Raw genomic sequence first — 230,686 nt, 5'->3', positions numbered from 1 at the left:
TATCTCATTGATAACCTCGAGCTTGACATCATTCGTTATAACGAAGAGCCTATCTCGGTGGAACTGCCTGAAAAGGTCGTACTCAAAATAACCTATACCGAGCCTGGCTTCAAAGGCGACACCGCTACGGGCGGTACGAAGCCCGCGACGACCGAGACGGGTCTCGTGGTACAGGTACCCTTGTTTGTTTCTAGCGAAGACTCGATTCGTGTGAATACCAGCACGGGTCAGTACGTGGAGCGTGTCTAAAACGGCTCTGCTGGTCTATCTCTGACACGATCTCCGTAGATAGGGAGAGATCAGTGCATGCCTGGAAACTGAAGTGAGTGAGCATAGGGGACGTCGCGTAACCATTGGCAACCGAGGCGCTTGCATCTGGCTCACTAAGCATTTATAAATGTAGTATGGGAGTATGACTATGGATGGCAGCAGACGTGCTTCCTCTCAATTAGAGAGACTTCCAGAGGAAGTGCAGCAAGAGACGGAGCAGATGAGCATTGAACACCTGACCCACCTGGTCAAAGTGCTTGATAAAAGCGACGTTTCCGAAATTGAAGTCAAGCATAGCGGGACGGGAACACGCCTGGTCTTGCGCAAGGCCAGGGCCGGAGAGAGCGCCACAATCAGTGTTAGCGAGCCAGTGGCTGAAGCGGCTGACTCCTCGGTGTCTGCACCTCCACAGCATACTGTTACCGCGCCGCTGGTAGGAATTTTCCACACCTGGGCCAAGCCCAAAGGGAAAGCCCTGGTTGCCGCGGGCGATAAAGTCAAAGTCGGGCAACTGGTTGGCTCAATTCAGTCCCTCAACGTCCTCTACGAGATTGAGGCGAGCGCTGCTGGCCGTGTGCTAGAACTTCTCGTGGAAGATGGCCAGCCTGTGGAGTATGGACAGGCTTTGATGACGCTTGAAACGGCTGAGGAGGCATAGCAGGGTATGACCGCCATGCATCTTCCAGGCTTTAATGAAGCCATCAGTGTCTCAGCCCTCTCGGTCTTCCTGCGAGAGTGGCTTGAGACCAATGACATGCTACAAGATGTCCGGGTGTATGGCGAAGTCTCCAATTGCAAGACCTACCCCTCCGGTCATTGTTATTTTACCCTCAAGGACAGTGGCGCACAGCTCAACTGCGTCTTCTTTAAGCAGTCCCGTCTGCGTTCATCCGCTCCCACGCTACGCGATGGCATGGGAATCGCCCTGAATGGACGTATTTCATTCTATGAACGTGACGGAAAGCTGCAACTCTATGTGGAGAGCGCCGAGCCTCTGGGTGTAGGCGCCCTCTTTGAGCGCCTGGAGCGCTTGAAAGCGCGCCTGGAGGCGGAAGGACTCTTCGCGGAAGAGCGAAAACGCGTGCTTCCCGAGCGCCCGGAAGTTATTGGGATTGTTACTTCGCCGCAAGCTGCGGCCCTGCGCGATATGTTGCGCGTCTTGCGCCAGCGCTACCCTCTGGCGCGCGTGATTCTTGCCCCCGCACAGGTTCAGGGAAGTGATGCCCCTGCCTCTATTGCCGCTGCGCTCGATGCGCTGAATGAGCACGGGGAGGCAGAGGTCATCATTGCCGGGCGTGGCGGCGGCTCCATCGAAGAACTGTGGGCCTTTAACGAAGAGGTCGTGGTGCGCGCCATTGCACGCTCAAGTATCCCTGTGATTAGTGGCGTCGGCCATGAAACGGACTTTACCCTGGCCGACTTTGTCGCCGATTTGCGCGCATCGACGCCAACCGCAGCCGCGACCGCCGCGGTCCCCAACATCGAGGATTGGCGCATTGAGTTGCTTGATCGTCAGCAAGAGCTTGGCTCGCTGATGGAAGAGCGCCTGGAAGAGCTTGCGGCCCAGGTTGCCGATCTCCAGTATCAACTTGAGCATAGGAGTCCCGTTGGACAGATCAATAACTATCGCCAGCAGTTGGACGAGGCCAGTGAGCGCATGCAGACGCATATGCGCCACCTGTTGAGCATACGCGCGGAGCGCCTCAGCGGACAAACCTTGCAACTGCACGCGTTAAGTCCGCTCTTGACGATTGCACGTGGCTATGCGGTGGTCAGACATGAGCCAGACCAGCGGCTGATAACAAGCGTGAAGCAGGTACAGGCCGGGGATGCCTTGAGTATTCAGGTGCAGGACGGCAGCATTCCTGTAACTGTACGCGAAGAGTTGGGCTCTGTTTGAAGGTATACAAAGCAGGAGGTGCAGGAGGGCCGCAGGTCCTCCTGCCGGGGATTGGGGTGTCCCCAAAATACATATACCCCTCTAAAGGATTTGATAAGACAACAGTTTTGCGGGGGAAGAAGGAAGGTCATGGAAGCATTATCGTTTGAAGAGGCTTTTGCCAAGCTAGAAGCCACGGTTGCAGCCTTGAAAGATGGACAGGTTTCCTTAGAGCAGGCACTCAGCTCTTATCAGGAGGGCGTGACGCTTGTTCAGTACTGTAATGAGCTTTTACAGAAGGCTGAGTTAACGGTACAACAACTGCAAGTGGATAGCGAGGGCACGTTGTCCTTGCAATCATTGGACCTGTAAGAGGGGAGAAGCTCTTTTAACTTATGGTTAGTGACACGCTTTTAGACAATCATGTGCTCCTGGCCTCGGTATTAGCCTGGGCGCTTGCTCAGGTAAGCAAGACGGTGGGCGAAATCATTAAAGAACGCCGCCTGGTGCTGAGCCGTCTCGTTTCTTCTGGTGGTATGCCAAGTTCGCATTCCGCCCTGGTGACCGGGCTGGCTACCGCTGTGGGTCGTGTGATGGGCATCAGTTCGCCAGCTTTTGCCATCGCGGCCGTCCTGGCAGGTATCGTGATGTATGACGCCGCAGGCGTGCGTCGTGCTGTGAGTATTCAGGCGCGTATTTTAAATCAGATGATTGATGAAGCCTTTCAGGGGCATCCCTTCGCGGAAAAACGTTTGCGTGAGCTGATTGGGCATACCCCGATCCAGGTTTTTGTAGGTGGACTACTGGGTATTTGTGTTGGTTTGCTCGCCACTAGTTATTAACAAGTACTAGCGCTTTTTACGTTATTTGTCAGGCCCGCAGGCTCCTTGCGCAGCTTGCGACCTACTCGCCTGTCTATCTCTTCCCTCGCCAATCAAGATGTCTTTACACTCTTGTTAAGACATCTTGCCTCTGCTTCAATTTTTAGAGCAACTCCCTTAATGAGAACGCGTCCAATGTTCCTCCTCATGTGTACTGCACGAAAGAAGCCTTTTATTGATCAGTTTGTATTCTCCCCGAATACTTTGCTGCTAGAAGATGTCTGTCTAGAATAACCAGTCATTTAGTGCCCCAAAAAAATGTGGAGGAAGCGTCTAAGATTTAGGAAGTGCAAAGAAGCCAGGGGCAGTGCAAAAACATATTTTTGTGATTGTGCCCTGCTTTGCCTGCCATAGAGCGAAAAATATGCTAAAATAATGGTTGTGTTTGCGTGAAGGGGGATAACGGTAGATTTCGGTGCAATAGATTTAAAATATTGTATATTGTATCTTATTGTTTTTATGTATGTCAGGAGTTGTCGTGCGTTGCGTAGTTTAAGCTTACTATCTTGATACTTTTAGGTACATGTCCTCCTCTTGCAAAGCCATAAGCAACGCTTATGAGGGTTGGTTTGTTTCTGCCCTGGCGAGTCCTGCACGTGTATAAAAAGGAATGTTCCCTGACGCAGGACAATTATTTTCTTTGTTTGCATGTCTTGGGGGAGACTGTAAGAGAAGCGAGCCTCGCTATGTTTATGCCAAAGCACTTGAAACGTTCTGCGCAAAAATTTCTACAAGGATGTGAGGGATGAAGACAATTTTTTGCTTTTGTGTATCAGGTGAGAATTTCAAATACCCTGTCGTCAATCGATACAATCTTGTATGGCATGAGAAGCGGTCATAGAAGGGAGACAGGTAACTCATTGGGCAACTACTCGCAATATGCAGATGTGTTATGTCTATCAGGGGAGGAGACATATGAAATTGCTGGTCATCGATAGTGACCGTGATTTGGTGGAAATGCTCACAAGCTGGCTAAAAACTCTGGGGTATGAAGTATACAGAGCCTATAATAGTGAGCGAGCCCGAAGTGAATGGCTCGAACAACGTCCCGATCTGGTAATCATTGATCCTATGTTGAAGGGGGGGAATGTGCTGGAAATGTGTCGCGATTTACGCGCTAAGCACGATGCACTGGTGCTGGTGTTAACCGATAGCAAAGAGGTACAGGACGAGGTGCGTTGCCTTGAGTCGGGGGCGGACGATTATTTACGTAAGCCGTTTTTCCCGGCGCAATTGCTGGCCAGGATTCGTGCGGTGAGTCGTCGCGCTCGCTCTACGCTGGAGCGTCGCCCATCCTCTGTGGTCACAGTAGGCCCTCTTCGTGTCGATTCGTTGCATAATGAGGTGAGTGTTCATGGCAAACTGGTGCGCCTGACCCCGACTGAGAGCAAACTATTACACTTGCTGGCGATCAATGCAAACGATGTCTGCACCGCAAATCAGATCGTCACTCATGTCTGGGGCTACGATGGCGATGGCGATGCCTGCCTCATCAAAGCGCATATTCGCCACCTGCGCCAGAAGATTGAACCTAGTCCCAGCGATCCACGCTATATATTGACCGTTCCCGGTGTAGGCTATACCCTGATCCGCCGTAACGAGGAACAAAAGGTACCCGTAGAGAGCGGGAAGGCCTTGCGCGCGCTCTCCATCTAGAGGCTCGTACCTCATATCCTTCAATGTCTGTATAGAGGTGAACTACCGCTGAGCTAAAGACGCGGCGGCTTCTTCGGAAGTCACTGAAGATTTGGTTCAGTAGCTTCTTCGGAAGTCTGAGTTCACCAGACTCAGCCCCAGAAATGGGCGCTACGTTCGATAGGTCATGACACCTGCGGTTGACGCATCAGACCGCTGCTCTGTCGCTGAGAGTTAAGTAGGCTTGAGGAAAGGGCCGGTGCTCTCGGTGTAAAAAGCCTTTTGAACCTTGTCGAGATGAAGCCGGATTCCCTTCGTGGTCAGAGCGAAGGGATACGCACCACCTGCCTTCGGGCAGAGCTTTTTGAGTCAATGGACCGCCTCTTGCTCAAAAGAACAAGAGGCGGTCCGGCGATTCATCCACGAGGCTGAAGACCTCGTGGTTTTCTCGCCACGCCTATATAAAGAGCACAGGACCGTGGTCCTGTGCTCTTTATCTCTATCTCTATACAGACAAAATCTCAACCACCACCACGGGCCAGGAGCATGACGGGTACTGTCAGGACGATGAGCTTGAGGTCGAGCCAGAGCGATTGCTGGTGCAGGTACGCGATATCCATCTCAACCATCTGCTGGAAGGTCACACGTGAGCGGCCATAGACCTGCCAGGTTCCGGTCAGGCCGGGTTTGCCGCTGAGGCGTAGCCAGTCGCCCTCTTTGTATATCTCTACTTCATAGGATAGAGGTGGGCGCGGCCCCACCAGTGTCATCTCGCCTCGCAAGACATTCCAGAATTGCGGCAGCTCGTCAAAACTCAATTTGCGAATAATGCGGCCCACCCTCGTAATTCGGGGATCCTTGTGGATCTTATAGGCCATGCTCTCATCAGCCTCTTCGCTCAGCTTTTCGCCGCGCATATACTGCTGAATCTTTTCGATATGGAGCCTGGGATCGTTGTTGGTATACATCGAACGAAACTTGAGCATCTCAAAGGTTTTTCCGTTTTGCCCCACCCGCTTCTGGCGAAAGAACACCGGGCCTTGTGAATCAAGTCGAACGCAGAGCGCGACCAGGAGACACACGAGCAAGACAAAGGGTCCGATGAGAAGCGTAAACGCGATGTCAAGCAGGCGTTTGTAGCGCAGGTAGCTTCTACTGAACGCCAGGTCTTGCTGGACCTGGGTCGCTTGTGCTTGAACAGCCATGGCTATTCCTCCCCGAAGACTCATACGAGGAATTCCTCGTAACCTCAACTATCTTATACTGCCTCAATGGTACGGTATGAGGGTGCAGAAACGGTACGGATGAGCATAGAAAACTGGTAGCGGCCCGTCTAGAAAGGGAGAAATTGAGGTAAATTGAAGCGCTGTGATATGGTGGATTGGAATCTCTTTGGAACCTTTGGGCTAGCCACACGTTCTCCACTCCGCTGACAAAGTTTCACCTAACCTCTACCACAACGAGTATCAGCCGGTCACTCTCGCATGGTACTATCCTGACTAGTAAAGTTGTCTTTCTGCTCGCTGCGAGGCTGAGCTTCATTTTTTTGAGAAGGAGTGCTGAGGGAGTGGTACCTTTACAAGTTCCTCTTGTTGATCTACGTGCCCAGTATCAGAGCTTGAAGCCTGAAATTATGGCGGCCTTTGCTGAAGTGTTGGAGAGTATGCACTTGTTCCTGGGGCCGAAGACTCGCGCTTTTGAGCAGCAGTTTGCCGAGTATTGTGCCTGTCGCTATGGCATAGGTGTGTCCTCGGGAACGGAGGCGCTGGTGCTGGCCCTGCGTGCCTGCGATATTGGAGCGGGCGACGAGGTCATCACGGTCTCCAACACCTTTATCGCCACAGTGGAGGCCATTGCCCTGGTGGGGGCCAGGCCGGTATTTATCGATGTGGATCCCCAGACCTACCTGATGGATTGGCGTCAGCTAGAGACTGTGTGCACAGAACGCACACGCGCCATTCTGCCTGTGCATCTCTATGGGCATGCGGCTGAGATGGGGCCTATCCTTGAGTTTGCGCGAGCGCGTGGGCTACGCGTTATTGAAGATGCCTCACAGGCACACGGGGCGACCTATCAGGGCCAGCGCGTTGGTAGCTTTGGTGATATAGGCTGCTTTAGCCTGTACTACAGTAAGAACCTGGGAGCCTTTGGCGAGGCTGGCATCTGTACGACCAGCGATCCTGTCCTGGCGGAGAAATTATGCATGCTGCGCGACCATGGCTCGCGTGTACGCTATCATCACGAGGTGATCGGGGGCAATTATCGCCTCGATGAATTGCAAGCGGCCGTCCTGCTCTTAAAGATGCCCTACCTTGAGCAGTGGAACCAGGCGCGCCAGGCCCATGCGCAGTTCTACACTCAGCGGTTGCGCGAGGTGGTGCCGCAGGCGCCTGAGGTTCGCTCCTGGGGCACGCATGTCTATTGCTACTATGTGATCCAGGTGGAGCAGCGTGATACCTTCCGCAAGGCATTAGAAGATGCCGGAATTGGAACCAATGTGCACTACCCGGTGCCCATTCATTTGCAGCCCGCCTGCGCAGACTATGGATATACGCGTGGTATGCTGCCCGTGACTGAGCATGCTGCCGAGCGTATTGTCTCACTCCCTATGTATCCCGAATTAACTGAAGAGCAACTGCACCTGGTCGTGGAGACAGTGAAGCAGGCGCTCTTGATCGGTGTAACGCAAAAATAAACGTTAGTCATTTATCCCTTTATAATGCACGGATAAAAAAGGAAGAAGCGACGTATGGCTGATTTACGTTTTGGCATCATTGGCTGGGGGTACTGGGGGCCAAAGATTGCCCGTAACCTGGATAGTATCGCCCATGCCACAGTAACCGCGGTCGCCGATATGGATAAGCATCGGGTAGCTCTGCTTGCGGGCCAACAACCAGGCCTCCAGGTGACATCCCAGGTGGAGGAATTGCTCCGCTCAGATGTTGATGCTGTCGTCATCGCGACACCTGTCCGGACCCACTACGCACTCGCCAAACAGGCCCTGCTCCATGGCAAGCACGTCCTGGTTGAAAAGCCCTTGACGGCCAGCGTCGCGGAAGCGGAAGAACTGGTCGCGCTGGCACGCCAGGTGGACCGGGTCTTGATGGTTGGGCATACCTTTGAGTATAGCCCTGCGGTCAACGAGCTGCGCAAGCTCGTGCAGAGCGGTGAATTGGGGAAGATCTATTGTGTTGAGGCTGAACGTGTCAATCTAGGCCTATTTCGTCGCGATATTAACGTCATCTGGGACCTGGCTCCCCATGATGTCTCAATCCTGCTCTACCTGTTTGGTCAATTGCCTGAACAGGTCCAGGTGCAGGCGAACGCGCACCTATTGCCACCTATTCATGACGTCGCGCACCTGGATCTTGGCTTCCCAGATGGGATGACGGCGCATATCCATGTGAGCTGGCTGCACCCCTGCAAGCTGAGGCGGGTAACTGTCATCGGCGATGCCAGGATGGTGGTCTACGACGATACCAATCCTGCTGAGATGATCAAGATTTATAACAAGGGCGCGGATGTCAATGCCGACCCTGTGGTGTCCTATCGCCATGGCGCGATTACTATTCCGCATATCGATTGGATCGAGCCACTACGCCTGGAGTGTGAAGATTTTATTCATGCCATCCGCACTGGCACGCCTCCACGTGCCAGTGGCGAGGTCGGCCTCTCCGTCGTACGCGTCCTGGCCGCGGCCCAGGATGCCTTAAATCAGCAACTGCGCACCCTGGTTTCCGATACTATACCCGCATAGTATCTTCCTCGTACAAGAGTTTGTCTAACAAGGCACTAGGCAAACTTTTGCAACAGGGTAAGGGTATGTCGTCGAGGGCAGGCAAAGCCTGCCCTCGACGACATACCCTTACCCTGTTGCAAAGCACCGCAGTTGCTGAGAAGTGAGATCAGAAGGAGCCAAAGATATGCAAGAGCGCAGCGCAGTAACAAGCTATATCCACCCTCTGGCGGAGGTCGAAGAGGGGGCGCAGATTGGTGCGGGAACGCGCATCTGGCGCCATGCTCATGTGCGAGCCTCCGCCACTATTGGTGCCATGTGCAATATCGGCAAAGGAGTCTACGTCGAATCCCACGTTCATATTGGGGCGCGGGTCAAGATACAGAACCATGTCTCTCTCTTTGAGGGTGTCACAGTAGAGGATGGTGTCTTTATTGGCCCGCACGTCTGTTTTACCAATGACCTCTATCCCAGGGCTATTACACCTGATGGCCAGCTTAAAGGGAGCGAGGACTGGGAGATTACGCCGACGCTTGTCAAGTATGGAGCATCGATAGGGGCAAACGCGGTCGTGGTCTGTGGCGTGACTATCGGTACCTTCGCGCTTGTAGGAGCAGGCTCAGTGGTCACAAAAGATGTCGCGCCCTATACCCTGGTACTGGGCAATCCAGCACGCTTTCGCGGTTATATCTGTCGTTGCGCACGCCGTTTATCTTCAGTTACAAAAGATGCAAATGTATTGATTGGTATGTGTGAGATTTGTGGATGGGTAAATTTGCATTTTGAATAGTAATAATGTGCAAAGAGTTGCAAATATGGATAATGGCATGTATAATGGCATGTATAGTTAACCTGGTTCTTCGAAAAATCTTTTTTTTGTGGGGGTGGAAAGGGTGATGACTCATTTGTCCTCGACACAGGCTTCGCTCTGTTGTGATGCTACACAGCGTTATTTTCTTGATGCCGTCAATGCTTTGCTCGATGTGCGCGATCAGGAGCTCTCCGGGCGGCTCTGCATACGCAGTGATGAGCGCCGGGGCCTGATTCATTTCTACTTTCAAGAGGGACGCCTGGTGCATATTATGGGCGATAAGCGTAACCTTGAGGCGTTACTCCAGGACTTACTCCAGTGGCAAAGGGCAAAGGTACGCTTTGATGCGCAGATAGGGGCCCCTTTTCAAGACGTGACATGGCACCAGGCAGAGTTCTTCCAAAGCTGGCTAGAACTGGTGGAGGTCAAGGGCGTCGTGTATGGTGCCTCATATGCCTCTCTCGATGGGTTGGCGGGATATATGACCGCTCACTTGCCTGCCAAGCCTCTCATCGAGGGCGTATCCGTAACTACTAGTAAAGATGCACAGCTAGCGCTCTGGGTCTCTGCCAAAATGGCGGTATGTATCGTACCCGAGACGCCTCCTCTACCTGTGGCTAGCTCAGGTTGGCTCTCTCCGGTCAGCCAGACGCTCCAGCAGGCCGGGCGTTTGACTCAGGATGTCTCGCGATTCTTGACGCGTATCATGCATGTAGGCTCACGCCAGCCGGTTGGCTAACAATAATAGTGTGTCACCAGAAGAGAAAATGTCGGCGTGAGGGCAGACAGGTGCCTGCCCTCACGCCGACATTTTCTCTTCTGGCAGGTAGATGTCTACCCGCTGAGAAGCGGTTGCTTTATGCTTCGAGCCGCTCGGGGTGGTGCTTACGCCAGTAGCGCATATACCCCTGCACTGTCATAGGGTAGTTCGATGCGATCTCGTAGCGCTCGAGCGTACGCGGATCGTTCGAAAGGCGCTGTAATTCAGGGCGTGTCTCCGCGATGAAAAGTTCAATAATCTCCGCCTCGCTCTTGTTCTCGCGCATGGCTCGTAGCACGAGATCACCCCAGTTAAAGAGCTTCGCGCGTATGCTTTCAAGATGCGGAGCCAGGTTGCGGACGGGACCAAAGTGCGCCAGGTAAATGACATCGGGGCGCAGCTTTTTGAGCGTATCGATGCTGCTCGACCAGGCCTCGATATCCAGGTCTGGAGGTGGGGTGGGAGGTCGCCCATAAGTGATGCCAGGCAGGCGCACGCCCGCGACGTCGCCCGCGAAGAGATCTCCACTATGCACATCAAAGAAGATGACGTGGTGGATGGCATGCCCGGGAGTATAGTGAACCTCCAGGCGCCGACCCGCGATATTGAGAACGTCTCCGCCCTCAATGACCTGGACCTTCTCCTGGGGCACAGGGAGAATCTCGCCCCATAACTCCTGCATGCGTTCGCCATAGATGCGCTCCGAGCTGGAGATGAGTTTCCCAGGATCAATGAGATGTTGCGCGCCCTTACTATGAACGAACACGCGTGCCTGGGGCATAGAGGCGAGAAGCTTTCCGACTCCTCCAGTATGATCCAGGTGAATGTGCGTGGCCAGGATGTGGGTGACGCGCGCGGGATCAAATCCCGCCTGGCGTACCCCCTCCAGTAGGGCCTCGCTGGTGCTTCCCGGTCCTGGATCAATCAGCGCGATTTCATCGCTACCTGCCAGGAGGTAGGAGCCGATAATGTCTGTCTCCCCCTGGAACGGCAGCGAAATCTGCCAGATTCCAGGGGTGAGTTGTGTTACCTCTGTCAAGAGTATAAACTCCTCGCTTCCTTACTTTTTCTTCGAGATGGATTTCGCCTGTGTGAAGAGCAACAGGTAATCCGGGCCTCCTGCCTTGGAGTCCGTACCCGACATATTGAAGCCACCGAAGGGATGACCACCAACCATGGCGCCTGTGCACTTGCGGTTGAAGTACAGGTTGCCAACATGGAATTCTTCGCCGGCGCGCTCAAGACGCTGCTCGTCGTTAGAGAAGAGCGAGCCGGTCAGGCCGTACTCGGTATTGTTAGCGATGTCGAGGGCCTCATCAAAGTCTTTCGCTTTGATAAAGGCTAGAACCGGGCCAAAGATCTCCTCCAGCGAGATACGCGCCTCGGGGGCGACGTCCGCGAAGATGGTTGGCTCGATAAAGTAGCCCGGCCCCTGGTGCTTACCGCCAGTGACGAGGCGTCCCTCTTGCTTGCCGAGCTCGATGTACTCGAGGATTTTCTTCATGGCGTTCTCGTCAACCACGGGACCCATGTAGGTGGTTGGTTGAGTCACATCGCCCATAGTAAGGGTTTTGGTCTTCTCGACCACTTTCTCCAATACCTTGTCGTAGACCTGCTCGACGACAATGGCGCGGGAACCAGCCGAACACTTCTGCCCCTGGAAGCCAAAGGCGGAGGCAACGATAGCGGTGGCGGCGGCATCCAGGTCGGCGGTCTCGTCGACGACGATTCCATCTTTGCCACCCATTTCCAGGATGGTACGCTTTAGCCAGCGCTGTCCCTTGGGCGTTTTCGACGCGCGCTCATAGATGCGCAAGCCGACGTCACGCGAGCCAGTGAAGGAGATGTAGCGCACGCTAGGGTTATCAACGAGGGTATCACCTACGACTGAGCCGGAACCGGTCAGGAAGTTGACCACGCCAGCGGGCAGACCCACCTCTTCGAGGAGGCGCATAAACTGATAGGCAATGGCGGGCGAAGTGCTGGCAGGTTTGAGCACAACTGTATTGCCAGCGACAAACGAGGCGCTTGTCATGCCGACCATGATGGCATTAGGGAAGTTCCAGGGCGGAATGACCGCGCCCACACCCAGCGGAATATAGACGAGTTTATTCTCTTCGCCAGGCAGAGGCGTGACAGGCTGATCGCCAGCCAGGCGCAGCATCTCGCGTGCGTAGTACTCGAGGAAGTCAATGGCCTCGGCGGTGTCGCCATCGGCCTCGACCCAGCTCTTACCAACCTCAAAGATCATCCAGGCGTTAAAGTAGAAACGGCGCTGGCGCATGAGATCGGCGGCGGCGAAGAGATAGCTGGCGCGCTCTTCGGCCGGAACATGTTTCCAGCTTTCGAAGGTCTCGGCCGCGACTTTCACCGCCTCGTTTGCCTGCTCGACGGTCGCGCTGGTAAAGTGACCTATTACCTGATCAGGCTGCGAGGGGTTGACCGAGGCGAAGGTCTTCTCACCGATAATCTTTTTGCCACCGATGATGAGCGGATAGGTCTGACCCAGCTCGCTTCTCACCTGGGTGATTGCCTCTTCCTGGGCACGTTTATTCTCTTCTTTACTGAAATCAGTAAAAGGTGCATTTGTGAAAGGCGTTTGGAGACGCCCTTTGATATCTTCTAAAACTTTGGCCATGATGTATAAACTCCTTCAACACTTCATCGTGTCATGTGATTGATTGCCTCCTTATTCTATCTCATAGAGGCGGGGTGATGGTAGAGGAATGCTTCTGTGTATCATTTCTAACGTGCAGCAAGCAGGCAACGCACTGTATTAGTGAATAATGGGGGCGTTATCCTGGGCAAGCGCGTCGCGAATGCGCTCGTGGTGAGGCTCCACGATGTCCATCCGGGCTATTTCTTTTGGTGTGAAGTAGCCAATTTCGGTAGTCTCATCGCTTAAACCAGGCTCGCCAGCCACTATCTCGCCCTCAAAACAGATGTTAACCATGTGATAGCGGTTACTATCAGGATAAGTCAGGAGCACATGCGGATTAGAGTAGATACCAATGAGCTTGTTAAGACAGATACGCAGACCGGTCTCTTCCCATGCCTCGCGGATACAGGCTTCGCTGACGCTCTCGCCCGCCTCCATATGCCCACCGGGCAAGCACCAGCGCCCGTTATCGCTGCGCCGGGTTAGCAGTATTTTCTCGTGTACAGCGTCAAAAATGACGACCGAGGTCGTGAGTGCCAGTTGCCCCTCCCGGCCAATGCGGTCTCCAAAGAGATATGAGGCCATAGTGCGTTCTCCTTATATTTAGTCATATTTTCATCTAAGGTTGAATGTCCAGGGTGGTGATATTTCGTGTAGCCATGTCTAGCAGACGAATGGCATGATTATTGGTGTCGGCGATATATAGAGTGTTGCCAGTGATTGCCAGGTCGCCGGGTTCATTGAATTGTGCTTGCTCGGCTGGACCATTATGTATGCCTGCCTCGCCGGTTCCGGCAAGGGTACGAACCTCGCGTGTTTGGGGATCAAGGGCCTTGATGCGATTATTATAGGTATCGGCCAGGTAGAGCAGGCCATTGGCTGCGCAGATGCCCTGTACATGTTGTAACTGAGCCTCTTCACCGATGCCATCCACATCGCCAAAGTCAAAGAGTCCCGTGCCTACCAGCGTATGCACCTGTTGCTCACCTGTCAGCTCGATGGCGCGGATGGCGCTGGCTTCGCTATCGGCGCTGTAAAGCACCTGGCTAGCCACATCCAGGGTGATGCCAGTCGGCTGCGCGAAGAGGGCCTCGTCACGTGGTCCATCGCGTAGTGCCTCCGGGCCAGCGCCAGCGAAGGGTTCAATCTCACCAGTAGCCAGGTTGAGCACGAAGATGCGGTGCATCCCCGCCATGGCGATATACAGCTTCTCCTCAAAGGCCACGAGGTCCCAGGGTGAGCTAAGCGCAATGCTTCGCGCCGGACCCTGGAGCCGGGTCCGCACCATGCCATTTTGCTCGCCAGTTCCCGCCAGTGTCTCCACTTGCTTTGTGCGTAGATCAACGCGCCGGATGAGGTGGTTATCAGTATCCGCCACATAGAGCAGGTCGTTGACGAGGGCTACGCCCTGAGGATGGTTGAACTGGGCCTCCGCAAACGAACCATCGGCCTGACCCTGGACTCCTGACCCGATAATGGTGCGTACTCGGCCCTGGAGATTGGTCTCGACCAGGCGATGATGTGCCGAATCGCTGATAATGAGGCGGTCGGCCTGTGCATCTACCGCAAGCTTGCCAGGGAAGGCAAGGAACGATGAGGGAGCTGTCGCGGCGCTGAAGCGCAGTTGGCGGTGATCAAGCAGTCCTCGAGCTTCAAACTCCTCAAGCATCTGGCGTAGCAGGTCCTTGCCCTGCGTGGGCGAGATCTCGCCCTCATGTTTGCCAATGACGCGCCCCTCCGGATCAATAAAGACGAGGGTGGGCCAGGCGCGGACCGCGTATTGCTGCCAGAGGTACATCGTGTGATCATTTACCACTGGATGCTCGACGCCATAACGCAGGACCGCATTGTGTACGCTGCCCGTAAAATGCTCACCCGGAAACTTGGGCGAGTGAATACTGATAATGCTTAAAGTATCAGGAAAGGCCTCCTCAATCTCGCGCAACTGGGCGAGCGCGTGCATGCAGTTAATGCAACAGAAGGTCCAGAAATGCAGGATCACGATCCGCCCGCGCAGCTCCTTCAGGCTGAGAAGGTGGTCGCTATTGATCCAGGCCAGGTTGGTGGGAAAGTCGGGTGCGCGCACCTCGCCACGAAAGCGTTGCGCCATAGTCTACCTCTTTCTTTATCAATCAGGAATATGTTATTACAAAATCCACAGCAGAAAAGCTTGTAGGGTCCATGCTGACATGGATTGCGAGCGTAGCGACCTCCGCAACGTTAGGGTATCGGCCTGCGGGCCTCGAAAGTCCATGCCAGCATGGACCCTACACTAACCTAGCGGTCCCCATTCAATCGACCATTCGAGCGGCATAAGGCCGCCAATAGGGGCCAGTACATGTTCGGCCAGTTGCCGTAAGGCCTGGCGTTGGGTCGTCAGCGTTCCAGGCTTGAGTGTGTTGCGGGCCAGCGCGGCTGTTTCCGCGTCCCAGCTTGCCAGGTGTGAAAGCAGGCGCTTTGGCTTGGCAGGCCAGCGGTGGTGGAGTGTATAGTGCGTGTGCAGAATACTCTCCACCGTATGCGCGATGAGTAGATACGAGGCCTCTTCGTCGCCATCCAGGTCTTCAATATCGCGTAACAGGTCGGCAAGGATATAGCGCGGGTACCAGGTGCGGTCAACAGGCAGTCTGGGTGGCCCCGCTTCCCAGAGCTGGTGTGCCTCGCGCTGTAGCTCGGCAATAACGCCATGGGGATCATAGATAGCCCTGCCAAAGGCGAACATATGCTGATCAATGCCTCGCTCCTTATCCTCCGCCATATAGCACCGAATCTGTTCAGCCGGATTGAGAAACATCTCAATCTCAAGCCCCTTGAACATGATATTCTTGCGCCTGCGCCGTGGAGAGGCAATAACTACATGCACATCCAGGTCGCTAGTGGGGCCAGGCGTGCCATGAATATAAGATCCTGTAGCTAGGATGCCCCGGAGATCATCTCCCAATTCATCCTGGAGAAGGGCAATAAGTTCTGGAAAAATTGCTTCAAGTTCTGCTGGCTGCAAATAAGGCATGTCGATGATGCTGCTACCTTTCTCATACTCGAACGTGTGTAAACACCCCCAAGCGGTCAGTTCTTCCTGCTTCATCGTCGATAGCCAGCGCACGGGAACCTTTGGATCGGCCCTCCCGTTTCGGTCTCACATCAACTCCCCAGGCATTTTACGTCCGGCGGTAGCCACTCTCCAGGACGGCCAGCTTTACGCGTGAAGCTGGCGAAGCTCTTCTGTTGCGAACCACAGCAAATTCAAGGCGGCATTGAGATCCCGGTCGACCACCAGCCCACAGGCCACGCACTCATAGGTGCGGTGTTTGAGCGGCATGCGCTTTTTGACCTGCCCACAGCACGAACAGCGTTTGGTCGAGGGGAACCAGCGCGAGGCGATGAAGAGCTCTCCCCCGGCGGTGGCCACTTTGGTCTTGAGGAACTGCAACAGTTGCCCCATCGCGGCATCGGCCACGGCACGCGAGAGCTTCCGGTTGGCCATCATCCCCAGGATGTTGAGGTCTTCGATGCCGATGGCCCCACAGGTTCGCGCCAGTTCGCTCGTGAACTTGTGCTGCACATCCCGTCGGATGTTGGCGATCTGCTGATGCTTGCGCGCTACCTTGAGTCGTTGCTTCTCATACTGCTTACTAAACACGGTTCGCTTGGTTTGAGGGTCTTTCGTCTTCTGTTTCTTTGACAGCTTGCGTTGCAGCTTGCCGAGTTTCTTGAGATGGAGCGCCAATGGCCTTTGGTTCTCAAGCCTGCGCCCATCGCTCACCACAGCAGCTTGCTGTACGCCCACATCCCCCCCCACCACTGCTTCGGGCGTTGTGGGGCGCTCCCGTGTGATGTCTCCTTGGATGGAGACGTACCAGTGCCCCGCTTCACAGCAGACCGTCGCCCCCAGGATCTTGACCCGTTCGCACACGACGTGCTTGCGCGTGTTTCGCTTCTTCGTGGGAGTGGTGGCTTTCCCCTTTTCGACGAAGCGCAGTTTTTCGGCGATGTTCACCGTTCCCAGTCTGCGTAAGAGCTTGCCTCGGTCCTTCTTCGTTTGGCGCTGATCGAGGATGAAGCGGCCAAGTCCGGGAATCGAGATCCAATGGCTTCCCAAGGTGAATTTATCGTTGGAGAGATAAAACGACTCGTGCGACTTCCCCTTTTTCTTGTACTGCGGGTAGTTCGCTCGGCCCGCAAAGAAGTTGTCATAGGCGTTTTTGAGGTCATCGAACGCACCCTCCACCACACATTTCGTGACGTCATAGGTCCATGGGTACTCCTGCTCCCGGATCTGGTTGAATTGCTTCTTGAGTGCGAGGGCATATGGCGGTTTGAGCACGCGCTGCTCTTGGGGAACAGTTTCCTGCTCGGCTTTGTACGCCTGATACTGCTTCTCCCACTGCTCCCGTCCCCAGTTGTAGATAAAGCGCCTCGTGCCACAGGCTCGTTTGAGATACTCCACCTGTTCAGGGGTGGGGTTCATCCGGATCTTGTGTGCGGTTTTCATCCTTGAGCGCCTATTCTCCCGCTTTGCGGGAATTCCGGTCGAGCAGGACTCGACACCCGGCAAGTGGCGATCGTTCAGCGAGCGGCTGGCAGCTTTGGAAGGTTGAGCGCCGTGGTCAGATCGACCTCATGAGAGGAGCGACGCCCAGAAAGCGTTCGTTTGGCTTTGAGCCTGCCTTCTCGGTCCCAGCGCTGCACTGTTTTCACGCTGACATCCACCTGCTTGGCAAACGGTGCGACTGCGTACATCTACTTATTCTCACTTACTTTCGCACACGTTGTCAATACCTAGTATGTATCTCCTTTTGAAGAAGAGTTTTGGGTGCCAAAATTGTAGCATATATAAGAACAAAGCCAGCAACTGAAACGTTCCCTGAGTGTTTATGCAGAATATGGTAGGATAGAGATAGATGCTTGTGAGCGTGGAAGTTGAAGGTGCAGGCGCACTCTTTTACCTGTCGCTGGGAAGAGACCCGCCCCACTGCCTGTTTGCTCATAGAGGAGGTTGGTTTGAAGATCTCGGTTGCCGCTGGACAATTCCCCATCAGTTTTGCTATCACAGAGAATGTACTGTATATCCTCTCCATGCTCGAACAGGTCGAGCCCGACGATTTGCTTGTGCTCCCCGAGGGAGCCATCTCTGGGTATAACGAGGATAGCCGCTTTCTTGAGCAGATTGATCGCAGGCTTCTGGCAGATGCGATAGAGCGTATCGCGGAGGTCGTGAAGCGCAAGCAGGTGCACCTGATCGCTGGCTCCTGCCTGGAGGAAGAGGGCGAGTGGTATAACGCAGGACTCTATTTTTCGCCTCGTGGTGAGCGGGCGCTCTATCGCAAGGTGAACCTGGCAACGGGCGAGCGTGGGCACTTTGTCGCGGGTGCCGACCTTCCTATCTTTCCCCTCCATTTTGCCGAGGGTAGCGTTAACGTAGGCATGCAGCTCTGCCGCGAAATCCGCTTCCCCGAACAGTGGCAATGCCTGGCCCAGCGGGGGGCCGAGCTCTTTGTCTACATTACCAACGCCGCCAATCCCGAGGTCAAGCCGGATGTCTGGCGTAGCCACCTGGTCAGTCGCGCGGCGGAGAACCAGCGCTTTGTGCTGGCTGCCAACACCGCCCACTTTGTGCAGCACTGCCCCAGCATGATCATTGCCCCCGATGGCGAGGTCCTGGCGGAGGTCACAGGAGAAGAGACCCGCCTCCTGCGCGCCACTCTCGACCTAGCACAAACTGGCAACTGGTATCTGAGTCAGTGCCGCCGCGACGTCGTCAGCATGTACTACAAAGGCGAACTGGTACGCACAAGTATCCGCTCAGTGTAATCCTGTCAAGAAGAAGAGATAGCAATTGCCCCTCATAACTTGGGTCAAGTGTAACTTTGTCAAGAAGAAGAGATAGCAATTGCCCCTCATAACTTGGGTCAAGTGTGGATGGTGGTTTCGGGCGCCAGCCCGAAACCACCATCCACACTCATAAACTCACTGAGCGCCGCAGGCGCGAAAGGTGCTTTTTTCACGCAAGCGTAGTATACTATTGTGCGTTACTACACTGTTTTTGTATAAGAGGAGAAACGTTGTTATGGCTCGGCAGGAATTTCCGATTGAGCAGCAGTTACGTAAGGATGCCCAGGATGCGCAGCGCGCACGCGACCAGCTGAAGCTGGATACATTGCGTATGGCCTTGAACTCAATCCATAACCTTGAAGTTGCGCGTACCGACCGCAAAAATCCCGAATATGCTCAGCCTCTCACCGAGGCGGATTGCTTGCGTGTGCTCGAACAGGAAGTCAAGAAGCGCAACCAGGCTATCCCCCTCTATAAGCAGGGCGGTCGCCTGGAACTCGCCGAGAAAGAACAAGCGGAACTGGATATTCTACAGACCTACCTCAAGTCCTCACAGATGAGCGATGAGGAGATCCGCGAGGTCGTAAGCGCCCTGGTCGCGGAAAACGGCAAAGAGTTCCGTAAAGTCATGCCTCAGGCCGCCAAACAGCTCAAAGGGCGAGCCGATGGCGCACGTATTCAGGGTATCGTCAAAGAATTGACACAGTAAAGCCTCTCTCAAAGCGCAAAACGAAGACCCCTGGCATCTAAAGCCAGGGGCCTTTTGTTTGGGCCTGGTTGCCCGCTACGGGGCTTCTGAGGCTATAGCAGCCTCTGTAACCTGGATATCCTTATCGGCTGCCGCATCCCGGTTGGCATATTCGCGCAGGCCCCACGCGGCCAGCAGGGAGATCAATGCCATTAGGATGATGTAGAGCACAAGCGGAATATACGATTTATACGCCGCAAGCAGAAGCACCGCGATGATAGGAGCCGGGCCGCCCGCCGTGAGCGAGGCAAGCTGATAGCCGAGCGAGGCCCCACTATAACGCAGGCGGGTGCTGAAGTGTTCGGAGATAAACGCTGCTTCGGGACCATAGAGACTGGCATGAAAGATGCTAATGGCTCCTACGAGCGCCAGGACGACAAGCACGCTGTTTTTCGTCTGGAGCAAGAGGAAGAAGGGATAGGCATAGATCGCCATGCCGAGAGAGGCGAGCATAAACCAGCGTTTGCGTCCCACAATATCGGAGAGATAGCTCGCAAATGGCATTGTCACAAAGGCGATCAGGGCGGCGAGAATAATCCCGGTGTAGAGCGTATTGACGGGTATCTTGAGCGTGCTGACTCCATATGACAGGACAAAGGTCGTAAACAGGTAGAAGGGAGCCTGCTCGCCTGAGCGCAGAAGCGCCGAGAGAATGATCTCCTTCCAATAGTAGCGGATAACCTCACCCAGGGGAGCCTTGGCCACCCGCTGCTCCTGCTTAAGACGCGTAAACTCAGGCGTTTCGAGGATGCGCATTCGAATAAAGAAGCCAACCAGGATCAGGAGCGCGCTCAGGAAGAAGGGAATACGCCAGCCAATCTGGAGGAAAGCCTCGCCAGGGAAAAGCGCCTTACAGATCAGGAGTGCGATGGCAGCCAGGGCCAGGCCCACCGGAACGCCTGTCTGAGGCCAGCTGGCCCAGAAGCCACGACGGCGGTTATCGCCATATTCCAGCGAGAGCAGTACCGAGCCACCCCATTCGCCTCCGACGCCCGCCCCTTGCAGGAAGCGCAGGATCGTAATCAGCAAGGGCGCGACAAAGCCGATACTCTTGTAGGTTGGAATGGCACCAATCAGCACAGTCGCGACCCCCATCAGAATGAGCGTTACGATGAGTGTCGATTTGCGTCCAACGCGGTCGCCGAACCAGCCGAAGAACGCGCCCCCGATAGGGCGGGCCAGGAAACCGATGTAGTAAGTGGTAAAAGATGCTAAGATGCCGGTGACAGGATCAAGATTGGGAAAGAAGAGCGGGGCGAAAATAGTGGCGGCAAAGAAGTTGTACAAGAAGAAATCATACCACTCAATGGCGGTTCCCAGCGTGCTCGCGGTAATTACGGGCAGCATCCGGCGAACCGAGACCTCTCCTGTTGCTACATTAGCCATGGTGCCTCCTTATGCTCATCATCATAATGAGCAATAACTACGACAACGGTGTGTAGAAAGGATACCTTCTATCTGTGGCCCGAAGGCTCAGATGGCGCCTGGCAGTTGTGTTCCCACCCTTGGGAGTTAGAAGCAAGAAGTAAAAGGATATTAGTAAAAGCATAATGATTTACTATCTGCTTGTCAAGCAAAAAGAAGTGGTTTTATGAACTAGTCGTCATGTTTGTGCCAGCGAGTTTATTCCTTGCATTAGGCATGATGTTATACTATGGTCAGAATAAATAGTTCTGTGTGGATGTGCAAATGTATGCTCCGCTTTGGCGCGAAGAGGCATCTAGTTTCAGTGATGGTATATGTCATGAAACGCTAGGAGGTGCGATGGACTAATGTCGATTACCGCGATAGAATTACCTTTGTTCCCACTGGATGTGGTGCTTTTCCCGGGGACAGTCATGCCGCTCCACATCTTCGAGCCGCGTTACCGGCAGATGATCCAGGATTGCCAGCGGACACAGAAGCCATTTGGGATTGTGCTGACAAAGCCTGAGAGCGTCTACCTACACGAGGTTCCCTACAGCGTCGGCACAATGGTGCAGATGCGCAACGTTGAGCGCACGGAAGATGGTCGCTTTACATTGATGGCAATAGGGACACGTCGTTTTCGCATCGTCAGCCAGCATCGAGATAGACCCTATTTGTCAGCGACCGTCGAGCCATTTATGGATGATCCCGAGCCAGCCCAGATCTTAACTCTCCCCATGGCTCAGGTGTGTGGCTTGTTTCGTAACTACCTGGAGATGTTATTAGAGGCGGCGAACGAGGATAGTAGCTACGCCGATCTCCCCGAAGATCCGGAAGATCTCTCGTATTTCATCGCCTATTTCCTCGAGGTGCAGAACGAAACGAAACAGCGCCTCCTTGAAGGCACTTCGACGCAGGAACGCCTACGCGACGAGATCAACATTCTGCGACGGGAAGTGCCCTTTATGCGGCAAATCCTCTCAAAGAATTTGCCTGAGGACCGGAGTATGCTAAACTAAGCACACACTAATTTTTAGAAGTGAGGATGGGACGCGATGAGAGAGTTGTCCGGTTTTCGGCAGCAGCTTGATAATCTGCTTCGTACCCGTGACGTAGAGCGGATACAGACATTTATGATTGAAAATGGCCAGTGGTATGAAGGCACGCCTGCTGACGTTGAATATGCTATGTGGCTCATGATCGGCGGAAGCCAGAATCTTAGCGACCTGCACGAAGAGGCGCGTGAGTGGCTGGTTGCCCATGGGCACGAGAGCGCGGCTGAGGCCCTGCTGGGGAAAGCCGGCGCTAAAGGTGGCTCCTCCAAGGGACGGGTAAAGCAACAGCCTCGTGGGAAGCAAGCGCAAGGGCGTAAACCAGCCGCTAAAGGTGAGCGAGGCGCAGCCAAAAACACTCCGAAAGAGTCCTAAAGCGAGCGTTGGCTGTAGTTAGCGCGCCACAGTGCCGATACTATTAGTAATATTCCGACATGCATAGTACCGAATCAGAGCAGGACACTCCTGCCCTGATCATTTTTGGGGGGGAATAGATCAGAGCCGTAATTCTGTTGTGCTGAGTAGCGATAATAATGAAGCAGATGAATAAAAGCGCTATATTTATATGTGCAGAAGGGATGTACGTGAATTGGGCAAGAGTAATATGCTTCTAGCATCAACGGAAGAAGAGATAAATAAGGTAAATGCTCCCCAGCTTAGCCAGCGCCTGGTCTTGTTGCTGGCAGTGGCCTGTGGCCTCTCGGTCGCCAACCTCTATTATGTGCAGCCTGTTCTGGCCGATATTGGACGTGAGTTTGCCGTCTCCGTAAACCAGGTAGGCGTTCTGGCGACCCTCTCCCAGCTTGGCTATGCTCTGGGACTCCTGCTAATTATTCCATTGGGAGATCGCTATAATCGTCGAGCGCTGATCGTGACAATGCTGGTCGCTGTAACCGTCGCCTTGATTGCGATGGCTCTGGCGCCTACCCTGGTGCTCCTCTCAATCGCGAGCTTTATTGTAGGCGTCACTACCGTGGTCCCACAGTTGATCGTGCCTCTAGCGGCAAGCCTGGCGCGGCCCCAGGAGCGTGGGCGCGTGGTGGGAACCGTGATGAGTGGCTTGCTGATTGGCGTCTTGCTGGCGCGCACGGCGAGTGGTGTATTAAGCGCGCACCTGGGATGGCGTGCAGTGTACTGGATCGCCGCGGGATTGATGGTTCTCCTGGCCCTGGTCCTGCGCTTCTTGTTGCCCCCTGATCGCCCTCAATCAGATATGAGCTATACACAGCTCTTGCGTTCGCTCTGGAGTCTCGTTAAAAGCGAGCCTGTGCTGCGCGAGACCAGCGTCTATGGGGCACTGGGCTTTGCGGCCTTTAGCGCGTTCTGGGCCACGCTCTCCTTCCGCCTGCAAACGCCACCTTTTCATTATGGTAGCGAGGTGGCAGGCCTCTTTGGCCTGGTTGGTGTTGTGGGGGCACTCGCGGCCTCTTTTATTGGTCGCCTTGCCGATAAAGTTAATCCGCGTAAGACGATTGGCATTGGCCTGCTCATTCTCCTGGCCTCGTTTGGCATTTTCTGGTTGATGGGTCAATATCTCTGGGGTCTGATCATTGGTGTGATCCTGCTGGACCTGGGGGCGCAGGCTAACCAGATCTCAAACCAGGCACGCGTCTATAGCCTCAATCCCGCTGCGCGTAGCCGCCTTAATACGATCTATATGGTGTCTTACTTTATTGGTGGCTCGTTTGGCTCGTTCCTTGGCACCTATGGCTGGGGCTTCGCGGGCTGGTTCGGCGTCTGTGGCGTGGGGCTGCTGCTCCTGTTACTGGCGCTTGCCGTGTATGTGCTCAATAGTCGGCGCACACAGGCCGCTAGCCGCTAGCTTTTTGTTGCCATTTCACGCCTGCGGCGCCCACAGGAAAGGGATGGTGACGTGTATCTCGGGCATTTGCTCGAGATACACGTCACCATCCCTTTCCTGTTGATATGTTTTTGCAATAATTGTTAGCCAACGGCCTTTTTGTGTTGTTCGATAAGTGCCTGCTGAATGTGAGGAGGGACTTCCTCATATTGGGCAAACTCCATAGTGAAGGAGCCACGACCCTGAGTAATAGAGCGCAAGTCAGTCGCGTAGCGCAGCATCTCGGCCTGGGGAACGGTGGTGGTGATGCGCTGCATACCTTCTTCCTGCTCATCTGGTTCCATGCCGAGCACACGGCCACGCCTGGTGTTGATGTCACTCATGACGTCACCCATATTGGCCTCTGGAATCAGGATGTTGACATGCATGACAGGCTCCAGAATGACCGGGCTGGCCAGGGGGACGGCCTCTTGCATCGCCAGGGAGGCCGCGACCTCAAAGGATTGCGCCGATGAGTCAACCGGATGGTACTTGCCGTCGTAGAGCGCGACACGCACGTAGAGCATGGGGTTGCCTGAGACGAAGCCGCGCTTGAGCGATTCGCGTACCCCCTTCTCGACACCAGGAATGAACTGGTTGGGGACGACGCCGCCTACAATGCGGTCCTCAAAGATGAAGTCCTGCTCTCCTCCGTGGGGCAGTGGCTCGATCTCCAGCCAGACATCGCCAAACTGACCGTGTCCACCGCTCTGGCGCTTGTGGCGCCCATTGGCCCTGGCCTTCTTGCGGATGGTCTCGCGGTAATGGATATGTGGATCGCGTGTCTCCAGGTCGACGCCATATTTGCGTTTGATACTCTCCACTGTGATTTGCAGGTGCGCCTCGCCCATGCCGGAGAGCAGCGTCTCCGCCGTCTCGGGATCGCGTGAGACGCGTAGCGTGCGGTCTTCTTGCACGATGCGTGCCAGGACATTGCCCATTTTGTCCAGGTCATTCTGGCTTTTGGGGATGATCGTCAGGGTGAAGCAGGGTTCTGGGAAGCGGATCGGCTCAAGGGGCGTGGTGATGTTTTTGCTATCGGTGAGTGTATCGCCTGTATGGGTATTGGTAAGCTTGGACACGGTACCGAAATCGCCTGCAGAAATGCAACTGGCATTCTCTGACATTTTGCCACGTGGGAACGAGAGGGAGCCTACACGCTCATCCGTCTTTGTCTGGATATTGAAGAGATGGCTATCAGCCTTGATGCTTCCTGTATAGACGCGGAAGGTTGAGACGGTGCCAGACTGTTGCCCAGTCGTTTTAAACACCAGGGCCGAGGTGTGTCCTTCAAAGTTCTGGGCATCTTCTGGTAAGGCGTCCGCCGCGCTGGGGAGGTAGTCAAGGATAGCACTGAGCATTGTCTGGATACCGATGTTTTTCGCCGCGGAGGCACAGAGCACTGGAATGAGCTTACCCGAGGCCGTACCCACTTTGACCAGCTTGAGGATCTCTTCGTCGTTAAGGTCTATCCCCTCCAGAAATTTCTCCATCAGTTCATCATCGCTCTCGACCGCTGACTCGATCAGTTGTTCACGGTAACTATTGATGGTGTCCTGTAACTCATTGGGGATGGAAATTTCTTGCACACTATTGCCGCCCTCGAAGGTATAGCCCTTCTGATGCAGCAGGTCAGCAACTCCCTTGAAGTTGGCCTGTTCCCCGATGGGAATCTGTAGGGGGACAACTTTGGTGCCAAACTTGGCGCGTAGCGACTCAAGCGCCATATCAAAGGAGGTATTTTCACGGTCGAGCTTGTTGACCACGACGATACGAGGAAGGTTGCGTTCATTGGCATAGTGCCAGGTCAGTTCAGTGCCTACTTCTACTCCTTTTTCGGCTGTCACCACGACCAGGGCGGCATCCGCCACGCGTAGACCAGCTTTTACCTCACCAATGAAATCAGCGTAGCCGGGCGTGTCAATAAAATTGATCTTATGCTCATGCCACTCGACGGGAAGCACTTTGGTGTGAAGGGACATCCGACGCTTAAGTTCGTCAGGATCGTAGTCCGCAATCGAGGTTCCATCATCTACCTTCCCTTGTCGTGTTACGGCTCCAGTGTCAAATAGTGCGGCATCAATCAAGGATGTTTTCCCTGCTCCCCCGTGGGAGATCAACGCTACATTGCGAATGTATTCCGCCCCGTATACTTTCATAAGCCGTTTCCTCCTGACTTCTTTCGCAAGAGGTGGTCTCTCGCCAGGCCTTCTGGAGGGTCTGACTTGTAAGACCTCCCCCGCGCATGTGGTTCCTGACAGTATGCCCGGTGTTAGCGCATGAATGCTGTGCTATACGCTAATCCTGTTGAATAGGTTTAGTATACCTTATTATTGCAACTGATACCAGCTAAGAAGCGGTGCGGGGGCCTGCAAAGCCGATTTTGACGGTTATCTTGACAGCAGTTGGCTAGAAAAACGCCTGTTTTTGGGCAAAAAAAGAAGGGGCTAGTGATATACTATCATATCACTAGTATATCACTAGTGGTTAGTCCAGATTGAGTTTGAAGGGATTGATTGTCTTGCAAGCCTCAATGCCCCTGCGTCTTTTGGCGTTCTTCTTGCTGGCCAGAACAATGCATCAGGAAAACGCGATGGCTATGCGATCCTCCACCTCGGTGACGCCTGGCGCGGCCCATACCGCACTCTCCGCTGCCTTGCGCTCTGCATAGGAATGAACTGTTCCGTAGAGACTGACTTTGCTGCCCGAAACCTCGACCGTGATATGCTCGGCATCTGTCTCCGCATTGCGGGTGAGTGCTTTCTCAATGTCCTCTTTCAGATTGCTTGGGAAGAGCCGGGGCTTGACCCGAATGAGATTGATCACCCCCCTAATCCCTGCTATATAGCGGATGGTACGCTCAGCATCTTTTTTCTCGAAGGCAAACTCGACATCGCCTTTGAGGGTCACCCAGCCCTTGCTGACCATCACATCGATTTGGTCCGCCGGGATACCGGTGTCCCATTTGAGCGCATTGACAACTGCCTCGGCAAGATCTTCGTCGGTGCGTTCAGCCGAGCCAGGCAGATGGATTTCCAGCTCATTCGCAACCGCCTTCACGCCACGGACCCGCAGGGCCGCAGCCTCAGCAGCCCGCTTTTTTAAGTACGAATCAACAAAACCAGTGAGCGTAACAATCCCATCCTTAGCCGCGACGCCAATGTCGCTCGCTCGGAGGCGCGTATCCCACTTTAATTCGTCCATAACGTTGTTCTGGATCGTTTCATCGGTCTGAAGATTCATCGATATGGTACAGGTCTCCTTTCTCTTCAGTGCTTGTTGGACGCCTCTTCTCCGCCAGATGATTTGGGACGGATTGAAACCCTGTTGCCTCTGCTCCAATCGCTCTTTCCTGGAACCTTATGGAATTTCTTTTCTGGTGAGCAATTGGAGGAGAATTGCCCACCACTTCAAGTGATAGCATACAGCATACAGAAAGAGACGTGTCAATGGGGAAAAGGATCCCTGGAGCAAGAGGAGGAACGCTTGCCTGCCGGGAGGCGTAGACGTCTTTCTGGCCCCTTGGAGAAACGCGGGCTGGCAAGAAAAGTCTCCCCTTTCGATGCCACGGCAATGTGCATCTTTCACTGCTTTTCCACTTTTATAATGGATAATTAGACTATCTCCATTTCGGCCGGGTGAGCGATACAATGCACCCATAACCCGGACATGTGACTGACTTTTTGCACGGAAGTGTTGAAGAGATGTGCAGAACCGGAGAAATCTGGCAGTTTACGGCCAACTATGCTCGGAATAAGGGGGTTTTTGCATATCCCCCCGAAACAGTGTACCCGTCTCGGGGGGATATGCAAAAACCCCCAGTATCTGATGTAAATCCCAGAACTCTGCGGGAGAAATTGGTATAACTCTGGGGGTCATTCTCAGGCGAGCAATCAGCCTCTTTGGAAAGTCAGCAGGAAGAACCTCCGTAGGAGCATAACCTCATGGTGAAACATTCTGGTTCGCCCTGAAATAACTGTCATAGCCGGATAGCCCAGAAATCACTACAGAAATCATCGAATGTTATAAATCTTGCTGTTTTTACGTATAACAACTCAGATATATAAAGCTTTTTCTCACATATTTTCCGCTATAGAAAGGTATCCTCGATGAGTTCTCTCCCCTCGCAACCAGAGAGACGGCCACAGGTTCGACGCGCATGGATCAACCGCTCGACTGTGGCTCTGCCTCTGCTCTGCCTGATCATCTTTGGCGCTATAATCGGTACACGCCTGATTGGCAATGCCACCAACGCAAGTGCCGCCAGCCTGGTGCCGTTGAATGGAAATATACCCGGCCTCGTGAAAACCAGCACGCTGATTGGGCTTGCAGACCCCAATCAGAACCTCTCGCTCTCAATTGGTCTAAAGCTGCGCAATGCTGAAGCGCTCAAAGCCTATGCGGACAACACCATCCGCTCGCAGTCAACCCACAAGCCCCAGCATCTCACTTCGGCTCAAATTTCTACTGCTTTTGCCCCATTAGCCAGCAGCGAGCAAGCCGTCATTGATTACTTGCAGGGCTATGGCTTCCAGGTCACCTTGACCGGGAAGCTGCACCTGGTCATCGGCTTCAAAGGCACTGTGGACGATGCGGAACATGCCTTCCATATCCAGATTAATAACTATATCTCTTCTGAAGGGGCGCACTTCTACGCGTCTCCCATCAATCCATCGGTACCTGCGAACCTGGCTGGCTTGATCCAAAACATCGCAGGTCTAGACAATTCGGTTCATCTGGCGCATGCGCCGATCACTACATCGAAAAGCGCAAAAATGAACCTCCGGAGCCAGGTCCAGGCGAACGTCACTTGTATCTCCGCTGGAACTGGCTACTTCATCCCTTCGCAGATTGCCTCGGCGTACGATCTGAAGACCCTTCAGGGCAACGGTTTCCACGGAGAAGGCCAGACGATCGCTCTGCTGGAGCTTGATGATTACCTGCCATCGGATATCAGTAACTACACCTCCTGCTATGGAGGCAGTCAGGTGCCGATCAACAAAATCAAGGTTGATGGCGGCGCTTCATTAGGCGCTGGCGCAATCGAAGATGAGTTGGACATAGAGCTGATCCTGAGTGCCGCCCCGAAACTGGCCAGTCTGGAAGTCTACGAGGCGCCTCGTACCTCTGCCGGTGAACTGGACGTCTTCAGCCGTATGGTTAGCGACAACAGCGCCTCGGTCATCAGCACCAGTTGGGGCGCGTGTGAAGCGAGTATGCCCTCAGCACAGCTGACCGCAGAGAACAACCTCTTCGCGATTGCGGCGGCACAGGGCCAGACGGTCTTAGCTGCCTCTGGCGATGCCGGCACCAACGATTGCCGTAAAGGTACAGCCTCTGTCGATGACCCCGCCTCGCAGCCCTACGTTACTGGCGTTGGTGGCACAACTCTCACCCTGAACGGAAGTTCCTATGGCGGCGAGACCGTCTGGAACGACTCCTATGGCGCGGGCGGCGGCGGTATCAGCAGTGTATGGCCTCTTCCCTCGTGGCAGAGCGGCTCTGGCGTGAGCAACAACTATAGCAACGGTTACCGCGAAGTACCCGATGTCTCGCTCAATGCCGATCCCGCAACCGGCTACGTGATGTATTGTTCGGTCAGCACCGCTTGTAATGGCCATACCTGGGTGGCCGTGGGCGGCACCTCGGCGGCGGCACCTCTGTGGGCGGCCTTCATGGCGATTGCCAATGAGAAGACCCTGCAAGACAGCGGCTTCAATCTTGGCTTCATCAACCCACTCCTCTATCAGGTCAGTCAGAATCTTGGCTGGCCCTCGTATCTCCCCAATGGCTTCCACGATGTTACCAGCGGCAACAATGATACGCTTGGTGATGGGCTGAGTAAATATCCGGCGACCACTGATTATGATCAGGCCAGCGGTCTGGGCAGCTTCAGTGGTTGGTACCTGACTGGGGACCTGGAGGTACTGGCCAGTAATATGAGGGGCGGCGGGCGGTCAGTATCGGGCAGTACGACGTGGTACTTCGCCGAGGGCAGCGTAGGCGGTCAATTTACTCAGTATCTGACCCTTCTGAATCCCACCGATGGGACGGCCCATGTCTTCACTCAGTACCTCTTTGAGAATCGGCCTTCGCTGACCTGGAGTTACACGGTCTATGGGAACACACGCATCACCAGGTCGGTCAATGACGACCTGGGCATCTCAGCGAGCGCACCCCAGCAGGCCATTTCGATGATTGTGACCTCGGACGTGCCGATCGTGGCCGAGCGGCCGCTGTACTTCAATGCCCATGGCGTGGCCAGCGGCACCGACGTGCTAGGTGCCACTCGCACCGCCACCAGCTTCTACTTTGCCGCCGGGGATAGCTCGTCGAACTCCCAGGAGTTCCTGGAGATCCTCAATCCCAATACCAGCGCGGCGAATGTTACTGTCTCCTACTACAGCAACGGGCAGCTCGTCGAGAACGATCCGGTGACGGTGGGAGCACAGCAGCGGGGCACGACTAATCCGACGAAGTTCCACGGGCAGGCTGCCATCCAGGTGACCTCCGACCAACCCATCGTGGTGGAGCGCTCGGAGTACTTCAATGGCAATGTCCCCAATGCTGGAGGCGCAACCACGGGAGCTTCGGCGACCATGGGTGTGACCACCCAGAGCACCGACTGGCTCTTTGCCGAGGGCTATACCGGCCAGGACTTCCAGGAAAACCTGGTGCTGGCCAACTTCGCCTCCTCGGGCACACCTGCGGCCACGGCCACCATCAAGCTGGAGTACACCAACGGCACGGTACAAACCGTTCAGCAGCCGGTCAACGCCCAGAGCCAGATCATCTTTGACGTGAACAATGCCAATAGAAATCCCAACTGTGGGCTTAACGGAAACCCTGCCTGTACGGTCACCAACAGTGTCTCCATCGAAGTGACGGCTACGGCCCCGATCGTGGCGGAACGGGTGCAGTATTTCCACTTCGGACTCAATGGCAGCATGCATCCCGGTATGGACGATGTGGTCGGGCAGGTCGGACCAGCCGGCCAGAGCGTCTACAGTTTCGCCGAGGGACAGACGGGCACCAACTTCAATGACTGGCTGACCTTGCAGAACCCGAACAGCACCCCGGTGGTGGCAGCGATCACGATCTTCGCGGATAACACCATTATCCAGAAAGAGCTGACTCTGCCGGCCCACAGCCGGACGAGTGTGCTGATCAACAGCATCGTCAATCCGATTGTCGCAGCCTATCCCAACTCAGCAGGCTACACGGTCTCGATGCATGTGCAGTCCTTCGGTGGGCCGATTGTAGCCGAACGGCCCCTCTACTTCACCTTCAAGGGCGGGACTGGCGCCAGCGATATCATCGGTTATACGGGTCACTAGCCGTGGAATGAGTTCCATTGCACGAGGAGCGGCCGGCCTGGCCGCTCCTCTTTTTGTGGGAGCGCAGTCCCGCCCTTCGCGGTCTGGCTACCCTCTCATGGAGAGCAATCAACCGCTTTGGGAAGTCAGCAAGAAGAACCGCCGCAGGAACAGAACCTCATGGTGAAACACTTTGATTTATATTGAAACAACTATCACAACCGGATAGCCCAAAAATCGCCCTAGAATGCATCGAATGTTATAAATATCGGTATTTTGTAAATCTGACGCTCGACCAACATCTCACGGCTCGAAAAAGCGACGTGGAAAATCGGCACAGGCGCGCCTCCTCGAATTGCTGTTCACCAATCCGCTGATTTTCCCCCGTTCGCGCGTGATGCGCGGTCGAAGCAAGTGTGAGTTTGGGAATGCTCCTCGCGACCTCAAGGATGTTTGCTTCCTGACACCGTGTTAGTTGTAATCGCGCCTGCACGCTCGTAATTCACGAGAATGCGCCTGGCGCTCTTTATTGAGCAGGCGGGTGATACGCCGATAGCCGTAGGTTGGCCGCACATCGACAATTTTCTGCACCTCCTGGACGAGCTGAGCGTCGTCCTGCTTTCGGTAGCGCCCCCGTTTCTTTTTCCTGCCCTCCACTCTGTCAATCAGGTTAGAGCGTGAGACTTCCAGGACATCAGCAACGGTTTTCACAGACCACCTTCCTTCGGAAGCAACGGCAGTCGCAAGGTCTGTTTTTTTGATCTGTTTTCTCGATTGTCTCGCGCAGGATATCGTTCTCCAGCGTCTTACGGCCCAGTGCCCGCTCCAGTTCGACGATACGTTGCTGCAACCGTGTTACTTCCGATTTGGCCACCACTTCCTCATTACTGCTCATCGCAACTACGCCTCCCTCGCTTAACAGCCTGCGCCACCTATACGGGTTTTTTTGCATATCCCCCCGAAACGGGTACACCGTTTCGGGGGATATGCAAAAAAAACCAATAAACTTTATCGGACCGAGCGTAAAACCCCTGCCTTGAGGCATGGGGATATAAGCGAGTCCTTTTCTGGTGGATAGGGTGGTTGGGAGAATGGAAGGCTTGACAGTATACAGGCAATACAATGAATCTGGGTGCGGTTCATTTTTTTGCATAGCGTCCATCTTGGATAGCTCGCTGGGAAAAGGTCTGCCGTCCCCAACGCCTCTGTCCCTCGGTCCGTCCTTTGGGAGCCATTGAGGTTGGGGGAGGGGAGGGGAAACACGCCAGGATAAGAGGCAAAGGCAAGCGCCAGAAAGTTTGCTGCAAGCGAAGAGAGGCTTTGGCCAAAGCCGCTTGACTGCGTGCGCGAAAACGTTGGAGGCGGCTGGTGTGCCAACTCGCCCTGACCACATGCCAGTCCTGGGTCCATCGGTTACTGCACAAGGTGGTTCGCAGGGCCAACATCGCATTCACCTGAGGACGTGCCCAATGCATCCCTGCTCCTTTGAGGCGAGCTTGCACCACCAGTTTGTTGCCGCTTTCCGCGATCCCTGATCCAATAGGCCAGCCACCTGCCCGATACTGCTGATACTGCATCTGCCCTTCCCGTTTGTGCAGATAGGCCACCTTCTCGAGCATCTCGTCACCTGGAGTTGATGCGCTCAGCCGCCGCACTTCCTTGAGTACGCTTGTCGGTCCATCCTCCTTGAGCTTATGCCACTGCTCGCTTACCCATGTCGGCGGCAATGGCACTCCGGCGTTTTGGGCCAGGGTTGCGATCTCACTGATGTATTGAGCGGCATGCGCAAAATCCAGAATACGCACTGCATCGGCACGATGGCCTTGCACAAATCCCTGAATCCATTCTGCTCCATCGTTGATGGCGGCTACCTCTCTGGCTTGATCGACTCGTCGCCGCTGGATCTCGAAGGACGCCAGATCTCCAAAGGTTTCGGCATCAGCCAGACGGGCAAAATAACTCAGCTTCTCGCAATGCGGCTCACCTGACTTCGTTTGGCATACCTCGCCAATTGTGACCATTTTGACCTCCGCCCACTCGTTTGGCAAAACGGGGATCAACACCCCATCTGTTGCCATCGCCTGCCGCGGCGCTGCCTGTTTGGGCTGCTCACTCCCTTGCCCTGGGCAAGCGTATTGATCCTGCCACTGTTGCAAGCATGCTCCTGCCTGTTCAGTGAGTCGGCGCACCGTGCTCTTACTGACCTGGACTTTCAAAAGGGTTTCCAGGTGTGTGGCTGCGCAGGCATATGGCACCATGCTTCCCAACAAGACCAATCCCTGGTGGGCATGAGGCGTCAGTCCACTCGAGGGCAGATTCAGTTCTTCATCCAGGGGGAAAAAGCCCGCTTCCACACTGCGGGCACGTTCCATACCGTCGGCTGAGTTTGACCTCTTGGCCCCCTTGCGTTGCCAATCTTCGCTCGTGCTTACCTCGCGCCTGTAAGTCCGCTCCACACTGCGGGCAACGGGGACGCTTCTCTGCTTCTTGTCCACTCCAATCCCGTTTGGGACTCTGTTGAGCTAGGTCAGCTAACATCTGGGCCCGCATGCCTGAGAGCCGAGCATCCAGCTCGTCTTCGATCTCTTGGAATGTCGCTGTTGGGTGCTCTTTGCGCCACGCTTCCATTTCTTCAAAGACGCTCTCGCTGAGCAGTCTCCAGACTTCGGCGAGTGAGGATTTTTCCATCGGCAACCTCCTTGCTGGCTTCTTCCTGTTTTTTTATCTTATCATTTCCCCTTCCTCTTCGTCCCAATCGCTGAGTTTGCAAAAAAATGAACCGCACCCAATGAATCTTTCCTTCTTGACAAGAACCACACTCTCCGCTATACTAGAACAAGTGTTTTTGTACATACACAACCAAAAAGTGTTTCCTGGGTTGCAAGGTAAATCGTTCCCTTGCGTAAAAGCGCTTGCGTGCATGTGTCCCTGTACCTCTCGAAAGGTCTTTAAGAGCCCACCAGCCGCCTTTCACCAAGAGAGTAACGCACCATAGGCTCGGACGGAGCCTTCAGGAAGCTTCGGCCTCCTGAGAAGCCCCCGCATTTATGCGTGGGGAGTCGTCACGATCTCTACCTTGACATCAAAACCAAAGTGGACTGACTACTAGCCCCTTGCTTATTGTTTATTCTTCGCCAAACATTCTGTCTATCTCATCGGCAGCGTTTTGTTTCATCTTGGGAGTTACATGCCCATAGATATCCATCGTTGTGGATATCTTACTGTGGCCGAGCATCTCTTGCACCGTTTTGATGCTCACGCCAGCTTCGATCAAAGCAGTGGATACATTGTGGCGTAACTCATGCGGTCGAAGATCTTCGGGGAGTCCCAATCCTTTCAAAAAGCTTCTTAACTGATAACGGATGGTTGTGTCCCACATATGCCCACCCTTCGGATTGGTAAAGACCAGGTTATTGTCTTCCCACTCCGATGCCTGCAAACGTTGCTCTACCTGATTGATACGATGTGCGGAGAGCGTTTCCAGGGCAAGGCGAGAGAGGAGTATCCTCCTCACACTGCTCTTTGACTTTGGACCGGTCTCGTAGAAGCCTGGATTCTCGCGATCATATTTGAGTGTGTTCTCTATGCGAATTTCTTTCTTCTCAAAATTGACCTCGGACCAGTGCAACGAGAGCGCTTCTCCTATACGAATAGCTGTTGTCATAAAAAGCAACGTGACGGCGCCAATCTGACGCCCTTCGTTCAGGGCATTCTGTGCAGCATTGATAAACGTTTGGGCTTGCTCAGCAGTCAGAATACGCTTTTCTCTTTTCTCCTGCTCTTTGGGAAGTTTTACATAACGTGCGGGATTTTTAGCTATCTTCTCCCACCTGATGGCGTCATTGAGAGCCGCTTTCAATATGCGGTGAAGCAGGTGAATGGTAGTGCTTTGCAAGCCTTCTTTAATAAGTTTGTTAAAGAAGGTTTGCAGATCTTCCACAGTCAATTTCTGAAGAGCTATATGCCCTATCCCAGGTACAAAGTGGTTCCGGATGTGGTAACCATACATTTGAGCCGTAGAACGCTCGATGGTAGGCCCATGTACTGAGATCCAGTACAGCAGATAGTCGCCTACTTTCTGGCGGTCTACTTCAACATGTTCCCCACGTGCGAGCTGGGCAAGGGCCTCTTTCCTTTTCTTCTTGGCCTCTGTCTCAGTTGCACCATAGAATGATTTTCTTTTCCCGTTAAAGTTGGGGACAGTAGCTTCATAACGGCCGTCTTTCCTTTTGAAGACGCTGCCCTCGCCATAGTGTGATTTTCGACCCATATTGTTTAACTCCACAAAGAAGTCCCACCCATGCGCGTGAGTCATCGGTGGGACTTCTTTTTGTTTGTTGCTACACTACTACTTACTGTGCTACAGGAACCCGAGACTGGACAAGCCATTCATCTATCTCTTCAGGATTAAACCTGATTGCTCCGCCAATCTTATAATGGGGGATAGACCGTTCTGCTACCATTGCATATATTTGACTCCGCGAGAAACCAAGTCTTGCAGCAACCTGGGGCGCTGTCAAATACGACATTAATGGTTGCTCCTGTGTTGCTTTTCTGTTTGTTCTAGGCATAACTGACAACCTCCCAGCGGGTTTCAAAGGTGTGCTTCCAACGTTGAGATTTTGAGACATAGTCAGATTTTTTTGTCGCTGTGTCATTCGAATGACTCACTTTCTGTTCTTGAAGTTACTTCCAAAGGGGCGAAGCGGGTTTGACTGGCATTGAAGGCCAGGCGTACAGTTCCTACAGGGCCATTGCGATGCTTGGCAATGATGATGTCGGCCGTGTTGCGCGCCTCTTCGTTGTCGGGGTTGTAGAGCTCTTCGCGGTAGATGAAGAGCACCACATCGGCGTCGTTCTCGATGGCCCCCGATTCTCGCAGGTCCGAGAGTTGGGGGATTTTCGCCTGACGGCTCTCGACGGCTCGGGAGAGTTGGGCTAGAGCCAGGACAGGCACGTTTAATTCTTTTGCCAGGGCTTTGAGGTTGCGGCTGATGTCCGCGATCTCCTGTTCGCGGTTTTGCGTGCGTTTCTCCTGGGAGACGTGCATCAGCTGGAGGTAGTCCACAATGATCAGGTCTACCCCTTGCTGTGCCTGAAGGCGACGCGCTTTACTTCGCATGGCAGAGGGCGCTATCCCGGCTGTGTCATCAATCCAGATGGAACCTGCGGCAAGCGTCCCCGCGGCCTCGCTTACCTTTTCCCACTCATCATCTTGAATCCAACCCATACGTAGCCGTTGTTGATCCAGTTCCGAGGCCATGGATAGAAGACGCATACCTAACTGTTGCTTACTCATTTCCAACGAGAAGACCGCCACGCGTTGCTGGTGGAGATAGGCGGCATTGTAGGCTACATTGAGGGCAAAGCTGGTCTTACCAACAGCGGGACGCGCAGCCAGGATCACCAGGTCAGAGGGTTGCAGCCCACCCAGGGGAACATCCAGGGCGTTGAAGCCGGTTGGGACTCCAAGCAGTTTCCCTTCGCGGTTACTGGCGGTTTCCAGCATCGCGATACAGTCGCTCAAGATTGAGCTCACAGAAGCAAAGTCAGATGAGCCGCGCGTTTGAGACAGAGAGAAAATGAGTTGTTCCGCTTTCTCTGTAGCCTGCTCGTCATCTTCGTAGGCCGTGGCCGCGATTTGTCCAGCTGCATGAATGAGCCGCCGGGCTTGAGCAGTGCGGGCAACAATGCGGCCGTAGTACTCCACGTTGCCACTGGTTGGGACGGTGTTCACCAGAGACGTGATGTAGTCATCGCCTCCCACTTCGTCCAGTTTGCCGCGCCTGATGAGTTCATCGCTGAGTGTCACCAGGTCAGCAGGTTCTTGCTGCTCATAGAGGGTCAGAATCGCTTCATAGATCATGCTATGAGCCTGACGGTAAAAATCGTCGGGAGAGAGAACGTCAGCGATCAGACCAACCGCTTCAGGGTCGATGATGAGACTCCCGAGAAGCGCGGCTTCCGCTTCCAGGTTGGAGGGGGGAAGTCGTTCAACCATCGTATATCATCCTCACTTTCGCGGGCCGCGCTGGGCCTGGAACTGTTGGTATTGCTGCTCCATGTGCATCAAACTTTTCCCGGTCAGGCCCTTACTCGCTGATGGGGAAGTAGGAGCCCTGTTGTCGGTTCCAGTTGCTTCCTGTTCAGCAAGGGACGCTCGCCGTTTGTGTATGCTTGCGCGCTCTCGCTTGAGCCATTCACGGAAAAAGGCGGGGGATATGCGTTTGCCTTTGCGGTTTCGCTGCTGATCATCGATCCATTCGCAGGCGGCGTCGGCTTCGCCTGTTAGCGAGAGATCAGGTTCCTGGGCAAACTCTTGCACGAGACGATGAAGAGCCGCGCTTGCAGGCAGTTGGAGAATAGCGGCGATCTGGGTAGTGAGGCCCTCAAGGTCTTTTCCCTTTTCTTCTACCTGAGCATCGTCGCCGTCGGCACTTGGAGGAAAAGGGATGACATTGGCAGGAGGTGAAGATTGCTCTTCGTGGTTTTGCTCTTCACTTTGCTTACGTTGACTTAAATTATATTGACTTAAATTATATTGAGACGGACTTTCGCCGGATTTCCCAGAATTTCCCTGGGAAATTCCGCCGTTTTCCTGGGAATGTTCGCTCTCATCTTCAAACGAAGGCAAAACCGCCTTTTCTCCCCTTTCAGAAGGCGGTGCAGGATGCTTCGAGGGCGTGATCTTTGCCGGGCTGAGACTTTGCCACTGTTTCCAGCGAGTCAGGCTATAGTAACGATGTCGGCCAGCCTGGTAGAGAATGATCAGGTCATTGGCTTCTAACTCAGAAAGCACTTGCTCAACCAGGTCAGGGGTATAATCCAGTTTGCGGCTGATCAGGGATGTGTGAGCCAGTTCGCGACCTTCATCGTCAGCCATAAGCACCAGGCCAATCAAAATCAATTGGGCATCCTTGCTGCTCAGGCTCATCACATCAGGGTCCTCAAAGAAACGCGTGGGAAGACAGCGCTTTGTAGCCATACACACCGTCCTTTCTCTGGTGAACACATTACAAAACGTGGAGAAAAGAAAGGGCGCGTGTCACTCGACCGCGCCCACACTATTTTCGACAAAGGACAAACGTTGCTTTGCCTCCTGTACCAGGTGCAAAAATCGCTCGTCAGGAAGCAGAGCAACCCATTCGACGGCGGTATCAGGATCAGCCTGGAAGTCTTCTTGCTCTTCAGGTGAAACCAGCTGGTACTTGCAGGCCACGTCAGCGACGCAGAACTTGCACCAATAGTGACCGCCTCCCAGGTAGGCATCGCAATGATGAGGCCAATCAGCAATGGCGAGGCCATGACAATGTTCGCACTTGATACAACCATAGGCGTTTTCCAGGTCCAGGCGCTTCCCACAGACACACGAAGCATGGTTAAGTAGATCCTTTAGATGCTGGGTATAACTTGTCAGGTCTGCTATCTGTGCATAGGGGTTAAAGCGTTCGTTGAAGTCTTTCAGCTTCCAGAGAACCAAATCGCGTTTCCATTTGAGTCTATAGCGCCACGTGAGCCAGAATTTGAACATGAAGTGACCTCCTTATCTCCGTTTGAATTGCCGGAAGATGAAGCTAAGAATAAGAAGAGAGGCACCGATGCCAAGAACGATGTTTCTCAGTGCTAAAAAAACTTGGCAGGGTCATGGTAAGCGACTAAGACCAGAACCAAGACCATGAAGGCCATAAAAATGATGCTCAACACTCTCCAAACAATGCGGATTGCTTTCAGCATGGGTCTCCTTTCAAGACAGAACAGCCTCCAGATAAATCTCTCCATCAGAGAAGAGCGCGTGTTACTAGACCGCGCCCCTGGTTCATAAGAAATGAAGCTGTGACCATATTGAGCACAGCCTCTTGCAAGGCTCCACGAGAAAAGTAATAAAAAAACAAAATGAGCAATGGTTCATAGAACCCTCCAAAATGAGTAAGAAAAAGAGTCTCTTGCAAAGGCTCTTTTTTGACGGCTTGTAATGTTTCTCTTAAGAGAAGCAGTGTAAATAAAAATTGGCATTTAAAGTATTTGGAGCAGTTTGGCCGGAATGTGTCCGGTTCTTGTCCTGGTAGAAATCACCCATTTGCTTGTATGGTTATCTGCAGGAGTGCATATGACTTATTTGATAAGGAACAAGGAATGAAAAGTAAAGGAATGCTTTGGGCCAGTTTTTTTCTTGCCCTTTTGCTTATCGGGGGAAGCATTATCTGGATAGCTCAGGATCAGAACAATAGACATCAACACGATCTTTCTGTCCAGGCCACCGAGACCGCCGTAAGGAATGGAACGAAAACAGCGGTTGCATATGCATCAACCGGAACGGCTGTCTATCAGGCGACGGCAAATGCTGTACCGAATGCGTTTTCCACTCCTTTCATTGCTACAAGCATCTTTCATGAGGATCTGAGTCAGGTAAATAGTAATTGGGAGCAGAGTGGGTGTGATTTTCAGGACGGTAGTTATCAGATAGCATTAGACCAATCATATTATAAGGGCTGCCCCCGTAGCGGAACGTCTGGGTTTAATAATGTTGCGTACCAGGTTGTTTTCAGAGATATGCAGAGTCATGGGGATGGGGGAGTCGGCATTGCCTATAACGTCCAGGAGGAAGGTGTTGTGTCGGCTGGTGATATGTTTTTGATCGATAAAGATGGAAATTATAGAATAGTCACGGTCAATATCCTCAGCTCATTTAAGCAATCGGGAAAGGTTTCGTTTCCCATCACCTTTCCGCTTTATATTGGTATGAAAGTACAATCTGATCAGTGCAGGTTCTATGTCAATCGCCATGAGGTGAAACTGGATACACCTATTCGGGACTGCCAATCATCCTTCGGAGTGGCAGCCTTTGGGACGTCGACCGCTGCACATTTTATCGAGGATGACCTCTGGAGACTTCCCAGTCAGTAGCAAGCGGACATCATCACTTACAGGCGTTGAAGTTGTCATCAGTATGCTCTAGAGTTTGCTATGGCAGACTCTAGAGCATCGTTTATAAATGTTGTTTCACCTCTGCCGTAACAAGAGGATAGCCACACAAAGTTCATCATGGCTTACATCTTCTGTACAACGCTCTAAAATATGTACAACCAGCCCTTTAACAGGTGCTATAAGGGCTGGTTGTCTCATGATAAGCACGGTACACTTACTCCGTGCCCCTGATCAACTACGAAAAGTTTTTATCGTCGTTAAAACAGGCGATCCATTTTTTGAGAATCTTCTTGACTTGCCGTTGTTCCTCTGGCTCTAGGCGCATTTCGGCCAGCTTCTCAAGGAAGAACAGCATCACACCAAACGCAAAGTCAGCGGGGAGTTCATGCTTGAGTGCTCCATCAAGCTTCTCTTATGTTATCTTATACAGCCGTTTCACTTGGTTATCCATTGGTTCCCTCCATAAGAAAAGTCCCTATAGCAAGTGCTAGAAGGGCTGAATATCTTTACGCCAACATCTCAGCAAGAGCATGCCCATGCTGAATGGTATGTCCTGTTTTCGCTTCAATGGCTAATGCTCGTTCCATCACCGCCCGGCCTTCCTGGGTGTAGTAGCCAGTACGCAACTGCTCGGGACTCTTGAGGAAGCACATCACGCACGACATCCGAGGCCCGCCTTCAATGTCCGTCTCATACATGTCCTGCTCCGTCATGCCCTGGAGATCGTAGCAGTAGTGAGGCTCGACCTGGTAAGCTTGCATCTTCTGGAAGACCTCGATTCGTCGCCAGGAAAGCACGGGCCGCCATTCATGCATCCAGCCTTGTTTGAGACCAGAACGCTCACGCCACATAGGTAATTTTGCCCGGCCACGAGATTCTAAGGCTCGTTCACCCAGACAGATCACGGGATGATCACCTAGCATGTGAGCATTGGCCCTGGCCCAGGAGTTGAAGTTATCGCGTTTGAAGTAGGATGTACAAAAGCGAACCGACAACGAGGGCCATGCTTGCCGCCATTCCACCAGGTCAAGCACACTTTCTACCTGACGCAGGTACTTCGCTTGACGCGAGCCACAAGCCCGACACCAGGGAATTGAAAGCGTAGCACACGAGACAAGGTAGCGATGGTGACACTCCAGACATTCATAGCCGCTATAGCTTGCCTGTGTGCAGTAGAGCGGAACGCCTAACCGTCGGCAAACGGTTCCACAATACTCCACCGTTCCAGGCCAGTCCTCCAGTACAATTTGATGGTGCGCTATCACCAGTTCATGAGGAACTGTTTCTAGTACCTCAAGCAACATAGCGATACTGTCTTTCCCACCACTCACAGAGACGACAACCCGTGTTGCCTGGTGTAGATCAGGGAGGTTCATAGATTTACCTCAAAGGGAAAGCCCTCATAGCAGGTGCTATAAGGGCTGGTTAAATCTACATTTTCATTGACAAAATGCTGCTCTGGTACTTAAACTCCTCTCTATACATTTCTATCTGTTAAGTAGAAGTTGCAAGGAAGCTTTCCAAAATAGAGGAGAAAGAATGCAGCAAAAACAACGTCTTTGGCAGCAGCGTTACTTTATCCTAAGCACTTGTATTCTTACTTGTATGCTTGGGTTGGTTCTTATTGGATATCTTCTCTATCTAGGCTATCATTCTGAATGGACAGGATTTTCCGTTTCTGCCTGCCCTTCAAATCAACAATGTTCCTCTAACAAAACCTTGTGGGATTGGCTACAACTTTTCGTTGTCCCATTAACTTTAACTGGTGCTGGCTTATGGTTCTCGCAAGTTCAGAAGAAAACAGAGTTGGACGTTGCTCAAAAGCAAAAAGAATCTGAGCAAAGCATTGCCCTTGATAAACAACGAGAAGATTTGCTTCAAGCCTATTTAGATCGGATGTCAGATCTGTTGTTGGAAAAAGATTTGCGTCATGCAGCGCTTGATGCCGAGGTCAGAAAAGTTGCGCGAGTAAGAACGCTGACCGTCTTAGGTCAGCTTGATGCACCGCGAATTAATCATGTGTTTTCTTTCCTCCGAGAAGCACAGCTTGTGTCATCGAAACCAGGAGAAAGCATTGTTTCTTTAAGTCAAGCTGATATGAAAAGCATGGATCTCAAAGGAGTCAAAGCACACAACATAGATTTCAGTGGGGCCAACCTTTATAAAGCCGATCTCAGAGGAGCCGACTTCAGTAAAGCAACCCTCTGTGGTGCAAATCTCCGCGAAGCCAATCTCTGTGAAGCAAACCTTCGTGAAGCCGACATTAGCAGGGCTTTCCTCTACAAAATCAATCTCTACAAATCAGATCTCCGCGAGGCCAATCTTAGTAAAACTGACCTTCGTGAAGCCGACATTAGCAGAGCTAATCTCTACAAGGCCAATCTCCGCGAAACCTTCCTCTTGAAAGCCAACCTTTATGAAGCGGATCTCCATAGAGCCAACCTGAGCGAAGCCAACCTGAGCGAAGCCAATCTCAGCAAGACCGATCTCAGCAGAACCAATCTTACAAAAGCCAACCTCAGCAAGGCCGATCTCATCAGTGCTAATCTCAGCAGAGGTGACCTTAGCGGAGCCGACCTTAGCAAAGCCGATTTCAGTGGAGCCAACCTCAGCGGAGCCAACCTCAGCGGAGCCACCCTCAACGAAGCCATCCTCAATAAAGCTAATATCCAACAAGCATTAAACATCACAGAGGAACAATTAAAGAAAGCAAAGGTATATTAGAACAGCCCTTACAGCTGGTGCTATAAGGGCTGGTTATACCACTACATGTGTGGTTTAGATGCGCTGAAGCTTGCCGGGTTTATACCAGGAAGAGGGATAGACAGTGCCTTTTAAACGATGGGGGCGGTCGAAGACAACCAGCGCTAAACTTTCTGCATACGAGCTATCATTCACAAAGCGTGTAATCTTTCCCTTGGCTCCTTTGGGCCATTGTCCGATGACTTGCACACGATCACCTAGCTGTAATTGTTCTTCTGCCATATTCTGCTTGTCCTTTATGAGAAAAGCCCTTGTAGCAGGCGCTACAAGGGCTGGCTAGCATACGTTACTTGTACTAATCACGACGCTTTTTCATGGCGATGGTGGGACGGTCAGAGCCGTGATCATCAAGGATAGTGATCTCTCCACGCGCTTCTGCTTCTTGCCAGATGCGTGCCTGAACCTGGCGCGCTCGTCTGCGTTCTCTTCGCGGCCTTGTTGCCAGAAGGATGAGCAAGAGAACCAATGCAAGTAGGATGAGGAGAGAGATCATGTCGTACCCCCGCTAACCTTGTCTCATTGCCTCTGGAGGAGAGCATTCGCGGCCCCTGTGGGGGAGGTCGGCATCCCTCTCTGCAGGTGTACTCCCGGCGATGGCGCAGAGAGAAGGCTCGCGTTTCGTTGAAAGTCTGACGCACGTTATGCACAGGTCACGGACTCGCTCGAATACATGTGTAGAAATTGCTCAGATCCCCCACTCTGAGCCGCAGTTGCTTGTTCTGCTGCAGTGTAGCTGCAAGCATTTGACTCCTCATCCACGTGCGATGCCTCATGGCGCTTTTGCTGTGCTCTTTTCTATGGTTGAAGCTCTTCTATAATGGAAGTGTGAGCAGCATCTCAGCGGTGCAAAGAGAGAAGGCTCACGCAACCTGTAGATGTGTAAGTATTAAAGAAAAAGAGAAGGAGAGTTTATCAATGTTAAAGCAGGTGCGAAAAGTCAGCCTGTACATAGCCGTTCTTGCTCTCGTATTTGTGACCTGTCTGATCTGTCAGCCACAAAGCGTTTCCCATGCCAGATCTCTTGCCGTCTTGGATGGGTCACCTTCACAGCAGAGTGTGAGTGACTTACCTTCACAGCAGAATGTGAGTGACTCACCTTCAGACCAGAGTGTGAGTGACTCACATTCGCAGGAGAACACGACTGGCTCATCTTCGCAGGAGAACACGACTGGCTCACATTCGCAGGAAAACACGACTGGCTCACATTCGCAGGAGAACACGACTGGCTCATCTTGGCTGCAGAATGTGGTGGGTTGGTTGTTTGGGCAGTAGAGCGTACCGACTCAAAGCATACCTTAGCGCGTTGGTGTGCAAATCCTTGGTTCACCGTTAAAGGAATTTCTACGGCTCTCCCGCAATGTATGTGATACGTTTTGCAATAACATAAGCATACAAAAGTTGGTCTGGCTCCACAAATACATTCTGAAAAAGAGCATACTCTTGAGAAGCTCATGTTTCACACAAATTGCGGGAGAGCCATAGAATTTTACTCCTCCATAGGGAAACCCTTATAGCAGGCGCTACAAGGGCTGGTTAGCATACGTTACTGATTTTTAGTCACGTCGCCTCTTTATGGCGATAGTTGGACGGTCAGAGCCGCGATCATCAAGGATGGTGATCTCTCCACGCGCTTCCGCTTCTTGCCAGATACGTGCCTGAACCTGACGCGCTCGTCTGCGTGCTCTTCGCGGCCTTGTTGCCAGAAGGATGAGCAAGAGAACCAGCGCAAGAAGGATGAGAATAGGAGTCATGTTATGTCCTCACGAGTCTTTCGAGAGAAGCCCGAGGGCCTCAAAGATGGCACACCAGACAGGTTCAAGCCCCGGCTGTTGCTCCCAGTCTCGATAGGCTATTTCGCCGCGCTTATATGCGGCCGTCCGTTCTGCAAGCTTTTTGATGCTAGCGCGGGAATACCAGCCAAGAGAGCGTACCTCGTCCATCCGGGGCGTCAAAGGGCCAGTGGCGATGGTCTTGTAGACATGCCAATCATGGTAGGTTCCCCCTGGCCGCCGACAGGCAAAGTCAAGCCTTTGCTCAAAAGCCAGTCTCAAAGTGTTGGCAACCAGGCCAGTTTCTTCAAACAATTCTCGCCGAGCTGCTTCACGAAAACTTTCACCAGGATCAATGTGTCCAGCTGGAGCCGCTATCCCGATAGGCAGCTTTGCCCGTTCCTGTAGCAACACAAAGTTATATGAGGGATGCCAGACGATGACACCGACGCTGGTGTTATTGCACTGTGGAACTGGTTGGGAGGTTGCAAGTGTTTGCTGCATTCGTTTCTCCTTCTAGGCGACTGCCTGGACGTGCTCTTCAACGAAGCGCAGACAGCAACAGCGCGACGCATAGGCTTCTTGCGCGGCCTGCGCTAATGCCTCATCAATGGTGAGGCCATAGATGTAGAATCCATCCTGCCATGCCCCACAGTAAGGGCACCAGCTGGCATACACATACGCTACGGTGCTCACACAATAGGGGCTGCTCCCGTAGTCGTACCTGATATATGGTCTCCTGCCAGTGAGCGCCTCGATCTCATCCATGTAGTGTGCACAGCGATCCGGGTAGACATCGCTTTCCACTGCTCGTCGTAACCAGCTGGCTTGTTCGCGCTGTGCCTCTTCGCGTTCATGGTGAAGGCAGGCTTCAACCGCTTCTTGTCGTCGCGCAAAGTGCGCATCATTGATGCTGTCGTCATAGATGGGATCGAGGACGACGAACTCTTGTGGGTAGATTTTTTCGATCTTGATGGGGTACCATTTCCCTTCGAGGTGGACTACCCCATAGCCAGAGGGAAGCGTTTGTCGCTTCATAGTATTCTCCTGTATCAAGAGGCCCTCTCAGCATTGCGAGAGGGCCAAAACAATCTTATGCAGCCTGCGAGACGAGAGAGGCGATACGCTTTCGTGTCTGTCGCCGGTGTTTGATGCGCTCCAAGCGAATGCCCTGCTCACGCAAGCGGAGCAAAAAATCGTAGTATCCATGACAGGAAGGGCAGAGACACAACAAAGAGGGCTGAGAGTTGAGCGTATCATGGAGTTTGACATGGGCCGCATGCAGCCACACTATATAAGGCTTGCCAGTGCGCTTACTGCGTCGTGTGGCTTGTTGATGCACGCCGCATATCTCACATTGCCACTGCGCACGCGCTTTACAGGTTGTAGAAAGGTTTTTCCAGCAAGGGGGATACATATGCCTGCGTCGCCACATCATGGCTGAGACCTCGCTCTCTGGTTTCAGTTGCACAGGTAGGACAAAGGCACGAAGAGGCTTGTGGGGGAAAGGGAAGTGTGTTCTGTTTGTACCAGCACCCAACGCAAAGGCGCGATGCCTGCTGCTGTGACTGCGCCAACTGGTCAAGAAGCACATTCCATAGTAGTTCGCTCATGGCTCATGTTCCCCTTTTCTGGCTTCCTCAAGAAGCCTATCAAGAAGGCTGATCAGTTCACTTTCAAGGGCCTGATCAGCTTCGTAGGCGTCGTCTGTGGTAGTATGAACGTTACGCGCCGCTCTCCTATCCAGATAGGCCCGTTCGCGCTGCTGTTTGCGCACTAACTGGTCGCGCAAGCCCTCTAGCCAGCGTTGGCCCTCTTCTGGCGTCATCAGGTCAAAGGACTTGCGATACAAGACAGTGCCCTGGGCATTGTTGCGCCCAGGGCCATGAGAAGAGGAATGTCGTGATGAGCGAGCCATGAGCTACACCAGCCCACGAGACCAGCGCTGTACGTCGCTACTCACTGCTTGCACATAAGCCTGCTCACTATTCCCATCAGAAGTGGGCGCATAGTGCGCGATGATGTTTGTCAGAGTATTCCAGCCTTGAGGCAGGTACTCGTTTTTGATCAGCCGGTACCAGTCCATGAGCCCCTCTGACCAGGTATTGTAGGAGCGGAAGCGCCCGACACACCGCGGCCAGCCTCTGGTACAAATGATGTTGCCGATGGAGTGCGTCAGGGCCGCGACGCCGCGAAGCCCATAGCTTGACTCATGATGGAAGAAAGCCAGCGCGTAGGCGGGATTGATGCCAGCATTGATGCCAATGTCATAGAAGAGAGAGCCGAGCCCCTTTGCGGGTGATCCTGCTTGAGCAAGAATGCTATCAATCTGCTGTGCTGTGATCGTGGGCTTGCCCGTGATCGTTTCCGAACTGGAGAGCGTTGTTTGCCCTGGGAGCGGATTGAATGTAGGCAGTTTCGGAAGCACCTGGGGCGAGAGCGAGAGCCAGAGGGCCGCGATGATGATCAGCACGCCCAGGAACAGAAAGGGAATGCTTACCCCCTTACTCCTCGGGCCAGTATCGGTATACCAACACACGAAAAGAATCACACCAAGTACGAAACCAACCGCGACAATAAACGTCGCCGGACCGTTCAACTGAAGCATAGGCATGGTGGGGTCTCCTTCCCAAAGGAAAGCCCACATGTTATACTACTATGAACATGTGGGCTTCAAGGTTCACACGCGCGGTCTATCTCTGCCATGTCGCCAAACAGGTCTCAGAGAGCCGCGCTTTTTTGTAAGAACTGTGCTAAGAGGCCGCGCTACTGGAAAGAACCTTATTAAGTGCTTCGCGCTTGATCCTGTACGCCTGACGGGCATTCACATGTGGCAAGACCACCGCCTCTAGCGTGCCCTGCTTGACCCAACGGCGGACCGTGGTATCATCGACGCGCAGGATACGAGCAACTTCAGAAACGGTTAAGAGTTCGCTACTCATGTTAGACTTCTCCTTTTTCTTCGCTATCCCATAGCTTCAAGGGACGGCCTGGTCGCCGGTGCCGTAAGCGTTTCACTTCTGCTTCCAGGTCAAAGCGCGTGCGCTCGGGAAGTTTCATGAAACGCTCTACGGCCTCCTTGCGGCCAACAATGAGGGCTCCAACAAAGACGCAATGCCCATAGTGGCCGCGCCGGAGCCGGTCAAATTTATCAGGTTTGTCGGGAAGGTGAAAATCTTTGGCGGGAGGAAGCGATTGCTCGAAGCGTGTCTTGTAGGGCTCGTACCATTCCAGACTATCCATGGCCAGGACGGGAACGGAGAGGCAGCTGTCGTGAGTCCCCACTACTGCAGCTTCCATGCCGCTGTTATAGGTGTTCAAACAAAACTTATACCAATCAGACGAGCGGGCCAGGATGACTACCCACAGTTCGCGCCGGTGCTTCTCGGAGTAGATGCGGATACGCCGCCCGTTGCTGGAGGCGGAGCCAGGAAGAATGCGCACGCCGAGTTGCCGCTGCTGGTGTTGAATGGCCCGTTGCGTATCCTCAAGGGTGTACTGGCAGTAGCGTCGTTTCAGCATGCGCGCTCACCTCATTTCCTAGGCGTCATCTTCAGGCATCTCTTCAGCCACACGATTGATTTGACGCATCCCAGCCTGAAAGACCACATCGAACACCGTCTTTTGTTGGGCGCGCAGCTCCTGCAACTCCTCGCGCTGGTTCTGAACCATCGCTTGAAATTGCCTGGCGTTATCGATCATCGACTGCGCATTGATCTGCGATTGGATGACAGTTGAGAGATTCGTGGCCCTGGTCGTGATTTTTGCGACTTTCTGCTCGATGGTCTCTTTCTTTTTGTGCAGGTGCCCACTACAGGCCCAGTCCGCGACCGCACAGAGGACCACGCGAATGGCGATGGCCGCATAGACCAACCAGGGAATGGTTGCCATGATTGCCTTCGCGCCCTGGGCAATCGCGCTATTGCCTGCTACTGATTGATCGCCACCAAGCGCCTGAATGACGATGGCGGATGCCAGCTGGGCAACGCCACAGCCCAGACTCATCACGGCCCAAATGATCAGCTGCGCTTTGTAGGCTTTCTTGCGCTCTTCAGACTTGCTGAAGTTCATGGAGTACACCATCGCTACACGCAAGCCCTCCAGCGCGTAGCCAATCACATACATGATCAGGATGAAGCGTTCCCAGGAGAAATCGCGAAACCCTGTCATGAAGAGCCCATCCTCATAGCCAAAGGAGAGGAAGAAGATGAGGGGAACGACCAGGCGGACCAGGACAATCCAACTATACTCGGCATGTTCTTCCAGACTATAGTGGTTCTGGCTGAGCTGGTCGATCTCTTGCATCATATCCTCGAAGCGTTGCTCAAGACGTTCCGAGGTTGTGCGCGGGGTCTCGGGATCCTCTTTCGGGTCAGGGAGAGGATGATTGCGCCGGCTCTGATTCCACGGGTTCAACCCATTGCCCATTCGCCGCCACTGTGAGCCGACCCAATCGCGAAACCCTGCAAGTCTTCGTGCCATATTCCGTGTGTCCTTTCACTGGAAAACGTGGTGGAAAACTGTCAGGAAATGAGAGAGCAAAAAATTAAATGTGTTGTAGCGTGCATATTCCGTACCACAAAAAAGCGGCTTTTTGAGCTCAGAATCGGGGGTTCCTGCGAGGTGGCTGCGAAGTCACTGCGACGAAAACCCCCGAGGAAAACTGAGAGCAAACTAGGCCGTTTTTTGCGCGGAACCTTGCGCGTTGCCAGAAGATGCACCAGTTTTCTGGCCGCGTGCCTGGCGCTGGCGACGGACAATTTCGCGGCTTTCGTTCTTGTAAGAGTTGCCCTCGACGCGATGCTTAATCGCCGGGAGACGCTTATCAAGATGCCGTAGGAGACCGTTGTAGGTTGCCAGCAGGTACTCATCCTCGACCCCTTGATTGACGGTATCGAGGATGTTCTTACGAAACTGCTCGACCTGAGTTAACTGCTGTGGTGTGATTGCCATAGGCGGTGATCCTCCTTAAAATGGTGTGCTAGGCCGAAGCCTGCCATGTGAGCGGCCAGTGCTGTGAAAGCTCTGACTGTATACGCTGATACAAGTGCTGGTCACGCCCTGACCAGCCAAAGAAGCGCGATTGATGGGTGGGTAGTGCACGCTCATCGTCGTCGTGATCCTCGCCAGCCAGAAAGATCACTTCGCACATCTCGTCTGCTTGATGACGATAGTGATACTGGGCTGGGAGTGAGGGAACGTGCTTCCATGTCCTTGCCCCCATCTGGCGAACCAGGCGAAAACCGAGATGCTGTAAGACCTGGCTCACTTCTTCAAAAGATGGGAGCTCAGAGCAAAAGGCGGTGCTTTCTCCTGGGTCGCCATTGCTCATTGCTAATAGACCTCCTCTTGTTGCTATCAAGCCCCAACCGCTGAGGCTCACTGCTGCCAACCCCTCAAGAGAGATTGGCAGTATCAGCCTTGCAGTTACGGTTAAGCCCTGGGCTAGTGAACAGCCTTTGTGATGCAGCCTTTAGGGACTATGCTAGTATCTGCACCTGTGTACTGACGATAAGAAACTGGCTTACTTCGCCTTCACCAGTTCTCCCCCTAGCGGAAACCTAACCCTCGGAATGAGTGGTCGTATTCACCCGAGAAATCGACGCACGGTCGCCCGTTTCGCACTCCTGAAGCCGAACCCCTACCCTCAGAAGCGCACACGCTCACATGGAGAGCGGAAATATATCCGCGCCTCATTTGTTAAGACACAATTTGGTACTATCCAGTGATTTTTCACTGATACGTACCAGTTGTTCAGTAATACACTGGTACGGACCAAAAAGTCAAGCCTGGTACGGACCAATTTTTTTATTTGAACAAAAGTACGTAGGAATTTGCATCATGCTATGCTACACTGTGGTTAATCTGTGGTAAGTACCACAACTCTGAAGGGGGAACTTAAGCGCAATTATGGACAAAGAGAGCAAAATTGATGAGGTAGTTGATGTACTACGCAATTGGATTGCTCAAGGCAAGTTTGCAGCTGGGCAAAGACTACCATCTGAGAGAGAAATAACAGAGGAATTGGATGTAAGTCGCTCGACTGTAAGAGAAGCGTTAACACGGCTACAAGTAGAGAACGTTATTGATATTGTGCCGCGAGGCGGTGCTTTTGTACGCTCGCCTAGCGCAAAAATCGTTATAGGACCATCCAGCCCTACTCCTAATAAAGCTACTGGTATGGAACTGAAACGCGCAGGCTCTTTTATACGTGCAATGGAAGCGCAAGGAAGGCAGACCCTTGTGCGTTTTATTGAGCCGTCTTCAATCATACCGGCTGGTGACGAGATTGGTGAAAAATTAAAAACGTCCTCCGATACGGAAGTTTTGAGAAGGTATAGAGTTCATCTTGTTGATCGCGTACCATATCGCCTTCTTGATAGTTACTATTTGGCATCTTTATTAGGAGGCTTACTGGGACAGGACGAGGGATATATCCCGCTCTTCAAGTGGATGTACGAGCACACCGGATTGAAAGCTCAAAAGGCTTACGAGAGGCTTAATATACGTATGCCTTCCTCAGAGGAAGCCGCTCTTCTCAATGTCTCTAGAAACCAGCCCGTAGTAGACATGGACAGATGGGTATGGACAGATAATGGAACTCTTTTTGAATACACCAAGATAGTAGCTAATGCCGCTTTACACGAGTATGCATATTCATATGACATCGATGAGGAGGCTAGCAAATGATCGTAGACGAAGCCACAAAGATGCAGCTGGCGAGAGACATTGCATTAACCTTAGCTAAAAAGCAACGTATCTCTTTTGCTTCTGATTTTCATGCTTTCGCTGAAGGAAAGCATCTTGTGCTGGCTGGCGTGTCTTTTGAAAACTTTTCTAAGGGTCCAAACACTCGAAGAAGTGATGGTGATGTTGTAGCCCATGCTATAGTTATGGCTCTTGCTGCGGCCACCAACACAGGTGATATAGATGACTGGTTTCCAGATAAAGGGGAAACAGGAGTAAAGTCAATTGAGTATCTCCCAGAAATGCGCAAGCGACTTATTGAACCAAACAATTTATTACTCGGTATCGTAGATGTAACCATTTTGTGTGGCGAACAGCCACGCATGAAGAAACGCATACCAGAGATGCAGCACAACATTGCTGAAGGTCTGGGAATGAGCTTGGAACAAGTTCATGTAAAAGTTAGCAGCATGGATGGGCAAGATGAAATTGCCAATTTAGAGGGCATAGAGGCAAGGGTACTTGTCAGTTTGTGGGAAGGCTTGTAGATATGGCAGATAACAGTTCTATCGTCAAATGGGCTGCCAAGCAGGCAGCTCATTTTATTGGTCCTTTAGGAAATCGTTGGCTACATGTACAAGGTGTGGTCGAACAAGCACTTCAAGTATGCAAAGCTTTTGAAGAGAGTGAAGGGGCATATCTCTTAGCAGCTGCATATCTACATGATATTGGATATGCGCCAGAGCTTAAAAGAACAGGGTTCCATCCTATTGACGGAGCTATCTATTTACGGGCACAAGGATATGAACGCCTGGCCTGCCTCGTCGCACATCATTCAGAAGCCCAATGTGAAGCGCGCTTACGAGGACTCGAAAGCGAATTTGCACAATTCCCTCGCGAGCAGTCGCCAGTTGCGGAAGCGCTCAACTATTGTGATATGACCACGGGACCACAGGGGCAACGTGTGAGCTTCGAGGAACGCATCGCCGATATTTTGAGCCGCTATGGGGAGACAGACATTGTAGCGCAAGCCATACGCCAAGCCACGCCGCAATTGTCGCAAGCGGTCGAACACACCCAGGAGTTACTCCACAGCCATAATCTCTAGCAGATAGCAAAGATAGCGCCTGGCTTAGAGATTTAACCCAGGTGTAAATTTTGGAATTCCGTGAACGGGAATTTTGACAATTAGATGAGCGGTTCAGCTTCTTTGATGGTTGTGGGTATGCGCCATCTGGGCCTGGGTGACGCCATCTTCCAGAGCCGAATGAATGGATCGTCAATCGGGTGTGTGCTTGTGCTCTTTGGTCCTCTGAAAGGGCGGGAAGTGGGACAGACGGTTCCGTCATGACAAGCTCTCTCCCATACGCAAGGAACCAATAGGATGCTCTCTCTCCCAGTAGAGCCGACCGCTCACAGAATTATCATATTTCCGCTCACGGAATTCCAAAATTTACACTATGTTGCCGGACCAGACGATGATGTTTCGCTCGTTTTCAAGTGGATGACGAGCGGCAACACGAATCTTACCGCATCAAAAGGCGATGGAGATATAGAACTCAAGGTTTCAGAGAAGAGCGTTGAGGTATTTGAGGAGGCAATTGAGCAGATAGGGGCACTGGTAGCGGGGCGAAGATTGTTCGAGATGACACATGGATGGGGAGGTAAGCACCCTGTGAATGCGCCAGTTGTGGTAGTGACCCATCGACCCGCGCCAGAATGGGTCAAGGCAGATTGGCCCGTCACCTTCACCAATAGCATAGAAAGCGCCATCGAGCAAGCCAAAGCCATCGCCGGCGACAAAAAGGTAGCCATCGCCTCCACTACCATTCTTCATCAGTGCCTGCGGGCGGGGCTGGTGGACGAGATCCATGTCGATCTGGTGCCCTACCTGCTTGGCGCTGGCGTGCGCATGTTCGATACCCTCGATGCGCCCATCGAGCTGAAAAGCACCAGCATCATCCCCTCAACTGGAGTAACTCACCTCACCTTCCGTATCGTCAAATAAGTCTTGGCGTCTCCAATCGGTCGGGATGGCCTGCCTGCGACCCTTCCGTCAGGCAGCCAGACAGACTCTCGACAACACTGGATTGGACTTTTTGTCATTTATTAGATAAAATTGTCGGTTTAACATCATTCTTGGCGTGGTATAAATGTACAAAACAAGTAATAAAAATGCACTTTCTCGTATAATCTGGCGTGACATTTACACCGAAGCTTTGGAGGCTGTTTTGCTCTTTAGCTCATCTTTTTTCAACCTTGCGCCATTTTATGCTAACAAAAAGATCATGCTGCTCGCAGTGCGGTTTCCGAGAGATGCACGCCATTTTATGCGAGAGAAATCGATCATGCGCATCACTTCCGGACAGCGCCAAATAGATGAGGTAAGATGTCGCGCCATTTTATGAGCGAGAGATTTGGCTCAAAAATCGCTTCGACGCGCTTTTCAAGCCAATCATGGGCAAGATTTATGATACAAAAGCGCCAGGATATCGAAGAAATGACAAAGCACCCCTCTGTAGGTGTTGGAGTAATTATTAGAAACGACGATCAAGTGCTTCTCATGAAGCGCCAGAACTCTCATGGAGATGGAACCTGGTCCATGCCTGGAGGCCATTTAGAGTATGGTGAATCACCAGAGGAGTGCGCCATTCGTGAAGCGGAGGAAGAGGTTGGGGTGCAGATTACCGACCTTACCTTTCGCACGATCACCAACGATATTTTTGAGGAGGAGGGAAAGCATTACGTGACCATTTGGATGGAGGGAACGTATGCTTCTGGAGAAGCACGGGTCAATTCTGCTCGTGAGATGTCAGAGGTCGGATGGTTCTCCTGGAGTGACTTACCAACCCCACGGTTTCTCCCGCTAGAGCATTTGCTCTCCCAAGGATATATTCTCGGCAAAGAAGACTGAGAGCGTATTGGTTTTCTCAAAGACCACAAGATTAGTTTTTTTGACCCATAAATTGGAACTTACGCAAGTTTGCTGATAAATGAAATTCTTCAACGAGCTAGCAGTCTTTCACGAAATATAAAATCGCCAGTTGTTCATGCTTCACAAACCCCATACGCATGTTAATGGAGAGCATGGGAGCATTCAATGCATCATTAACCGTACGCAGTACGGTATAGCCATGCTGCTGGGCGTAGCGTATGCCGCGCAGCTTTAACGCGGTAGCAATGCCCATGCACCGGTAAGAGCGCAACGTTCCAGTGAGACCGGTGGAAATCAGCTTGCTGCTCGGTTGAGCGCCCATAAATGAGAGGCCAACATACTCGCCATTATGCACCGCGACAATAAAAGCTTCTGGTAAAATTTCGGGATGATACAGGAAGCGAGCGCAAAAGAGTTCAAAGCTGATAGGGCTGCGTGGTTCAGTTGCCGGGACATCCTGGCGTATTTGCCAATCTAATGCATACAGCTTGCGATCGCGTTCCGGGTCACCCGCCAGTTCTTCCAACGTTTTCAGGACAATTCCCTGTTCGCTTAAGCGCTGTTCCACTTCGAGATAAGGCCCGAGATCAAAGGTTGTAAGGTCCAGCCGCGATTCCCATTTGCGCTGCTCCTCACGAAAGCCGCGCTGCTGCAAAAAGCGGACAGACTGGGATTGATCCTCCTGTGTCTGCGTCCTGATTTGCACAGGTTCAAATGGCTGCAAAGCTTCTAGCATATGTGTATAGAGTTTCGAACCAATGCCCTGGTTCTGATATGTCGGGAGCACAAAAAGATTGAGAAAGAATTTATGTGGATGATATTTATGAATCCTCTGGGTATATTCGCCCCAGGCGACAGGCCGCTCCTCCACCTCAACCATCCAGCGCCGGTGCTTGCACATGGGATCACGTAAATCATCAGCCAGACGCACTTCCTCCACAGTTACTGACGCTTCCGAATAGACAGCGTTCTGGATATCGCACAGAGCGGCATAATCAGCAGGAGCAAAAAGGCGCAACGAAGCAGACATGCAAACTCTCCTCAAGTGGTGAAAAACAGGGGAAATACATTTTTAGACCATTAAAAGTTGGAATAGCATACTAGCATAAAGTACGCTTTTGTCGCAAGTGTATCTCGGCTTGCAATTTTACAATTTCGGTCTCAGCAAACTTGCGTAAGAATCATAAATTCGCCAATTTCTACTCATGACGCATATCTCCCCCTTTTGGCGAATTTATGGGTCAAATTACAGCTTTATCTCCTTGTCTATCTTGTAAACTCGTCTGAAACTGCTGGAGAAAAGGTGAACATTGCTCTGTCTCCCTCAGTTTCATGACCTTGCTCCAGTTCTGTGAGTACTGGTAATCCCCTAGCCCATTCATACAAAGGGTCACTAGATTGACAGGGGCAGAACATACTCTAAGCGATAGATGCTCTCCACAAGCTGTTTCAGCTTCTGGTAATACAAGCAATCGGCAACAAGAGAAACTGACGCTTGACCAGCATCTCACGGCTCGAAAAAGCGACGGGGAAAATCGGCACAGGCGCGCCTCCTCGCATTGCTGTTCACCACTCTGCCGATTTTCCCCCGTTCGCACGTGATGCGTGGTCGAAGCACGTGTGGGTTTGGGAAGGCTCCTCGCGACCTCAGGGATGTCAGCTTCCGGACAGCGAGCCGGTTGTAACCGCGCCGGCACGCTCGTAATTCACGAGAATGATGCCACTTGGGGAGACCTGGCTCTCCGTCACCTTGAACGCCGCCGGGATGGTGCCATCGGTAAACAACCGTTTTCCGCTGCCCAACGTCAGCGGAAATATCTTGAGCCAGAACGCATCGACCAAATCATGCTTCATCAGCGTCTGAAGGAGATTTGCACTGCCGTACACGTGCAAATCCGGCCCTGGCTGGTGCTTGAGTTTGCTGACTTTTTCCGCAATGTCTCCGCCTAAAAACACGGAGGGCTGCCATTCGCTAGAAGTCATGGAATTCGAGGCGACGTACTTGGTCGCTGACATGACGCCGGGCCATCCGTCCGCATGTTGCGGCCAGAACGGTGCCCAAATTTCAAAGGTTTTGCGCCCTAACAACAGATCAAACGGCAGGTTCATCTGCTTATCCATGACGGTTCCAGCAACATCGTCGTCATAGGGAGCCACCCACCCGCCATACGCGAAGCCACCACTGGTATCTTCCTCTGGCCCGCCTGGGGCTTGTATGACACCATCAAGGGTGACGAATTCAAGTACAATAACTTTTCTCATGACCGAGTTCCTCCACCATCTGGCGACCTTTGGTGCTGATCACGTGTGTTCATCGGTGTTTCCTTTCTTTTCTCTCCCTCTTGCATTCGGCATGACCGATGGAGAGCGGAGATGTTCTTGCAAGTTGCACGTCTCTCTATTCTATTGGCAGAGCAAGAAAAAAACTTCTCTTATCTTGCTCACATCCTCGGCCCGACTCTTGCCTGGGAAAGATCAGCCGACGCGCCTGACCTGGCTTGACGAAAGCCTAGCATGGGTGCTAACGGAAGTCGCTCTCCTACGAATGCACAACATCTGTGTGCAACAGCCCGCTTCTGAAGCCATTTTACGGAGGTCTGCAAGGTCGATTCCCATGTTTCGCGCCGATTTCCTACCATTCGCCTCAAAAACCGTCGAACATTCGCTCTATTTACCACTTGAATCAGCAAACTTGCGTAAGATTCAAGGTTTGTCGCTTTCGGAAGATAGGTTTGTCGCAGACGGTGTTATCCGTTTACAGAAGCTTCCCAGGCCGCAGGAGCCCATATGGATTATCTTATCGCAAAACCCGATGCGAAACAGAGTCAAGATGTGTGAGTCCGCTTCTTAGGCTCGTTGAGACGGATTTTTGAGCGAACGACAAACTCATCTTCCGAAAGCGACAAACCTTCCTTCAATCGGCATGATGGTTTACTGCATTTCGATGGAAATAAAGCGGGTTCGATTCCAGACGACAATTTCGTAGCCCATATGGCCAGCGAGCCGGTGCTTCATTGTGAAAATCCACATGCGTATCGAGAGATTTTCTGGTAGCGTAATCTCTCCCTCGGAAAGCTTTTTATCAAGATACCAGAGCGTCCCTCGGCTGGCCCTTGCTGCCTGCGCTGCTTGCTCATACATACTATCTGCTGAAGGCATCGGTTTGTCTTTCCTTGTTTGCTAGCAGCAATACGTTTGCACCTATAACTTCTGCTCGCCACCAAGCATTCTCATAAGATACTCTATACCTAACTCCTCATCAGATTTTGCGAGCTGTTTCTCAATCGTGCCCTTTGCCAGCCCATCGGCTAACTGGAGCACCTGGTCAACGACCTCGTGTAACTTTCGCATTTGTTCCTTGAGTCGAATAATTTCCTGGCGCTGGGCGTCCGTCGTCTTTTCCGCTCCCCAACGTCGTAGTTGCTCATCAAAAAGGGGTAAGTCATTCTTCGCGGTGGTGAAGGCGTTCTTCACTCTGCCGACAGTGTAGTCGTCGAGGATATGAGGCTTGCCCTTCGCCTCCAGCAGCGTTTGATATTGCTCTTGGTCGGCCTCTAACATCCCATCTATATGCGTGGCCAGCATTGAAAGGAAACTAATAGGGCGCCACTGTGGTTTCGGCATAGATTTTCTCCTCCAGGCTAAAACATGCTTCTTCTCTATGCAGAACGATCAAGTTGCAGGTTGAGCGTTGTCAATGGTGCCAGTGGGACGAATGGACCACTGCAAAAGTATCCCTGTGCTCATCACCACGGAGGAGACTGTTGCCCAGGCTGTGTCTCTGTTGCTGGAACAGGCGATGTTGTGTCCAGATCGGCAAAGTAGTCCATCAACAATCCGTGCGTGAATTTATACCCGCCTCCAACACGCCGTAAGAGAATACGAGCGGTGGCGTCTTCAAGGAAGGGAACAGCTTTCAAGGGAAAGAGGCGCAGAGACCAGAGCCAAAATCGAAGGGTGTAGTGTTGGAGAACAGCATACAACCCGTTGATCAGTCCAAAGAGCAGCCCGACGAACAGTCCGAAGACTAGCCAGACGAATAGTTCGAAGGTCAGCCCGAAGAGCAGCCCGTTGATCAGTCCGTAGAGCAGTCCGATGAGCAGCCCGAAGAACAATAGACTCCATAATCCGTTCTTGAAGGAACGCTTGATCCCCTCATTAGGAGTAAATGTCTGACGCTCAGAGAATTGCTCACTTTCCAGCCCGACGACCAGCCCTCCGATCAGCACTGCATTTAGCCCTCCGCCCAGCCCGGAGGTCAGCCCGAAGAGCAGCCCGAAGAGCAGCCCGACGACCAGCCCTCCGAGCAGCGAATATAAATATCTTTCCCAAGAAATTGATAGTTTTTCTGCTAGTTGTATCTCACTTTCTTGATGCGTGCGTAGCCATCTGATCAGCCCGACGACCGGCCCGACGAATAGCCCGGAGGTCAGCCCATAGAATAGCCCGGAGGTCAGCCCATAGAACAGCCCGGCGACCGTTCCAACGACCGGTCCGACGACCAGCAAGGGGACCAGAACAATGCTCCACCTATAGAGATTCCTGTGGGGTTTGGGAAGAGCGTCTGATTGCAGCAGTTCCAGAAAAAAGATCGTTTGGTTCTGTTGACGCATATATTGTGCGAGGAATTGTAGCCAGGAACATGTGCGATCCAAGGGATAACGTGCCCTGTTGCCCTTGTGTTCGATCATGCGCTCGATAAATGCTTCCCAGATCTGACGCTGAAGGTCTGGAGCTTTCTGAGAAAGTTGTCGTACTGTTGTCCCAGTATAGGTTAAGATCAGGATCTGCAACATCAACGGTGTCGTTGCCAACTCAAGGAGCGTCGGGTTTTTCTTGAATGCCGTGTGTAATGCCGCAAGTGGCTTGCCCAGGGTGGCAAGGTACGCATTCACCTCTGCTGATAAGAGCGGCTGCACTACGACGGCGGTATCCAACGCCAACCGCTCATGGAGCGTGGCTTGCTCATACTCGCTGGTTCTACTACAGACCACCAGGGGAGAGAGATGTTCACGATGATAGGTGTTGATCGCCACAACGCAGGCCGGACGCGCAGCTTCGTCCATCTCATCCAGGCCATCGAGCAAGGGCAGTACTAGTTTTGCCTCAATCCACTGACGGCTCAACGTGCGATGAACATCATAGATCAATGCAAACTGCTCAATAAGCCAGTCCTGCAACGGAGGTTGTTTGGTGACCCAGGTGGAGAGGGGAAGCAACACGGGCAATGGAGAGGTAGCATCCTGATCTGCCTGTGCAACAAGAGCGTGGGCCAGTTCCAAGAGCAGGGTCGATTTGCCCGCGCCTGGTTCCCCCAGAATCAGCAACTCCTGATTGGCTCGCTCATAGACATCAACAATAGAGGTATGTGCAGGAAGCACCTGATCCGCTTGCTCTGGCAGACGCAGTGCAAGGAGGGCTGAGTTCTGAATAGCAGTGGGTCGAGACATAAGTCCCAGTTCGATCTGAACAGCTCCCTGCAACGACTGTTGAAGCATCTGCTCATAGCGTAAACGAAGACGCTTGACCAGGCGCGTGCGGTCCTGTGGAGTGATAGGAAGTGGGGATTCGCTTGTGGAGGTAGCCCTCTGACTTATCACCCAGAAGAGGACTGCCAGCAGGAGCAAACAGCAGCCGACGGAGACAGTGATGGGCCAGAACACGACTAAAAGGTGAAGCGGGGCGTCATCAGGAAGAGCACCTTTCGATGTCGTGAGCCAGGTTGAGACAACATTGACGGCCAGGGCCAGGATAACGGAGGTTCCCAGAAAGCCTGTGCACTTCCAGAGCCAACGACAGAAATGCACCCACCAGGGAACCTCATACTGACGAGGTGTGGTGTGTTGCTGCTCGGACATCGACGGTTTACTCCCTTCCCAATCGTTTTTGTTGCTTCTGTTGCTTCTCTTGAAATAGACGGACAGAAGCAGCAAAAACCACATACCTAATAAAACTCCTCTTCATTTATTAAGAGGAGTTTTCTATTGAGCGACCATGCTCTGTTCGGCACTTCACCGTTTGCGAAAACCTGTAGCACATCCGAGAGCCATCGTCACCACCTGACCAGTGCGATTTGGAGTGAAAATTGCCCCTTTTCGCCCGACCATGACGCCAATGTGGGAAGAGAAAACGATCGTTTTCCTTTCCCAGTTTCGGACATGGAAGACACTGGTATTTTTACTCACTTTCGGGTAAAATAACTCATGAAATGAGGTTTTCATACCCAGCAGGGAAGAAGTGAGGAAAAAGAAGGATGCAGACGTTTGCTTACCTACGCGTGTCGAAACTCGATCAGGATCTGGACAAGAATAAAACAGATATTCTCAGACTGGCCCATGAGAAACGCCTCGGGCATGTTGAGTTTGTAGAAGAGAAAATCTCCGGTAAAGTTTCCTGGCGTAAGCGGCAAATTGCCGGTGTGCTGGAGCAGGCACAAGAGGGCGATGCCATTATCGTCAGCGAATTGTCGCGCCTGGGACGCAGCATGTTGGAGTGTATGGAGATTCTCTCCCTGGCCATGCAGAAGAATGTGCGTATTTACGCCGTCAAAGGCAACTGGCAGCTCGACAATTCTATCCAGAGCAAGATCGTTGCCATGGCCTTTGCGATGGCGGCCGAGATTGAGCGTGACCTCATCTCGCAGCGTACCACCGAGGCCCTTGCCGCTCGAAAGCAGCAGGGAATGCCGCTGGGCCGTCCCAAAGGGATAGGCAAGAGTAAGCTTGATGAATACGAGGCGGAAATTCGCGCTTTGATCAAGAATGGGTCAACCAAGACCTGGATTGCGCAGCGGTATGGCACGACACGGCGAAACCTGAGCCACTGGCTGAAGCAGCATGGGATTGAGTAACTACCTGAGAGGGAAAGAGTGTGGACGTGTTACAACAAGGATAGTGCCTGGAACTCGGAGATATCCGAGTGCCCGGATATCCCCGAGCGCAAATCAACGCGCTAGAAGCGAAAATTTCGGGCCTCAAACGAGAGGCCCGGTACTCTATGACCTTGAGCGCCAAATTATGACCCCGATAATTTCTGTTGGGTTGTGATGAAGAGCGAGCTGCGTGGCAAAGAGGGGCGTGAAAAACCCGTGCAGTGGTATCCGAGCCAATGGAATGTAGAAGACGCATTGCGGCGGGCAGGGCTTGTAAAAACTACCTGAGCATCCCTATCCTGATACATAAAACAGATTAACAAAAGAGGCTCCTCTAATCCAGGAGAGAGCCTCTTTTGTTGTGCTGCCCAGCATCGCTCGATTAATTGCCGAGAAATGCCCGCCAGGTCTGGTAGGGTAAGGTGTAAATCCCAACATTAAACTGGTCCTTTTCCAACAATTATCCTGGTGGGCAGACTCCACTGAACCGCTTGTTCACCAGAATAATTATTGGACTTTCACCAGGATAATTGGTAAATGGCGCGAATGTTCGACGATTTTTGAGGCGAATGGTAGGAAATCGGCGCGAAACATGGGAATCGACCTTGTAGGCTTCCATAACATGGCTTGGGAAGCGGGTGACGGTACTCCAGTTCTGGTAATGCAAGCAATCGGCAACAAGAGCAACCGACGCTTAACCTGGAGATCCTAGAATGAAGTGAAGCCGAATCTGCCCAAGGAAGCGGGTAGTTCTTTCTTGTTTCAGAAAGAACTACCCGCTTCCTTTACTCAATGTTCTCCCATTCGATTCTGGGATCTACACGTTTACACCACATCAGAGATGAGATTACCTGTTGGTCAGAAAAGAAGAAGGGGGAGTTCCATTGAGGCAGAAACGCCTATTTTTCCGTTTGCCATATTATTCGGTCTATAGGCCCGTCTTGGGACAGTGACTTGATGTACTCATAAGACTGTTGCACGATTTGCTCAAGGATTGGCAGCTCTACATCGCTGAGCCGCTTGATGTACACACAATATCCGGTAGTTGTATGTCTCCCCAACTTGGCCAGCAATTCCGAGTAGCGTGCCGTACCATCCATAAGATAAACGGTGATCTTTCCTTTTCTCGGATAAAAGCCAAGAACATGACTGTCGCCTTCGCGCCCACTGTCGTATTTGTAATGGTAGGTATCAAACCCAAGAGTCCCTACATTCAACAGCTTTGGCTCATGCCCACTTATTCGTTGCATCATTTCAATCAGCACATGGCTCTCTTTTCTCGTTTGCTCGTCGAGCGAAGCAAGGTAGTCTTCGACTGAGCCAGAGTTTTGAGCAGGAATGTTGTCCATACTCCAGGTCTCTCCTTTGGATTTCGTGTTCCTGTATCTGTGACAAAGCGGACGCAGCGTTTCTTCTCTCCTCGGCTTCACATGATGAACGTTGCTCGCTTTCGCGAGCATAGCATGAGGGCACGAAAAGAACTTCTCCGATCTTGCTCAAATCCTCGGCCCGACTCTTGCCTGGGTGCTGATGAAAGGCACTCTCCGTCGTTCTTCTACGAATGCACAACATCTGCGCACAACAGCCCGCTTCTCAAGCCATGTTATGGAAGCCTACAAGGTCGATTCCCATGTTTCGCGCCGATTTCCTACCATTCGCCTCAAAAATCGTCGAACATTCGCGCCATTTACCAATAATGTTGGGATTTACACCTTTTACTCAGCAGACAAAACAAAATCCCCGTTTGGCAGTCTTCGATAAATCAGGCATTCCCAATCAAGCACTTCCATGAAGATTTCCAAAGAGATATACCCTAATCTATATTCTCCCTCATCAGGGACAAAGCAATAACTGTCCTCATCATATCCATCAACTTTTCCTTCCAGTTGGTAACGTCCCACAAGTAAAATTATCGATTGCCCTTTTGAGAGTGTTGGGCCATCTGGATTGTCAAAAGCGAATCTTTCAGGAATACGATTTGATTTTTTTAGCTTATGAATACGCCTGAAGATATAGGTTTTTACCTGCCCTTCTTCATCTGTCTCTGATTCCACTAAAAACTCAGTATTATCATCATCGCTAAGACTTGTGTGAAATCGTTCCAAATGCCCTCGTGTTTCTCTTGGAAGTGAGTATCTTCTAGCGAGAATCCTGTCAGGATCGATAAACCTCACCCCTATTTGTTTCCCAAGATCATCTAGAACGTCTTGATTAATCAGCAATCCTTGCAATTTTGTATTGTGCATATACCCCTCTTTCTATGCTTTGTAGTTCGTTATGGCCCAAAGCATAATCAAACTCATGACCGCTACAGCAAGAAATGAGAAAAGAAAAGCGAACTCCTTGTTTGAAATGTTCTTTCCCATTCTCGCTTTAATTGTAAATCCCAACATTGAGCGGGAGAAATCTGCATAACTTTGTGGGCCATTGTAGGCTCAGGGGTCTCTCTCCAGACCAACTGCTTGCCCAAGATAGCTACGCAAATTTCTCCCGCTCAATGTTGGTGTATCTATCCTATGTGGCACTATCGAGCCACTTTTACTCATCCTCTTCTGAGAGATTATCCTCGCCGTCTACATAGCCACCCACTGCCTCTATACTCGGTAGCTCCTGGGGAAGTTTGCTCAGTGCTTCCCACATCTCAACAACGTTAGGGCGGTACTCACGCAGTTGGCCCTGAAGTCTCATCCTGAGAAACCCTCTTTTTACCAGCTGACCAAGTGCTTGCTGCTGTTGCTCCTCATCCGATATAGAGGCAGGTAAAAATGTAAAAATTTCCTCTGCACGTAGATAGTCTAATTTTCCCGTGGTATGTTTCGTAAACCAGGGCGTATCTCTCAAAGAGAGGTGCCAGGCAGTGACAAGGATATATCCCTGATAACGACTTCGCTCGCAGATCAGGGTAAACGCGAGCTGCTGGGTCTCTATATCTGGGAACCGAAGCACATAATCATGCTCAATCTGCTCTAATGGATTCATTTGCTTAAAACAAGCATTTTTTGCTTTTCGTACAGCACGAACATTCAAACGATAGCGGTACGTATCAGGTAGTGAGAGATCAAGGTCAAGGAAGCCCTTCCCTGCTAGGTGAGTCAAGGTTTCGTTCAGCTCCTCAACATCCCGCACCAGCATTGCTGCACACATTTTCTCTGTTGACATGCTCAGCCAGGGCATTTCTTCGGAGTGAAATTCGCGGAAATGCTCACCAAGAAGTGCCAGTACAGTAGAGTCCTGTGAGTCCTGACGGGAAAGACAAATGGTGCTAGGATACAGGATAAGACCTGGCCCCATATCCCTTTGAAAAAGCTCACTGTATTCGCCTACTGCAACCGCATGTTCAAAGGGATACTCTGTTTCTGCAAAGGGAACATTTTCATCTCGTGTCCAAGTATTGAGGCGTGTTATTCGTTTGTGGGAATGGTGATGCTTTTTGGGGCGACTTTTTTGCTTTTTCGCCATCTCTGCTACCTTCCTATCCAGTGGATTGCAATTATAGAGAAGAATATAGCATATATGCGGATATTAGAGAAGGGACTTTCTCTGGCGGTTTCTGTGCTCCCCACCGTCTTTTTAACCTGCTATTTGTAAATCCAACATTGAGCGGGAGAAATTTGCGTAACTATCTTGGGCGAGCAGTTGGTCTGGAGAGAGACCCCTGAGCCTATAATGGCCCACAAAGTTATGCAGATTTCTCCCGCTCAATGTTGGGATTTACAGTAGGCACACCTATTCGACCATTCCGAATAAAACGTCTAGATAGACATTCAGTATAGACGAATGAGAGAAAATCCGCTATACTCAGCTACAGAAAACTCATGGCATAATATAGTATGTGACCTGGCTCGCCCAACGACCAGGCAACTATCAGCAATTTCATCCCCAGGAGATCACCCGCACCTCCATCGAGTTTTTTTTGGCGGCCCTGTCCAGCTCCAGCGCGAAAAAGCAAGCCAAGGCGGCTCTCTCTGGTTTTTGCACCTGGTTGCAAGAAGAGAAGCAGTTGCTCGACCGCAACCCCACGCGCCATATCGCCATTCCCGCGCAAGCCCTGCTCGCGCCACGTGAGCTCTCCGAAGATCAACGCTATGTCCTCGCAAATCTCATTGAGCGCGAAGGCGACTTGCGCGGCAAGGCCGTGTTTGCCCTCGGCTACTGGGCAGGTTGCCGGGTGAGTGATGTGTCCTGGCTCCAGCTCGACCAGGTGCGTGTCACCGGGAAGGCTGGCGTGATCACCGTTGGGCACAAAGGCGGCAAGACACGTACCATCGACCTGACCAACGGCGCTCGTCGTCTGCTCCATGAATACCTGGAGCAGGGGATACGCAAAGAGAGTGCCTATGCCTTTACCAGTCAGCGTGCAAAAAAGCGTGTGAGTGCTGGAGAAGTCGACGGCTGGCGCTGGAGCGAAGACGGCATCCATCAATGGTGGCAGCAACTCAAATCCCTGGCACGCGCAGCCGAGTACGAACTTATCAACGATGTCACGTTTCATGATCTGAGACATGACTTTGCCCATCGCGCACGCGCTGCCGGGTGGTCGCTCGAAGAGGTGGCATACTACCTGGGCCACATCACGAAGGCGGGCACGCCTGCAATCGCGACCACCATACGCTACACGCAAGTTAGCCGCGAGGCCGTCAAACGCAAGCTCAAAGATATTCAGGGATAGCGCCCAGAACTCAGAGATAGCGGAGTGCTCGGAGTTATCCGAGCACAAACCAACGCGCTACAAGCGACAATTTCGGGCATCAAACGACCCTACGACCTTGAGAGCCAATTTTGGCTTATAGCGCGAAATGCGTGTGAAATGGCTTGAGAAGAGGGCGGAAATTATCGTGGAAGAAGACATGCAACAACAGGGGTGGTCGCCAAACGACGACAAGAGCCCTTTTTACAACTGGCACCTGATTCATGAGGACGAATGGCGACGCATCGCCCGTGGGTTTCCCTACAGCGTTAGGGTTCTCAACCACTATAAATGGAACAATGAAGCGAAATGGAGCGAGAAAGCGCGTACAACGACACTCGACAAAGCACAAGGTGTGATGCAAGCACTGGCGCAGCATGGCAAGCAAGACAAATCAGCCTGCTGGTGCGTGATGGAATACGACTGTTCCGGCGACCAGGTCCGCGAGAGGCCGGTGCTCTGGCACCCAAATCAAGAGCATGTCCTGGCAACGCTGCGCCAGGCTGGCCTCCTGAAATCGTCCTAGCAACCTGGCACAAAGGAAACGAAGCATGAGCAAAAAACAGCAACCACAAGAAACCTGGTCCCTCTGGAACCGCGATGACATTACCCTCGCACCCGGCACATTTATTGAATACCGCCATCTCCGTCAGGTGCGTGTGGCAAGAGTCGAACGGGTACGGGTGATTTCTAGCCCCTCATACCCAGACAAACAAGTAATTGATGTCAAACGCTATGGGCCGCTGCGCCGACATGATGGGCCACGAGCAGGTATGGTGCAACCCGATGAGGTCATTCGTACCCTCGATGGGCCTCCTCCGCCTGCGCCCAAGGCCCTCACCTCACTTTGGTCGCCACGTGATGCGGAAAACCCGTTTCGTGTCGAGTGTCCCCTGAGCAACGAGGAGTGGAGGGAGATCTCGCTCTGGTATCCCTTCAGCATCCGGAGCTTGGAAAAGAAACAAGGGGAAAAGGGCATATGGCAGGAACAGGCGCGTACATATGGGTGGAATGATGCCAAAGAAACCATGCAGGCCCTTGCAGCTACTCACAATGAGCAGACGGTTTGGGTTGCCATGAAATGTGAACGACGGGGGAAGGAGGGGCGCGAAAAACTGGTCATGTGGTATCCAGACCAATGGAATGTTCAGGATGCGTTGCGCAAGGTAGGGCTTTTGAAAACCACCTAAGCCCTCAAGTATCCATTTGACGATGGTAGCGTCAGGAGCGCGTTGCTGGTTTACTATACAATGATCGGAGTTCCCTATCTCTTCCTCCCGGCTCCGCAGAACTAGCCTTCCCTAACTCCTTTGATGTGATCGTAATCCGAGAGACGGGTGCATTATGCAACCTAATCGTTGCTTTGGGGAAGCGTGAGTCCTGCAATTACCGCTGCTTTGTCTCGTTCTCCTCCGGCGACAAAGCCCTGCATCACGTCCGTAATTCTTGCAGGTCAAACATTGAAATGTTATAATTTACCTCAGGCGTTTAGCCTGAATCACGCACCTGAACAAACATACAATACTCTTCACGTTCTAACTTCTCTCTTGCTGACAATAACCTTACTAGCCAGGAGAAGCTAGTGAAGTATCTGTATTATACTGTTTTGCTTAGAGTTTGGAGTTTAGACAAAATCCTTATGAAGCCAGACTAGAACTTGACAATTTTATCTAAACTCCAATAGTAGAAAGGCATGCAGACTTGGACGAAAGCCAGACATGGAACATTGCTTACTATGAAAATGCTAATGGTTCCAGTCCAGCATTGGAGTTCATCAAGAGCCTTCAAAAGAGAGATCAATGCGCCATCTTACGCGCTTTAGAGCATCTGGAAAATGGCACTCCCCCCCGCTCAATGGTCTCTCGTATTGAGAGTACAAAGCTCTGGGAACTCAGAGTTTTCGCAACCAATTCCTGTCGTCTCATCTTCTTTTATGAAGATCGACATATTGTTATACTCCATGGCTTTCTCAAGAAAACAAATGGCGGCATCCCACCACGTTTTATCCGGTTGGCGCAGCAAAGATACAAGGACTATCTTTTAAGCGTCTGACGGGAGTTGAAGTAGGGAGCGAAAATTCGTTTTCTCTTCCTACTTCTCAAACTTACGCAAGCCTATTAAGCAAGCAGTAGATACAAGGTCTCCTCAAGAGTAGAGTATGTTGGTGCAAAACTAATTTGGAGGTATACTTATTGCTAGACAGGCGACTTGTGGTGAAGCAATTGTACAATTACAGGTATATGCGTTTGTCTTGTGTCAACATCAGTGCTAGGTGAAAGAGAAACTGCAATGCAGGAATTTGTCCAGGGAGATAGCAACAAATTTAAAAGTGGTGAGCAGCTCTATCTAGAATGGAAGCATAACTTGCTGTCCACGCCTGAAGCTCGATCTGCTTATGAAGAAGTTGCTAACGAGTTCGATATACTACTTGAACTTGTTGAAGCACGCCTGGATGCTGGTATAACACAGGCAGCCATCGCGAAACGTTTAAAAGTACCTAAATCACAAATTGTACAGTTAGAAGAACTAGGCTATCGTGCGTGTACTTTTGATTTACTCCAACAATATGCTCATGTTCTTGGTAAAAAGCTTCAAGTATCGCTTGTCTAGCAACTCAATGGCTTTTGCAAGAAGCCATAAAATACCTCCAGGCCCCGTTAGTGTGACGGGGCCTTTTTTTTTTACTCCCTTGCCTCCACAATTCCCGTTAAGCGAGAATGACTGGCAAAAACTCGTCGCAGAAAAGTCAGATCGTCCCAATGAGCAGGAACGCGTGTAGGCTATGACACGTTCGCTCATTTATAAGGATTGCAATATCCCTTTAAGTAGCGCAATAATAGACACAACAGGTTGCAAAGCTCTATAATAAAAGACCAGAGAAAGTTAGTGGAGAAGGTTTCCAATGGCAATTAAGAAAAGTGAGCTCTATAGCTCGCTGTGGAAAAGCTGTGATGAATTGCGTGGCGGGATGGATGCCTCGCAGTATAAAGATTATGTGCTTGTCTTGCTCTTTCTGAAGTATGTCTCCGACAAGTACGCGGGTCAGCCCGATGCGCTCATCGAAGTTCCTGAAGGGTGCAGTTTCAATGACTTGATTGCGCTCAAAGGCGATAAAGAGATTGGCGACAAGATCAATAAGATTATTGCCAAGCTTGCTGAGGCCAATAACCTTAAAGGCGTGATCGATGTAGCTGACTTCAATGATGCCGACAAACTGGGCAAAGGGAAAGAGATGCAGGACCGCCTCTCCAACCTGGTGGCTATTTTCGCGAATCCCGCCCTCGATTTTCGCAAGAACCGCGCCGAAGGAGATGATCTTCTTGGCGATGCTTATGAGTATTTGATGCGCCACTTTGCCACTGAATCGGGAAAGAGCAAAGGGCAGTTTTACACTCCTGCTGAAGTCTCTCGCGTGATGGCAAAGGTGATTGGTATGAGCAAGGCGAAGAGCTAGAGCCAGACGATTTATGACCCTACCTGTGGCTCCGGCTCCCTGCTGCTCAAGGCTGCTGATGAGTCCCCAGTTGGCATAACCATCTATGGGCAGGAGATGGATAACGCAACCGCTGCACTGGCTCAGATGAACATGTTTCTGCATAATCAACCAGCAGCAACTATTTGGCGCGACAACTCGCTCTCTAGGCCTTACTATAAAGAGGGTGAAGGCCATAATCCAGCGAGTAGTGATCTCAAGCGCTTTGACTTCGTCGTCTCCAATCCTCCTTTCTCCAATAAGGCGTGGGGCACTGGTTTTGATCCAGATAATGATGTATATGCACGTTTTGAGGATGGCGTACCTCCGCGCAAAAATGGTGACTATGCCTTCCTGCAACACATTCTACGCTCGCTCAAGAGTACTGGGAAAGGTGCGATCATTCTCCCGCACGGCGTCCTCTTTCGTGGCAATGGCGAAGCCGAGATCCGCGAGAATATTGTCGGCAAGGGGTACATCAAGGGCATTATTGGTCTGCCACCAAACCTCTTTTATGGCACGGGTATCCCGGCCTGTATTATTGTTCTCGATAAGGAGAATGCCGCCGGTCGTCGCGGTATCTTTATGATCGATGCCAGCAAGGGCTTTATGAAGGATGGCAACAAAAACCGTTTGCGCCATCAAGATCTTCATAAGATCGTAGATATCTTTAATCGCCAGATCGAGCTGCCGAAATACTCGCGTATGGTGAGCCTAGCAGAGATCGAGGCCAACGACTATAACCTCAACATTCCACGCTACATCGATAGCAGCGAGCCCGAAGATCTACACGACATCGAGGCCCATCTGCTAGGCGACATCCCTAACCGTGATATTGAGGCCTTGGGAGATTACTGGCAGATATTTCCCACACTCAAGCAACAGCTCTTCAGCGCGGGACCGCGTCCGGGTTATAGCCAGCTCAACGTTGAGCAGGATGAGATCAAGTCCACAATCTTTACCCATCCCGAGTTTGTGATCTATACACAGACAATAACGGCCCTCTTTGAGCAATGGCAGGCACGCAATAAGCCCCGTCTCACGAGCCTGAACAAAGAGAGCAAGCCGAAGCAGGTCATTGAAGAGATATCCGAGGATATTTTGAGCATCTTCGCCGAGGCTCGTCTGATTGATAAATATGATGTCTACCAGCACATGATGAGCTACTGGTCCGATGTCATGCAGGACGATGTCTACGTTATCGCCCAGGATGGCTGGCAGGCCAATCGCGACCTGGTTCCGCCCCCGCTCATCATCAAACGCTACTTCGCCGTCGAGCAAGCACATATCGAGCAACTGGAAGCCGCCAGGGATGAGATCACGCGCCAGCTAGAAGAGCTGGAGGAGGAGCACGGTGCCGAGGGCGGCCTGCTCGAAGAGGCCCACAACGAGAAGGGCAAGATCACGAAGGCCAGCATCAATACGCGCCTGCTCGACATTCTCGCCGCCCCCGACGCCGAGGATGAGCGCTCCATGCTCAATACCTACCTCAACCTGCTCAATAAAGAGGCCGAGGCGGGCAAAAAGGTCCGCACCGCCCTCAAAAATCTCGATGCCAGCGTCACCCTCAAATACGCCAAACTGAGCACAGACGAAGTCAAAACCCTCGTCGTCGACGACAAATGGCTAACATCCCTCGCAGCCGACGTGCAGAGCGAGCTAAACCGCGTCTCGCAAGCCCTGACCGGCCGCATCAAAGAGCTGGCCGAGCGCTATGAGTCGCCACTACCCAAACTCTCGGAAGATGTTGAGATCTTGAGCGATAGAGTGGATGAGCACTTGAGAAAGATGGGGTTTGTATGGCAATAACAGACTCAACTCAACAGACAACAGATAAAAATAGACAAGGTGGCTTCAGTTCATTTCCTGATAATTGGCAAATGCGCTCATTGGGGGAAATTACATCATCCTCTCAATACGGAATCAGCTCCTCATTAGGAGGAAACTATTCTGTTCCGATCCTAAAGATGAATAATTTGCAGGATGGACATGTCGACTTAGGCGACTTAGACTACATCCGGCTTTCAAAAGTCGAACTGGAAATGTTTAAGTTAAGCTAGGGCGATTTATTGATCAATAGGACCAACAGCTTTGAGCTGGTTGGAAAGACAGCTACATACAATCTGGTAGGTGAACATGTATTTGCGTCGTACCTTGTCCGATTTCGACTAGTTTCATCCGTGATTCCTGCGTTTGTAAGCTATTTTTTGAATTCTGAGCCTGGACAGCGCAAATTAAAGCTTCTTGCAACTAAAGCGGTTAGTCAGGCTAATATCAATCCTTCAGTGATTAAACAACGATTATTTATTCCCATTCCCCCTCTCCCCGAACAACGCGCCATCGCCGCCGCCCTCAGCGACGTAGACGCTCTGATCGCCTCGCTCGACAAACTCATCGCCAAGAAGCGCGATATCAAGCAGGCGGCGATGCAGCAGCTTCTCACGGGGAAGACGCGATTGCCTGGGTTTAGTGGGGAATGGAAAACGAGGAGCCTTGAAGATATATTTCAGTTCTTGAGCACTGCTAATAACTCAAGAAATGACCTTTCCGGGAATGGGGATATTAAGTATATACACTACGGAGATATACATACGAAATGGAGATCATTTCTAGATTGCTCAAGTAGTGAAATTCCCTTAATTTCGAAGGAAAAAGTAAAAAATGTTCCCTTCCTAGAAGAAGGCGACTTAGTTATGGCAGATGCTTCTGAAGACTATGATGGAGTTGGCATTAGCATAGAAATAAAGAACGTTACTGGTCATAGGGTTGTAGCAGGGTTACATACTTTTCTACTTAGAGGGGATAAAACAGTATTGGCAGATGGCTTCAAAGGTTATTTGCAGTATATCCCTGATTTTAATAACGCGCTGAAGAAAGCTGCTACTGGCATTTCTGTGTATGGAATATCTAAGAACAGTATAAAAAATATATCTATTCTTCTACCAGAAATCCCAGAACAGCAAGCTATCGCTAACACTCTTTCAGACATGGACGCTGAAATTGCCGCCCTGGAGCAGAGGCGCGAGAAGACACGTGCACTGAAACAGGGTATGATGCAAGAGTTACTCACAGGGAAGACGAGGTTACTGACATGAGCACGGTCGGCCAGCGGGAACGCGCGACGCAGAATCGCGTGGTCAGGCTCTTTACAAAGCAACTGGGATACAGATACCTGGGGAATTGGCACGATCGAGTTGGCAATAGTAACATCGAGGAACCCAAACGCATCGCGCTCTACAAGTTCACCGCTGCGCTCATCCGCGCGTACGCGAATATCGCCAAAGAAGCCCAGAAAGAGCTTGAGATCAAAATAGCTATCAAGTATCAAACCTTAACCAAGGAAGAAGTAAGGACTCTTGTTGTCGATGACAAATGGCTATCTACTCTCACCTCCGACGTGCAAGGTGAACTGAACCAAATTTCTCAGGCCCTGACTAGGCGCATAAAGGTTCTCGCCGAGCACTACGTTGCTCCTCTGCCCAAACTCTCTGAAGATGTTGAAGCCTTGAGCGATAGAATAGATGAGCATTTGAGAAAGATAGGTTTTGTATGGTAATAAGTACACAAAATAGTGATGTTAAGCCAGGGTATAGGCTGACCGAGATTGGAATAATACCGGAAGATTGGAAACTCAAAACTTTTAGAGATGTTTCTAGAGTAAACCAAGGCTTACAAATCGCAATTGAAAAAAGATCAAAAAAACCAACAAATAATTCCAAAGTATACATTACCATACAGTACTTAAACAGCAGCAAAGAAGCTGAATATATCGATAATTACACTTCAGCAGTTTGCTGTGGAAAAGATGATATTCTAATGACCAGAACCGGAAATACTGGTTATATTGTTTCTGGGGTTGAAGGAGTCTTTCACAACAATTTTTTTAAAATAAATTACGATAAAGCCATTCTCGACAAGGGGTTTCTATTTTACTACCTGCACCTTAATAGCACGCAAAATATTATACTCACAAGGGCAGGGGCGAGCACAATACCTGATTTAAATCATAATGATTTTTATTCAATTCCGATTCCTGTGCCGACCAAATCTGAACAGATCGCCATTGCCAAGGCTCTAAGCGATGTAGATGTCCTGACTGCATCGCTGGACAAACTCATCGCCAAGAAGCGCGATATCAAGCAGGCTACAACACAGCAGCTTCTTACGGGAAAGATACGGTTGCCAGGGTTCGTTGGAATAAGAAACCCAGTTTACAAGCAAACCGAGGCAGGGATGATTCCAGAGGATTGGACAGTAAAGAAATTGGGTGAAGTGTGCCTTTACCAAAATGGGACATCGTTGGAAAGATACTTTAATCGAAACCAAGGACTAAATGTAATATCAATTGGTAACTACTCCATAGACGGGAATTACATAGACACTAATTCTTACATCGATTGGAAACATTACAAAGAAATCAAAAAGTTCATCCTTAATCAGGATGAATTGTGCATGGTATTAAATGACAAAACGTCAGTAGGGGCAATTATTGGTAGAGTTTTACTAATCAAAGAAGATAATAAATATGTCTTTAATCAACGATCAATGCGAATTAAACCACTTGATGAAGTTTTGCCAGGTTATTTATACTACATCATTAATAGTAATTTAATACATGATAAAATTGTCTCCTTAGCCAAACCAGGCACACAGATCTACGTTAATACGGGGGATATTACAGGTCTAGATATCCCCTTTCCACAATCTTTAGAAGAACAACAAGCCATTGCCACCATTCTTTCAGACATGGACGCTGAATTTGCCGCTCTGGAGCAGAGGCGTGAGAAGACACATGCCCTGAAACAGGGGATGTTGCAGGAGTTACTCACAGGGAAGACGAGGTTAACATGAGTACAGTTGGCCAGCGGGAACGCGCAACTCAGAATCGCGTGGTCAGGCTCTTTACAAAGCAACTGGGATACAGGTACCTGGGGAACTGGCGGGATCGAGTTGGTAATAGTAACATCGAGGAACAGTTACTACGCGCCTCCCTAGAGCAACGAGGTTACAGCAAGGATCTGATCGAACGAGCGTTGTACGAACTGAATAAGGTGGCCAAGGATCAGAATCGCAGCCTCTATGATATTAATAGAGAAGTCTATGACTTCTTGCGCTATGGTGTAAAGGTCAAGGCTGATGTCGGCGAGAATACCCAAACAGTTTGGCTGATCGCTTGGGGTAAGGATGCGCACAAGAATGACTTCGCTATCGCTGAAGAGGTCACTATCAAGGGTGAGAACACCAAGCGCCCCGATATTGTGCTATATGTGAACGGTATCGCGCTGGGTGTCCTTGAACTCAAGCGTTCAATTGTCTCGGTGAGCGAGGGCATTCGACAGAATTTGGCCAACCAGAAGAAGCTATTTATTCGCCCCTTCTTCACCACTATGCAGTTGATCATGGCAGGGAATGATACTGAGGGGCTGCGCTATGGGACCATCGAGACGTCCGAGAAGTATTACCTGACCTGGAAAGAGGAGAGCCAGGTCGAGAACCTGCTCGACCGGCACCTGCTCCAGCTCTGCGAGAAGCAGCGCTTTTTAGAGCTCATCCACGATTTTATAGTCTTCGACGCAGGCGTAAAGAAGCTGTGTCGCCATAATCAGTATTTTGGCGTCCGGGCGGCACAGGAGCGCGTGCGCCAACGCGAGGGTGGCATTATCTGGCACACCCAGGGCAGCGGCAAGAGTCTGACCATGGTCTGGCTTGCCAAGTGGATTCGCGAGCATAGGACGGATGCGCGCGTCCTGATCATCACTGACCGCACTGAGCTGGACGAGCAAATTGAGAAGGTCTTCAAAGGCGTCAACGAAGAGATTTACCGCACAAAAAGCGGGAAAGACCTCATCACCCAGCTCAACGAGACCACCCACTGGCTGCTCTGCTCGCTTATCCATAAATTCGCGGGCAAGGAAGAGGGTGATGTGAGAGGGTATATCGAGGACATCCAAAAGAACTTACCCCCTGGTTTCAAGGCCAAGGGCGACCTCTATGTCTTCGTCGATGAGTGCCACCGCACGCAATCGGGTGATCTGCACGAAGCCATGAAAGCCATCCTGCCCAACGCCATGTTCATTGGCTTCACCGGTACCCCCCTCCTGAAGAGCGACAAGAAAAGAAGCATCGAAGTCTTCGGTCCCTACATTCACACCTATAAATACGATCAGGCCGTCAAAGACAATGTTGTGCTGGATCTGCGCTACGAGGCACGTGACATTGACCAACATCTTGTCTCGCCCAAGAAAATTGATCAGTGGTTTGAGGCGAAGACCAGCGGCCTCAATGATGTCGCGCGAGCCCAACTGAAGCAGAAGTGGGGCACCATGCAAAAGATCTATAGCTCGCGCGAACGGCTCAGCATGATTGTCGATGATATTATCTTTGACATGGAGACCCAGGACCGTCTGAAAAGCGGCCGCGGCAATGCTATGCTCGTCACGGACAGCATCTATCAGGCGTGTAAGGTATACGAGATGTTCATTGAGCGAGGCTTTGACAAATGTGCCATCGTGACCTCGTATAAACCATCTCCTGCTGATATCAAGGGTGAGGAGACAGGCGAAGGCTATACCGAGAAGCTGAAGCAATACGAAATTTATAACAAGATGCTGGGCAACAAGACCCCCGAAGCCTTTGAGAAAGAGGTCAAAAAGAAATTCGTTGACGATCCAGGGCAGCTGAAACTTTTGATCGTCGTGGACAAACTCTTAACTGGCTTCGACGCACCCCCAGCGACCTATCTCTACATTGACAAACAGATGCGTGATCATGGACTCTTCCAGGCCATCTGCCGCGTCAACCGCCTGGATGGTGAGGACAAACAATATGGCTTCATCGTCGACTACAAGGACCTCTTCAAGAGCCTGCAACGCTCGGTTCACGAGTATACCTCGGGCGCGTTGGATGGTTATGACAAGGAGGATGTCGAGGGTCTCTTAAGTGATCGCGTAGAGAAAGGTCGGGAACGGCTTGAAGACGCCCGCGAGGCAATCAAAGCCCTCTGTGAGCCGGTTACGCTTCCCAAAGAGACGCTGGACTATATACGCTACTTCTGCGGGAAAGACACGGCGAATCCAGAGGAGCTAAAAGAGAACGAGCCCAAACGCATCATGCTCTACAAACTCACCGCAGCCCTGATCCGCGCCTATGCCAACCTGGCTAACGAGATGCCAAAGGCAGGGTATAGTCCCCAGGAGATTGAGGAGATCAAACGCGAGGTCGATTACTATGAAAAGGTGCGCATAGAGGTCAAGATGGCCAGCGGCGACTACATCGATCTAAAAGTATATGAGCCAGCCATGCGTCATCTCATCGACACCTATATCCGTGCCAAAGAGAGCGAGAAGCTTTCGGTATTTGACGACCTGACCCTGGTACAATTGATTGTAGAGCAAGGCGTGAATGGGCTGGAGAGTCTGCCCGAGGGGCTTCGTAAGAATAAAGAAGCCATGGCCGAAACCATTGAAAACAACCTGCGCCGGGTCATTATCGACGAACGCCCAACCAATCCTATGTACTACGACAAGATGTCAGAACTCCTCGATACCTTGATTAAAGAGCGGCAGAGTCAAGCACGAGATTACCAGGAATACCTGGAGCGCATCGCTGACCTTGTCAGGCAGGTGCAACAACCTGCCAGCGCCAGCGCCTATCCACCCTCGCTTAATACTCGCGCCAAGCAAGCGCTTTACGATAACCTGGGAAAGAATGAGCAACTCGCCATTGAACTTGATACCGCCATAAAGCGCACGAAAAAGGATAGTTGGCGTGGCAATATAATGAAAGAAAGGGAAGTGAGAAACGCGATTCGTAACACCCTCTCTAACGAGATAGAGAAAGACCAGGTTGAGAGGGAGACAATCCGCATTTTTGATATCGTCAAAAAGCAAAATGAGTACTGAGATGCACCAGATTACCATCAATGATCTCGTTGTTGACGTTGTACGCAAAAACATCAAGAATTTACATTTAGGGGTCTACCCCCCATCTGGCCGGGTAAGGGTGGCCGCGCCGCTACGTGTCAATGATGAAGCAGTTCGCCTCTTCACTATTTCGAGGCTTGCATGGATCAAGCGCCAGCAGACAAAGTTCAAGGAGCAAGAACGCCAGTCAGCACGCGAGTTTGTCTCTGGCGAGAGCCACTACTATCAGGGGCATCGCTATCTGCTTAACGTCATCTATCGTGATGCTCCGCCAGCCATCGACGTCCGCAACAAAAAATTCATTGACCTGTATGTGCGTCCTGGCAGCGATACAGCTCAGCGCGAACGCGTTCTAACCACCTGGTATCGTCAGCAGCTCAAAGAAGAGATCGCCCCGCTGGTCGAAAAATGGGAGGGCATCATTGGCGTAGAGACAGCCGAGTGGGGCGTTAAGCAGATGAAAACCAAATGGGGCACCTGCAACATTCAGGCCCAGCGTATCTGGTTCAACCTTGAGCTGGCAAAAAAGTCAGTCCAGTGCCTGGAGTACATTATCGTCCACGAACTAGTGCATCTACTCGAACGCCACCACAATGAGCGCTTCATCGCATATATGGACAGCTTCATGCCCCTCTGGCAGCACTATCGTGAGGAACTCAACCGGGCGCCACTGGGACATGAAACCTGGGATTACTGAGTCCAGAGAAAGGCCCTTAATACTCAAGGGCCTTATAGGCCTATACGCTTATCACGATCACAAAAACAGGAACCACAGTTGCTACAAATATAGTAGGTGCAAACTGGGCATTGAGCTTGTATAGCTGAAGAGATGTGGTGTGTACAGTGCCAACAGTGGCTTTCATAATCGTAACGAATCCCGGTATATAATGCCCAATGGGCTCGCTCTATTCCCAACCTAACGAGTTCTGCACGGTCCGTTGTTTCCTCCATTTCCTTGCCCAATGCCTCGAAGTTAGCTCTAGCGTTCTGTTTGCGCTTTGCATGTTCTTCTGCTTCTACCTGTGCTCTTCGCTCAGCTTCAGCTCTTTGTTGTGCTCTTCGCTCAGCGTTAGCTCTTTGTTGTGCTTTATGGGCGGCCTCTGCTTTTTCCCGTGCTCGTGCTTGTTGTTCGGCATGTATTTCTGCTAATCGGAGGTACTCTGACTCAAGGAATTGTTGAAGTTCGGCTCCATGCTTCCTATGGTTATTCGCACGTAAATCTGCATACACTTTTCGAAAGATATTGACGCCTAAGCCACTTCCCCATGAGCCAGACAATCTATCGATGTGTATGATGAGGTCACGAGGCTCTTCCCCAGTTTTCCAAAATTCGACAAGTTCATATATTACACGTTGCTCTTCAAACGGAATCTTGTCCAATTACGTATGCCTCCTTACTGAAATCGGATTTCTCCTCTACGAGAAAAAAGTTGGAGCATCAAAGTCACACCGTCACATCTTACAGAAGTTATTTGGGGTGGAGTTAAAGTTGCTGTCACACTAGCCGCAAAGTAGTTGTACGGCGACGAACGAGTGAGAAATCTGAACACAAGTGCTTGCTTTTTGGCGATGAAAGCCCCGGTCAGCCAACCGGGGCCAGGAGTCATAAAAAAACGGGTTAATTCTTTTTGAGCGTGATCACCATCGGCAAACGATTGAGCATCATCAATCCAAGTGGCAGTGTCACGATAAAGACGCAGAGGGCATAGCCGAGGCACGCCCAGAAGTAACCGAGCCACCAACCGATAAAGACGAAGTACAAGGCGCGGACTAGGAAGCTGGTCTGCTGCGTCCCACCCACGTTCACATTGACATTGCTCACCATCACGCCGGGCGCTCCAGGCATGCCGGGCTGTACTGCTACCGTCTGGACGTTGACGCTTGTTGTGTTGTTGCTTCGCGGCCTGAGCGTGAGCACTGTGGGCAGGTTATTGAGCATGACCAAGCCGAGCGGGAGCGTGACAACGAGTACACACAGCGCGTAACCGATTTGAAGCCAGAGAAAGCCGAGCCAGGAACCGATAAAGATAAAGTATAATGCTCGCACGAGAAAGCCAGGTCCGCTCTTCCCCTGGATGTTGACATTGACGTTAGAGACCATCACCGGCGCAGGTTGCATATAAGGCTGCTGAGCATAGAGTAGAGGAGCAGGCTGTCCATAGGGCTGTTGCATCATTGGTTGTTGATAGTGTGGCTGTGGTGGCTGAGGCTGCTGGACGACATATTGCGGTGCTTGCTGATAGTGTACTTGTGGCTGAGGCTGAGGCTGATAGGTTCCTTCTGGGGGCTGTTGTGGAGTATTCATTCTTTCTTCTTTCTATATATAGAGATAAAAATAAGCTTATGTAGAGGTAAACGGAAGAGTTTATCTTTTTTACAATATGAATTTACTATTACTCTGCTCTCTTCAGATCCTACTTTGCGGCTGGGGCAGCACCTTCAAATCCTCCTGTACAGTGGGCACCAGGGGCAACAGGTGGCTATAATGGTACTATCACTTCTACAGATAAGGGGACATGTCATGGGTGCTTTGGGCATAAAAGAATCCGTCGTGCTGCCCCTTCCCAAACACATCGACGTTATACGTCACGCAGCACTCCTCTACACAGAGCAATATCAGGTGGCCGTGCGCATTCAAATACGTGGTCAAGTGATGCTTCACGACAACACCATCTGTCTCATCCCGAACTGGGTATCTATCGCACAATTTGACTCGGAACTCGATCTCCTTGGCCTGGGAGATCCCGATATGACAGAGGATGACGAAAATTTGTTGTGGGTTGCCCCTCTGGATGGGGAATTTCGTCTTTCTGAGCTAGATTCAGGAGGATAGGCCAGAAGGTGATTTTTTTGCCCAATTCGACCACACACCTTTCAAAAATCTGTTGATTGTCGCAATTTCGGGATCTGGTACACTTTTGGTGATTCAGGTCGCTTGTTTCCTCGGAGCAGAAGAAGAGATTTTCATTCTGAGTTTACCTCTCTTCGCTACAATGCATTGTAAATGTTGAGAATCGGTGGGTGAAAATTTGGCAATTACGTGGGCGGTAAAACGAGCATGAGCGTGCAGGAACATGGATGTGCCGTGCAATGAGTTGCCTCTTACGGCTCTTTTGGCTCCTCCCTATTGATCGCTTACCCGCATAATTATCAAAATTTCGCCCACTGATTCTCAGCATTTACAGAGCAATGGACAGACGGAAGGCCAGATTACCCGCCTCAAGCTGCTGAAAAGGTTAGGGTATGGAAGAGCAAACTTCCAGACACTCCGTAAACGGGTGCTCTTCCGAGCTTCTTGAAGGGAGCTTCTCCAGGAGAGCATGGACCCGATTCATCAGATTGGCGGAAGAGCCACTCAATGTTGGGATTTACATGTCAATACTGTGATTTGACAACCGATTTGTCCTTGCCAGTGACGCATAAGCTGTCCAGTAGTTGGCTTGTCAAGCCAGTCGAGAACCACGCCAAAAATCGGTATAGTTCAGCTTTTGACGCATATCCGTGACTGTGGCGCGGTTTTTGACAGAATTCGTGTCCATTGGTCCATTCATGCAGAGATGAGCTATTTTGTTCGTCTCTGCATGGACTACGAGGACAGTAATTGGTTCAAACCGGACGGGATATGGTTCAAAGTGGCAAAAAGACGGTTTGTAGTCGAGCAAGAAGCATGCGACTGAATGATTCCCTCTCGAATCAGCGGCTTAGCTCTGCTGTCTCAAGTGGCTCATCAGGCCAATGAACTACTTTGCTATTTTGACCCATAAGCAGTCCAGCCAGTCATTGACCCATAAACGTTCCGATCAGGACAAAGAGATTGTCAAACCACAAATACGCCTAATTTATATTTCCCTTTTGTCTTCATAGCTAAACTGTAAATGTTGAGAATGACACATCGCCTTATGATGCTTGACAGAGGTGCGTCGTCGAAATGAGCAAAAACAACGAGATGAAAATAGTCTGAAGTGGCTGTAGAAGCCAAAAAACACTTTCTTTTTTTTGCTCAAACTGACTGCGTACCCCTGTAAACACTCATATGACGGAGTGTCTTGAGAATTGGTAGGCAAAGTTTTGACCATTCTGTGGGCGGTGAAGCTGAAACGAGCAGGAGCACACAGAAATAGGTATGCTCTGTGATGAATTGTCTCGTATAGCAAGCGCAGAAATGTTTTTATATTCTATCGCTTGTTTAGCCTCCTATTGAATGAGTAAGACACTACTCATGGAATAAAACGATTTACAGAAAAAGGAGATTGGGAAATGTCTCAGGTAATCGGGTACGCAGTGGTCGACACCGCTGGCGCATTGCTTCATAGTTCTGGTGTACAACAGGTAGATCACATCGGCGAGGGTACCTTCCACATTACTTTTGATACTAATGTAGCGGATGCCTGCCAGATCGCCTCTATTGGAGACGCTGGAGCACAGGGGTGGGTTTCTGCTTATGGTGGGGTAGTTGGCCCAAAGGTGATCGAAGTAGTGACGGGTACATACGAGAATGGGCATGCCGCTAGAAAGAATCGGACATTTCAGTTGCTACTCGTTAAGTAGCTTAGTCTATGCAAGTGTCTAGAAGGCTGGAACGAGTGGGCAATGCCATTGGCTTGCCAAGCGGAAGGAGAGGAGGGAGACTGAATCCATCAAAAGCAGGGAGGCTGCCTCGCATGGGAGTATCCCCAAAAGTGGTCCTGCGCAGCTTAAAAGAAGCAGAGCAGGGATATCTCCAAAAGATTGCCAAATTGACCAATGAACGAGTAGATGCGGTGAGAAGTACCAAAGCGCTTCTCACCGTTTCCGCTGGATCGACCTTCACCGGGGCTGGCAAGCAGACAGGCCCTCGCTGATAAACAGCGACCTAACTTGTCGAGAGCTTCAATCAGCGAGGGCTGGCAGTACTGCTGCTACTGGTTGCCGGGCGGGGACGCAAACCCCACGACATGCGCAATGAGGTAGCACTCTGTAGCAAATAAGCTGAGAGATGTGCCTCTTTGAAAGGGAAGAACGAATACATTCCCATCAAGGAGGCAGACATGATCAGTATCGCTGATGGATCGATACACATCCAAACCTGGTAAATGACCTGAAATGTGAACGGATTTTGCCCTCAAACCTGCACCTTTGCCCTCAATCTTGAGCAAGGCAACTGGTGACAGGCTGAGAATCCGCTCTACATGCAGATTGTCGCACACCGTTTTTGTAAATGCAGCGCTCATTATTCGGCGCAAGTCTGATGTTGAATGCCCGGATACATTTCCAGAACCAGCCAGTTTCAAGCCGAATGTTCGGATATGCTTCACGAAGAACAAATGCGTCTCAGGCTCTTCTCCGTGCTTTCTGGTAATCAAGGCTGACTGATTGCCTACCTTTACGCCAGCGCAATCGCATACGTTGTTATCGCTTTTATGGGCGCATTGTTCGTTGAGGCACGGAACTGGTAGACGTCACAGAAAGCGACCGTCTTCCCGTCTTTGAACTTCAGGAATCCATCGGCAGCACCATTGTATCCGTGCGTGACGATCGTCTTGATGATTAGTTCCGCAACCTCATCACTTCGCGACCGTCGAAGTTCTGTAAGAACGTCCTGTTTTCCGCTGATGCACCGGCCGCCAACGAGGTTCCAGCGGATATCGTCGGTCGTGTTGCGGGCAACAAAAGCACTGTCGTTGCTGACGGCCGCAACGAGAAAATCTTTCAGGAATAATTTCTTCGGCGCATTGCCGCAATCTTCATGAACAGTAATCGTAACCATGGTGATTCGTGTCCTTTGACTGGAAGAATTCTTGGCGTTTTTCCGCCATGATTGTTGTCATAAAATGCGCCGACATCGGCTGTAAATTTTGGAATTCCAAAATTTACAGAGAATGATGGAGAGGTGAAAAGGCATGATTGATGTACATCATTTTTACATCAAAGGCTATGCAGAAAGGTACAGTTTAGTTACCAAACATACAAGCAGGCATATGCTTCCCAGCATGAGAATTTTGCCTATCGCGCCTCTTCACCACGTGGGTTATTATAAATGGCTACCAGGTCATAGGGCTGATACTGGGAGTTATCTCTGTAGCTTTCCTCTCCATCGAGTAACACAAAAGCCCCTGGATCAGAAAGATTCTTGATCCAGGGGCTTTTGTGTTAGTGAAAGAAGTTGCCTATGCTATGAGGATTTTTCAGGCAGGCGCGCCAGTATCTGGGTGAGCAGTGTTGTATGCTGAGCAAGTATTGTTGAATGTTCGTCAAACTTCGTTTCCAGCCCACTGAGACGCTTTTCTAATGCCTCAAAATGACTCTCCATGCGCTGATCAACGCCACTGAGTCGATCATCCAGGGCTATCAGGCGCTTTTTTACTTCTCTAAGATCCTCTTCCTGAGTAGTGGTAACACCAAGAAGCATGGTAAGGCGATGATTGATCTGTCTGGCATCATACGATTGCTCAGAAGAGGTGCTTTGTGCCGCTACTTTCCTCTCATAGAGGCGTTCTAGCTGAATATCAGCAACTTTCTGCTCCAGGGCGTCTAATCGATCCTCATACGTAGACATAGGCAAGCTCCTTTCTGTCATTTATCAGTAATCTTGGCGGGTTTCTCATATAACTTGCCACGCTGCCAAGCCCGTTTAGAGGATGAGCTTTCTCTCATAACCTGGCGTAACATTAGCGCTAAAGCTTTGAAGGCTCGTTTTGCCTTTCAGCATCTCTCTCTTTGGCTTTGCGCCAGGTTATGCTCGCATAAAATCAAGCTGCTCCAGAAGTAGCTCCCGAGAGGCACGCGTTATTTTATATGAGAAAGATGAGCCGTTTCACCGCTTCTGAACAGCGTTGAATAGATGAGATAAGATGTCACGCCACTTTATGCGAGAGGCCAATCTGCTGAAAGCGCCCCTCAAGCCAATATGGACAAATTATCTGAGAGAAACGCGCCATGAATTAGAATAAACGACACTTTCTCTTGTGAAGAGTATAGCATATTTGGTATGTGTCAACTATCTGGGAACCATAAGGGGCAGAAAATGCCTGGGAGCTAGACTACGAAAGCAATCTATACCATCACAGATTTCACACCAACAAAGCACAAGGCAGATTTAATAAACCCGCTTGGAGAGACAATATAGACGTGATAAACAATATAGAAAAATGACGGCAGTTTTGACAGCAAATAACATTGTATTCTGTGTGATTTTGTGTAACATATAGGCAAATTAGAGGGCTGTAAAGGTGCTTAAAAACCAGTGTGGAAGGAAGGAAGAGGAAGCGGAAATAGATGCTTGAATAGGTTTAGTATAGCAGGATCATATGTTTTAATCAACAAATCTGAACGTGTTTCAATCAATATCTTCTATTGTGGGACCCTACACTCTGCTGCTATACTGAAAGGGATATTTCGCAGTCTTTGCTTTTACTGTACGGGAGTAAAAAACATATGACCATAGATATACATGATATTGAACAGCTTCTGGAGCAGCAGGAGCAATGGCGTCAGCGCCAGGCGATTAACCTGATTGCCAGTGAGAACACCCCCAGTGAGGCGGTGCGCCGCGTGCAAAATTCAGACTTTATGGGGCGCTACGCCGAGGGGCATCCTAACGAGCCGGGCAAGGTGAATCGCTACTATCAAGGGACGCGCTATATTGACGAGATTGAGCGCCAGGCGCGTACAGAGATCATGGAGCTCTTTAGAGCGCGCCAGGCGGATGTCCGCCCCATCAGCGGCAACGCTTCTAATACCGCCATCGCACTTGGATACTTGCGCGGTGGCGATACCGTTGTCGCCAACTCGACCGACGCCGGCGGACATATCAGTCACGGCCCGGTGGGCGTCTTTGGTCGGCGTATCCAGAATCGCGGACAGGTGCTCAAGCTGGGCAGCGAGAAGTCGGTAAACCTGCACTATCTGCCCTTGACCGAGGATCACTATCACGTCGATGCGCAGAAGACGATTGAGCTGATCGAGCGTGTCTCGCCCCAACTGGTGATCATGGGCAAGAGCCTCTTCCTCTTCCCCGAACCCGTCAGCGAGGTCGCGGCGGCTTGTCGCGCGAAGAATATTCCACTGCTGTATGATGGGGCACATGTCCTTGGCCTGATCGCTGGTGGTCAGTTCCAGGATCCCCTGCGCGAGGGGGCGACCTGGCTCACTGGTAGTACCCACAAGACCTTTCCCGGCCCACAGCGCGGCGTGATCCTGGGCAACCTGGATGAAGAGGGCGAGAAGAAGTTCTGGCCCGCTGCCGACCGTGGCGTCTTCCCAGGCTCCTCCAGTAACCATCACCTGCATACATTGCCCGCCTTGCTGGTCGCGACTCGCGAAATGAAGCTGTATGGGCGCGACTATGCCGCGCAGATCGTGCGCAATGCCCAGGCGCTTGGTCGCAGCCTCGATGAACTGGGTACGCCAGTGGAGGCCCGTGATTTTGGTTACACAAAGAGCCATATCATCGCGGTAAATGTCGCACAATTTGGCGCGGGCGTGGAGGTTGCCAAGCGCCTGGAGGCCAACGATATCATCGTGAACTACAACATGCTCCCCGGCGACGAGGATCCCCGCAATCCCTCCGGCCTGCGTATCGGTGTCTCCGAGATGACGCGCTATGGCATGGATGAGCAAGCCATGGGCGAGCTGGCGCAGTTGATGCATGACGCGGTGCATGGCCAGCAGGTCAAAGAGCAGGTCAATAAGCTGCGCGCGCGCTACACCGAGATGCAGTACGTCTAAGATCGTAAGCTTGAGGCATCCGCCGAAGCTGGCCTTTCGCGCCTGCGGCGTTCAGGGGTAAGGGGTGTTTGATGGTGGCCTGGCAAAGCCAGGTCGCCATCAAACACCCCTTACCTGAAGGCGAGCTTGCGAGCCGAGTCAGGCGTCGAAGGGGGAATTAGGAAAGCCCTGCAGGTAAAGCGGCCATTGTTTTGACTTCAACGCTCGCTTGCATTATAGTGTATAGCAACAGGAATAGTTCAGATAACGACGGCTTGTGACGCCTTCAGTAAAAATAAATAGATGCATGCCAGTTTGCGAATAAACATATGAAGATCAGCGCTCGTCAAAGTTGCCAGAGCGCATAAGCAGTACGTGACTGCTTACCCCCTGAGTGTGCGGGGAGGGCCAACGGAGGAGATATGGAGCCGCAAGAACGCGAAGATTCCGAGACATTGCTGGTGCAATTTAAACGTCTTTATATCGATGCCATGCGTGTCTTTGAGCGTAAGCTTGGGATGAGCCAGGCGCGCATCTTGATTATGAGCGAGCTACTACATGAGCGCGAGGTAAGCCAGGCAGCGTTGCAGCTACGCCTGGGGGTGGATGGAGCCGCGATCACACGGCAGGTGAAGCAATTGGAGCGCGAAGGGTATATCTCGCGGCGTGCTAACCCCAATGACAACCGCGTGTCGCTTGTTTCCCTGACGCCCCGGGGGCGCAGAGAGCTGACGGACCTGGTGAAGGCGCGCCTGGAGTTTGAGGATCGCGTCCTCGATGGCATCGATGGTGAGACGCGAATACACCTGCGCCAGGTGCTCAAGCATATCCATGGTAATATCCGCGCCCTGGACTAAGATGTGGTTAGTTTACTCGTGTGCGAGCAGCGACTTGGCCATAAGAATATCTGGTTTGCCTGGTCCATTGGCGTCGGGAATGACCCCTACAATGGTATAGCCCAGCCTCTGATAAAATTCGTAAGGATGGCGGCCCAAATTCTCTATCTGCGCGATATTTAGCCAGAGGTCGGGCAGGAGATGTTTCCCTGAGAGACTTGTGCGGCCGTCCTCGTCGTCTGTGCCAAGCATGATGGTAAGGCCATTACGCTCGCGGACGCGCTCCTCAAAATCTGCGACGAGCAAGCGCCCAATGCCCTGCCCCTGGTAGTGGGGAGCCACTACCAGGGGATGCAGCTCCCAGACGCGACCATCGTACTGGCTCTGGCCCGCGATCCAGCCTACGACCTCTCCCAACTCATTGGTAGCTACGCGGCTGATACAGTCGCCGCTAAAGGTCGCGTATATTTCTTCTTGCGCGCTCTCCAGGTCGGGCCATGCCATGGGTGAGGAGGCCGCGAAGCCATCCACCAGGATGCGCGCGGCCTGTTCAACGGATGCTTTATTATTTGCTTCCAGGTCTACAATATGAACGGATGACATAAAATATCCTCGTTATTTTTCTTGGTACTGAGCTAGCGTACGCTCCATGAGCTCGATCACGTCGCGTACCACGACCTCATTCACTTCTGGGGCGTGCGCGAACTCGCATAAGCTGATAAGATCCAGCAGCTTAATGCAGCGATGCCAGTCTGGTGGAAGTACGCCTCCTTGCACCTGGTAGCCGCGCAGAAACTGACTCACAAAGGCCTCGGGCATCCGGTGTTCATAGCGCAGCATATTCGCAATATCGGTCAGCGGCGAGCCCGCGAAGGCGAATTCCCAGTCCAGGACCGCGCTCACCTCTCCCTCGTGTACAAGAATATTGATCCCCTTAAAGTCTGAGTGGACCAGCGCCGCCGTAGGCGGAAGCGCGTCGAGATAGCCATGTTGCGCTTCGACAAAGTTCCAGAGGCGCTGGCTAAGCTCTGGCCCCAGGCGCTCCTGAGTTGGTCCCGTGGTCAGGAAATGGCGTATGAGTTGCAGGTATGACTCATTGCCAGTAAAGGGCTCCACATCCAGGCCAGGACCAAAGAAGCCTGCCTGGGGGAAGGTGAAGCTGCCAATCGCAGCCAGGGCGCTCCCGACCGCGTAGCCATAGCTGCTCTGCTCCCTGGCGTCCCCTTTCTCGATAGCATCGCGTAGGAGGATACCCTCTGCCCAGGTCATAATGGTATATGGCCAGGCCAGGTGCTGGCATGAGTCATCGTGATAGAGCATGCGTGGAACGGGAACCCGTCCCTGTATAAGCTGATAGAGATCCCAATCCTTCTGACTGCTGGCCTGGTCGCGTCGGTATACACGTAAAACAAAGGGCTCATCAAGCCCGGCAAGCGTCAGTTTGTAGTTGGTGTTACAGTGGCCCTCCGTCAATAGCTCCGCCCCGATGACCTGGTGCCCGGGGAAGGCGGGGCGCGCCAGCGTGTTGATTGTTGCGAGATCTAACTCCACAAGTGCCTGGCGGCGTCCCCAATCTTGTTCTAGCATCGTGTATCCTTCCCTTGCTTGCTAGGAAACAGCCTGTTCGGACTGCTGGTACTGCTGGAGCAGATCCAGGAGCCACTGCTCATCATGCACAGGCACCTTGGCCTTCTGGGCCTTCGCCAGTTTTGAGCCAGCATCCTCGCCTGCGATCAGGTGGCTAAGCGACTTGCTGACGCCTGAGGCGATTGTACCGCCCAGAGCCTTAATGGCCTCTTCAGCCGCTGTGCGCGTCATAGTGTTTAGACGACCTGTAAGCAGGAAGCTTTGACCCGTAAGCGGACCTTCAACATGCTTACGCTCTTCACGCATATTGAGGCCTGCCGCGCGCAGGCGCTCGATTAAGGCCTGGTTCTCCTCTTGCTGGAACCACTGTGCTACGCTCTGTCCAATCTTGGGGCCAATGCCAGGTACTTCGTTGATCTGGGCTTCGCTGGCGGCCATAAGCGTGTCCATATCGCCAAAGGCGTCTGCCAACAACTGGGCCGTCTTCTCGCCAACATAGCGAATATTTAAGCCGAAAAGCAGGCGTGAGAGCGGGCGTTGCTTGCTGGCCTCGATGGCGTTGAGCATGTTGTTCGCGCTCTTCTCCTTGATGCCCTCTAGTTCGAGCAGGTCATCGCGGGTTAGATGATAGAAGTCGGAGACGCTCTGGAGATAGCCTGCCTCCATTAACTGCTCGCAGGTCTTCTCGCCAATGGTATCCATATCCATCGCGCCCTTGGAGACGAAGTGCGTAAAGCTCTCAAAGTTGCGGGCTGGGCATTGTAGGTTGGGGCAGTAGGCCATGGCCTGATCGGGGATGCGGATGATGGCCGTGCCGCAACGGGGGCAATTCTCTGGTAGGTGATAGACCTCTTCGCTCCCGGTGCGCTTCTCCATGACGGGCTTAACGACCTGGGGAATAACCTCGCCTGCACGCTGTACCAGCACCCAGTCGCCCACGCGCAGGTCTTTGCGCTGAATGTCCTCTTCGTTATGCAGTGATGCGCGTGAGACAGTCACGCCACGAATATTGATGGGTTCAAGCTCCGCCCAGGGATTGACCGAGCCGGTGCGCCCAATATTGACTTTGATGTCGAGCAGGCGCGTCGCGACCTGAATGGGAGGGTATTTGAAGGCGATGGCCCAGCGTGGATCGCGCGCTACGACACCTAGCTCCTCTTGATGGGCCAGATCATTGATCTTGATGACCACGCCATCGATCTCGTAGGGGAGGTTAAAGCGCTCGTGTTCCCACTTGTTGCAGAAGGCCATGACCTCTTCAAGTGTGTGCGCCAGTTGCACATGCGGATTGAGCGGGAAGCCCCATTCTTTGATGAGCTGGAGTGTCTCCCAGTGGCTCTGGATGCGCATGCCCTGTACATAACCAATCTGGTAGCCAAAGAAATCCAGGTTGCGTGTGCCTGTGATGCGGGGATCTTTCTGGCGTAGTGAGCCAGCCGCTGCGTTGCGTGGGTTAGCGAAGAGCTTATTCTCGGCCATCTGCTCATTGAGCTTCTCAAAGCTCTGCGTTGACATATAGATCTCGCCACGCACCTCAACCTTCTCGGGAATGGGGGCTGCGTCGTGCAGCTTCTGGGGAATGCTGCGAATGGTGCGTACATTAGGGGTCCAGTCTTCGCCTACCAGGCCATTGCCACGTGAGGCACCCATTGTCAGGCGTCCCTGGTCGTAGGTGAGGGCCATCGCCAGACCATCAATTTTGAGTTCACAGACATAGGTAAAAGTGGCGTTGGGCAAAATATTCTGTGCGCGCTTGTACCAGTCATAGAGCTCTTTCTCGCTGCGGGCGTTGGCGAGGCTCAGCATTGGCACCGGGTGGCTATATTGCGCTACATCCTGCAAGGGACCCGCACCCACGCGTTGCGTCGGAGACTCAGGGGTCACTAGTTCGGGGTGTTCGCCCTCAATACGCTGTAGCTCAATCATGAGCTGGTCATACTCGGCGTCGGAAAGGGTGGGATTATCCAGCACATGGTACTGGTAGTTGGCCTCCTCAATCTGGTGGCGTAGCTCGGCGACGCGTTTGGCGAGTCTCTCCTCTTCCGTCTGGCCAGCGTGTTCTAAGAGGCTCTCTGACTGATCATTCGCCTGGTCTTGCTCGGATATGGTCTGCTCTTCATCCATGGCTCTCGCTCCTGATAAAAAATAGCGTCTGTGGGAAATGTCTGTGGGTTGTCTACATATCTATTCTTTTTAAAAGGCCTGATAGTGGAAGACTTCAGGTGCGCCTTCGAAGAGCCCGGTGATATGACTGCGCCATTGGGGAAAGAGGGGGCCTTCGCGGAAATCGACGGTGTGAGCCTCAAGCGTGCTCCACGAGTTGGTGACCATAAAGCGCCCTGGCTGCTCAATGCAACGCGTAACATGCGCGGAGATGCATTCCGGATGCTGGCGAATAACGTCCAGCCCACGAATAATACCCTGGGCCAGCTCTTCTTCTTTCCCAGCAACCGCCGTAAAAATCGCGATCTCTGTTATCATAAAACCTCCTCCATGGGAAAAACTCCTCAAAATATTCATAGTATATATTGGTATATTGGGCCTCGTAGCCAGGGCAAGGTCCTGACCTATCCTATCACGGAATGCAAGCGGGTGGTAGTCGCAAAAATGCTTAGCTGATGCACTTTTGAAACCGGGCAGGAGGTGTAGTGTGCGCTGGCCCGCTACTGGCGTATGCGGCTACTTGCACGTATCACACCTCCTATCAGAACTAATTGCACATGGCATGCGCGTTAGCTACCCCGGGAGTCGTTCCAGTCCTGTTGGAATGTTTGCTGGAGCGTATTGATCACGTTGCCATCGGCGATGATTACTCCAAGTTCGCGGTTACGCTCAAATGAGGCCGTGGAGATGTTCTCTGATCCCACAAAAGCCTTCTGGCTGTCTGCAACCATCATTTTGGCATGCATGTACAGTTTGCTGGACTCGCGAACCTTGACGCCACCATTCGTGATTGTGTCAATACCTTGCTGATTGCTATCACTACCCGATTGGGGCTGTGGCAAGACGACCTGGACCGCGACGCCGCGCTTGACGGCATTGATCAGGGCCTGTTCAACCTGCTGATCCTGCATTTCTTCCGCCTCGACGATGAGTGACTTCTGCGCTCCGTTGATGAGCGAGAGGAAGGCGTCACGCGAGTTGATCGGGCTGACCACGAGGTTTGAGCCATTGACCTGCACATCCTTGCGGTCCCAATCGGCATTGAAGATATCAATCGCTCCCTGGACATCCTGTGCGTTGGTATCAACAATGCCATATTCGCGGTTGGTCGTGCTGGAACTGCCGCCCAGGGCCGAGAGGGTCATGTTAGCTGTGAGGATATAGGCAGTCTTCCCATCGATGATCATGCCCATGTAGCAAAAAAGCATATAGCCAGATGGCTAGAGATATAGGCTTACTTGAGAGTTATGTAACGCGCCTTGTCGCTAGTTTCTTTTTGCCAGCGTCAACCTTTAAGCGATTAAGCGGCAAACGAGACGATAGTTGCATCATATACAGTATTCTTGCCTCATTAGGCATCGGTTGCGACATATGCCCCCAACGCCATAAATGGTCAGGAGAAATACATACCTATAATAGAATTTGTTAATTTGTCTATCAGTGCTCCATAAACTGGTGTCTATAGACGCATAAAAGGTGTGCTATAATTCACCTGTAGAAAATAGGCAAGGAGATATCTAATTTCTATGACAGAGAATCTTAATGCATCTGGTTCGGCGACAAATGCAGGGATTGATTATCAGCAGCGTGTAGCAGCTTGGTTATTGGTTGCTTTATTATTTGGGAAAGATATATCAAGGGATTTTGGCGGTTTAAATAATAATTCTCCAATAAAAAATGTGGCATTTGAGACAAACGACAGTGTCGACGATTTAAAAGCTGAATTAAATGACAAAAGTGTTGTTTATCTACAGGTTAAGAGATCAATAAATCTTTCTACCAATGTAAATTCTGATTTTCATAAGACTATGAAACAGTTTATAAAACAATTTGTTTCTCATAAGCACTCAAAAAATTATTTCGTTCTAGCAACCTCTTCAGATACCTCCTCAAAAGTATCAAAAGATTTATTTAAAATTCTAGAAAGCATTAGATTAAACCCACATTCCGCAGGGTAATTGACAGAAAAACGGAAATTGGATAAGGTAGTCTCAGCACACGCAAGGAGCAGACTCTCGATGCAGCAGGCTGAAGATTACCAGAACGAACGTTTGGATCATCTGGGAATTGTCGCAGGTATTTGCCAGGAAATAGGGCTGGCAGCCTGGTTGGACGCGCGGGCTCCTACCCAACAGCGCACGGTGAGTTACGGAACGGCCACAGTTGCCATGATCCTCAACGGATTGGGCTTTTCCAATCGACAGCTCTACCTGGTTCCTCAATTTTTTGAGCACAAGCCAGTCGCCCACCTTTTGGGGGCAGACATCAGCGCGGACATGCTCAATGACGATTGCCTGGGCCGAACCCTTGATTGGCTCTACGAGCAGGATGTGACCACCTTGTTTGCTGGCATCGCCCATCAAGCCCGTCACCGTTTTGGGGTGAAAGCCAGGCATCTGCATGTGGATACGACCTCCTTCTCGGTCAATGGAACCTACGGCAACGAGAACGAGCAAGTCATTGCCATCACCCATGGCTACTCGCGTGACCATCGCGAAGATCTCAAGCAGTGGATGCTGGCTCTTGCTACCACGCATCAGGGGGATATCCCTCTCTTTTTGCAGCCCCTTTCGGGCAACAGCAGCGATAAAGGGAGCCTGATTCAGGTCATTGCTGATCTGCATACTCAATTGCAGCAGCAGGAGCCGCAAGAGACGCCCATCTACGTGGCTGATAGTGGCCTCTACAGTGCGCACAACATGCACCTGCTCAATCAAGCCAACGTGCAGTGGATTAGTCGGGTTCCTGAAACCAGCAAAGAGGCCAAAGCGGCACTCAGAGAGGCTGAGGAGGCGTGGACGCCGAGCGCTGATGGTCAACGGCAGATGGTACGCTTGCAGATGGAGTTGGAGCAAGGACCAGAACGCTGGATCGTCGTTCGAAGCGCCGATGGCATCAAGCGTGCGTTGCAGACGGCTCGCAAGCAGGCCGATAAGCAACTGGAAACCTGGAGCAAGAAACTGTGGCATGTGAGTACCAAGTCGTTTGCTTGCCAAGAAGACGCACAACAGGCCTGGCAAGCCAGCCTCAAAGGGATCCCTGAGTGGTTGGACGTCTCGATGGACATCACGAGCCAGGCGGTCTTTCTTGGGCGAGGCCGTCCAGCTCGTGATGCCGAACCAACGGGACGGCGCTGGAGTGTTACGGGCAGGGTCAGCCTCAATGAAAGCAAGCTGTTGGCGTACGCAGAGCGTAAAGCCTGTGCGCATTGTTGCCAGCAATATGATGGATGATGCTCAGGTCTCCAACGAGGAGGTGATCAGCCTGTACCTGGAGCAGGGCAGCGTGGAACGAGGGTTTCGTTTCCTCAAAGATCCCTTGTTCCTGGCCTCCTCGGTCTTTGTGAAAAAAACGGAACGGATTGTGGCGTTGAGCTTGATCATGGTGCTCGCGTTGTTGGTGTACCGTCTGGCAGAACATCGTTTGCGTGAGCAATTGGCAGCAACGGGGCAAACCATTCCCAATCAAGTCAACAAGCCCACCGACCGACCGACGATGCGCTGGGTCTTCCAATGCTTTGAAGGCGTTGAATTGTTGCACATCCGCACGACAACCCGCACGCAGTCGGTCGTTCTGCACCTTCAGCCGCTGCATCGACAGATCCTTTCTTTGCTGGGGCCAGCTTCTCAACAATTCTATTTTTTCTCAGATTAAAACTGCGGAATGTGGGGTGTATCCTTAGATAATTTGGAAAAGACGCTTTTCACGACATGGGCATGCCCTTCTCATGCGTAAGGGCAAACGCGGGATTGGTAGCCTTTGCCTGGACGCCAGCGGCGTTCAAGCGGTCGATGGTCTGACTGGGTGAACTAGTCCCACTGCCGTAGGGATGGCCCTCAAGCATGACACGCACATTCTTCCCACTGTGAGCGGCCTCTTCCAGGGCGCTGATAACGTGCCGCTCCGTGAGCAGGTACATCTCGACCCAGACTGATTTCTGTGCCTGGTTAATGGCATCGGTGATCACCTGGTAACCTGCATCTGGCTCGACAAAGACCTGAACGTCCTGGGAACCAGTCCCGAGACTGGTAGGTGACCCATTTGACGTATTGCTACTGCTTCCCGTCAAATCGCCGCCATTCACGTTACAGGCCGCGAGTAAGAGGGCGAGTGTTAGCAGGAGTGGTATAAGTATAGACCAGTGCGTTAACTTTGTTATTGGTTTCATCAGATATATCTCCTCGTACAAAATCCTTCCAGACCACTTATTTTTAGAAAACGCCTTCTACAATGTTATATACACTGCTTAGGGGGCGCAGCGGAAAGCACATTTTTATTACGCATGATCCAGCGAAAAGTGTGATGCACGTCATGGGATATCCTTGCTTTAGGGGAGGGATATGACAGAAGAGCAGGCCCTTCAGTCTCCCGATAATGAGAGGCTGAAGGGCCTGCTTAAGCACTGAAAAACGTGTTTGGGCTTAGGGGTGCAGGGCCACGAAGAGCGGGGCCAGCACCAGGGTGATCGTGCTCAGTAGCTTGATCAAGACGTGTAGCGAGGGACCCGCCGTATCCTTGAAGGGATCGCCGACGGTGTCGCCAACTACGCTGGCCTTGTGGGCCTCGCTTTTCTTACCCAGGATGATGCCGTCCGGATCGAGTGAATCAACGACCTCACCTTTTTCGTTTACGCGTAGGTAGCCAGCCTCAATGAACTTTTTGGCGTTATCCCAGGCACCACCACCGTTATTGAGGAAGAGGGCCATCACGATACCGCCCATGGTGCCAACCATGAGCAGGCCCGCACCGGCCTGGGGACCCAGGATCGTCCCGACCGCGATAGGCGTAAGCACGGCGATGACTCCTGGCAGGATCATGGCGCGCAGGGCGCCACGCGTGCTGATATCGACGCAACGCGCGTAATCAGGATCGACGCGGTCTTCAACCTTCTCGGCCATGATCTTAGGATTCTCGCGGAACTGGCGACGCACCTCTTCGATCATGTTCTGCGCGGCTCTACTGACCGCGCGGATGGCAAGCGAGCTAAAGAAGAAGATGAGCGTCAGGCCGAGCAGCGCCGCGATAAAGACTGTGATGTTCGACAGGTCCACATGGTAGACGTCGGGATTTTTCGTGTAGGAGAAAAGCACATCCAGATAGGCGCTGAAGAGCAGGAACGCGGCCAGGGCGGCTGAGCCAATGCCATAGCCCTTGGTCAGGGCCTTGGTGGTGTTGCCAACACTATCCAGGGCATCGGTCACATCGCGTACGGCTTCTGGCTGATTGCTCATCTCGGTGATTCCACCGGCGTTATCGGTGATGGGACCAAAGGTATCCATCGCTAGAACATAGGCGCAACTCATGAGCATACCCATGGTCGCGACCGCGGTTCCATAGATACCACCAGGATTGATCGCCGCGGGGAGGCCGCTGTTGGTTGGGAAGGTAACGTGGCTTCCAAGGAAGAAGGAGAGACCAAGCGCGCAACTAATCGCGATAACGGGAAGCGCTACGCACTCGAAGCCAACCGAGATGCCGGAAATGATGGTTGTCGCCGGGCCGGTGAGCGAGGCCGCCGCGATCTCGCGTACAGGCCGCCAGGTACCGGAGGTATAGTACTGCGTGATATAGACAAAGGCGATGCTGAGCACAATGCCAACGAGACCTGATAGGCCATACCAGACCCAGGGGGCAAGCCCGGAGGCACCGACCGCTTTGCTGTCGCCGAATAGGAGATAGCTGCCCACAAAGATGCCGATACCTGCCAGGATACAGGTAACCCAGTAGCCAATAGTGAGCTGGCGCATAGCGATATCGCCAGGATCGCGACCCGCGGCCTTATCAGGCTCAATGACGGCCGATTTGCGCACCGAGAGCAGGCCAATAGAGGAGGCAATCAAGCCAAATGCGCTCATAACCAGGGGGAAGAGGATCCAACTCGGGCTTCCCGTGGCTGTATAGAGCGTAACACCCAGAATCATCGCGCCGATATTCTCGGCGGCGGTGGACTCGAACAGGTCTGCACCACGACCCGCGCAGTCGCCAACGTTATCTCCCACCAGGTCCGCAATGACAGCGGGATTACGTGGATCATCCTCGGGAATGTTGGCCTCAACCTTGCCCACCAGGTCCGCGCCGACGTCAGCGGCCTTAGTGTAGATGCCACCACCTAGTTGCGCGAAAAGCGCGACAAAGCTAGCACCAAAGCCAAAGCCGATGATGAGCGAAGGCGCCACCGAAGGGTTGCTCAGGCCGTTATAGACCGTGAAGAGAATTGAGACGCCTAGCAACGAGAGCGCCACCACCAGGAAACCGGAGACCGCGCCGCCGCGTAGCGAGACAATCAGGGCCTCTCCCAGGCTGCGCGTGGCTGCGCTGGCGGTACGGCTATTGGATTTGACCGCCACGTACATACCAATGTAGCCTGAGAGGCCTGAGCAGAGCGCGCCAATGATGAAGGCAATCGCTGTGTGCCAGGCGAGCGAGAGGCGGTCAGCGTCGGTACCCTTACTAAATAGGTAAAGGACGGTGGCTACAACAATGGCCGCAACGACAGCGAGCGTCGCGATGGTGCGATATTGGCGATTGAGAAAGGCCATGGCGCCCTGGAAAATTGCGTTCGCAACTTTTTGCATCGCGGGCGTGCCCGTATCCTTGCGTAGGACCGAGTTTGCCAGGCCAATGGCAAAGATGATAGCGAGCACCCCAACGACGATGGGTACCCAAATATAATAGTTACTCACAATACCTCCTTACAGGGATGAGGGTGATGTGATCCGCGTTGATCAACTCACTTGCGTTTTTCTGAATGCAAGACAAGCATTCAGATCAGCCGGAGGCTAGACGCGGAGCGCCGTCTCTGAATGGGCATGAAGTGTGTGGGCCTCAACAAAGTTATCAGGTGCATAGTTCACAAATGCTAGCTTTCTCACAACCCCCTCTGCCTCTTAGGCTCAGCGCTCCTGATCCCAACTTCTGTGGAAAACCCGAGTCGAAAGATAGTGTAACATACGCGCGTCTTCTGTGACAAGAGTATTCTATTTAATCTGAGGCACAGCGTGTTATGAAGTGGAATCAAAAAATGTCTACTAAGCGTACAATTGTTACACTCATACCTAAACACTGCCTGCTTGTCACGGTGATATATGTATTCCTACCTCTAAACTCCGCAATATTACGAGTAAAGATACGTTTCTTGTGGGTAAAAAGAATAAGAGATACTGGCTCATATTAGAGGCAATAGTTGTAAGAGATTGTAGCTAAAATTAAGCAGGCGTAATTCTCTTGGCTGGCATGTAGAGCCTTTTGAACGCTACTGTTGAGTATTTGAACGCCTTCCTTCTAAGGGTTAATTTGCAAATAATGTAATTGGTAATTGTATATTTAATGCAAGTATTGCATGGCTAGTAGGCTGAGAAATTGGTTGTAAACAGTGTATATGCTAAAGTGGTGAAATGCGATGGTGCGCAAAGCATGAAATGACTGTTTTGCTAGTACCTGGCCAAAAAGAGGTGTGATAGAGGTGGGAAATTATTGTAACTGCTGTTTATATAGACTATGTGTGAGTGGCCTGGCGCTACTGGCATATGCCAGTAGCGCCAGGCCACTCTTATCCCTATTCTCTTGTGTATTTCTTTGGCAGCAGCGTAACGGAGATGCCTAGTGAACGCCCGCGTGGTTCTCGATCAGGTGCTGGATGCGAGAGAGTTGAGGTACCATCTGCTTCTTACGCGAGACCATCCCCTCAACCATAATGGAATGCCCGCCAGCTTCGAGCGGAACATTAAAGGCATCGGCCGTAGCGTCCTCGTAGCCATGAATGAGGAGGCGGCAATTCATATTGATTATATCGACAATCATGAATAGGAAAGAGGTGTAGTTATGCTTCTGCGAGAGCAGTTTCATCGTTTTCAGCAGCTCGGTAGTCCGCTTCTCTACCACGGCGGGACTGGCGGTCTCTACCGTGCCAACCGCGAAGGTGACGTCCTGAACTGTAAACTCCTTGAAGTCTGAGGTCAGCAGTTCCTCGGAGCTACGGTCGTTGAGTTCACTGGCACCCGCTTCAAAGGCGGCCTGACCAAACTCCTGTAAGTCGACCTGTGCGATGGTGGCTAACTTATGTGCGACCTCGATATCGCGTGGTGTGCAGGTTGGTGAACGCAGGATCAGTGTATCATAGAGCAAGCCTGCGAGCATGAGGCCAGCGACATCGCGTGGAATCTCGATGTCAGCTTCGCGGTAGAGGCTATAAATCAGGGTGCCGGTGCAGCCCACAGGCTCCGAGCGGAAGAAAATGGGCTTGTTCGTATGCACATTGGCGATGCGATGATGGTCGATAATACCCAGGAGTTCGGCCTCTTCCGCGCCGTCAATTGACTGCGAGGGTTCATTGTGGTCGACAAGGAAGATGCGCTTAGGGCGAGCCTTTAAGATATCGCTACGCGTAATAAAGCCGACGAGTTTTCCCTCGTTGTCCACGACTGTGAGCGAGCGTTCGCGCTGTAATTTTGCCTGCACATCGCTCATCAAATCGTCGGGATGGCAGGAGGCGAATTCGCGCTCCATGAGATCTTCAACACAGATGCTCAGGTTAATCAGGCGCACCGCGGTAAAGGTATGATAGCTGGTGCTTAAGACCATAACCCCTTGTTCACGAGCGGCTGACAGGACTTGCTCAGAGACATTGAGATCGCCTGTGATGACCAGGGCTGCGGCTCCGCGCTGGATCGCGGTCAGCTGGGCATCCTCGCGGTTGCCAATTACCACGAGGCAGCCTGGCTCGACATAGTCAGCCATGCTCTCAGCCTGCATGGCGCCGACAAGGACCCGGTTGCCCAACTCGCGCCGGCCTTCGACAAGGACGCGCCCCTTCAGGACTTTGATCAGATTATCGCGCTTAAGAGGGATGCGATTGACGGTCTGGGGATCGAGATCATGGAAGAAGAGTTTGGCAAAATCTTTATTGGTGATAATTCCATAGACTTTATTCTCGTCATCCACCACGGGCATGGTCTGCCGGTTGTGTTCCTGCATCATCTGCCCAGCCTCAAGCAGAGATTGGTTGATATGTGCCTTCAAGACATCCTGACACATGAAGTCCTGCACTTGCAGGTAGATATGTTCCAGGGCCTGGGGAGGCGTGACCTGGAAGCGCTCGAGCGCATAGCGAATTTCCGGCTTGAGTTGACCGTGACGAGCGGGTATAACATTCTCCTGGCCCTGAAGCTGTAAGAGGCGCGCATAGGCATAAGCCGAGGCCACGGAGTCCATATCTGAATTTTTATGTCCGATTACATAGATAGGCTGTTGTGCCATAGATGAAATTTCTCCAAATCAGGCTGCTTCTGTGCTTGCTTGGCGTATAGGTGACCATCGAATTATCGCTAGATTTGCAAGCATCGTCAAGTATTGTTGGCTCAGGTTCAATGTAACAATTGTATCATGGTTGGCTGCTTTCGCAAGTGGTTTAGCCTCTGAAGGCCTTTGCCATGCCCTTTTATTCTTATGCAACGTCTGCTACAAAGATAGCGTGTGAAGCGATGAACATCTTCGGCGTTTTTCGCTTCACACACGTGACACTGAACGTGGTAGGCGCAATGCTGTCCCTTAGACTTTTTTCTGGTTGAGTAGGCGGCGGCTAATGAGCCACCAGGTCAATCCGCCAACGATAAGTAAGATACCTAAGGCAATAAGCCAGTAGATAAAAATGGGTTGTGTCTCTGTTTGCCTGGGCGTATTGGTTGCGACTACCTGGGTGTGTATGACGCTATCCGTTAAGGCATCATTGGCAGTTGGCAGTTGGACCGCTGGATTTCGGCGTGGCGTCCCACTGGGCTGATATGCAGCATAGAGACTATCAAACGTCTGGGCCTTGTCCGTGATGGTGAGCGTTTTGCTGATTTTGCGCGTTCCCAATGCGTTGCTAGCTGATAGGGTTAGCGTGTAGGTGCCAGCGTGCGTATATGCATGAGAAACGGTATTCCCCGTGGCCCTGGCTCCATCACCGAAGTCCCAGGCGTATTGTACGGGCTCGTTCTTTCCCGTGGGATCATAGCCTTGCGCGCTCAGGCCGATTGGTTGCTGGGTGATGGTTTTGCCGATATCAGCTATATCGGCAATTGGTCCTGGGAGAAGAGTGCTCTTGCTCGTCTCGCCAGCGATATCGGGCTGGTGAAGCATCCAGGTTGTTATCATGCCTGGCAGCGCCAGGGCCAGCGTCAGGGCATTAGATTTCTTTGATCCTCCCTGCGCAAAGGTATTCATGAGTTGAATAGTATCGTCACGCTGGTCGTAAGGATAGGACCACGCGGGTGGATGGTTGTCATAATATGTTGCGTTTCCGACGATGGTCGCGCAGGGAAGCCCTGCCAGGGTAAATGGCACCTGGTCGCTTGATCCCAGGGTATCATCCTCAATCTTGACCAGGCTTTGCTGCTCAGGCGTAAAGATGGGTTGTGCTACCTCCTGCGAGTTATCGTGATAGGTGAGTCCTTTATAGCCCATGGCCTGAAACTGTTGGAAGACCGCGGGCAGCGCTTGCCCCAGCAAATTACGAAAGCGCTGGATATGCTGGCGTTGCTCGCTCGAAAGAGCGTCTTGATGACCGTAGAGCGCATTTGATTGAAGTGGTGAGACATCGATTGTGAGCGGAAGCTGCGGATTGGTGAGCTGTCCCAGGTAGCGCAGAGGGTAGGCAATCCCGTTTTGCTCTTCATTAAACATAGCGACGATATTCTTCATGTCTCCATTGGCGAACTCGTTCGCATAGTGAAATGAGCCATCTAAGCCCTGCTCTTCAGCATCGAAGAGCACGAAACGCAATGTGCGTGCTGGATAGACCTGGTTGGCGCGCCAGAACTGGCCCAGGGCCCTGGCGATACCTAACTCAATGGCACAGCCGCTGGCGTCATCATAGGCTGATTGAGTGGAGATGGCTTCTCCATCATAATGACAGCCAATGACGACGATCTGTTCGGGATGTAGTGCCCCTGGAATACTTTCCTCGATATTGTATGCGGGTGAGGTCGCGGCTCGCCCAGACCAGCCCTTGATAGAGAATGCATCTCGTGTTTCTAACGAAGTATACCCCTGCAAATTGCGTGTCATCTCCTGCATCCAGTAGTTCGCAAAGCCTGTGTGACCATTCTGCCCAGCCACCTGAGCGTTATCGTATCCGGCCTCGCGGTGCTGAAAGCGGGTCGCCATAGTTGTGAGCTGCGTATAGATATAATCTGGCTCGACCGTAGGGAAGCCGCTCGCTGTCTGGACAAGGTGCGCCTGCCTATGTGACTGCGCGCTGGACCCGGCCAGTACTACTGAAGACCCAAGTAACTGTATACACAGGCAGAGCAGTAATGCAAGTGATAGTGAGTGCCTGGACATGATGAAATGCTCCTTGTTGTCGCTCTTCAGGCAGGCATCGGTGTACCTCGCTGTCTATCTGGGAAGAAGCAAGCATGCATATCTCTATACATCGAGGTGAGCGGCCTGAAATCAGTATGCTCGCTTGGCGCAAATCTCTAATAAAACTATGCAGATTCGCGACTCAATATCACAAATACGCGATCTCAATGCCTTAGCTATCTTCTTGCTATTGCATCCTGAACCTGACCTACGTATTGTAGGGTGCTGGTGAAGAAAGTGAGAAGAGTTGCCAGAAAAGTAGCCTATTCTACTTATTTCTTGTTGGCAAAACACGACATCATGCTACACTTTGATTCATAAATACAAATATAGCGCGTATTTGTCTCGTAGACAGGATAATTGGGAGGCCTATGCATGCGTACACTTGAAGTGCTTATTGAGAAGGACGCCTTTAGTGTGCCTCAGCCGCTAGAGGTGGTGGCGGATACGCCGGTGTCGGCCCTGGTCCCCACGCTCGTGGATGAATTTCACCTGCCACAGACAGATCTCTTTGGTCAGAGGTTGAACTATCGGCTTCGCCCTACTCCAGGTGGCGACGTGTTGCCAGAGAATATCACTCTGGCCAGGGCAGGTATTACCACTGGGACACGCCTGATGCTTGAGGCCTCGGTCGCTGGTGAGGGAGACCTGCTGTTTGTGCCTTTAATAGGTGCGTCTCAAAGTGCCGCATCTCCTGGTAATTCCTTGCATAGTTCGCAGACAATGGATGATGAGACAGGGTTCTCGCCCTTGCGAGAGCCTTCTTTACCCCAAAAAAGGAAAAAGCAGAGCCGGCGGGTATTTCTAGTGCTGGGTGGTCTTGCCCTGGCTGGTGGAGGTGTGGCCTATGCCGGTGTTCGTGGTTGGCTACCTGGCCCCTTGCATCCAGCTATGCAGTCGCAAGGCCAAACACCCGCGAAAAGCAAGAATACCGCCCCTCCTCCTACACCAGCGAAGCCGCAAGTCCCCAATAGTGCCAAGACAATCACTGTCTTTGCCCACCACCAGGGGCAGATACAGAGTGTTCGCTGGTCCCCTGATGGGCAGATGATCGCCAGTGGGGGCAATGATGCACATGTATACCTCTGGCAAATCAATGGAACCATCAAGCAGAACTTTCAGTTGCCAGCACCTGTCTCAGCTCTGGCCTGGGCGCCAGACGGGCAGCGGCTGGCGGTGGGTGCGAATACGCAGGTGACCTTTTTTAATACGGGACAGAAGACCATGCTGGGGCGTCTCGTACGCGCCCATACCGGACGTGTGACGAGCGTGGCCTGGGCTGGACAGGGTGGGCAACAGATTGTCTCGGGAGGGCTGGACCATCGGGCCATCGTCTGGGACAGCACTACCTATCGCCCTCTCCACGTGTTTCAGCGGCATACGACCGCGATAGAATCCGTCTCCTGGAACGCGGCTGGAGATGTGGTTGCCTCCTCTTCGCTGGGGGGCGTCATACGCGTCTGGCGGGCCGCGACCGTCAAGGAGACACACGGACTCTTTATGGATGTGGCCCCCACCATGCGCGCCGTTGCCTTTGAGCCGGGAGGGATGCGCCTGGCCTGTGCGGGCAGCGATGGGGTGTTGCGTATCTGGAATGGGGAGGCCTGTCAGCAACCGGGGCAGGGACGTTTTGGCCCGCAGTGTATGGATACGCCGATGCGCCTGCCTGTTACCAAAGCCTCGTTGTTGAGCCTGGCCTGGTCACCGGATGGACGCTTTATCGCGGTAGGGAGCCAGGACGGCACCCTGACGTTCTTCTATCCCGAGAAGAGCCAGAAGCCTCTATTTGTCATGCATCAAGGGATTCCGGTGACGAGTGTTGCCTGGAGCTATGATGGGAAGCATGTCGTTACGACGACCGGCCAGAACGCGACCGTCTGGGAGTTGCTATAGCCGACACTGCTGAAGCACGCGTCTACATATCATGGTACGAGGCATATCGCGCCATGATATGTAGACGCGTGCTTCAGCAGCGTCGGGCCACACTATTGTGCGGCTGCGGCTACGAAGTCGATCAAGACACGCATGTCTTCCATCGCTCGTATCGAGACCTCGGCTTGTTGTGCAGGGACGCTGGCCAGGGCCTCACGTGCTCGCTCACTTTGTTGGGCCAGAAACTGGCGGCAATAGTCACGCGTTCCCGTGCGCTCCAGAATGGCCAGCACCTCGTCGACCTGCTCCTTCTCCAGTGGCTCCACCTGCTGGTAGATACGCGTCAGCGTGGCCTGTTCTTCGGGCGTGGCCTGTTCACGTGCATGGAGGATGGGGAGACTCTGCTTGCGGCGGTAGATGTCGCCTGCCTCGGTCTTACCCAGCTCTTCGCTGCTGGCCCAGACGCCCAGGAGATCGTCGCGCACCTGAAAGGCGATGCCAATGGCCTCGCCAAAGCTGCGCAGGCGCGCAATAGCCTCTGCATCGCGTGTGCCCAGTCTCGCGCCCATCTCCGCCGAGCAAGCCATCAATTCAGCTGTCTTGCGGCGAATCATGTCAATATACATGGCGACCGAGATATCCTGGCGCCCCTCAAAGCTCATGTCCAGGTATTGGCCCTCGGCAACGACCAAACAGGCCTTATCCAGGCATGCGCCCAGGCGAGCCGCGATGTCGGCCTCGACGCCCTCATCAAGGACGCCCCAGAGCGCCAGGCGCGAGAGTGCAAACATGCCATCACCGGAGTTGATGCCATTGGGCATGCCCCATACTGTCCACAGGGTTGGGCGATGGCGCCGCTCAGTATCCCCATCGACAATATCATCATGAATCAATGTGAAGTTATGGGTTAGCTCGACTGCGGCGGCGGCTGGCAGGGCTCGGCGCAGGTAGTCTGGATTGCTTGTCTGCTCCCAGGCGCCGACAGCCTCGTAGGCCAGCAAGAGCAAGGTCGAGCGCATGAGCTTGCCTGGATTGCTCCGCGTGGCCTGGAAGTGGCGATCAACCCAGCCCAGGTGATAGCGCATCTGCCCATAATACTCTTGAAGGTTATGGGTGTCATCACGCTCAGCGAGACGCTCGAAGGCGCTATGAAGCGCGCTATCAATCGCCTGCTGGTGGCGAAGTAATGTTGCTTGTAGCGTCGATGTTAAGGTCATAAACGTACGAATCTTTCTTTACGGAGTGTTCCCAGCATCTGCGACGCTTCGCAGGGGTCAGGGTGTGTGGAGTAGTAGCCGCCACGCAAGTAGCGGGCACTGCTCCACGCACCCTGACCCGGCGAGCCACGCAGTGGCGAGAAGTCCTGAATAGATAAGCCCCAATTATGGTTTAATATAATACAAGCCAATCGCGAGCACGGCGCCGATGAGTGCCAGGCTGCCAGCTATTCCCCTGATGCCCCCGATGCGATAGAACGGGGAACAGAGATCGCAGTAGCGGTTGGTATACTGGTAGCGATGACCACGCATACCTTCACGAATAATCGTCACATCCTCTGTTTTGCGCCTGGTATGTAGCTCGTCACAAATGTGGCGACCACAGCCCTTACATTGAAAGTGATCGACAAAATGTGACGTCTTCGAAATAGACCATTGATCTGGATAGACCTGGGTTCCACAGACGTAGCAGACCTGAGTGCTGGCCAGGCGCATCTGTTTCTCTGCGCAGGGCGAATGTTGCTGCTTGGGAAAGTGATCCTGGCAGAAACCCTGATGACAATCTGGACAACGCCCAAGAGCCTCGGCATCGCACTCTTTACATCGGCGGCTAGGGCTTACACGATGAAGACGTTTTGGCACATTCCTTAGGGTCATAATACGTATGCTCTCACAATCTTTTTTTCTCGGTCTGGCTGATTACATTGAGCGTTATAGGATTATACGTGGTTCTATGCTTATTATATCAAGCCTGTCGCAAGTATAACATTTGCACATTGCCCCAGACAACGAAACAGGCTATTATGTCAGTAAGGTCCTTGTTAGCTGGTGTTGTGGGCCGACGCTGCTAAATACCCATAAAAGGCACCACCTGAAGGTGGTACGGCAGGGCATGTGTCCTACATAGGCCCTATATGTAGACGCGTGCTTTAGCAGCGTCGGCCGGAAGCTGGATCAGCTCATATTTGGCATATCTCTTATTATAGAGGTTAGATAGATGGCGTTCTCTCTTTCCCTGGCTCCCACAATCTGGCGTCAGCATCGCCTGGAGTGGGGCCAACAAACGTATGTTATGGGAATCGTGAATGTGACCCCCGATTCCTTTTCAGGTGATGGTCTGCGACGCGAGGAACTGGCTCCTGAGGAGGTCGTGCAGCGCGCGCTGGTCCAGGCTCAGGCCTTTGTCGCTGAAGGGGCGCGCATGATTGATGTGGGCGGTGAGTCCACGCGCCCAGGCTTCCCGGCTGTCTCCGTGCAGGAGGAGATGCAGCGCGTTCTCCCCGTGATCAGGGCTCTACGTGCCTCCTTGCCTGCGGATGTAATTATCTCTGTCGATACCTATAAGGCCGAGGTGGCGGAAAAGGCCCTGGAGGCTGGAGCCGATATGCTCAACGATATCTGGGGCCTGCACAAAGATTCCCGCATGGCCCAGGTCGCCCACGCGCATGGCGTGCCAATCGTACTTATGGCGAACATGCGCGAGACCGTGAAGCGCGAGATTGTCAGCGATGTCACGCGTTTTCTCGCGCGCAGCATCGATATGGCTTTAGCGGCTGGTGTGCCCTGGGAGCACCTGGTTATTGATCCCGGCATAGGCTTTGGCACGACCACACATGAGAACCTGGCACTCTTGCACCGCCTGGGCGAACTGCGAACCCTGGGCCGCCCCATCCTGTTGGGAACCTCGCGCAAGTCAATTATTGGCCAGATTTTGGGGGGTGTGCCTCCCGAAGAGCGCGTCGAGGGAACCGCGGCCACCGTGGCGCTGGGCATTGCCCAGGGAGCCGATATCGTGCGCGTCCACGACGTACGTGAAATGATGCGTGTCGTGAAGATGAGCGACGCCGTCGTGCGCGGCAGCTACACTCTTCCCTCCTGATCGCAGTTGTTTGGGGGTAGTGGATGTGGTGCGTGCTGGCGGCCTGTGGCCGCCAGCACGCACCACATCCACTACCCAGCGAGCGCCGCAGGCGCGAGAGGTCAAGCAAAAACATGCATATCGCGTTAGTAAGTAAAAAGGAAAACATTAACCGTGAATTACCAGGAAGCACTCGCCTACATTTATGGCTTTATTGACTATGAGCGTAGCGGCAAGTATACCCGTGATCGCAACGAGAATCTCACGCGCACCGCACGCTTGCTGGAACTCCTTGATAACCCTCATCGCAAGTACACCAATACGCTGATCGCGGGCACCAAGGGCAAGGGTTCGACGGCGGTAATGATCGAGCGCGTGCTTCGCGAGGCTGGCAGCACCACCGGGCTTTATACCCAGCCTGATCTGCACACCTTCCGCGAACGTATACGCGTCAACGGCGCCCTGATCGCAGAAGACGAGGTGGCTGAGCTGATTCCCACAATCAAACATGAGGTAGAGCAGATTCAAGCCAGCCAGGAGTATGGTCCCTTTATCACCTACGAGATCGGCACGGCGCTGGCCTTCCTCTACTTCGCGCAGCGGCAGGTGCAGCATGCCGTCGTGGAAGTGGGCCTGGGTGGTCGCCTGGACGCTACCAATCTCACGCACCCTCTCGTATCGGTCATTACCTCTATTAGCTATGATCATATGAATGTGCTTGGTAATACGCTGCGGGAGATCGCAACCGAGAAGGCCGGTATCATCAAGGATCACGGCGTCGTGGTCACCTCCGCACACGATCCCGAGGCCCTGTTAGCCATTGCGGCGGTCGCCAGGCAGCGCGAGGCTCGCATGATCCGTGTCGGGTCAGCGGTTGCAGATCCAGCCCAACAAGACGTTGAGGCAGGCAACTTGCCGCCCTTAAGCTATCGCTATCGCCTGGAGGAGCGCCTGGGGGAGCGCCAGCGCTTTAGCGTCTGGACGCCACAACGCGAATATACAGGGCTTGAACTGGCCCTGGCTGGCGAGCACCAGTTAGAGAACGCGGCGGTCGCGCTGGCAACCCTGGAGCAGTTGCGCGAGCAGGGCCTGACCTGGGATGAGGATGCCTTGCGCCGGGGTCTGGCCTCCGTACAATGGCCTGCGCGCATCGAGGTCGTGGGACGCCAGCCTACCATCGTCGTCGATGGCGCGCATAATACCGACTCCATGCAGAAGCTCGTACAGGCTCTGCGCACAACCTTTGCGCCTCGTCGCCTGCTCTTCGTCCTGAGCACCTCGAAGGATAAGGATCAGGAGGGGATGATCCAGACCCTTGCCGACGCTGACGTGGTCGTCCTGACTAATATGCATAATCCACGCGTTACCCCGCTGGAGACGCTCTCCGCGCTCTTCTCCCGGCATGCCCCTGGCGTCGAACTCCACAGCGAGCCCACAAGCGAAGAGGCCCTCGACCTCGCTGTGCGCCTGGCAGACAAGGATGACCTGATCTGTGCCACTGGCTCTATCTATCTCGCGGGCGAAGCCCTCCGCTGGGCCGCCGCCCGAGGAGACCAGCGCGCTGCCTCCGAAATAGAGGGCGTCGATCATTAAGTGAAGAGCGTGCATACCGGACAACTGCCCAGTATGCACGCTCTTCACTTAATTTACCCCAGCATGCCCCCCTTCACTGCACGTGTGTGCTATAATTGCGTCTATACTCCACAGTCGGCGATATTTCAGACCGTTTCTCGCTTTTTCCGCATCACAAAGGAGAGATGTCATGCAAGGCCTGATGATGGATTTCCCGCTGACGCTACAGCATGCCTTCAATCGCGCAATTCGTCTCTATCCCCGTAAAGAAATCGTAACCCAGACCGATGGTGAGCCTCACCGCTATACCTATAGTACATGGGGCAAACGCGTGTACCAGCTCGCCAATGCCCTCAAGCAGGCCGGTGTACAGGAAGGGGACCGCGTGGCGACCTTTGGCTGGAACACCTATCGTCACTTTGAGCTCTACTATGCCATCCCCTGTATGGGGGCCGTGCTTCACACGCTCAATATTCGCCTCTTCTCGGAACAGCTCGCCTACATCGTCAATGAAGCCGAAGATACGATTATATTTGTTGACGCCGATCTGGTGCCCATCCTGGAGCAACTCGCCCCTCAGTTTCCCACAGTGAAGCTCTACGTCATTATGGGCGAGGCACCCTACGCCACTGGCGCGCTACAACCCTCTGTCGATTATGAAACCTTTATCGCGGATCAGCCTGAGAGCTATGACTGGCCCACCCTGGACGAGAACGCCGCCGCCGCGATGTGTTATACCTCTGGCACGACCGGCAATCCCAAAGGGGTCGTCTACTCGCACCGCTCGGCCTTTCTACACGCCATGGCGTCTGGCCTGGCAAATGGTCCCGCCCTGGGTGAGCAAGACGTGATACTGCCCATCGTGCCGATGTTTCATGCCAATGCCTGGGGTTTTGTACATGCGGCGGCCATGTTCGGCGCGAAGGTCGTCTTCCCAGGACGCTTTATGGACCCCATGCGTATCGGCAGGCTGATGGAAAGCGAGCGCGTGACCTTTGCCGCGGGCGTGCCCACGATCTGGATTGGTCTATTGAACTTATTGAGTAAAGAGCACTTTGACTTCTCGACTCTGCGCCAAATTGTCTGTGGTGGCTCAGCGGTACCACAAGCCCTGATCGAGGGATTGCAGCAGCATGGCATCACGATCATCCAGGCCTGGGGGATGACTGAAACCTCGCCCCTGGCCTCCATATCGCAACTGCGTAGCCACCATCTTGATCAATCTCAGGAAGAGCAGTTTCGCATTCGTGCGCGCCAGGGGACCGTGGTGCCGGGAGTAGAGTTCCGGGTCGTCAATATCGAGACGGGCCAGGAGGTTCCCTGGGACGATGAGAGCTATGGTGAACTCCAGGTGCGTGGCCCCTGGGTGGCGCGGGCATACTACAAGGATAGCGAGTCCGCCGCCAAATTCGCCGACGGCTGGTTACGCACCGGTGACGTTGCCGTGGTGGACCAGGATGGCATTATCCAGCTCGTTGATAGAACCAAGGATCTTATAAAATCTGGTGGAGAATGGGTGAGTTCTGTAGAGTTAGAGAACCTTCTCATGGGCCACCCCAAGGTCCTTGAGGCATGTGTGATCGGTATTCCGCATCCTAAATGGTCGGAGCGCCCACTGGCCTGTGTCGTCCCCAAACCGGAGTATGTAGACCAGGTGACGAAGGAGGATATCCTCGATTACCTGCGTCCACGTGTGGCGAAGTGGTGGCTCCCCGATGACGTGATCTTTATCGACGCAGTTCCCAAGACCAGCGTCGGCAAATTCGACAAGAAGGTCTTGCGCAGCCAGTATGGCATGTACAGCCTCCCATCTTGATTGACAAAAGGATAAGCGACGTGAACGGCTGGCTGGAGGGGTCTCCGACCCCTCCAGCCAGCCGTTCACGTCGCTTATGAGAAGTGCAGATCAAAGATCTGACAGAACAACTGTAACGTGACGATGGCCACCAGGGGATGCTGTCCGCTGGCCAGGATGTGACGGGCAGGTGGTCGGCTCAACAGGCGTTGCACTGTTTGCGTATCGAAGAGTCCGCTAGCCCGCAGGGCCTCCTCAGAGAGGAGATGCTGCAAGAGCTCAGATTGGCTGATCGGCCAGAGCGAGGCGCAGGGCAGGTGAAGCGGAAGCGCGCTACCCTGAAGGTCTGGCAGGCCTTGTTGCTGGGCGAGCCGTTGTATAGGCGTCTCTCTATTTATAGGTCCCTCTTGTATGACCAGGCGCCGCGAGGCCAGGGCTGGCAGGATGTGCTGGTGCAGGTAGGGAGAGCGCAGGGCCAGTCTCTCCTGTTGGGCGAGCCGGTAGACAGGTGTCACCAGGTGATCGGGGAGGCGCAGGTGAATATCGAGATAGGCCAGGCCTTGCTCCAGGCTATCCAGTTTCTCGGCCTGGCGGAACAGGCGACGTGCGTGTAGGGTCTCCTCCCAGGGACTGGCCGCCTGTATGGCCTGGCGTAGCTCTGGGGTGAAAAAGGGCGCCAGGTCATAGCCCTGGGGGGCGCGAATGGCCTCCGTGTATGCCGCAAGTAGTTCTGACGTCGGTGACAACGTTTGTGAAGTCAACGTATGCGCGAGCAAAGGCGCTCCACCCAGACCCGTGAGCGCCACACGCGCCCCGGTCTCAAGCGCGCTGGTATGCAGGAGTTGATGCCAGGCCAGCAGGTTTGTCGTCAGACCTGGAGCTTCGCAGCCATAGATCGTAGCGTTCCAGAACTCGGCCTGGTCCAGTCCGGTGATCTCAAGCAAGGGATACTGCCACTGGCTAGCCAGGTCGCGTAGTGCGCGCCAGCCTTCTCCGGTATGTCTCTGCCTATAATCAAAACTGACCAGCGTCATACGTGTGTCCGGGCTGGTTGAACCGGCAGAAGCTGACTGTTCTAGCTGCGTATGCGCGTAGGAGAGGGCGAGCAGAGACGCACTATCCATGCCTGTGAGTCCAATGACGCCCCCATGGGTGGGAAGTTGCCCCGCGCACACCTCTTCCAGGCGCTCTGAGAGCGCAGTAAGATCGGGTATGTTTCCTGGCTCTCCTGCCTCCAGCGCGTTTTCACTTGCCGGGCTGACGACGAGTTTGGTGTGTTGCCAGCGCAGGTGCGTCCCCGCAGGCACAACCGAAATGCCCTTGAAGAAGGTCCAGGGGGCGGGAAGAAAGCCATAGCGCTGCCAGGCCGCCAGTGCCCCGACATGTAACTGGCGCGGCACTCCCACTGCCAGCAAGGCCTTGATCTCGCTGGCGAAGAGCAGGTTGCCCTGAGCGGGCCAATCCTCGATATAGTAGAGCGGATGCAGCCCCGAGCGCGGCCTGCGATAGACCAGCGTACGGCGTTCAGGTATCCAGTCTAACAGGGGAGGCTCATCATTCTGCTGCATGGCATAGGCCGAATCGGCGAAAGAGAGGATGCCAGCGCCGGGCAGGACGGAGTGCGCCTCAGTGCCGCCCAGGCGCTGTAGCGCCCCACTCATGACCTGCAGTACCTGCTCGATGGTTTCCTGGGGAACCTGCTCACCGGTAATCCATCCCGCGAGAATTGCCATAACCGTTCCCTCTCATCTCTTCAATGGTGCATCTGCTACATCGTAGGGTCCAGGCTGGCTTGGACTCCTCTCGCCGAAGGACGCGCTCACCGTACGAGAACAAGGCCATGCCTGCATGGCTCCTAATTAATCCGATCTCTGCGCCAGGGGGTCTCTGAGCGTCGTATCCAGCGCTGGTCAAAGAAGATGTAGCTGTCTTCACGGTCAAAGTATTCGTTTGTCAGGTCGCATTCATACCATTCGACCTCTGGCTTATCGGCGTGAAGCGTTTTGGTGAGATACTCGATGACGTCCAGCCCCTCGGTCTGATCAACGCCAGGGAAGGTATCCTGGTCGATATCGCCGTCAAATTCTAGTTCCTCAGCCCCTTGTTTTCCCCGTAACACATAGTAAATATACATGATGTTTCTCGCCCTTTCGACGGATTTGCGATAGTGGATTCGCGCACAGCGTACCGCCCCCTATCATATACCATCGGGCTATGCCTGTCAGCCCATGTTCCAGGTTTTCCTATATGACCCCTTCGCGCCTTACCCGAAGGGAACTTGCATACCAGCATAGAGTAAGGTGTGTCTGGTGCCGGGCTGGCGGAGCCAGCCCGGCACCAGACACACCTTACCCCTTCACGCCGCAGGCGCGAAGAGGGCACGTGTTGCAGATAGAAGAAAAGTAATGGTATATTTACTTTGAAGTAAAACAAGGCTCTAGCGGCTAATGTGGTTTTTAAATGCTTGAGTTCAAAACGCTTGTGGAGCCAGGTGAGCCTTGATACTACGAATTGAAAAATGTAAATCTAAGCCACATTGAAAGCACGGGAGTCACGGATGTTTGTTCCCCTGGTGATCCTCTTGATCGCGGGTATGACGATTCTATTAGGTTTGTTTTTTTCGCATCGTTCCCCCCACTCTGACTCACGATCCTTCCCTTATGACAGGTCGCCGCGTAATGCGCCGCGCGGCTTGAGCGAGGTCCGTGGTCGTGGGACACAACGCAGACATTTGGAGCAAACCTATCATCACTATCGTTTTGAGCCACGCGCGAGCTTTCTCTCCTGGGCTGGATTGCAAAGCTCTGTATCGAGCCGTTCACTCTATGGCTCCTTACTTATCCTGGCGACTTTTGTGATCGCTGGCTTCTGGCTCTGGGCAAGGGTCTTTTCGTCGTCGCCAACCATTTTGCAGCAGCAATATCCAGATGCCGCGGCTTCTGCGTCTCCTCCTGCCTCAACAAGCACTCCCTCGATCAATCAACAGCTCCAGGCGTCCAAGGTCCTGGCGCGTGTGAGTCAGCTCGACCCCCAGCAGTATAACTCGACGCAGGAGTATAATACCTGGGCCTACTCGGCCTGCTCGGCGGCGGCAATGACCGAGGTTATTAACTCCTATCAAAAGGCCAATAATACGGGGAAGCAATATCGAATTACCGATATCTTGAGCACTGAAACCTCTGTACACGCCATTACCCCGGATTTGGGCTTGTTAGAACCGCTGGGAATAGACCGTACCGTGTCTCGCTTCGGTTTTCAGACCTCCTGGCTCAATAAACCCTCGATTCAGGACCTGGTGCGCATTGGTAACAGTGGCCGACCGATTATCATTAGCTTTCCCCCTGATCGCTGGTCGGGTGGGCATCTGCTGGTTGCTCGTGGCGGCAATGATACAAGCGTTTACCTGGCCGATTCCTCGCGCTTGAATATGCAGGTCATGGACTACAAAACATTTAACAAGTACTGGGCTGGCTTTGCCGTAATTGTAACTCCAAATAATCAGAAGTAGGTTCCCAAAGCGGAACGCCCAAAATAAAAAGAGCGAGGGCCGAAATAATTTCGGCCCTCGCTCTTTTTGATGCTACAATGTTTGCTTACTCTTCGACCTCGGTCGGAGCCTCGTCCGCGGGTGTTGGAGGAATATGCAGTTTGATGCGGCGGAAGGCCTCGGCGTGCTGCATCTCCAGCCCCAGTTTCTCTTTGGCCTCCTTCGCCGTTTTCGCGGAGCGCTCGCGCAGGTTGGCCGTCATATCCACGTTGGGACCAAACTGGGTAACGTGGCATTTGAGGCCCTGGCCTTTGATTTCGAGCGTCTCAGTGACGTCAACATAGGTATTGGCCAGTGAGGTGTAGAAGAGATAGAGTTCGTGGACGCGGTAGGGCAACAGGCCCTGCGACAGAAGCTCGCGGAAGGAGCGTGGATTGCCAACCGCAGGGAAGATGGCGTCCAGTACGATATTGCCAGTCGCGCGGTGATCAGGATGGTTCAGATGCCCAGTTGCCTCCGGCTCTGTATTGGGATCTGGCGCGAAGATATGCTGCGATGGATCATGGGTGAGCACAACACGTGGACGATATTTGCGAATCAGGCGCACGATGGCCTTACGTGTCTCGTCGTTATTGGTGAGATGTCCATCGGGGAAGCGCAGGAACTCGACCGCCTTCACCCCATAAATCTCGGCGGCGGCGCGCTGCTCCTGTTCACGTGCCAGCATAAAATCGACGTCGTCCATATCTGGAGCTTCGCCACCCTCGACGCCGTCGGTCATGACGACCCAGACAACCTTTTTGCCCTGTTTGGCCCACAGGGCGCTGGTGCCGCCAGCCCCAAAGTCATCATCATCAGGATGGGCGCCAATAACCATAGCCTCGTAATCTGGCTCAGTAATAACCTGGACGGCTCCCGGTGCGTTTCGATCTCCCATAATATTTTAATTTCCTCTTGCATAAGAATTTTGTTCTGTCAATGGTTTCTGTGTAGGGAATGTGGTGTGTGCTGGCAGCCGCAGGCTGCCAGCACACACCACATTCCCTACACAGAAACTACCACTACTTCAAACGCGTGAATGATAGCATTTATTCCTGGAGGGGGAGCGCTAAGCCGATTGAGGCCAATGGCGCGCTCAGGCAGCCCGCTTCGTAACAACTCCTGTTCCTGGGCTGTCTGTCCCAGCACGTGCGCGAGGAGATCGCTCTCCCAATCAAGCACGACCCCTGCCTGGAGCAGGCTTCCCTGGCGGCGACGCACCATGCAGAGTCCTACGACTTTGCGCTTGCCGACGACGACTTCATAGGGTGAGAGCGTGCCATAGCAGGAGCGATTCATTAAGGCTTCATAGGCGTGTGTTTCAGCCTGCTTCAGGCGTGCACGCTCACTGTGAGCCTCCTCAGCCGAGATGGCGCGTGTCTCGATGCCCAGGACACGCAAGGTCTCGACCCAGGCCTCGCCAAACCAGCGGTAGGACTCAACAATATCCGTGGTAATCAAGGGATGCCCCGCCGGCAGAATGACATCGAGACAGAGTAGCCCTGGCCCAACCAGGACCGCCGTGCCCCCTGCCCGCCGGCGATACACTGGCAGATCTCGTTCATCCAGGGCGCGTTGGTTGAGACTCTCTGGCTTTTGCGAGATGCCCAGGACCAGGCCATGACGCTGGGCCAGGGACCAGTATAATAAAGCTGGATCGCCAGGCTGGATCTTGTCAAAGAGCCTCTCATAGCGCTGAATATGCTCTTGTTGGTCAGCAATAGAAAGTGGATAGCTATACCACTCGTTAGCGTACGTTTGTGCGTTGTTCAACGGTGTCCTGCTCCGCGGAGGCGCGTATGACCCAGCCGATAATCGCGGCAATCAAGCTTAATGCACCACCGACAAGGAATGCAATTGATGCTCCTAAGGCACTCGCCAGGCCGCCGATAAAGAGGTTGCCAATTGGCGTGGTGCCAACAAAGACTAAGGTGTAAACGCTCATTATTCTACCACGCAAATGGTCTGGCGTCACAGTCTGGAGTAGCGTATTGGCAGCTGCGGAGAAACTAATTTGCGTAAAGCCGACGAGCGCGATGATCAAGAAGGAAAGCATAGGCAGTTTCGAGAACGAGAAAATGACCTCGAGCGCGCTAAAGGCGATACAGAACAGGACAATCTTTTTAAAAATGGGCTTCTTGCCCTGTGTGGCTATCCAGAGCGCCGCGACCAGTGAACCCACGCCATAGGCCGAGGAGAGAAAGCCATAGCCATCTGGTCCTATGCTGAGCACGTTCGTCGCAAACAGCGGTAGCATGACATTAAAGTTAATGCCAAAGAGCGAGACCGCGCCTACAATGATGATCGTTAGCAGCAGTAGGGGGGTGCGCTGAATATAGCGTAGGCCTTCGCCCAGACTCAGGAAGGTTCCGCGCACCCCTTTATTCGCCACCACCTGCCCCGCGCGCTTCACCGGCGCATGCAGTTTGGTGGTATCGATCATGAGCAATCCCGCGATAACGGGAACAAAGCTAACCGCGTTAATCACAAAGAGGGGGGCCTCGCCCAGCCAGGCAATGATTAAGCCGCCGATGCCAGGGCCAACGATACGCGCCATATTAAAGAGCGAGGAGTTCAAGGCGATGGCGTTGGTCAGATCTTCGCGTCCCACCATCTCAACCACAAAGGACTGACGTGTCGGCATATCAAAGGCGTTCGTCAAACCGAGCAGGAGTGCCAGCACATAGACATGCCAGAGCTGTACGGTATGTGTCATGACCAGGACGCCAAGCACAGCCGCCTGGATCATGGCGAAGGTTTGGGTGAAGACTAAAACGCGTCGCTTGGGAAGGTTATCGGCCAGGATACCACCAAAGAGGGCAAAGAAGAGGATGGGAACAAATTGCAGTGCTCCAACAATACCCAGCGCCCAGGCGCTGCCTGTTAAGCGTAAGACGAGCCAGGATTGGCCAATCGTCTGCATCCAGGTGCCAATAAGTGAGATGAGTTGCCCCAGCCAGAAGAGGCGAAAATTACGGTGGCGTAGGGCTGTGAACGTCCGCCAGCGTTTGCTTGAGGCCTCCTCAATCTCGCGGACAGTGTTTGGCGTTACTAATTCTTGAGCCGTTAACTCCTTCTGTTTACTCGACAAAGTTTGCATAATGCAGAGAGATTCCATTTCTAGTGCGGACCATTGCCACAAAGTGGCGATAAAACCTAAGTAGAGACTTTATAAAGATTAAATTTTTAGATACAATTAATTTCCCATAAGTTGTTGTTTGACTTGCGCGTGGCGCGCCAGTTTGGCCTGCAATGAGGCACGCATCTGTTCCAGGCCCGCGATTTTCTGCTCTACCAGTTCAAGCTGCTTTTCGATAAGCTCATCGACGCGGTCAAGCTGTGCCAGGCGCGTGGGGGGATCGCTCTCAGCGCGATATGCTGCCTTAAGCAGATCTCGCTCCTCATCCGCGCTCAGCAATTCGCGAATCTCGCTCAGCGAAAAACCAAGTAAACTACGTAGCTCTTTGACTCGCATCAAGCGCTGCACATCTGCTTCACTGTAGCGCCGATAATTTCCTTCGGTGCGATCAGTTGGCGGCAGCAAACCCATTTCTTCGTAATAGCGCAGCGTACGCTTGGTCATACCAATACGCGTCGCGACCTGTTCGATGCTATAGCAGGGGGAATCCTGCTCACTTCCGGTTGTCTCCGGCTCCTGCGAAACTGACATGGTGCTTCTTCCCAAAGTGACAAAAAAAGTACGTTTGAATATATGCATAGTATAGCATAACATTGACGTTAACGTCAATGTTATGCTTGTTCACCAATCAAGTTGCTCGTTTGTCCATTGATGTGTTATAAAATTTAGAAAGAACTATGTATTTTGCTGTAGTCGCAAATACGCGAGTAAAGGACATCATGGGCAATCGTTCTAGCTTCCCTATGGCTCTCTTGCTTCCTAAGGTTTCACCTCCGCGTCTGCCCGCGACGCTGGTAGTTCGCGAACGCTTGCTAATGACCCTGGACCGGGCATTGATGGTGCCATTGACGCTGCTCTCTGCCCCGGCTGGATCGGGCAAAACAACGCTCTTAAGAGCCTGGGTTGCACGTACCTCGCAGAGCGTGGCTTGGCTTTCCTTGGATGAGCTAGACAACAATCCGACGCGCTTCTGGACTGTGTTGATTGCCGCCCTGCGCACGCGCCTGCCGGAAATTGGGCAGAACTCATTGACTATGCTTAGTTCTCCTGAGCCTCCCCCACTGACAACGATTTTGAGTGCGCTCCTGGAAGATATGCTCCATCTGGCTGAACCCCTTGTACTCATTATCGACGACTATCATGGTATCAATGAGCCAGCTATCCAGGAGGGGTTGATCTTTCTCCTGGAACACCTGCCTCCTCATTTACACCTGATGCTCGCCTCGCGCATAAATCCCCCCTTTCCACTGGCTCGCTGGCGCCTGCATGGCCAGGTCGAGGAGATCCGCCACAAGGATCTGCGTTTTACCCAGGAAGAGACCGGGCGTTTTCTCCTGGAGTCTATGCATCTCCCATTGGCGGAAGAGGATGTGAAGCGACTTGCCGAGCGCACCGAAGGCTGGATTGCAGGTCTACAACTGGCCGCGCTGGCTTTACGGCAACACGAAGATACTGCGGCGTTTGTTCAGCAACTCAGCGGTAGCCACCGCTTGCTGCTAGACTATGTGCAGGAGGAGATTCTGGCGCGCCAGCCTGCCAGGATTCAGCGCTTTCTGTTTCAGGTCTCGGTGTTGACGCGTATGAATGCATCCCTGTGTCAGGCTGTGACTGGAGAGGCGGATTGTCAGCAGATGCTGGAGACGCTGGAGGTAAGTAATCTCTTTCTTGTACCCCTGGATGAGCAGCAACAGTGGTATCGCCTGCATGATCTCTTTCGCGGCGTGCTGCTGGCGCGTTTGCAGACTACAGAGCCAGCGCTGGCCCAGGAATTGCAGAGCCGCGCGGCGCGTTGGTACGAGGGGCAGGGAATCTTGCAGGAAGCAATCCCCTATGCGGTGGCCGCAGCCGACTATCCTCTGGCAGCTACGCTCATGGAACAGGCCGCTGAGGAACTCTGGCTGAGTGGGGAGGCCCGAACCGTCTACAATTGGGTCATGTTGCTGCCCGATCCTATTTTTCAAAAGCATGCGCGCCTGGCACTGGACGCGGCTTTTCGCTTGCAGGATATGGTCAACCAGAGCGTCGAGCCTTTGCGAACGCGCACCCAATTCCAGGTCGAAGCGACGATTGCACGCGTCGAGGTCGTGCTGCGTACCCAGGAGACTCCGACTCCCTCTGCGAGATTGCTCCAGCGAAGAATCGAGCTATTACGCGCGGGGCGCGCGGCTTTTGATGCTGTGACAGCGGGTTCCAGTCACATGCTTCAACAGCTCTGGCAAGAGATGCAGGCGTTGATCGAGGATGAAGATGATATCTCCTGGCGCATGATCCCACTCGCTTTAACTTTCTGGATGAGCGAGTCACTGCAACGCCAGGGGGCAAACCTGGTACCACAGTTCCTGGAGGCTAAACACCAGGCGAGCCGGGCAGGCAACCGTCTTGTGCTGATTAAGATTATGCGCTGGCTCACGCATATTTATGCGCGAGCTGGTCAGCTTCACCTGGCCTATAACGAGTGCCAGGCTGCGCTTGATCTCATTGAACAGGTTGGAGGGCAAACGGCTCAGACAGGCTATTTGCACTACTACCGGGCCTGTATCTACTACGCCTGGAACCGCATGGATGAAGCACTGGAGGCTGCACAGACCCTGCGTGAGTTCTCACATACCTGGCAGCAGGTGGATCAGATCATTGTCGGACAGACCTATTCTGCCTGGCTCTCTGTCATTGCCGGCGAACTGGATGTGGTGCCGGCGATGCTTGCAAAGGCCGGAGAGATTGTACAGCAGCGGCAATTTGCTCTCCACAGCTTCCGGGTCACAGTTGTACAGGTCTGGTACTGGCTCAAGACTGGCAACCTGGTAGCTGCTCGCAGTTGGGCTGAACGCGAGGCTGCGCTCCTGGAAACCTGGGATGCTAAACGCAAAGAGGAGTTTATGACTCTGATACGGGTGTATCTCGCCCTGCATCAGCATGAACAAGCACTGGCGGCCCTACAACGTTTCAGCACAGAGCTAGACCAATCTGGGGATAGTAGCTCTAGAATCGAATTTTTGGCCCTGTGGGCCGCGGCCTATCAGCAAGCAGGTGAGACTGAGCGCGCACGCGAGGTTGCAATTCGCGCGCTTACCATCAGCGAGCCGGCAAGTTATGTCCGGGTCTATGTCGATGTAGGTCAACCCATGCAGGAAGTGTTACAAAGCCTGTTTGCCAATCCGGCAAACTCCATGATTGCGCTCCCCTATATCAGCAAGCTGCTCGCGGCTTTCCCAGCTGACCAGACTCACGCAGCGGCTGACGTTATGCCAAATGCTAGTCCTCCTCCTGCTCAGATATTGAAACCAGGGGTGGGAAGTCAGCACCCACCTCTGCTATTGCCAAACGAGCCACTGACCCGGCGTGAAGAGGAAGTTCTGCGTTTGTTGGCCCAGGGCGCGACCAACCAGGATATTGCGCGCCAGCTTGTAGTGTCGCTGGGCACCGCCAAAAAGCATGTCGCCAGTATCCTGAGCAAGCTGGGAGCCGAGAATCGTCTGCAAGCCGTGGCTCGTGCCCATGAGCGATCTCTACTCTAGCTCTCTTCTGTGCTTAAAGAAGCCTCTTCTTTTTGCGATGATAACCAAAAGGTGGCCATTAGGTAGTCTTTTGGCTATCATTGTGAGCCCGATGCTCATGGTATCCTTGTCACAGAACGAAGATACGCAGAGGAGCACCTGGGAATGATGAAATGCCGCATTCGCATTGCTGGCCACCTGGACCCGTCCTGGCAATCCTGGTTCGATGACCTGGAGATCATCCAGGAGGAGCAGGGAACAACTATGCTTAAGGGACTTCTGCCAGATCAAGCGGCACTCTATGGGGTGTTGCTCAAGCTCAACAATCTGGGCCTGCTCCTGTCTATGCTAGAGGTCAATGAATCCACAATACGTCTGGATTAATACATTTACTTGCACTCATTCTGTGTGGAGTTTGCCTCTAGTATGCATCTGAACTCAGAAGTAGTGTATGGCATCGTCGAAATGTACAGAAAACGAAAGAGGGAAACCAATGAAAGTCCGTCAACATGGAGAGAACTTTATCCAGATAACCCAGATGGGTTTTGTCAATTTTTACCTGGTGCGCGAAGAGGATGGATTTACGCTCGTGGATGCGGGTACAACTGAAGGTATTGCGCCGCAGATCCTCAAAATCGCGCAGGGGTATAACCTCCCAATCGTACGCCTGCTGTTGACGCATACACACATCGATCACGTGGGGGCGCTGGACACCCTGCATAACCTCTTGCCAGATGCTGAAGTGTTGGTTGGAGAGCGCGAGTCTCGTTTCCTTGCCGGAGACATGAGCCTGGATAAGGATGAGCCGCAGGATCAGTTGCGTGGGGGCTGGCCAGCGCGCAAAACGCGTCCCACCCGTCTGATTCACGAGGGCGAACGTGTGGGTTCACTGGAGGTCATTGCTACGCCGGGACACACTCCTGGGCATCTCTCATTCCTGGATACGCGTGATCGTACTCTGATAGCTGGCGATGCCTTCCAGACCATGGCAAAAGTTGCTGTGACTGGCACCTTTGTGCTGCTCTTCCCCCTGGTAGCCCAGGCGACCTGGCACAAGGGGTTGGCCCTGGAGAGTGCGCGCAAACTCCGCGCCCTTGAGCCTACGCGTCTCTCCGCGGGTCATGGCCCCGTCGTCAAGAATCCACTGGCGGTTATGGATCGCGCCATTGAATATCACGCCCGCAAATATGGGCAGAGCAGCGCCGTAGTTGCCGCACATTAAGAACCCGAGATTCCTATAGAAGATAAGAAGAGTCGGCGCGGTTGGCGGGCAGATATCCGCCCGCCAACCGCGCCGACTCTTCTTATCTGAGGCAAGCTTGCGAGCCGATAAGAAGAACTTTGAACGAATATCGCAAAGCCCTCATATGCAAAGCCACAGCAAACTTGTGATAAAATAGGTTATACGAGCTTCTGTATCTTTGGCGAAAAAGAGGAAGCGAGGGGTAATAAAGGGAGAGCGTGAGGTGCTTCACGGTTATTCTCTGATGCCTCGGTTGAGGGCGGTAAGAGGAGTGGTTGGAGACGAAAGGTGCGAAGCATAGTTGAACCTAGTTGTGGATGACAAGGACGGGTTGCCATGCATGATACTTTGTCTTCCCTGGTAGAGAGGGCGTTAACGGGTAATCCTCGACCATTGGAGTTTTATTTGCGCGAGAATAGCCGCCTACCTGGACCTCGCGCTAACTTAGAGCTGGCAAATGATGTCGGAGGCCTGCTGGCGGCGGCTATACCCAGGTACCTCGATAAAGTGTATTCCCTGGTACAGTACTTTGTCAGTGGTGATCGAAAATGGATGTCGGGCAATACACCTTCTGAGTTCGTGATCCTCTGCGGTGTCATCTCCGCGGGGATGTGTGCAGCCGCTGAGCCGAGCTGGCAGGAGGAGACGCTGGAGTTGTTGGATCGCTATTCCTGTAGCCCCTATTGGCGTATCCGTGAAGGGGTGGCCATCGCGTTTCAACATCTGCTACAGGCCAATTCCTCTCCCATATTGGCGCACCTGCGCGCCCTGGCGACGAATGGGAGCTTCCTGCAACAGCGCGCGGCCATCGCAACACTGGCGGAATCCCCTTTGCTCAATGCGCCGGAGCTGATGTATGCGGCGCTGGATCTACAGCGGATCGTTCTGGAGCGGGCGAGGGCGGTACCCCTGGCCGAGCGTAAGCATGAGGATTTTCGTATTCTACGACGGACCCTGGCCTATACCTTGAGTGTGGCAACAGCTGCCTCTCCTAACGAGGGCTTTGCCCTGATGCGCGAGTGTGCCTCGTGGAACGACACTGATATTGCCTGGATCTTGCGGGAAAACCTCAAAAAGAAACGCCTGGCCAGGTTTGTGCGCGATACAGAGCAGGTTGCCAGGCTGCTTGCGTAGAAGAATAAGGTATGTTTAGTGGCTGGTGAGCTTGCAATGTAAGCTTACCAGCCACTAAACATCTCTCTACGTTGCTTCAGAGAGTGGTTTGTGATAACATTGCACGCTGGGCTTCCTCATTCTTTGCTGCCCTTTCTCAGTGTGTAATGTAGTGTGACTGTTATTCATTAGAAAAAGTACGTGGATGTCGTATCTGTATTATGTCATGACGATGCCAGGGTTGGAGACGATTGCCTTTAGTGAGATTCATGCCAGGTTCGCTGATGCTGAGCTTGTGAAGTTCTCTCGCGGCATCGCGTTGTTTCGTACAGCGGCCTCTCCAGCCGAGTTGCTGGAGTTGCGCACAGTCGAAGATGTATTTGTCACCCTGGCACATATCAAGAGCTTAGGTCCCGGGCGTGATGCCCTGCGCGTGGTGCATGGTGCGACCCTCAATGCCAATGTTAACGAGGCGCTGACGCTCTGGCGTCGCGCGCACCACGGCTCTCTGCCCAAGACGTGGCGTGTCGTGAGCCAGAAATCGGGTTATCATGAGTTCCGGCGTATCGATGCTGGCGAATCGGTGGGCGCGGCCCTCCAACGAAACCTGCCTCGGGGGATGCGCCTCGTGAAAGATGATGCCGATATAGAATTCTGGGTCTGGATCAGCGGGAGCGAGGTTCTGATAGGTGTCCGGCTTAGTGACGCGACCATGCGTCATCGCCATTATAAACAGGAGCACCTGCCCGCTTCGCTACGGCCTACCATTGCCGCCGCGATGTGCGTTCTCTCGCGTCCAACGGCGCAAGATATTGTGCTTGATCCTCTCTGTGGCGCGGGCACCATTCTCATTGAACGTGGGCTTGCCGAGGTGCCATATGAGGCCCTGCTGGGCGGAGATCTACGCGAGGAGGCAGTGACGGTTGCGCAACGTAATGCGCGGCATGCCCGTGTCGAGATGACGCTTAAGACCTGGGATGCGCGCTCCCTTCCCCTGGAGGAAGGCTCGGTGACGCGTATCATTACCAACCTGCCCTTTGGCAAGCAGATTGGAACACCCGAGAAGAATGTCAAGCTCTATAAGGACCTCGCGCACGAGTTCCGGCGCGTGTCGCGTCCGGATGGCTTGCTGGTAGCCCTGACAAGCGAAAATCGCGTGTGGGAGGCCGCGCTCCGCGAACAGAACTGGCGCATTACAAAGAAAGTTGTCCTGGTTGTCCTGGGGCAGCCCGCGAGCATTTTTGTTGCCGCTCGCGCATGAGCAATGCTATTATATAGGTTGCTTTGCAAGCACAAGCACTGTAATCGAGAAGGAGTTACTCCATTGGCTAATGCAACGACTACCGATTTTCGTAACGGTATGGTCATACGTTTTAACAACGACCTCTATATCATCACCGAGTTCCACCATGTCAGCCCCGGCAACTGGCGCGCCTTCGTGCGCACGCGCTTGAAGAATATCAAGTCTGGCCGCGTGATTGAGCAGCGCTTCCGCGCGGGCGAAGAGGTTGATGAGGTCCGTGTCGAGCACCAGAACTGGCAGTTCCTCTACGTGGATGGCGACGACTACATCTTTATGAACACCGAGACCTTCGATCAACAGCCGGTACCTAAAAGCATGCTGGGCGACGCGGTAAAGTTTCTTAAAGAGCAGGATGAGGTTGCACTGCTGGTCGAGAGCGAAAACATCATTGCAGTTGAACTTCCCAATTTCCTTGAGCTTACCGTAGAGAGCGCTGAGCCTGGCGTACGCGGTGATACCGCGACCAACGTAACCAAGCCTGCAACTCTGGAAACAGGCGCGACCATCAATGTTCCCCTCTTTATCAATCCTGGCGATAAAATTCGCATCGATACACGCTCCGGTCAATACGTCGAGCGTGTCAAGGCCTAATAAGCCTGTCGCCAGCATTACTCAGATAAAAGAGAATGTGCATAAAAATGGAGCATCGCTCCATTTTTATGCACATTCTCTTTTATCTATGGCTCGCGCAGCGAGCCGAGGCCAGTTGCTCAAGAATGGAAGATCAGGTGCCAGAGGGGAGGCCCAAAGAGACACAGGCCAACCATCACCGCCAGAATTGCGCTGACAAGCACCGCTCCCGCCGCAACATCCTTAGCGATTTTAGCCAGGGGATGGTATTGGGGAGAGACCAGGTCCACACAAATTTCAAAGACAGTGTTAAACATCTCTGCCGTGAAGACACAGATCATGGTGACAAAGAGCACCGCAAACTCCAACGCTGAAATACGCAGGATCAGCCCCATGAGCACCGCGCATAACCCGATGAGGATGTGCACGCGCATATTGCGCTGAGTCGTGATGGTATGGCGGATGCCGCTGAAGGCGAATCCGAATCCAGCAATAAACTTGCCCCACTTACTCTTGTGGGGCACAGGCTGATAGGGCGGCGGCGCTGATGGCTGGTTATTCATGACATCTCTCATATATGGCTCTCAGGCTTGCTGTAGTGTGTTCATGACGCGCTGCTGAATGCCTACCATGGCCTGGTAGCCCGCCTCGGTATGGTCGTCATAGCCAACCAGGTGCAGCATTCCATGGGAGAGAAGATAGAGTAGCTCGTAGATCGTGCTATGTTTGGCCTCCTGAGCCTGGCGCTCCAGCGTGGGCCAGGACATCACGATATCACCCAGATTCTGGACCGTCTCAGGTGGGGTAATAAAATCGGGCACACTCTCCTGCGCCCCTGCCTCGCTCTCCCTAACGGGCCAGAGCTGCTCGGCGGGCGCCTGTACCAGCGGCTCATTGAGCAGCGGGAAAGAGAGGACATCGGTTGCCTTGTCGATCTCGCGATACTGTTTATTCATATCGCGAATGCCCTCGTCATCGGTAACAAGCAGCGTTACCATAATCGGCTCATGAATATTCACGGCGGACAGCGTCTGCGAGACTACCTCATCCAGGTTAACGTTTTCCAGGGCCTTTTCAATTGCGGCGCTCTGCTGTGCATCTTCGATAGTGATGTAGAGCTCTATTAGTGGATGCTCATGCATAATGTTTCTTTTTTTCCTGACCTCGTTGTTGTCATAAATAAAGAGACCTCCATTTCCCAGAAGACCGTGTTCAACAGAAATGGAGGTAGGCATCAGACGCGTTCCAGTTTAACCCCTGCGCTGCATTTTGCGGCGACGTGTGGCCTCTTTACGTTTGCGTTTCATGCTGGGCTTTTCGAAGTGTTCCCTTCGGCGTGCTTCCGCAAGGATGCCGTCCTGTTGAATTTTGCGGTTAAAGCGTTTCAGAGCGGTCTCAAACGACTCATTCTCACTGATTCTAATTTCAGACACCAGGAATCCCCCCTCTCATGGCCTGTTTGCAAGGGCAAAACCGTAGCGTATATGTCTATCTGCTCACGGTCTTTATCCTCACCGACCTGCGCTGAAAATTATAGTCAAGCCCTATCCATGTTGTCAAGGTATATTTTCTTTGGTTTCGTCGTCGTTTGGCGCCCAAAGGCAATGAGGAAAACGATTCCTCCAAAGACCAGGACGCTGAAGAGACTAATGGTACGATCCAGTAGAATTGCCGCGGTTGAGAGATTGACCGCGTTGGGACCAGTGTAAAACAGGCCGATGATCGGGATCATCCCAATCTCAACCACGCCCAGGCCCCCACCTGTTGCGGGTACAATCGTGAGCAGGGCCTCAGCCAGGCCAATGACCACCGCCGCCGCCGTAATGTGCAAGATGCTGCCACCGATCAGGTGCAGCGAGACAGCGACAAAGAAGAAGCGTAGCGACTCACAGAGCCAGACACCAACCGTGAGCAGGATCAGAATTGGGAGGCGTCGAAATGAGCCAAGCGTTCCCTCCTGAAAATGATAGTACTGGCCACGAAAACGTGCTGGGATGAGGCGTGCAATCGGCTCACGCGCCTGGCGGAGTACGAATAGACTCAGGATACCCAGCACAACCGCGCCCAGCAGTAGCTCCAGGCTAAGCTGGAGTTGTGGGGGAAGATGCTCGTGGAGACTCACGATAATCGCCGGAATAAAGAGCAGCAGCAGGATGATCAAGTCGAGCAAACGCTCTGAGAGCACCGTGCCAAAGCTGCGCGTTCCCGAGACGTTGACCTGCTGGCGCAAGAGATATGCCCGGTAGAGGTCGCCCAGCTTGGCAGGCACGACTACATTGGCGAAGAAGGAGATGTATATAATCTCAACGAACTTCCAGAAGCCCGGCAGGAGCACCCCTTGCTCCCGGCGATAGCCCACATTTTCGAGCAGCAGGCGCCAGCGCCAGGCCCGAATGCCAAAGGAGAGATAATAGATGGCGAAGGCTGCCAGGAAGAAAAAGAGATTCGCGCTTTTCATGGCCTCCCAGGTCCTGGCGGGATTGATATTGGCCTTCTGCGCGAAGTAGACCAGGGCCACAATGACGATAATCAAGGGGATAAGGGTACGCCAGTTCAACAGGCGCTTCGAGAGTGAGAGCTGATCACGCGTGATTTCTGGCACGCCGATGGGAACACTATCAGGTTGAGGGATCGCGGATACGCTTGCTTGCTGTTGTGCATCTTCAGCCTGGCTCTCTGAAGACGTGTTTACATCACCAGTGTGGTCTGCGTTATCTGAGATCAAGTTTACCTCCGTTGTTCCTCCTGTCGCGTTACGTAAGGCAGGCGAACCAGCAAAACGATGAGTAACGCGAAAAGATTGGTCATACTGTGTACATAGAGGTTATCGAAGAAGTTGTGGATACAGATAGCGAGTAGTGAGGCGATCAGCCCAATCGCCAGGGCGTAATCATTCTGTAACAAACGTATCTGTCGGAGGGTGCGCCGCTGCTGCCAGCCCTCAGCTCCCGCTTTGATTTGAGCTGGGAGGGTCTGCGTTTTCAGCTGCTGCAAACGCAGGTGCATAGACTGTAGCGTGCGCCTGCCGACCAGGAAAATGCCACTCAAAAAGGTAAGCAGTCCGATCAAGCCAAAGATACCGGCCTCAGCTGCGATATTGATGTAATAGTTATGCGCGTGCCCAAGCGAATTGTTGAAGATCGTAATGAAATATTTGGGGTAAGCCACGGGGTAATTGCCGATACCGACGCCAAAGAAGGGGTGATCCTGAAACATGTTGAGGCCGGCAATCCAATGTGCCAGGCGCTCAGCCGTAGAAAAATCATCGCTGCTGGGATTGGCAAAGGAGATGCCTGTCAGACCGAGTTTATTCAAAATAGGATTGACATAGTGCTCTGGAATAATGCCCGCACAGTAGCCCGCAATACCGAGGAGGAGCGCGATAACGCCTATGCGCACGAGCAGGTTGAGGCGAGGAAAACCCGCGATAAACACGAAGAGGAGAGCCAGGGCCAGAGCAATCTGCCCTCCACGCGACTGAGCCAGCCCAAAGGCAACGCCCAGGAGCAGCGTTACGACGCCTGCGCCTATACGTGTCAACCAGTTACGCCCAAGTAGCATCAGCGTTCCTGTGATAAGTAGTGTCATATCGATATAGCCTGCGTAGGGATTGGGCTGATCGAAGGTCCCATAGACACGCAGCCCCTGACCACGGATAAACGACTGTGGTCCCAGGTTGAAGGCATATTGCGCATAGCCCATAAAGGCCTGCGAGAGGGCCGCCAGGCTGCATAGAACCACAAGCGTCCAGACCTGGCGACGTGTGCGGATATACTGTGTCCCCAGGCAAAGAATGAGCGCGACCTCCACCCATTTCGCGATCTCTTTTAAGCTCGCTTTCATGCTGAATGCAGTTGGAATTGAGAGGCACATTGCTACAAGCAGGACGATTGTCCCTATCGTCAAGATGCGCGGTAAGTTGTAGCTTTCGCGATCAAAGGTTCCCGTACGAGTACGTTGTGCCCCTAGCCGGTTACGAACGACGTATCCCAGTAACCAGCTTGTAGCAAGCAAGAAGACCAGGATATCTCCGCTGGTCAGGTTCATTCCGCCCAGGTTGAGTGCATCGAGCGAACCCCAGGGGACGGCGAAAGGAAGCAGGTAGAGGGCCATGCGTGGGCGGAGCAGGACCCAGATGCTAGCGGTCGCATAGAGTAGAACGCGTATGCTTATGGCAGGTGGAAGCGCGATCACGCATGCCATAACACATAATGCACCAAGGACTCCCACAACATTGGCTACTGCCCCTTGCTCGTGGAACATCTCCAGGAAACGCTGGAATCCTGAAGAACGTGGCGCATTATCCAGGCGATCCATGCTCTGGGCAGAGATACTGTTCATACGAATCCGTTTCTACTCTATGTTTCTCAATGACAACGAAAAGCGCCGAATGTGCTTACAAGACGCTTGAAAGGTTAGGGATCTGCGTTTTAAACCAGGCGATGGTTTGGCGTAGCCCCTCTTTCTTCTCGATCCTGGGTTCCCAGCCCAGTACCCGGCGAGCCTTGGTGATATCCGGTCGGCGGCGTTCTGGATCATCAACACGCACTGGCTCAAAGAGGATGGTTGAGCGTGAGTTGCAAAGCTTAATGATCTCATGCGCATATTCAAGCACCGTATGCTCGTTGGGATTGCCCAGGTTGAAGACCTCACCCTGCGTATTCTCGCTAAACATGGCACGCATCAAGCCATCGATGAGATCGCTGACATAACAGATGCTGCGCGTCCTACTGCCATCTCCATAAATGACGAGTGGTTCATTTTTGAGCGCCTGCGTAATGAAGTTTGGAATCATGCGGCCATCATGAATCTGGCTATTTGGCCCATAGGTGTTGAAAATACGCACAATACGCGCATTAACGTTATACTGGCGCACGAACTCCATGGTCAATGTCTCGCTCAGGCGTTTGCTCTCATCATAACATGCGCGTGGTCCAATGGGGTTAACGTTGCCCCAGTAGCCCTCAGTCTGCGGATGAACCAGGGGATCACCATAGATTTCGGAGGTGGATGAGACCAGGAAGCGGGCGTTGTTTTTGCGCGCGGCTTCGAGCATACGATGCGTGCCCTGGGTATTGACCAGGATGGTCTCGATAGGGTGCTCCATATATCCAATTGGGCTTGCTGGACTGGCCATATGGAAGATGGCGTCTGCCTCATAATCGAAAGGCTCGGTCACATCGTGCTGGATGAATTGAAAATTCGGATGAGTGCGTAAATCATCGATGTTGCGTGTCGATCCTGTAATACAGTTATCGGCGCATAACACGGTGTGCCCTTCGTCGAGCAAACGCTTACAAAGATGGGAGCCAACAAAGCCCGCTCCACCAGTAACTACGATTTTCAAAGAAGTAAACCTCCACGGTTGGGATAACGTTTTTGCCAGTGACGTATCTTTATTGTACCTTAATGGGTAGACGAATTGAGTATGTTCGATATCGGTAACACGCTTTAAGAACGCCTTATGGATATATTTCGATGCATGAGTTTTTCTGGTGCGGCATTTACCCTCTGCCGTGTTATGTTACCTCTATCTGCACAAGAAATACAAATAAACGGTGTGGTTATGCCCACCGCACCAGGCTCTCTTATCTTAACGCTTTTTGGGACGTGACTCAAGTGTTAGCTCTGGCACTAGCCATTCAGGTCATAAAATCCCTCCGAATATGCCTGTTTTGAGACAAAAGCGTACGTTGTGTCGAATTGCATCAGTGAGTAGGGGGAGCAGCGTGCCTATTCTTGCACCGCTTCTGCGCGAGCAAGGCGGTGTTTCCAGGTGCGATAGAGCGCCTCATCTCCCCAACTCAAGAAGCCACTGGTCGTAAAGCCGTGGACGAGCGTGACCGCCAAAAGCGAATGGGGTCCCGGAAGAAGCAAGTAGACCAGGCTGAAAACGATGCCCGCCAGACCGACTCCCCCCACACTACGCCAGTTCCATTTGCCCAGGCGATGATAGAGGGTATAGACCGCCGTACTTACGAGCCAGCCCCAGCCCAGCCAACCAGTCCATTGCGTGACGATCGCCAGGAGGAAGCCACGAAAGAAAAGCTCCTCCACTGGCGCGTTAATAAACAGGTAGAAGAAGCTCTGAAAACACTGGTCGCTTGCAGTCGGCCAGCGAAACCAGGGGCCGACAACGTTCATCCGGTAGAAAATGGCAAAGATCGCCATGCCAATCCCTACTAGCAGGCCAACGAGGAGGTGTAGTGGCACGTGCGTCAGCGTGAGTCCCAGAAATGAGAGCGGCAGGTGGAAAAAGGCGATATAGAGGAGCGGAACAAGGCTCATAGGAATAATCCGCATAAGCAGGTCGGGCCACATCCAACGCCAGCTAGTGGCGACGGTGGAGCGCACGAGTTGCGTTGATTTGGCGTTCGACACGCGTGAACCTCTCCTTGGTAAGAAGATCTCTTTTTTCTGGGTGACAGCAGCCATGTGATACACTTACTTTCTATACTTGCGTTAACAGAGTGTTAATAGAAGTTTAAGTAGTGTAATCAAACTCAAGCTATCTGTCCAGGGGTTAACTAATTTATCTTATGCATTTTTTGTAGGTGTGATGTCTGCTGGCAGCCACAGGCTGCCAGCAGACATCACACCTAACAAATTAACTAAATCGATGGGTAAGTTGCTCCAGTCCCTCCTGGATCTCCTCATGCGAAAAGTTACCTGCTTCCAGGTCTGGAGCGCTTTTATTATTGAGTCGTTGATAAAAATCTCGCCCCTGCTGGAGCAATGTCTGGTCACCGGGCGCCTCTTCCAGTAATTCAAACAACGTATCTTCGGCCTGGGCATAGAAGCCCAGGTGTTCCAGGTAGCGAAAGAGCAGCTGTCTGGTGGACACAGGCAAGGTATATTCATCCAGGGTGTGGATAAGCATCTGGATATCTTCGCGTAAAATCTCCACTTCCTCAATAGGCTCATACTGATGAACATAGAGCAGGAGATGTAGGGCCTTGACCGCGCGGTAGTAGCTCTCCGTGGTGTTTCCTATATCCTGGTAAATCTCGCCTTCAGCCTTGAGAAGCACTGCCGCCCAGAGAGCTGCATCAACGTTGGGGCGTCCAAGGGGGGAAAGTACCTGGATCAGGGTCTCCTCGCTGAGCGAGTTGAGAAAGCTGGAGGTAAGACCGGTGGCTCTGAACAGTTCTTCGTCAACGCGTAATAATGCCTCTTCCTGCTGATTGTACTCACGTAAGCGCAGGACAATCGCCAGGGTGCGCCCCAATTTCTCGGCCAACCGCAAGATGTAGTCTCTATTAACCATGTTTTCCTCCAGGCTTCCCCTGGCTTACTCTATGTGTTTCGAGAGAAGGGTGAGTGTGTATGGGGAGCCGACTTCAGCCAGCTCCCCATACACACTCACCCTTCTCTTCTTCATTACGCCAGTTTCGCGATAGCCTCTTGCAGGCGCTTGAGACTGACCTCGCGACCCAGTACCGCGAGCATATGGAACAGGGGCGGTGTGGCGTTGCTCGCGCTAACCGCAACACGTACCGTGCCAAAGAACTGCCCCGGCTTGAGTTCAAGCTTCTGCGCTAGCTCACGCATTGGCGGCTCCAGGGTCTCATGATCCCAGTGCTCAATGCTGGCGAGCAGGTCATGGGCATGCTGAAGGGCATTGCGTGTGCCCGCCGCGTCCATCTTCTTCTGAATCAGCATGCTGGCATCATACTCCAGGTCCTTGAGATAGAAGAAGGCGACGGCATGGGCGGCCTCACCCAGGGTCTTGAGGCGCTCTTGCTCCAACTCAAGCACCTGTTTGGTGTAGGCACGGTCCAGGGGACGCTGAACGCTGTCGGGGAGTCCACCCTCTGCCTCGGGGCGTTCCATATAGGGCAGCGTACGCTCCACCAGCTCATCGAGCGAGAGTTTGCGGATATAGAGGCCATTCATCCAGAGCATCTTATCCGGATCGTAGATGCCGGAGGAGACGCTGACGCGATCAAGCGTAAAGGCCTTGATCAACTCCTCTTTGGTGAAGATCTCCGTCTTATCATCATAGGCCCAGCCCAGCAGTGCCATGAAGTTAAAGACGGCCTCGGGCAGGTAGCCATCGCGCCGGTAATCCGACCAGGATGGCGCGTTACGCCGCTTGCTCAGCTTCTTCTTGTCATTGCCCAGAACGTTGGGCACATGATAGAGCAGGGGCATCTCCCAGCCCAGGACCTTGTAGAGATAGACGTGATACGGAGACGTCGAGATCCAGTCCTCACCACGCAGGACATGTGTAATCTCCATCAGGTGGTCGTCGATTAGGTGGGCCAGGTGATAGGGCGCCAGGCCATTGGTTTTGAGAATGATGATATCATCCAGGTCGGCGTTCTTAAAGCTCATGTTCCCGTGCAACTGGTCGGGAACGATTGTCTCGCCCTCCTCAGGCATCGCCAGGCGCACGGTATAGGAGAGGCCCGCGGCGTCGTTGGCCGCGCGCTCTTCCGCGCTCAAGTTGCGGCAGTGGCGATCATAGCGCGGTGGCAGCTTTTTGGCCGCGCGCTCCTGGCGCACTCGGTCGATGCGTTCGGGTGTGCAGTAACACTTGTAGGCATGTCCTGCCTCGATAAGCTGATTGGCATAGTGCTGGTAGAGGGCCTTGCGCTGTACCTGGAAGTAGGGACCATAGGGGCCACCTACAACCGGGCCCTCATCATAATCCATGCCAAACCATTGCAGCCCTTTGATAATATCTTCAACCGAACCCTCCACTGTGCGTGCTTGATCGGTGTCTTCGATACGCAGAACAAACTGCCCGCCGCCGTGGCGCGCGAATAGCCAGCTAAAGAGTGCTGTCCGATAGCCGCCGATGTGCTGAAAGCCAGTGGGACTGGGAGCAAAGCGCAAGCGCGGCGGGCGATTGGCTGGTAGCTTTGCCTGCTCCTGCGTCCGGTTGTCGATTTGTGTCATGGAAAAAACTCCTATTCAACATGTCTACTTACCGCGTTATTGTAGCATAGTTAGCCTGTTGCTGTGTAGCATCTGCACATATTTCGTGTCGTGCGATTTTTCCGTGCTTGCTTGTCTCATCACACTCCTGCTATAGTACAGTCTAATCACTGAGCATATTTTCTTTGGAGTAGGACGGACGGCTTACTCTGCATGCATATTTCTTTTGCTAATCGTTATATAGGTATATCTATCGACAGCTATCATAGAAGAGGGGAATACACACGATGTCCTCATCCCTGGTATCTTTAACGACGTTGCTCCCTGATACCGCGGCAGTCTCGACCGACGATGTTTTGCATATCGCGGGGCACGCGCTGCCCGCGCTGGCTGAGCAATACGGTACACCACTCTATATTTTTGATCGCGCAACGATTGCGCACGCCTGCCAGCGCTACTTTCAAGCCTTTGAGCGCTACTACCAGGCATCTGCTGTGCGCATCCTCTATGCCTCCAAAGCCTATCTCTCACCCCTCGTGGCGCGCATCATTGCCGAGCAGGATATGGGGCTGGACATCGTCTCAGGCGGTGAATTGACCGTCGCACAACGCGCGGGCTTCCCGATGGAGCGTATCTCCTTTCATGGCAATAATAAATCGACCGTAGAGCTGAAACTGGCTTTGCAACTGGGCGTTGGGCGCATTATTCTGGACAACTGGAGTGAACTGGAGCGCCTCACGCACCTGGCTGATGAACTGGGACAGCGCCCGGCGGTTCTGCTGCGTGTTGCTCCCGGTGTGGAGACCGATACCCATCGCTATTTGCAGACGGGCCATGCCGCCTCTAAATTCGGTTTCCCCTTGCAGAACGGAGAGGCAAAAACGGCGATCCTGCGCATCCTTGGCGAGGATAAGCTTCACCTGGTGGGCCTGCACGCGCACTCTGGTACCATGCTGCGCGAAACACGTCCCTATGAAGAGTGTCTCGTGCATTTGCTCTCGCTGGCGAAGGCCATCTATGACGAGACGCAATGGTGGCCAGAGGAGGTCAGCCCGGGCGGTGGCTGGGGCATTGATACTCCTGATCAACTTGGGACGCCTGGACTTGACCAGCTCGCCCAGGCCTTGCAGCACCAGATGCAAGTCATGCTGGCGAGCATTTCTAATGGCACGCTGCCCGCCCCCACGCTCATTCTGGAGCCTGGGCGCTCAATTGTGGCGCGCGCGGGCGTGGCGCTCTATCGCATAGGTGCCCTGAAGGCGACACCTGCTGGCACGACCTATCTGTTTGTGGATGGTGGTATGGCAGACAATATTCGCCCGGCCCTCTACCATGCGCTTTATACCGCTCTCCCCGTTGAACATATTTCCGTGCCAGGAAGTGTTGACTATTGCGTCTCGGGACGATATTGTGAATCAGGCGATATGCTCATTGATAATGTGCGTCTGCCTGCCATGCGTGAGGGCGAACTTCTCCTCTTGCCGCTGGCGGGCGCGTATTGTCTCCCAATGGCAAGTAACTACAACCTGGTGCCACGACCGGGCGTACTTTTAGTAGAGGAAGGACGTGTGCAGGTCATGGAGCGGCGTGAAACATACGACGATATTCTTGCCCGTTATCAGGAGAGCTAGCCAGTTTCGATTATGGATGTTGGTGGTTGGCGGCATCAGGAGTCGCGTAAGAAGAACGCTGGAGGCATTATTATGAACTACTGGCAGAAGTTAACACGGAAGCCCGAACAACAAGTTGATGACCATGATATGCCCACAGAGCCGGTGCCCTACCCTGAAGTTGTGCCTGAGCCAGGCTATTACGGCCAGGGATATCAGGAGCCAGGCGTTGATCCGGGTCTCTATGATGATCGCACCATCGCGACTCCGCCACCACCGGCCAGCCATGCTCCCCGCGCTGGTGGGAGACGTCAAATTGTGCCACCGCCCCCACACATGCAGTGGCAACCACCAGCCTACGCAGGCTATGCACCTCAGCCCCAGCCTGATCGCTATGCGCACCCGCAGCCAGCATATACTCCGCCCGCAAGAAGAAGGGGGCCGGAGGGATGGAGGTTACTGCCCGGATTTTTTGCCATCTTTCTGGTCATAGTACAGCTATTACTGTTCGCCCGCTTCGTGATGAGGTTTCTCCTCCATATACCTGCTGATCAGTCGTGGGTGGCAGCGCTATATACGTTTAGCACCGTTTTTCTCGTCCCGGTTCAGTTGCTGGGGGCACAGGTGCATCTTCCATTTACGGTGGATCCTGAGCTATACGCGTTGCCTGCCATTATAATCTATGGCGTCCTCTCGCGTATCCTGGTGAAGCTTCTCCGGTTTATTGTGCGTGCGTTTTGAGCTGACGTGAGGGCGACCACCTGGATATGTTCCTCATTGAACGGCTGGAGGTGGTCTCATCAACTTATATCCCGAGAGGCGTTAATCCTTGCCGAACTCGTCTAAGACATCCAGACTATTAATGAAGTCGCGATAGGCATCAAGGTTTTCATCTTCCTTCATGCTCTGGACATCGTTCTCTTTTTCAGTGGGAGACTCTTCGCTCGTTTCAAGCGTTACCCCAGCGCGCTCAAGGACGCTCTCATCGATATAAATGGGAGTCTTGGTGCGTACAGCCAGGGCGATAGCATCGCTCGGGCGAGAGTCGATCTCAACATGTCTGCCCGCGACATCAAGGACCAGGCGCGCGTAGAAGATCTCATCGATCAGGTCAGAGATCACAATGCTTTCCAGGTGAGCGCCAAGTTCTCCAATGACGTTTTTGAGCAGGTCATGCGTAAGTGGACGCTGGGAGGTGGCTCCTTGAAGTTCGACGGCAATAGCGTATGCTTCGGCATGAGCTATCCAGATGAAGAGATAGCGCTCTTGCTGTGTTGCTTTCAAGATGACCACTCGCTGTTGCGTAGCCAGGTTGATTCGCACGCTCTCAACTGTCATCTCTACCATAGTATTTATGACTCTCTCTTTCGTCGCGAAGTCCGTCGCATACCTTACGCCTCTATTGTACACCTATCCAGATCACTGACGCAAATCAGAACGCTGTCTATTTGTGTCTTTCCTTGCTATCGTGCCTCTTCCTGGCACTCTTGAGAGCAGTATAGCAAACCCGGTATCTACCTCCAAACTCATCTTTGCAAAGCAGGGCTTTCTAATGCTCATGAGTATGGGGAGGAGGCTCTTTCTCAGGAGCGCCTTCGCTATGCTTGCCTCGGGGTAAGGGGATGTGGGTGGAAAATGGCTAAGCCATTTTCCACCCACATCCCCTTACCCCAAGGCAAGAACTGGAAAGCCCTGCTTTGTAGGGATAGAGCCTCGCGGCATAAGCCTTCAGAGTAAAGAGTGTGTGGATGGCAGATGGGTATGTAGCCCATCTGCCATCCACACACTCCCCCTAAGCATACAGCTGAGTACGAAAAAATATTCGAAAATTCCGTTCAAAAAGCCTTGTTTTGCCTATAGGGTTATGGTATCATGGTTTTGAATGGCCGTTCTAGTATCAGGGGGCGGATGAGATCGTAGACAATCGTCTTTTCAGAAAGGCAGGAGATCGTTCTATGTCGATAGAACAAACCAGCGAAATACAGCGGAAAATGTATGAGTTTATCGTCAATTATATGAAGCGTGAAGGGATGCCACCGACCAACCGCGAGATCGGGCGGGAGCTGGGCATCGCCAGTACCGGGCATGTAGACTACCATCTGACCATGTTGGAGAAGAAGAGCCTGATTATCCGCCAACCCAAGAAGAGTCGCGGTATCAAGCTGGTCAAGCAAGATGAGTCGGTTCCAGCTGGCATTCCGCTCGTAGGTACGATTGCCGCTGGCGAGCCTCTAGACATCTATGCTGATGGTTCGCAGCGTATCGATATGGGGCGCGACTTTATCGATAGCGAGAACTGCTACGCACTTATCGTCAAAGGGCGCTCAATGATCGAAGATCATATTTGCGATGGCGATTACGTGGTGATTCAACCGCAGCACATCTGCCAGAATGGCGATATTGTGGTTGCCGTACACAAATTTGAAGGCGAGAGCGGTAGCGCGACCCTCAAACGCTTCTTCCAGGAAAAGGATCATGACCGGGTTCGTCTGCAACCCGCCAACTCAGAACTCGATCCCATCCTGATTCCCAAGAGCATCTGGGATCGCGAGTGGGAGATTCAAGGCAAGGTTGTCGCTATCTTCCGCCAGTGCAAACCCGCTGCTTAGATCTCTCTTGATCTCTTGCCCCTGACCCTGTGGCAGGCGCGTCGCAATAGGTACTGAAGCCAGAATGTGTATCTTCAGTACATCGATTGCGGCGCTTTTTTTCGTGATGTATGCAAAACAACCTGTCTCTTTGCGAGAACATTCAAGCCCGTGTTCAGTGTGACAGGGACGCTTGCCTGGCCCTGATACGACTTGCTTCTATTCCCTGTTCGCTTTGCCTATGCTTGGATTTCCCCTTGTTCTCTGCTCATAAATTTGCTATACTGGTCTATGTACTTCCCTGGAGTGTCGCTGTTCTCAGATATTCTGGAGCCGACACCACTCGCGACGGCTCGGAAAGGACTCGCTAATCATATGAAGGCGGTTGCCGCAGCGTTGGTACTAATCGCAGGTGCCGCGGTTATTCTTTGGTTTGGTAATACGCTCAATTCCTGGGTGCTAGGTGGGCTGATTGGCGGGTTGGCCGCGCTCCTGTTAAGTATTCCCATCTCCCTCATCATATTCTCGTACCTCTCGCGTCGTCATGAAGAGCAAGAACACCTGCATGCCGAAGTCTATGAAGAAGATACATTCTTTGAGGATGATGGTTATGTGCGTCCGCGTCTTGCATCTCGCCAGATGAAGAGGGTATACGAGGTTGAGAGCTATACGCTTCCGGCGCCTTCCGCTATGAATGAAGCTGAGGTGATGCAGCGTCAGCGTTCCACGCGCCAACTTCCAGCCCCTACTTCGCAGCGTCTACCCATAGCAAAAAATACGCGAGCTACCTCGACCTCCTTGCAGCGTGTCCCACCTCAGGAGGCGACGCGCAACGTACCTTCCAACCCACCAGCCGAAGGACGAACCACTTCCATGCGGCGCCCCCTCTATCCTGGTTTTCCCGGCTATGAGCCAGGCTCTCCACAGAGTCGTCATCGTTCGCAAGCTCTGCGAGCAGCCCGTATAGAGGCATTTCAGCAGGTAGATGAAGAGGATGAGGAGTTGGATTTCTCGCCTACACAGCAGCCGCGCCGCTCTACCACATCCTCACTGCGCGCAAGCCAGGCCCTCTCATCTCAGCAAGAGCATAACGTTGAACCGACGCGTCGCAGCTCGCAACAGCTAACCAACCAGCGGCAGACGCGGAACAATCGACAGGTCGGTGACCCCCATCCCTCACGCGGCGCAAACCAGAGGGCCCTCCCCGCGGCTGGGGAGTCCTCAGCCTCAACGCGTCGCACCTCTGCCCAGTTACGTCGTCGCCGGACCGATTTCCTTGAGCAGGGAGAGGAGACGGAAACGACAAACGAGCGACAGACGCGTCAGACACGCCTGGAGGGTGGCAAACCCACAGGCAAACCCACACGCGAACTCTCCCGTAGCGAAAACTTTAACCGTCCCCTGGTACGGCGCGCGCCCTATATGTATGAGGACGATCCCCTACGCGAGGAGCTGACACGCCAGCTTGAGCAGCCCACCAAACGGCGCTCCTCACTGTATGAACCAGAGGACTTTGACGACGAAGAGGATGAGTTTTAGCCTTTTTGGCGGTGGCAAAACACGCTATAAGTCCCACGTGATCTGGTCTCTTTTCACAAAATATGCTAGTATTGGTCAAAAATGTACCTAGCTATGTGAAGGAGGCCTTTCTCTTGTTAGGCAATATTACCGATCTGTTATTTCAAATGATAACAAACCTCTATGTGTCAACGGGCGTACTGGGCATTGTCCTGGCCATGGCCATTGAGAGTTGCTGTATTCCGCTTCCCAGCGAAATCGTTATGCCCCTGGCCGGTATTTTGATTTCTCGTGGCGCTCTACTCAAAGGTGTCGATACCCCCCTGGCAATTGTGCTTGTCGCATTGGCCGGTGCCATTGGCTGCTTGCTTGGTTCAATGGTAGCCTATTATATCGGCTATAAAGGCGGTCGTCCTCTTATGCTCAAGTATGGACGCTATGTCCTGATCTCGCAGCATGATGCGGACAAGGCCGATGCCTTCTTCCAGCGTTGGGGTAGCGCCACGGCGTTCTTCTCACGCCTCCTTCCCGTAGTGCGTACCTACATCTCGCTACCTGCTGGTATCTCGAAGATGCCCTTTGTCCGTTTCTGCATCTACTCGTTTCTTGGATCTTTCCCCTGGTGTATCCTGCTGGCATATCTGGGCCTGATCCTTGGTGATCATGTTGATCAACTCAGTCCATACTTCCATGCCTTTGATGCTGTGATCCTGGTGCTACTCGTGGTCTTGATTGTCTTGTATGTCTGGCGCCATGTGAAGAATGATCGTAAGGCCCGTGCCGAGCACGCCACCGCCGAAGCTTTGGCAGCACAACAGCCCGCTCAGCCCGTGGCTCCTTCCGCTGGTCCCTGGAACCAGGCTCAGCAGCCCCAGCAGTTCCAGCGTCCCCAGCAGCCTCCTCAAAGCTGGTAATAAATATTCCGATAGGTAATGTGAGAGGTCCCTGGCAGCCGCAAGCTGCCAGGGACCTCTCACATTACCTACCAGGCGCGAGCAGTCAAGCTAAAACTTGTACAGGAAGCTGACTAACGGCGTGTGCGTAGCGCCTGGGTGAGCGATAAACCAAGCTGGCTGAGGCTCAACAGGCCAAGGAGAAGCATAATGAAAGCCGCCAGGGGATGCGAGAAGACAAACATCGCCAGGACGGGCGCCTGGTCGTAGTGAAGCAAGCCTGAGAAGACCAGCACACCAATCACCTCATTGCTGCCCAGCTGTCCCGGTGGCGTAGGCAGAATGCAGAACATGTTATAGATGGTATACCCGAATAACGCTATGCCCAGGGGGATAGGTATGCCAATCGTCCAGAAGGCCAGCATCGCGAAGATGCCATCACAGGTCAGGGCGATGCCAGTCAGTAGAAGCGCCCGCAGAAAGTCTCCTGGATAGCGCATACACTCCAACCCTGTATCCATACACCCCAGCGCGAATCCCTCCAGCTTCGAGCGCAAAGGGCCTGGAAATATACCGCAAACCTTTTGCAGGGCAGCCCGCGCAAGCTGGCACTTCCAGGCAGTGAAGAGCACCAGGCCGATTAATCCTAACAGAAGTCCGCTTACCAGCCCCAGAATACCCCATAACGGCAGGCTCATATGCAAGCCTGGTAGAAAAGGTGCCATGACAATGATGACCAGGGCGGGCAGCAGGTCGCATGCCTTATCCATCCCCACCGTCGGTAAAGACCTGCTTACAGGCATGCCGGTCACCCGCTTCAGTAACAGGCTCTTGCTTACCTCGCCCCCCTGGATTGGAAGCAGAAAATTGAGCATCACGCCAATCCAGTAAATCCGCAATACAGTTAGATAGGGAATATTCTCACTACGACGCAAGAAGAGTCGCCAGCGTAAGCTACGCACACTAAAGGCCACGATAAAGGCTAGCGCTGCCCCTGACGCGCAGAGCAACCCCTGCCAGGTCTCCAGGCTCTGTCGCAGGATCGCCAGCGTCACCGGAAGATCAACAACACGCGTAATAAGCACCAGCAGCATAGCCCCGGCGCAAAGGCCTAGTCCTACCTGAAGTAGTAACGCCCTCCTTGAGGAAACACGTTCTGGCGTGATTTGTCCTTTGGCTTCACTCTGTGAGCCTGCCAGTGCAGAAAGCGCCTGCTCAACCTCAGGCAACAGGGGCAGACAATCCTCCGTGCGCGGAATCGCTGTGGGATACGAGGGGGAGATATTACTGGTAAATGGAGATGTAGATTTCACCTTTGTCATAGACTACCTCACAAAAAAACAACACTTCCACATATATAAGTTTAATTACAGCAAACGTAACACGTTCTTGAGACACAGGTCAAACGTATAGGGCAAAAGGATAGTCTAGCAAGCCTTGCATGCACGTCATTTGGGTTAGTGGTGTGATGCCGGTTGCCTGCTGAATCTAAGGGCGCATATTGATAACTAGGACTATAGGTACCCGGCGTAGCCAAGCCGATTGCCAATCGTTAGAATAAGTACTCAGAGAAAACTGCTTCAGAGAAAACTGCTAAGGAAGGGTTATAAATATCTTGACGCTCATCAAAAAAATCTGGGAAAAGCGCTTTGTAAAGTTCGCTCTGATTGGCCTTATTGGTATTCCTATCAACCTGGTAGCGCTGAAATTCTTTCTCACGGTCTTTGCCCTGATCGGCTTGCGTGACAACTGGCTCAATGTCGTTGCCCAGGTATGTTCTTTCGAAGTAGGCACCATCATCAATTTTGTGCTCAATCAATTGATTACCTACCGCGACCAGATGCCTACAACGTTTAATGCCTGGGTCGTGAAGAGCATCAAAGCCCAGGTCGCCAATATGTCTGCCTTCCTGGTGGCAACCCTGATCAGTCTCTTCTTCTCTGTCGTCGTCCATATCGACCCTTATGTGGCCAACACCCTGGGCATCATCATCAACTTTGTCTACAAGTTCCTGGTCTCTGACCGCTTCGTCTTCCGCGTCAAGCCCGTCGAAGCCATCGAGGATGCCACCGTCGTAGTACCCAATGAGGAGATGCCCTCACACTGCCAGACGACCCCCACCAATAGCTAAGCATATTGCTTAATAGATAGCCAAAACGACGCAAAAGCGAGGCGAACCGCATATCATGTCATACTGCGGCTCCCCTCGCTTTTATGTTCCCAGGGACTCTTTATCGCTGACGATGTATCCATTGGTGGTGAAGCGAATTTGTATGATCCTAACCTCTAAGATGTCAAAATGGATGTCAGATTTTCGGTGGTGGTACAAACAAGTAGGATATGGTAGAGTGTGGGGACAATCAATTTTCAAGAAGAGGAGCCTTCAATGGTGACCATTCCCCTGCATTGTCCCCACTGTCAAAGCGAGATACTGGTACGCAATGGGCATGCTCTCAATGGCAAACAGCTCTATCGCTGCCGCTCATGCGGACGTCAAAGCCGCGAGAACCCCACGCCCCATGCCTATCCAAAAGCCCGTCGTGAGGAGATTCTCTCCGCCTATCAGGAACGCAGCCGTTTGCGCGGCCTGACCCGTACGTTTGGCGTCTCGCGCACCACCGTGTCTCTCTGGATCAAAAAAAAGTAGCTCAGCTTCCTCCTTTCAGCACGACTGTATTGGCTCCTGACCCAGAAGACGCTGCTTCCTGCACACTGGAACTGGATGAACTGTGGTCGTTTGTGCTCAAAAAAGTCAACCAGATCTGGGTGTGGATTGCTCTGTGTCGCAAGACGCGCCAAGTCGTCGCTTATGCGCTGGGTGATCGGAGTGCAAAGACGTGCCAACGTTTGTGGGAGGCGATTCCGCAGGGGTATCTGCAGGGGCACTGCTTTACTGACTTTTGGGTGGCATACTCGGCGGTCATCTCTGACGAGCAGCATACTGCTGTTGGCAAAGAAACCGGAGAAACAGCCCATGTGGAGCGCTGGAATAATACGCTGCGCCAACGTCTGGCTCGTTTTATCCGCATGACGCTCTCCTTTTCCAAGTCGGTGATCATGCATGAGGCCTGTTTGCTCCTCTTTCTTCACCGCTACAACCGTGAACGGGCGATCCTTCTCATGTGAGCCACTACCCATACGGGTTCCTGACTGCTCGGCTGCCTATGAGATCCTTCGCTCGCGCGGAGCCGAATTTATCGCCCCACCTACCCATTACAGCGACGAGACACGGGCCTTCTTCCACGATCCTGATGGACATCTCCTGGAGATCTGGGAGGCGGGGGAAACCGAAGCGCGAAATGGATGAACGCGTTTGAGTGAGTTGATCACAGTGGAACTGGCCCGCTTTAGTCGTGTGGGGGAATTGCTGATTGTTCTGGCTGGCGTGTGTGGAGCAGATCCAGATCACTGACAAGGGTTTCGTCATCGCGCATCTCGCGCTTGTTTTTCGGTATATGCCTGTAACACGTGAAGGCGAGAGGGCTGAAGCATCTCAATGGAAGAAACATCGGCAAAGGTAGGATCATTCTCTGCTGCTGCCACAAACATCCAGCTATCTGTTGGTAAAGCCTGTGATCCCCTTCCTTCAAGCAGAGAGCCAAGTGTGCCAAGCAAACGCGCCCGCACTCGCGTCCCTGGAGAGAGGCTGACACTCGCCAGCAGCAGGATGGGGATCTCCTGCCGCCCTTCCAGCCGAAACGAGGCCAGGTTCGCAGGCAATCCTGGCGAAGGCCGTAGCAACACCAGTCAGACGCAGGCAAGCGTGTTCACGGCCCCAGGTATAGATGGTGCAGGTAGCATGCACTTGCATAATCTGCACATCAAGCGTAAGCGCGGTGGCTGGTCCGCCTGGCGCACGCCATCTCTACTCTACATGTCTTTCATGCATGTGTTGCTTCTCTCCTCTCGCAATCAGGATACCCAGGGGAGAAAGGGGAGCCATGTCTTTCCCTCATGGCCCTTAATTTGTACGAATTGGTAAATTGGGCCTTCTTTCTCCATGATGCTCAGAGGATGACTATTGAGTGGTCGGCATTACAATCACCACATCCGAGGCATTGAATGTTCCTGGATAGCTGTTGTTGTTTCTCAGGTCTTTTGACCAGGCAGAGATGGATTGCCCTTCCGCTAGATCAGAGAACGAGGCACGTTGCGCTGATCTGCAATTGGTACCATGTTGACGAAAAAAATGGGTCGTCCAGTCCGTCCTGACAATGGTATGATCTCGGCTTATGCCAGGATGGATGGGTGCTCCTGGCGTGTAGAGCTTTATTTGAGCAAACCCAAAGGTTTGCTCTATGGAATCAATCACTCCGCGACCTTGCCCCATTTGGTCACAGGGAGGGCTGGAGTTTCTCCAGGCAGAGACGCCTAGGAACGAGGCGAGAATCAGGATGGCGACCAGCGTAAGCCAAACCTTTGGCGATTTTGCTCGCTGCATGTCTTCTTCCTCCAAGAGACGATTCTTGTGAACAGTCGGAGCCTTCCACATGTACAAGACGTTGTCACACCAGCAGAAGTTCCCAGTCAGCTCCCTCCTGTGCGAGCGGTCGCCACAGTGTTCTCACGGTGAGTCGAGCTTCGCTCAGCGCGAACCCAATTTACCACGAATTATTTTGAGGAGGTTCTCGTATCAATGGATGTCAAAATGGATGTCAAAAGCTTCGATTCGTGGTTTGGTGAAGATAAGCTAATGTGTATAAAGAAAGGCTAGAAGCGGGTTAACCTAACCTACTTCTAGCCTTTCCGTTGGTGGAGATGGGGGAGAGTTGAACTCCCCGTCCAACCAGTCCTACTGGAGAATATGCTACAGGCTTAGCCGATGTTTTTGCTTTCCGTGGTGGACTCCCATCGACCGGATTCCTCTACGGTGGCCCTCTGGTCTTAAGTGGTCGTTAGAAGACGGTGGCGACCACAGCAGCCCATGTAATTTGGCGCCCTTTACTAACCCCGTGGACGAAAGTTAGGAGGACGACGACTCACTGGTTATTAAGCAGCGAGAGCGTAGGAAGGTGTTGCTGTTTTGGCAACTATTTTTTGCCGGTTGTTTAACGAGATGTGCTGACCGGCACCTCGGCCTGCAAATCTTCAATCTGACCGCCTGTCGAAACCCGACATCCCCAGATGAAGCAGCCCTTACGCTTCAGCTCGAATGAGCTTCTTCGTAGGAAGATAGTATATCATACTCACTACTAAATAACAAGCTATTTTGGTGTCTTATTCCGCTCTGGGAGGCGCCGCTTATCTCCTCGGGATCCTCGACGACCAGCTGGTTGTTCGCCTAGTCCTCCAGGTTTTTGAGGAACTGGTCGAGCTTGACGATGAAGCGCTCGTGCGTGCCTTCGCCGATCTTCTGGCGCTCGTCGTAGGCTTCAACCTGAAAGACGAGTCTGCGCCCGTCTATCTCGTGCAAGGTGGCGACGGCACGCACGTTCTGGCCCACCGGGGTCGCGGCCAGGTGCTTCACGTTGACCAGGGTGCCTACGGTGACATGCCCTTTGTCCAGTCCTGGCGCGACGGCTTGCCAGGAGGCATTCTCCATTAACGCGATCATCATCGGGGTGGCAAAGACTTCAACTCCTCCCGCTCCCACGGCGGCTGCTGTATTCTCCGGCGTGACGAGGGTGCTGATTTCAGCGGTCATACCAGGTGCAAGTGGCATATGCAAGCCATCCTTTCTGAAGTGATGCCTATACTATAACATATGCCGCATTTGCTCCTACCTGTATAACTCTGCCTTGCTCAAGCGCGTGAGCCGGGCAAGAGGTTAGACGTTGCCGAAGATGAGGGCCGCGATAAAGACCAGGACACCACCACCAACGACCTGGAGGGTCGAGAGCAGCCAGCTGGTGCCAAAGTAGCGATGGCGGATGGCGGCGATAAGCACAAGCTCAAAGGCGACTACGATGTAGGCCGTGACCAGGGCCACGCTGAGGTTACCAATCAAGAAAGGGAGCGTGTGGAGCGCGCCGCCGAAGAAGGTCATGATTCCGGTGATGCTGCCGCGCACAACGGGGCTGCCACGCCCTGTTAGCTCGCCATCATCTGAGAGCCCCTCGGAGAGGGCCATGCTGATGCCCGCACCTGTGGCGGTCGCCATACCAATCAGAAAGGCTATAAAGGGATTATGCGTGGTGAAGGCCGCGGTAAAGATGGGGGCCAGGGTGGAGACCGAGCCATCCATCAGTCCTGCCAGACCAGGTTGGACGACACGCAGGAGGAAGTTATGCGAGGAATCATCATTCCTGCGTATGGCCTCGACAATGTCGAGAATCTCCTCTTTTACGGTCATCTTCGCGGGAAGTTGTGGCTCTTTCTGTTCAAGCACCGGCATTTTGGTCTCTTCTGTCATCGCTTCTTCCTCGTTGTCTATCTATGGATAACGTTCTGGCTGATACAAGCTAGAGCGCTTTTTAGTCGTGTGTCTTTCCCGTGCATTGCGGACAGGTCCCATAGAGGCGTAGCTCATGTGAGCGGAGCGTAAGCCCGGTCGCCCGCGCTGCCGCCAGGAGCATCTCCTGTGGAAGCTGGATCTCAACGGGTACGTCGAAGAGCGCTCCACACATGGTGCAGATGGCGTGATCATGGCGCTCAATATGCGCGTCATAACGGCAGCCCTCTTCGGTTCGCCCCAGTTCCTTAATATATCCACGTTCCGCGAGCTGGTGAAGGATGCGATAGACACTGGCCAACCCGATGCGCGGACGCAGGCTCTTCACTGCATCATAAATATCAAGCACGGTCGGGTGATCAGCTCTCCGCACAATATCAAGCACGGCTTGCGCGTTCGCGTTCAGTTTCTCTCGCATGATTGCTCCTTAGCTTGCCCTAATCCCATCTGTTAGGCTCACCTAAAAATGAGAATCATTCTCATTTTTATAAAGGTATGATACAACCTGGAGTCTGGCTTGTCAAGATGAGTACTATAACCAGTACAAGGCTTCACACGCCAGGCCAGGCGCCAAATGGCCCTTTTGGTTGCAATAATAGACCAGGGGGCGAGGAAAACTTATATAATGTTTGAGGAGGAGACAACCTTCAGGTTGTGTGGCAGAGGGCGTGTGCCTTCCCTGGACATATCCAGCTGGAAGGCTGTGAAATAGAATGTAGGAGTTCCTTGTATGCAGATTGCCGGACAAATGGCCTGTGTCGCGCACCGTGGGGGAGCGCGACTGGCGCCTGAAAATACCTTAGGGGCATTTCGCAATGCCCTGGCTTTAGAGGTCGATGCCGTTGAATTAGATGTGCAGATGAGTCGTGATGGTCAGCTGGTGGTCTTTCATGATAATACGCTTGAGCGTTTGACTGAGGGGCATGGAAACTTGCTAGACCGGGATTTTGCTTATCTGCGTTCACTCAATGCCGCTGCCCACTTCCCGGGTGGCTGGTCGGAGCGTGAGCAGATCCCAACGCTGCGCGAGATCCTAGAACTGGTGAAGGGGCACGCACGTGTGTTGATTGAGTTGAAGTCCAGTCAGCGTGATGGTGTGTATGGTCGTTATCCACGGATGGTGCCTGCCGTGCTCGAAGATCTCCAGATTATGAAGATGCTCGACCAGGTCTTGCTGATCGCCTTTGACTGGGAGCTGTTGGCCGAGGCGAAGCAGCGACAGCCAGAGGTCGAGACAGGCCTGATCCTTTCAAGCGAGGTATGGGATGTGCAGGCAGAGGGCTGGGTCGCGGGTGCCTGTATGCGAGCGCGTGAACTGGGGAGCGCGTGGATTGATATTGATCACCGCCTGTTGACGCCAGAGAGTGCTCAGATCATACGGCAGGAGGGCCTCCACCTGGCCGCCTGGACCGCGAATACACCTGAAGATATCCAGCATTGTCAGGAGGTGGGTGTGGAGGCGCTTGCCACGGATCGCCCAGATCTGATGCTACGGTCTTCAATGCATGTATAGTATGTTATCGCGCTTCTCCATTGTTGCGTGCCCTCAAAAAAGGGATGCATAGGCTAAAAGTTATTGTCAGTACCCTACGGCTAAAGCCGAGGGCTTGGAGTTGTGTCTGAACTCCACCTCAATCCAGCATACCGTTTCAGGCGTGCGGCTTTGGCTTCATCGTCCGACACATCAGGGCGTACTGACAAGAGGCCCGTTCCTATCCAGTCTTGCCGGAGAAGAAGCGTTCGCATCGCAATGTTTCTTGCACCAACCAGATCGGCATGGAGCGTGTACTGACAATTCTGACAGACGAAGAGCAATCCTTTGTTGGGTCTATTCTCTTTGCAGGTGTGCCCACATTTGGGGCACGCTTGCGAGGTAGAGTTGGCATCGACCTTGATCGCCATACTTCGATGTAAGAGCGCTTTATAGGCAATCATGCTATGCAACTCAGCGAAGGACCATTTGGAGAAGGTACGATTGGCTTTGCGCTGTTTTGCATTTTTGCCTTTGCGTCGTTTGGTACGCTCTCGAATGTCTGTCAGATGCTCCAGTCCAATCAAGCTTTGAGGGTGCTGTAGGACAATCCGCTTACTCACGACATGATTGGTATTCTGCTTCAACCGTCTCTCTCGTCCACTGATGGCAACGAGCCTTCTTGTCGCTGAACGAGTGCCTTTCTTTTGCAGACGTTTTCTCAGTCGTGCGTAGTGGTTTGCCTTGGGGACAATCTGTTTGCCTGAATGGAAGGTGCAATCCCCTTGCATCGTCGCCGTGACGGCAAGGTATCGCATCCCCACATCCACTCCGGCGACCTGCTTGTGTGTTTCAGGTGTAGGATCAGCCGTCTCAATTGCAAGAGAGACAAGGAGGTAAAATTGTTTCTTGGGCTTGTCATACCAGAGTTTCGATGCACCAATCTCCGCTCCACGCTGGATCAATGCCACATGCTTATTGTAGCCAGTATAGGGCACGATAACACGTCCCTCAAGGGTCAGGATGCTCACCTGCTGCTCTTTCTTGAAGGTGTAGTCTTTCTTGTACTGATAGGTCAACGTGGGGGAGATGAACTTGGGAGCCTTATCAAGCCCTTTGTAGCGTTTCTTGGTCTTCCCTTCCTTACGATGAACAGCATTGTTCTTGACCTTTGTCCAGAGGGTTTTATACGAGGCTCCAACTTGGCGAGGAACAGAACAGGCCATTTGCGAAGGCAGATGAAAACGGAGGCGGATCTCTTCGTAGGTGGCATCTTGCAAACGAACAGCATTGCTCATCTTGCCATGCGCAAAGGCGTACTGGCTCACATAGTTGAGAGAATCCCGATACGCCAGTTGCGTTGTACGTAATGCCTTGAATTGCTCGGGCGTTGTATTCAATTTGAGTTTCGCTGTTACTACCGTTTGTATACGCTAAATTATACCATAGTTTTCATCTGACTGTCAATAATACATGAGCAGATGAGAGAATGTCTACGGCGTATTCCACCCAAGCCACCGACAAAGGAACGCCGCAGGATGCCCCATGCCTGAAAGGGCAGGGGCATCCTGCGGCGTTTTGGGTGAATCGTACTATAGATGTGTCTCGTTTTCCAGGTAGCGCGTTTTAACTTATTGCCTAACCTGAGTGCGAAGCGCTCGTCACGAGCACCTCGCCCCCGAATGGGTGGTTGGTCACTGCTGAAAGAAGCCATGAGGGCAAAGGTACCATCGCTTTATGATGCTTACAGGTGCGTATGCTATAATAGGTCCCGATTGGAGAGACTGACGAGCATGAGCCGCAAGTAAATACATGCAATTTTTCTGTTTGAGTAATGATGGTTATTAGTGGAGTACACGAGGCATGCAACAGACACAAGTACCTATGAATGTGCCAGCTGAAGCTGCACCTGAAGAAGCGACTCCCGCTATTGATTTAACGATAGTTGTGCCAGTAAAAGATGAACAAAAGAGCGTTAGAATCCTATTTGATAAGCTCGCGGAACAGATTGGCCAGCTAGGCAAGAGCTTCGAAGTCATTTTTATTGACGATGGTAGCGTTGATGACACCTTTGAGGAGCTGAAAAAGTTACGCCTGGAGCATCTCGGCGTTGTGCGCATTGTTCAGTTCAGGCGTAATTTTAGCAAGACGCCTGCCCTGGTGGCTGGTTTTAGCCGGAGTCGTGGCCAGGTTATCTTTACCATGGATGGCGACTTGCAGGATGATCCCGAGGAAATTCCCCGTTACCTGGCGAAGTTGGATGAGGGCTATGACCTGGTAACGGGTTGGAAGTTTCCACGCCTCGACCCAATCTCCAAAACCTTCCCCTCACGCATCTTTAACTGGATGGTGAGCACGATGACTGGCGTCCATTTGCATGATATCAACAATGGTTTCAAAGCCTACCGTCGTGAGTTAGTTGAGGATCCGCATCTCAAGCTGTATGGCGAGTTCCATCGTTTTGTGCCTGTTATGGCCCATTGGCGTGGCTTCAAGGTTGCGGAGATCAAGGTCCGCCACCACCCACGCAAATTTGGTGCATCTAAGTATGGCTTCCGACGCTTTGCCCGTGGCTTGATTGACCTCTTAAACGTGCTCTTCCTGACCTCATTTGTGCGCACCCCACTGCGCCTGTTTGGCCCACTTGGTTTCTTTACGCTCTTCCTGGGCCTCCTTATCGATATCTTTGTGGTGATCCGCAAATTTACGCTCAATCAGCCTATTCATGATCAGCCCCTGCTGTTTGTGGGTATTCTCCTGATGATCTTTGGCGTGCAGTTTATCTTGACCGGCCTACAGAGCGAAATGATTCGCTACTACGCGTTCCGGCCCGATGAAGAGTATAGCATCAAACAGGAACTGAATTAACCAGATGCACGATGTGTGGGTGTGACGGCTCGCGCCTGGGATGCTCGCCCGGGTTGGTGTAGTGTGTGCTGGCTGCCGCAGGTTGCCAGCACACACTACACCTGTAACTAGAAATCGTATGCTGGGTGACAAGGTGGTATCGTATGGTAAGTATGTCCTGGAGAAAACGTTTGTCGAAGCGTGTTTCTATCTGGCAAAATAGACTCTATCTCTATCCACGCCCTGAGCCGCTAGAACGCACGCGTCTCTTCTGGGTCGCGCTTGGCCTGGTGACGACAGCTGTGGTGGTGTTTTCTGCCTATTTTATCTTGTTGCTGACCACTGGTCATAGCGCGTTTGGGACTAACGCCGAAGACCTGGGGATTATGGATCAGGCGGTCTGGAACCTGGCCTATCACGGTGAGCTTCATCAAACAATCTGCAATATTATTTCTGATACAAATTGTTACTCACCTGAAGGCATCAACCGCTTCGCGATTCATTTTGAGCCGATTTTATGGCCCATTTCGTGGCTCTACTACCTCTGGGCCGATCCACGCATGCTGCTGATTTTTCAGACCGTTGTTGTGGCTCTGGGGGCCTATCCGGCCTTCTTGCTGGCCCGACTCCGTCTGCGCAACGAATTGGCCGCTGTGGCGATTGCCCTGCTCTATTTGCTCTATCCTGCTCAGCAGCAAGCGACGATCTATGACTTTCATGCCGTAACGCTGACCACGAGCCTGTTGCTCTTTACGCTTTATTTTATGTATACCCGGCGTACCGCACCCATGTTCGTATTTGCGCTGCTCTCGATGGCCTGTAAAGAGGAGATTCCACTCGTTATCGCCATGTTCTGCCTCTGGTCGATGGTATTTCAGCGGCGCTGGCGCAGTAGCGCTATTCTGCTGGTCATTGCCCTGGCCTGGTTCGGGATTGCCTATTACTTTGTTTTCCCACACTTTAGCCCAACGGGAAAGCCTCTGCTCACGGGGCGCTATGATGGCGCGAGCCAGGGGACGGTCAAAGGCTTTCTGCATAAGTATCTGCTGGATAGCAAACATCGCGCTTATCTTGAGATCCTGTTGCGGCCTGCGATTTTCCTGCCTGTGTTAGCCCCATGGGTGCTGATTCTAGCCGCGCCAACCCTGGCCTTAAATCTGCTCTCGTCACATGAGGGACAGTACAGTGGTCTCTTCCAGTATAATGCCGAGATTGTTCCTGTATTAATTTTTGCGACGATTGAGGCCATTGTGCTTTTGCTCTGGCTGGTACAGCTTGGCTCACATTGGCTGACGAAACGTCAGGTACAGGTTGCGCCTGACCTGTCCGAGAGCTCGAGACCCATGCAGAAGAGTAAGCCACGCTTGACTGGTCGTCTGCTACAACTGGGCTTGATGACAGGGCTGCTCTCTTTGACGCTCTTTAGCTCTCTGCGTACAGATTACTATTTCCATGGTGCTCTACCCTTCTCGGTTGATTTCCATTGGCCCCGGATCTCTGCGCGTACGCAGCTGCTTCAAAAGTTTGTGGATATGGTTCCACCCAATGCGTCGATCTCGGCTCAGACACGCCTGGTACCTCACTTGAGCCAACGCCAGAAGATCTACATGTTCCCTTACGCTAACGAGCAGGCGGACTATGTGTTGCTAGATTTACAGGGCGATTTGTATCCCTCAGGTGGGTCGGATGCCTACAGCCAGTCCGCAAAGAGTGTTTTGCTGAGTGGTAAATACGGGATTGTGAGGGCTGAGGATGGAATGCTCTTGCTGAAGAAGGGGTTGCCTGCCCCTGGTCTCTCACCGCTCTCTCCTGTACAGGCTGGTCCGGGCGCCGATCTAATACATGCGCTTCCAAATCTTCCGGCCTCTCTCTGCGCTGATACACTCGTGTCCCCTCAAGAGATGAAGCAAATTCAGCATCCACTCCAGGCCACCTTCAGTGCCGGGACTGGCAGTCTGCAATTGCTGGGTTATGATGCAACCTTGAATAGCAAGTATGAGAACGCGAAGACGCATCAGTATGATCGTACCGATGTGCATGCGACGATTTCGACCTACTGGAAAGTCGTGCAGCCTATTCGTATCTCCCAGCAGGTTGCCTTCATTATGGAGACAAGCGATAGGCAAGAACACCTGGCCAGTACTGATGTGCCGCTGCTAAACTGGTGCCAGAGTAGTACCTGGAAGACAGGCGATGTAATCAAGATGCAGTCTAACGACTTCTTCTTGGCACCTCAGGGAACCACTGTTCTCCCAAAAGGGCTAGCCCATCTTTCCATAGCTCTTTTACCTCTAGCCCAACCTTCTAGTACAATAATGGATGTGCAAGCACGCCTTCATGTAGACATGGAGAAGAGCCAGGATGGTGCTGAGGTCAATCAAAACGCGCGGCTCTTGCGTTTGTTCGCATTGAACCTGATCTAAAAAAATCACTCACCTGATGCTGAATGCGTTGGCATGCAGACCGATTGAACGAAAGAGGATGTTGCGATGGGCGTCTATATAGGTCAACTACCGCCTGCTGAGATTGCGAGGTTGAAGGCTGAGCTTGCCGAAACTTTAATCGCGAATTTCTGTTACCCACGGTTTTTTGACCACCGGAAACAGGCATTATGTACGCGGCCAGTCGACCGTGCCAAGCGCCAGGAAGTCTGGTTATACTTAAGCTCATTCGACTTTACGACCTGGGGCCGGCTCGATCTGATGTCGGTGGATCTTCAGCACCAGGTAGAGCGCCTCTTTATTCAGTTTGTGCAGCGCAACCGGAGCTTTTTTGGCGAGCAGGGCCGGCGACGCATGGCGGATATTCGCATGCTTATCAATACATGTGCATCATCTGTCGTACAGAATTTGCGCTTGCATATCTCGGGGCAGAAACAGCTCAATCCTCCCTTTGGCAGCCCTCGCCCAGTAGTCTCCTGGTCGGTACCCAGTTTAAGCGGGAAGGTCGAGCTAGGCTGGGAGCAGATTGCAGCCTCTACAATGCAGCTTCAGCAGCAGTTGCAGGAGCTACGTGGCGAACCCTCCAGGAGTGCTCCGCCGGCCCAAACGTCAGCGCGTGGCACCAGAAGCGGTGCATTGCGTGCCGAGAATGCCTCTGCTGCTGCGGGGATATACGCCGAGTTTAAGAACAAAGGGCCAGCCGAACAGGAGTATGGGCAAGCGGCTTCGACGTTGGTGGAGCCCTTGCCTCCCACGCCTCACGTGCGTCCGCGTCCGGCGGCGAACGCACCGGGGCGCCCTGCGGCTACCGTAGCTCCGGCTCAGCCTACGCAGGCTCCTCAGCAGGGAAGACGTCCCTCCGAGCCTTTGTCTCAACCCGTTGCTCGTGCCAACGTTCCGGCTGCTACCAGGCCTGAGACTTCACGCCGTTCGGGGCCTCTTGCACCGCCCACAACGCCGCCATCCGACACATGGCGCAATAGTAATAATATAAGAGGTGACGTTCCACCAGCCTCTTCTGGAACACAGGCTCGGCGCCCAAGCACCAGTTTGCCCGATCCACGCGCACGCGTCGAGGCACCACAGTCAGTGCAGCCTGAGACCGCGCAGGTCTTTGAGCCCGTCGAGCCTTATCAGCCACAGACCTCCAATGGAGCGCACCATAATCGTGGAGGGAGCACTGCCCCTTCCTATGGGGCTATTGAGTCGATGCAGACATCCTCTATGTCTCCTGTACGCCCAGAGGATTTTACCGCTTTTCGCAATCCGCCGACTTCAGAGAAGCGCGAGAATGATTATGTCGCTCCGGTTGCCGTTAAGCCCGCACAGCCTGCTCCTACCCGCTCCACGGCTCCCGCCCCTATCGCGTCCAATCTTCCGGCTGAGTCCCGCGAATCCAACGCGCTGGCCGTGGGCGATGACGATATCGCGATCTTTGAGCAGATGCGCCAGCAGCTGGTCGTGTGGTTGCGCATTGAGGTGATTACCTCTGGCCAGGAGATCGATAGCCAGGGACCCGTACAGCTTATCGAGTTGCTCAGGCAGCAGGGACGCATCGATGAGACACGCCTGCAAGTCGTCTCGACCCTGCTCAACCTCGCGAATCAGGTGATCAAGACCGGCCAGGTCTCCCTGATGGATTATAAGCAGGCCCTGATGTTCCATCTTATGCATACACGGCGTTAAAGATTTAAGCTAATGGAGCATGATGAAGCGCGCCCTGGTAGCCACAGGCTACCAGGGCGCGCTTCATCATGCTCCATTATTACCCTTTTATGCGCTATGGGTTACCGCCGCGGTAATTGAGGGCAGCAGTTCCTGTAGCTTCTCCATCCAGTCGGGGCCGAGGAGGCGACGCGGGATACGGACCACACCCTGTTGCACCTGGGCATCATTGCGGAAGCGCTTATACAGGTTGATGCGGTTGGGAATGATATTGCGCTTGACGCTCAAGATAAAGGCGTTATCCTTGAGGGCAATCGACTCATAGCCAAGCTGAGCAGCCTGTACCTTCAGCCGTACCAGGGAGAGAAGGTTCTGGACCGGGGCAGGCAGGGGACCGAATCGATCAGTTAGCTCTGCCTCCATGGCCTCGACCTGCTCGGGCTGGCTCAGGTTGGCCAGGCGTTGGTAGAAGTTGACCTTGAGCGTGCGGTCACCAATGAAGTCGTCGGGCAGGTAGGAGTCCAAGGGGAGATCAACGCTGGTGGCGATGCCCGCGACCTCGACTGGCTTGCCCTGTATCTCCTGAATGGCTTCTGCCAGCAGTTTGCAGTACAGGTCGAAGCCAATGGTGTTCATAAAGCCGGACTGCTCGCCGCCCAGCAGGTTACCCGCGCCACGAATCTCCAGGTCTTTCATGGCGATTCTGAAGCCTGCTCCCAGTTCGGTGGCCTCAAAGATGGCGCGCAGGCGTTTCTCCTGAATAGGCGTCAGGCGCGCGTTCTTGCTGTAGAAGAAGTGGGCGTATGCTTGGTGCGTGCCGCGTCCCACGCGCCCGCGAAGCTGGTAGAGTTGCGAGAGGCCGAAATATGCGGCGTTGTTGACGATGATGGTGTTGGCGTTTGGAATGTCCAGGCCGTTTTCGATAATGGTCGTTGAGATGAGGACATCAAACTCGCCATTAGTAAAGTTGAGCATGACCTTCTCCAGCATGTCTTCGTTCATCTGGCCATGCCCAACGGTGATACGCGCCTCGGGGACCAGTTTCTGGAGCTTCTGCGCGATCATCTGAATACCCTGCACGCGGTTATGCACGAAGAAGACCTGCCCTCCCCGGTCTATCTCGCGTAGAATGGCCTCGCGTATCAACTCATCATCATATTCACGGATGGTGGTGCGGATAGGGAGGCGCTCCTGCGGCGGAGTCTCGATGACGCTCATGTCGCGCAGGTTGACCAGGGACATGTGCAGGGTACGCGGAATGGGGGTCGCGGTCATGGTGAGCACGTCGACCTCGTTGCGTAGTTGTTTCAGGCGCTCTTTATGCATGACGCCGAAGCGCTGCTCTTCGTCGACGATGAGCAGGCCCAGGTGGAAGAAGACCACATCCTTTTGGAGCAGGCGATGCGTGCCGATGATGATATCGACCTTGCCCATCGCCAGGTCTTCCAGTACCTGCTTCTGCTCCTTCTCCGAGCGGAAGCGGCTGAGTAGCTCGACGCGTACAGGATAGGCCTTGAGGCGCTCTTTAAAGGTGTTATAGTGTTGCAGGGCCAGGATGGTGGTGGGCACGAGCACGGCGACCTGGCGCTGGTCCAGGACGGATTTGAAGGCGGCACGCAGAGCGACCTCGGTCTTGCCGTAGCCGACGTCGCCGCAGACGAGGCGATCCATGGCCTTGGGACGTTCCATGTCCGCCTTGACCTCTTCGATGGCGCGGGCCTGGTCGGGCGTCTCCTCGTAGGGGAAGGCGTCCTCCAGTTCCTGCAACCAGGGCTGCTCGGAGTCAGGGGAAAAGGCGTACCCAGGGGCCGCTTCGCGCGCGCTATAGAGCTTGAGCAATTCTCTGGCAACGTCCTGAACGCTCTCCTTCACGCGCGACTTGGCCCGCGTCCACTCGGTTGTACCCAGCTTACTTAGTGCGGGGACGGAGTCGCCCATGCCGATAAAGCGCGTGACGCGGTCAAGCTGGTCGGTTGGTATATAGAGCTTATCGGTTCCGGCGTAGTGAATAAGCAGGTATTCGCGCTCCACGCCGGCCAGGTTCATTTTTGTCAGGCCCTCAAAGCGCCCGATGCCATGTTCCTGGTGTACGACATAGTCGCCAGGATTGACCTCCGCCAGGAATGAGGCGGGGGTGACTGGCTTGCGCCGTTGCTGGCTACGTCGCTTGGACCAGCCAAAGATCTCGGTATCGGTGTAGATATAGAGCGCGAGCGAGCGACACTGCCAGCCCTCGCTCATCTGGCCCTGGATGAGGGTGAGCGTGCCCGCTTCAGGCAACTGATTAATATTGGTGCCAGGGCTAACGTGAATGGCCTTGTCCTGAAGAATACTCTCGTCACTGAGCACCTCGGCCATACGCCGCGCCTGCGCCGTGACGATGACGATGCGGTCCCGGTTCTCCAGGGCCTTGCGGCAGTCCAGGACGAAGGCACGCAGGCGTCCACCGTAAGAGTTGGCGCTGCTGAAGGGGGGCATCAGGTGCTCTGAGCCACCATGCTGGCGCATCTCAAACTCGCCCTCGGCGGCGGAGAGGATATCGGCGAAGCGTACCTGGCGTCGCTGCTGGAGCGCAAGCTCTAGCTCTGGCCAGGCTATATGCGCCTCTTTCAGATGTGCTGGGTTCTCGCGCTCACGCTCCAGGCGCTCTTTGATCTCCTGGACCTGGGCGTCGAGCTCCAGAATACGATTTTGAATGAGACCAGGGTTATCCAGAATGAGCAGGCCTGTACGTGGCAGGTAGTCTAGCACAGTGGCTGGCTGATGTAGGTAGGGGAGATAGAAGGCGATATCGTCGAAGGAGCGCCGCTGCTTGAGCACGTCGAGGTCGTTGTTCCAGCGCTCCTCGGCGTCGCGATGCAGGATTTTGCTGTCGAGCGTGGCAAGCTCCTGCGCGGCCTGAGGACCACGTACCGGTAGCGCCTCGCGGGCAGGGCCCACTACACAGTCCTGAATCGGGTTCAGGGAGCGCTGTGTGGCCTGGTCAAAGGTACGAATAGACTCAATCTCATCGCCGAAAAACTCGATGCGCACGGGACGTGGCAGCGTTGGTGGAAAGAGGTCGATAATACCGCCGCGATGGCTGAATTGCCCCGGTTGCTCAACCTCGGCGACCGGCTCATACCCCAGGTCATAGAGCTGCTCAAGCATCGAGGTCAGGTCGATCTCCTGTCCCTCACGCAACTGAAAGAGGGCGGTGGCAAGCTCCTGTGGCGGAATGACTGGCTGAGTCAGGGCACGTGCCGAGCAGACAACAATCGGGGTGCGCTCACGCTCGACCAGAGCTATAAAGGTTTGCAGGCGATGTTGCGTGGTTTCGGCGTCGCCTATGAGGCGCTCGAAGGGCATAGCATCCCGGTCTGGCAGGCAGAAGACATCACTAGGATTGGTAAGAAATTGTTTGAGTGTCTCCGCCAACTGCGTAGCCTGATTCTCGTCCTGTACGACGATCAGCAAGGGCTGCTTGAGCGCGACGGAGAGGGCCGCGATAACATATGGGCGCGCAGCCTCCGTAATACCAGTGAGCAAGGGAACGCCTTCGGGCTGGCGAATCTGCTCCAGAAGACGGCGAAATTCAGGCCGCTGGGCCAGTACTGAAAGTAATCCCTGTAAAGTCACAGCATCCTCCAGCAAGTGCGGTGTCGTGTCATGCCCTGCCTCGTAAGATCCTCAAACGGATCGAGAGACATTTTGCAGGCCAGATAGCCGCACATCGCTTCCAATCTACATCCGCACGAGGAGTATAACAAAAGGAAATTTAGCATGTCAAGTTTATATATAATAGGAAATGCCCCTACAACCACGTGGGGTAGGGGTCGTGTCGACAGCTTCTTCTCTACTAGTCGCTATCATAGCGTACAAGACACATTTTCGCAATGCCCCAATGCATAGTAATGGACCTTTTTGTTGTGTTTTGAGCTATATTGATAAAGGTTATGGCAATGTCTTTTCCACGCACACCCTTCACCCCGAAGGCTCGCGTAGCGAGCGAGGCAGAAAGTGAAAATGCTGTCTCTCCCTCTTGACAGTGGGTTTTTTCTCGGTTGCTATTTCAATAGTCATTGAAATGCTGAATTATTGAGGTGCTAAAACGGAATATATCTTGTGACCAGCATAGGCCGGAGAAACATCCACAGGTGCCGTACCAGACCTGTCAGCGGCCCAGGGATAAAAATTAGGCGTGGAGATGAGTAGAGACAGAGGGGACATATGCAAGAGGCCTATAAGGCAATCGCCGATCCGACCAGGCGGCGTATTCTTAAATACTTGCGGGGAGGAGAGCGCACCGCGGGCGAACTGGCGGAGCATACAGGGGCGAAGCCTAACGCGCTCTCGCATCACTTGATGGTGCTCAAACTGGCTGACCTGGTGCGCGTCGAGCGGCGCGGTCAGTTTCAAGTCTATTCGCTAAACACAACCGTCTTTCAAGACTTGATGGCTGAGATCATGGATTGGTTGGGGGGAATGGATGAGGAGAAAGACGAAATGCTGTCAGGTGAAGAGCCCCCCGACGAATCAGAGCCGGAGGCTCGTATTGAGCATAATTAAGTATCCATGTGATACGCGATGAAGCATAGAGGAGAGAACCATGAGTGCTTCTGATAACGAGCGCGAGAAGATCGCGCCGCAACCTAAAACCTGGACGATGCCAGTGGTCCTGATGACAACCATTCTGGTGCTACAGATCATAATCGCTATCGTGACCTATCCCTTTCTTCCCGACCAGGTTCCCTCACACTGGAATATCGCGGGGCAGGTCAATTCTTATGCGCCAAAGCTGATTGCTATTGGCCTCTTCCCGCTTATTAGCTTTATGCTACTGGTGGTCCTACGCGGTCTCGTCAAGATGGGTCCGCGCCTGACCAGGGATGGCGAGAGCAGCAATCGCTTTTTTATCGATATTGCTCTATCCAGTGTCATGCTGTTGATGCTGGTCCTGCAAATGACGGTCGTGGCCTTCTCGCTCGGGGTGAAGCTGGATCTGCCCTTTGTAATCTGTTTCGTGATCTCGCTCTTCTTTATCGTGCTTGGCAACTATATGGGAAAGCTGCGCCGCAACTTCTGGGCTGGCATCCGCACACCATGGAGCCTGGCAAATTCGGTTGTCTGGGAACGCACTCATCGATTGGGTGGTTGGCTCTTTGTGGCAGCGGGTCTGGTCGGCATCCTGTGCAGCTTTATACCATCGCTGCGATTATGGGGAATTCTCGTTCCGATCATGGTAATCTCGATCTTTCTCTACATATATTCATATATCTGCTATCGGCAGCAAGTCCAAGCTGGAAATGAACCCCTCTCTCCACCGTTTGATGGGGGTAACTAATAAAAGTGGGAAAGCTAACAGCGCTGTTAGCTTCTCCGGTGAGCGACTATATCAAGGTTATGGCTCATCCGGTAATGCGTGGCTTGGGCGCATTGCCGGATTATTGCTTCTGCCCATTATTTTGTGAGGCGCATCCACTCACTATATGTTATCTCTTTTGTTTATAGACCCTGAAAATGTAGCATATGGCATACCGTGTCACAGGCTGCAGACTACCTAACTCGTCGTGGATGGTCTGTTCTTTATCTTCCATAGGTTTTCAAACTCCTATTAAGTAAAGGTTCAGGTTCGTTCGTATCAATTCCATACCATTGTGGCTCCAGCCAGATATTTGGGGCTGACGACGGTGGCAGGTTGGCAAAAAAGAAGTATTAGTCGGTATGGCACCCTAACCCCACTGGCTTGCACTTCGTTGGGCACCCAATGGCCAAGCCTTTCAGATGGACCTATCAGGGCGAGGCATTGATGGCTTAAACCTTCCTTTGAAAGGCAGAATAGTTCGTTTGGTATCATACGTGTTGCCGGTATTCAGGAGAAATGGCTGATGAGTGTCATGCCCCCAGAGCCTCGCCTCTTCCCAAACATGGGCGACCCATGACTGGCAACAGCTAAAGCCGTGCGACGATGCGCTCGATCTGCCGTCGCCGTTTCGTGTACACGTCATCAAGCTTGGCAGAAAGGCCTGCGACGAGTTCTGGATCGGCGCTGTTGGGAGAACCGCCTGGGAAGGGTGGTTGAGGATCGTACTCGATGCTCAGTTGAATGGATTGAGCAACATCTTTCCCAAACAGGACAGATACGATGCTCAATGCGAGGTCAATCCCAGCAGAAACCCCTGCACCGGTAATACGATTCCGATCGACGATCACGCGTTCAGCGACGGGCTGTGCGCCAAGTAAGCTCAACAGATCCAGATAGCGCCAATGAGTCGTTGCACGGTAGCCTTGAAGCAAGCCCGCAGCTCCAAGGATGAGTGAGCCTGTACACACAGAGGTCAGCAATCTGGCTGTCTGCCCCCGTTCTCTCAGGAAGTTGAGGAAACCTTCATCTTCCATCACAAGCTGCTGACCGGGGCCACCAGGGACGAAGAGGATGTCAAACAAAGGGGCATTTTCAAAAGAGGTATCGGGAGTAAGCGTCAATCCTTTCTCCGTGCGGATGGGCTCAAGAGAGGAGGCAACGAGGTATACATGTGCTCCTGGCATCCGGCTAAACACATCATAGGGACCGGCCAGGTCGAGCAGGGTGAGGCTGGGAAAGAGCATCATTCCTACCGACAAATGAGAGGGAGCATGCTGAGCCATGAGAGGCTTCCTTTCTTCTGCAATTTCAGTTGTCTTTCGTTCCAATCGATGACTCAGCTCAAGCGGAGCGGCTGATGCTTGTTATGCTTCAGACTTCTACGTGCTTCGTTTATCATCGCGAAGAATCTCTTCATGTTGATGTGTTTAGCATAGGACACGGATTTCCAGAACGTCAAGTGGTAACTCTTCCCTTGTCAAGCCCAATCATTTTGCGCTCGTAGAAACTACAGATGTATTTCAATCTCTGTGTACTAGAATCTACTGCACGGGCAGGAACTGCTTCAGTCGAAGCATGGAGAAAGATACTAGAAGTAGGACATATGTTCATTTTCACTCGTATAGGTAATGAAATAGTGTTACATAATAGCCCACGGATTGCGCAACGAGCTAACGAGAAGGGACGAAAAACGAAAGGTTCCTGATGAACTTGAATGGCTTCTCGCTCATATTCACTTGGCTCTTTTCTCGACATCATTTTTGCTCTACACTTCAAGTATCTGACTTTTGGAGTGAACGTTATCTGAAAGGCTTATTTTCTGATTACTCACTCCTAAGTGACGATGAGCGACAGGGAAAGGAAAAAACTTCATGTCCGATCTGGGAAAAGATTCATGGGACTGTCATGGCCTGGTCAAGGAACCTGCTCCTCTCCAAATGGTGGTGTTAGACGCGATGGGGGTCATTTGCACCAGTGGAGATGATGTGGCAGATTTGCTCATTCCCTTTGCGAGAAAACATAGCTGCCAGTTATCTGATGCCGATATCACCTCCCTTTATCGCCAATGCAGCCTGGGCAGGTATTCATCGGGAGCTTTGTGGCAACGGTTGGGTCTCAAAGGAAATCCTGATGAACTTGATGAGTCCTATCTTCAACAACACACCCTGATGCCTGGACTTCGCTCGTTTCTCCACACGCTGCGCACATGGGATCTACCCATTGCCTGCCTTTCAAACGATGTGGCAGAATGGTCAAGGAGGCTTCGGAAGATCCATGACCTTGAGGGAGTCATTGCTTCCTGGATTATCAGCGGGGAGGTCGGTATCCGCAAGCCTGATCCAGGCATCTACGAGTATGGTCTCTCGACGCTCCAATTCCCTGCTCAAGCGTGTCTCTTTCTTGATGATCGTCTCCCTAATCTTGAGGCAGCACGCTCACTGGGTTTCCGTACCGCCTGGTTTCAACCAGGTGCATCTGTCTCAAACAGTTCTCCTCACCCTCTCTTGACCTCTTTCCGAGAAGTAGAGAGATGGCTCAGGGAGGGAGACGAAAGCAACCATGCCGAGAGGACGAACCTTTCCCTGGATGGTCCACGATGACTGATAGCAGCACGTCAGGCCGCTGCTTTCACCAGTCTCCTGAATCAGCTCGTTCTCCCTCGGCTCCGACGGACTTTCGGGACATTGCTGGGACTGATCGGGAGGCAAGTGCAGCCGCGCCTGAATCAGCGGATGTTCGAGCAGATGATAGTCTTTGCCGCGGATCACGAACGCAAAACCAGCGAGATCGGAGAGCACCGCCCCATTGCCATATTGCCCATCCAACCTCAGCAGCGTGCGTTCTTGCAGAAGGTGGGAGGCAGTCAGATATCGGCCAATGGCGGCGAGCCCCTTGCGCAGCTCTTCCCGATATTGCCCGTTGCCCCGATTCCCGAAACTGCCGAGCCGCTGATAATTGTGCGCCTGCGAAACCGTTGTCTGTGTCCTGACGATCTCCCCCCGCTTGCGGCCCCAGTAGCCTGGCGCACACACGTCATCCAATCGGCGAAAGGGCGGAGGAAATTCATCAGTTTGGGGTAAGGCGCGTTGCCGAGCAGCTTCCCGCGTCCTATTGACATCAAAGACCATCCAGGTGTTTCCCGCTCGATCCACCAGCCCTCCGGTTTGCTTGTCGGGAGTGAGGGGGCGAGCGAGCAGATCATCGAGAAAGAGTGCCCACAAGGCTTCGACCGGTTTCTCCGTCAACGCCGCTAAAAAGCGCGAGAGCGTTGAGCGGGCGGGGAGTCGGTCACGCTCAAACACGGCCATGAACGGGACGGCAAAGGGCTGGAGGCTCTCGTAGAACTCCTCCAGGGTGCGCTCTCCACTGATAGCGTAGCCAAACAGCACCGCCAGAAAATCAATCACCTCATAGTGCCCAAAACGTCGCCGGGCAAAACGGACCCGCTCACAGAGTTTCGTGAACACTCCTTGCTTCTTCAGATGCGTAACAACCAGCACGACTTCTCCAAACCAGGGAGGCGAACAGGGAGCCAACTCGGACGATGTGTGGATTTGAACAGAAGAATCGACTGACGGCCCATGATTCGCAGCACAGCGATCCTTTCTAAAGATTTCTCGCCACGATGTGGCTAGTGGGTCAACCCGCAATTGAGGTGCCATGAGCGAGTGCGGCTGCTGAACCACCCAGGCAACAAAATTGGAGTGGGGGTTCGCTTTATTCTCCCTGGTCAATAAGGAGCCAGGTGCGCGTTGTCTGCTGGTACTTCCATCCATGTGCCTGCAAGACCCGACGGATCGTTCTTGGGCTGATGTCTAAAAATCCTTTGGCATGCAAGGACCTTTGCAAAAAGGGAAGTGACCAGACAATACATTGATCGACGTCCCAGGTGGGACGACGCTGTATTTCTTGGAGGATCTGTTCGTGATCCTGACTGGTATAGGTCGGCTTGCGGCCACGACCAGGAGCAATCGAGAGGGCTTCTACCCCGCGATGATGAAAGCGTTCGACCAATTGTGAGACCCCATCCTGGCTCATGCCTGCCTGCCTCCCAGCTTCTGCAAACGTGCATCCATCCGCAACAGCTAAGAGCGCTTTTGCTTTTTTTGCCGTACTCACTCGCTCACTGATGGATGTAGCTTTTCGGGAAAGCTCTTCACGCTCTTGTGGTGTAAGTTGACGCAATGGTCTTTTTTGCGGAAATCCCATGGTGATCTGCCTCCTTGCAACTCCTGCTTCTTTGAGTGTACCATCTCTTTCCCTTTCAGAACAATAAGCTTGTCAGAAGGTGATAGAGGTGATAGAGGTGATAGATTCAAAGTGTGGAGGGAACCAAGCATGAGTAAAATACAAAAAGATCCATTACGTGAATTGTCTCAGCAAGAAGAGCAAGCCTTACAAAAGCTTGCCAAATCCACCAGTGAACGCATGGATATCATCAAGCGAGCGAACGCGTTGTTATCTGTCAGAGCGGGAAAATCCTATACCGAGGCTGCGATAGTCGCAGGATACAAAAGCAATGATACCATTAGTCGATTGGTGAGTCGCTTCAACCAACACGGCCTCCTCGCCCTTTCCATTGCGACAGGTCGTGGTCGCAAGCCGACCTACACGAGTGCGCAGCAAACACGCATTCTCGCCGAAGTGCAGCGCAAGCCTGATCACCAGGAAGATCAAACGGGCATCTGGTCTCTGATGACCCTGCGCCGAGCATTGCGCAAAACGGATCTGCCTCATGTTGGTGCTGAAACCATTCGTCAGGTGCTGCATGAGTCTGGCTACAGCTATCAGCGCACGCGCACCTGGTGCCGTACAGGCTACGCCCTACGCAAGCGGAAAAGTGGCACCGTGACTGTGTATGATCCAGAAACGCCGAAAAAAAACTAGAATCGTAAACTCATCTTAGAAAGTTGTTCCTCCAAACGAGCCAGATAGGCGGTGGGATCTTTGCGAAAACGAAACTGCTTGCGACGAGCCTCTTGCCGAGAGGAGATTCCTGACCGCACGTGCTGCCAGCGGGTCAGATCGTATGGGATCAGTTCCTCGGCGCTGAACGAATGCAAGCGTGTCGCCAGTGCCGCGGTCACCCGCACTGGTCCATGCACCACCAGTCCAGGGATGGCTCCTTTGCGTCCCGTGGCTCGGCGCTCACCAGCTCGGACCTTGCCAAAGGCCTGCTCCAGATCGTTGTTGGTTTTGGGCAGACCCGCCACCTGATAACAGAAGAAGAGATGGGGGGCATAACTTTCGGTCACTTTCAGGAAGTGCACGAGCGCCGGCCTCATAGCCTCCGACTGTCCGACCTGCTCTTGCATCCGCATGAGATGGTTCTCAAAGCGCTTGTGCACGTCTTTTGCCTCGTGCTGTTGCTGGTTACTCAAGACATGGGCCACCTCGAAAAGCAGCGTAAAGAGCGGACGCACGACCTCAAAGGGCTCCTTGGTGGCCCCCAGCCCTTTGTTGAGCACACGCTTCAATCGTTCAAGCGCGCTGGGAAGCCCCTTTTTTCTCCCACTCGCTCAAGTGAATCATGGATCGCTTGAAGTCGTTCCTGCAAACGTAAGCCAGAAGCCGAGAGCGGTGGCAAGCCATCGTCGGTCAGGCTGGCTCGAACCGCCAAAGCGTACTCGTGAATCACTTCCGCCTCAGCATCGGTCCTGCTTTCCACGGCTCGTTCGATGGGCCGCACACCGCGAACCTGCTTTTTCAGTTCCTTTTTGGCGTGCCGATCCGCCTCAAAGATGAGTTTGCCCGCTTCACGCAGGTAATGAAAGTGGCAGAGCTGATGAGGAACCTCAGGGAAGACACTGGCAACTGCCCGGCGAATGGAGAGCTGCCCATCGGAGATGATCCCATGAACCGGGACAGAAAGGATCTCTTTCACCTCGGTGAGCAGGCCGGAGAGATCTTCTTGGGTTGAACTGAGAAGCGCTCTAGCTAGCACGATCTCCCCTGTGAGCACTTCCCGGATCACCCAAAGGACCTCATGGCCCACATCGGGTTGCAACCCATCGATGGCCAGGATCACTCGCCCTTGAGAGGAGAAACGGGTGTGCAGTCGTTGCCGGCAGGAGAGATGCAGCGTCACCAATTCCTCGTAGCGGTGCATCAGATGCTCAACGGTCCGTTCACAGACCCGCAGTCCTCGCTCCTGCAAGATCCGCTGCATTTCGGGAGCTGAGCGCTGTTCTCGATAGCGCAATCTGCCCACCAACGCGATCAGATCCAGACCACATTCTCCATGGGGTAACGCCCATCGGCCTTCTTCCTCTGGTCGGTAGGGCTGTTTATAGGCCTGGCATGCTGGATTGGGACAACGACGAACGACCAAGCGTAACTGGACTAACCCCTTGACGGTAAGGATCTTCCGATGCGCATGATAGGCCACCGGCATCCATGTTCCACACGAGCGACAATGCTCCTCGTGTGGCTCTAAACGGACCTGCTGCTCTGCCTGGGGACGGGCAACTCTTCTTCCTCTCATCTACGTTTTCTCCTGATGCACCTCTTTCTGTACAGTTTACTCCTTCCTCCAAGGCCTGTTTACGATTCTAGAAAAAAAAGACTAATTGAGCTGGCGTGCGAGCAGGCAGAGGCGGCTGGGATCGTGCAGTTGAATGAAGATGAAGCCGGGCCCTATCAGGCCATCCCCCAACCAGGGGCATCGTGGCAACCGGAAGGCTACCCAGCCACTCAACCACATGAGTATGAGCGGGGTGGTACCGCAAAACTCCTCACCCTCTTCCGTCCGTCCACTGGCCATGTGCGCGCCAAAGGAGTGATCTCGGCCACCAATGCCGTGCTGCATCCCTGGCTTCAAGAACAATTAAGCGCAGTGCTTACCGAGATCGAGAAGCAACAGCCCGCAGAGACCTTGCCTCCCGAAGAGGAGCGACCGCTGTATGCCCGTTGGGAAACCTGGTTGGGTCATCCGCCTGGCCGAACGCTCCCCCCTTTGCGTATTCTTCTGGTGCTGGATAATCTGGCGGGACATCTCTCCTCTGATCTGGTTCTCTGGTTTTTTGATCACGGGGTGATGCCGCTCTATACGCCGATTGGTGGGTCCTGGTTGAACATGGCAGAGTCGGTCCAACGCATTCTTGTCCGCCGGGCACTCAGTGGACAATATCCTCAGAATGCTCAAGAAGTGATTGACTGGCTGGAACAAACCGTGGCTGGCTGGAACCAAACTCCAACGCCCTTTGTCTGGAATGGCAAGCGACGCCGACGCCGCGAACGTGCCTACTTACGTCGCTTAGGTGGTTCAGCAGCCGCACTCGCTCATGGCACCTCAATTGCCAGTTGACCCACTAGTACATGGAGGCCGAAATAGTTCTGGAGTAACTCAAAATTGAAAGAAAGACGACTCAGCCAACGCCAGGCCCGAAACCTGAAGCACTCCCCTCTCAACAATACTAAGCGAAACGAATTGGAACGGCTAGTATGTCAGCATAACACGTCCCAACAAGTGGCGTTGTGAGAACGGATCATCTTGCTTCTGTTTGAGTGGTGATCTTTTCTTGACTATTCAGTCAAAATGCTCTCGACCCTTTGATAAAATCTCTCCCGTGATGTGCATGAGAGCATCAAAAAATTCATCGATCCAGCGGAACATCCCTCCCAAAGGATCAGCCCTGCGCTCGTTGGAGAGAAGTTTTACAGATACTGAGCATTTTCCCTCAGCTCTCGTGACCTGCATCTCTACGTTCCATGCTTGGCCTAACTTGGCAGTGATCGTCCCTGCCTGTGCATTAGCGGATTGAATTCTGAGCAAACGCTTGGTCCCCATCATACTTTGTTGCTCACTTGGTGGCCCGAAACTCTCAATGGTTCTCACACAGGCTTCAAAGACGACCTGGTAACTCCCACGAATGTCACGACTCTTTTCTCTTGTAACCATCAGATCCTCCAGGAGCGTAGTGCATTCTCAGTACATCTTATGCAGACAAAGGCCATTTTCTCAGAAAAATCTCATGCTTCTTATTTTTTCTCAATCATTCTCTCTTCCTCTATCTTATCCTTTGATACCTTTCCCCTGCAAGCAGGAAGAACTGGGAGCCTGAGAGGAACGTTGCAATAGCGTGATCAGGAGGAGCCAAATGACTACGACACTTGGGGCATTTGCTTCAGCTCCCAATATTACTACCAGTGCGGCTGAAAGAATTCTGGAGTAAAATAGGGCCAGCAGACGAAGGAGGACAGAGAGCATGCGTGGTCCCAAACCGGTCGTGTTGACGTTGAGCGAACAGGAACAAAAGGAGCTGGAAGCACTGGTGCGTCGGCAGAGTACTCCCCAACAAGTAGCCCTGCGAGGACGAATGATCCTGGCTGGGGCTCAGGGCAAGAATAACACGCACGTAGCCCGAGATCTGGGTGTGAGTGTGGACACCGTGCGCAGTTGGCGGCTACGCTGGATTGGTTTGCAGGCGGTGTCGCTGGATGAATTGACGGTGAACGAACGGCTGACCGATATCCAACGTCCAGGACGACCTTCGGAGATTACTGCAGAGCAAATCTGTCAGATCGTTGCTTTGGCTTGCGAGCAACCGAAAGAACGCCCGATCAGCCACTGGACGGGACAAGAAATTGCTGACGAAGTGATGCTGCGCGGGATTGTGCCCAAGATCTCCGCACGCCATGCGGCTCGCGTGTTAAAAAAAGGGATCTCCAACCGCATCTGATCCGCTATTGGTTGACTCCGTCGGTTGATCCGCAGAGAGAAGCCACCATCAGGGCGATCTGCCAGGTGTATCGACAAGCCCCCGATCGGGCCAAACAAGGAGAACGGACGATGAGTACGGATGAACTGACCGGGGTTCAGGCATTGGAGCGTAAACACCCAGGTTTGCCACTGGCTCCCGGAAAAGTGGAGCGACGTGAGTTTGAGTACCTTCGCCACGGCACACGCGCTTTTATCCTCAGCCGCGACGTTGTAACCGGAGAAGTGGTGGCTCCCCATGCCGGACCGACGCGAACCGAGGCCGATTTTCTCGCCCATGTCCAGGCAGTGGTGGCTACTGATCCCCAAGCCACTCGTTGGCATTTTGTCTGTGACAACCTCAACATCCATCAATCCGAAACGCTGGTACGCTTCGTCGCAGAACGCAGTGGAATCGAGGCGGATTTGGGCGTCAAAGGCGAAAGCGGGACGCTCGCTTCCATGGTCAGTCGAGCAGCCTTTTTGAGTGATCCCACCCATCAGATCGTGTTTCATTACACGCCAAAGCACAGTTCCTGGCTCAACCAGATCGAGATCTGGCTCAGTATCCTCGTCCGCAAATTGCTCAAGCGTGGCTCTTTTCTCTCGGTCGATGATTTGCAAACCAGAGTGCTGGCCTTTATTGCCTATTACAACCGCACGATGGCTAAACCCTTCAAATGGACGTACCAGGGCAAGGCTTTGATGGCATAAACTACGGCATTATTTGAGCCGTAGTGTACTAGCCGGATAAAAGGATGTATGGCCCCAGTTGCCTCTAGCAACTGGGGCCATACATCCTTTTATCCTCTATGACGTTAGTGAGGATAGGTGCGCCGTGTACAAGCACTTCCCAATCTTCAGGCCAGGCCAGCCAGGTCCAGAGCTAGCCGGATGGCTGCGTGGGGATCATAACTGTGCGTGGCGAGATAGTCATAGGTGAGTTCATGGTCTGCTTTGAGTATGTTGCCTTGCTCTTCATTGTTGGGGAAGAGGATCCGGCGTTTGAAGGCGATGTGTCCCTTGAGGCGCGAATACTGTAGGGTGAAGCTGAGCGCATCAATGAAGCAGTTGCCAGACTGAGCCGAAGGGGTACCTATGACGCACGCGCCATGGCGTTGGAGGGTCACAGCCGTATCAAAGCCCGCGCTATATGTTTGCGCTGAGATGAGCACGTAGACCTTTGGTGTCCATGAGGCCTCGTAGGCGCGCTTCTGAAACTCGCTGGCGAAGGTTGGGGATGTCTTAACCTGCTGGCGCAGATCCGCCAGAGTTTGCAGGCGTACGCGTGGCGTAAAGCCACTCTCCTGACGCTGCAACCAGCTTGCTTCGTCGGTGTAGTCATAGCCACCATTGCGCAACGCTTCACTGTGTTCTTCCGGTGTGTCTTTTATATAGTTTTCGAAGTAAAGTGTTGAGTAGCGTTTGATTTGATAGCTTTCGTCCCAGGCGCTCGCGAGCATAGCATCGATGCCGTAAAGAAAATAGCTCAGAATGGTGGCAAAGAACGAGTTGCCGCTAGGGCAGAAGCGTAGATCAATGATGAGTATCGAGGTATGTGCCAGGCGCATTGCGGAGAAGAGGTCGCGAAGTAGGTCCGTTGCTGCCGGGACAAGGGCGATGCGTTCTTCCAACTTCCCGGGCGGGTTTGTGTCAAGGGGCGGGTAACGTTGCGCCTCCTCAAGCGGCTGTTCCATGTGCCCGATGTAACCCTGAGCGTGGAATTGCTCAAAGCTCTCGCGATAGCGCAGGAGTGAGTCGGCTCGCACATATGCTACCTGGTGTCCGGCATCGAGGAAGGCGCGGCACATGCGTGCTGAATTGAGCGGGGGCAGGATAAAGGTGCTATCTGGCTCCAGGGGAATACCGGGGCGCTCCTCAAGAAGCGGAATCTGGATGGTTTGCTGATCGCCATTGCGCAGCGTGAGCGTCACCTCGATAGTGTTGGGCGGCTCGTCCTGGTGCAGGAGGGTGCTGAGGAGCAAAGGGTCTTTTAGGGCCAGGGTCAGGTGAACGAGGTTCTGGTAGATGTTATCGTAGCCCTGGATCTTGCCCATACGTGTGAGGAGGGTTGGTAGTGGTAGGCTGTTCAGGGCGAGCAGGCGCGCTCCCAGTAATACCTCCTGCTCAGGTTGGTAGACCCGGGCGAGGTAGAGATCCTGCTCGATTACCGACCAGGTCAGCCAGGGGTGACGGCGCGTCCTGGCCTCGCACTCCTCCTCTGGCGTAAACAGGCATGTATTCCCATCGCCCAGCGAGGCGACGAGCGGGCGTATGTGGCAGAGAAACTGGGTCTGAGTCAGTCCATCTGCTGGGATGCTGCTCAGGAGCGTGTTAACACGGCGATGAAAGGCGAGGGAACCTCCGCCTGCAGTATAGGGATCAGGATGGGACTCGCTCAAGAGACGCGTAAGTTGGTAGAGGTCTTCCTGAAGCGCTTGCCGGGAAATGCGCTGCATATTACCATTCTCTCCTCTCTCTGCTCTCTCCCCATGGTACCTCAAAGCGAGAAGCCACCTTACCTATACTTCTCACTTTGAGGTACCATGGTCTACTACACCTCCTACCGGCCCTTGAGGGAAGTTGGCGCCTGCGGCGAGTGTCAAGCCAAAAAAGGCGAAGTTCCAGGAGCGAATGTTAAGCTCTGGGGCTGGAGGAGTCTTCTGCCTGCTTCTCACCGATTGTGGCTTGTTGCTGGCGGGCGGCTTCGCGCTCTTGTTTGAGGCGGCGCTTCTCTTCTGCCTTGCGCTGGGCCTCGGGATCGACATTGAGGGTATTCATGGCCTGATCAAGCCCTTCGCGTAGGATGAGCGAGAAGGCTTCCAGGGCCTTATCCTCTGTCTGAAGCAGGGTAATATACTCATCTTTGGGAGGGATGCCCAGCACATAGTTGATAGTGTCTAGACGGCGGTTGGCGGGTCGCCCGATACCGACGCGCAGGCGGGGAAACTGGTCGGTATGCAGGTATTGGATCAGGCTCTTCATGCCATTATGCCCACCGGCGCTGCCTCTGGCGCGTACTCTGAGTTGTCCCACGGGCAGGTCGAGTTCATCATAGACCACCAGGATATCCTCGGGTTCGAGCTTAAACCAGCGCTGTAGCTCGCCTACAGCCTCGCCACTATTGTTCATAAAGGTAATGGGTTTTACCAGGACAACTTTCTCATGCTCGAGGGTGGCGTTGGCAATCATCGCCCGCCCACGGCGCTCCCAGCGCACGCCCAGCTTCTCCGCCAACGCGTCTATGACGCGGAAGCCCACATTATGCCGGGTCCGCTCGTACTGGGCGCCAGGGTTACCCAGGCCAACAAGTAGTTTCATAAGGTGTTTTTCTTAGCGACCGTAGGCCAGGCGTGTTGCCAGGTAGGGAGGCAGGCCCGCCTTCTCGATCTTCTCCTGCGTTTTCTTGAAATCATAGTCAACGCGGTAGAATGTGAAGCCGCGCTCAGTGTCGTAGATCATAAAGGCTGCGCGTGGATCGCCATCACGAGGCTGACCGACGCCGCCGGGATTGACGATGGCGCGATAGCCAGCCGGGGCCTTCCAGTTGCCCTCGGGCGGGACAATCATGTCGTTGGTGACCTCGACCATGCTCTGGCTCAGACCCAACAGGGCCAGCAACTCTTCAATCTCCTGATTCAGGCTATCCTCCGCGCTCAGGATATCGGCCTCAGAGGTGACGCGCTCGCCATGACTCTCCTCTTCGTCCATCTCTTCCAACACGTCCGCCTCTTTCTCCAACTCCTGCGTTTCTTCGCCCACAAGAGCGTCCTCTGCCAGGTCACGCTCCTGCTCTTCGTCGCCCTCTGTGTCGTCTTCCAAAGAGATATCCTCGTCTCCTGACTCTGGTGCTTGCTCCGCATCCGACTCTAGCAGGCCTGGCTGTTGTTCCAGGTGAGGTGCGACATGGGCCACGTCTTCGGAGGGTGCTGCCTGCGCGCTTTGCTGCTGAGCGGGACGCACGGCGACCATCTCGGCGGTGTCGTCATCATCCTCTTCGGTCAGCGAGTCCGCTGCCTGTACCTCTGCCTCAGCGGCAATATTGTCAACAAGCGCCTGTACTTCCTGCTCACCGGTGAGGGGAACGGTTGGCGTTGTCGCATAGGTATCAGGCTGCTGGAAGATTATCGGGACATGCGTATGCCCGACAATACAGTAGCGTGTGTCGAAGTGTTGAAAACTGCGTTCCGCCAGGACTTCTGAGGTCAGATACTCCCACAGTGGACCATAGGGACTCCCATGGACCAGCGTGCAGGCGCCCATTTGCAGACGCTCTGGGAGTTCCGCGAGGAACTCGAAGTGCTCATCGGTCAGTTGGTCGCGCGTCCACTCCGCAGAGATGCGCGCAGCCTCACTAAACTCTTCCAGATCGATCTTGCCCACGGCGGCCCAATCATGGTTACCGGCAATGATCACATCTGTGCGCTTGCGCAGCGTCTCGATACACTCATTCGGATTTGGTCCATAGCCAACTAGGTCGCCCAAAAACCAGATCTGATCGATGGGCTGTTCTTTGGCGAGCTCGTCAATTCTGGCGAGTACAGCCTCGAGAGCCTCTAGATTGGCGTGGATATCGGTAAAAATAGCGTAACGCATTCGACAACACTCTTTTTTTTACTATGCTCGTTATATGGCAGAAGTTGGTGGAACTATTCTATCATGTTTGCCTGGTCCTTGCCAGTCCTTGCAGAGATCTGTCCGACGCGTGCTTTAGCAGCGTCGCTCTACTTCATGGGCAAGCCAAACCCCCAATTGAGCAACTTTGAGACATCCTGATCGCGAATGGCCTGGTCGGGGCTATTGAGCACGACGCCTATGAGCGAGTGTCCATTGCGCTGGGCCTCGAAGACCAGGCAGTAGCCAGCCAGGTCGGTATGCCCGGTCTTGACGCCAAGCATGCCCTTGTACGTACTTAAAAGGGTGTTTGTATTGGTCCAGGTATGTGGTCCATGCTGTTTGGTTGTGGGCAGGGTATAGGTTGGCGTGTCAACGATCTGACGAAAAATAGGATTAGTGAGCGCGTAGCGTGTGAGCCTGGTCAGGTCAGCCGCCGAGGAGTAGTGGGTGTCCTCGCTGGTCAGGCCGTCAACGTTAGTATAGTGAGTTTGAAAGAGGTGCAGCCTGCTCGCGAAGAGATTCATGCGTACTACGAAGTTCTCAGGTGAGCCAGCCAGCGCGTCAGAGATGGCAATCGCGGCATCGCCGCCCGAGGGAAGCATCAGGCCATAGAGCAACTCGCGCAGGGTAAATTGCTCGCCGGGGACCAGTCCCGCGTTACTGCTGCCCAACTCAATGACGTGTAAATAGGCGTCGCGTTTGACGGTAATCTCCTGGTCCAGGTTGCCGGTCTGAATCGCGATAAGGGCCGTCATGATCTTGGTGGTACTGGCCATGGGGGCGGCCTGCTCGCCATGGATGTCATAGAGCACATGCCCATTTTGCATATCAACAAGATAGGCGACTTTGGCCTGGAGAACGGGTAGCGGACCCTGAGCCGTGAGTTCAGGTTTTGGCGTAGGGATAGGCGTCGGTGTCTCGGGTACAGGCGTCGGCGTAGGTTCGACACTACTCATTCCAGGTAGCGTGACGCCCGCGATACTTGTGGCGTACAGCGTCAGTGATGTCAGGAGCAGGCAACAGGCAATAATAACCAGGATGACGCCCATGATGAAACGGCGATTCATGGCCACCCTCTTTCAAAGAAATAGTAATAGCTTTTTATTGGCATTTATCGATATAGCGGAGATACGAAATGGCCTCCCATAGTGACAACGATGGGAGGCCAGAAAATGTCGTGTTTAGAGATTCTTGGGCCACTGCTTATGGTGATCGGTGACGCGCTCAAAGGCGTCGGCGATGCGCAGAATGGCTGCTTCCTGGAAGGTATTGCCCAGCAGTTGGACGCCGACGGGCAGGTTCTCGCTGAAGCCGCCAGGGATGGAGATGCCACAGATGCCAGCCAGGTTCGCGGGAATGGTAAACATGTCCTGTAGATACATCTGGTAGGGATCTGAGATCTCACCCAGCTTAAAGGCTACCGTTGGGCTGGCCGGGCTGACCAGGGCATCGACCTGGGCGAAGGCTTCATCGAAGTCGCGCTTGATCAGGGCGCGAACCTTTTCGGCCTGTTTATAGTAGGCATCGTAGTAGCCTGCAGAGAGCGCGTAGGTGCCCAGCATGATGCGGCGCTTGACCTCGGCGCCAAAGCCATTCTGGCGTGTCTTCTCCATCGCTTCCCACATGTCATCGGTGTCGCGGTAGGAGTAGCCGTACTTGACACCATCATAGCGGGCCAGGTTGGCGCTGGCCTCGGCGGGCGCGACAATGTAGTACGCGGCCAGGCCATACTTCGTGTGAGGCAGTGAGACATCAACGATCTCGGCGCCCAGGTCACGCAAGGCCTCAATGGCCGAGTGGACCACCTTTTCGACGCCCGGATCCATGCCCTCAACCCAGTATTCCTTTGGCACACCGATGCGCATACCTTTGATATTTCCTGTCAGGGCCTGGCTATAATTGGCAACCTCCTGAGTTGAACTGGTGGAGTCGCGCTGGTCATGGCCCGCGACTGCCTGCAAGAGTGTCGCGGCATCCTGTGCGTCACGCGCGAAGGGGCCAATCTGATCAAGGGAGGAGGCGAAGGCCACGAGGCCATAACGTGAGACGCGCCCATAGGTTGGCTTCAGGCCCAGGATGTTGCAGAGCGCGCCTGGCTGGCGGATGGAGCCGCCAGTATCGCTGCCATAGGAACCCATGGCCATACCCGCGGCAACGACTGCCGCCGAGCCACCGCTACTGCCACCGGGGGCGCGATCCAGGTCCCAGGGATTATGCGTGGGGAAGAAGGCCGAGTGCTCGGTTGAAGAACCCATAGCGAACTCGTCCATATTGGTCTTGCCCAGCATCACCGCGCCAGTCGCGTTTAGCTTCTCCATGACCGTGGCGTCAAATGGCGGCTTGAAGTTCTCCAGCATGCGGGAGCCGCAGGTGGTGGTAATGCCTTTGGTGCAGATAACGTCCTTAATGGCCAGGGGAATGCCGGTGAGTGGCGATAGGTTCTCGCCGCTGGCGAGACGCTTATCCGCCTCTTCGGCCTGCTTTAGCGCCAGGTCATCCGTTACCAGAGTAAAAGCCTTGACCCTGTCATCTACGGCGCGAATGCGTTCCAGGTGTGCTTTAGTCAGCTCCACGGATGAGAGCTTGCGCTGCCGAAGCAACTCGGCTGCCTCGTGTATGGTGAGTGTATGTAGATCTGTCATCTCGAACTATTCTCCCTCCAGCACCGCGTTGACTTTCAGGCTGTTTTCTTCCTGATCGGGGGCGTTGGCCAGAAGCTCCTCGGGTGAGCATGAAGGCTGGGGAGCATCCAGGCGCATAACATTGGTGAGGCGTGAGGCGTGCGCCGTTGGTGAGACGCCACTCACGTCGGCTTCCTGGAGAATCTGAATATGCTCAAGAATGGCGGAAAGCTGGCTTCCAAACAGCGTAACCTCTTCCTCGCTGAGCGCTAGCCGGGCGAGGTTGGCCACGTTCATTACTGTCTCGCGATCAATCATAAAACAAAACCTCTTCGTGCTACTTTTCTAATGTGGTTGATGTCGGATTGGTACATATACTTACCAGCGAATAGTGAAGTTGCTCATGGCTTCGCCAGGCGTGCGCCACTCAGCCTCGACATGGCGCACATCGGCTGCGGAAGGCCCCTGGCGCAGGTGCTCAAGTAATTGTTCCAGCGCCGGGCGCGCTCCCTGAGCGACAACTTCGACATCGCCATTGTTTTTATTGCGTGTATAGCCACGCAGATGCAGGGCGCGGGCCTGTTGCACGACAAATTGACGAAAACCTACTCCCTGTACCCACCCTTGTACGATGGCATAGAGTTCTTCTATCTGCGTGGGACCGTGCTTGTTTTCGCTCTGGCTCATGGCTTCATTCTAGCATACTCTTATCTATGCGCATAGTCCCGCTTTTGCACGGGCCTCATTTCTCAGTAGCGCGGGTGATAAACCCAACAAAAGGTCCTATTCCTTAACACAATTCTAAGCGTTTTTGTAACAATTGCATTTTATTGACGTAGTTATAAGTGCAAGAATTTGTCCCTGGGTAGTGGTGTGATACGCCACTACCCAGGGCGAGCGTCGCAGGCGCGAGGGGGCACACCCATGTAACTGTGTGTGAAGAAAAGCAGGCAAAGGCCGTATATTGTAGTATAAAGTAGTACAAACTTGTACAAAAGACAGTCATGGCAATTGTACATTATTCTAGGATCAAAAGAGGTCAGTCAGTAAGAAGCGCAAGGAGCATTGACGCGTTTAATTTTATTTCAAATCTTTCAAAATGCTTAGAAACATGTTTTTGTGTTCAGGCATTGGTATAAGAAGAGGACATTGCGGTAAGAATCATGGTAAAATCTGTTCTATATACTGACCTCTCTTAGTCCCTCACTGAGGTAAAAAATATGCAGTCTGTACAAGATCTGGCAACGGCGGTCCAGCGCGTGGTTGCTAACGTTGAACGTGTCATTGTTGGTAAAGCTGAGTCTGTAGGGTTTAGCCTGATCGCGGTCATCTGCCAGGGGCATGTTTTGATTGAAGACGTGCCGGGCGTGGGAAAAACGGTGCTGACGAAGGCTATTGCGCGTTCTATTGGATGTTCATTTAAGCGTATTCAGTTTACGCCTGATCTGCTCCCCAGTGATGTGACGGGTGTCTCAATCTATAATCAGAAAACGGGGAACTTTGAGTTTCGCCCGGGACCAATTATGGCTCAGATCGTGCTCGCAGACGAGGTCAACCGCGCGACGCCCAAGACACAGTCCGCTTTGCTGGAGGCGATGGAGGAGGCCCAGGTTACGATGGATGGCGTCTCGTACCAGCTCCCTAGACCTTTTATGGTGATGGCGACGCAGAACCCTATTGAGTATGAAGGTACCTTTCCTCTGCCAGAGGCCCAGCTGGATCGCTTTATGATGAATATCAAACTGGGCTATCCACAGCCTGCCGATGAAGTCAATATCCTTGATACTCACCAGCACCATCATCCCCTGGATGACCTGGCACAGATCATGACTGCCGAGGAGTTGGTGTCTATTCAGCAACAGGTAAGAGCCATACATGTTGATCAGTCTATCCGTGAATATATTGTGAGCCTGGCGGGCGCGACGCGTAGCCATCCCAATATCTACCTGGGCGTCAGTCCCCGTGGTTCGCTGGCCCTCTTCCGTGCCTCGCAGGCCCTCGCGGCCATGCGTGGTCGTGGCTACGTCATTCCAGATGATATCAAGTTGCTTGCCAAACCCGCACTGGCGCATCGCATTATCGTGACTCCGGCGGCTCGTGTGCGTTCAGTTACCTCTTCTGTTGTGCTCGATGAGATCTTGCAGAGTGTACCGGTTCCCAACGCCTGGGTCGGTGGTGGAAGGGGGCGCTAGTGTATGCTACGTCCCTGGCAAGCTCTCCTCCTCATTATGTTGTTAGCCTTCTTCGCTGTTAGCAGCGGTTGGCATGATCTCTATGTGTTAACCTATGTCTTACTGGTACTTTTTGTGCTCTCGTGGTTGTGGGCGCGCTATAGCGTGCGTAAGCTCATCTTCCGCCGTTCAAGTACCAGTGGACGCGTACAGGTCGGTGAAGCCTTTGATGAGCGCCTGATGCTTGATAATTTGAGCGTCTTGCCTAAACTGTGGGTGCAAATTGTTGATGGCTCCGATCTACCCGGACATCGCGCCGGCTATGTCGCCAGCATGGGGGGACGCAAGCGCGCAATGTGGCGTGTGCGTACATCGTGTTGGCAACGAGGGCGTTTCCAGTTGGGACCGGTGAATGCGATTAGTGGCGATCCCTTTGGCCTCTTTCGCAGGCATGTCTCCCTGGCGCCCTCGCATGAACTCCTGGTGCTGCCGCGTGTCCTGCCTATTACGAGCTTCGCGCTCTTCTCAGGTGGTCTTCCGGGTCGTGGGAAGAGTTCCCGGCGTGCCCTGCAAACGACGACCAACGCGACGACGATTCGCGAGTATGTCGCGGGCGATGCTCTGAGTCGTATCCACTGGCGCTCAAGCGCGCACTACAATAAATTGATGGTTAAGGAGTTCGATCTAGATCCCGCGGTTGATGTCTGGATCTTCCTGGATCTGAATGAAGCTGTACAGACCGGCGAGGACGAGATCTCAACCGAAGAATACGCTGTCACCATTGCCGCGACCATCTCGGTGTATCTCCTACGCCAGGATCTCTCGCTTGGCCTGATCGTCAATGGCGAAAAGCGTGAGACGCTGTCTATGGATCGTGGAGACCGACAGATAGAGCGCGTGCTGGAACTCCTCGCGGTCGTGCGCTCAGGATCTGGCCCGGACTTAAAAGAGACCTTGGCGCTCGATGCATTTCACCTGGGGCGCAACACTGCCGCCATTGTCATTACGCCCTCGAACGCGCGTGATTGGCATACGGGTGCTCAGCAGTTACAACGGCGTGGCGTGCAGGTCGCCGTGATTGGCCTGGACGCGGCCTCCTTCGAGGAGGGACCTGCTGACGAAGATAGTTTAGCCTTGTTAGAAGGCGCTGGCATTCCTGTTTTACGTGTACATAGGCAAGACTCCCTGGAGCCTATTCTGGAAAGTGGCCCGGAAGCCCGCTACGCACAACGGAGGTAGTGATCATGCAAGATGCTGCGGTTAACCAAATGCTTAGAGTGCTCTCCCGCTCACCCAATGATGGACGTGGCAGAAGAAAGAAAGGGAAACCGCGCGAGCCTGGCAGTTTTCACTTGAGCATGGAGGAGGGGTGGCTCTCGCTCCTATTGTTGGCGGCTGTCGTCTATAGCACTATCTGGTGCGTGCAGGCTGTGGGCTGGGTTGATAACCTGAATGTGCTTACCCTAACAACCTTGCTTGGCCTGGTCGCGGGCGTGCTGGCCTCCAAGCAATATCGTTTTCCCAACATCGTAGTACACGTTGTCGCAATGTTCTTCGGTCTCTTTGTGGCCTTCTGGCAGACCGCAGGCGCCTTCCACAATGGGAGCTTCGCCGCCTTTGCTGGTAGCCTGGGTGACTGGTTTAATACGGTGCTGCATGGTGGCTTTGGCAATGATGATAGCATCTTCCTCTTCTTTATTGTGACGCTGGGCTTTGTCCTGGCGTACACCAGCGCGTGGCTGGTCTACCGGACCCGTAGCCCCTGGTTGATGATTATCGCTAACGCTGTCGTCCTCCTGATCAACCTGAGTAATACGACGAATGGCTATATTATCTTCCTGGTCATCTTTCTGCTGGCGGCCTTGCTCCTGGTGTTGCGCTTTAACCTGTACGAGTCCATTAAACGCTGGAATCGCCAGGGTTTGCGCTACTCCGAAGACCTTAGCTGGGACATTATGCAGGCTGGCGCCCTGATCTCTATTGGTATCCTGATCTTTTCCTGGATATTGCCCTATGGCTATACCGATCCGAACGTCGCACAGATCTGGACGGTTGATTCCAACCCCTGGGTGCAGTTGCAAAACACCTGGGACCGTATTATGTCCGTCAATGGAGGCGTGAACGCCGCCAATCGCGGAAGTTTTCGTGATACCCTCACCCTGGGTGGCAATCCTAATCTCAACAACGAGATTGTGTTTACCGTCCAAAGCGATGATGGATCGCAGTACCTGCAATCAACGGTCTTTGATACCTATACTGATCGTGGATGGACGATCAGTCCCACCTCCAATCATAGCTTAAAGGCCAAAGAGACCAATCCTCTGCCAGTGCTGAAGACCAAGCCTGTAACGCAGCGCATCACGGTTGTCAATCAGCCCGCGCTCCAGTATCCCTACCTCTTCGGCGCGCCCCAGATTGTTTCGACGAACTTGCCCGCGAGTCTTATGCAGAGCCGTACAACCGGCGAGACGACGGCCTGGTTAAACCAGAATGGCTTTATAACCGGGGGAAATACCTATACCGTCACCTCTGATGTCTCCTCGGCTGACGAGGCCTCGCTACGGACAATCCCATTACCAAAAGACGCGACGAGCACCTATAGTCCTTCCGGGCAGGCCTCAGCCGATACCTATGATCCCGATATGGTGAGGGTGTATACCCAACTGCCCCAGGGCCTCGATCCCCAGATTGGCATTCTGGCACAAAATATTACCAAAGATAAGAAGACGATGTATGACAAGGTGTTGGCGCTTGAGACATACCTGCGTGCCAACTATGCCTATGACCTTAACATCAACAAGCCACCGCGCGAGGAGGGCGTCTCCTGGTTCCTGTTTCGTAGCAATAATCGGGGCTTCTGTAACTACTTCTCCTCGGCTATGGCAGTTATGGCGCGTTCCCTGGGTATCCCGGCGCGTGTCGTGGTGGGATATACCAATGGCAACTATGACACGAAGGCACACCAGCGCGTGATTCGTGGCGTCGATGCCCATGCCTGGACGCAGGTGTACTTTGCCGGTTATGGCTGGATCAATTTTGAACCCTCTCAGTCGTTCGCGACCTTTAGCCGCCCTCTGCCGGATACAAGCGGGAACGGATCAGGATCAACTGGCAACTTGCCGGGTGGCCCCAATGCGCCAAACAATTCGCAGAACCAGGATCCACGCCACAAAATTGGCGCAAACGATTCCCTTGATGGTTCTGGGACGAATGCATCTGCCATCGGTCCAGATGTAGGGCGCTCGGTGAGCGTGGCCGCGGGAAGCTTGATCCTGCTACTGCTCTTTGGCTGTATCCTCTTTAGCGTCTGGTGGCGTAAGCTCTTCCGCAATTTGAGCGTGACCAGCCAGGTCTATGGGCGTGTCTGTATGCTTGCTGACTGGGCTGGTATCCGCCTGCAACCCTCAAACACACCAACGGAGTACATGGATAAGCTGGCGCAGGCGTCTCCCGACGAGGCCGAGATGTTGCATCGCCTGGGCGATATCTATACCCGCGAGCGCTGGGCGCCGCCCGAAAGTCCCGATCATCCAAAGCGCAATGGCGACCTCAATGAGATCGGAAGGCTCTGGGAGAGGCTCCAGCCCAGGCTCTTCCTCTACCTGGCTCGCCATCCCTACTTCCTGCGTTGGGGACCACGCCGCCTGCTCGTTCTCTGGCGCGAGGCCCGAGAGCGTCGCAAGCAACACAAGATGCTGTACGACAGCTTATGAGACATAGGTCAAGTTAGCTTGACCTGGTAGAGTTGTTTGCATACACTATGAGATGCAGTCTGTTGATTGAAGAGGTTTTATATAGCTCGCAGACTGCATCTTCTCATGGGTTTTGATGCAGGAGGGTTTGAATGACCTTGGAGACAATGGAAAATAGTGAGCAGATGCTTATTCCTATCGCGGGAAATGAGCAGCAGACGTTAGAGATTTCTGGCGCGGCCCCGGTGCGTTTCCAGACGCTAGATGTGGCGCGTCACGTTGCGATAGCGCCCAACGGCAAACGCTATGTTGTGGCCACGTTTAATGATCAGCGCCTGAAACGAGATTATGTCACGGCCATCTATCCCCAGCAGGGGGGCTATCTGACCCTTCTCCGTCTCGTGACTGTTGAGTCCAGCAGCGAGACGATTGAGGAGGCCATTCAGAAGCACACCCGCTTTATTCAGATGATCCAGCAGGGAAAATTGCAAGAACTGCTTGTCTCCCTGGCTAACTAAACAGGGAAACGAGTTATGGACGTGTGTGGCGTGGGCATTCTGCTCGCGCCACACACGTCCATATTTTCTCGCCTTTTTGCCCTTGACAAAGCTCAGGAACGTCTCGTATACTTACCAACGGTGGGGAGCGCGATAGACACGCACTTACCTTCTATCTCTACCGCTTCAGTAAAAAAACACTCTTGGAAAGGAGTAGGCAATGATGACAGAGCATATGCTTCTGCGTTTCACAGGCCATGCTGCGCTTGTGCGCCCTCGTGGCTTTGTGCGCTCTGATTGCTATGCGTTGCCTGCTGCTTGCTTCGCCTTCTGCGCTCCTGGTGTTGGAATTGGCGCGTTCCAGGCAGACATTTGCCTGGCGGCCCAGGGGAGCGGTATGCCCATTTCGGGTGGGGGACCGCCTGTCGAGAGAGACAGGTGAGTACGTAAAAAAAACCTCAACCGTGGGCAACTGGCTAAGACGCAAATCCAGTTCCCACGGTTTTTTGTTGTATTTTTCTTAAGCCCTCGATCTACTTCTGATCCGAAAACCCTGAGCGCGAAGCGCTAGTCACGACAGTGACGTTGGGTTTCGGAATAAGATCCTAGCCCCTCGATTGCCAGTGAAGGAGGCTTTATGCGCAAGTGACGCGTGGATGTTGTCTCGTGGTGGATGTCTCTCTTGTAGGTTTTATACATGTTATTGCCTGAATATGCTATCTGGAAGGAGCACTTACTTGACCGTTACTATGAAAAATTCTCTGTTCGACGACATTGAACTGGATTTTACCCAGGATGCAGTCGTGATCGACGGAGTTTCAAAGATATTCACAAAGCCGCGTCCATTCTTCGGTAAATTTTTGAAGAAGAGCGAAGAGAAGCCAGAGAAAAGCACCGAGGTGCGAGCTGTAGATAATGTCAGCCTGGTTGTAAAGCGGTGTGAGATCGTCGGCATTCTGGGAGCCAATGGCTCAGGCAAGTCGACACTCATCCGTATGATCTCGACGCTCTTGCTGCCAGACGAGGGACAGATCCGTGTCTTTGGCTACGACGTCATTAAGGACGAGCGCATGATTCAGCGTCTGATCAACCGGGTGAGCGTGGAGGCGTCGTTCTTCAAGAAGCTCTCGCCAATGGAGAATCTCCTGTACGCGGCACGCCTCTACAACATGCCTGGCGACGAGGCTCGGACCAAAATCAAGAGCATCCTGACGCGCCTGGGCATCAAGCCGGATCGTATTGATGCGCCCCTGGAGAACATGTCGCGTGGTATGCAGCAGAAGGTTGCCATCGCACGCGCCTTCCTGACCTCGCCCATCGTCCTGCTGCTGGACGAGCCTACAACGGGCCTGGACCCGCGCTCAAAGATCGACGTGCAGAACTTTGTTAACGAGTTGCGCGACAAGCATGAAGCGACAATCCTGATCACGACGCACGACATGGACGAGGCCGAGGCCCTCTGTGACCGTGTGGCGATCATCGACCAGGGGCGCATGATGGCCCTGGGCAAGACCGAGGACCTCAAGCGCGAGGTTGGACGCCTGATGGGTCGCGAGGAGTCCGCCACGATGAACGAAGTCTTCATACACTACACGGCGACGCGCCCAATCACAGCAGAAGATATCAAGCGCTATGGCAGCTGGGAGAAGGCCTTCGAGGCCCTCGAAGCCGAGCGTGAAGAAGAAGAGTAGCTGTAGTTAGGGGAGGTGCAGGAGGGTCTCCCTCCTGCCGGGGAGTGGGCTTCCCATCCGCTCACCTGAGCCGATAGGCTAGCTGCGGAGCAGCGTTGGTGAGCGGAATACAAAACCAGTTCCCACAAAAATCCCCCCTTATCTTTGGGATGTAGCAATAAAAGATAGAAGGAAAATATACATGGCTTCTTTGATACATCAGGGGCGTGCCGCCTACGCCTTCTTTGAGCGCAACTGGAACCTGACCAAGCGCTATTGGGCCTGGGAGATCGTCTGGCTCTGTTATAACGTGGTCAATGCCCTGAGCATTACGTTCATTGCCCGCGCTACGCCAGACCTGAAACCCGCCCAGGTCAACTATATGATCCTGTACTTGCTGATCGGTACCTCGGTATGGACCTATTTGAGCGTGACCTTTGATGGCGTAACAGACGTCATCAACATCGAGCGCTGGGAAGGCACTATCGAGCATACCTTTATGGCACCTATCTCGCGTTTCACGCACATGATTGGGAGCTGTTGGTACGCCATCGTGCACGGCCTGCTCTTCACAGGCCTGCAGTTGTTTGTGGTGGTCCTGTTCTTCCACCTGGACCTCAGCCAGGCGAACTACCTGACGGCGATCTTCATGCTCCTGCTGGGCAGCGTCTCGTTCATTGGCTTCGGTATCGCGACCTCGGTCCTGCCGCTCCTATACACCGAGAAAGGCATGCAGATGTCCTTCATTGTGCGTGCCATTATCCTGCTGGTGTCGGGCGTCTACTACCCGGTCAGCGTTCTGCCAGCCTGGATGCAGCCCTTCTCCTGGCTCTCGCCTGCGACCTACGTGCTCAATGGCTTGCGCGCAGCCCTACTGAGCAACAAGCCTATCTGGTCGCCTGAGATCTGGAGCTATACCTGGCCCTTGATCATCATGAGTGTGGTCAGTATCCCTCTGGGAATGACCATTTTCCGCATGGCCGAGCGCTACGCCAAGCGCACCGGTCGCCTGAAACGTAACGGCTAAACACGAGATGCAGAGTCCATGCTTGCATGGATTCTGCACGGACGAAGGAGAGACACGATGTCTGACGCGAGCTTACCAGAGGGCCTACACATGCGTCCCGCGACCCTTGCTGACGTGGAGCAGGCGGTTTGTGTGATGAATAGTAGTGAGATTGAATATTGTGGTGAGCCTGAGACCACGGAGAATCTCTTGCGCCGCACCTGGAGCCAGGCGGCGCGCAAGCCTGAAGAGAATGCTCGAGTGATTGTCACGCCGGAAGATGAGATTGTCGCCAGCGTTGATACGCGTAACAAACGACATATAAAGATTGATGTCGAGCTGGATGTGCTACCCGCCTATCGCGGCCAGGTGGAGCTTCCGCTGATGCGCTGGGTGGAGGAGCGCGCGCAAGCGCATATTGCACTGGCTCCTGAGGATGCGCAGGTCCTACTTGGCTCCTGGGCGTATCAACATGATACGCAGCGCCAGCAACTCTGGAAGGATCTGGGCTTTGAACTGGTGCGTTATTTCTGGACTATGAAGCGTGAACTCACGCAGGCTCCGGAGCAGCCACAGTTGGCTCCTGGTATTCGTCTGCGCACCTTCAAAGAGCTACAGAAGGAAGCGCCACAGGGAGAAGAGCGCTTGGCCCGTGCGCTCTTCGCGGCCCATGAAGAGGCTTTTAGCGACCACTGGGGGTACATTCCCAACATCTACGAGGAGTGGCGTCAGTACCACCTGGGGAAAGAGGCTGATCTCTCGCTCTTCTTCCTGGCTATGGACGGCGAGGAGATCGTTGCCTACGCCCGCTGCGCCGACGAAGGCCAACAGGGTGGCTGGGTGTATACCCTGGGCGTGCGGCGCGCCTGGCGGCGCCAGGGCCAGGCCCTGGCGCTCTTGCACCATGCCTTTGGCGAGTTCTACCAGCGTGGCACTCGAACCATTCGTCTGGGCGTGGACGCGCAGAGCCTTACTGGCGCGACCCGGCTCTATGAGTGCGCGGGCATGCAGGTTGAACGGCGCTCCGCAAAATTCGAGAAGGTGTTACGCCCCGGTCGCAACATGCGCACTCTGTCGCTCAACCAGGCATAGTTCTACGAAGAGGAAAAGAGGAAATCATGGATGTATCTACATTACCAGCGGGCGTAAGCGTGCGTTCTGCGAGCCTGAATGATGTCAAGGCTCTGGTTGCCCTGTTTGAGGCGCGTGATAGAGAACTTGGTATCGAGCCTGAGCAGACGGCAGAGAATCTTAAGCGCGACTTTACTAAACCCCATGTGGATCTACAAAGAGACTCACTTGTGGCACTCACCTCAATGGGTGAACTGGTGAGCTATGCTTGGGTGGAAGATCAGCAGCATGTGCATATCTTTATGAACCTGGAGACGCGTGCCGACTATCGTGAGAGCGGCCTCGCGGACGCCATGCTGGAGTGGGCCGAGACACGAGCCAGGGAGCATATTACCCAGGCTCCTGAAGGCCTGCGCGTCACGCTACGCAACGGCTGTGATGTGCACTATGTATCACGCCAGCACCTGCTGGAACGGCATGGCTTCCAGGTTGTACGGCACTTCTATGACATGAAGATCGAGCTTGCCGAACCACTTCGGCAGCCTGTATGGCCTGATGGTATTCGTGTTCAGAATACGCAGCCAGGTATGGAGCGCGCTGTCTTTGAGGCTAATAATGAGGCCTTCCGTGATCATTGGGGCTTTGTCGAGAACAGCTTCGAAAATTGGTCGCATTATGCTCTTGATCCACACACCTTTGATCCCACGCTCTGGTTCCTGGCGATGGATGGCGAGGAAATCGCAGGCTTTGCGATTTGTGGTAAAGAGGGAGAGGATAAGGGCTGGGTATATGATCTGGCGGTGCGGCGCTCCTGGCGGCGCAAGGGCATTGCCCAGGCGCTCCTACACGAGGCCTTCAACGCCTTCTATCAGCGGGGCATCCACAATGTCCTCCTCGGCGTGGACGCCAGCAGCCTGACTGGGGCGCTACGCGTCTATGAGCGCGCCGGTATGCACGCCGTACGCGAGTTCCTGACCTATCGGAAGGAACTACGCCCAGGCAAGGAGCCAGGCACCGAAGAACTGGCCTGATATTGTAGGGTCCATGCTTGCATGGACCCTACAGGGTAGCCCGAGAGAGTCCATGCTTGCATGGACCCTACAGGGTAGCCCGAGAGAGTCCATGCTTGCATGGACCCTACAGGGTAGGTGGTGTGGATGGCGATGGTAGCCATAGGCTACCATCGCCATCCACACCACCTACCCTGGCGAGCGCCGCAGGCGCGAGGAGTCAAGCACACGATATTAGAAAGGGATTATATAGAAGGATGAATATACAGCAATTGCCGCATGAATACCGAGCGCGCCCTCTGACTGTGGAGGACGCGGCTGAGGTGACACGGCTCTGTAATTTAGAGGAGCTTGCCACCCAAGGGAAGACGGAGTTCACTGAGGGCGACGCCATCCGCTTTATGAGTATGCCAGGACTGGACCTGGAGCAGAATAGCCTGGCGCTGTTAGATGACCAGGGGCACATGGTTGGCGCTGTCGTGCTCTATCATGTATTGCATATACAGTTCGAGCCAAATCTCTTTGTAGACCCGGCCATGTATGCCTCGGGTATCGCTGACTACCTGCTGACCTGGGTCGAAGAGCGTAGCCGGGCCTTGATGAGCAACGCAGAATCAGACCTGCGTGTGACGATGGGCATCGGCACCAACGTAAAGAGAACGCCTATCTGCCAGGCCTTCGAGCGGCATGGTTTCCGGGTAATCCGCCATGCGTTGCGCATGGGGATAGCGCTAGATGCGCAACCTGCTGTAGCGAGCTGGCCTGAGGAGGTACGACTGACGACATTTGAGCCGGGGATGGAGCGAGCCATCTTCAACGCAGAGATGGAGTTTTTCCAGGATCACTGGGGCTTTATGCCGCGCGACTACGAGGAGTGGCGGCACTTCAATACCGCGTTTGACGAACTTGATCCATCACTCTATTTCCTGGTGAAGGTTGGCGAGGATATTGTCGCTATGGCTCTCTGTCGCCACGAGCACGGTGAGGGCTGGGTGCATACTCTGGGGGTGCGGCGCTCCTGGCGGCGCAAGGGATTGGCCCTGGCGCTCTTGCAGCAGGCCTTTGGCGAGTTCTATCGCCGAGGCATCCAACATGCCAGCCTCTACGTCGATGGGCAGAGCCTGACGGGGGCCACAAAATTATATGCACGCGCGGGTATGCATGTTATGCAGCAATCCGCGCAGTATGAGAAGGAACTACGGGCAGGGAAGGAGCTAAGAACACAGACACTGGCGGTTTAAGGCGACTGGCCTTGTTATGAGAGGCCCGCATGTCAGCCGCTCTCTGCCTGACTCTTTCTCCATTGTAGCTCTCGAAAATGATATATGGTAGCGCATAGGTTTGGGGGAAGCCAAACGCATCCTCGCTGACGGATGGAGAAAACAATGATTGTACGTCTACATAAACTGGCGGCAAGATGCCCCAGGATGACAGATATACAGGCGGTAGCCGAGTTGTGGAGAATAAGTAAACGTAAGGATATGAACTTAGTAGTGATGACTGAGGAAGACGTACAACGTAGATGGCAGAGAAATGGTTTTTACCTGGCGCAAGATGCCTGGGTGATTGTTACTACCCAGGGATGTGTGGTCGCATATGCCGATGTGCAGCGTGAGGAGGAGCAGGCAGGACTCATGTTCGCCCTGATGGTACACCCTGCGTACAGGGGGCGCGGTATTGGAACCTTGCTGCTGCGCATGGTTGAGCAGCGTGCGCGTGAATTGACGTACGGTTCCTCGACCGGCGAGCAGGTGGCGTTGTGTATCGCAGTGCATAGCCAGAACAGGCTAGCGAAACAGCTCCTGGAGCGTGAGGGCTATACAGCGTCTGAGCACTTCTGGCGCGTCTCGCTGGAGCGCGATGATGTCCTGCTCCAGTCCTTGCAAGAGCCAGAGCAGGAGGGGTCGCTGACGATGGATCTCTACGTCGATGCCTCGCAAGCCCCGGCGAGCCGCGTCATTGCCGGGCGCGCAGATTCTCATGTCGCGCAGCAGTACGAGGTCTACCAGCGAGTCCTGCGACCCACAATGTCCAGGGCGCTCCTGCGCGAGGAGGCCGTCTGCTAATTACTCATCAGCATGGTGCAATGCCACTGGGGTAATAGATGAGGTGGCAACGTGGCTCCGCCACGTTGCCACCTCATCTATTACCCCAGTGGCTCAATCATCTCGAAGCGGTTGCCGAAGGGGTCGCGGGCCTCAAAGCGCGCGAAGCCGGGGATGGGCACGGATTCCAGCACTTTAATTCCATGCTCTTGCAGGTGTGCCTGCCAGGCGGTGACATCTTTGACCTGATAGGCAAGGTGTGCCTTGCTGGCTTTGCGGTCGACACCGTCCTCAGTGCCGACGTGAACCTGCCGATCTCCCACCTGGAGCCAGAAGCCGCCGCGTCCCTGAAGCGACTCTGGCTTCTCAATCTCTGGCAGGTCCAGGATATCGCAGTAGAACTTGCGTGCCCCCTCCTCGGCCCCTTTGGGGATCGTTATCTGAGCATGATGTAATCCTTCAATACGCATACAGGTTATCCTTCTTTTCTAAGGGATGCGGGAAAAGCGTTAGCGACCCCGGACGATACGCTCAATGTCGCGTCTGACGTCGCGCTCAGCGATGCTCTGGCGCTTATCGAACAATTTCTTACCTTTACAGAGTCCAAGTTCGAGCTTGGCGCGCCCACGCTTCATATAGAGCTTGAGCGGAACCAGGGTCAGGCCTTTTGCCGCCACGCGCTGGCCCAACTGCTCGATCTCACGTTTATGCAGCAGAAGCTTGCGCTTGCGTAGCGGCTCATGGTTATAGCGGTTACCATGCTCGTAGACCGCGATATGGGCGTTCTCTAGCCAGGCCTCGCCGTTGCGGATGATGGCGTAGGAGCCGCGCAGGTTGACCTTGCCGTCGCGAATCGACTTAATCTCGGTTCCCACCAGCGAGATGCCCGCCTCAATCGTGCTCTCAACGGTATAGTCATGGTACGCCTGCCGGTTGACCGATACGACCTTGGAGTTCTCCTGCTGAGCCTCTTCTTTTTGTTTAGTTGTGCTTGCTTTTGCCATGCGTCTTCTTCCTCCTCAACACAGGTCGTCACACTGCTTGCTAACAGGCAAGCAGGAACACTGTGGTCTCTCTCCACTCTTTTACACGTGTGAGCCAGCCACAGGAGGTCTCTGCGATACGCCAGAGGGGAAGTGACAAAAGCTTCTCCCTGCCGCCTTCCCGCCCCTGGCGAGTGCAAAGACCTGAAAATGGGATACGGCTATGATATCATGAGCTTAATTATCTTGCTAGTCCTGGGCCTTCTTTATGTGTGTATAGTGCATTTTTGACACCTGAACTTGACACCTTATGCGTTTTCCCCTGTTCTTGCTCCTCTCTGTGGGTGTCTAATATCTTCCTGTATTCTCTGGCAATTCTTGCTTCTGATGTTCTTGTGTCCATTTCAAACGCGACACGTTTACCGATCTGGCCGATTCGGTCAAATCCTGCGTTGTCCATGATAGCTATACCGCTCGGGGTTGAGCTGGTTGCATAGAGTTTGGTTATCTGAACGTCTTTCTCAGTGAGATGCTGAATGAAGTCTAGGAATCCGCTGAGAAGTTTTCTTCCATAACCTTTTCTTTTCACAGGTTCTATGTCAGGTCTTGTCACCATACTCATGATAATGCATTCTACCTCGCTGCCTGGGGTATAGGTGAGCACGTCTTCTGCGGGTATCTCCCAACCTCTGATCTCTCCATTCATAAACCGCATGATAGTATCATGCTTGACAGGAAGAACATCAATAAAGCTAACAAGTGTTCCTTGATCTCTGACGACAAATGAGATATCGGGATTGCTCTTTAGCCAGGCTTCGCGTGTAGGTATGTCATGAGTAGCATTGCCAAATACCAGAGATGCCAGCTCGTACTCTTCTTTCACATCGTCTTCTGTTTGGACCTTCATGAACTGTACCTCTTTCCCTTCATCATAAGTCATAAAAGCTAGCATTTCTCTTGCGAATTTGTCTATTTCACTTCGAGGGTAGACCCCTTGCTTTTTACCCGGAGGCGTTATTTTGTTTATTCTTCCAGTGCGTACCAAGTAGAAAAAATTGCCTTCTTTGAGCCCTAACCTCTCTTGGGCTTCCTTTGCGGTGTAGTAGTTCTTCACGGCCGTCTCCTTATATCTCCCAATGCCTAAAAGAGAGTGTTTAAACACTCTTTATAACTCAATGGTAACATGTTTTTTAAGTTTGCGCAAAAATTGAAGTTTTTTAAGTGTTTTGCGCTTGGCATTCCGAAGTTCTTCGGGTATTCTTAGATCGTTGAGTGTTTGAAGTTTTTTAAGTTTTGTTAGCTTTTGAAGCGAAAGGAGGTGCGATGGGCAAGAAGATGAACACGGACGTGCAATTTATCCGGCGGGTGGCTTGTCGCAAGTGTGGGCAGGTTGCCCTTGAGGATGGGAAGTCGCTTTTAGGTCGGCCAAAGTATCGTTGCGCTCGGGGACATGTCACGCTCCAGTAGCGTGGTGTTGAGCTAAGGTCTGGTACACCTTAGCCCAACGGTTTGAGCGTTCACAGTCGATTGCTAGGCTCGATTTCATTTAGACATATCGGGCCTGGCCTGTCAACTTGTGCATCAAGGAAGGTGCGGTATGTCTCGATTGATCAACCTGGTTGGCCTGGTTCTTATCATTGGCGCTCTGACGCTTGGCCTGGCCTGGTACTCCTCTTCTCCTCTGGTCAAGCGTGTTGAGGCCAGTGGCAATACTGCGTCTGCTGGCGTGGTTCGTACATCGTCCGATGTGGCAAGCATTCTTGGCACTCCTACCATCTCGGCGGCGTTCATTGACCAGGTGCTAGCGCATTATGGTTCTTCTGCGGCTGGCACTGGCAAGGCGCTCTATGAAGATGGCGGCATGTACGGCATTGACCCGGCCTTTGCTCTGGCCTTCTTCTGGCATGAAAGCACGTTCGGCCTCTATGGAGCTGCTCACGCTACTAAGTCACTTGGAAATATTATCTGCACGCCTGGCTATCCCTCTTGTATTGGTCGGTTCCGCGCTTACTCCTCCTGGGAAGCGGGTTACCTGGATTGGTTCCGCTTGCTCAAGTCGGAGTACATCCCTCGCGGTTTGACCACGGTTGATACCATTATCCCGGTCTATGCCCCTGGCTCTGAGAACAACGTCCCGGCGTATGTCTCAGCGGTCAAGCAGATGGTGGCCGCGCTGCGGTCTGGTCGCATGGAGGTGGCGTGATGCTGGTTCGCTCTCGGCGTGCAGGTGTGGGAGCTGGTGCCCATCGTCACCAGTTGATCAAGGTTGTCGGTTCTGTAGGCTGGTTTCAATGTCGTTCTTGTTTCTGTAGCGCGGTTTGCCCTGGGTGCCTGGGTGGGATGCCTGCTGGTCGGGTTCTGATCACCTGGTGCGCTCGTCATCAAAAACAGTTTCGTTAGTTGCGAAAAGGAGAAAACGCTATGGCTGCGATTTTAACCGGTATTCTGATGAACAAACGTGAGGTTTCTGGTGTGACTGAGAGTGGCCCTCGCAAGGGCGATGAGTGGCATTTCCTCTCGATGGAAATTAATGATATGCGCTTTGGGCATGTGTGGTCCTGCCAGATGCGCGGCGATGATCCACAGTATGCGGACGTGCTCAATGATGAGCTGGTCGGCCACAAGGTCAAGGTCACTGTCTCCGCGCAAACAGCGGGTGAGCGCAAGCTCAAGGACGGTCGCACGGTGATGCAGATTCGCTCTCAGGTGACCAATCTCAAGGACCTGGGTGTCCCTGCGGATGACGACGAGTAGCGCGTGTATGGTGGGCCTGGCTCCGGCTGGCTCACCTTTCTTTGTTGGTTCCTAGAGGTATTGGTATGGCTCGTACATCTGTTTCGGCCCAGCAAATGTCCTTGTGGATGGCGGGTGAGGAGGTGGCTGCATCTGCTGAGACACAGCTTGTTCAGGAGGTGCGTGTTGTCTCTCTTCCTCGCGTTCGTTCCTCTCATCTTTCCCTTGCTGAAATGTGTAACCTGCGGGCCTGGCTCTGGCAGTGGGGGAAAGATCACGAATATCCTGAGTTGAGTTTTCCTATTGGCAATGGTGTTTTGGGTGACCGGCGTGCTGGATATATAGGTGCTGGTCAAGGTCATTGGAACGATGTGATGCGCTGTAAGGATATGGAATGGGTTATGAAAGCGATTGAGTGGCTACAGACGGGGAACTTTTCCCCGAGCAAGGATGGCAAACATGAGTGAACAACAACAGTCTCAAGGCTTTATGAACAAGCTTGGGAAAGCGTTGGGCTTTGGTCGTCGAGATGATGAAGACAGTATGACCGGTGTACCGGCTCGGCCTGCTCCCTCTGGGCCTCGCTCCCCTGCCCGCTTCGTCAATGGGGAAACGTACGAGGATGACCCGGACGCCTTCCAGGGCGAAAAGCTTTCGCATGAAGACATGATGAAACGGCGGCGTATGGAGCGCATTGAAAAGGCTCGTGTAGGTCGTCCGTTTCATGAGCGCGTCATGCTCTTCTTTCTCAGAATCTGGCTCCTGGCCGGGCCGATTGCCTTTGTGTTCCTGACGGCTGCTGAGGTGGCCTACATTCTCACGCATCTGGTCGCACCTGGAGATCGCAACGGACAAATGATCATTTGGGGCGGTGCTCTCTTCATCGAACTGGCGATGATGTTTCATACCTTTGGTGTCGGTATCAAACGGCATGAGGTGGCCCAACAGCGAGAGATTTACGGTCACGTGGATGCCGCGCAAGAACGGGCGGTTTGGATCGGTACTGGCCTGTGGGCGGTTTTCGCGATCATTAACATCATTGGTCAAACGGCTTTCCTCCTGAGTATCGTTCAGGCGAGTCATGACCCGAATATGAACATCATGTACCTCTTCGTGGCCTCGCGTGTGATTGGCTTCATCCTGGGTGATGCCGGAACGGCCTTTTTCCTCGGCCAGGTTGATAGCAATGATGTGCGGCTCATGGCTCGCGCTGAACATGAGCGGGGCAAGCTCTATACAGAACTGGCTGAGGCTGAGGGCAAGCGCAAGCTGCTGGAGGCTGAGGCGGATAGTAAGGTCAAGCTCCTGGGGATCAAAGTGGAGCAAGAACAAGCAGATGCTGAGTTCCTCGCCCGACTCAAGGAACAGACGTTCACGCGCCTGTTGCAGATGCCGACTGGCACGCCTGGTGGATCGCTCCCATCGCCCAGCGCCGATCTGCCGATCACGGGTGAGTTTCAGACGTTGAACGCCGAAGGGCAAGCGCCTGAACAGGAACGGGTTCGTTTCCGTCGCATAGACAAGTAACGGTCTTCTCTTTGAGCGCCACGCGCCACGCGCTTTGCTTGGTGGGCGGCGCTCATCTCCCTTCTAGAGCGCCTTATGGTAGAGCTTTAATACATAACGAAAAGGTTATTACTGATGTCTCTCTCTCAATGGTTTATAGCAAATAACGTAGCTTGTGGCGCGGTGGGAACACGTGTCTCTGAGACGGGCAAGAGAGTTCACACACAAAATGAGCAAGGTGGATTCTACGTCTGCATGGCCGGGCGTCCGTATGAACGTCTCAGGGCTATTAAAGGGCATATTTGTAGCTCAAAAAGGGTATTCTAAGGCATTTTTCCCTATTTTCTCACCTATAACCTATTACTTTTGCTTATGGTTAGTTCTGCCTGAGAAAGGAGGTGAGCCGGTGTCATTCTCGCGTGAAGAACTGGGCGTTCTGGTTAATACCTGCATCGGGCGGCGCAATGACTATGCTGTCCAGCGGGATGACGGCGGGTATCTGCGGGCGGGTCGTGTTTTGACGTATGACCTGGTGCAGGCACATCTCGCCGGGCAGGTGACCCTCGGGACCTATGTTATTGATGAGCAAGGGTGCTGCCGGTTCGGGGTGTTTGACTGCGATAAACGGGGCGGCCTGGTTGACCTGGTTGAGGTGCAAGAACGGCTTGCAGCTGATGGCATTGTCTCTCACCTGGAGGCATCCCGGCGTGGTGGTCACCTGTGGGTGTTCCTGGCCTCGCTTTTCTCTCCTGCCCAGCTCCGGCGCTGGCTCCTGCCGTACTGCCCTGAAGGGATGGAGTTCTTCCCCAAACAGGATAGCACGCTGGCCGGGCCTGGCTCTCTGGTGCGGGTGCCTCTGGGTGTGCATCGCCTGACAGGTGAGCGTTACCCCTTTGTCTCTCTGGATCGCTCGGAGTGGTTCCGTCGCCTGGTGCCGGTGGCCTCTGGTGTTGGGGCCTCTCTCGCCTGGCTCTCCACCGTCCAACGAGTAACGCCGCTCGCGGCGGTATCCTCGCCACAACGTGAACACGCTCAAGAAGCACCCAAGAAAAATACTCTTCAAAAAAACGCTGCGGCACTGACCCGTCCCACGGCACGCATGACGATTCAAGAGTGGTGCGCCCAACAGGATGCGCTAGGTGTGATTGGGCGCTATGTGGCCCTGGATCGGAGTGGATTGGGATGTTGCCCGTTTGGCTGGCATCACTCAGATGGCAAGGACACACATCCGTCTCTGTGGGTGCATGAGCCGAGTAAGCCGGGTGGGGCCTGCTGGTATTGCCATACCTGGAAACAGGGTGGCTCGGTCTTTGATTTTCTGCGCCTGTACTACGGTCTAGAGGCGCGTGAGTTGTGGCAACGCATACAGAAAGGAGAAGGGTTATGAGAAGGCAAAGCTGGATTCATTTACTTTTGTTCCTTGACTATCTTACTCAGGGTAAGGATACAGGTCTTGATTATCTCATCTGGACTTCTTGCTGGGTCGAATGCAAGCCCTGCTTGGCTGAAAAAGCTTTTTGGAAGGTTACCTCCAGATCGCAAAAGGGTATCAATGCCAATGGTCAATGGACCTTCGGGAATGATGGTTTCGAGGCCTATGGTCTGTCGCAAATCGATATCGGCGAAGATCGTGTAGCCTATGGATACAGCTGTCAGCTTTGCTTCCCTGAAGGTAGTTTTGTAAAGGGTAGTATGTCTGAGATCAGCACGGCTGAGGTCAGCATGGTTGAGATTTGCGTATTTGATGGTGGCACCATACAGGTTTGCACCAATCAAGCTGGCACCGGTGAGGATAATTTGCTCCATAGTGACAAACATGAGATCAGCATTGTTGAGAGTAGCATTGCTGAAATTGGCATGAGGAAGGTTGGCACCGGTGAGGTTGGCACCGGTGAAATTGGCACCACTCAGGTTGGCATTGACAAGATTGGCATTTTCAAGGTTGGTACGGTTAAAGTTAGCACCACTCAGGTTAGCACAACCAAGATCGGCACCACTCAGGTCAGTATCGCTGAGATTGACACCACTCAGGTCGGCGTCGTAAAAGAGAATACCACTCAGGTTGTTACCACTCAGGTTAATGCCACTCAGATCAGGACCGCCAATCTCGTCTTCAGGATCATCAAGACGGTCGCGTTCATAATCATCTCGCTCTTTTCTCCATCTATTCCAATGCTCAATACCTTGTCTCAACTGTTCGAGTTGTTTTTCGTCTGCCATGGCTATCTTCCTTTTCTTTCATCATTGTTCCTCAGTATAAATTATCCCTTCTGTGGCTTCAAGAAGGAGAGCAACTATGAGTGAGCAAGGAACGCTCTACACGCTCGGGTATGCACACCCTGAGACAGAGCGCCAGGTGCATCAGATGATGCGTGATGAGCGTGCGCTCCTGGTCGATATTCGTCTGTCTCCCTATTCAAAGTGGGCGGCGACCTGGAATAAAGGGGCGCTGTGCTCGGCGTATGGCTCGCGCTATGTGTGGGATCGGCGGCTTGGCAATGTCAACTATGCACACAAGGAACAGGGTATCCAGCTCGCGCCAGGTCATGAGGATGCCGTACGTGAAGTGGCGTCCTGGCTGCGTGAAGGTCGCCCGGTGGTGTTGCTTTGTGCCTGCCGGGATGCTCGCACCTGTCATAGAAGTTTGGTTGCCAAGTTGGTGCAAATAGCTCTTCTTGAAAGAGAGGATCACTACCCTGGACTCCTGGCTCGCTATCGAGGGGATGAGGTGCCGCCTGTGATTCTGCCTGAGGCATGGCCGGGGATGCAGTGGTTTTCGGTGGCGCTGTGGACTCGCTGGCCTGATCTGCTAGCGGAACACCATGGCTATATTCTCGGGACGTCGGCCTTTAATGCGATTGAAAACATGATGCGCTACTACCGTCTGTCGTCGGTGGCGCGTGCGGCTGCGCATACTCTGGATTTCTCGTTGTTCTATCGCTGCGCTCGGCCCTGGGTGCTGTTGGATCGCAGTGAGGAGGAGGGTGAAGCGTGATGAGAAGCGGCAGGCGCGGTACCGTAAGTAAACCGTACCGCGCAATTTACATGGATGTTTCTCTTTGTGTTCTCTTGGCTTAGGAGGTGGGTTTATGCATGAGAAGTATAAGCAACGCTTGTTGAATAGATTGTCTGCGGCCTGGCCGGTGTGTCGGCTTTGTCCGGTCGATGTTGAGGAACTGGACGCAAAAACCTGGATGGTCACGTACCGGGACGCGCAAACAGGGGAGATTTCTCGCTCTGGCCTCTACAAAGCTGAGTTGAGGCGACAGGAACAGAATATGCGTGCGTGGTCGGTGGTTCCTGGTACGCGCTCGGCTCCTCCTGCGCAAGAGGTGCCAGTGGTCGAGCTGCCTGGTGATGTCTCTGAACCTGATGCGCTCCTAGTTGCTGAAAAGATGGAAAGCATGGTGCGCGTGCTCGGGGCCTTTGTGGATACGTTGGTGCTCAATGTCTACCAGACACGTGCTGATCTTGAGGTTATCAAGGGCCGTTTGGAGAGTAATCTGATTGATGAACTGACGCTTTTGAAAGAACAGGCACAGAACGATGAAGAGCCGGTTCCCTCGCGTTTCGTCTTTGGTGGTGCGCCTTTGCTGATGACGGCGAAAGGCGGTGAGGGCTTTCAATGGATTCTCAGGAACAAGCTTCTGTCGCTGGCGATTAACAAGGGGTCCAAGATGAAATTGATTGCACAGGTACGTTGCTCCTCGGAATATCTGTGGGGCGTGCGTGACCTGGGCAAGGTGATGCATGAGGTGTTTGGCTTCCTGGTGACGATCTTTGGACAACGGCTCAAGCTGCAAGTGTCGGCCTGTGACCTGGCGGTCGATGTGGTCGGTTTTCACCTGGGGACCCTCAAGGATGTGAAGCGGCATTTTGTCTCTCGGGCACAACTGACAGAAGAGCGTCCGCTCTCTGAGGATGGGATGATTGACGGCCCTGACGGGATCAAACAACGGTGGGGGCGTATCACGGGTTTGCCCTTTGGTGCTCGCAATGGGCGTTTGTCGGCTTTGATCTATGACAAGACTCATGAAATCAAGTATCACTCGCCTGAAAAGGCTTGGTTTCATGATCTTTGGCGTGAGGTAAGAGATGCTGAGACAGGGGAGCCGCTTTGGGAAGAGGGCACTGATGTGTTGCGCCTGGAAATACGTTGGAAGCGGCCTGGGTTAAATGAGGTCAAGGGTGAGCTGCATGGTGAAGAGTTCCACGGGATAGATGATGCTTTTGACCTGGAGGATCACCTAGCGGGCCTGTGGAGCTATGCCGTTGGTCGGCTTGGCGGTGGCGAAGATGGCCTTCCTGATGGCTGGCTGCGCTATGTGGTCCCGACTGACGATACAAATCGCTCGCGCTGGCCTGTGCATCCTGATTGGCAGGTCATCCAGGGCGCATTTCAGGAACGGGAACAACTGGAGGTGTCAGCCTATGAGCGTGAGGAACAGGAACGGGAAGAGCTGCTTCAACTGGTTGATGAAGAACTGGCGGCTCGGCCTTTCTCGACCGACAAGAAGAAAGGGCGTCGGCCTGGTCGTCGTATTGTCTCGGCTGCTCATCCTGTGGTGCCTGAGTCCTTCACGCTCAAGCCGTATATTCGCCAACGGAAGCGAGAGAAGAACATGCTGCGCCTGATCGCGCAAATAGCGGGGTTGCTCATCACGCTAGAAGCCTGGCGGCAACCGTCACATGAGGAACGGGATGTCTTCTCTGATCTCTCGGACACGGTGTCTTTTGCCTTCAACCATGTGGAGGAATACTACGACGACAAAGAGCGCGATTTCGAGAGGGAAGTCAAGAAGCGGCGTGTGCTTCTCAGTATTCCTAACAAGTCTTCTCAAGCTGCATAAGGAGGTATTCTATGGCAAGGTCTAAAAAGGTTGGGGCTGAACAACCATTAATGCCTACACCTACGGGGTTACTCGATGTTGATGGTGCTGCCGCCTGGTTCGGGGTAAGTCGTGCAAAGCTCTTTGAGTTGATGCATGAAGAGGGTTTCCCTGTGATTATTATTCCAAAGAATAATATTCGCTTCGATCCAAATAGCTTGTATAGATGGGCCTTAGAGAAACAAGTAAACGGTCGTTATGTTGCCTAGTCATCTGCATTAAGAGAGGAGTTTAAACTATGCCGAAATCAAAAAAAGAAGATGAGGGAAAATCAAAGCGTCGTGCTCGTGGGGAAGGATCAGTAGTACAGCATGCTGATGGTCGTTGGGTCGCTCGTGTCCCGCTCGGAAAAGGCAAGCGAAAGGAAGAGTACTACAAGACCAAACAAGAAGCGGAACGAGCGAAACGACGGATGTTAAATGAGCGTGATGCTGGTAAGCTAGTAACTGAGCAAGAACAGACCTTTAAGGACTACCTAGCGTATTGGCTCAATGCGCATCGTACAACTGTACGGAAAACAACCTATATCATGTATTCTAAGTACCTGGAGACTCGTATTATTCCTGTGCTTGTTCATGTCGGTTTACGCAAGCTTACGCTAGAAATGTTTCAGTCGCTTTATCAGAAGTGGGAACAGGAAAAACTTTCACCTAATACTATTCGCCTTATTCATGGGATTATTAGCGAGGCTTTAAATGATGCTGTAAAGTGGAAAAAGCTTGCATATAATCCTGCGCAAAATGTGAAGTTGCCCAAACCACGGAAAACTAAAATATACGTGTTGAGCGATGAAGAGATAGAGCGGTTACTACAATGCGCACAAGAGATGCATTTGCACGCTCTTTTTCGGATGGCTTTACTGTTGGGTATGCGAGCTGGTGAACTACTTGCGTTGAGATGGTCAGATATAAATTTTAAGAAAAGAGCATTGACCATACAACGCACAGTGTCTTATGTGAATGATCCTGCGATAGGACATTATGATTTTCATGTTGGCCCACCAAAAACTGAAGCAGGTGAACGTACTATTCATTTACCTCTTGATATTGTTGATGTATTGCTTGAGCATCGGGAGAAGCAGACTCAGATGCGTGTTTCATCTCCTCACTGGAAGGATCAAGACTTAGTGTTCTGCACGCGCTTTGGTAACTATCTCACACCTGCTAGCGTTCGGGTATTCTTCGATAGGTTGCTCAAGGCTGCGGGGCTGGAACATATGAAGTTTCATGCTCTGCGTCATAACGCTTCCCGTATCCTGCGACAATTAAAGATTGATCCAGTCGTGAGGATGGAAATGTTGGGTCATACAAGCCTGGATATGACAGATGGCACGTATGGTCATGCAACACGAGATATGCATAAAGAAGCGGCTGAAGAAATCAACCGTCTCTTTGGAGAAGAAAAATAGTAGAGCTAAATTGACACCTTAACCGGTATCTGGCTAGTCCGATATCGGTTATTTTTATGTAGTGAGAAAGGGGTCTTTAACATGACCTGTTGTTTTTGGTTGTCTTACGTTGTACATTACAGGCTCGCATTCCTTGCCTTTTTGCAAGATCAGAGCAGCTCAACAATTTCTTCCAATACTCAACGTCTCATCTATACAGAAATAAGCTGATCCGCTAGAATAGAGCAAAACGCGCAAGAAAAGGGAGAACAAAGTGGCGATGAAATCTAACCTGAAGGTCGCAGGACAACTTCAACGAAAGAGGATTGTGAAACAACTTCAACGACAGTTGAGACATTGGGACCCTGACAGGCAGTGTAAAGTTCACTCTTGGATGAGGGAAAAGCAGTGTCAATATGACAAATATGGACGAGTGATTAGACTACATCTCTGCGAATGTAATTTGACACAAATTCCCTCGGAAGTGTGGCAATTCTCTTCGCTGAAAAACCTTTACCTGACCAACAATCAGCTTAGAACCCTACCTGAGCAAGTGAGCCGGCTCTCGTCACTACAATGGCTTGATCTGGAAAACAATCAGCTCAACTCTTTGCCTGAGCAAGTGAGAAACCTTCGTGATTTGCAGGTTCTTGACCTGGCAAACAATCAGCTTAGCTCTCTTCCTGGAGAAATTGGCAACCTCTCTTCGCTAGACTCGCTTTACCTGGGAGACAACCAACTCAGTACTTTGCCTGAGCAAATGGAGAATCTTCGTAATCTGCAATTCCTTCACCTGAGTAATAACCAGCTCAATACTCTACCTGCAAAAATTGACAACCTCGCTTCGTTGCAATCGCTTGCCCTGGACAACAACCAGTTCAGCTCTCTTCCAGGGCAAGTGTGGAACCTTCGTAATCTGCAATTTCTTGCCCTGGGCAACAACCAGCTCAACTCTCTACCTGCGGAAATTGGCAACCTCTCTGAACTATCATCGCTTCATCTGCGCAACAGCCATTTTAGCTCTCTACCAAGGCAAGTGTGGAATCTCTCAAAACTGAGGCATCTCGGTCTCACTCTCAACCAGCTCAGCTCTCTACCTGCGGAAATTGGCAACCTCTCTGAACTACAATGGCTTGACTTATCCAACAACCAGTTCAGCTCTCTACCTGCGGAAATTAGCAACCTATCTTCGCTACGATGGCTTAACTTGTCCAACAACCAGTTCAGCTCTCTTCCTAAGGAAATAAGTAATCTCTCATCGCTACAATGGCTTAACCTGGGTGACAACCTATCACAGACGCTAGAAGCGGAACTTATCGCACACGGCTTCTCTTCTAATTGAGGGCGCAAGCGCGGCTTTTACTTCCCACAAGGCTTGATTGGCCTCTTTGGTATTGAGTTGTTTCAACCCACTTGCCAGTAGATTTAATGAACCAATTCAGATCATCCAGGAAGCAAGGGATCTTTTGAATAGTTGCCGGCCCCTTTGTTCTTCGTCTGGATCTTTAAGGGAAAATGACACCTTAACCGATATTTGGTTTGGTCCAATATCGGTTATTTTTGTGCAGTGACTGGCGATCTTTATACGGCTTGCTATGCGAGGTTAGAGGCTTTTCATATGGTTGCAATTTTGACACCTGATTTTGACACCTTATGTAGTGTATTTCTCTGGTCTTGGTTAGACTTTTATGGATGGGGATTGCTTACAAGGGAAGAGGGGATAAGCTTGTAGAGCCTGTTTAGGGGATTGAATAAAATCGCTTATTTAAACATGGGATACGGCTATTATATTATGCGCTTGTCGCTAATACAACTCTGCCTTAACTTTTCGCGCCTGCGGCGCTCAAGATATTATGATGTATGGGCATGATGAGCGGGGCGTTCGCCCCGCTCATCATGCCCATACATCATAATATCTGTTACAGATATGTGGATTTGAGAGCGCTCCATCTACCACTTGTCCAGGGGATGCTCATAGGCGGTATACTATTTTAGATTAGTTTTTGCTATCCTTTTGTTAGGGGGATAGGCGTCAACAAGCCGAGGGTGGGTGATGGGCTGGTAGGAGGGTTTCTCTTTCGCGTTCACATGATTAGAGGTACAAGAGGTACTTGGTATGTTCTATGCTATTGGTAAGCTGGCGACCCGCTATCGCTGGTGGATCGTCGGGGTGTGGCTGCTGGCCGGGCTGCTGGCCTTGCCGTTCGCTCCGCGTGCTAGCTCGGTTCTGCGCTCCGGCGGCTTCTTTGATCCCAATGCGGAGTCGCAAAAGGCAATTGATCTTTTAACAAGTAAGCTGCATCTGAATCTGACGACCGTCCAGGTTATTTATGATAGTAAACAGTATCGCGTCGAAGATCCCATTTTTACGCAGAAAGTTGAGCAATCGCTGGCCCAGGTGCGGAACTGGTCGATGGTGGGGAGCGTGGTCAGTTATACGGATAATCCGCGCCAAATCTCGCAGGATCGTCACGCGGCCTATGTCAATGTGGAACTGAAGACCGATGCCGATACCGCGCCTAAGATTCTGCCGCAATTAGAGCAGCGCCTGCGTCACGTGGATGGCATGACGTATCATGTTGGCGGCGGCGCGGTCTTCTATGAAGATATTCAGCAGGTGAGCGAGAACGATCTGCGGCGCGCCGAGCTACTGGCCTTTCCCTTCGCGACCATTGCCCTGCTGCTCGTCTTCCGTTCCGTGGTGGCGGCGATTCTGCCCGGCCTGGTCGGCGGCTTTGCCGTGGTCGTGACCCTGGCCATGCTCTTTGGCTTGGGGCAGGTGACCGATCTCTCCATCTTTGTACTTAATATTACCACCCTCTTCGGCCTGGGCCTGGGCGTCGACTACTCGCTCTTTATCGTCAGCCGCTTCCGCGAGGAACTGGCGCGTGGGCGAGGTGTGAATGAAGCCACGGTCCTCACGATTGCGACGGCAGGCCGCGCCGTGGCCTTCTCGGGCCTGACGGTCTCCATTGGTCTATTTGGTCTGACCTTCTTCCGCATCAATATGCTGCGCTCGGTGGGCCTGGGCGGCATGCTCGTGGTGCTGCTGGCAGTCGCGGCGGCCCTGACGCTGCTCCCCGCGCTGCTCTCGATCCTTGGCACGCGCATCAATGCCTTCCCGGTACGTGTTCCACGCCTGTGGGGACGCAGGCAGGCGGCGCAGGAGCCTGTGGGCGATCATCATGGCTTCTGGTATCGCCTGTCGCAGTTTGTGATGCGCTACCCGGTGCGTATTTTTGTGAGCGTGCTGTGCCTGCTGGTGGCGTTTGGTCTCCCTTTCCTGGGGGTGCGCTTCTCGGCGCCCGATGCCTCGATCCTGCCTCCTTATGTCCCCTCGCGCGAGGCGTATGATATGTTGCAGCAGCGCTTCAACCTGCGCGAGACGACGCCGATTATCCTGGCGGTGCAGACGAAGGGCGATGTCCTGAGTGACCAGAATATTCGCAACCTCTACGCGTATACCAAGCGCATCGAGGCCGATCCGCGTGTGCAGCGCGTGGATAGCATTGTGAGCGCCGATCCGCGCTTTACCCTGGACCAGTATGAGTTGCTCTATCACAATCCCAAACTGGTGACCGATCCCTACCTGGGCGCGCTTCTCAAGTCGACCGTCTCGGGGAATACGATGCTGGTGCAGGTGGTAAGCAAGTATGAGATGAACGATATACGCTCACAGGAACTGGTGGTCACGATTCGCAATACCAATCCAGGGAATGGCATCCATGTCCTGGTGGATGGCGGCTCTGCGGCGGACTACGACTATGTTACGACACTCTATACCGACTTCCCCAAGGCAGTGTTGATCATCTTTGCCATCACCTACCTGGTGCTCTTCCTGCTCTTCCGCTCGCTGGTGCTGCCGCTCAAGGCTATTCTGATGAATACGCTCTCGATCCTGGCCAGCTATGGCGCGCTGGTGATCATCTTCCAGGATGGCTTTTTGCACCAGTTCTTAAATTTCTCGCCCCTGGGCTTTGTGGAGGCGTCGAGCCCCATTCTGCTCTTCTGTACGCTCTTTGGTCTCTCGATGGACTACGAGGTCTTCCTGCTCTCGCGCATCCAGGAGACCTTCTGGCAGACGGGCGATAATACGCGCTCGGTGGCCCTGGGCTTACAGCGAAGTGGCGGCATCATTACCAGCGCGGCGGTGATCGTGATCGTGGTGAGTGCCTGCTTCGCGACGGCCGATGTGATCCTGGTCAAGGCTCTGGGCGTGGGTATGGCCCTGGCGGTCTTCCTGGACGCGACCTTTGTACGCGGCCTGCTTGTGCCCTCGACCATGCGCCTACTGGGCGATTGGAACTGGTGGCTCCCCTTCAAGGGCGTGCAGCGTAAGCCTCCTACCCTCGACGAATATATGCTCGATGAGGACGCAGCGGCACTCTCGCTCAATGGACATAGCGAGAGTAAGGACGCGCAGGATATCAACGTAGGAGGGAAGCTCTAATGCAGAGGATTACTCAAGGACGCCGTACCTGGAAGCTTGTTGTGCTCTCCGGGCTGTTGGGGCTGATGCTGGCGCTCTCCTCCTGTACCTTTCCCGGCATGGTCTCGACCAATGCCCAGTTGCCAGCCTATGTGCCAGTTGGTGAGCAGAAGCCCCTGCCGCCGGTGCAGTTTCCCCAGGACGAGGGTTCGCATAATAACCTGACTGAGTGGTGGTACTATACCGGCCACTTCAATGGGCAGGATGGTCATCGTTATGGCTTTGAGTTCGTGATCTTCCAGGTCTCGCGCAGCGATCTGCCTCCGCTCTTCGCCTCGCATTTCGCCATTAGCGATATCACGCGGGGCCAGTTCGCCTATGATCAGCGCAATGTCATGCTACCGTTGGACAACTCAAAGCAAGCTGGCATTAATGTGGGGATTGGCGACTGGCGTATCCAGGGCCGCAATGGACACGACCACTTGGAGGCGTCGATGAAGGATTACGCCATCAAGCTTGATCTCAACGGCGTCAAGGCGCCCACCTTGCACGATGGCAAGGGCCTGATCACCTATGGTCTGGCGGGCTACTCGTACTATTATTCGCGTACGCGTATGCAAGTGAGTGGTCAACTGCTCGACCACGGCCAGCCAGTACAGGTGAGTGGCCAGGCCTGGATGGATCATCAGTGGGGCAACTTTCTGACGCTGGGTAGCGGCGGTTGGGATTGGTATAGTATGCAGTTGAGCAATGGCGGGGATATTATGATCTACTTCATCCGCGACGCCACGGGGAAGGTTATCTCAACCTACGCCGGTTATACCGACGACAAGGGGCAGAGCATTGTCATTCCCCAGAGCGCCATACAGAACGAGGTACTGGACCACTGGCTCAGCCCGCACACGGGGATCAACTATCCTTCCGGCTGGCGCGTCTCTATCAATGACCCTCGCCTCAAGGTCAATCTGACGGTCATGCCCCAGCTCAAGGACCAGGAGTTGGTCGTCACCAAATCGACCGGCAACGTCTACTGGGAGGGCGCGGTTGATATCCAGGGCCAGCAGAATGGCCAAACCCTCTCCGGCCAGGGCTACGTCGAACTAACCGGCTATACAAAGTAGGGTCCATGCTGGCATGGACTCCGAGCGAAGTGACCTCCCCACGCCAGGGTGTCGGCCTGCGGGCCGGGCGAGTCCATGCCAGCATGGACCCTACAGTTTGAGGCTTGCTTGCGTCTCTTCCTGTTTTGTGGCAGGAGACAGGTCTGCTTTGAGCATTGGCAGTTCCAGGGAGGCGATTCTTGTCAATCCATCCTTACCGAGGCCGAGATAGTCGTGGGTCAGCCTGTAGCCGCCGCTGGTCTCTGGCTGGAGGGTCAGGATGGCCAGGGTGTCCTGGTAGAGGATGTCGCGCTTGACTGCCCCTGAACTGCCCTCGTCCCGCAGGGGCAGCATATGTGTGCGTAGCCCACCATAGTGCATGCCGCTGATCATTGACTGCCATTCGATCTTGCGCCGGTCCGAGGGCGCAAGTGCGTTCTGCAAGGGCGTACACACAAACTGGTAGAGGCGTGGTGCTGTCGCAGCGGTCGCCTGCGCTGAGACCCCGTATGAGAAATGCACATCTCCTGAAAGCACCAGGGCGGTGCCTGGATGATGTTCAAGGAGTTGGAGCAGGCGTTGCCAGCTGCGGGCGTAGAGCGGCCAGTGATCGAAGCTGGCCTTGCGCGCTACCGCCAGTTGCTGATGTGCGAACCAGTTCCCTATGCGCTTGAGCAAGCCTGGTTGAGCATGCCAGAGACGCAGGCCGGAGAGATATTCAATCATGCCAATGAGCGGAGGAAGGAGCAGGGGAACCGAGGAGACCAGGAGCGTCACTGGCGAGGGATTGCTCGCCAGCCACTGTTGAAGCTCGCCCATCTGTTGCTCGCCCATGATGGCGGTGGGCGCGTAGAGCGCTTCATCAGACGATGTGAGCTGCGCGGTTCGCTCCGTGCGTGTGTTGGTGACAAAGATCGCGGGCTGCGTGGCAACGGTGTAGTGCCAGGGCAGCGTTGTGGCGCCGGTGAGCGTGGTACGTACGCAGGCCCGTAGATCATCGAGGCAATCTCTGCCGCTCTGAAGCGCGGTCTGTGTCACATCCAGGAGCGGGTGTGTCAGCGTGGCGCCGGGCAGCAGATTGCCCCAGCCCTGGTAGAGCCAATAGGCGACCAGCCCATCCACAATCGTCTGCTCTTGCCCCTGGCGTAGGGCCTCTTCCTGCCAGTTAGGCTCCGCGTTCCAGTTATTAGTAATCTCGTGATCATCGAAAAGCATGAATGTTGGCAGCGCCGCCAGGGCCTGGCGTACATCCTCGTGCGAGGACCAGGCATGCTGATAGAGCAGGGCGAACTCATCGAAGCGCGAGGCTCCCTGGGCCAGTTCGGGCTGATGTGCCACCAGGCTGGGTGATGGCTGATCCGCATAGATCTGGTCGCCGATCATCAGTAGCAGGTGGGGCCATTCCTGCTCGCGTTGCTCACTATGTTCTCTTAGCCAGCGCCCAAAGGCGGCGAGTGTATCCTTCTCGGGTTGGTCAAGCTTGCGACAGGAGCCATATGCCACCCGTAGCGGCTGCTTGTTTGCCTCTCCGGGCGCCGCAAAGGTACGAAAGCCCTGCCAGAGAGCGGACTGCGTAGCATCACCGTCATCAGCCTTATCCTCTACATGTAAGGCATAGGTATACCAGGTTGAGGGTTGCAGGCCGCTCAGGCGCGCGGAGAGATAGGCATGTCCGCCCGCCAGGAGTGTGCTAGCGGTGACCTGGACTGTTTCGGCCTCCAGATTGTGTAAGGGGGTAGCGCTAACGGTAACCTTGCAGGGGCGCGCGAACTCCGCCCAGATGACGACCTCGCTCGCCGTTGTGGCGCGTACGATTGGACCAATCAGCGGAAGGGCCATAGAATGTAATCCATCCTCTCGTTGATAGCATATGTTCAAATAGCGCTCGAATGTGCTTCAGCTTATATTACGTCTGACTATGTTATTGGCGCAAGCAGAGTCATACTCTTACATAAGACAGTGGTGAAATATCTTGGGCGTATATGGAGTATTGTGGTGCAATCTGGTATATAACTGGTAGTTTTGGCCCCTTTGGGCCGTTCTTTCTGACAAAGTATTCAGCGACTTCGCGGAAAATCGCGCTAAAGCTGGCTAGAATGAAGACTCTTTCATAAAAAGATCACTGTCAGGGAAGGGAAAAGAAGCTGGTCCTGCTATACTTGGATGAAGGCTGGAATGGCTTTACAAGAGGGATAAACCATGTCTGAGCTTTATGGAAGGGAAGAAGTGAGAGGCGAGAGGGCCGACTCTCTCTTATCGAAAAAGCGCGATAGTATGGTATACTTTGAGACGATGTTCTAGAGCTAATTTGTATTTCATTTTCCATATGTACTAACAATGTAAAACAGATATTACATCCTTTTGTACGGAAAGCTTGTAATATCCCGCACTTGTAGTATAAGATTTGCATAAGAGGATTGACGAGCGAACAGGCGAAGCAAGCAGACCTTGTAGGTTGGTAGGCGAGGACGGGGGGGAGACAAGCCCTCTTGTTCCTAAGAATAGATTGTGTGGAGTCACCAGGATAGCTATGGATGTGAGAACAAATACATCAGCGGTCGAAGAATCGGCGATCATTGAGCGTGTTGTGCGTATCGTGATGAGCGTACGGGACGCGAAACCCAACTATGCTCTGCTGGCGGCAGAGCTAGAGCCGGCTATTCCCTTTGATGTGTTTGGCGTAGTGCTATTGCGGCATGATCGCGAAGCAGTGCGTGTAGCGGTGTGTCGGCGTGAAGAGGGCGAATGGCGCGTTTTTCCTCATCAGCACCCGGTAAAGGACTCCATGTTAGAGCGCGTGCTGGCCTCGCCCATGCTCATGGTAAACGACTATCCTGAAGGGCAGGAGGGGCCACCGGGAGAAACGGGCGACGCGCTCAGCGGGCACCCTCAACTGCGCTCAACCGTGATCGCTCCACTGGTTCTGGAGGATCAGCGTGTCCTGGGGACGCTCGAACTGGGCAGCTCGATCCCCAATACCTATGTCGATGAAACCCTGCAACGCCTGATTGGTGCCGTGGCACGCGTGCTGGCGGCGGCAATTGAGCGGGCGCAACTGGGTGGGAGCGCGGCCATCTTTGATCGTCAACGCCAGGCGCTTAAAGACGTGACCCGTGCTCTGACGCTGCGTATCGACCTGCCAACGATCCTGAACCAGATTGTCGAAGGCATTGCCAAAGCCTTAAATGTCTCGTCTGCCATCATTATGCTGGAGCAGCGCGACGCAACGCTCCGCCTGGAGGCGCAGGTGGGACTTGATGCTACCCAGTTTGAGGAGAATGTGCGGCAGAAAAAGCTAAGCGATGCCTGTATTCTCAGTCAGACCCTCCGCCAGCGGACCCCTCATGTCTCGGATGATATTTCGCGTGACGAGCGCTTCCCCGCCAGCCGTTTCTTCGCCGAAGAACTCGGCATGCATTCTATTTTATGTTATCCCCTCATCACAGGCACAACGGTGCTTGGCGCGCTCTTGCTCTGCTCGCCTGAAGCTGGCGGTTTTACCCCGCTCAAGGTTGAAATCCTCTCGCTCTTCGCCAATCAGGCGACCTTCGCAATCCATAATGGAATGATGCTCGAATCGGCTCATCAACGCAGGCGCTTCCGGCAGGCGCTTGAGCAGTTTGAGCTTGCTTATCGCCAGCGCCAGCAGGATGCATATACCAGTAATGGGCATGGAGAGGTCCAAGGCGCTGAGGAGATGGCCCTCTTTGAGCGCCTGCGCGAGGAGACCGAGCGCTCCTATGGGGTAAGCCTGGACAGCGTGCTACGCTTTGTGGGCGAGTTTCTGTTGACCAATAGCGAACTGAATTTGCAGGCCATGATTCATACCGAGCAGGGCCTGGGCATGGAGAATAGAGCGCTTTCTGAAGCCGTGACAGCATCTGAGACATCAATAACTCTCGATGAAGAGATGCATTCGGCGGAGCGGCTCAAATTCTCCGTCGAGCGCGAGGGGCAGGGGGAGGAGTCGGACGCCATGCAGTGGCTCACCCAGGCGGCCGAGGATGCCCTGCGCGGCACGGGGATGCTCGGCGAGCTAAGCCCCCTTATAGTGCGTGAGAACGGCAAGGACGATGCCTGGCTGGCGGTGGACCTGGATGGCCATTGTATTTTTATGAATCCTGCCGCGCAGGCCTTGTGCGATATGCAATTATCAGGAAGCATGACCGCGCTCAATGCCGTCTATAACGCCTATAACTCCTACGAGCAGCGGCTCTGGCTCTCGCGTCGCCAGCAACCGGAGGTCACCACGCTGGAGAGCGCCTTCGCCAAGCTCATGCCTCGCATGCGCAACGTGGACGAGGTGCGCCACTACCTGCATGACTTTACCCAGGGCACGAGTGAGACCCAGGAACTGCGCTGTATCCTGGCTGCCCGTCCGCTGCCCCAGGAGAGTGGCGAGAACCGGGGGCGGGCCAGGCGCGAGCTGGAGGGTAACTCCAACGATCACCACTATCACCTGACGCGCCACGAACTGCGTAATCGCGATGGTCACTTGATTGCCTATGTCTTGCAGGTGAGGGATGTGACGGAGCAGGCTCGTGATGAGCATAACCGCTCGGCCCTGCTCTCCTCGGTCTCACATGACCTGCGCACGCCGCTCACAACGATCAAAGCGGCGGTGACTGGCCTGCTCCAGGAGGATCTAGAGTGGGACGAAACAGATCGGCGTATCTTGCTGCAAGATATCGAGAACGAAACGGACCACCTGACTGTCCAGGTCAACGCCCTGGTCGAGCTTTCACGCATCGAAATGGGTGCCCTGGTCTTACAGCGAGCCTGGTGCGATGTCGTTGAAGTCATTTATGGGGCCTTAAACAAGCTGACACGGATTGTGGAGGCGCACCAGGTCAATGTAGTGATACCTGAAGGCATGCTTATGGCCTACATTGATCATGTGCAACTGGAACGAGTATTTTATAATCTTATAGAGAACGCCGCGCGTCATAGTCCCAGGCAAAGCGTCATTACCGTGCAGGCAGACAGTGCCGGGGATTTTTTGCGCGGCGCGGTCATCGGCTACAGCAAGAGTGGTATTCCTGAAGAAGAGAGCGAACGTGTCTTCACAGCCTTTTATAGCTCGCGCACTTACGGCAATGGTTTAAGCCTCGCGATTTGTAAAGGGATTGTGGAGGCACACCAGGGGAAGATCTGGGTCGAAACTGTCAAGGAAGAGCCTTCAGGTGAGCAGGGGAGGCTTCCTGAAGGTGGGGCACACGAAGGCACCGGCCTGAGTTTCGTTTTCACCTTGCCCCTACATCCATAGCCGGAGCAGGAACACGTGACAGCCGTTTGTAGGGGCCAAGCTTGCTTGGACTCCGAGCGAAGCGACTTGTCCTGGCTGCAAGGAAGCGGCCTGCGGGCCAAAGAGTCCATGCCAGCATGGACCCCACAAGCTATTTAGGAAGCAAACCACTAAAAAGTATCTCAGGGAGAGGCAACATGAGAGCGAAAGGGAAGCGCATACTCGTTGTAGATGACGAAGAGCCTATACAAAGGGTGCTTCGGAAGAACTTGCTGGCCGGTGGGTATGACGTATTCGTGGCTGGAGACGGGCGAGAGGCGCTTGAGATGGTCAAACTGCACCAGCCAGACCTTATTCTTCTCGACTTGTGTATGCCTGGCGAGTTAGATGGTCTGGATGTGTGTGTCGAGGTCCGTCATCGCGGGCAGAAGCCGCCCATTATTGTCCTCTCCGCGATGAGCGAAGAGCGGCAAAAGGTGCGGGCGCTCGACCTGGGAGCCGATGATTACCTGACCAAGCCCTTTGGTAGCGAAGAGTTAATGGCGCGTGTACGAGCCTGCCTGCGCCGCTCGCAATCGAATGAAGGCGAGGAGATACAGCAGGTGCCTGAGTTGCTCATCAGCGAGGATGGCTATCTCTACATGGACCTGGCGCGGCGCCTGGTGAAGGCTGGCAACAACGAAGTCCGTCTGACTCCGACCGAGTTTGAACTCTTGAAACAATTAATGCTCTGTGCGGGTAAGGTCTTGACGCATCGCGCGCTCCTGCGCGCAGTCTGGGGACCTGAATATGGCGAAGAAGCCGATTACCTGCGCGTCTATGTACGGCAGTTGCGCTTAAAAGTAGAGGCGAAGCCCTCTCATCCGCGCTACATTATTACCGAACCTGGGATTGGCTATGTCTTTCGGGGGCAGGTCGAGGTCCGCAACGCCTGAGCGGTTAAAATCCTTAATGCAATCTTAACGATTTCGGCCCACAAACCTGTAGCAAGCTGAGCGCGTTTAGTATACACTGTAGGGTATTGAGAACGATATAAAGGGGAGAGTTGGCCGAAAGCGGATAATGTGCTACAGTGCCTTGACCAACGCACAGGGAGCGTACCTCGATCAACAAGGATATATGTAAGGCCAGGCTTTCGGCTTGAAGGCGTACCGGGGATGCAGGGGAAGGTGGGAGTAATGAGGCTCCAGACCTGGCGCATTATATAAAAAGGCAAAGAGGTAAAAAGGCAAAAAGACGCTAATAATCTATTATTGAATGCTATTGCAAAACGCAACAATTACAGACGCAACTGCTTGTAAGGATCAAGAATGGGGCCTCACAAGCTAGTCGGCAAAGGAAACTAGGGACACATGGAGCAGCAAGACCGCATCATGGACGGAGACCTGCAAACGCTAGGACTCCAATCCATACTCAAAATGCTTGCGCTGAGTGAAAAGACGGGCAAGTTATTCGTATCATCTGGCTCGGATACGCTCTCGATCAGCCTGCGAAAGGGAAAGATCGTCGGGCTACACGAGGAAGGGGTACCACAACCAGATCTACTAGGCATGCTTTGCCTGATCAATAAACTTGATCCTCCTCGCGCCCAGGCAGTACATGAGATAGCTCGTGGCAATGTGCAAATGTCATTGCAACTGCTCGTCGAGCGTGGATGGATGCCCGCCGGCGAGATGCAGCGTCGACTGGAATTCGCCGTGACGCAGTCGATTAGCCACGCGATGCGCTGGGTCAATGGGCGCTTCTCGTTTCATCGTCAACTCCTGCCAATGGATACAGCCATGCAGCCGCTGGATGTCGATTCCGTCTTACTGGAGGCATTGCGCCAGGCCGATGAGTGGGAGACGATTGTCTCTGAGGGTGTGACTCAACTTACCCGTACCACGGTTGCTCGCTGGTCGCCCGAGGTCAAGCGTGACCTGCGCAGCCTGGGCCTGGGCCAGGAGTCGATTGAGATTCTCTGTCTCTGCAATGGCGAAATCCCTTTACAGGCCATCGCTTTTGTCGAGATGATGCCGGAGGCCAGGGTGGCGCAGAGCATGATGCAGCTCCTGGAACTGCATCTGATCGAAGTCGTCGACACAGCCCTGGAAAACGACCTCCAACGCGACCTCTCGAATATCATTATTCGCTGCCAGACGACGCTCCAGCGTTACCGCGAGGTAACGAACGTCGAACAACTCCTGCTAAGCCTCATTAAAGCGCTCTGTGACTGCGTGAACGAATTATTTGTGCATCATGGCAGCTTCGCGCGTAGCCTGCGTGGGCGAGGACAGTTGCAACAGATCGAGATCATGCGCTTTATTGAGCGCCGCTTTGTGCCACTGCTCCATGATCTGGCCAGGCACCAGTTCCCCATCCTTGAAACCGCGACCTTCGTCAGTGGACAACTTGATTGTAGTGATATACTTACCCTCAATAAAGTCGTCAAGGGCGAGCAACTGGAAGAGTTTTATGGCGAGGCGGTCCTGGGCCTCTCAGCCTTCCTGCGCATGGTCTTTGATGCGCTGGTCAAAGATGAGGTAGGCAACTCCCATATGGGACGGCAGATCGCCATGGCCTGGCGTGTCCTTCTCTCCGAGATCGACGCCGAAATCCAAAAGTACCAGTTCTATCGCGCGCAAAAGAATGTTCAACGGACCAGGGGCCAGCAGGTACAGCAGATGCAGCCGGGTGCTCCGTTTGGTATTATTCAGGATAACCGTGTGGCGCAGAACGAGGGAGAGTTCTGGTCACCAGAAACGCAAAGGAGGACCATTTGATGGCAGCGGATCAACCTACAGTACTGGTGGTGGATGACAGTCCAACCGTGCGCAAGATTGTGCAGATGACATTGCAGAGGGAGAACATTCGCGTAATTACCGCGAGTGATGGCCTGAGTGCTCTGACCTCGGTTGCAGACGAGATGCCAGCTGTAATTCTGCTCGATATCCAGCTTCCTCGTATGGATGGGTACCATATTTGCCAGATTATACGTAAAAGCTTGCAGTTTCGCCAAATTCCAATTATCATGCTCAGTGGGAAAGACGGTTTGTTCGACAAAATGCGAGGCCGCCTGGCAGGTTCGACTGAATACCTGACCAAGCCTTTCGACTCCGCCGAACTGGTGCAGACAGTTAAAAAGCACCTGGTGAACTGGGAGGAACGTATGCCAGCCCGCCAGGAGCAGATGCGCCCACGCACGAGATACCGTCGAGGCTGATAATACCAGTAGATATCTGTGTTTAGTTTTACCGACCTTTGCTCATCTTGAACTCATCAGGTAAAGGCAAACACGGTATTATAGCCTTAAACTCCCATCACACTGGTATGGTATGTTTAGGAAAGGTTATAATAGGATGCCTGGGCAGAAAGTACTCGTTGTGGATGATAGTTGGACAGAGTTGACGATGATTGTGGCACCATTGCGCAATAGCGGCTTTGAAGTAGTGACGGCAGTAGATGGTGAAGAGGCCTTCGAGAAGGTATTCAAAGAGCGTCCGCAATGCATCGTTCTGGATGTAGTGCTTCCAAAGCAGAATGGGTTCCAGGTTTGCCGAAAACTCAAAAGTATGGAGGTAAGCCGACACATTCCGATCATCCTGCTAACGAGCAAGAATACGCCATTAGATCGGTCGTGGGGCTTGCGACAAGGTGCAGACATGTACCTCACGAAACCATTCAAAGAAGAAGAGCTGGTTGCGAGTGTGCGCCGTCTCGTCTAGAGGCGGGTGCATTGAGAAGAGCAAAATTGGAAGAGCTTGAAACGAAAAGATGACATGAGCGCTACTCTGTGCTTTTTGTCACACGGGGAGTGGTTTAGTGTCCAGCGATAAGCAAAATTTGTTACAACGCGATAGGCTTGCTGCCATTCAACAATTACGTGAGCGTATGGTTTCAGCGACCTCCATGCAGGCCGCAGCTGGTATGCCCGGAACGGAAAGTGCCCCCACGGTTGTTGGTGAGCAATATCTGGTCTTCTCTATCGAGAACTTTGAGTTCGCTGTGAAGGCTGGTCAGGTACAAGGTGTGGAGCGCCTCGGCGAACTTACTCCTGTGCCCAATGTTGCGGCGTGGGTAAAGGGCGTGATGAACTTGCGTGGCTCAATTATTTCTGTAGTTGATTTACGCCAGTTTCTAGAGCTAGGGGTATCATCGCCTACCGCGCGCACGCGTCTGTTGTCGTTGCAGGAAAATGACATGGTAATTAGTTTCATTGTTGATAGTGTGAGCGAGATGCTTCCCATCCCTGATACGGCTATTCTCAATGGAAATATGCGCCAGGCTACTCTTCCCCATTGGGCAGCCCCCTATGCTGCTGGGTGTGCGTTGTTGTCGAATCGCGTGCTGGTTTTACTGGATGTGGCACGCCTACTCTTCTCCGAAAAAATGCAGCGCTATGAAGCCATAGGCTAACGGGTCCATGGTGTCCAGCTTGAGGTCGATCGTAAATTTCTAGGAGGTCTGGCGGATGAATCCTGATCGCAACAAGGGGTCTGTCGACGGTATCATGCAGTGGAGTATAGTTAGTTCACTGCTTGTCACGTTGCTGGCCTTCGTGGTCTTAATCATAGTATCTCTACAACAAGCAAACGGCGGCCCTCTGGTTGGCTGGATCATTGGGATTGCCATTGTTGTGTTGCTCACTATCGTCGTTATTAATTATTTAATGCAGAGACGTATTAAAGATCGTGTGCAATCCCTGGTAGAAGTTTGTCGCGAATATGCGAATGGAGATCGCAGCGCGCGCGTGGCGGTCAGCGGAGATGACGACTTTGCTGTCCTGGCGATGTCTATTAATTCCTTGTTTGAGCAGCCTGGCGCGGGCGGCAATGCTAGCCTGGGAAGCGCCGGTAGCGATGCCGCGGCCCTACAGGCACAGATTGAGAAGTTGCTGCAAGAGGTAAGCGCAGTTGGTGATGGTGATCTTCGCGTACAAGCTGAGGTAACTCCAGATACACTGGGTGTGTTGGCGGACTCATTTAACTATATGATCGAAGAGCTTGCGAAGGTCGTCGGACGCGTGCAGTCAACGGCGGTGCAGGTCACGAATGCGACCCGCCGTATTCTGGATCGCTCCAATGAACTGACCCAGGCCTCCGAGGCCCAGGTGGCGCAGATCTCGCAGACAACCGAGGCCGTTGAGGCCCTGGCCGTCTTCATTCAAAACGTCGCCAAAAACGCTCAGCAGAGCGTGGAGGTATCGCAGCAGGCGCTGCGTAATGCTACAGCTGGCCAACAGGCCGTGCGTCAGACGATTGAAGGTATGATGCTCATTCGTGAGAACGTGCAGGATACCGCGAAGAAAATTAAACGCCTGGGTGAGCGCTCCAACGAGATCGGCGAAATCGTGCGTATCATCGAAGATATCGCTGATCAGACAAACTTGCTGGCGCTGAACGCCGCTATTCAGTCTGCGATGGCTGGTGAGCATGGTCGCGGTTTCGCGGTCGTTGCCGATGAGATCCGCCTCCTGGCTGAGCGTTCGACCGAGTCAACCAAGCGTATCGCGACTCTGGTCAAGAGTATTCAGGGCGATACCTACGAAGCGGTTGTCGCTATGGAAGACAGCACACAAGAGGTTGTCAAAGGCTCACAGCTCGCGGATAACGTCGAACGTTCATTGAACTCTATCTACGCTGACGTTGAGCGCCAGGCGCAGATGATTGAGAACATCGCCCACGCCGCGAACGAGCAGACAACTGTCTCTGAGGCGGTGGCGGTGGCCATGGGTCGCATCTCTGAAATCACGCGTCAGACGGACGCCGGTACACAGGAGGCCGCGGTCAGCGTGAGCTACCTGGCGGAACTGGCGGAACAACTGCGCGCATCGGTGTCGACCTTCCGCTTGCCTGAGCACGCCAATGATGCCGCGGGTGGCTCCTTCCCCAGCATGTCTTCGCTCGCTGGATTGCCCTCGGGCAATGATGGCTTTGGTGTGCCCGGCATCGCCGGTCCTGGTGGCGATATGGGTTGGGGCGACAACCAGGGCTTCCCTAATGCCTTCCCGCCTCTGCCTGAGCCAGACAACGACTCGCTAATTGCGCTGGGCTCGCGCTCCGGTGCCAGCGGTTTTAATAGTCAGCCTGACTTCGGCGATCCTATGGGCGGCTTTGGTCAGCCCGACCAGTTCGGCTATAATGGTCAGCAAGGCTTCAACGGACAGCAAGGCTTTAATAGCCAGCAGGGTTTTGGTGGACAGCAAGGCTTCAACGGACAGCAAGGTTCTAACGGACAGCAAGGCTTCAACGGACAGCAAGGTTCTAACGGACAGCAAGGCTTTAACAGCCAGCAGGGTTTTGGTGGACAGCAAGGCTTTAACGGACAGCAGGGTTTTAGTGGGCAGCAAGGCTTTGGCGACTTCGGTGGTGGTATGGAGAACTCAGGAGGATTGAATAGTGGCTTTGGGCGTTCTCAGACCTCACTGCCAGGCATTGGCGCCCCGAATTCGGGTGCCTTCCCAATGCCACCCAATACCCCTCCCGGGTCCTTCTCTCAGCCTGGTTTTCAGGGTCCTGCCTCACTACCCGGCTATCCGCAAGACCAGCCTAATGGACAACAGCGGCAGCCACAACAGCCGCGCTGGTCATCAAGCGAGCAGAATCCCGACCAGTATCGCTTCGGTCAGGATCAACCGCCCTTCCAGCGATAATGGCTACGTGCTTGTAGTGAAAAGCAATATATAGCAGGTTAGTGTTAGGTGGCCTCTCCACATGGGGAGTTCACCTAACACTGCGATAGTTAAGTGGGTAAGCGCAACATGTCGAATACATTTGATAAACTATCCGTCCTTGATTCGTTTATCGAAGAGGTGAATAGCTATCTGCCAGAAATCGAGAAGAACCTGGAGAAACTGGCCCTTTCACCAAACGACATGGATGCCCTTGAAGAAACATACCGGCGAACGCACACAATCGGTGGCTCCGCTTCCATGATGGACTTCCCGGGTCTGGCTCATGTCGCTCATGGAATGGAAGATATCTTAGGTGATGCTTTAGATGGTTTAACGACACTCGATGAGCCTACGCTAGGTCTACTGCATCGTTCGTTAGGTCGGTTGCATCAACTCTTAGAGGGTATCCGTAACGGGATTGATGAGGATGCGATTATTGCGGAGGATGATGCGGACTATGCGCGCTATCGAGCCATGGTGGACGCCTCAAGCGAGGTTCCCACACCACAGGCGACGGGCGCTCATAAGTTCTCGCTAGAGGAGATGGCGCCGTTTACGACGACATCCCAGAGCTACGATCCGGGATATCAGCCGTTTGGTATTCCTGTGCCGCCGACAACTCCAAGTGCGGCCCCCATGCCATCTTTTGATGAAGTGTTGGAGTCATTCCGCACTCCCAGTACTTCGTCCAATGATGATCTTGCGTGGCCAGAGGCGTTCTCCTCGCCCGCACAACCTGTAGAGCCTGCTCCGGCTCCTCAACCATCTGCCCCGCTAGCGCAGGGGCAGCCTACCTCGTCGTCGTCATCGTCATCGTCATCCAGTGCGCTGGAAGAGCTGATGGCCTCGATGCGCTCAATGCCGCCTATACCGCCGCAGACACCCTTTGCGGTCTCTCCCCCTTCCTATGGAGAGTCACAACGGCCTCAGCCCGTGGAGGAGGAGACGCCAGGCGTGCCAGAGACGTACACTTCGTGGCAGTCAGACATGAGTGGCATGGCAAGCAATGAGGATGTGGTACAGCCCAACCTCTCGGATCTGGCAAACTTTGCGCAGGTCGAGGTTGAGCAGTGGCCCCTGGTACCAGAGCAGTCGACGCCCTCCAGCTTGGCCACGCCAACGTTCCAGGCTGAAGAGTTGCCCGTCCACTATGCATCATCCACGCCTGAGCCGGCGCCCGCGCAGCTTGAATCACAATATACTCAACAATACTCGCCTTTCGCCCCTGAATCACAGATATCGCAGCCTGCTTCCCTGCCCCTGGCTCACTCTGGTTCGCTGCCACAGAGCTATGAGCAAGCGCAACGCGAGGCACAGAATCTCCTTTCCCAGGTTGCTTCGCTACAGGAGGTTATCTCCCAGTTACGCGGCTCCATTGAGATTATCGAGGAGCAGCGCAAGGAGTTCCGTGGCTTCCTGGATGGCTCTAAGGATGCGCTTGATCGCATGGAGGATTGGGCTGGGCGCGCCATGGGTCTGAACCTGCGCAATAGTCCTGAGCAGGTGCGGCGCTATCTCCCACTGTCGGTGATGTGGGTCTCTAATAGCAAGCTGAAGAAGGTGCTGGAGCGCCTGAAACATATCTCGGGTGGCGTTGAGACCACCGATGAGCAGGTTCAGGGAACCATTTCACAACTGCAAGCCTCGATAGAGTCCTGTGGGTTGGCCTTCCGGCAGTTGCAGGAGCGCTTCCAGCAGGCCCAGAACGCGCCTGTCTTCAAGCAAGAGGACGGCTGGACCCCCTGGGAGATGCAGAACAATGCTCAGCCGGAGACGGTGCGCGAGCGCGTCGTCTTCGAGCGCCAGGGCGATATGCAATCCCTGCGAGCTGAGATCGCGGCCCAGGTGCGTGAGGAGCTTGAACACGAGATCCGTGAGGAGATGCGTCGCGAGTATGAGAGCAAGGCGCCCCAGTCTTCCGTGAGTGGCTCCCAGGCGACCGCGTTCCCGCGAACAAACGAGTCCATTCCTGATCTTGAGCATCGCCTACGCAACGAGATCGAGATCCAGGTGCGCCAGGAGTTCCTGAGCCAGATTTCAACCATGGAACCATCCGCCCTGGGTGGTGCCCCTGAGGTTGCCGCCCGCGAGGCTCAGACCTTGGCCTCGCCAAACTTTCAGGATCGGGCACGTCAATCGCTGGGAGGCGAGGTCACGATGCCCTCGAGGTCCCAGCCTCTGGTGCCACCACAGCCGCAGCCCTCGCGCTCGGCCCCTGCACCCAAGCCTGCTCCCTCTGCGCCCGCGCCAGCTCAGTCCTTTGGAGCTGAGTTCGCCGATGAGGCCGCGGAGATCTTCCGCATGGAGGCTGAAGAGCATCTCCAAAGTATCAGCGTCCACGTGGCAGCCCTGGAGAATGATCCCAATAACAGCGAATTGATCCAGGGTATTCGCCGTGCCATGCATACGCTCAAGGGTGCGGCTGGCATGATGGGCTTCCGCGCCATTGCCGATCTCTCACATGCCTCTGAGGATCTACTGGATAGCATTATGGAGGGAACCACGCATATCACGTCGGACGTGGTTAGCGTGATCCTGGACACCGCCGAGGCGCTGGATAGCATGATTACCCACCTGGATGTATCGCTTAGCTCTGATGAGACGCGAGCGCAGTCACTGCGGGCGCGTTACTCCGAGCTTCTGGGTGGACACACCCCCTCGACGGCTATAGAGGAAGATCTGAGCGAGTACGAGGATCAGCCGGCGAGCGATGTCGCCTTCTCCTCTAGCGTGGTGGGCGAGGATGAGCCCATCACTGGTGAGCTTGGCTCGACGCGTACGGCGCGTAGCGACCTGAACGTGCGTGTACGCCTGCAAAAACTGGATGAGCTGGTCAATCTCTTCGGCGAGCTGCTGGTCAACCGTAGCGTGCTGGAAGAGCGCATTCAGCGTCTGGTGCGCCTGGTCGCGGACGTAGGTGTCAGTAGCAATCGCCTGCAAGATGTTGGCCAGAAACTGGAGTCGCGCTTTGAGGCTGCAACTCTGCCCAGCGGTCGTAAACTTGAGGTTTCCAACAACGAGGGTGAGCAGGGCCTGGTGCTCGTGAATAACGGCATGCAGCGTGTGCCTTCGCACCTGGCAGAGTTCGACGAACTGGAGCTGGACCGCTACACGGAGTTCCACCAGCTCACACGTGGTCTGAGCGAAGGCATCTCCGATATGTCAACGCTGAGCACGGAGATGGAGGGCGTCATTCGTGAGTGTGAAAGCGTCTTCGCGCGTGAGAATCGCCTGAGCACAACCTTCCAGGATAGACTAATGAAGGTGCGCCTGGTCCCTTTGGCGACGATGGCCCCGCGCCTCTATAGAGCGGCGCGCGCGGTCGCCCTCAAACAGGGGAAAGATTTCCAGTTCCTGCTCGAAGGCGAGGAGACCGAGGTAGATCGTACAGTTTTCGAAGAGATCTCTGGTCCCCTGCTGCACTTGATGCGTAACGCCGTCAACCATGCCCTGGATCGCCCGGAGGTACGCCAGCAGAAAGGCAAAGCCCCCACGGGTATGATCAAGCTCTCCGCGGGCTACGAGGGTAACCAGGTTGTGATTACGGTGCGCGATGACGGTAAGGGTCTTGATCCAGATACCATTCGCCAGACGGCGATTGAGCGCGGCCTGATCCGTCCCAGCCAGTCTCTGAGTGAGGGTGATGTCATTGACCTGATCTTCCGTCCTGGCTTCTCAACGGCCCAGGTCCTGAGTGAGGAGAGCGGTCGTGGCGTCGGCCTCGACGTGGTACGCGATAGTGTGTCACGCCTGCGAGGAACGCTGGAGGTTGAGTCGGCGCCAGGACAGGGCACGGCCTTTACTATGAAGTTCCCGACTAGCCTGGCCATTCAGAACGCGATGATGGTGCGCGTGGCGAGCCAGCAGTTCGCGATTCCGACCCTGGTAGTGGAGTCGATTGGACGCCTGGATAGCTTTAAGCGCTCCATGCTTGGCAATCAGCCAGCCGTCTTGATCCGCAATGAGCTTTATCCATTGCATCTGCTCTCGCAGTATCTCTCGTTGCCAGCCAGCTCGATTGATGATCGCGCACAGTTGCTGATCGTCAATGCCGGCGGTCATCGCATGGCCTTGATTGTTGATGAGATCAAGGGACGCTACGATATCGTGATGAAGAACATGGGGCCGCACCTGCGCCAGGTCCATGGTATCGCGGGCGCGACAGTCCTTGGTAACGGCCAGGTCGTGCTGATTCTGGAAATGAACAACCTGCTCACCGCCCGCGTCAGGGCGGCGAACCCATCGCCTGTTACCAGCAGGCCGACTGCCGCGCAACAGCCCCAGGCTATGCTGGCAGCGGTACGTCAAAATGTCGATCTGCCGAAGTCGGGACGCGCCACGACGTCGATGATGCAACCAGTTGGCCCGGCGCGTAGCGCGTCGGCTGAACGTGGTAAGCATATCCTGGTCGTGGATGATAGTCCCAGCGTGCGCCGTGTCGTCGGTAACATGTTGAAGCAGCATAACTGGGAAATACAGGTGGCCCGCGATGGCGTCGAAGCCCTGGAGATGATCTCCCAGGAGACACCGGCTGCGGTCCTGCTGGATATCGAGATGCCCCGCATGGATGGGTATGAGTTGATCGCGACGGTACGCGCGCAGGAGCAATACCGCACGCTACCACTGGTGGTGCTGACCTCCCGCGCCGCCACAAAGCACCAGCAGCGTGCGATGCAGCTTGGTGCGAGCGCCTACGTGATCAAGCCATACCAGGACGAAGATTTGTTGAATACGCTCAATACGCTGGTCTACGGCGCGCCCGTACGCTAGCGAGGTAGTTCATGTGGTGGGTGCGTGCTGGTGCCCCGCGGGGCACCAGCACGCACCCACCACATGAAACCCTGGGTTTGTTATGAGACGATGTTCGAGAGGAGTGTTACGATGGGGGTCGAACGATCCGTCACTCGTTGGTATGTTGAGCGCCAGATGCTGCTGAGCGAGATCTCAGCGCTAGAAGCAAAGCTGACGCCCGACACCAGCAAGGAAGCGAGCGCGAACACAGAGAGCGCGACGCCGTCCCAGGCGGACGAGGTCGCGCAGCAGGTCTCCCAGGCGCAGCAGAAACTGCATCTCCTGGGTCCCTGTCCTAAACCCATAATGGGTTAGTTCCTTAAGCGAAAACCAACGCCGCTCTCGCGGCTAGCGCTAGCGCGCTCAGGTTTTCGAAAGGCACTACGCCGTATGGCTGCCAGCCAGAGCGACCACCCTTTCAGCGATGCGCTGGCCCATCTCTTTCGTACCCAGGATCTTCTTACCCTCTTCGCGTAGATCCTCCGTACGATACCCCGCCTGAATGCACTGCTCCACCGCGGCCTCAATGGTCGCGGCTTCTTCTTTTAGCCCCAGTGAATGTCGCAGCAACATGGCCGCCGTGAGGATGGCCGCGATCGGGTTGGCCTTGTTCTGGCCCGCGATATCGGGCGCGGAGCCGTGAATAGGCTCATAGAGGCCAAAGATGCCATGCTCAGTCCGGCGTGTGCCCAGGCTGGCAGAGGGGAGCATACCCATCGACCCGGCGAGCATGGAGGCCTCATCCGTCAGGATATCGCCAAAGAGGTTCTCGGTCACAATCACGTCGAAGCTGGCGGGTCGGCGAATCAGGTGCATGGCGCAGGCGTCGACCAGCAGGTGCTCAAAGGCGACGTCCGGGTAGTCCTTGCTCACCCGCTCGGCCACGCGCCGCCAGAGGACAGACGAGCTGAGAACGTTGGCCTTATCGACCGAGGTGACCTTCTTGCGCCGCTCGCGCGCCAGGTCAAAGGCCACGCGCACAATGCGCTCGATCTCGGCCTCGGTGTAAAGCAGGGTATCAATGGCCTCGTAGCCCTGGGGGGTCTCGCGGATCTCGCTGGGCTTGCCGGGAACGCTCGGTTCCAGGTGCCCATAGTAGAGGCCCCCGGTCAGCTCGCGAACCACGATCAGATCAACGCCCTGGAGGATCTCGGGCTTAATGGATGAGGCATCGAGCATGGCGGGCGAGGGGCGGACCGGGCGCAGGTTGGCGAAGAACTGGAGTCCCTTGCGCAGGCGGAAGAGCGCCTCCTCAGGTTTGACCGCCGCGCCGGGCTGAGCGCCACCGACCGCGCCAAAGAGAATGGCATCGCTACCCTGGCAGACGGCCAGAGTTTCGTCAGAGATGGCCTTGCCCTCGGCCTCAATGGCGGCCAGGCCTACCAGGCCATACTGGAAATGAAAGCTATGGCCATACTGCCGGGCGATAGCCTGTAAAACGTGAACAGCCTGCTCAGTCACTTCGGGACCAATGCCGTCACCGGGCAGGACCGCGATAGAGTAAGTTCCTTGAGTTCCCAAAATAAAACTCCTTTATGCACGTACAGCGTGCGACTTCACACAGGGGACATGAGTCTAATGGCGCAAAGAGATGCTACCCTAAGCGGGGAGCGGGTGTATCTTTCTTTCGTGTCTACTCTGAAGGGAGGCGTGCGCCAATGTGTCATCTGCATATCAGTAATCTTAACCCATGGGCCCTACGTGTAACAAGTATATGTTATATGTGAGGTGCGGTGCCCCAGGCAACGCCGGGGCACCGCACCTTACATATAACCCCTGGGCGCCGCAGGCGCGAAGAGGCTTTAAGGGCGTACAAAAGGGGGAAAGAGGCAGCGCGAAGCTGTGGCACCGCTCGACCGGACGTGCTATAATAGGCGCAAGGTGGAATGTACAAACAAGCAAAACTGTACAAGATAACCCCCGTAATTATCTCTTGCCCTGCCAAATCTAAACCGAGCAATAGGTGCTGCTAAGCCTTTGCATTAGGAGTTCTATACGTTATGAGCAGCAATTTTAGTGACAATGGGAACGGCCCTGAGGGTGGTCTGCGGCGCAAGCCCATTCCACTGTCAATGGCCTCTGGTCCCCATGAATATACCCCTGGTGACCAGGAGTTACCCGTTCAGCTGACGAGCCTGGCCGATATGTTGCAATGGGCGCAAAACTGGGCACGCTCAAAATCTGTCTGGCCGTTGGGATATGGCCTGGCGTGTTGCGCGATTGAGATGATCGCCTCTGCCTCTGCCCCCCAGTATGACCTCTCGCGTTTCGGTTCTGAGGTCTTCCGTTCCAGCCCAAGACAGGCAGACCTGATGATCGTCGCGGGTACGGTGTCGATTAAAATGGGTCCCCGCCTGCGCTTGCTGTACGAGCAAATGCCTGAACCCAAATGGGTGATCAGCATGGGACAGTGTGCCAACTCTGGCGGCGAGTTCTATGATAGCTACTATACCGTTCAGGGTGTGGACACGATTGTGCCAGTTGATGTGTATATTCCTGGTTGCCCTCCTCGCCCCGAAGCGCTGATCGAGGGCCTGCTGAAGCTGCGCGAGAAGATTGCGAAACAGGGCCTCAAAGTGCGTGGTGAGAAGGAGATTGAGGTATAGCGTATGCGTGGTATCCTTGAAGGGATGAGCCTGACCTTTAGTCATATGTTTCGCCCAAAGGTCACGCGTCTCTATCCATATGAGAAGCCGAAGCTGCCACCCCGCAGCCGTGGTTTGATCCAATTGATTGCGCAAGAGGGCCTCAAGACAGAGTTTAACCTGAAGTGTGAAGCCTGTCTGTTGTGTGAGAAGGCCTGTCCTCCGCGCGCGATCACCATTGAGTACGAGCCGATGTACGAGTGGAGGGAACGCCCCTGGTATAAGTCGTACATCCGCGATGGTGCTGAGAAGTTTACCCCGCGCAAGCTAGGGACCGCCTCCGGCGAGCCCAAAGCTGGATTCTACAAGACGCGTATCTCTGAGTACGCCGTAGACTACTTCAATAAGCCCGTCGCCCCCTGCGTGACCACCCCAGTCAAAGACGAACTGGAGCCGCAGATCGACCTGAGTCAGGTGGACGCCTTGATCGAACAGTGGCCCTATGACGCGGCCTCGCTCCCTGGCCTGCTAGATGCAATCATGGATATGTATGGCTATCTTTCATTGCAGGCGGCTAAGCGTGTGGTCCAGGCGCGTGGTGTTGACCTGAGCGATGTGTTCGGTATCGCCACTATGAGTCCGAAGTTTAAACCCGCACCCGCGGTCAAAGGCATTACGCGCGACGATCAGCCAGAACGAGGATGGGCGCCCGATAAGCGTGGTGTGTGGGGAAATATCCATCATGTGAGGCAGCCAAATGCCTGAGAAGAAAAATGTAAATCGTCTCTTGAGGCAGCAGGATGACCGCGATGTACGCGGGCTTGCTGCCTATCGTAGTGCCGGCGGCTATAGCGCGCTCGAGAGTGCGCTACGCCAGAACACGCCCAACCAGATTATCCAGCAGGTGACGGATGCCAGGCTGCGTGGTCGTGGTGGTGCTGGTCGCCTGACCGGCGAGAAATGGCGCGTTGTGCGTTCAACCGACGACGACCAGAAGTATGTTATTTGTAATGCCTATGATGCCGATAGCCGCTCCCTGGCGGCCCGCCTCTTGCTGGAGTACAATCCACACCAGGTCATCGAGGGCATCATCCTGGCAGCCTACGCGGTAGGTGCGTCTGAGGCGTATCTCTTTACGCGCAGCCTGTACAAAGAAGGCATTCAGACGGTGCAGGCCGCGTTGCAGGAAGCGCTCGAGGCCAACCTGGTCGGACGTGATATCCTGGGGACCGACTTTAGCTGCACCATCTCAGTGGTCGCAGTAGACCTTGGCTTTATCGGTGGCGAGGAGACGGTGCAAATTGCCGCCATCAAGGGACGTCGTGGTATGCCTGAGCAGCGCCCACCCTTCCCAGCCCAATACGGTCTGTGGGATAAACCAACGGCGATCAATAGCGTGGAGACGCTGGCTAACGTGCCCGTAATTGTGCGTGAAGGCCCGGGCGCATTCGCTCAGACCGGCACGAGCATTACCGGCGGCAGCAAGATCCTGACGGTCTATGGCGCGGGTGCCGAGAGCGAGCCATGTGTGATCGAGGTGCCCTTTGGAACCACCATTCGCGATATCCTGACGCGTGCAGGAGTCAATGCGAGCGCCAACGATATCCGTGGCGTGGTGGTCGGTGGTGCCGAAGGTGGAGCCCTGCCTCCTTCTCTGCTGGATACGATCTTTGATTACGATCCCATTGAAGCGGCCGGTGCGATAGTTGGCTCTGGCGTGATTGAGGTCCTGCCCGTCGATACCTGCATGGTGGCATGGGCAATGGAGCGGAGCCGCTATCTGAGCAAAGAGTCTTGTGGAAAGTGCGTTCCCTGTCGTCTGGGTGTGAAGCGCATTACAGGAATTCTTGAGGGTGTCGTAAGCGATCTGGGCGTCAATGGCGACCTGGATGTGCTCGATGAGTTTGCGCAGTATGTCCCCAATGGCTCACTCTGTGGCTTTGGTGTACAGGCAACCAACCCCTTGAAGACCGCGAAGCGTTACTGGCCGGAACACTTCACCATGCATGTGCAGGAGTTGCAGTGTCCGACCGGAAAATGCGCGCCAGTGCGCTCTCATCGTTTCGTGACGAAGCACGTTTTGCCGTAGTCAGCGATGCGAAGAGGATAAGTATTCATGGCAATTACAATTAGAGATAATTTTTCTGTCAGCACTCGGGAGCAGACACCTCTCGTTCGTAACGAGGTCGGCCATCCTAGTTTTACCCTAACCATTGATGGCAAGGTCATGCAGGCTTACGAAGGCCAGACCATTCTGAGTGTGGCGGTTGATAATGGGATTGAAGATATCCCTAATCTGTGTAATGATGAGAAGCTAGAGCCAACCTCGGCCTGCCGCATGTGCCTGGTGCACATTGATGGCGTCGACCGGCCTCTGCCCTCATGTAACACACCTGCTCAGCCCGGCATGACGGTGACGACGAACTCGGATGAGCTCTTCCATATTCGCCGCACCAACCTGGAGATGATGCTCTCCGACCACAATGCCTACTGTCAGCCTCCCTGCCAGGTCGAGTGTCCAACCCACATCGATATCCCTGGCTACCTGGAGCTGATCGCGCAGGGCTCGATGAAAGAGGCCGCACGCCTGGTTAAAGAGGTGCTGCCCTTCCCCTATATCCTGGGCCTGGTCTGCCCGGCTCCCTGTCAGAAGGGCTGCCGCCGTGCGCTGGTCGAGGAAGAGATCGCTATCTGTCGCATGCATGGTCATGCCGCTGAGACCTGCCTGCTTGATCCTCCCGTGCCCTACGAGAAGGATCCAGCCACTGGCAAGAAGGTCGCGGTCATCGGTGCTGGCCCGGCTGGTATGGCCTGTGCCTACTACCTGGCCCTACGCGGTCACCAGGTCAAGATCTTCGACAAGCAGCCACAGGCTGGTGGTATGTTGCGTTATGGCATTCCTGAATATCGCTTGCAGAAGGATATGATGGATCGCGAGCTGCAGCACGTACTTGACCTGGGTGCCGAGATCCAGTTTAACGTCGAGCTTGGCAAAGACTTCACGGTAGATGACCTCTTCGCCTTGGGCTACGACGCCATCTACCTGGCGATCGGTGCCTGGACTAGTAATCCACTGAAGATCGAAGGTGAGGATGCCGAGGGCGTGGTTAACGCTATCGCCTTCCTGGGTGAAAAGGTCGAGGGTAAGTTCGTTCCCGTACGCGAGAGCGACGAGGTCGTCGTTATCGGTGGTGGTTTCACTGCCTTCGACTGTACCCGTACCTCGCTGCGCCTGGGCGCGAAGGTCCACACCATGTACCGCCGCGGTCGCAGTGAGATGGGCGCGACTGAAGAAGAGGTTGAGGATGGTGAGGCCGAGGGTACGCACCTGCAGCTCTATGTGAGTCAGACGCGCATCATCACCGAGAGTGGCAAGGTCAAGGGCGTGGAGTTCCAGCGCAACAAGCTGGGTGAGCCAGACGCCAGTGGTCGCCGCCGCCCGGTTCCCGTTCCCGGCTCCGAGTTCATCGTCGGTTGTAACACGGTCGTCCCGGCCATCGGTCAGAAACCCGATGAGCGCGTACTCGACTCCAAGTCGGGTGTGAAGTGGACCAAGTGGAGCACGATCCAGACCAATCCTCATAACTTCATGACGGACCGTCACGGCGTCTTCGCTGGTGGTGACTGCCAGATGGGCGCTAAGACCGTTATTGAGTGTATCGCTCAGGGCAAACTGGGTGCGCGCTCAATGCATGCCTTCCTGATGGGTGAGGACATGGACGAGGTCTCCCGCCGCCTGGAGCTGGAGGAGCGCAAGCCCGACCTCTTCGACATCGTGCCCTACAAGCCGGTCGAACCCAAGGTCAAGATGCCGATGCTCCCCTATGAGGAGCGCAAGCGCAATTTCAAAATTATTGAGTCAGGGTATGTGCAAGAGCAGGCCCAGCGCGAGGCCGCCCGCTGTCTCCAGTGCGCCTGTCCGGCGGCTGGCCAGTGTGACCTCCAGCGCTACAGTATCGAGCATGGCCTGGCCGACAACCGTTTCCACGACGGTGAGCCGACCGACTACCATGACTACGAGACCGATCTCTCGCATAGCTTCATCCTGCGCGATCCCAACAAGTGCATCAACTGCACGCAGTGTGTTCGCGTCTGCCACGACGTCATCGGTCCCGACTGCTACGGCATGTTTGGTAAGGGTTTTGATACCATCGTCTCGACCCCGTTCAATGTCAGCCTGCATGACACCGACTGCGTCTCCTGTGGCGCCTGTGTCCAGGTCTGCCCAACTGGTTCGCTGATGATGGCCGAGCGCCACCTGACGCGCTACGCCTTCGCGCTGGACCGCTGTATCTTCTGCGGCGATTGCGTCGAGGTCTGCCCTCACGGTGCGCTGGGTGAGACCCCCAACTTCGAGCTCTCGTTCTTCAACCGCTTCGGTGAGGACGTGACCCTGGAGAAGCAGGACCTGGCCCAGGCCCCCAACTACCTGGTCCGCCAGCGTCTGCCCCGCGGCAAGAAAAGCCTGCCCGTCATGAGCCCGCTGGTTCGCCCGCTGCCCGCCCGCGGCATCCGCGAATAACAGCGTCCCTCAGAACGCAAACAAGCAAGAGCGCCAGTTTCCCGCAAGGGAACCGGCGCTCTTCGCTTTGCCTGGCAGCGTCTCGCCTCAGCACCTGCGGTGGTTCGCACAGGGTGGGGCCGGACGGCGCAGCCGTCCGGTCCCACACACCCTTACCCGGCGAACCACGTAGTGGTGAGAAGCCACTTCCTCATCAGGTGTATTCAGCCCTGCTGAAGTGAGTTTCGTGTATCTAGTATTATATGAGGAGCATGATCATGGAGATGTGAGGCAAGAGCAGGCATCCATTCGTGTATCATGGTAGGATAGAGAAGAATTGCCTGCACAGTCGGAGAGAGTTACGATGGCGAAACAACGTGAGTTACGCTTCCCCAAAGGCTTTTTGTGGGGGACTGCCTCCTCGTCGCACCAGTGCGAGGGGGGCAATGTCAATAACCAGTGGTATCGCTGGGAGCAGCAGGGCCACATTCTCAGTGGCGAGGAGTGTGGGCAGGCCGCCAACTGGTGGGAGAACGCCGAGCAGGATTTTGAGCTGGCGGAGCAGATGGAGAATAACGCACTACGTCTGAGCCTGGAGTGGAGCCGCATTGAGCCACGCGAGGGAATATGGGATAGCTCGGCGCTTGAGCGCTATCGCGAGATGCTTCAGGACCTGCGGCGCCGTAATATGACGCCTGTGGTGACGCTACATCACTTTACCGAGCCGCTCTGGTTCGCGGAGCGCGGCGGCTTCGCGCGCGGCGAGAATGTGCGCTACTTCCTGCGCTATGTCAACTATGTGACACAGGCGCTCAAGGATCTGTGCGACTTCTGGGTGACGCTGAATGAGCCAAACGTCTACGCGGTTCAGGGCTACCAGATGGGCGAGTTTCCGCCGGGTGAGCGTGATCTCCTGCGCGCCTTGCGTGTCCTACATAACCTCATGCGTGCCCACGTGGAGGC

The 230,686-nt window shown here is 53.6% G+C and carries 210 protein-coding genes, 1 other RNA gene and 5 pseudogenes (2 of these 216 only partly in view); 116 read left to right on the top strand and 100 right to left on the bottom strand.

What is annotated here, in order from left to right; translation table 11 throughout:
- The 6 genes from efp (KRAC_RS21840) to KRAC_RS21815 form a co-directional block, all read left to right on the top strand.
- Nucleotides 1-249, top strand: the final stretch of a protein-coding gene (gene efp / locus KRAC_RS21840; protein ID WP_007910809.1) for an elongation factor P. It extends 309 nt beyond the left edge of the window; only the last 249 of its 558 coding nucleotides appear in the window; its start codon lies beyond the left edge, outside the window; its stop codon occupies nt 247-249.
- A 169-nt stretch (nt 250-418) separates the two neighbouring features.
- Nucleotides 419-928 carry an acetyl-CoA carboxylase biotin carboxyl carrier protein gene (locus KRAC_RS62185; protein ID WP_007910807.1) on the top strand — a complete coding sequence of 170 codons (510 nt, stop codon included), beginning with the start codon at nt 419-421 and terminating at the stop codon, nt 926-928.
- A 6-nt stretch (nt 929-934) separates the two neighbouring features.
- Nucleotides 935-2,170 carry an exodeoxyribonuclease VII large subunit gene (xseA, locus tag KRAC_RS21830; protein ID WP_007910801.1) on the top strand — a complete coding sequence of 412 codons (1,236 nt, stop codon included), beginning with the start codon at nt 935-937 and terminating at the stop codon, nt 2,168-2,170.
- A 129-nt stretch (nt 2,171-2,299) separates the two neighbouring features.
- On the top strand, nt 2,300-2,521 hold the full coding sequence (xseB, locus tag KRAC_RS21825; protein ID WP_007910800.1) for an exodeoxyribonuclease VII small subunit: 222 nt from the start codon (nt 2,300-2,302) through the stop codon (nt 2,519-2,521).
- A 23-nt stretch (nt 2,522-2,544) separates the two neighbouring features.
- Nucleotides 2,545-2,991 (top strand): divergent PAP2 family protein, encoded by a 447-nt coding sequence (locus KRAC_RS21820; protein WP_007910796.1) that lies wholly within the window; start codon nt 2,545-2,547, stop codon nt 2,989-2,991.
- Nucleotides 2,992-3,945: 954 nt separating this feature from the next.
- Complete coding sequence (locus tag KRAC_RS21815; protein ID WP_007910795.1) at nt 3,946-4,686, top strand: response regulator transcription factor; 741 nt, start codon at nt 3,946-3,948, stop codon at nt 4,684-4,686.
- A gap of 500 nt (nt 4,687-5,186) precedes the next feature.
- Here KRAC_RS21815 and KRAC_RS21810 read toward each other — a convergent pair whose 3' ends face one another.
- Complete coding sequence (locus tag KRAC_RS21810; protein WP_040443991.1) at nt 5,187-5,870, bottom strand: sugar transferase; 684 nt, start codon at nt 5,868-5,870, stop codon at nt 5,187-5,189.
- 362 nt (nt 5,871-6,232) lie between these two features.
- Between KRAC_RS21810 and KRAC_RS21805 the strand changes: the two genes are divergently transcribed.
- From KRAC_RS21805 to KRAC_RS21790, 4 genes are all read left to right on the top strand, one after another.
- Entirely contained in the window at nt 6,233-7,360 is a 1,128-nt protein-coding gene (locus KRAC_RS21805) for a DegT/DnrJ/EryC1/StrS family aminotransferase (RefSeq protein WP_007910793.1), read from the top strand.
- A gap of 54 nt (nt 7,361-7,414) precedes the next feature.
- Complete coding sequence (locus tag KRAC_RS21800; RefSeq protein ID WP_007910792.1) at nt 7,415-8,422, top strand: Gfo/Idh/MocA family protein; 1,008 nt, start codon at nt 7,415-7,417, stop codon at nt 8,420-8,422.
- Between the two features lie 166 nt (nt 8,423-8,588).
- Nucleotides 8,589-9,191, top strand: a complete 603-nt coding sequence (locus KRAC_RS78390) for an acyltransferase (protein ID WP_007910790.1) — start codon at nt 8,589-8,591, stop codon at nt 9,189-9,191.
- Between the two features lie 106 nt (nt 9,192-9,297).
- Nucleotides 9,298-9,951 carry a DUF4388 domain-containing protein gene (locus KRAC_RS21790; protein ID WP_007910789.1) on the top strand — a complete coding sequence of 218 codons (654 nt, stop codon included), beginning with the start codon at nt 9,298-9,300 and terminating at the stop codon, nt 9,949-9,951.
- A gap of 118 nt (nt 9,952-10,069) precedes the next feature.
- Here KRAC_RS21790 and KRAC_RS21785 read toward each other — a convergent pair whose 3' ends face one another.
- The 7 genes and pseudogenes from KRAC_RS21785 to KRAC_RS79635 all read right to left on the bottom strand — a co-directional run.
- Nucleotides 10,070-11,011 (bottom strand): MBL fold metallo-hydrolase, encoded by a 942-nt coding sequence (locus tag KRAC_RS21785; protein WP_007910788.1) that lies wholly within the window; start codon nt 11,009-11,011, stop codon nt 10,070-10,072.
- A gap of 21 nt (nt 11,012-11,032) precedes the next feature.
- Nucleotides 11,033-12,610 carry an L-glutamate gamma-semialdehyde dehydrogenase gene (gene pruA, locus KRAC_RS21780; RefSeq protein ID WP_007910786.1) on the bottom strand — a complete coding sequence of 526 codons (1,578 nt, stop codon included), beginning with the start codon at nt 12,608-12,610 and terminating at the stop codon, nt 11,033-11,035.
- Between the two features lie 138 nt (nt 12,611-12,748).
- On the bottom strand, nt 12,749-13,216 hold the full coding sequence (locus KRAC_RS21775) for an NUDIX hydrolase (protein WP_007910784.1): 468 nt from the start codon (nt 13,214-13,216) through the stop codon (nt 12,749-12,751).
- 34 nt (nt 13,217-13,250) lie between these two features.
- Nucleotides 13,251-14,741, bottom strand: coding sequence for a thioredoxin-like domain-containing protein (locus KRAC_RS21770; RefSeq protein ID WP_007910782.1), 1,491 nt, complete (start codon nt 14,739-14,741; stop codon nt 13,251-13,253).
- A 162-nt stretch (nt 14,742-14,903) separates the two neighbouring features.
- Nucleotides 14,904-15,641 carry a hypothetical protein gene (locus KRAC_RS62180; RefSeq protein WP_169460928.1) on the bottom strand — a complete coding sequence of 246 codons (738 nt, stop codon included), beginning with the start codon at nt 15,639-15,641 and terminating at the stop codon, nt 14,904-14,906.
- 186 nt (nt 15,642-15,827) lie between these two features.
- Nucleotides 15,828-17,123, bottom strand: coding sequence for an RNA-guided endonuclease InsQ/TnpB family protein (locus tag KRAC_RS21760; RefSeq protein WP_007910778.1), 1,296 nt, complete (start codon nt 17,121-17,123; stop codon nt 15,828-15,830).
- Nucleotides 17,124-17,200: 77 nt separating this feature from the next.
- A pseudogene (locus KRAC_RS79635) lies at nt 17,201-17,371 on the bottom strand (MerR family DNA-binding transcriptional regulator); the annotation flags it as partial.
- Nucleotides 17,372-17,557: 186 nt separating this feature from the next.
- Between KRAC_RS79635 and KRAC_RS21750 the strand changes: the two are divergent.
- A complete protein-coding gene (locus KRAC_RS21750; protein ID WP_007910773.1) occupies nt 17,558-18,442 on the top strand; it encodes a carbon-nitrogen hydrolase family protein in 885 nt (294 codons plus the stop codon).
- Between the two features lie 256 nt (nt 18,443-18,698).
- Entirely contained in the window at nt 18,699-19,172 is a 474-nt protein-coding gene (locus KRAC_RS21745) for a GatB/YqeY domain-containing protein (RefSeq protein ID WP_007910771.1), read from the top strand.
- Nucleotides 19,173-19,247: 75 nt separating this feature from the next.
- On the opposite strand, the gene KRAC_RS21740 is transcribed toward KRAC_RS21745, so the two are convergent.
- Nucleotides 19,248-20,597, bottom strand: a complete 1,350-nt coding sequence (locus KRAC_RS21740; protein ID WP_007910767.1) for an MFS transporter — start codon at nt 20,595-20,597, stop codon at nt 19,248-19,250.
- A 386-nt stretch (nt 20,598-20,983) separates the two neighbouring features.
- Between KRAC_RS21740 and KRAC_RS21735 the strand changes: the two genes are divergently transcribed.
- The 3 genes from KRAC_RS21735 to KRAC_RS21725 all read left to right on the top strand — a co-directional run bounded on the left by KRAC_RS21735 (nt 20,984) and on the right by KRAC_RS21725 (nt 23,492).
- Nucleotides 20,984-21,637 (top strand): LON peptidase substrate-binding domain-containing protein, encoded by a 654-nt coding sequence (locus KRAC_RS21735; RefSeq protein WP_007910765.1) that lies wholly within the window; start codon nt 20,984-20,986, stop codon nt 21,635-21,637.
- Between the two features lie 36 nt (nt 21,638-21,673).
- Nucleotides 21,674-22,045, top strand: coding sequence for a hypothetical protein (locus tag KRAC_RS21730; protein ID WP_007910762.1), 372 nt, complete (start codon nt 21,674-21,676; stop codon nt 22,043-22,045).
- 229 nt (nt 22,046-22,274) lie between these two features.
- Nucleotides 22,275-23,492, top strand: a complete 1,218-nt coding sequence (locus KRAC_RS21725) for an MFS transporter (protein WP_052568500.1) — start codon at nt 22,275-22,277, stop codon at nt 23,490-23,492.
- A 122-nt stretch (nt 23,493-23,614) separates the two neighbouring features.
- Here the strand turns inward: KRAC_RS21725 and fusA are convergent, their stop codons facing one another.
- Nucleotides 23,615-25,669, bottom strand: a complete 2,055-nt coding sequence (gene fusA, locus KRAC_RS21720) for an elongation factor G (RefSeq protein ID WP_007910758.1) — start codon at nt 25,667-25,669, stop codon at nt 23,615-23,617.
- A gap of 421 nt (nt 25,670-26,090) precedes the next feature.
- Entirely contained in the window at nt 26,091-26,753 is a 663-nt protein-coding gene (locus tag KRAC_RS21715) for a BON domain-containing protein (RefSeq protein ID WP_007910757.1), read from the bottom strand.
- Nucleotides 26,754-27,619: 866 nt separating this feature from the next.
- Between KRAC_RS21715 and KRAC_RS62175 the strand changes: the two genes are divergently transcribed.
- Nucleotides 27,620-30,847, top strand: a complete 3,228-nt coding sequence (locus KRAC_RS62175) for a protease pro-enzyme activation domain-containing protein (RefSeq protein WP_007910756.1) — start codon at nt 27,620-27,622, stop codon at nt 30,845-30,847.
- Between the two features lie 450 nt (nt 30,848-31,297).
- Here the strand turns inward: KRAC_RS62175 and KRAC_RS79630 are convergent, their stop codons facing one another.
- The 8 genes from KRAC_RS79630 to KRAC_RS21670 form a co-directional block, all read right to left on the bottom strand.
- Nucleotides 31,298-31,537 (bottom strand): IS3 family transposase, encoded by a 240-nt coding sequence (locus tag KRAC_RS79630; RefSeq protein ID WP_007910755.1) that lies wholly within the window; start codon nt 31,535-31,537, stop codon nt 31,298-31,300.
- Nucleotides 31,521-31,721: a hypothetical protein gene (locus KRAC_RS79625; protein WP_157506938.1), complete on the bottom strand. Its 201-nt coding sequence runs from the start codon at nt 31,719-31,721 to the stop codon at nt 31,521-31,523. The genes KRAC_RS79630 and KRAC_RS79625 overlap by 17 nt, the downstream gene beginning before the upstream one ends.
- A 244-nt stretch (nt 31,722-31,965) precedes the next feature.
- A protein-coding gene (locus tag KRAC_RS21695; protein ID WP_007903554.1) for an ISKra4-like element ISKra4 family transposase occupies nt 31,966-33,514 on the bottom strand; the annotation gives its coding sequence in 2 pieces (ribosomal slippage) (nt 31,966-33,165 and nt 33,167-33,514; 1,548 coding nt in all).
- A gap of 436 nt (nt 33,515-33,950) precedes the next feature.
- Nucleotides 33,951-35,141 (bottom strand): site-specific integrase, encoded by a 1,191-nt coding sequence (locus KRAC_RS21685; RefSeq protein WP_007910749.1) that lies wholly within the window; start codon nt 35,139-35,141, stop codon nt 33,951-33,953.
- 37 nt (nt 35,142-35,178) lie between these two features.
- Nucleotides 35,179-35,355 (bottom strand): helix-turn-helix domain-containing protein, encoded by a 177-nt coding sequence (locus KRAC_RS78385; protein WP_007910747.1) that lies wholly within the window; start codon nt 35,353-35,355, stop codon nt 35,179-35,181.
- 125 nt (nt 35,356-35,480) lie between these two features.
- Nucleotides 35,481-36,827: a replicative DNA helicase gene (gene dnaB / locus KRAC_RS21680; protein WP_007910745.1), complete on the bottom strand. Its 1,347-nt coding sequence runs from the start codon at nt 36,825-36,827 to the stop codon at nt 35,481-35,483.
- A 12-nt stretch (nt 36,828-36,839) separates the two neighbouring features.
- Nucleotides 36,840-37,811 (bottom strand): helix-turn-helix domain-containing protein, encoded by a 972-nt coding sequence (locus KRAC_RS21675; protein WP_007910743.1) that lies wholly within the window; start codon nt 37,809-37,811, stop codon nt 36,840-36,842.
- A gap of 60 nt (nt 37,812-37,871) precedes the next feature.
- Nucleotides 37,872-38,357 carry a hypothetical protein gene (locus KRAC_RS21670; protein WP_007910740.1) on the bottom strand — a complete coding sequence of 162 codons (486 nt, stop codon included), beginning with the start codon at nt 38,355-38,357 and terminating at the stop codon, nt 37,872-37,874.
- A 602-nt stretch (nt 38,358-38,959) separates the two neighbouring features.
- Here KRAC_RS21670 and KRAC_RS21665 point away from each other — a divergent pair.
- Nucleotides 38,960-39,730, top strand: a complete 771-nt coding sequence (locus tag KRAC_RS21665) for a hypothetical protein (protein WP_007910738.1) — start codon at nt 38,960-38,962, stop codon at nt 39,728-39,730.
- 527 nt (nt 39,731-40,257) lie between these two features.
- On the opposite strand, the gene KRAC_RS21660 is transcribed toward KRAC_RS21665, so the two are convergent.
- On the bottom strand, nt 40,258-41,127 hold the full coding sequence (locus KRAC_RS21660) for a phosphoadenosine phosphosulfate reductase domain-containing protein (RefSeq protein ID WP_007910737.1): 870 nt from the start codon (nt 41,125-41,127) through the stop codon (nt 40,258-40,260).
- A 163-nt stretch (nt 41,128-41,290) separates the two neighbouring features.
- On the opposite strand from KRAC_RS21660, the gene KRAC_RS62165 reads away from it, so the two are divergent.
- Nucleotides 41,291-42,475, top strand: coding sequence for a pentapeptide repeat-containing protein (locus KRAC_RS62165; protein WP_007910736.1), 1,185 nt, complete (start codon nt 41,291-41,293; stop codon nt 42,473-42,475).
- 54 nt (nt 42,476-42,529) lie between these two features.
- Here KRAC_RS62165 and KRAC_RS21650 read toward each other — a convergent pair whose 3' ends face one another.
- A complete protein-coding gene (locus KRAC_RS21650) occupies nt 42,530-42,736 on the bottom strand; it encodes a hypothetical protein (RefSeq protein ID WP_007910735.1) in 207 nt (68 codons plus the stop codon).
- A gap of 73 nt (nt 42,737-42,809) precedes the next feature.
- Nucleotides 42,810-43,007, bottom strand: coding sequence for a hypothetical protein (locus tag KRAC_RS21645; RefSeq protein ID WP_040443986.1), 198 nt, complete (start codon nt 43,005-43,007; stop codon nt 42,810-42,812).
- Nucleotides 43,008-43,429: 422 nt separating this feature from the next.
- Between KRAC_RS21645 and KRAC_RS21640 the strand changes: the two genes are divergently transcribed.
- A complete protein-coding gene (locus tag KRAC_RS21640; RefSeq protein WP_007910731.1) occupies nt 43,430-43,786 on the top strand; it encodes a hypothetical protein in 357 nt (118 codons plus the stop codon).
- Nucleotides 43,787-44,067: 281 nt separating this feature from the next.
- Here the strand turns inward: KRAC_RS21640 and KRAC_RS21635 are convergent, their stop codons facing one another.
- The 12 genes from KRAC_RS21635 to KRAC_RS21585 form a co-directional block, all read right to left on the bottom strand.
- Nucleotides 44,068-44,265 carry a hypothetical protein gene (locus KRAC_RS21635; RefSeq protein ID WP_007910729.1) on the bottom strand — a complete coding sequence of 66 codons (198 nt, stop codon included), beginning with the start codon at nt 44,263-44,265 and terminating at the stop codon, nt 44,068-44,070.
- 9 nt (nt 44,266-44,274) lie between these two features.
- A complete protein-coding gene (locus tag KRAC_RS21630; RefSeq protein WP_007910727.1) occupies nt 44,275-44,787 on the bottom strand; it encodes an NUDIX hydrolase in 513 nt (170 codons plus the stop codon).
- A gap of 12 nt (nt 44,788-44,799) precedes the next feature.
- The gene (locus tag KRAC_RS21625) at nt 44,800-45,321 is read right to left on the bottom strand and encodes a hypothetical protein (protein WP_007910726.1); all 522 of its coding nucleotides are present in this window, start codon (nt 45,319-45,321) and stop codon (nt 44,800-44,802) included.
- Between the two features lie 55 nt (nt 45,322-45,376).
- Nucleotides 45,377-45,625, bottom strand: coding sequence for a hypothetical protein (locus KRAC_RS73820; RefSeq protein WP_169460927.1), 249 nt, complete (start codon nt 45,623-45,625; stop codon nt 45,377-45,379).
- 34 nt (nt 45,626-45,659) lie between these two features.
- The gene (locus KRAC_RS73815; RefSeq protein WP_169460926.1) at nt 45,660-45,896 is read right to left on the bottom strand and encodes a hypothetical protein; all 237 of its coding nucleotides are present in this window, start codon (nt 45,894-45,896) and stop codon (nt 45,660-45,662) included.
- Nucleotides 45,893-46,201 carry a hypothetical protein gene (locus KRAC_RS21615; protein ID WP_007910724.1) on the bottom strand — a complete coding sequence of 103 codons (309 nt, stop codon included), beginning with the start codon at nt 46,199-46,201 and terminating at the stop codon, nt 45,893-45,895. Before KRAC_RS21615 ends, KRAC_RS73815 begins: the two co-directional genes overlap by 4 nt.
- A 3-nt stretch (nt 46,202-46,204) precedes the next feature.
- Complete coding sequence (locus KRAC_RS62160) at nt 46,205-46,897, bottom strand: glucosaminidase domain-containing protein (RefSeq protein WP_007910723.1); 693 nt, start codon at nt 46,895-46,897, stop codon at nt 46,205-46,207.
- Nucleotides 46,898-47,036: 139 nt separating this feature from the next.
- On the bottom strand, nt 47,037-47,225 hold the full coding sequence (locus tag KRAC_RS21605; protein ID WP_007910722.1) for a helix-turn-helix domain-containing protein: 189 nt from the start codon (nt 47,223-47,225) through the stop codon (nt 47,037-47,039).
- Nucleotide 47,226: 1 nt separating this feature from the next.
- Entirely contained in the window at nt 47,227-47,805 is a 579-nt protein-coding gene (locus KRAC_RS21600; protein ID WP_007910720.1) for a hypothetical protein, read from the bottom strand.
- A gap of 18 nt (nt 47,806-47,823) precedes the next feature.
- A complete protein-coding gene (locus tag KRAC_RS21595; RefSeq protein WP_007910719.1) occupies nt 47,824-48,765 on the bottom strand; it encodes an ABC transporter permease in 942 nt (313 codons plus the stop codon).
- A gap of 192 nt (nt 48,766-48,957) precedes the next feature.
- Entirely contained in the window at nt 48,958-49,236 is a 279-nt protein-coding gene (locus KRAC_RS21590; protein WP_007910718.1) for a hypothetical protein, read from the bottom strand.
- 28 nt (nt 49,237-49,264) lie between these two features.
- Nucleotides 49,265-49,615, bottom strand: a complete 351-nt coding sequence (locus KRAC_RS21585; protein ID WP_007910717.1) for a hypothetical protein — start codon at nt 49,613-49,615, stop codon at nt 49,265-49,267.
- 578 nt (nt 49,616-50,193) lie between these two features.
- Here KRAC_RS21585 and KRAC_RS21580 point away from each other — a divergent pair.
- The 6 genes from KRAC_RS21580 (at nt 50,194) to KRAC_RS21560 (ending at nt 53,884) form a co-directional block, all read left to right on the top strand.
- The gene (locus tag KRAC_RS21580) at nt 50,194-50,973 is read left to right on the top strand and encodes a GntR family transcriptional regulator (protein WP_007910716.1); all 780 of its coding nucleotides are present in this window, start codon (nt 50,194-50,196) and stop codon (nt 50,971-50,973) included.
- On the top strand, nt 50,970-51,518 hold the full coding sequence (locus KRAC_RS21575) for a 2-C-methyl-D-erythritol 2,4-cyclodiphosphate synthase (RefSeq protein ID WP_007910715.1): 549 nt from the start codon (nt 50,970-50,972) through the stop codon (nt 51,516-51,518). Before KRAC_RS21580 ends, KRAC_RS21575 begins: the two co-directional genes overlap by 4 nt.
- A 2-nt stretch (nt 51,519-51,520) precedes the next feature.
- Nucleotides 51,521-52,078, top strand: coding sequence for an HD domain-containing protein (locus tag KRAC_RS21570; protein WP_007910714.1), 558 nt, complete (start codon nt 51,521-51,523; stop codon nt 52,076-52,078).
- Nucleotides 52,079-52,162: 84 nt separating this feature from the next.
- Nucleotides 52,163-52,321, top strand: coding sequence for a hypothetical protein (locus tag KRAC_RS71500; protein WP_157506932.1), 159 nt, complete (start codon nt 52,163-52,165; stop codon nt 52,319-52,321).
- Between the two features lie 33 nt (nt 52,322-52,354).
- Nucleotides 52,355-52,978, top strand: coding sequence for a dihydrofolate reductase family protein (locus KRAC_RS21565; RefSeq protein ID WP_007910712.1), 624 nt, complete (start codon nt 52,355-52,357; stop codon nt 52,976-52,978).
- A 492-nt stretch (nt 52,979-53,470) separates the two neighbouring features.
- Nucleotides 53,471-53,884 carry a nucleotide triphosphate diphosphatase NUDT15 gene (locus KRAC_RS21560; protein ID WP_007910710.1) on the top strand — a complete coding sequence of 138 codons (414 nt, stop codon included), beginning with the start codon at nt 53,471-53,473 and terminating at the stop codon, nt 53,882-53,884.
- Between the two features lie 97 nt (nt 53,885-53,981).
- On the opposite strand, the gene KRAC_RS21555 is transcribed toward KRAC_RS21560, so the two are convergent.
- From KRAC_RS21555 to KRAC_RS21530, 5 genes are all read right to left on the bottom strand, one after another.
- Complete coding sequence (locus KRAC_RS21555) at nt 53,982-54,935, bottom strand: GNAT family N-acetyltransferase (RefSeq protein WP_007910708.1); 954 nt, start codon at nt 54,933-54,935, stop codon at nt 53,982-53,984.
- 626 nt (nt 54,936-55,561) lie between these two features.
- Nucleotides 55,562-56,167 carry a dihydrofolate reductase family protein gene (locus tag KRAC_RS21550; protein WP_007910699.1) on the bottom strand — a complete coding sequence of 202 codons (606 nt, stop codon included), beginning with the start codon at nt 56,165-56,167 and terminating at the stop codon, nt 55,562-55,564.
- Nucleotides 56,168-56,836: 669 nt separating this feature from the next.
- The gene (locus tag KRAC_RS21540; RefSeq protein WP_007910698.1) at nt 56,837-57,064 is read right to left on the bottom strand and encodes a hypothetical protein; all 228 of its coding nucleotides are present in this window, start codon (nt 57,062-57,064) and stop codon (nt 56,837-56,839) included.
- 42 nt (nt 57,065-57,106) lie between these two features.
- Complete coding sequence (locus KRAC_RS21535) at nt 57,107-57,529, bottom strand: hypothetical protein (RefSeq protein WP_007910697.1); 423 nt, start codon at nt 57,527-57,529, stop codon at nt 57,107-57,109.
- A 122-nt stretch (nt 57,530-57,651) separates the two neighbouring features.
- Nucleotides 57,652-59,763 (bottom strand): NACHT domain-containing protein, encoded by a 2,112-nt coding sequence (locus tag KRAC_RS21530; protein ID WP_169460925.1) that lies wholly within the window; start codon nt 59,761-59,763, stop codon nt 57,652-57,654.
- A gap of 395 nt (nt 59,764-60,158) precedes the next feature.
- Between KRAC_RS21530 and KRAC_RS21525 the strand changes: the two genes are divergently transcribed.
- Complete coding sequence (locus KRAC_RS21525; protein ID WP_007910694.1) at nt 60,159-60,755, top strand: recombinase family protein; 597 nt, start codon at nt 60,159-60,161, stop codon at nt 60,753-60,755.
- A 920-nt stretch (nt 60,756-61,675) separates the two neighbouring features.
- Here the strand turns inward: KRAC_RS21525 and KRAC_RS21520 are convergent.
- From KRAC_RS21520 to KRAC_RS21510, 3 genes are all read right to left on the bottom strand, one after another.
- Nucleotides 61,676-62,125 (bottom strand): DUF1801 domain-containing protein, encoded by a 450-nt coding sequence (locus tag KRAC_RS21520; protein ID WP_007910692.1) that lies wholly within the window; start codon nt 62,123-62,125, stop codon nt 61,676-61,678.
- A 366-nt stretch (nt 62,126-62,491) separates the two neighbouring features.
- On the bottom strand, nt 62,492-63,022 hold the full coding sequence (locus tag KRAC_RS21515; protein WP_007910688.1) for a hypothetical protein: 531 nt from the start codon (nt 63,020-63,022) through the stop codon (nt 62,492-62,494).
- A 292-nt stretch (nt 63,023-63,314) separates the two neighbouring features.
- A complete protein-coding gene (locus KRAC_RS21510; protein ID WP_007910687.1) occupies nt 63,315-64,235 on the bottom strand; it encodes a hypothetical protein in 921 nt (306 codons plus the stop codon).
- 373 nt (nt 64,236-64,608) lie between these two features.
- Between KRAC_RS21510 and KRAC_RS21505 the strand changes: the two genes are divergently transcribed.
- From KRAC_RS21505 to KRAC_RS21455, 13 genes and pseudogenes are all read left to right on the top strand, one after another.
- On the top strand, nt 64,609-65,445 hold the full coding sequence (locus KRAC_RS21505) for a tyrosine-type recombinase/integrase (RefSeq protein WP_007910685.1): 837 nt from the start codon (nt 64,609-64,611) through the stop codon (nt 65,443-65,445).
- Nucleotides 65,446-65,611: 166 nt separating this feature from the next.
- The gene (locus KRAC_RS21500; protein WP_040443982.1) at nt 65,612-65,989 is read left to right on the top strand and encodes a hypothetical protein; all 378 of its coding nucleotides are present in this window, start codon (nt 65,612-65,614) and stop codon (nt 65,987-65,989) included.
- Nucleotides 65,990-66,014: 25 nt separating this feature from the next.
- The gene (locus tag KRAC_RS21495) at nt 66,015-66,653 is read left to right on the top strand and encodes a hypothetical protein (RefSeq protein WP_007910683.1); all 639 of its coding nucleotides are present in this window, start codon (nt 66,015-66,017) and stop codon (nt 66,651-66,653) included.
- A gap of 511 nt (nt 66,654-67,164) precedes the next feature.
- Nucleotides 67,165-67,515 carry a type II toxin-antitoxin system RelE/ParE family toxin gene (locus tag KRAC_RS79620; protein ID WP_007910682.1) on the top strand — a complete coding sequence of 117 codons (351 nt, stop codon included), beginning with the start codon at nt 67,165-67,167 and terminating at the stop codon, nt 67,513-67,515.
- A 237-nt stretch (nt 67,516-67,752) separates the two neighbouring features.
- Complete coding sequence (locus tag KRAC_RS21485; protein ID WP_007910681.1) at nt 67,753-68,073, top strand: helix-turn-helix domain-containing protein; 321 nt, start codon at nt 67,753-67,755, stop codon at nt 68,071-68,073.
- 292 nt (nt 68,074-68,365) lie between these two features.
- A pseudogene (locus tag KRAC_RS21480) lies at nt 68,366-70,744 on the top strand (type I restriction-modification system subunit M).
- A complete protein-coding gene (locus tag KRAC_RS71495) occupies nt 70,735-70,995 on the top strand; it encodes a hypothetical protein (RefSeq protein WP_157506926.1) in 261 nt (86 codons plus the stop codon). The pseudogene KRAC_RS21480 and the gene KRAC_RS71495 overlap by 10 nt, the downstream one beginning before the upstream one ends.
- Nucleotides 70,996-71,004: 9 nt before the next feature.
- A pseudogene (locus KRAC_RS79615) lies at nt 71,005-71,271 on the top strand (restriction endonuclease subunit S domain-containing protein); the annotation flags it as partial.
- Nucleotides 71,272-71,361: 90 nt separating this feature from the next.
- Nucleotides 71,362-72,030, top strand: a complete 669-nt coding sequence (locus KRAC_RS21475) for a restriction endonuclease subunit S (RefSeq protein ID WP_420795827.1) — start codon at nt 71,362-71,364, stop codon at nt 72,028-72,030.
- Nucleotides 72,027-72,491 (top strand): hypothetical protein, encoded by a 465-nt coding sequence (locus KRAC_RS21470; protein WP_040443981.1) that lies wholly within the window; start codon nt 72,027-72,029, stop codon nt 72,489-72,491. The genes KRAC_RS21475 and KRAC_RS21470 overlap by 4 nt, the downstream gene beginning before the upstream one ends.
- Nucleotides 72,485-73,786, top strand: coding sequence for a restriction endonuclease subunit S (locus KRAC_RS62155; protein ID WP_007910680.1), 1,302 nt, complete (start codon nt 72,485-72,487; stop codon nt 73,784-73,786). The genes KRAC_RS21470 and KRAC_RS62155 overlap by 7 nt, the downstream gene beginning before the upstream one ends.
- Complete coding sequence (locus tag KRAC_RS21460) at nt 73,783-76,836, top strand: type I restriction endonuclease subunit R (RefSeq protein ID WP_007910679.1); 3,054 nt, start codon at nt 73,783-73,785, stop codon at nt 76,834-76,836. Before KRAC_RS62155 ends, KRAC_RS21460 begins: the two co-directional genes overlap by 4 nt.
- The gene (locus KRAC_RS21455) at nt 76,826-77,554 is read left to right on the top strand and encodes a M48 family metallopeptidase (RefSeq protein ID WP_040443980.1); all 729 of its coding nucleotides are present in this window, start codon (nt 76,826-76,828) and stop codon (nt 77,552-77,554) included. Before KRAC_RS21460 ends, KRAC_RS21455 begins: the two co-directional genes overlap by 11 nt.
- A 32-nt stretch (nt 77,555-77,586) precedes the next feature.
- Here KRAC_RS21455 and KRAC_RS21450 read toward each other — a convergent pair whose 3' ends face one another.
- Together KRAC_RS21450 and KRAC_RS21445 are read right to left on the bottom strand one after the other, a co-directional pair.
- Nucleotides 77,587-78,237: a cell envelope integrity TolA family protein gene (locus tag KRAC_RS21450; RefSeq protein WP_007910677.1), complete on the bottom strand. Its 651-nt coding sequence runs from the start codon at nt 78,235-78,237 to the stop codon at nt 77,587-77,589.
- 238 nt (nt 78,238-78,475) lie between these two features.
- Nucleotides 78,476-79,162, bottom strand: a complete 687-nt coding sequence (locus KRAC_RS21445; protein ID WP_007910676.1) for a YccF domain-containing protein — start codon at nt 79,160-79,162, stop codon at nt 78,476-78,478.
- Nucleotides 79,163-79,378: 216 nt separating this feature from the next.
- Here KRAC_RS21445 and KRAC_RS21440 point away from each other — a divergent pair, with 216 nt between their 5' ends.
- The 3 genes from KRAC_RS21440 (at nt 79,379) to KRAC_RS21430 (ending at nt 81,698) form a co-directional block, all read left to right on the top strand.
- Nucleotides 79,379-79,690, top strand: coding sequence for a hypothetical protein (locus KRAC_RS21440; protein ID WP_040443979.1), 312 nt, complete (start codon nt 79,379-79,381; stop codon nt 79,688-79,690).
- Between the two features lie 1,424 nt (nt 79,691-81,114).
- Entirely contained in the window at nt 81,115-81,405 is a 291-nt protein-coding gene (locus KRAC_RS21435) for a hypothetical protein (RefSeq protein WP_007910674.1), read from the top strand.
- A gap of 113 nt (nt 81,406-81,518) precedes the next feature.
- On the top strand, nt 81,519-81,698 hold the full coding sequence (locus tag KRAC_RS21430) for a hypothetical protein (protein WP_007910673.1): 180 nt from the start codon (nt 81,519-81,521) through the stop codon (nt 81,696-81,698).
- 57 nt (nt 81,699-81,755) lie between these two features.
- On the opposite strand, the gene KRAC_RS71490 is transcribed toward KRAC_RS21430, so the two are convergent.
- From KRAC_RS71490 to KRAC_RS21420, 3 genes are all read right to left on the bottom strand, one after another.
- On the bottom strand, nt 81,756-82,199 hold the full coding sequence (locus KRAC_RS71490) for a hypothetical protein (protein WP_157506920.1): 444 nt from the start codon (nt 82,197-82,199) through the stop codon (nt 81,756-81,758).
- 20 nt (nt 82,200-82,219) lie between these two features.
- Nucleotides 82,220-82,603, bottom strand: a complete 384-nt coding sequence (locus KRAC_RS21425; protein ID WP_007910672.1) for a hypothetical protein — start codon at nt 82,601-82,603, stop codon at nt 82,220-82,222.
- Nucleotides 82,604-83,008: 405 nt separating this feature from the next.
- Entirely contained in the window at nt 83,009-83,392 is a 384-nt protein-coding gene (locus KRAC_RS21420; RefSeq protein WP_007910668.1) for a hypothetical protein, read from the bottom strand.
- An 878-nt stretch (nt 83,393-84,270) separates the two neighbouring features.
- Between KRAC_RS21420 and KRAC_RS21415 the strand changes: the two genes are divergently transcribed.
- Nucleotides 84,271-85,563 (top strand): serine hydroxymethyltransferase, encoded by a 1,293-nt coding sequence (locus KRAC_RS21415; protein ID WP_007910666.1) that lies wholly within the window; start codon nt 84,271-84,273, stop codon nt 85,561-85,563.
- 401 nt (nt 85,564-85,964) lie between these two features.
- Nucleotides 85,965-86,399 (top strand): MarR family winged helix-turn-helix transcriptional regulator, encoded by a 435-nt coding sequence (locus KRAC_RS21410; RefSeq protein ID WP_007910664.1) that lies wholly within the window; start codon nt 85,965-85,967, stop codon nt 86,397-86,399.
- 12 nt (nt 86,400-86,411) lie between these two features.
- On the opposite strand, the gene KRAC_RS21405 is transcribed toward KRAC_RS21410, so the two are convergent.
- From KRAC_RS21405 to KRAC_RS21385, 5 genes are all read right to left on the bottom strand, one after another.
- Entirely contained in the window at nt 86,412-86,981 is a 570-nt protein-coding gene (locus KRAC_RS21405; protein WP_007910662.1) for a GNAT family N-acetyltransferase, read from the bottom strand.
- Nucleotides 86,982-86,993: 12 nt separating this feature from the next.
- On the bottom strand, nt 86,994-87,965 hold the full coding sequence (locus tag KRAC_RS21400) for a phosphotransferase family protein (protein ID WP_007910660.1): 972 nt from the start codon (nt 87,963-87,965) through the stop codon (nt 86,994-86,996).
- 21 nt (nt 87,966-87,986) lie between these two features.
- Entirely contained in the window at nt 87,987-90,089 is a 2,103-nt protein-coding gene (ligA, locus tag KRAC_RS21395) for an NAD-dependent DNA ligase LigA (RefSeq protein WP_007910658.1), read from the bottom strand.
- Nucleotides 90,090-90,158: 69 nt separating this feature from the next.
- A complete protein-coding gene (locus tag KRAC_RS21390; RefSeq protein ID WP_007910656.1) occupies nt 90,159-90,446 on the bottom strand; it encodes a putative quinol monooxygenase in 288 nt (95 codons plus the stop codon).
- Nucleotides 90,447-90,697: 251 nt separating this feature from the next.
- Nucleotides 90,698-91,321, bottom strand: coding sequence for a phospholipase D-like domain-containing protein (locus KRAC_RS21385; protein ID WP_157506917.1), 624 nt, complete (start codon nt 91,319-91,321; stop codon nt 90,698-90,700).
- Nucleotides 91,322-91,654: 333 nt separating this feature from the next.
- Between KRAC_RS21385 and KRAC_RS21380 the strand changes: the two genes are divergently transcribed.
- Both KRAC_RS21380 and KRAC_RS21375 read left to right on the top strand, forming a co-directional pair.
- On the top strand, nt 91,655-92,086 hold the full coding sequence (locus KRAC_RS21380) for a hypothetical protein (protein WP_007910653.1): 432 nt from the start codon (nt 91,655-91,657) through the stop codon (nt 92,084-92,086).
- Between the two features lie 60 nt (nt 92,087-92,146).
- Nucleotides 92,147-93,782, top strand: a pseudogene (locus tag KRAC_RS21375) (IS1634 family transposase).
- A 49-nt stretch (nt 93,783-93,831) separates the two neighbouring features.
- On the opposite strand, the gene KRAC_RS21365 reads toward KRAC_RS21375, so the two are convergent.
- From KRAC_RS21365 to KRAC_RS21350, 4 genes are all read right to left on the bottom strand, one after another.
- Nucleotides 93,832-94,296 carry a phospholipase D-like domain-containing protein gene (locus tag KRAC_RS21365; protein WP_007910651.1) on the bottom strand — a complete coding sequence of 155 codons (465 nt, stop codon included), beginning with the start codon at nt 94,294-94,296 and terminating at the stop codon, nt 93,832-93,834.
- 253 nt (nt 94,297-94,549) lie between these two features.
- Nucleotides 94,550-96,811, bottom strand: a complete 2,262-nt coding sequence (locus tag KRAC_RS21360; protein WP_007910649.1) for a sodium-translocating pyrophosphatase — start codon at nt 96,809-96,811, stop codon at nt 94,550-94,552.
- A gap of 916 nt (nt 96,812-97,727) precedes the next feature.
- Nucleotides 97,728-99,383: a putative manganese-dependent inorganic diphosphatase gene (locus KRAC_RS21355; RefSeq protein WP_007910647.1), complete on the bottom strand. Its 1,656-nt coding sequence runs from the start codon at nt 99,381-99,383 to the stop codon at nt 97,728-97,730.
- A gap of 291 nt (nt 99,384-99,674) precedes the next feature.
- On the bottom strand, nt 99,675-101,450 hold the full coding sequence (locus KRAC_RS21350; protein WP_007910644.1) for a M28 family peptidase: 1,776 nt from the start codon (nt 101,448-101,450) through the stop codon (nt 99,675-99,677).
- Between the two features lie 396 nt (nt 101,451-101,846).
- Here KRAC_RS21350 and KRAC_RS21345 point away from each other — a divergent pair, with 396 nt between their 5' ends.
- The gene (locus KRAC_RS21345) at nt 101,847-103,364 is read left to right on the top strand and encodes an EsaB/YukD family protein (RefSeq protein ID WP_007910642.1); all 1,518 of its coding nucleotides are present in this window, start codon (nt 101,847-101,849) and stop codon (nt 103,362-103,364) included.
- A 92-nt stretch (nt 103,365-103,456) separates the two neighbouring features.
- Here KRAC_RS21345 and KRAC_RS21340 read toward each other — a convergent pair whose 3' ends face one another.
- Nucleotides 103,457-104,560, bottom strand: a complete 1,104-nt coding sequence (locus KRAC_RS21340) for a polyprenyl synthetase family protein (protein WP_007910641.1) — start codon at nt 104,558-104,560, stop codon at nt 103,457-103,459.
- 165 nt (nt 104,561-104,725) lie between these two features.
- Nucleotides 104,726-105,217: a hypothetical protein gene (locus tag KRAC_RS21335; protein ID WP_007910640.1), complete on the bottom strand. Its 492-nt coding sequence runs from the start codon at nt 105,215-105,217 to the stop codon at nt 104,726-104,728.
- Between the two features lie 340 nt (nt 105,218-105,557).
- Between KRAC_RS21335 and folP the strand changes: the two genes are divergently transcribed.
- From folP to KRAC_RS21320, 3 genes are all read left to right on the top strand, one after another.
- Nucleotides 105,558-106,439, top strand: a complete 882-nt coding sequence (folP, locus tag KRAC_RS21330) for a dihydropteroate synthase (RefSeq protein ID WP_007910639.1) — start codon at nt 105,558-105,560, stop codon at nt 106,437-106,439.
- Between the two features lie 153 nt (nt 106,440-106,592).
- Nucleotides 106,593-108,011 (top strand): bifunctional folylpolyglutamate synthase/dihydrofolate synthase, encoded by a 1,419-nt coding sequence (locus tag KRAC_RS21325; RefSeq protein ID WP_007910638.1) that lies wholly within the window; start codon nt 106,593-106,595, stop codon nt 108,009-108,011.
- Between the two features lie 169 nt (nt 108,012-108,180).
- Entirely contained in the window at nt 108,181-109,806 is a 1,626-nt protein-coding gene (locus tag KRAC_RS21320) for a long-chain fatty acid--CoA ligase (protein WP_007910636.1), read from the top strand.
- A gap of 74 nt (nt 109,807-109,880) precedes the next feature.
- Here the strand turns inward: KRAC_RS21320 and KRAC_RS21315 are convergent, their stop codons facing one another.
- Together KRAC_RS21315 and KRAC_RS21310 are read right to left on the bottom strand one after the other, a co-directional pair.
- Complete coding sequence (locus KRAC_RS21315; RefSeq protein ID WP_007910634.1) at nt 109,881-111,518, bottom strand: asparagine synthase-related protein; 1,638 nt, start codon at nt 111,516-111,518, stop codon at nt 109,881-109,883.
- Between the two features lie 122 nt (nt 111,519-111,640).
- A complete protein-coding gene (locus KRAC_RS21310; protein WP_007910631.1) occupies nt 111,641-111,919 on the bottom strand; it encodes a hypothetical protein in 279 nt (92 codons plus the stop codon).
- 423 nt (nt 111,920-112,342) lie between these two features.
- Here KRAC_RS21310 and KRAC_RS21305 point away from each other — a divergent pair, with 423 nt between their 5' ends.
- Entirely contained in the window at nt 112,343-113,293 is a 951-nt protein-coding gene (locus KRAC_RS21305) for a cysteine peptidase family C39 domain-containing protein (protein ID WP_007910630.1), read from the top strand.
- Between the two features lie 85 nt (nt 113,294-113,378).
- Here the strand turns inward: KRAC_RS21305 and KRAC_RS21300 are convergent, their stop codons facing one another.
- The 4 genes from KRAC_RS21300 to KRAC_RS21285 form a co-directional block, all read right to left on the bottom strand.
- On the bottom strand, nt 113,379-114,209 hold the full coding sequence (locus KRAC_RS21300; protein ID WP_007910629.1) for a PIG-L deacetylase family protein: 831 nt from the start codon (nt 114,207-114,209) through the stop codon (nt 113,379-113,381).
- 107 nt (nt 114,210-114,316) lie between these two features.
- Nucleotides 114,317-115,084, bottom strand: coding sequence for a lipoyl protein ligase domain-containing protein (locus KRAC_RS62150; RefSeq protein ID WP_007910628.1), 768 nt, complete (start codon nt 115,082-115,084; stop codon nt 114,317-114,319).
- Entirely contained in the window at nt 115,059-116,411 is a 1,353-nt protein-coding gene (locus KRAC_RS21290) for an MFS transporter (protein WP_007910627.1), read from the bottom strand. Before KRAC_RS21290 ends, KRAC_RS62150 begins: the two co-directional genes overlap by 26 nt.
- Before the next feature lie 96 nt (nt 116,412-116,507).
- Nucleotides 116,508-116,981 (bottom strand): helix-turn-helix domain-containing protein, encoded by a 474-nt coding sequence (locus tag KRAC_RS21285; RefSeq protein ID WP_007910626.1) that lies wholly within the window; start codon nt 116,979-116,981, stop codon nt 116,508-116,510.
- A gap of 188 nt (nt 116,982-117,169) precedes the next feature.
- Here KRAC_RS21285 and KRAC_RS62145 point away from each other — a divergent pair, with 188 nt between their 5' ends.
- From KRAC_RS62145 to efp (KRAC_RS21255), 6 genes are all read left to right on the top strand, one after another.
- Nucleotides 117,170-119,965 (top strand): winged helix-turn-helix domain-containing protein, encoded by a 2,796-nt coding sequence (locus KRAC_RS62145; RefSeq protein ID WP_007910625.1) that lies wholly within the window; start codon nt 117,170-117,172, stop codon nt 119,963-119,965.
- A 144-nt stretch (nt 119,966-120,109) separates the two neighbouring features.
- On the top strand, nt 120,110-120,328 hold the full coding sequence (locus KRAC_RS21275) for a hypothetical protein (protein WP_007910624.1): 219 nt from the start codon (nt 120,110-120,112) through the stop codon (nt 120,326-120,328).
- 109 nt (nt 120,329-120,437) lie between these two features.
- Nucleotides 120,438-121,166 (top strand): MBL fold metallo-hydrolase, encoded by a 729-nt coding sequence (locus KRAC_RS21270; protein ID WP_007910623.1) that lies wholly within the window; start codon nt 120,438-120,440, stop codon nt 121,164-121,166.
- A 357-nt stretch (nt 121,167-121,523) separates the two neighbouring features.
- Nucleotides 121,524-122,321 (top strand): hypothetical protein, encoded by a 798-nt coding sequence (locus KRAC_RS62140; protein WP_007910621.1) that lies wholly within the window; start codon nt 121,524-121,526, stop codon nt 122,319-122,321.
- A 184-nt stretch (nt 122,322-122,505) separates the two neighbouring features.
- Complete coding sequence (locus KRAC_RS21260) at nt 122,506-123,561, top strand: methyltransferase domain-containing protein (RefSeq protein ID WP_007910619.1); 1,056 nt, start codon at nt 122,506-122,508, stop codon at nt 123,559-123,561.
- Between the two features lie 63 nt (nt 123,562-123,624).
- Nucleotides 123,625-124,194, top strand: coding sequence for an elongation factor P (gene efp / locus KRAC_RS21255; RefSeq protein WP_007910617.1), 570 nt, complete (start codon nt 123,625-123,627; stop codon nt 124,192-124,194).
- Between the two features lie 119 nt (nt 124,195-124,313).
- Here the strand turns inward: efp (KRAC_RS21255) and KRAC_RS21250 are convergent, their stop codons facing one another.
- The 9 genes from KRAC_RS21250 to gltX all read right to left on the bottom strand — a co-directional run bounded on the left by KRAC_RS21250 (nt 124,314) and on the right by gltX (nt 133,077).
- Nucleotides 124,314-124,736, bottom strand: coding sequence for a diacylglycerol kinase family protein (locus KRAC_RS21250; protein ID WP_157506911.1), 423 nt, complete (start codon nt 124,734-124,736; stop codon nt 124,314-124,316).
- 21 nt (nt 124,737-124,757) lie between these two features.
- A complete protein-coding gene (gene ybeY, locus KRAC_RS21245; RefSeq protein ID WP_157506908.1) occupies nt 124,758-125,315 on the bottom strand; it encodes an rRNA maturation RNase YbeY in 558 nt (185 codons plus the stop codon).
- A 108-nt stretch (nt 125,316-125,423) separates the two neighbouring features.
- Complete coding sequence (rpsU, locus tag KRAC_RS21240; protein ID WP_007910606.1) at nt 125,424-125,606, bottom strand: 30S ribosomal protein S21; 183 nt, start codon at nt 125,604-125,606, stop codon at nt 125,424-125,426.
- Nucleotides 125,607-125,710: 104 nt separating this feature from the next.
- The gene (locus tag KRAC_RS21235) at nt 125,711-126,898 is read right to left on the bottom strand and encodes a lysylphosphatidylglycerol synthase transmembrane domain-containing protein (protein ID WP_007910604.1); all 1,188 of its coding nucleotides are present in this window, start codon (nt 126,896-126,898) and stop codon (nt 125,711-125,713) included.
- 2 nt (nt 126,899-126,900) lie between these two features.
- Nucleotides 126,901-128,514, bottom strand: coding sequence for an O-antigen ligase family protein (locus KRAC_RS21230; RefSeq protein WP_007910603.1), 1,614 nt, complete (start codon nt 128,512-128,514; stop codon nt 126,901-126,903).
- 55 nt (nt 128,515-128,569) lie between these two features.
- Nucleotides 128,570-129,520 carry a UDP-glucuronic acid decarboxylase family protein gene (locus KRAC_RS21225; protein ID WP_007910602.1) on the bottom strand — a complete coding sequence of 317 codons (951 nt, stop codon included), beginning with the start codon at nt 129,518-129,520 and terminating at the stop codon, nt 128,570-128,572.
- A 386-nt stretch (nt 129,521-129,906) separates the two neighbouring features.
- Nucleotides 129,907-130,554: a CPBP family intramembrane glutamic endopeptidase gene (locus KRAC_RS21220; RefSeq protein WP_007910601.1), complete on the bottom strand. Its 648-nt coding sequence runs from the start codon at nt 130,552-130,554 to the stop codon at nt 129,907-129,909.
- Nucleotides 130,555-130,780: 226 nt separating this feature from the next.
- A complete protein-coding gene (locus KRAC_RS21215) occupies nt 130,781-131,440 on the bottom strand; it encodes a DUF6483 family protein (RefSeq protein ID WP_007910598.1) in 660 nt (219 codons plus the stop codon).
- 113 nt (nt 131,441-131,553) lie between these two features.
- Nucleotides 131,554-133,077: a glutamate--tRNA ligase gene (gene gltX, locus KRAC_RS21210; RefSeq protein WP_007910595.1), complete on the bottom strand. Its 1,524-nt coding sequence runs from the start codon at nt 133,075-133,077 to the stop codon at nt 131,554-131,556.
- A 266-nt stretch (nt 133,078-133,343) separates the two neighbouring features.
- On the opposite strand from gltX, the gene lysA reads away from it, so the two are divergent.
- Both lysA and KRAC_RS21200 read left to right on the top strand, forming a co-directional pair.
- Nucleotides 133,344-134,687: a diaminopimelate decarboxylase gene (gene lysA / locus KRAC_RS21205; protein ID WP_007910592.1), complete on the top strand. Its 1,344-nt coding sequence runs from the start codon at nt 133,344-133,346 to the stop codon at nt 134,685-134,687.
- A gap of 72 nt (nt 134,688-134,759) precedes the next feature.
- Nucleotides 134,760-135,407, top strand: a complete 648-nt coding sequence (locus tag KRAC_RS21200; protein WP_007910590.1) for a hypothetical protein — start codon at nt 134,760-134,762, stop codon at nt 135,405-135,407.
- A gap of 81 nt (nt 135,408-135,488) precedes the next feature.
- On the opposite strand, the gene KRAC_RS21195 is transcribed toward KRAC_RS21200, so the two are convergent.
- Nucleotides 135,489-136,013 (bottom strand): bifunctional nuclease family protein, encoded by a 525-nt coding sequence (locus KRAC_RS21195; RefSeq protein WP_007910588.1) that lies wholly within the window; start codon nt 136,011-136,013, stop codon nt 135,489-135,491.
- A 608-nt stretch (nt 136,014-136,621) separates the two neighbouring features.
- Between KRAC_RS21195 and lexA the strand changes: the two genes are divergently transcribed.
- The 3 genes from lexA (at nt 136,622) to KRAC_RS21180 (ending at nt 139,686) form a co-directional block, all read left to right on the top strand.
- On the top strand, nt 136,622-137,275 hold the full coding sequence (lexA, locus tag KRAC_RS21190) for a transcriptional repressor LexA (protein ID WP_007910586.1): 654 nt from the start codon (nt 136,622-136,624) through the stop codon (nt 137,273-137,275).
- A gap of 354 nt (nt 137,276-137,629) precedes the next feature.
- The gene (locus KRAC_RS21185) at nt 137,630-138,793 is read left to right on the top strand and encodes a hypothetical protein (RefSeq protein WP_007910585.1); all 1,164 of its coding nucleotides are present in this window, start codon (nt 137,630-137,632) and stop codon (nt 138,791-138,793) included.
- Between the two features lie 113 nt (nt 138,794-138,906).
- Nucleotides 138,907-139,686 (top strand): DedA family protein, encoded by a 780-nt coding sequence (locus KRAC_RS21180; RefSeq protein ID WP_211221307.1) that lies wholly within the window; start codon nt 138,907-138,909, stop codon nt 139,684-139,686.
- A gap of 113 nt (nt 139,687-139,799) precedes the next feature.
- On the opposite strand, the gene KRAC_RS21175 is transcribed toward KRAC_RS21180, so the two are convergent.
- Nucleotides 139,800-140,987 (bottom strand): lysylphosphatidylglycerol synthase transmembrane domain-containing protein, encoded by a 1,188-nt coding sequence (locus tag KRAC_RS21175; RefSeq protein ID WP_007910581.1) that lies wholly within the window; start codon nt 140,985-140,987, stop codon nt 139,800-139,802.
- Between the two features lie 293 nt (nt 140,988-141,280).
- On the opposite strand from KRAC_RS21175, the gene KRAC_RS21170 reads away from it, so the two are divergent.
- From KRAC_RS21170 to KRAC_RS21150, 4 genes are all read left to right on the top strand, one after another.
- Entirely contained in the window at nt 141,281-141,796 is a 516-nt protein-coding gene (locus KRAC_RS21170; protein ID WP_007910580.1) for a GtrA family protein, read from the top strand.
- A gap of 255 nt (nt 141,797-142,051) precedes the next feature.
- Nucleotides 142,052-142,791, top strand: a protein-coding gene (locus KRAC_RS69185) for an IS1 family transposase (protein WP_420795805.1) whose coding sequence is annotated in 2 segments (ribosomal slippage) — nt 142,052-142,307 and nt 142,307-142,791 — 741 coding nt in all. Because the reading frame shifts where the segments join, the coding sequence is not laid out codon by codon here.
- Nucleotides 142,727-142,972: a VOC family protein gene (locus KRAC_RS79610; protein ID WP_083814769.1), complete on the top strand. Its 246-nt coding sequence runs from the start codon at nt 142,727-142,729 to the stop codon at nt 142,970-142,972. The genes KRAC_RS69185 and KRAC_RS79610 overlap by 65 nt, the downstream gene beginning before the upstream one ends.
- Before the next feature lie 297 nt (nt 142,973-143,269).
- Nucleotides 143,270-143,647: a hypothetical protein gene (locus KRAC_RS21150; protein WP_040443970.1), complete on the top strand. Its 378-nt coding sequence runs from the start codon at nt 143,270-143,272 to the stop codon at nt 143,645-143,647.
- A 36-nt stretch (nt 143,648-143,683) separates the two neighbouring features.
- On the opposite strand, the gene KRAC_RS21145 is transcribed toward KRAC_RS21150, so the two are convergent.
- The 5 genes from KRAC_RS21145 to KRAC_RS21130 all read right to left on the bottom strand — a co-directional run bounded on the left by KRAC_RS21145 (nt 143,684) and on the right by KRAC_RS21130 (nt 146,474).
- On the bottom strand, nt 143,684-144,106 hold the full coding sequence (locus KRAC_RS21145; RefSeq protein WP_007910574.1) for a hypothetical protein: 423 nt from the start codon (nt 144,104-144,106) through the stop codon (nt 143,684-143,686).
- A 309-nt stretch (nt 144,107-144,415) separates the two neighbouring features.
- Nucleotides 144,416-144,787, bottom strand: a transfer-messenger RNA (tmRNA) gene (ssrA, locus tag KRAC_RS66320).
- A 159-nt stretch (nt 144,788-144,946) separates the two neighbouring features.
- The gene (locus KRAC_RS21140; RefSeq protein WP_007910564.1) at nt 144,947-145,327 is read right to left on the bottom strand and encodes a thioesterase family protein; all 381 of its coding nucleotides are present in this window, start codon (nt 145,325-145,327) and stop codon (nt 144,947-144,949) included.
- 105 nt (nt 145,328-145,432) lie between these two features.
- Nucleotides 145,433-146,017, bottom strand: coding sequence for a VIT1/CCC1 transporter family protein (locus KRAC_RS21135; RefSeq protein ID WP_007910563.1), 585 nt, complete (start codon nt 146,015-146,017; stop codon nt 145,433-145,435).
- A 61-nt stretch (nt 146,018-146,078) separates the two neighbouring features.
- Nucleotides 146,079-146,474: a Fur family transcriptional regulator gene (locus tag KRAC_RS21130; RefSeq protein ID WP_007910562.1), complete on the bottom strand. Its 396-nt coding sequence runs from the start codon at nt 146,472-146,474 to the stop codon at nt 146,079-146,081.
- A gap of 312 nt (nt 146,475-146,786) precedes the next feature.
- Here KRAC_RS21130 and KRAC_RS62135 point away from each other — a divergent pair, with 312 nt between their 5' ends.
- Entirely contained in the window at nt 146,787-147,569 is a 783-nt protein-coding gene (locus KRAC_RS62135; RefSeq protein WP_007910561.1) for a glycerophosphodiester phosphodiesterase, read from the top strand.
- 80 nt (nt 147,570-147,649) lie between these two features.
- Here the strand turns inward: KRAC_RS62135 and KRAC_RS21120 are convergent, their stop codons facing one another.
- Nucleotides 147,650-148,957 carry an RNA-guided endonuclease InsQ/TnpB family protein gene (locus KRAC_RS21120; protein WP_040443969.1) on the bottom strand — a complete coding sequence of 436 codons (1,308 nt, stop codon included), beginning with the start codon at nt 148,955-148,957 and terminating at the stop codon, nt 147,650-147,652.
- A 433-nt stretch (nt 148,958-149,390) separates the two neighbouring features.
- Between KRAC_RS21120 and KRAC_RS21115 the strand changes: the two genes are divergently transcribed.
- The 3 genes from KRAC_RS21115 to KRAC_RS21105 all read left to right on the top strand — a co-directional run bounded on the left by KRAC_RS21115 (nt 149,391) and on the right by KRAC_RS21105 (nt 154,501).
- A complete protein-coding gene (locus KRAC_RS21115; RefSeq protein WP_007910559.1) occupies nt 149,391-150,395 on the top strand; it encodes a glycosyltransferase family 2 protein in 1,005 nt (334 codons plus the stop codon).
- Nucleotides 150,396-150,565: 170 nt separating this feature from the next.
- A complete protein-coding gene (locus KRAC_RS21110; protein WP_157506900.1) occupies nt 150,566-152,797 on the top strand; it encodes a DUF2079 domain-containing protein in 2,232 nt (743 codons plus the stop codon).
- Between the two features lie 66 nt (nt 152,798-152,863).
- Entirely contained in the window at nt 152,864-154,501 is a 1,638-nt protein-coding gene (locus KRAC_RS21105) for a hypothetical protein (RefSeq protein WP_007910556.1), read from the top strand.
- An 87-nt stretch (nt 154,502-154,588) separates the two neighbouring features.
- On the opposite strand, the gene mfd is transcribed toward KRAC_RS21105, so the two are convergent.
- The gene (mfd, locus tag KRAC_RS21100) at nt 154,589-158,098 is read right to left on the bottom strand and encodes a transcription-repair coupling factor (RefSeq protein WP_007910550.1); all 3,510 of its coding nucleotides are present in this window, start codon (nt 158,096-158,098) and stop codon (nt 154,589-154,591) included.
- A gap of 591 nt (nt 158,099-158,689) precedes the next feature.
- Here mfd and KRAC_RS21095 point away from each other — a divergent pair.
- Both KRAC_RS21095 and KRAC_RS21090 read left to right on the top strand, forming a co-directional pair.
- Nucleotides 158,690-159,028, top strand: coding sequence for a metalloregulator ArsR/SmtB family transcription factor (locus KRAC_RS21095; protein WP_007910548.1), 339 nt, complete (start codon nt 158,690-158,692; stop codon nt 159,026-159,028).
- Between the two features lie 40 nt (nt 159,029-159,068).
- The gene (locus tag KRAC_RS21090; RefSeq protein WP_007910547.1) at nt 159,069-159,803 is read left to right on the top strand and encodes an SdpI family protein; all 735 of its coding nucleotides are present in this window, start codon (nt 159,069-159,071) and stop codon (nt 159,801-159,803) included.
- 608 nt (nt 159,804-160,411) lie between these two features.
- Here the strand turns inward: KRAC_RS21090 and KRAC_RS21085 are convergent.
- Nucleotides 160,412-161,107 (bottom strand): DJ-1/PfpI family protein, encoded by a 696-nt coding sequence (locus KRAC_RS21085; protein ID WP_007910543.1) that lies wholly within the window; start codon nt 161,105-161,107, stop codon nt 160,412-160,414.
- Between the two features lie 588 nt (nt 161,108-161,695).
- Between KRAC_RS21085 and KRAC_RS66315 the strand changes: the two genes are divergently transcribed.
- Nucleotides 161,696-162,424 carry an HAD family hydrolase gene (locus tag KRAC_RS66315; RefSeq protein WP_007910539.1) on the top strand — a complete coding sequence of 243 codons (729 nt, stop codon included), beginning with the start codon at nt 161,696-161,698 and terminating at the stop codon, nt 162,422-162,424.
- Here the strand turns inward: KRAC_RS66315 and KRAC_RS21080 are convergent.
- Complete coding sequence (locus KRAC_RS21080) at nt 162,305-163,324, bottom strand: hypothetical protein (protein ID WP_007910537.1); 1,020 nt, start codon at nt 163,322-163,324, stop codon at nt 162,305-162,307. The genes KRAC_RS66315 and KRAC_RS21080 overlap by 120 nt on opposite strands.
- A gap of 217 nt (nt 163,325-163,541) precedes the next feature.
- The gene (locus KRAC_RS21075; RefSeq protein WP_007910535.1) at nt 163,542-164,033 is read right to left on the bottom strand and encodes a helix-turn-helix domain-containing protein; all 492 of its coding nucleotides are present in this window, start codon (nt 164,031-164,033) and stop codon (nt 163,542-163,544) included.
- A gap of 129 nt (nt 164,034-164,162) precedes the next feature.
- Between KRAC_RS21075 and KRAC_RS62130 the strand changes: the two genes are divergently transcribed.
- The gene (locus KRAC_RS62130) at nt 164,163-164,711 is read left to right on the top strand and encodes a helix-turn-helix domain-containing protein (RefSeq protein ID WP_007910533.1); all 549 of its coding nucleotides are present in this window, start codon (nt 164,163-164,165) and stop codon (nt 164,709-164,711) included.
- Here the strand turns inward: KRAC_RS62130 and KRAC_RS66310 are convergent.
- Nucleotides 164,708-166,218 (bottom strand): transposase gene (locus KRAC_RS66310; protein WP_085954385.1). Its coding sequence is split into 2 segments (ribosomal slippage): nt 164,708-165,336 and nt 165,336-166,218, totalling 1,512 coding nucleotides; the frame shifts between segments, so codons are not numbered across the junction. The genes KRAC_RS62130 and KRAC_RS66310 overlap by 4 nt on opposite strands.
- 213 nt (nt 166,219-166,431) lie before the next feature.
- Between KRAC_RS66310 and KRAC_RS21055 the strand changes: the two genes are divergently transcribed.
- On the top strand, nt 166,432-167,130 hold the full coding sequence (locus KRAC_RS21055; RefSeq protein ID WP_244422220.1) for a transposase: 699 nt from the start codon (nt 166,432-166,434) through the stop codon (nt 167,128-167,130).
- 222 nt (nt 167,131-167,352) lie between these two features.
- Here KRAC_RS21055 and KRAC_RS21050 read toward each other — a convergent pair whose 3' ends face one another.
- Nucleotides 167,353-167,724, bottom strand: a complete 372-nt coding sequence (locus KRAC_RS21050) for a hypothetical protein (RefSeq protein ID WP_007910531.1) — start codon at nt 167,722-167,724, stop codon at nt 167,353-167,355.
- Between the two features lie 307 nt (nt 167,725-168,031).
- On the opposite strand from KRAC_RS21050, the gene KRAC_RS76160 reads away from it, so the two are divergent.
- Nucleotides 168,032-168,505: a helix-turn-helix domain-containing protein gene (locus tag KRAC_RS76160; protein ID WP_052568487.1), complete on the top strand. Its 474-nt coding sequence runs from the start codon at nt 168,032-168,034 to the stop codon at nt 168,503-168,505.
- Nucleotides 168,506-168,615: 110 nt separating this feature from the next.
- Nucleotides 168,616-169,236: an IS630 family transposase gene (locus KRAC_RS76155; protein ID WP_052568484.1), complete on the top strand. Its 621-nt coding sequence runs from the start codon at nt 168,616-168,618 to the stop codon at nt 169,234-169,236.
- 146 nt (nt 169,237-169,382) lie between these two features.
- Here KRAC_RS76155 and KRAC_RS21035 read toward each other — a convergent pair whose 3' ends face one another.
- From KRAC_RS21035 to KRAC_RS21005, 7 genes are all read right to left on the bottom strand, one after another.
- Nucleotides 169,383-170,981, bottom strand: a complete 1,599-nt coding sequence (locus KRAC_RS21035; RefSeq protein WP_007910527.1) for a S41 family peptidase — start codon at nt 170,979-170,981, stop codon at nt 169,383-169,385.
- Between the two features lie 178 nt (nt 170,982-171,159).
- Nucleotides 171,160-171,843 (bottom strand): aminoacyl-tRNA hydrolase, encoded by a 684-nt coding sequence (pth, locus tag KRAC_RS21030; protein WP_007910526.1) that lies wholly within the window; start codon nt 171,841-171,843, stop codon nt 171,160-171,162.
- 12 nt (nt 171,844-171,855) lie between these two features.
- Nucleotides 171,856-173,118, bottom strand: a complete 1,263-nt coding sequence (locus tag KRAC_RS62125; RefSeq protein ID WP_007910525.1) for a metallophosphoesterase family protein — start codon at nt 173,116-173,118, stop codon at nt 171,856-171,858.
- A 128-nt stretch (nt 173,119-173,246) separates the two neighbouring features.
- Nucleotides 173,247-174,206, bottom strand: coding sequence for a D-alanyl-D-alanine carboxypeptidase family protein (locus KRAC_RS21020; protein WP_007910519.1), 960 nt, complete (start codon nt 174,204-174,206; stop codon nt 173,247-173,249).
- A 114-nt stretch (nt 174,207-174,320) separates the two neighbouring features.
- Nucleotides 174,321-175,781 carry an Asp-tRNA(Asn)/Glu-tRNA(Gln) amidotransferase subunit GatA gene (gatA, locus tag KRAC_RS21015; RefSeq protein WP_007910517.1) on the bottom strand — a complete coding sequence of 487 codons (1,461 nt, stop codon included), beginning with the start codon at nt 175,779-175,781 and terminating at the stop codon, nt 174,321-174,323.
- Between the two features lie 6 nt (nt 175,782-175,787).
- The gene (gatC, locus tag KRAC_RS21010) at nt 175,788-176,078 is read right to left on the bottom strand and encodes an Asp-tRNA(Asn)/Glu-tRNA(Gln) amidotransferase subunit GatC (protein ID WP_007910515.1); all 291 of its coding nucleotides are present in this window, start codon (nt 176,076-176,078) and stop codon (nt 175,788-175,790) included.
- Between the two features lie 60 nt (nt 176,079-176,138).
- Nucleotides 176,139-176,447, bottom strand: coding sequence for an acylphosphatase (locus KRAC_RS21005; RefSeq protein ID WP_007910513.1), 309 nt, complete (start codon nt 176,445-176,447; stop codon nt 176,139-176,141).
- Between the two features lie 533 nt (nt 176,448-176,980).
- Between KRAC_RS21005 and KRAC_RS21000 the strand changes: the two genes are divergently transcribed.
- From KRAC_RS21000 to KRAC_RS20950, 11 genes are all read left to right on the top strand, one after another.
- Nucleotides 176,981-177,952, top strand: a complete 972-nt coding sequence (locus KRAC_RS21000; RefSeq protein WP_007910511.1) for an AAA family ATPase — start codon at nt 176,981-176,983, stop codon at nt 177,950-177,952.
- Nucleotides 177,953-177,955: 3 nt separating this feature from the next.
- Nucleotides 177,956-179,170: a DUF58 domain-containing protein gene (locus KRAC_RS20995; RefSeq protein WP_007910509.1), complete on the top strand. Its 1,215-nt coding sequence runs from the start codon at nt 177,956-177,958 to the stop codon at nt 179,168-179,170.
- A 5-nt stretch (nt 179,171-179,175) separates the two neighbouring features.
- The gene (locus KRAC_RS20990) at nt 179,176-181,644 is read left to right on the top strand and encodes a transglutaminase TgpA family protein (RefSeq protein ID WP_007910508.1); all 2,469 of its coding nucleotides are present in this window, start codon (nt 179,176-179,178) and stop codon (nt 181,642-181,644) included.
- A 131-nt stretch (nt 181,645-181,775) separates the two neighbouring features.
- Complete coding sequence (locus KRAC_RS20985) at nt 181,776-182,141, top strand: hypothetical protein (RefSeq protein ID WP_007910507.1); 366 nt, start codon at nt 181,776-181,778, stop codon at nt 182,139-182,141.
- Between the two features lie 199 nt (nt 182,142-182,340).
- Complete coding sequence (locus tag KRAC_RS20980) at nt 182,341-182,562, top strand: hypothetical protein (protein WP_007910505.1); 222 nt, start codon at nt 182,341-182,343, stop codon at nt 182,560-182,562.
- Between the two features lie 295 nt (nt 182,563-182,857).
- Nucleotides 182,858-183,811 (top strand): ABC transporter ATP-binding protein, encoded by a 954-nt coding sequence (locus KRAC_RS20975; RefSeq protein WP_007910503.1) that lies wholly within the window; start codon nt 182,858-182,860, stop codon nt 183,809-183,811.
- 181 nt (nt 183,812-183,992) lie between these two features.
- Nucleotides 183,993-184,817, top strand: coding sequence for an ABC transporter permease (locus KRAC_RS20970; protein ID WP_007910501.1), 825 nt, complete (start codon nt 183,993-183,995; stop codon nt 184,815-184,817).
- A 57-nt stretch (nt 184,818-184,874) separates the two neighbouring features.
- Entirely contained in the window at nt 184,875-185,888 is a 1,014-nt protein-coding gene (locus KRAC_RS62120; RefSeq protein WP_007910499.1) for a GNAT family N-acetyltransferase, read from the top strand.
- Between the two features lie 26 nt (nt 185,889-185,914).
- Nucleotides 185,915-186,898 (top strand): GNAT family N-acetyltransferase, encoded by a 984-nt coding sequence (locus tag KRAC_RS20960; RefSeq protein WP_007910497.1) that lies wholly within the window; start codon nt 185,915-185,917, stop codon nt 186,896-186,898.
- A gap of 236 nt (nt 186,899-187,134) precedes the next feature.
- Entirely contained in the window at nt 187,135-188,118 is a 984-nt protein-coding gene (locus KRAC_RS20955) for a GNAT family N-acetyltransferase (protein ID WP_007910495.1), read from the top strand.
- Between the two features lie 186 nt (nt 188,119-188,304).
- Nucleotides 188,305-188,943 (top strand): GNAT family N-acetyltransferase, encoded by a 639-nt coding sequence (locus tag KRAC_RS20950; RefSeq protein ID WP_157506894.1) that lies wholly within the window; start codon nt 188,305-188,307, stop codon nt 188,941-188,943.
- Nucleotides 188,944-189,023: 80 nt separating this feature from the next.
- Here KRAC_RS20950 and KRAC_RS20945 read toward each other — a convergent pair whose 3' ends face one another.
- The 3 genes from KRAC_RS20945 to KRAC_RS20935 all read right to left on the bottom strand — a co-directional run bounded on the left by KRAC_RS20945 (nt 189,024) and on the right by KRAC_RS20935 (nt 191,019).
- Nucleotides 189,024-189,392 carry a VOC family protein gene (locus tag KRAC_RS20945; RefSeq protein ID WP_007910492.1) on the bottom strand — a complete coding sequence of 123 codons (369 nt, stop codon included), beginning with the start codon at nt 189,390-189,392 and terminating at the stop codon, nt 189,024-189,026.
- 39 nt (nt 189,393-189,431) lie between these two features.
- Nucleotides 189,432-189,926 (bottom strand): SsrA-binding protein SmpB, encoded by a 495-nt coding sequence (gene smpB / locus KRAC_RS20940; protein WP_007910491.1) that lies wholly within the window; start codon nt 189,924-189,926, stop codon nt 189,432-189,434.
- 220 nt (nt 189,927-190,146) lie between these two features.
- Entirely contained in the window at nt 190,147-191,019 is an 873-nt protein-coding gene (locus tag KRAC_RS20935) for a helix-turn-helix domain-containing protein (RefSeq protein ID WP_007910490.1), read from the bottom strand.
- 209 nt (nt 191,020-191,228) lie between these two features.
- Here KRAC_RS20935 and KRAC_RS73800 point away from each other — a divergent pair, with 209 nt between their 5' ends.
- The 7 genes from KRAC_RS73800 to KRAC_RS20910 all read left to right on the top strand — a co-directional run bounded on the left by KRAC_RS73800 (nt 191,229) and on the right by KRAC_RS20910 (nt 195,531).
- Nucleotides 191,229-191,372 carry a hypothetical protein gene (locus tag KRAC_RS73800; protein ID WP_007910489.1) on the top strand — a complete coding sequence of 48 codons (144 nt, stop codon included), beginning with the start codon at nt 191,229-191,231 and terminating at the stop codon, nt 191,370-191,372.
- 130 nt (nt 191,373-191,502) lie between these two features.
- Complete coding sequence (locus KRAC_RS20930) at nt 191,503-192,108, top strand: glucosaminidase domain-containing protein (RefSeq protein ID WP_007910481.1); 606 nt, start codon at nt 191,503-191,505, stop codon at nt 192,106-192,108.
- Nucleotides 192,108-192,305, top strand: a complete 198-nt coding sequence (locus KRAC_RS66305) for a hypothetical protein (protein WP_007910480.1) — start codon at nt 192,108-192,110, stop codon at nt 192,303-192,305. The genes KRAC_RS20930 and KRAC_RS66305 overlap by 1 nt, the downstream gene beginning before the upstream one ends.
- 21 nt (nt 192,306-192,326) lie before the next feature.
- Nucleotides 192,327-192,659, top strand: a complete 333-nt coding sequence (locus KRAC_RS20925; RefSeq protein WP_007910479.1) for a hypothetical protein — start codon at nt 192,327-192,329, stop codon at nt 192,657-192,659.
- 65 nt (nt 192,660-192,724) lie between these two features.
- The gene (locus KRAC_RS20920; RefSeq protein ID WP_007910478.1) at nt 192,725-193,105 is read left to right on the top strand and encodes a hypothetical protein; all 381 of its coding nucleotides are present in this window, start codon (nt 192,725-192,727) and stop codon (nt 193,103-193,105) included.
- Nucleotides 193,098-194,165, top strand: a complete 1,068-nt coding sequence (locus KRAC_RS20915; RefSeq protein WP_007910477.1) for a hypothetical protein — start codon at nt 193,098-193,100, stop codon at nt 194,163-194,165. The genes KRAC_RS20920 and KRAC_RS20915 overlap by 8 nt, the downstream gene beginning before the upstream one ends.
- Nucleotides 194,166-194,550: 385 nt before the next feature.
- Nucleotides 194,551-195,531 carry a TOTE conflict system archaeo-eukaryotic primase domain-containing protein gene (locus KRAC_RS20910; protein ID WP_040443965.1) on the top strand — a complete coding sequence of 327 codons (981 nt, stop codon included), beginning with the start codon at nt 194,551-194,553 and terminating at the stop codon, nt 195,529-195,531.
- A gap of 20 nt (nt 195,532-195,551) precedes the next feature.
- Here the strand turns inward: KRAC_RS20910 and KRAC_RS62115 are convergent, their stop codons facing one another.
- Nucleotides 195,552-196,364: a pentapeptide repeat-containing protein gene (locus tag KRAC_RS62115; protein WP_052568482.1), complete on the bottom strand. Its 813-nt coding sequence runs from the start codon at nt 196,362-196,364 to the stop codon at nt 195,552-195,554.
- 76 nt (nt 196,365-196,440) lie between these two features.
- On the opposite strand from KRAC_RS62115, the gene KRAC_RS20900 reads away from it, so the two are divergent.
- The 7 genes from KRAC_RS20900 (at nt 196,441) to KRAC_RS20870 (ending at nt 205,970) form a co-directional block, all read left to right on the top strand.
- A complete protein-coding gene (locus KRAC_RS20900; protein ID WP_007910474.1) occupies nt 196,441-197,139 on the top strand; it encodes a DUF488 domain-containing protein in 699 nt (232 codons plus the stop codon).
- Nucleotides 197,140-197,233: 94 nt separating this feature from the next.
- Nucleotides 197,234-198,994 carry a hypothetical protein gene (locus tag KRAC_RS20895; RefSeq protein WP_007910466.1) on the top strand — a complete coding sequence of 587 codons (1,761 nt, stop codon included), beginning with the start codon at nt 197,234-197,236 and terminating at the stop codon, nt 198,992-198,994.
- A gap of 11 nt (nt 198,995-199,005) precedes the next feature.
- Complete coding sequence (locus KRAC_RS20890; protein WP_007910464.1) at nt 199,006-199,242, top strand: hypothetical protein; 237 nt, start codon at nt 199,006-199,008, stop codon at nt 199,240-199,242.
- Nucleotides 199,243-199,271: 29 nt separating this feature from the next.
- Complete coding sequence (locus KRAC_RS20885; protein ID WP_007910462.1) at nt 199,272-200,441, top strand: tyrosine-type recombinase/integrase; 1,170 nt, start codon at nt 199,272-199,274, stop codon at nt 200,439-200,441.
- 259 nt (nt 200,442-200,700) lie between these two features.
- Complete coding sequence (locus tag KRAC_RS20880) at nt 200,701-201,762, top strand: leucine-rich repeat domain-containing protein (protein ID WP_007910460.1); 1,062 nt, start codon at nt 200,701-200,703, stop codon at nt 201,760-201,762.
- A 774-nt stretch (nt 201,763-202,536) separates the two neighbouring features.
- Nucleotides 202,537-204,870 carry an MMPL family transporter gene (locus KRAC_RS20875; RefSeq protein WP_007910459.1) on the top strand — a complete coding sequence of 778 codons (2,334 nt, stop codon included), beginning with the start codon at nt 202,537-202,539 and terminating at the stop codon, nt 204,868-204,870.
- Nucleotides 204,870-205,970: a lipocalin-like domain-containing protein gene (locus KRAC_RS20870; RefSeq protein WP_007910458.1), complete on the top strand. Its 1,101-nt coding sequence runs from the start codon at nt 204,870-204,872 to the stop codon at nt 205,968-205,970. The genes KRAC_RS20875 and KRAC_RS20870 overlap by 1 nt, the downstream gene beginning before the upstream one ends.
- 90 nt (nt 205,971-206,060) lie before the next feature.
- Here KRAC_RS20870 and KRAC_RS20865 read toward each other — a convergent pair whose 3' ends face one another.
- Entirely contained in the window at nt 206,061-207,788 is a 1,728-nt protein-coding gene (locus tag KRAC_RS20865) for an alkaline phosphatase D family protein (protein WP_007910457.1), read from the bottom strand.
- 697 nt (nt 207,789-208,485) lie between these two features.
- Between KRAC_RS20865 and KRAC_RS62110 the strand changes: the two genes are divergently transcribed.
- The 9 genes and pseudogenes from KRAC_RS62110 (at nt 208,486) to KRAC_RS20820 (ending at nt 222,952) form a co-directional block, all read left to right on the top strand.
- Nucleotides 208,486-211,215 carry a sensor histidine kinase gene (locus tag KRAC_RS62110; protein WP_169460923.1) on the top strand — a complete coding sequence of 910 codons (2,730 nt, stop codon included), beginning with the start codon at nt 208,486-208,488 and terminating at the stop codon, nt 211,213-211,215.
- Nucleotides 211,216-211,391: 176 nt separating this feature from the next.
- Nucleotides 211,392-212,129, top strand: a complete 738-nt coding sequence (locus KRAC_RS20855) for a response regulator transcription factor (protein ID WP_007910455.1) — start codon at nt 211,392-211,394, stop codon at nt 212,127-212,129.
- 417 nt (nt 212,130-212,546) lie between these two features.
- Nucleotides 212,547-213,956: a DUF4388 domain-containing protein gene (locus tag KRAC_RS20850; protein ID WP_007910453.1), complete on the top strand. Its 1,410-nt coding sequence runs from the start codon at nt 212,547-212,549 to the stop codon at nt 213,954-213,956.
- Nucleotides 213,956-214,324: pseudogene (locus tag KRAC_RS20845) on the top strand (response regulator); the annotation flags it as partial. The gene KRAC_RS20850 and the pseudogene KRAC_RS20845, both read left to right, overlap by 1 nt.
- A gap of 208 nt (nt 214,325-214,532) precedes the next feature.
- Complete coding sequence (locus tag KRAC_RS20840; RefSeq protein ID WP_007910451.1) at nt 214,533-214,898, top strand: response regulator transcription factor; 366 nt, start codon at nt 214,533-214,535, stop codon at nt 214,896-214,898.
- 97 nt (nt 214,899-214,995) lie between these two features.
- Entirely contained in the window at nt 214,996-215,589 is a 594-nt protein-coding gene (locus KRAC_RS20835) for a chemotaxis protein CheW (protein WP_007910450.1), read from the top strand.
- A 55-nt stretch (nt 215,590-215,644) separates the two neighbouring features.
- Nucleotides 215,645-217,825, top strand: a complete 2,181-nt coding sequence (locus KRAC_RS62105) for a methyl-accepting chemotaxis protein (RefSeq protein WP_007910449.1) — start codon at nt 215,645-215,647, stop codon at nt 217,823-217,825.
- A 108-nt stretch (nt 217,826-217,933) separates the two neighbouring features.
- A complete protein-coding gene (locus tag KRAC_RS20825; RefSeq protein ID WP_007910448.1) occupies nt 217,934-222,616 on the top strand; it encodes a hybrid sensor histidine kinase/response regulator in 4,683 nt (1,560 codons plus the stop codon).
- A gap of 111 nt (nt 222,617-222,727) precedes the next feature.
- The gene (locus KRAC_RS20820) at nt 222,728-222,952 is read left to right on the top strand and encodes a hypothetical protein (protein WP_007910447.1); all 225 of its coding nucleotides are present in this window, start codon (nt 222,728-222,730) and stop codon (nt 222,950-222,952) included.
- Nucleotides 222,953-223,018: 66 nt separating this feature from the next.
- Here KRAC_RS20820 and leuB read toward each other — a convergent pair whose 3' ends face one another.
- Nucleotides 223,019-224,158 (bottom strand): 3-isopropylmalate dehydrogenase, encoded by a 1,140-nt coding sequence (gene leuB / locus KRAC_RS20815; RefSeq protein ID WP_007910446.1) that lies wholly within the window; start codon nt 224,156-224,158, stop codon nt 223,019-223,021.
- Nucleotides 224,159-224,781: 623 nt separating this feature from the next.
- On the opposite strand from leuB, the gene KRAC_RS20810 reads away from it, so the two are divergent.
- From KRAC_RS20810 to KRAC_RS20790, 5 genes are all read left to right on the top strand, one after another.
- Nucleotides 224,782-225,243: an NADH-quinone oxidoreductase subunit B gene (locus KRAC_RS20810; RefSeq protein ID WP_211221335.1), complete on the top strand. Its 462-nt coding sequence runs from the start codon at nt 224,782-224,784 to the stop codon at nt 225,241-225,243.
- A gap of 3 nt (nt 225,244-225,246) precedes the next feature.
- On the top strand, nt 225,247-225,987 hold the full coding sequence (locus KRAC_RS62100) for a hypothetical protein (RefSeq protein ID WP_007910444.1): 741 nt from the start codon (nt 225,247-225,249) through the stop codon (nt 225,985-225,987).
- The gene (locus KRAC_RS20800; RefSeq protein ID WP_007910443.1) at nt 225,980-227,311 is read left to right on the top strand and encodes an NADH-ubiquinone oxidoreductase-F iron-sulfur binding region domain-containing protein; all 1,332 of its coding nucleotides are present in this window, start codon (nt 225,980-225,982) and stop codon (nt 227,309-227,311) included. The genes KRAC_RS62100 and KRAC_RS20800 overlap by 8 nt, the downstream gene beginning before the upstream one ends.
- A 27-nt stretch (nt 227,312-227,338) precedes the next feature.
- Complete coding sequence (locus KRAC_RS20795; RefSeq protein ID WP_007910442.1) at nt 227,339-229,744, top strand: FAD-dependent oxidoreductase; 2,406 nt, start codon at nt 227,339-227,341, stop codon at nt 229,742-229,744.
- A gap of 343 nt (nt 229,745-230,087) precedes the next feature.
- Nucleotides 230,088-230,686, top strand: partial view of a glycoside hydrolase family 1 protein gene (locus KRAC_RS20790; protein WP_007910441.1) — the beginning only. 781 nt of this gene lie beyond the right edge of the window; 599 of the gene's 1,380 nt are visible here — the first part of the coding sequence; it begins with the start codon at nt 230,088-230,090; the stop codon falls past the right edge of the window.

This window comes from Ktedonobacter racemifer DSM 44963 (assembly GCF_000178855.1).
In the GTDB taxonomy this organism is placed as follows: Bacteria; Chloroflexota; Ktedonobacteria; order Ktedonobacterales; family Ktedonobacteraceae; genus Ktedonobacter; species Ktedonobacter racemifer.
This window is presented reverse-complemented; position numbering and strand designations above follow the sequence as displayed.

What these genes read in the sequence shown, in the direction of transcription:
- KRAC_RS62185 (WP_007910807.1), top strand. Translation starts at nt 419, where the DNA reads ATGGATGGCAGCAGACGTGCTTCCTCTCAATTAGAGAGACTTCCAGAG.
- xseA (WP_007910801.1), top strand. Translation starts at nt 935, where the DNA reads ATGACCGCCATGCATCTTCCAGGCTTTAATGAAGCCATCAGTGTCTCA.
- xseB (WP_007910800.1), top strand. Translation starts at nt 2,300, where the DNA reads ATGGAAGCATTATCGTTTGAAGAGGCTTTTGCCAAGCTAGAAGCCACG.
- KRAC_RS21820 (WP_007910796.1), top strand. Translation starts at nt 2,545, where the DNA reads ATGGTTAGTGACACGCTTTTAGACAATCATGTGCTCCTGGCCTCGGTA.
- KRAC_RS21815 (WP_007910795.1), top strand. Translation starts at nt 3,946, where the DNA reads ATGAAATTGCTGGTCATCGATAGTGACCGTGATTTGGTGGAAATGCTC.
- KRAC_RS21810 (WP_040443991.1), bottom strand. Translation starts at nt 5,870, where the DNA reads ATGGCTGTTCAAGCACAAGCGACCCAGGTCCAGCAAGACCTGGCGTTC.
- KRAC_RS21800 (WP_007910792.1), top strand. Translation starts at nt 7,415, where the DNA reads ATGGCTGATTTACGTTTTGGCATCATTGGCTGGGGGTACTGGGGGCCA.
- KRAC_RS78390 (WP_007910790.1), top strand. Translation starts at nt 8,589, where the DNA reads ATGCAAGAGCGCAGCGCAGTAACAAGCTATATCCACCCTCTGGCGGAG.
- KRAC_RS21790 (WP_007910789.1), top strand. Translation starts at nt 9,298, where the DNA reads ATGACTCATTTGTCCTCGACACAGGCTTCGCTCTGTTGTGATGCTACA.
- pruA (WP_007910786.1), bottom strand. Translation starts at nt 12,610, where the DNA reads ATGGCCAAAGTTTTAGAAGATATCAAAGGGCGTCTCCAAACGCCTTTC.
- KRAC_RS21775 (WP_007910784.1), bottom strand. Translation starts at nt 13,216, where the DNA reads ATGGCCTCATATCTCTTTGGAGACCGCATTGGCCGGGAGGGGCAACTG.
- KRAC_RS21770 (WP_007910782.1), bottom strand. Translation starts at nt 14,741, where the DNA reads ATGGCGCAACGCTTTCGTGGCGAGGTGCGCGCACCCGACTTTCCCACC.
- KRAC_RS62180 (WP_169460928.1), bottom strand. Translation starts at nt 15,641, where the DNA reads ATGCCTTATTTGCAGCCAGCAGAACTTGAAGCAATTTTTCCAGAACTT.
- KRAC_RS21760 (WP_007910778.1), bottom strand. Translation starts at nt 17,123, where the DNA reads ATGAAAACCGCACACAAGATCCGGATGAACCCCACCCCTGAACAGGTG.
- KRAC_RS21745 (WP_007910771.1), top strand. Translation starts at nt 18,699, where the DNA reads ATGGCTCGGCAGGAATTTCCGATTGAGCAGCAGTTACGTAAGGATGCC.
- KRAC_RS21740 (WP_007910767.1), bottom strand. Translation starts at nt 20,597, where the DNA reads ATGGCTAATGTAGCAACAGGAGAGGTCTCGGTTCGCCGGATGCTGCCC.
- KRAC_RS21735 (WP_007910765.1), top strand. Translation starts at nt 20,984, where the DNA reads ATGTCGATTACCGCGATAGAATTACCTTTGTTCCCACTGGATGTGGTG.
- KRAC_RS21730 (WP_007910762.1), top strand. Translation starts at nt 21,674, where the DNA reads ATGAGAGAGTTGTCCGGTTTTCGGCAGCAGCTTGATAATCTGCTTCGT.
- KRAC_RS21725 (WP_052568500.1), top strand. Translation starts at nt 22,275, where the DNA reads ATGCTTCTAGCATCAACGGAAGAAGAGATAAATAAGGTAAATGCTCCC.
- fusA (WP_007910758.1), bottom strand. Translation starts at nt 25,669, where the DNA reads ATGAAAGTATACGGGGCGGAATACATTCGCAATGTAGCGTTGATCTCC.
- KRAC_RS21715 (WP_007910757.1), bottom strand. Translation starts at nt 26,753, where the DNA reads ATGAATCTTCAGACCGATGAAACGATCCAGAACAACGTTATGGACGAA.
- KRAC_RS62175 (WP_007910756.1), top strand. Translation starts at nt 27,620, where the DNA reads ATGAGTTCTCTCCCCTCGCAACCAGAGAGACGGCCACAGGTTCGACGC.
- KRAC_RS79625 (WP_157506938.1), bottom strand. Translation starts at nt 31,721, where the DNA reads ATGAGCAGTAATGAGGAAGTGGTGGCCAAATCGGAAGTAACACGGTTG.
- KRAC_RS21685 (WP_007910749.1), bottom strand. Translation starts at nt 35,141, where the DNA reads ATGACTCACGCGCATGGGTGGGACTTCTTTGTGGAGTTAAACAATATG.
- KRAC_RS78385 (WP_007910747.1), bottom strand. Translation starts at nt 35,355, where the DNA reads ATGTCGTATTTGACAGCGCCCCAGGTTGCTGCAAGACTTGGTTTCTCG.
- dnaB (WP_007910745.1), bottom strand. Translation starts at nt 36,827, where the DNA reads ATGGTTGAACGACTTCCCCCCTCCAACCTGGAAGCGGAAGCCGCGCTT.
- KRAC_RS21675 (WP_007910743.1), bottom strand. Translation starts at nt 37,811, where the DNA reads ATGGCTACAAAGCGCTGTCTTCCCACGCGTTTCTTTGAGGACCCTGAT.
- KRAC_RS21670 (WP_007910740.1), bottom strand. Translation starts at nt 38,357, where the DNA reads ATGTTCAAATTCTGGCTCACGTGGCGCTATAGACTCAAATGGAAACGC.
- KRAC_RS21665 (WP_007910738.1), top strand. Translation starts at nt 38,960, where the DNA reads ATGAAAAGTAAAGGAATGCTTTGGGCCAGTTTTTTTCTTGCCCTTTTG.
- KRAC_RS21660 (WP_007910737.1), bottom strand. Translation starts at nt 41,127, where the DNA reads ATGAACCTCCCTGATCTACACCAGGCAACACGGGTTGTCGTCTCTGTG.
- KRAC_RS62165 (WP_007910736.1), top strand. Translation starts at nt 41,291, where the DNA reads ATGCAGCAAAAACAACGTCTTTGGCAGCAGCGTTACTTTATCCTAAGC.
- KRAC_RS21650 (WP_007910735.1), bottom strand. Translation starts at nt 42,736, where the DNA reads ATGGCAGAAGAACAATTACAGCTAGGTGATCGTGTGCAAGTCATCGGA.
- KRAC_RS21645 (WP_040443986.1), bottom strand. Translation starts at nt 43,007, where the DNA reads ATGATCTCTCTCCTCATCCTACTTGCATTGGTTCTCTTGCTCATCCTT.
- KRAC_RS21640 (WP_007910731.1), top strand. Translation starts at nt 43,430, where the DNA reads ATGTTAAAGCAGGTGCGAAAAGTCAGCCTGTACATAGCCGTTCTTGCT.
- KRAC_RS21635 (WP_007910729.1), bottom strand. Translation starts at nt 44,265, where the DNA reads ATGACTCCTATTCTCATCCTTCTTGCGCTGGTTCTCTTGCTCATCCTT.
- KRAC_RS21630 (WP_007910727.1), bottom strand. Translation starts at nt 44,787, where the DNA reads ATGCAGCAAACACTTGCAACCTCCCAACCAGTTCCACAGTGCAATAAC.
- KRAC_RS21625 (WP_007910726.1), bottom strand. Translation starts at nt 45,321, where the DNA reads ATGAAGCGACAAACGCTTCCCTCTGGCTATGGGGTAGTCCACCTCGAA.
- KRAC_RS73815 (WP_169460926.1), bottom strand. Translation starts at nt 45,896, where the DNA reads ATGAGCGAACTACTATGGAATGTGCTTCTTGACCAGTTGGCGCAGTCA.
- KRAC_RS21615 (WP_007910724.1), bottom strand. Translation starts at nt 46,201, where the DNA reads ATGGCTCGCTCATCACGACATTCCTCTTCTCATGGCCCTGGGCGCAAC.
- KRAC_RS62160 (WP_007910723.1), bottom strand. Translation starts at nt 46,897, where the DNA reads ATGCCTATGCTTCAGTTGAACGGTCCGGCGACGTTTATTGTCGCGGTT.
- KRAC_RS21605 (WP_007910722.1), bottom strand. Translation starts at nt 47,225, where the DNA reads ATGAGTAGCGAACTCTTAACCGTTTCTGAAGTTGCTCGTATCCTGCGC.
- KRAC_RS21600 (WP_007910720.1), bottom strand. Translation starts at nt 47,805, where the DNA reads ATGCTGAAACGACGCTACTGCCAGTACACCCTTGAGGATACGCAACGG.
- KRAC_RS21595 (WP_007910719.1), bottom strand. Translation starts at nt 48,765, where the DNA reads ATGGCACGAAGACTTGCAGGGTTTCGCGATTGGGTCGGCTCACAGTGG.
- KRAC_RS21590 (WP_007910718.1), bottom strand. Translation starts at nt 49,236, where the DNA reads ATGGCAATCACACCACAGCAGTTAACTCAGGTCGAGCAGTTTCGTAAG.
- KRAC_RS21585 (WP_007910717.1), bottom strand. Translation starts at nt 49,615, where the DNA reads ATGAGCAATGGCGACCCAGGAGAAAGCACCGCCTTTTGCTCTGAGCTC.
- KRAC_RS21580 (WP_007910716.1), top strand. Translation starts at nt 50,194, where the DNA reads ATGGACAAAGAGAGCAAAATTGATGAGGTAGTTGATGTACTACGCAAT.
- KRAC_RS21575 (WP_007910715.1), top strand. Translation starts at nt 50,970, where the DNA reads ATGATCGTAGACGAAGCCACAAAGATGCAGCTGGCGAGAGACATTGCA.
- KRAC_RS21570 (WP_007910714.1), top strand. Translation starts at nt 51,521, where the DNA reads ATGGCAGATAACAGTTCTATCGTCAAATGGGCTGCCAAGCAGGCAGCT.
- KRAC_RS71500 (WP_157506932.1), top strand. Translation starts at nt 52,163, where the DNA reads ATGAGCGGTTCAGCTTCTTTGATGGTTGTGGGTATGCGCCATCTGGGC.
- KRAC_RS21565 (WP_007910712.1), top strand. Translation starts at nt 52,355, where the DNA reads ATGCTCTCTCTCCCAGTAGAGCCGACCGCTCACAGAATTATCATATTT.
- KRAC_RS21560 (WP_007910710.1), top strand. Translation starts at nt 53,471, where the DNA reads ATGACAAAGCACCCCTCTGTAGGTGTTGGAGTAATTATTAGAAACGAC.
- KRAC_RS21555 (WP_007910708.1), bottom strand. Translation starts at nt 54,935, where the DNA reads ATGTCTGCTTCGTTGCGCCTTTTTGCTCCTGCTGATTATGCCGCTCTG.
- KRAC_RS21550 (WP_007910699.1), bottom strand. Translation starts at nt 56,167, where the DNA reads ATGAGAAAAGTTATTGTACTTGAATTCGTCACCCTTGATGGTGTCATA.
- KRAC_RS21540 (WP_007910698.1), bottom strand. Translation starts at nt 57,064, where the DNA reads ATGCCTTCAGCAGATAGTATGTATGAGCAAGCAGCGCAGGCAGCAAGG.
- KRAC_RS21535 (WP_007910697.1), bottom strand. Translation starts at nt 57,529, where the DNA reads ATGCCGAAACCACAGTGGCGCCCTATTAGTTTCCTTTCAATGCTGGCC.
- KRAC_RS21530 (WP_169460925.1), bottom strand. Translation starts at nt 59,763, where the DNA reads ATGTCCGAGCAGCAACACACCACACCTCGTCAGTATGAGGTTCCCTGG.
- KRAC_RS21525 (WP_007910694.1), top strand. Translation starts at nt 60,159, where the DNA reads ATGCAGACGTTTGCTTACCTACGCGTGTCGAAACTCGATCAGGATCTG.
- KRAC_RS21520 (WP_007910692.1), bottom strand. Translation starts at nt 62,125, where the DNA reads ATGGACAACATTCCTGCTCAAAACTCTGGCTCAGTCGAAGACTACCTT.
- KRAC_RS21515 (WP_007910688.1), bottom strand. Translation starts at nt 63,022, where the DNA reads ATGCACAATACAAAATTGCAAGGATTGCTGATTAATCAAGACGTTCTA.
- KRAC_RS21510 (WP_007910687.1), bottom strand. Translation starts at nt 64,235, where the DNA reads ATGGCGAAAAAGCAAAAAAGTCGCCCCAAAAAGCATCACCATTCCCAC.
- KRAC_RS21495 (WP_007910683.1), top strand. Translation starts at nt 66,015, where the DNA reads ATGAGCAAAAAACAGCAACCACAAGAAACCTGGTCCCTCTGGAACCGC.
- KRAC_RS21485 (WP_007910681.1), top strand. Translation starts at nt 67,753, where the DNA reads ATGCAGGAATTTGTCCAGGGAGATAGCAACAAATTTAAAAGTGGTGAG.
- KRAC_RS71495 (WP_157506926.1), top strand. Translation starts at nt 70,735, where the DNA reads ATGGCAATAACAGACTCAACTCAACAGACAACAGATAAAAATAGACAA.
- KRAC_RS21475 (WP_420795827.1), top strand. Translation starts at nt 71,362, where the DNA reads ATGCAGCAGCTTCTCACGGGGAAGACGCGATTGCCTGGGTTTAGTGGG.
- KRAC_RS21470 (WP_040443981.1), top strand. Translation starts at nt 72,027, where the DNA reads ATGAGCACGGTCGGCCAGCGGGAACGCGCGACGCAGAATCGCGTGGTC.
- KRAC_RS62155 (WP_007910680.1), top strand. Translation starts at nt 72,485, where the DNA reads ATGGTAATAAGTACACAAAATAGTGATGTTAAGCCAGGGTATAGGCTG.
- KRAC_RS21460 (WP_007910679.1), top strand. Translation starts at nt 73,783, where the DNA reads ATGAGTACAGTTGGCCAGCGGGAACGCGCAACTCAGAATCGCGTGGTC.
- KRAC_RS21455 (WP_040443980.1), top strand. Translation starts at nt 76,826, where the DNA reads ATGAGTACTGAGATGCACCAGATTACCATCAATGATCTCGTTGTTGAC.
- KRAC_RS21445 (WP_007910676.1), bottom strand. Translation starts at nt 79,162, where the DNA reads ATGAATACTCCACAACAGCCCCCAGAAGGAACCTATCAGCCTCAGCCT.
- KRAC_RS21440 (WP_040443979.1), top strand. Translation starts at nt 79,379, where the DNA reads ATGGGTGCTTTGGGCATAAAAGAATCCGTCGTGCTGCCCCTTCCCAAA.
- KRAC_RS21435 (WP_007910674.1), top strand. Translation starts at nt 81,115, where the DNA reads ATGTCTCAGGTAATCGGGTACGCAGTGGTCGACACCGCTGGCGCATTG.
- KRAC_RS21430 (WP_007910673.1), top strand. Translation starts at nt 81,519, where the DNA reads ATGGGAGTATCCCCAAAAGTGGTCCTGCGCAGCTTAAAAGAAGCAGAG.
- KRAC_RS21425 (WP_007910672.1), bottom strand. Translation starts at nt 82,603, where the DNA reads ATGGTTACGATTACTGTTCATGAAGATTGCGGCAATGCGCCGAAGAAA.
- KRAC_RS21420 (WP_007910668.1), bottom strand. Translation starts at nt 83,392, where the DNA reads ATGTCTACGTATGAGGATCGATTAGACGCCCTGGAGCAGAAAGTTGCT.
- KRAC_RS21415 (WP_007910666.1), top strand. Translation starts at nt 84,271, where the DNA reads ATGACCATAGATATACATGATATTGAACAGCTTCTGGAGCAGCAGGAG.
- KRAC_RS21410 (WP_007910664.1), top strand. Translation starts at nt 85,965, where the DNA reads ATGGAGCCGCAAGAACGCGAAGATTCCGAGACATTGCTGGTGCAATTT.
- KRAC_RS21405 (WP_007910662.1), bottom strand. Translation starts at nt 86,981, where the DNA reads ATGTCATCCGTTCATATTGTAGACCTGGAAGCAAATAATAAAGCATCC.
- KRAC_RS21400 (WP_007910660.1), bottom strand. Translation starts at nt 87,965, where the DNA reads ATGCTAGAACAAGATTGGGGACGCCGCCAGGCACTTGTGGAGTTAGAT.
- ligA (WP_007910658.1), bottom strand. Translation starts at nt 90,089, where the DNA reads ATGGATGAAGAGCAGACCATATCCGAGCAAGACCAGGCGAATGATCAG.
- KRAC_RS21390 (WP_007910656.1), bottom strand. Translation starts at nt 90,446, where the DNA reads ATGATAACAGAGATCGCGATTTTTACGGCGGTTGCTGGGAAAGAAGAA.
- KRAC_RS21385 (WP_157506917.1), bottom strand. Translation starts at nt 91,321, where the DNA reads ATGGGCATGATCATCGATGGGAAGACTGCCTATATCCTCACAGCTAAC.
- KRAC_RS21380 (WP_007910653.1), top strand. Translation starts at nt 91,655, where the DNA reads ATGACAGAGAATCTTAATGCATCTGGTTCGGCGACAAATGCAGGGATT.
- KRAC_RS21365 (WP_007910651.1), bottom strand. Translation starts at nt 94,296, where the DNA reads ATGAAACCAATAACAAAGTTAACGCACTGGTCTATACTTATACCACTC.
- KRAC_RS21355 (WP_007910647.1), bottom strand. Translation starts at nt 99,383, where the DNA reads ATGGCACAACAGCCTATCTATGTAATCGGACATAAAAATTCAGATATG.
- KRAC_RS21350 (WP_007910644.1), bottom strand. Translation starts at nt 101,450, where the DNA reads ATGTCCAGGCACTCACTATCACTTGCATTACTGCTCTGCCTGTGTATA.
- KRAC_RS21345 (WP_007910642.1), top strand. Translation starts at nt 101,847, where the DNA reads ATGCGTACACTTGAAGTGCTTATTGAGAAGGACGCCTTTAGTGTGCCT.
- KRAC_RS21340 (WP_007910641.1), bottom strand. Translation starts at nt 104,560, where the DNA reads ATGACCTTAACATCGACGCTACAAGCAACATTACTTCGCCACCAGCAG.
- KRAC_RS21335 (WP_007910640.1), bottom strand. Translation starts at nt 105,217, where the DNA reads ATGACCCTAAGGAATGTGCCAAAACGTCTTCATCGTGTAAGCCCTAGC.
- folP (WP_007910639.1), top strand. Translation starts at nt 105,558, where the DNA reads ATGGCGTTCTCTCTTTCCCTGGCTCCCACAATCTGGCGTCAGCATCGC.
- KRAC_RS21320 (WP_007910636.1), top strand. Translation starts at nt 108,181, where the DNA reads ATGCAAGGCCTGATGATGGATTTCCCGCTGACGCTACAGCATGCCTTC.
- KRAC_RS21315 (WP_007910634.1), bottom strand. Translation starts at nt 111,518, where the DNA reads ATGGCAATTCTCGCGGGATGGATTACCGGTGAGCAGGTTCCCCAGGAA.
- KRAC_RS21310 (WP_007910631.1), bottom strand. Translation starts at nt 111,919, where the DNA reads ATGTATATTTACTATGTGTTACGGGGAAAACAAGGGGCTGAGGAACTA.
- KRAC_RS21305 (WP_007910630.1), top strand. Translation starts at nt 112,343, where the DNA reads ATGTTTGTTCCCCTGGTGATCCTCTTGATCGCGGGTATGACGATTCTA.
- KRAC_RS21300 (WP_007910629.1), bottom strand. Translation starts at nt 114,209, where the DNA reads ATGGGAGATCGAAACGCACCGGGAGCCGTCCAGGTTATTACTGAGCCA.
- KRAC_RS21290 (WP_007910627.1), bottom strand. Translation starts at nt 116,411, where the DNA reads ATGCAAACTTTGTCGAGTAAACAGAAGGAGTTAACGGCTCAAGAATTA.
- KRAC_RS21285 (WP_007910626.1), bottom strand. Translation starts at nt 116,981, where the DNA reads ATGTCAGTTTCGCAGGAGCCGGAGACAACCGGAAGTGAGCAGGATTCC.
- KRAC_RS62145 (WP_007910625.1), top strand. Translation starts at nt 117,170, where the DNA reads ATGGGCAATCGTTCTAGCTTCCCTATGGCTCTCTTGCTTCCTAAGGTT.
- KRAC_RS21275 (WP_007910624.1), top strand. Translation starts at nt 120,110, where the DNA reads ATGATGAAATGCCGCATTCGCATTGCTGGCCACCTGGACCCGTCCTGG.
- KRAC_RS21270 (WP_007910623.1), top strand. Translation starts at nt 120,438, where the DNA reads ATGAAAGTCCGTCAACATGGAGAGAACTTTATCCAGATAACCCAGATG.
- KRAC_RS62140 (WP_007910621.1), top strand. Translation starts at nt 121,524, where the DNA reads ATGCATGATACTTTGTCTTCCCTGGTAGAGAGGGCGTTAACGGGTAAT.
- KRAC_RS21260 (WP_007910619.1), top strand. Translation starts at nt 122,506, where the DNA reads ATGTCGTATCTGTATTATGTCATGACGATGCCAGGGTTGGAGACGATT.
- KRAC_RS21250 (WP_157506911.1), bottom strand. Translation starts at nt 124,736, where the DNA reads ATGAATAACCAGCCATCAGCGCCGCCGCCCTATCAGCCTGTGCCCCAC.
- ybeY (WP_157506908.1), bottom strand. Translation starts at nt 125,315, where the DNA reads ATGCATGAGCATCCACTAATAGAGCTCTACATCACTATCGAAGATGCA.
- KRAC_RS21230 (WP_007910603.1), bottom strand. Translation starts at nt 128,514, where the DNA reads ATGAACAGTATCTCTGCCCAGAGCATGGATCGCCTGGATAATGCGCCA.
- KRAC_RS21215 (WP_007910598.1), bottom strand. Translation starts at nt 131,440, where the DNA reads ATGGTTAATAGAGACTACATCTTGCGGTTGGCCGAGAAATTGGGGCGC.
- gltX (WP_007910595.1), bottom strand. Translation starts at nt 133,077, where the DNA reads ATGACACAAATCGACAACCGGACGCAGGAGCAGGCAAAGCTACCAGCC.
- lysA (WP_007910592.1), top strand. Translation starts at nt 133,344, where the DNA reads ATGTCCTCATCCCTGGTATCTTTAACGACGTTGCTCCCTGATACCGCG.
- KRAC_RS21200 (WP_007910590.1), top strand. Translation starts at nt 134,760, where the DNA reads ATGAACTACTGGCAGAAGTTAACACGGAAGCCCGAACAACAAGTTGAT.
- KRAC_RS21195 (WP_007910588.1), bottom strand. Translation starts at nt 136,013, where the DNA reads ATGGTAGAGATGACAGTTGAGAGCGTGCGAATCAACCTGGCTACGCAA.
- lexA (WP_007910586.1), top strand. Translation starts at nt 136,622, where the DNA reads ATGTCGATAGAACAAACCAGCGAAATACAGCGGAAAATGTATGAGTTT.
- KRAC_RS21185 (WP_007910585.1), top strand. Translation starts at nt 137,630, where the DNA reads ATGAAGGCGGTTGCCGCAGCGTTGGTACTAATCGCAGGTGCCGCGGTT.
- KRAC_RS21175 (WP_007910581.1), bottom strand. Translation starts at nt 140,987, where the DNA reads ATGACAAAGGTGAAATCTACATCTCCATTTACCAGTAATATCTCCCCC.
- KRAC_RS79610 (WP_083814769.1), top strand. Translation starts at nt 142,727, where the DNA reads ATGAGGCCTGTTTGCTCCTCTTTCTTCACCGCTACAACCGTGAACGGG.
- KRAC_RS21145 (WP_007910574.1), bottom strand. Translation starts at nt 144,106, where the DNA reads ATGCAGCGAGCAAAATCGCCAAAGGTTTGGCTTACGCTGGTCGCCATC.
- KRAC_RS21140 (WP_007910564.1), bottom strand. Translation starts at nt 145,327, where the DNA reads ATGCCACTTGCACCTGGTATGACCGCTGAAATCAGCACCCTCGTCACG.
- KRAC_RS21135 (WP_007910563.1), bottom strand. Translation starts at nt 146,017, where the DNA reads ATGACAGAAGAGACCAAAATGCCGGTGCTTGAACAGAAAGAGCCACAA.
- KRAC_RS21130 (WP_007910562.1), bottom strand. Translation starts at nt 146,474, where the DNA reads ATGCGAGAGAAACTGAACGCGAACGCGCAAGCCGTGCTTGATATTGTG.
- KRAC_RS62135 (WP_007910561.1), top strand. Translation starts at nt 146,787, where the DNA reads ATGCAGATTGCCGGACAAATGGCCTGTGTCGCGCACCGTGGGGGAGCG.
- KRAC_RS21115 (WP_007910559.1), top strand. Translation starts at nt 149,391, where the DNA reads ATGCAACAGACACAAGTACCTATGAATGTGCCAGCTGAAGCTGCACCT.
- KRAC_RS21105 (WP_007910556.1), top strand. Translation starts at nt 152,864, where the DNA reads ATGGGCGTCTATATAGGTCAACTACCGCCTGCTGAGATTGCGAGGTTG.
- KRAC_RS21095 (WP_007910548.1), top strand. Translation starts at nt 158,690, where the DNA reads ATGCAAGAGGCCTATAAGGCAATCGCCGATCCGACCAGGCGGCGTATT.
- KRAC_RS21090 (WP_007910547.1), top strand. Translation starts at nt 159,069, where the DNA reads ATGAGTGCTTCTGATAACGAGCGCGAGAAGATCGCGCCGCAACCTAAA.
- KRAC_RS21085 (WP_007910543.1), bottom strand. Translation starts at nt 161,107, where the DNA reads ATGGCTCAGCATGCTCCCTCTCATTTGTCGGTAGGAATGATGCTCTTT.
- KRAC_RS66315 (WP_007910539.1), top strand. Translation starts at nt 161,696, where the DNA reads ATGTCCGATCTGGGAAAAGATTCATGGGACTGTCATGGCCTGGTCAAG.
- KRAC_RS21075 (WP_007910535.1), bottom strand. Translation starts at nt 164,033, where the DNA reads ATGGGATTTCCGCAAAAAAGACCATTGCGTCAACTTACACCACAAGAG.
- KRAC_RS62130 (WP_007910533.1), top strand. Translation starts at nt 164,163, where the DNA reads ATGAGTAAAATACAAAAAGATCCATTACGTGAATTGTCTCAGCAAGAA.
- KRAC_RS21050 (WP_007910531.1), bottom strand. Translation starts at nt 167,724, where the DNA reads ATGGTTACAAGAGAAAAGAGTCGTGACATTCGTGGGAGTTACCAGGTC.
- KRAC_RS76160 (WP_052568487.1), top strand. Translation starts at nt 168,032, where the DNA reads ATGCGTGGTCCCAAACCGGTCGTGTTGACGTTGAGCGAACAGGAACAA.
- KRAC_RS76155 (WP_052568484.1), top strand. Translation starts at nt 168,616, where the DNA reads ATGAGTACGGATGAACTGACCGGGGTTCAGGCATTGGAGCGTAAACAC.
- KRAC_RS21035 (WP_007910527.1), bottom strand. Translation starts at nt 170,981, where the DNA reads ATGCAGCGCATTTCCCGGCAAGCGCTTCAGGAAGACCTCTACCAACTT.
- pth (WP_007910526.1), bottom strand. Translation starts at nt 171,843, where the DNA reads ATGAAACTACTTGTTGGCCTGGGTAACCCTGGCGCCCAGTACGAGCGG.
- KRAC_RS62125 (WP_007910525.1), bottom strand. Translation starts at nt 173,118, where the DNA reads ATGCGTTACGCTATTTTTACCGATATCCACGCCAATCTAGAGGCTCTC.
- KRAC_RS21020 (WP_007910519.1), bottom strand. Translation starts at nt 174,206, where the DNA reads ATGAATCGCCGTTTCATCATGGGCGTCATCCTGGTTATTATTGCCTGT.
- gatA (WP_007910517.1), bottom strand. Translation starts at nt 175,781, where the DNA reads ATGACAGATCTACATACACTCACCATACACGAGGCAGCCGAGTTGCTT.
- gatC (WP_007910515.1), bottom strand. Translation starts at nt 176,078, where the DNA reads ATGATTGATCGCGAGACAGTAATGAACGTGGCCAACCTCGCCCGGCTA.
- KRAC_RS21005 (WP_007910513.1), bottom strand. Translation starts at nt 176,447, where the DNA reads ATGAGCCAGAGCGAAAACAAGCACGGTCCCACGCAGATAGAAGAACTC.
- KRAC_RS21000 (WP_007910511.1), top strand. Translation starts at nt 176,981, where the DNA reads ATGCAGTCTGTACAAGATCTGGCAACGGCGGTCCAGCGCGTGGTTGCT.
- KRAC_RS20995 (WP_007910509.1), top strand. Translation starts at nt 177,956, where the DNA reads ATGCTACGTCCCTGGCAAGCTCTCCTCCTCATTATGTTGTTAGCCTTC.
- KRAC_RS20990 (WP_007910508.1), top strand. Translation starts at nt 179,176, where the DNA reads ATGCAAGATGCTGCGGTTAACCAAATGCTTAGAGTGCTCTCCCGCTCA.
- KRAC_RS20985 (WP_007910507.1), top strand. Translation starts at nt 181,776, where the DNA reads ATGACCTTGGAGACAATGGAAAATAGTGAGCAGATGCTTATTCCTATC.
- KRAC_RS20980 (WP_007910505.1), top strand. Translation starts at nt 182,341, where the DNA reads ATGATGACAGAGCATATGCTTCTGCGTTTCACAGGCCATGCTGCGCTT.
- KRAC_RS20970 (WP_007910501.1), top strand. Translation starts at nt 183,993, where the DNA reads ATGGCTTCTTTGATACATCAGGGGCGTGCCGCCTACGCCTTCTTTGAG.
- KRAC_RS62120 (WP_007910499.1), top strand. Translation starts at nt 184,875, where the DNA reads ATGTCTGACGCGAGCTTACCAGAGGGCCTACACATGCGTCCCGCGACC.
- KRAC_RS20960 (WP_007910497.1), top strand. Translation starts at nt 185,915, where the DNA reads ATGGATGTATCTACATTACCAGCGGGCGTAAGCGTGCGTTCTGCGAGC.
- KRAC_RS20955 (WP_007910495.1), top strand. Translation starts at nt 187,135, where the DNA reads ATGAATATACAGCAATTGCCGCATGAATACCGAGCGCGCCCTCTGACT.
- KRAC_RS20950 (WP_157506894.1), top strand. Translation starts at nt 188,305, where the DNA reads ATGACAGATATACAGGCGGTAGCCGAGTTGTGGAGAATAAGTAAACGT.
- KRAC_RS20945 (WP_007910492.1), bottom strand. Translation starts at nt 189,392, where the DNA reads ATGCGTATTGAAGGATTACATCATGCTCAGATAACGATCCCCAAAGGG.
- smpB (WP_007910491.1), bottom strand. Translation starts at nt 189,926, where the DNA reads ATGGCAAAAGCAAGCACAACTAAACAAAAAGAAGAGGCTCAGCAGGAG.
- KRAC_RS73800 (WP_007910489.1), top strand. Translation starts at nt 191,229, where the DNA reads ATGGGCAAGAAGATGAACACGGACGTGCAATTTATCCGGCGGGTGGCT.
- KRAC_RS20930 (WP_007910481.1), top strand. Translation starts at nt 191,503, where the DNA reads ATGTCTCGATTGATCAACCTGGTTGGCCTGGTTCTTATCATTGGCGCT.
- KRAC_RS66305 (WP_007910480.1), top strand. Translation starts at nt 192,108, where the DNA reads ATGCTGGTTCGCTCTCGGCGTGCAGGTGTGGGAGCTGGTGCCCATCGT.
- KRAC_RS20925 (WP_007910479.1), top strand. Translation starts at nt 192,327, where the DNA reads ATGGCTGCGATTTTAACCGGTATTCTGATGAACAAACGTGAGGTTTCT.
- KRAC_RS20920 (WP_007910478.1), top strand. Translation starts at nt 192,725, where the DNA reads ATGGCTCGTACATCTGTTTCGGCCCAGCAAATGTCCTTGTGGATGGCG.
- KRAC_RS20915 (WP_007910477.1), top strand. Translation starts at nt 193,098, where the DNA reads ATGAGTGAACAACAACAGTCTCAAGGCTTTATGAACAAGCTTGGGAAA.
- KRAC_RS62115 (WP_052568482.1), bottom strand. Translation starts at nt 196,364, where the DNA reads ATGGCAGACGAAAAACAACTCGAACAGTTGAGACAAGGTATTGAGCAT.
- KRAC_RS20900 (WP_007910474.1), top strand. Translation starts at nt 196,441, where the DNA reads ATGAGTGAGCAAGGAACGCTCTACACGCTCGGGTATGCACACCCTGAG.
- KRAC_RS20895 (WP_007910466.1), top strand. Translation starts at nt 197,234, where the DNA reads ATGCATGAGAAGTATAAGCAACGCTTGTTGAATAGATTGTCTGCGGCC.
- KRAC_RS20890 (WP_007910464.1), top strand. Translation starts at nt 199,006, where the DNA reads ATGGCAAGGTCTAAAAAGGTTGGGGCTGAACAACCATTAATGCCTACA.
- KRAC_RS20885 (WP_007910462.1), top strand. Translation starts at nt 199,272, where the DNA reads ATGCCGAAATCAAAAAAAGAAGATGAGGGAAAATCAAAGCGTCGTGCT.
- KRAC_RS20880 (WP_007910460.1), top strand. Translation starts at nt 200,701, where the DNA reads ATGAAATCTAACCTGAAGGTCGCAGGACAACTTCAACGAAAGAGGATT.
- KRAC_RS20875 (WP_007910459.1), top strand. Translation starts at nt 202,537, where the DNA reads ATGTTCTATGCTATTGGTAAGCTGGCGACCCGCTATCGCTGGTGGATC.
- KRAC_RS20870 (WP_007910458.1), top strand. Translation starts at nt 204,870, where the DNA reads ATGCAGAGGATTACTCAAGGACGCCGTACCTGGAAGCTTGTTGTGCTC.
- KRAC_RS20865 (WP_007910457.1), bottom strand. Translation starts at nt 207,788, where the DNA reads ATGGCCCTTCCGCTGATTGGTCCAATCGTACGCGCCACAACGGCGAGC.
- KRAC_RS20855 (WP_007910455.1), top strand. Translation starts at nt 211,392, where the DNA reads ATGAGAGCGAAAGGGAAGCGCATACTCGTTGTAGATGACGAAGAGCCT.
- KRAC_RS20850 (WP_007910453.1), top strand. Translation starts at nt 212,547, where the DNA reads ATGGAGCAGCAAGACCGCATCATGGACGGAGACCTGCAAACGCTAGGA.
- KRAC_RS20840 (WP_007910451.1), top strand. Translation starts at nt 214,533, where the DNA reads ATGCCTGGGCAGAAAGTACTCGTTGTGGATGATAGTTGGACAGAGTTG.
- KRAC_RS62105 (WP_007910449.1), top strand. Translation starts at nt 215,645, where the DNA reads ATGAATCCTGATCGCAACAAGGGGTCTGTCGACGGTATCATGCAGTGG.
- KRAC_RS20825 (WP_007910448.1), top strand. Translation starts at nt 217,934, where the DNA reads ATGTCGAATACATTTGATAAACTATCCGTCCTTGATTCGTTTATCGAA.
- KRAC_RS20820 (WP_007910447.1), top strand. Translation starts at nt 222,728, where the DNA reads ATGGGGGTCGAACGATCCGTCACTCGTTGGTATGTTGAGCGCCAGATG.
- KRAC_RS20810 (WP_211221335.1), top strand. Translation starts at nt 224,782, where the DNA reads ATGTTGCAATGGGCGCAAAACTGGGCACGCTCAAAATCTGTCTGGCCG.
- KRAC_RS62100 (WP_007910444.1), top strand. Translation starts at nt 225,247, where the DNA reads ATGCGTGGTATCCTTGAAGGGATGAGCCTGACCTTTAGTCATATGTTT.
- KRAC_RS20800 (WP_007910443.1), top strand. Translation starts at nt 225,980, where the DNA reads ATGCCTGAGAAGAAAAATGTAAATCGTCTCTTGAGGCAGCAGGATGAC.
- KRAC_RS20795 (WP_007910442.1), top strand. Translation starts at nt 227,339, where the DNA reads ATGGCAATTACAATTAGAGATAATTTTTCTGTCAGCACTCGGGAGCAG.